This is a genomic window from Klebsiella sp. RCJ4 (assembly GCF_009025755.1).
Taxonomy (GTDB): Bacteria; Pseudomonadota; Gammaproteobacteria; order Enterobacterales; family Enterobacteriaceae; genus Klebsiella; species Klebsiella michiganensis.
In genome coordinates this window covers 114247-304537 of record NZ_WCIN01000004.1, presented here as the reverse complement: position 1 = coordinate 304537, position 190291 = coordinate 114247, and the positions used below count along the sequence as shown (strand labels likewise).

General features: G+C 56.6%; 160 protein-coding genes, 1 tRNA gene, 4 pseudogenes and 1 riboswitch (1 of these 166 cut by a window edge). Of the genes and pseudogenes, 103 read left to right on the top strand and 62 right to left on the bottom strand.

Going from position 1 to position 190291, the window contains the following annotated elements:
• From F8562_RS02415 to tssE, 18 genes and pseudogenes are all read left to right on the top strand, one after another.
• Positions 1 to 174, top strand: a pseudogene (locus F8562_RS02415) (OmpA family protein); the annotation flags it as partial.
• Between the two features lie 4 nt (positions 175 to 178).
• Positions 179 to 670, top strand: coding sequence for a type VI secretion system effector Hcp (gene hcp, locus F8562_RS02410; RefSeq protein ID WP_014839086.1), 492 nt, complete (start codon positions 179 to 181; stop codon positions 668 to 670).
• Between the two features lie 286 nt (positions 671 to 956).
• Positions 957 to 2105: pseudogene (locus F8562_RS02405) on the top strand (AAA family ATPase); the annotation flags it as partial.
• A gap of 174 nt (positions 2106 to 2279) precedes the next feature.
• Positions 2280 to 2921: a hypothetical protein gene (locus tag F8562_RS02400; protein WP_014230199.1), complete on the top strand. Its 642-nt coding sequence runs from the start codon at positions 2280 to 2282 to the stop codon at positions 2919 to 2921.
• A gap of 291 nt (positions 2922 to 3212) precedes the next feature.
• Entirely contained in the window at positions 3213 to 5828 is a 2616-nt protein-coding gene (locus tag F8562_RS02390; RefSeq protein ID WP_014839083.1) for a type VI secretion system Vgr family protein, read from the top strand.
• Entirely contained in the window at positions 5821 to 6360 is a 540-nt protein-coding gene (locus F8562_RS02385; protein ID WP_014230196.1) for a hypothetical protein, read from the top strand. The genes F8562_RS02390 and F8562_RS02385 overlap by 8 nt, the downstream gene beginning before the upstream one ends.
• A gap of 8 nt (positions 6361 to 6368) precedes the next feature.
• Positions 6369 to 8273, top strand: coding sequence for a LysM peptidoglycan-binding domain-containing protein (locus F8562_RS02380; RefSeq protein WP_014230195.1), 1905 nt, complete (start codon positions 6369 to 6371; stop codon positions 8271 to 8273).
• The gene (locus F8562_RS02375; RefSeq protein WP_014230194.1) at positions 8270 to 8950 is read left to right on the top strand and encodes a hypothetical protein; all 681 of its coding nucleotides are present in this window, start codon (positions 8270 to 8272) and stop codon (positions 8948 to 8950) included. Before F8562_RS02380 ends, F8562_RS02375 begins: the two co-directional genes overlap by 4 nt.
• Before the next feature lie 29 nt (positions 8951 to 8979).
• Complete coding sequence (locus F8562_RS02370; RefSeq protein WP_014230193.1) at positions 8980 to 9246, top strand: PAAR domain-containing protein; 267 nt, start codon at positions 8980 to 8982, stop codon at positions 9244 to 9246.
• A gap of 3 nt (positions 9247 to 9249) precedes the next feature.
• On the top strand, positions 9250 to 10410 hold the full coding sequence (locus tag F8562_RS02365) for a hypothetical protein (RefSeq protein ID WP_014230192.1): 1161 nt from the start codon (positions 9250 to 9252) through the stop codon (positions 10408 to 10410).
• Positions 10397 to 13816 carry an ImcF-related family protein gene (locus tag F8562_RS02360; RefSeq protein WP_014230191.1) on the top strand — a complete coding sequence of 1140 codons (3420 nt, stop codon included), beginning with the start codon at positions 10397 to 10399 and terminating at the stop codon, positions 13814 to 13816. The genes F8562_RS02365 and F8562_RS02360 overlap by 14 nt, the downstream gene beginning before the upstream one ends.
• Positions 13816 to 14172: pseudogene (locus F8562_RS02355) on the top strand (ImpA family type VI secretion system protein); the annotation flags it as partial. The gene F8562_RS02360 and the pseudogene F8562_RS02355, both read left to right, overlap by 1 nt.
• Positions 14168 to 14362, top strand: a complete 195-nt coding sequence (locus tag F8562_RS02350) for a hypothetical protein (RefSeq protein WP_014230189.1) — start codon at positions 14168 to 14170, stop codon at positions 14360 to 14362. The pseudogene F8562_RS02355 and the gene F8562_RS02350, both read left to right, overlap by 5 nt.
• Before the next feature lie 64 nt (positions 14363 to 14426).
• Positions 14427 to 15161, top strand: a complete 735-nt coding sequence (locus F8562_RS02345; protein WP_032693683.1) for a hypothetical protein — start codon at positions 14427 to 14429, stop codon at positions 15159 to 15161.
• Positions 15162 to 15184: 23 nt separating this feature from the next.
• Positions 15185 to 16948: a type VI secretion system baseplate subunit TssF gene (tssF, locus tag F8562_RS02340; RefSeq protein ID WP_014839078.1), complete on the top strand. Its 1764-nt coding sequence runs from the start codon at positions 15185 to 15187 to the stop codon at positions 16946 to 16948.
• Positions 16903 to 18006 carry a type VI secretion system baseplate subunit TssG gene (gene tssG / locus F8562_RS02335; protein ID WP_032693684.1) on the top strand — a complete coding sequence of 368 codons (1104 nt, stop codon included), beginning with the start codon at positions 16903 to 16905 and terminating at the stop codon, positions 18004 to 18006. Before tssF ends, tssG begins: the two co-directional genes overlap by 46 nt.
• Positions 17987 to 18523: a type VI secretion system lipoprotein TssJ gene (gene tssJ, locus F8562_RS02330; protein ID WP_014230185.1), complete on the top strand. Its 537-nt coding sequence runs from the start codon at positions 17987 to 17989 to the stop codon at positions 18521 to 18523. The genes tssG and tssJ overlap by 20 nt, the downstream gene beginning before the upstream one ends.
• Entirely contained in the window at positions 18516 to 18968 is a 453-nt protein-coding gene (tssE, locus tag F8562_RS02325; protein WP_014230184.1) for a type VI secretion system baseplate subunit TssE, read from the top strand. Before tssJ ends, tssE begins: the two co-directional genes overlap by 8 nt.
• Positions 18969 to 19261: 293 nt before the next feature.
• Here tssE and F8562_RS02315 read toward each other — a convergent pair.
• The 3 genes from F8562_RS02315 to F8562_RS02305 form a co-directional block, all read right to left on the bottom strand.
• Positions 19262 to 19338, bottom strand: a tRNA-Pro gene (locus F8562_RS02315).
• Between the two features lie 77 nt (positions 19339 to 19415).
• Positions 19416 to 21176, bottom strand: a complete 1761-nt coding sequence (gene yejM, locus F8562_RS02310) for an LPS biosynthesis-modulating metalloenzyme YejM (protein ID WP_014230182.1) — start codon at positions 21174 to 21176, stop codon at positions 19416 to 19418.
• Positions 21177 to 21195: 19 nt separating this feature from the next.
• A complete protein-coding gene (locus F8562_RS02305) occupies positions 21196 to 21423 on the bottom strand; it encodes a YejL family protein (protein WP_042934393.1) in 228 nt (75 codons plus the stop codon).
• Positions 21424 to 21601: 178 nt separating this feature from the next.
• On the opposite strand from F8562_RS02305, the gene yejK reads away from it, so the two are divergent.
• Entirely contained in the window at positions 21602 to 22609 is a 1008-nt protein-coding gene (gene yejK, locus F8562_RS02300) for a nucleoid-associated protein YejK (RefSeq protein ID WP_004122954.1), read from the top strand.
• 49 nt (positions 22610 to 22658) lie between these two features.
• Here yejK and F8562_RS02295 read toward each other — a convergent pair whose 3' ends face one another.
• A complete protein-coding gene (locus tag F8562_RS02295) occupies positions 22659 to 23417 on the bottom strand; it encodes a DeoR/GlpR family DNA-binding transcription regulator (RefSeq protein WP_014230181.1) in 759 nt (252 codons plus the stop codon).
• A gap of 80 nt (positions 23418 to 23497) precedes the next feature.
• On the opposite strand from F8562_RS02295, the gene F8562_RS02290 reads away from it, so the two are divergent.
• Positions 23498 to 24091, top strand: coding sequence for an NUDIX domain-containing protein (locus F8562_RS02290; protein WP_014230180.1), 594 nt, complete (start codon positions 23498 to 23500; stop codon positions 24089 to 24091).
• A gap of 61 nt (positions 24092 to 24152) precedes the next feature.
• Here the strand turns inward: F8562_RS02290 and rplY are convergent, their stop codons facing one another.
• Entirely contained in the window at positions 24153 to 24437 is a 285-nt protein-coding gene (rplY, locus tag F8562_RS02285; RefSeq protein WP_004114143.1) for a 50S ribosomal protein L25, read from the bottom strand.
• A gap of 137 nt (positions 24438 to 24574) precedes the next feature.
• The gene (locus tag F8562_RS02280) at positions 24575 to 26332 is read right to left on the bottom strand and encodes a DEAD/DEAH box helicase (protein WP_014839073.1); all 1758 of its coding nucleotides are present in this window, start codon (positions 26330 to 26332) and stop codon (positions 24575 to 24577) included.
• Positions 26333 to 26480: 148 nt separating this feature from the next.
• Here F8562_RS02280 and rsuA point away from each other — a divergent pair, with 148 nt between their 5' ends.
• The 3 genes from rsuA to F8562_RS02265 all read left to right on the top strand — a co-directional run bounded on the left by rsuA (position 26481) and on the right by F8562_RS02265 (position 29068).
• Positions 26481 to 27200 (top strand): 16S rRNA pseudouridine(516) synthase RsuA, encoded by a 720-nt coding sequence (rsuA, locus tag F8562_RS02275; RefSeq protein WP_014230178.1) that lies wholly within the window; start codon positions 26481 to 26483, stop codon positions 27198 to 27200.
• Positions 27197 to 28393 carry a Bcr/CflA family multidrug efflux MFS transporter gene (locus F8562_RS02270; RefSeq protein ID WP_094909402.1) on the top strand — a complete coding sequence of 399 codons (1197 nt, stop codon included), beginning with the start codon at positions 27197 to 27199 and terminating at the stop codon, positions 28391 to 28393. Before rsuA ends, F8562_RS02270 begins: the two co-directional genes overlap by 4 nt.
• Before the next feature lie 330 nt (positions 28394 to 28723).
• The gene (locus F8562_RS02265) at positions 28724 to 29068 is read left to right on the top strand and encodes a YejG family protein (RefSeq protein ID WP_004122937.1); all 345 of its coding nucleotides are present in this window, start codon (positions 28724 to 28726) and stop codon (positions 29066 to 29068) included.
• A gap of 3 nt (positions 29069 to 29071) precedes the next feature.
• Here the strand turns inward: F8562_RS02265 and yejF are convergent, their stop codons facing one another.
• The 10 genes from yejF to yeiP all read right to left on the bottom strand — a co-directional run bounded on the left by yejF (position 29072) and on the right by yeiP (position 41584).
• Positions 29072 to 30661 carry a microcin C ABC transporter ATP-binding protein YejF gene (gene yejF / locus F8562_RS02260; RefSeq protein ID WP_014230176.1) on the bottom strand — a complete coding sequence of 530 codons (1590 nt, stop codon included), beginning with the start codon at positions 30659 to 30661 and terminating at the stop codon, positions 29072 to 29074.
• A 1-nt stretch (position 30662) separates the two neighbouring features.
• Positions 30663 to 31688: a microcin C ABC transporter permease gene (locus tag F8562_RS02255; RefSeq protein WP_014839072.1), complete on the bottom strand. Its 1026-nt coding sequence runs from the start codon at positions 31686 to 31688 to the stop codon at positions 30663 to 30665.
• Positions 31688 to 32782 carry a microcin C ABC transporter permease YejB gene (locus F8562_RS02250; RefSeq protein WP_004122930.1) on the bottom strand — a complete coding sequence of 365 codons (1095 nt, stop codon included), beginning with the start codon at positions 32780 to 32782 and terminating at the stop codon, positions 31688 to 31690. Before F8562_RS02250 ends, F8562_RS02255 begins: the two co-directional genes overlap by 1 nt.
• Positions 32783 to 32791: 9 nt before the next feature.
• Positions 32792 to 34597, bottom strand: coding sequence for an extracellular solute-binding protein (locus F8562_RS02245; protein ID WP_094909416.1), 1806 nt, complete (start codon positions 34595 to 34597; stop codon positions 32792 to 32794).
• Positions 34598 to 34667: 70 nt separating this feature from the next.
• The gene (locus F8562_RS02240; protein ID WP_014839070.1) at positions 34668 to 36230 is read right to left on the bottom strand and encodes a cyclic di-GMP phosphodiesterase; all 1563 of its coding nucleotides are present in this window, start codon (positions 36228 to 36230) and stop codon (positions 34668 to 34670) included.
• Between the two features lie 190 nt (positions 36231 to 36420).
• On the bottom strand, positions 36421 to 36990 hold the full coding sequence (gene mepS / locus F8562_RS02235) for a bifunctional murein DD-endopeptidase/murein LD-carboxypeptidase (RefSeq protein WP_004122922.1): 570 nt from the start codon (positions 36988 to 36990) through the stop codon (positions 36421 to 36423).
• A 426-nt stretch (positions 36991 to 37416) separates the two neighbouring features.
• Positions 37417 to 38130, bottom strand: a complete 714-nt coding sequence (locus F8562_RS02230; protein ID WP_025106743.1) for a phosphatase PAP2 family protein — start codon at positions 38128 to 38130, stop codon at positions 37417 to 37419.
• A 35-nt stretch (positions 38131 to 38165) separates the two neighbouring features.
• Positions 38166 to 39143 carry a CobW family GTP-binding protein gene (locus tag F8562_RS02225; protein WP_089046382.1) on the bottom strand — a complete coding sequence of 326 codons (978 nt, stop codon included), beginning with the start codon at positions 39141 to 39143 and terminating at the stop codon, positions 38166 to 38168.
• A gap of 118 nt (positions 39144 to 39261) precedes the next feature.
• Positions 39262 to 40728, bottom strand: a complete 1467-nt coding sequence (locus F8562_RS02220) for a mannitol dehydrogenase family protein (protein ID WP_014839067.1) — start codon at positions 40726 to 40728, stop codon at positions 39262 to 39264.
• A gap of 283 nt (positions 40729 to 41011) precedes the next feature.
• A complete protein-coding gene (gene yeiP, locus F8562_RS02215) occupies positions 41012 to 41584 on the bottom strand; it encodes an elongation factor P-like protein YeiP (RefSeq protein ID WP_004122911.1) in 573 nt (190 codons plus the stop codon).
• Between the two features lie 148 nt (positions 41585 to 41732).
• Between yeiP and F8562_RS02210 the strand changes: the two genes are divergently transcribed.
• Positions 41733 to 41984 carry a YkgJ family cysteine cluster protein gene (locus F8562_RS02210; RefSeq protein ID WP_014230170.1) on the top strand — a complete coding sequence of 84 codons (252 nt, stop codon included), beginning with the start codon at positions 41733 to 41735 and terminating at the stop codon, positions 41982 to 41984.
• Between the two features lie 24 nt (positions 41985 to 42008).
• On the opposite strand, the gene setB is transcribed toward F8562_RS02210, so the two are convergent.
• Positions 42009 to 43190, bottom strand: a complete 1182-nt coding sequence (gene setB / locus F8562_RS02205) for a sugar efflux transporter SetB (RefSeq protein ID WP_014230169.1) — start codon at positions 43188 to 43190, stop codon at positions 42009 to 42011.
• 331 nt (positions 43191 to 43521) lie between these two features.
• Here setB and fruB point away from each other — a divergent pair, with 331 nt between their 5' ends.
• The 6 genes from fruB (at position 43522) to F8562_RS02175 (ending at position 50830) form a co-directional block, all read left to right on the top strand.
• Complete coding sequence (gene fruB / locus F8562_RS02200) at positions 43522 to 44652, top strand: fused PTS fructose transporter subunit IIA/HPr protein (RefSeq protein ID WP_004852698.1); 1131 nt, start codon at positions 43522 to 43524, stop codon at positions 44650 to 44652.
• Positions 44653 to 45591: a 1-phosphofructokinase gene (fruK, locus tag F8562_RS02195; RefSeq protein ID WP_004103928.1), complete on the top strand. Its 939-nt coding sequence runs from the start codon at positions 44653 to 44655 to the stop codon at positions 45589 to 45591.
• Between the two features lie 16 nt (positions 45592 to 45607).
• Complete coding sequence (gene fruA, locus F8562_RS02190; protein ID WP_014230167.1) at positions 45608 to 47296, top strand: PTS fructose transporter subunit IIBC; 1689 nt, start codon at positions 45608 to 45610, stop codon at positions 47294 to 47296.
• Between the two features lie 324 nt (positions 47297 to 47620).
• Positions 47621 to 48556 (top strand): pseudouridine kinase, encoded by a 936-nt coding sequence (locus F8562_RS02185; RefSeq protein WP_094909403.1) that lies wholly within the window; start codon positions 47621 to 47623, stop codon positions 48554 to 48556.
• Positions 48549 to 49484: a pseudouridine-5'-phosphate glycosidase gene (locus F8562_RS02180; RefSeq protein ID WP_004852691.1), complete on the top strand. Its 936-nt coding sequence runs from the start codon at positions 48549 to 48551 to the stop codon at positions 49482 to 49484. The genes F8562_RS02185 and F8562_RS02180 overlap by 8 nt, the downstream gene beginning before the upstream one ends.
• Before the next feature lie 95 nt (positions 49485 to 49579).
• A complete protein-coding gene (locus F8562_RS02175; RefSeq protein WP_014230164.1) occupies positions 49580 to 50830 on the top strand; it encodes a NupC/NupG family nucleoside CNT transporter in 1251 nt (416 codons plus the stop codon).
• Positions 50831 to 50861: 31 nt separating this feature from the next.
• Here the strand turns inward: F8562_RS02175 and F8562_RS02170 are convergent, their stop codons facing one another.
• The 3 genes from F8562_RS02170 to F8562_RS02160 form a co-directional block, all read right to left on the bottom strand.
• Positions 50862 to 51953 carry a sugar kinase gene (locus F8562_RS02170; RefSeq protein WP_014839060.1) on the bottom strand — a complete coding sequence of 364 codons (1092 nt, stop codon included), beginning with the start codon at positions 51951 to 51953 and terminating at the stop codon, positions 50862 to 50864.
• 1 nt (position 51954) lies between these two features.
• On the bottom strand, positions 51955 to 52812 hold the full coding sequence (gene nfo, locus F8562_RS02165) for a deoxyribonuclease IV (RefSeq protein WP_014230162.1): 858 nt from the start codon (positions 52810 to 52812) through the stop codon (positions 51955 to 51957).
• Positions 52813 to 52908: 96 nt separating this feature from the next.
• Positions 52909 to 53958, bottom strand: coding sequence for a YeiH family protein (locus F8562_RS02160; protein WP_014230161.1), 1050 nt, complete (start codon positions 53956 to 53958; stop codon positions 52909 to 52911).
• Positions 53959 to 54131: 173 nt separating this feature from the next.
• On the opposite strand from F8562_RS02160, the gene yieE reads away from it, so the two are divergent.
• The 3 genes from yieE (at position 54132) to cirA (ending at position 58904) form a co-directional block, all read left to right on the top strand.
• A complete protein-coding gene (yieE, locus tag F8562_RS02155; protein ID WP_014839059.1) occupies positions 54132 to 54998 on the top strand; it encodes a DNA-binding transcriptional regulator YeiE in 867 nt (288 codons plus the stop codon).
• A 159-nt stretch (positions 54999 to 55157) separates the two neighbouring features.
• A complete protein-coding gene (locus tag F8562_RS02150) occupies positions 55158 to 56627 on the top strand; it encodes an amino acid permease (protein ID WP_004852681.1) in 1470 nt (489 codons plus the stop codon).
• A gap of 303 nt (positions 56628 to 56930) precedes the next feature.
• Entirely contained in the window at positions 56931 to 58904 is a 1974-nt protein-coding gene (gene cirA / locus F8562_RS02145) for a catecholate siderophore receptor CirA (protein WP_014230158.1), read from the top strand.
• A gap of 119 nt (positions 58905 to 59023) precedes the next feature.
• On the opposite strand, the gene fghA is transcribed toward cirA, so the two are convergent.
• On the bottom strand, positions 59024 to 59860 hold the full coding sequence (gene fghA, locus F8562_RS02140) for an S-formylglutathione hydrolase (RefSeq protein ID WP_014839058.1): 837 nt from the start codon (positions 59858 to 59860) through the stop codon (positions 59024 to 59026).
• A 368-nt stretch (positions 59861 to 60228) separates the two neighbouring features.
• On the opposite strand from fghA, the gene folE reads away from it, so the two are divergent.
• The 6 genes from folE to mglC all read left to right on the top strand — a co-directional run bounded on the left by folE (position 60229) and on the right by mglC (position 67202).
• Positions 60229 to 60897 (top strand): GTP cyclohydrolase I FolE, encoded by a 669-nt coding sequence (folE, locus tag F8562_RS02135; protein WP_004103895.1) that lies wholly within the window; start codon positions 60229 to 60231, stop codon positions 60895 to 60897.
• A 15-nt stretch (positions 60898 to 60912) separates the two neighbouring features.
• Entirely contained in the window at positions 60913 to 62070 is a 1158-nt protein-coding gene (gene yeiB / locus F8562_RS02130) for a DUF418 domain-containing protein YeiB (RefSeq protein ID WP_014839057.1), read from the top strand.
• A 155-nt stretch (positions 62071 to 62225) separates the two neighbouring features.
• A complete protein-coding gene (gene galS / locus F8562_RS02125; protein WP_014230155.1) occupies positions 62226 to 63248 on the top strand; it encodes an HTH-type transcriptional regulator GalS in 1023 nt (340 codons plus the stop codon).
• 289 nt (positions 63249 to 63537) lie between these two features.
• A complete protein-coding gene (gene mglB, locus F8562_RS02120; RefSeq protein ID WP_014230154.1) occupies positions 63538 to 64536 on the top strand; it encodes a galactose/glucose ABC transporter substrate-binding protein MglB in 999 nt (332 codons plus the stop codon).
• Positions 64537 to 64655: 119 nt separating this feature from the next.
• Positions 64656 to 66176, top strand: a complete 1521-nt coding sequence (gene mglA, locus F8562_RS02115) for a galactose/methyl galactoside ABC transporter ATP-binding protein MglA (protein ID WP_014230153.1) — start codon at positions 64656 to 64658, stop codon at positions 66174 to 66176.
• A 15-nt stretch (positions 66177 to 66191) separates the two neighbouring features.
• Positions 66192 to 67202: a galactose/methyl galactoside ABC transporter permease MglC gene (gene mglC, locus F8562_RS02110; RefSeq protein ID WP_004122861.1), complete on the top strand. Its 1011-nt coding sequence runs from the start codon at positions 66192 to 66194 to the stop codon at positions 67200 to 67202.
• A gap of 191 nt (positions 67203 to 67393) precedes the next feature.
• On the opposite strand, the gene sanA is transcribed toward mglC, so the two are convergent.
• From sanA to F8562_RS02085, 5 genes are all read right to left on the bottom strand, one after another.
• A complete protein-coding gene (gene sanA, locus F8562_RS02105; RefSeq protein ID WP_004852661.1) occupies positions 67394 to 68110 on the bottom strand; it encodes an outer membrane permeability protein SanA in 717 nt (238 codons plus the stop codon).
• A 124-nt stretch (positions 68111 to 68234) separates the two neighbouring features.
• Positions 68235 to 69119: a cytidine deaminase gene (gene cdd, locus F8562_RS02100; RefSeq protein ID WP_014839055.1), complete on the bottom strand. Its 885-nt coding sequence runs from the start codon at positions 69117 to 69119 to the stop codon at positions 68235 to 68237.
• A 127-nt stretch (positions 69120 to 69246) separates the two neighbouring features.
• Positions 69247 to 69942 carry a CidB/LrgB family autolysis modulator gene (locus F8562_RS02095; protein WP_004122851.1) on the bottom strand — a complete coding sequence of 232 codons (696 nt, stop codon included), beginning with the start codon at positions 69940 to 69942 and terminating at the stop codon, positions 69247 to 69249.
• A complete protein-coding gene (locus tag F8562_RS02090) occupies positions 69939 to 70337 on the bottom strand; it encodes a CidA/LrgA family protein (RefSeq protein ID WP_014230151.1) in 399 nt (132 codons plus the stop codon). The genes F8562_RS02095 and F8562_RS02090 overlap by 4 nt, the downstream gene beginning before the upstream one ends.
• Before the next feature lie 121 nt (positions 70338 to 70458).
• Positions 70459 to 71376, bottom strand: coding sequence for a LysR family transcriptional regulator (locus F8562_RS02085; protein WP_004852655.1), 918 nt, complete (start codon positions 71374 to 71376; stop codon positions 70459 to 70461).
• A 126-nt stretch (positions 71377 to 71502) separates the two neighbouring features.
• Between F8562_RS02085 and F8562_RS02080 the strand changes: the two genes are divergently transcribed.
• The 9 genes and pseudogenes from F8562_RS02080 (at position 71503) to ascB (ending at position 82023) form a co-directional block, all read left to right on the top strand.
• Positions 71503 to 72861 carry an MFS transporter gene (locus tag F8562_RS02080; RefSeq protein ID WP_014839054.1) on the top strand — a complete coding sequence of 453 codons (1359 nt, stop codon included), beginning with the start codon at positions 71503 to 71505 and terminating at the stop codon, positions 72859 to 72861.
• A gap of 11 nt (positions 72862 to 72872) precedes the next feature.
• A complete protein-coding gene (gene gtdA, locus F8562_RS02075) occupies positions 72873 to 73910 on the top strand; it encodes a gentisate 1,2-dioxygenase (protein ID WP_014839053.1) in 1038 nt (345 codons plus the stop codon).
• A gap of 23 nt (positions 73911 to 73933) precedes the next feature.
• Positions 73934 to 74632, top strand: a complete 699-nt coding sequence (locus F8562_RS02070; RefSeq protein WP_014230148.1) for a fumarylacetoacetate hydrolase family protein — start codon at positions 73934 to 73936, stop codon at positions 74630 to 74632.
• Between the two features lie 8 nt (positions 74633 to 74640).
• The gene (gene maiA, locus F8562_RS02065) at positions 74641 to 75285 is read left to right on the top strand and encodes a maleylacetoacetate isomerase (RefSeq protein ID WP_014230147.1); all 645 of its coding nucleotides are present in this window, start codon (positions 74641 to 74643) and stop codon (positions 75283 to 75285) included.
• Between the two features lie 8 nt (positions 75286 to 75293).
• Entirely contained in the window at positions 75294 to 76487 is a 1194-nt protein-coding gene (locus tag F8562_RS02060) for a 3-hydroxybenzoate 6-monooxygenase (protein ID WP_014839052.1), read from the top strand.
• Between the two features lie 173 nt (positions 76488 to 76660).
• Positions 76661 to 77599, top strand: coding sequence for a tRNA dihydrouridine(16) synthase DusC (dusC, locus tag F8562_RS02055; RefSeq protein ID WP_014230145.1), 939 nt, complete (start codon positions 76661 to 76663; stop codon positions 77597 to 77599).
• A 152-nt stretch (positions 77600 to 77751) separates the two neighbouring features.
• On the top strand, positions 77752 to 78585 hold the full coding sequence (gene bglG / locus F8562_RS02050; protein WP_004122830.1) for a transcriptional antiterminator BglG: 834 nt from the start codon (positions 77752 to 77754) through the stop codon (positions 78583 to 78585).
• A 53-nt stretch (positions 78586 to 78638) separates the two neighbouring features.
• Positions 78639 to 80611, top strand: a pseudogene (gene bglF, locus F8562_RS02045) (PTS beta-glucoside transporter subunit IIABC).
• A 17-nt stretch (positions 80612 to 80628) separates the two neighbouring features.
• A complete protein-coding gene (gene ascB / locus F8562_RS02040) occupies positions 80629 to 82023 on the top strand; it encodes a 6-phospho-beta-glucosidase (RefSeq protein ID WP_014230142.1) in 1395 nt (464 codons plus the stop codon).
• A gap of 63 nt (positions 82024 to 82086) precedes the next feature.
• Here the strand turns inward: ascB and F8562_RS02035 are convergent, their stop codons facing one another.
• Positions 82087 to 82821: a class I SAM-dependent methyltransferase gene (locus F8562_RS02035; RefSeq protein ID WP_014230141.1), complete on the bottom strand. Its 735-nt coding sequence runs from the start codon at positions 82819 to 82821 to the stop codon at positions 82087 to 82089.
• Between the two features lie 119 nt (positions 82822 to 82940).
• Between F8562_RS02035 and mdtQ the strand changes: the two genes are divergently transcribed.
• Positions 82941 to 84380, top strand: a complete 1440-nt coding sequence (gene mdtQ / locus F8562_RS02030; RefSeq protein ID WP_014839050.1) for a multidrug resistance outer membrane protein MdtQ — start codon at positions 82941 to 82943, stop codon at positions 84378 to 84380.
• Positions 84381 to 84485: 105 nt separating this feature from the next.
• Here mdtQ and F8562_RS02025 read toward each other — a convergent pair whose 3' ends face one another.
• Complete coding sequence (locus F8562_RS02025; protein WP_014230139.1) at positions 84486 to 85055, bottom strand: DedA family protein; 570 nt, start codon at positions 85053 to 85055, stop codon at positions 84486 to 84488.
• Positions 85056 to 85210: 155 nt separating this feature from the next.
• On the opposite strand from F8562_RS02025, the gene F8562_RS02020 reads away from it, so the two are divergent.
• Positions 85211 to 85798, top strand: coding sequence for a Yip1 family protein (locus tag F8562_RS02020; RefSeq protein ID WP_004122818.1), 588 nt, complete (start codon positions 85211 to 85213; stop codon positions 85796 to 85798).
• 176 nt (positions 85799 to 85974) lie between these two features.
• The gene (gene pbpG / locus F8562_RS02015; RefSeq protein WP_014230138.1) at positions 85975 to 86922 is read left to right on the top strand and encodes a D-alanyl-D-alanine endopeptidase; all 948 of its coding nucleotides are present in this window, start codon (positions 85975 to 85977) and stop codon (positions 86920 to 86922) included.
• A 94-nt stretch (positions 86923 to 87016) separates the two neighbouring features.
• Here the strand turns inward: pbpG and F8562_RS02010 are convergent, their stop codons facing one another.
• Positions 87017 to 87571 (bottom strand): GNAT family N-acetyltransferase, encoded by a 555-nt coding sequence (locus F8562_RS02010; protein WP_014839047.1) that lies wholly within the window; start codon positions 87569 to 87571, stop codon positions 87017 to 87019.
• 97 nt (positions 87572 to 87668) lie between these two features.
• Positions 87669 to 89411, bottom strand: coding sequence for a D-lactate dehydrogenase (gene dld, locus F8562_RS02005; protein ID WP_014839046.1), 1743 nt, complete (start codon positions 89409 to 89411; stop codon positions 87669 to 87671).
• Positions 89412 to 89605: 194 nt separating this feature from the next.
• Here dld and bglX point away from each other — a divergent pair, with 194 nt between their 5' ends.
• The 5 genes from bglX to F8562_RS01980 all read left to right on the top strand — a co-directional run bounded on the left by bglX (position 89606) and on the right by F8562_RS01980 (position 95813).
• Complete coding sequence (gene bglX / locus F8562_RS02000; protein WP_094909406.1) at positions 89606 to 91903, top strand: beta-glucosidase BglX; 2298 nt, start codon at positions 89606 to 89608, stop codon at positions 91901 to 91903.
• Between the two features lie 166 nt (positions 91904 to 92069).
• Entirely contained in the window at positions 92070 to 92987 is a 918-nt protein-coding gene (locus tag F8562_RS01995; protein ID WP_014839043.1) for an ABC transporter substrate-binding protein, read from the top strand.
• A 7-nt stretch (positions 92988 to 92994) separates the two neighbouring features.
• Entirely contained in the window at positions 92995 to 94152 is a 1158-nt protein-coding gene (locus F8562_RS01990; RefSeq protein ID WP_014230134.1) for an ABC transporter permease, read from the top strand.
• Complete coding sequence (locus F8562_RS01985; protein WP_014230133.1) at positions 94145 to 95092, top strand: ABC transporter ATP-binding protein; 948 nt, start codon at positions 94145 to 94147, stop codon at positions 95090 to 95092. Before F8562_RS01990 ends, F8562_RS01985 begins: the two co-directional genes overlap by 8 nt.
• Positions 95076 to 95813: an ABC transporter permease gene (locus tag F8562_RS01980; RefSeq protein ID WP_014839042.1), complete on the top strand. Its 738-nt coding sequence runs from the start codon at positions 95076 to 95078 to the stop codon at positions 95811 to 95813. The genes F8562_RS01985 and F8562_RS01980 overlap by 17 nt, the downstream gene beginning before the upstream one ends.
• On the opposite strand, the gene F8562_RS01975 is transcribed toward F8562_RS01980, so the two are convergent.
• On the bottom strand, positions 95788 to 95901 hold the full coding sequence (locus F8562_RS01975; RefSeq protein WP_004103838.1) for a protein YohO: 114 nt from the start codon (positions 95899 to 95901) through the stop codon (positions 95788 to 95790). The two genes, F8562_RS01980 and F8562_RS01975, sit on opposite strands and share 26 nt — an antisense overlap.
• Before the next feature lie 405 nt (positions 95902 to 96306).
• Positions 96307 to 97065 (bottom strand): MerR family transcriptional regulator, encoded by a 759-nt coding sequence (locus F8562_RS01970; RefSeq protein WP_014839041.1) that lies wholly within the window; start codon positions 97063 to 97065, stop codon positions 96307 to 96309.
• Positions 97066 to 97275: 210 nt separating this feature from the next.
• Between F8562_RS01970 and F8562_RS01965 the strand changes: the two genes are divergently transcribed.
• From F8562_RS01965 to F8562_RS01955, 3 genes are read left to right on the top strand one after another with little or no spacing between them, the layout of a single operon-like run.
• The gene (locus F8562_RS01965; protein WP_094909407.1) at positions 97276 to 98964 is read left to right on the top strand and encodes a sensor histidine kinase; all 1689 of its coding nucleotides are present in this window, start codon (positions 97276 to 97278) and stop codon (positions 98962 to 98964) included.
• A complete protein-coding gene (gene btsR / locus F8562_RS01960) occupies positions 98958 to 99677 on the top strand; it encodes a two-component system response regulator BtsR (RefSeq protein ID WP_004852613.1) in 720 nt (239 codons plus the stop codon). Before F8562_RS01965 ends, btsR begins: the two co-directional genes overlap by 7 nt.
• A 53-nt stretch (positions 99678 to 99730) precedes the next feature.
• Positions 99731 to 100198 carry a DUF1456 family protein gene (locus F8562_RS01955; RefSeq protein ID WP_004852612.1) on the top strand — a complete coding sequence of 156 codons (468 nt, stop codon included), beginning with the start codon at positions 99731 to 99733 and terminating at the stop codon, positions 100196 to 100198.
• Positions 100199 to 100301: 103 nt separating this feature from the next.
• Here the strand turns inward: F8562_RS01955 and F8562_RS01950 are convergent, their stop codons facing one another.
• Both F8562_RS01950 and metG read right to left on the bottom strand, forming a co-directional pair.
• On the bottom strand, positions 100302 to 100769 hold the full coding sequence (locus tag F8562_RS01950; protein WP_014839039.1) for a YehR family lipoprotein: 468 nt from the start codon (positions 100767 to 100769) through the stop codon (positions 100302 to 100304).
• A 199-nt stretch (positions 100770 to 100968) separates the two neighbouring features.
• Positions 100969 to 103002, bottom strand: coding sequence for a methionine--tRNA ligase (gene metG, locus F8562_RS01945; RefSeq protein WP_038424974.1), 2034 nt, complete (start codon positions 103000 to 103002; stop codon positions 100969 to 100971).
• A gap of 151 nt (positions 103003 to 103153) precedes the next feature.
• Here metG and apbC point away from each other — a divergent pair, with 151 nt between their 5' ends.
• Positions 103154 to 104263, top strand: coding sequence for an iron-sulfur cluster carrier protein ApbC (gene apbC, locus F8562_RS01940; protein ID WP_004103811.1), 1110 nt, complete (start codon positions 103154 to 103156; stop codon positions 104261 to 104263).
• Between the two features lie 347 nt (positions 104264 to 104610).
• A complete protein-coding gene (locus tag F8562_RS01935; RefSeq protein ID WP_025107803.1) occupies positions 104611 to 104940 on the top strand; it encodes a hypothetical protein in 330 nt (109 codons plus the stop codon).
• A gap of 54 nt (positions 104941 to 104994) precedes the next feature.
• On the opposite strand, the gene F8562_RS01930 is transcribed toward F8562_RS01935, so the two are convergent.
• The gene (locus F8562_RS01930) at positions 104995 to 105312 is read right to left on the bottom strand and encodes an RcnB family protein (protein ID WP_004852605.1); all 318 of its coding nucleotides are present in this window, start codon (positions 105310 to 105312) and stop codon (positions 104995 to 104997) included.
• A 169-nt stretch (positions 105313 to 105481) separates the two neighbouring features.
• On the opposite strand from F8562_RS01930, the gene F8562_RS01925 reads away from it, so the two are divergent.
• A complete protein-coding gene (locus F8562_RS01925; protein WP_014839036.1) occupies positions 105482 to 106402 on the top strand; it encodes a LysR family transcriptional regulator in 921 nt (306 codons plus the stop codon).
• Positions 106403 to 106681: 279 nt separating this feature from the next.
• On the opposite strand, the gene F8562_RS01920 is transcribed toward F8562_RS01925, so the two are convergent.
• Positions 106682 to 108025, bottom strand: coding sequence for an NCS2 family permease (locus tag F8562_RS01920; RefSeq protein WP_004852602.1), 1344 nt, complete (start codon positions 108023 to 108025; stop codon positions 106682 to 106684).
• Positions 108026 to 108027: 2 nt separating this feature from the next.
• A complete protein-coding gene (locus tag F8562_RS01915) occupies positions 108028 to 109839 on the bottom strand; it encodes an adenine deaminase (protein ID WP_014839035.1) in 1812 nt (603 codons plus the stop codon).
• A 120-nt stretch (positions 109840 to 109959) separates the two neighbouring features.
• Between F8562_RS01915 and F8562_RS01910 the strand changes: the two genes are divergently transcribed.
• Positions 109960 to 110874, top strand: a complete 915-nt coding sequence (locus tag F8562_RS01910; protein ID WP_162097205.1) for a LysR family transcriptional regulator — start codon at positions 109960 to 109962, stop codon at positions 110872 to 110874.
• Positions 110875 to 110927: 53 nt separating this feature from the next.
• On the opposite strand, the gene F8562_RS01905 is transcribed toward F8562_RS01910, so the two are convergent.
• Both F8562_RS01905 and F8562_RS01900 read right to left on the bottom strand, forming a co-directional pair.
• Complete coding sequence (locus tag F8562_RS01905) at positions 110928 to 111350, bottom strand: universal stress protein (RefSeq protein WP_014230123.1); 423 nt, start codon at positions 111348 to 111350, stop codon at positions 110928 to 110930.
• 115 nt (positions 111351 to 111465) lie between these two features.
• Entirely contained in the window at positions 111466 to 113442 is a 1977-nt protein-coding gene (locus F8562_RS01900) for an alkyl/aryl-sulfatase (protein ID WP_014839034.1), read from the bottom strand.
• A 232-nt stretch (positions 113443 to 113674) separates the two neighbouring features.
• Positions 113675 to 113771: riboswitch (TPP riboswitch) on the top strand.
• 34 nt (positions 113772 to 113805) lie between these two features.
• Here F8562_RS01900 and thiM point away from each other — a divergent pair.
• The 3 genes from thiM to F8562_RS01885 are packed head-to-tail and all read left to right on the top strand — an operon-like array spanning position 113806 to position 116179.
• Positions 113806 to 114579, top strand: a complete 774-nt coding sequence (thiM, locus tag F8562_RS01895) for a hydroxyethylthiazole kinase (protein WP_014839026.1) — start codon at positions 113806 to 113808, stop codon at positions 114577 to 114579.
• Positions 114576 to 115376, top strand: coding sequence for a bifunctional hydroxymethylpyrimidine kinase/phosphomethylpyrimidine kinase (thiD, locus tag F8562_RS01890; RefSeq protein ID WP_004852589.1), 801 nt, complete (start codon positions 114576 to 114578; stop codon positions 115374 to 115376). The genes thiM and thiD overlap by 4 nt, the downstream gene beginning before the upstream one ends.
• 56 nt (positions 115377 to 115432) lie before the next feature.
• Positions 115433 to 116179 (top strand): GntR family transcriptional regulator, encoded by a 747-nt coding sequence (locus F8562_RS01885; protein ID WP_004122693.1) that lies wholly within the window; start codon positions 115433 to 115435, stop codon positions 116177 to 116179.
• On the opposite strand, the gene F8562_RS01880 is transcribed toward F8562_RS01885, so the two are convergent.
• From F8562_RS01880 to F8562_RS01870, 3 genes are read right to left on the bottom strand one after another with little or no spacing between them, the layout of a single operon-like run.
• Positions 116153 to 117109, bottom strand: a complete 957-nt coding sequence (locus F8562_RS01880) for a PfkB family carbohydrate kinase (RefSeq protein ID WP_014839025.1) — start codon at positions 117107 to 117109, stop codon at positions 116153 to 116155. The two genes, F8562_RS01885 and F8562_RS01880, sit on opposite strands and share 27 nt — an antisense overlap.
• A complete protein-coding gene (locus tag F8562_RS01875; protein WP_014839024.1) occupies positions 117106 to 118110 on the bottom strand; it encodes an ADP-ribosylglycohydrolase family protein in 1005 nt (334 codons plus the stop codon). The genes F8562_RS01880 and F8562_RS01875 overlap by 4 nt, the downstream gene beginning before the upstream one ends.
• Positions 118107 to 119390 carry a nucleoside permease gene (locus F8562_RS01870; RefSeq protein ID WP_014230119.1) on the bottom strand — a complete coding sequence of 428 codons (1284 nt, stop codon included), beginning with the start codon at positions 119388 to 119390 and terminating at the stop codon, positions 118107 to 118109. Before F8562_RS01870 ends, F8562_RS01875 begins: the two co-directional genes overlap by 4 nt.
• Positions 119391 to 119639: 249 nt before the next feature.
• On the opposite strand from F8562_RS01870, the gene fbaB reads away from it, so the two are divergent.
• On the top strand, positions 119640 to 120692 hold the full coding sequence (gene fbaB, locus F8562_RS01865) for a class I fructose-bisphosphate aldolase (RefSeq protein WP_004852587.1): 1053 nt from the start codon (positions 119640 to 119642) through the stop codon (positions 120690 to 120692).
• Between the two features lie 94 nt (positions 120693 to 120786).
• On the opposite strand, the gene F8562_RS01860 is transcribed toward fbaB, so the two are convergent.
• Both F8562_RS01860 and F8562_RS01855 read right to left on the bottom strand, forming a co-directional pair.
• Positions 120787 to 122394 (bottom strand): FGGY-family carbohydrate kinase, encoded by a 1608-nt coding sequence (locus F8562_RS01860; protein ID WP_014839022.1) that lies wholly within the window; start codon positions 122392 to 122394, stop codon positions 120787 to 120789.
• Positions 122395 to 122424: 30 nt separating this feature from the next.
• Positions 122425 to 123174, bottom strand: a complete 750-nt coding sequence (locus F8562_RS01855; protein WP_004852583.1) for an SDR family oxidoreductase — start codon at positions 123172 to 123174, stop codon at positions 122425 to 122427.
• A 258-nt stretch (positions 123175 to 123432) separates the two neighbouring features.
• Between F8562_RS01855 and F8562_RS01850 the strand changes: the two genes are divergently transcribed.
• The gene (locus F8562_RS01850) at positions 123433 to 124434 is read left to right on the top strand and encodes a substrate-binding domain-containing protein (RefSeq protein WP_032693708.1); all 1002 of its coding nucleotides are present in this window, start codon (positions 123433 to 123435) and stop codon (positions 124432 to 124434) included.
• Positions 124435 to 124448: 14 nt separating this feature from the next.
• Here the strand turns inward: F8562_RS01850 and F8562_RS01845 are convergent, their stop codons facing one another.
• Entirely contained in the window at positions 124449 to 125390 is a 942-nt protein-coding gene (locus F8562_RS01845) for a sugar-binding transcriptional regulator (RefSeq protein ID WP_014839020.1), read from the bottom strand.
• A gap of 206 nt (positions 125391 to 125596) precedes the next feature.
• Here F8562_RS01845 and dalD point away from each other — a divergent pair, with 206 nt between their 5' ends.
• From dalD to F8562_RS01785, 12 genes are all read left to right on the top strand, one after another.
• On the top strand, positions 125597 to 126964 hold the full coding sequence (gene dalD / locus F8562_RS01840; RefSeq protein ID WP_014839019.1) for a D-arabinitol 4-dehydrogenase: 1368 nt from the start codon (positions 125597 to 125599) through the stop codon (positions 126962 to 126964).
• Positions 126965 to 126973: 9 nt separating this feature from the next.
• On the top strand, positions 126974 to 128437 hold the full coding sequence (xylB, locus tag F8562_RS01835; protein WP_014839018.1) for a xylulokinase: 1464 nt from the start codon (positions 126974 to 126976) through the stop codon (positions 128435 to 128437).
• A 69-nt stretch (positions 128438 to 128506) separates the two neighbouring features.
• A complete protein-coding gene (gene dalT, locus F8562_RS01830) occupies positions 128507 to 129784 on the top strand; it encodes a D-arabinitol transporter (protein ID WP_004852573.1) in 1278 nt (425 codons plus the stop codon).
• A 48-nt stretch (positions 129785 to 129832) separates the two neighbouring features.
• Entirely contained in the window at positions 129833 to 130495 is a 663-nt protein-coding gene (locus F8562_RS01825) for an HAD family hydrolase (RefSeq protein ID WP_014839017.1), read from the top strand.
• A 299-nt stretch (positions 130496 to 130794) separates the two neighbouring features.
• The gene (locus F8562_RS01820; protein ID WP_042934136.1) at positions 130795 to 131949 is read left to right on the top strand and encodes a mandelate racemase family protein; all 1155 of its coding nucleotides are present in this window, start codon (positions 130795 to 130797) and stop codon (positions 131947 to 131949) included.
• Positions 131950 to 132068: 119 nt separating this feature from the next.
• The gene (locus F8562_RS01815) at positions 132069 to 133691 is read left to right on the top strand and encodes an ABC transporter substrate-binding protein (RefSeq protein WP_014839014.1); all 1623 of its coding nucleotides are present in this window, start codon (positions 132069 to 132071) and stop codon (positions 133689 to 133691) included.
• Positions 133688 to 134725 carry an ABC transporter permease gene (locus F8562_RS01810; RefSeq protein ID WP_014839013.1) on the top strand — a complete coding sequence of 346 codons (1038 nt, stop codon included), beginning with the start codon at positions 133688 to 133690 and terminating at the stop codon, positions 134723 to 134725. The genes F8562_RS01815 and F8562_RS01810 overlap by 4 nt, the downstream gene beginning before the upstream one ends.
• Positions 134722 to 135627, top strand: coding sequence for an ABC transporter permease (locus F8562_RS01805; RefSeq protein ID WP_014230107.1), 906 nt, complete (start codon positions 134722 to 134724; stop codon positions 135625 to 135627). The genes F8562_RS01810 and F8562_RS01805 overlap by 4 nt, the downstream gene beginning before the upstream one ends.
• Positions 135599 to 136462 carry an ABC transporter ATP-binding protein gene (locus F8562_RS01800; protein WP_014230106.1) on the top strand — a complete coding sequence of 288 codons (864 nt, stop codon included), beginning with the start codon at positions 135599 to 135601 and terminating at the stop codon, positions 136460 to 136462. Before F8562_RS01805 ends, F8562_RS01800 begins: the two co-directional genes overlap by 29 nt.
• A 10-nt stretch (positions 136463 to 136472) precedes the next feature.
• Positions 136473 to 137246: an ABC transporter ATP-binding protein gene (locus tag F8562_RS01795; RefSeq protein WP_014230105.1), complete on the top strand. Its 774-nt coding sequence runs from the start codon at positions 136473 to 136475 to the stop codon at positions 137244 to 137246.
• A gap of 416 nt (positions 137247 to 137662) precedes the next feature.
• The gene (locus F8562_RS01790; protein WP_038423091.1) at positions 137663 to 138463 is read left to right on the top strand and encodes a winged helix-turn-helix domain-containing protein; all 801 of its coding nucleotides are present in this window, start codon (positions 137663 to 137665) and stop codon (positions 138461 to 138463) included.
• Positions 138450 to 138920: a hypothetical protein gene (locus F8562_RS01785; RefSeq protein ID WP_014230103.1), complete on the top strand. Its 471-nt coding sequence runs from the start codon at positions 138450 to 138452 to the stop codon at positions 138918 to 138920. Before F8562_RS01790 ends, F8562_RS01785 begins: the two co-directional genes overlap by 14 nt.
• On the opposite strand, the gene yegS is transcribed toward F8562_RS01785, so the two are convergent.
• The 8 genes from yegS to F8562_RS01745 form a co-directional block, all read right to left on the bottom strand.
• Positions 138921 to 139814: a lipid kinase YegS gene (gene yegS, locus F8562_RS01780; protein WP_009654032.1), complete on the bottom strand. Its 894-nt coding sequence runs from the start codon at positions 139812 to 139814 to the stop codon at positions 138921 to 138923. It abuts the gene before it with no gap.
• A 244-nt stretch (positions 139815 to 140058) separates the two neighbouring features.
• On the bottom strand, positions 140059 to 141420 hold the full coding sequence (yegQ, locus tag F8562_RS01775) for a tRNA 5-hydroxyuridine modification protein YegQ (RefSeq protein ID WP_014230102.1): 1362 nt from the start codon (positions 141418 to 141420) through the stop codon (positions 140059 to 140061).
• A gap of 318 nt (positions 141421 to 141738) precedes the next feature.
• Positions 141739 to 142461 (bottom strand): two-component system response regulator BaeR, encoded by a 723-nt coding sequence (baeR, locus tag F8562_RS01770; protein ID WP_014230101.1) that lies wholly within the window; start codon positions 142459 to 142461, stop codon positions 141739 to 141741.
• Positions 142458 to 143993: a two-component system sensor histidine kinase BaeS gene (baeS, locus tag F8562_RS01765; protein ID WP_014838977.1), complete on the bottom strand. Its 1536-nt coding sequence runs from the start codon at positions 143991 to 143993 to the stop codon at positions 142458 to 142460. The genes baeR and baeS overlap by 4 nt, the downstream gene beginning before the upstream one ends.
• Positions 143990 to 145405 (bottom strand): MFS transporter, encoded by a 1416-nt coding sequence (locus F8562_RS01760; RefSeq protein WP_014230099.1) that lies wholly within the window; start codon positions 145403 to 145405, stop codon positions 143990 to 143992. The genes baeS and F8562_RS01760 overlap by 4 nt, the downstream gene beginning before the upstream one ends.
• Position 145406: 1 nt before the next feature.
• On the bottom strand, positions 145407 to 148484 hold the full coding sequence (gene mdtC, locus F8562_RS01755; RefSeq protein WP_014230098.1) for a multidrug efflux RND transporter permease subunit MdtC: 3078 nt from the start codon (positions 148482 to 148484) through the stop codon (positions 145407 to 145409).
• A complete protein-coding gene (locus F8562_RS01750; protein WP_014838976.1) occupies positions 148485 to 151607 on the bottom strand; it encodes an MdtB/MuxB family multidrug efflux RND transporter permease subunit in 3123 nt (1040 codons plus the stop codon). It abuts the gene before it with no gap.
• On the bottom strand, positions 151607 to 152860 hold the full coding sequence (locus F8562_RS01745) for an MdtA/MuxA family multidrug efflux RND transporter periplasmic adaptor subunit (protein ID WP_014838975.1): 1254 nt from the start codon (positions 152858 to 152860) through the stop codon (positions 151607 to 151609). Before F8562_RS01745 ends, F8562_RS01750 begins: the two co-directional genes overlap by 1 nt.
• 383 nt (positions 152861 to 153243) lie before the next feature.
• On the opposite strand from F8562_RS01745, the gene F8562_RS01740 reads away from it, so the two are divergent.
• From F8562_RS01740 to F8562_RS01725, 4 genes are all read left to right on the top strand, one after another.
• Entirely contained in the window at positions 153244 to 154005 is a 762-nt protein-coding gene (locus F8562_RS01740; protein WP_014838974.1) for a dimethylarginine dimethylaminohydrolase family protein, read from the top strand.
• A 28-nt stretch (positions 154006 to 154033) separates the two neighbouring features.
• The gene (locus tag F8562_RS01735) at positions 154034 to 154807 is read left to right on the top strand and encodes an ABC transporter substrate-binding protein (RefSeq protein ID WP_014838973.1); all 774 of its coding nucleotides are present in this window, start codon (positions 154034 to 154036) and stop codon (positions 154805 to 154807) included.
• Positions 154808 to 154871: 64 nt separating this feature from the next.
• On the top strand, positions 154872 to 155564 hold the full coding sequence (locus tag F8562_RS01730; RefSeq protein WP_014838972.1) for an ABC transporter permease: 693 nt from the start codon (positions 154872 to 154874) through the stop codon (positions 155562 to 155564).
• Complete coding sequence (locus tag F8562_RS01725) at positions 155561 to 156286, top strand: ABC transporter permease (RefSeq protein WP_014230092.1); 726 nt, start codon at positions 155561 to 155563, stop codon at positions 156284 to 156286. Before F8562_RS01730 ends, F8562_RS01725 begins: the two co-directional genes overlap by 4 nt.
• On the opposite strand, the gene F8562_RS01720 is transcribed toward F8562_RS01725, so the two are convergent.
• Complete coding sequence (locus F8562_RS01720; RefSeq protein WP_025107779.1) at positions 156287 to 156742, bottom strand: Lrp/AsnC family transcriptional regulator; 456 nt, start codon at positions 156740 to 156742, stop codon at positions 156287 to 156289.
• A gap of 14 nt (positions 156743 to 156756) precedes the next feature.
• Here F8562_RS01720 and F8562_RS01715 point away from each other — a divergent pair, with 14 nt between their 5' ends.
• Entirely contained in the window at positions 156757 to 157875 is a 1119-nt protein-coding gene (locus tag F8562_RS01715; protein WP_014838970.1) for a succinylglutamate desuccinylase/aspartoacylase family protein, read from the top strand.
• 7 nt (positions 157876 to 157882) lie between these two features.
• Here F8562_RS01715 and F8562_RS01710 read toward each other — a convergent pair whose 3' ends face one another.
• Positions 157883 to 158779, bottom strand: coding sequence for a proline iminopeptidase-family hydrolase (locus F8562_RS01710; RefSeq protein WP_014838969.1), 897 nt, complete (start codon positions 158777 to 158779; stop codon positions 157883 to 157885).
• Between the two features lie 84 nt (positions 158780 to 158863).
• The gene (locus tag F8562_RS01705) at positions 158864 to 159616 is read right to left on the bottom strand and encodes a helix-turn-helix transcriptional regulator (RefSeq protein ID WP_014230088.1); all 753 of its coding nucleotides are present in this window, start codon (positions 159614 to 159616) and stop codon (positions 158864 to 158866) included.
• Positions 159617 to 159818: 202 nt separating this feature from the next.
• On the opposite strand from F8562_RS01705, the gene F8562_RS01700 reads away from it, so the two are divergent.
• The 7 genes from F8562_RS01700 (at position 159819) to F8562_RS01670 (ending at position 167507) form a co-directional block, all read left to right on the top strand.
• Positions 159819 to 160718: a proline iminopeptidase-family hydrolase gene (locus tag F8562_RS01700; protein ID WP_014838968.1), complete on the top strand. Its 900-nt coding sequence runs from the start codon at positions 159819 to 159821 to the stop codon at positions 160716 to 160718.
• On the top strand, positions 160718 to 161656 hold the full coding sequence (locus F8562_RS01695) for an ABC transporter permease (protein WP_004852520.1): 939 nt from the start codon (positions 160718 to 160720) through the stop codon (positions 161654 to 161656). Before F8562_RS01700 ends, F8562_RS01695 begins: the two co-directional genes overlap by 1 nt.
• On the top strand, positions 161653 to 162498 hold the full coding sequence (locus F8562_RS01690; RefSeq protein WP_014838967.1) for an ABC transporter permease: 846 nt from the start codon (positions 161653 to 161655) through the stop codon (positions 162496 to 162498). Before F8562_RS01695 ends, F8562_RS01690 begins: the two co-directional genes overlap by 4 nt.
• Positions 162495 to 163469: an ABC transporter ATP-binding protein gene (locus F8562_RS01685; RefSeq protein WP_014838966.1), complete on the top strand. Its 975-nt coding sequence runs from the start codon at positions 162495 to 162497 to the stop codon at positions 163467 to 163469. The genes F8562_RS01690 and F8562_RS01685 overlap by 4 nt, the downstream gene beginning before the upstream one ends.
• Entirely contained in the window at positions 163469 to 164503 is a 1035-nt protein-coding gene (locus tag F8562_RS01680; protein WP_014230084.1) for an ABC transporter ATP-binding protein, read from the top strand. The genes F8562_RS01685 and F8562_RS01680 overlap by 1 nt, the downstream gene beginning before the upstream one ends.
• Positions 164484 to 165998, top strand: coding sequence for an ABC transporter substrate-binding protein (locus tag F8562_RS01675; protein ID WP_014230083.1), 1515 nt, complete (start codon positions 164484 to 164486; stop codon positions 165996 to 165998). The genes F8562_RS01680 and F8562_RS01675 overlap by 20 nt, the downstream gene beginning before the upstream one ends.
• Before the next feature lie 234 nt (positions 165999 to 166232).
• On the top strand, positions 166233 to 167507 hold the full coding sequence (locus tag F8562_RS01670; RefSeq protein ID WP_004852509.1) for a dicarboxylate/amino acid:cation symporter: 1275 nt from the start codon (positions 166233 to 166235) through the stop codon (positions 167505 to 167507).
• Positions 167508 to 167803: 296 nt separating this feature from the next.
• On the opposite strand, the gene F8562_RS01665 is transcribed toward F8562_RS01670, so the two are convergent.
• From F8562_RS01665 to F8562_RS01650, 4 genes are all read right to left on the bottom strand, one after another.
• Positions 167804 to 168421 carry a helix-turn-helix transcriptional regulator gene (locus F8562_RS01665; protein WP_042934387.1) on the bottom strand — a complete coding sequence of 206 codons (618 nt, stop codon included), beginning with the start codon at positions 168419 to 168421 and terminating at the stop codon, positions 167804 to 167806.
• Positions 168422 to 168529: 108 nt separating this feature from the next.
• Positions 168530 to 168670 carry a small membrane protein gene (locus tag F8562_RS01660; RefSeq protein WP_032451537.1) on the bottom strand — a complete coding sequence of 47 codons (141 nt, stop codon included), beginning with the start codon at positions 168668 to 168670 and terminating at the stop codon, positions 168530 to 168532.
• Between the two features lie 369 nt (positions 168671 to 169039).
• Complete coding sequence (locus F8562_RS01655; RefSeq protein WP_014230081.1) at positions 169040 to 169738, bottom strand: response regulator transcription factor; 699 nt, start codon at positions 169736 to 169738, stop codon at positions 169040 to 169042.
• Entirely contained in the window at positions 169735 to 171696 is a 1962-nt protein-coding gene (locus F8562_RS01650; RefSeq protein ID WP_014838964.1) for a sensor histidine kinase, read from the bottom strand. The genes F8562_RS01655 and F8562_RS01650 overlap by 4 nt, the downstream gene beginning before the upstream one ends.
• A gap of 841 nt (positions 171697 to 172537) precedes the next feature.
• Between F8562_RS01650 and F8562_RS01645 the strand changes: the two genes are divergently transcribed.
• The gene (locus F8562_RS01645) at positions 172538 to 173821 is read left to right on the top strand and encodes a citrate synthase (protein ID WP_014230079.1); all 1284 of its coding nucleotides are present in this window, start codon (positions 172538 to 172540) and stop codon (positions 173819 to 173821) included.
• A 90-nt stretch (positions 173822 to 173911) separates the two neighbouring features.
• On the opposite strand, the gene yegD is transcribed toward F8562_RS01645, so the two are convergent.
• On the bottom strand, positions 173912 to 175264 hold the full coding sequence (gene yegD, locus F8562_RS01640) for a molecular chaperone (RefSeq protein WP_014838962.1): 1353 nt from the start codon (positions 175262 to 175264) through the stop codon (positions 173912 to 173914).
• A gap of 136 nt (positions 175265 to 175400) precedes the next feature.
• On the opposite strand from yegD, the gene alkA reads away from it, so the two are divergent.
• The 4 genes from alkA (at position 175401) to asmA (ending at position 179552) form a co-directional block, all read left to right on the top strand.
• Complete coding sequence (alkA, locus tag F8562_RS01635) at positions 175401 to 176249, top strand: DNA-3-methyladenine glycosylase 2 (RefSeq protein ID WP_014838961.1); 849 nt, start codon at positions 175401 to 175403, stop codon at positions 176247 to 176249.
• 114 nt (positions 176250 to 176363) lie between these two features.
• Positions 176364 to 177005 (top strand): uridine kinase, encoded by a 642-nt coding sequence (udk, locus tag F8562_RS01630; RefSeq protein WP_004122537.1) that lies wholly within the window; start codon positions 176364 to 176366, stop codon positions 177003 to 177005.
• A 90-nt stretch (positions 177006 to 177095) separates the two neighbouring features.
• The gene (dcd, locus tag F8562_RS01625) at positions 177096 to 177677 is read left to right on the top strand and encodes a dCTP deaminase (RefSeq protein ID WP_004852489.1); all 582 of its coding nucleotides are present in this window, start codon (positions 177096 to 177098) and stop codon (positions 177675 to 177677) included.
• A gap of 27 nt (positions 177678 to 177704) precedes the next feature.
• Positions 177705 to 179552 (top strand): outer membrane assembly protein AsmA, encoded by a 1848-nt coding sequence (gene asmA, locus F8562_RS01620; protein WP_014230076.1) that lies wholly within the window; start codon positions 177705 to 177707, stop codon positions 179550 to 179552.
• A 239-nt stretch (positions 179553 to 179791) separates the two neighbouring features.
• Here the strand turns inward: asmA and F8562_RS01615 are convergent, their stop codons facing one another.
• Positions 179792 to 181378, bottom strand: coding sequence for a TerC family protein (locus tag F8562_RS01615; RefSeq protein ID WP_014838960.1), 1587 nt, complete (start codon positions 181376 to 181378; stop codon positions 179792 to 179794).
• A 976-nt stretch (positions 181379 to 182354) separates the two neighbouring features.
• Between F8562_RS01615 and galF the strand changes: the two genes are divergently transcribed.
• The 6 genes from galF to F8562_RS01580 all read left to right on the top strand — a co-directional run.
• Positions 182355 to 183251 (top strand): UTP--glucose-1-phosphate uridylyltransferase GalF, encoded by an 897-nt coding sequence (galF, locus tag F8562_RS01610; protein WP_016946203.1) that lies wholly within the window; start codon positions 182355 to 182357, stop codon positions 183249 to 183251.
• 474 nt (positions 183252 to 183725) lie between these two features.
• A complete protein-coding gene (locus tag F8562_RS01605) occupies positions 183726 to 184355 on the top strand; it encodes a phosphatase PAP2 family protein (protein WP_014838959.1) in 630 nt (209 codons plus the stop codon).
• 1001 nt (positions 184356 to 185356) lie between these two features.
• Positions 185357 to 186790: a capsule assembly Wzi family protein gene (locus F8562_RS01595; protein ID WP_014838958.1), complete on the top strand. Its 1434-nt coding sequence runs from the start codon at positions 185357 to 185359 to the stop codon at positions 186788 to 186790.
• Between the two features lie 130 nt (positions 186791 to 186920).
• Entirely contained in the window at positions 186921 to 188057 is a 1137-nt protein-coding gene (locus F8562_RS01590; protein WP_014838957.1) for a polysaccharide export protein, read from the top strand.
• The gene (locus tag F8562_RS01585) at positions 188057 to 188491 is read left to right on the top strand and encodes a protein-tyrosine-phosphatase (protein WP_042934129.1); all 435 of its coding nucleotides are present in this window, start codon (positions 188057 to 188059) and stop codon (positions 188489 to 188491) included. The genes F8562_RS01590 and F8562_RS01585 overlap by 1 nt, the downstream gene beginning before the upstream one ends.
• Before the next feature lie 17 nt (positions 188492 to 188508).
• A protein-coding gene (locus F8562_RS01580; protein WP_014838955.1) for a polysaccharide biosynthesis tyrosine autokinase crosses the window boundary here: on the top strand, positions 188509 to 190291 show its 5' portion. The gene runs 383 nt beyond the window's last position; the window shows 1783 of its 2166 coding nt (coding positions 1–1783); it begins with the start codon at positions 188509 to 188511; its stop codon lies beyond the right edge, outside the window.

Genomic DNA, 190291 nt, shown 5'->3' with positions numbered 1-190291 from the left:
GTGCAGGGCTATGGCGAAAGCCGTCCTGTCGCAACCAACGACACTCCGGAAGGGCGTACGCTCAACCGCCGTGTCGAAATCAGTCTGGTACCGCAGGCCAATGCCTGTCAGATACCCGGCAAATACCCAGCGTCATCGCAGGATGATGGCGCATCACAACACAATGGAGAGTAATTCCATGGCAATTCCTGTTTATCTTTGGCTGAAAGACGACGGCGGTGCGGACATTAAAGGATCTGTGGACGTTCAGGATCGCGAGGGCAGCATCGAAGTTGTCGCTCAGGAGCATAACCTGTACATCCCGACCGATAACAACACCGGCAAACTGACCGGCACCCGTATCCACACGCCGTTCCTGTTCACCAAGGAAATCGACTCGTCCAGCCCGTATCTGTACAAGGCGGTGACCACCGGTCAGACCCTCAAGTCTGCGGAATTCAAGTGGTACAAGATCAACGACGCGGGCCAGGAAGTGGAGTACTTCAACACCAAACTCGAAAACGTGAAGGTGGTGAAAGTGAGCCCTGAAATGTACGACATCAAGGATCCTTCTAAAGAGAAGCACAACCATCTTGAGCGCGTAGAACTGCGTTACGAAAAAATCACCTGGACCTACAAAGACGGCAACATCATTCATTCCGATAGCTGGAACGAACGCGCCACCGCGTAATTGCCCGTCATACTTCGCGCCGCAGGTGCGTTGGCTACGTCCGCTCACCCCGGTTGCATAGTTATCTATGCTCCCGGGGATTCACGAACTTGCCGCCTGCCTGCAACACGAATTATTTAGGGCAATCGCCTGATGCGGGCGGGGTTTCCTGTCCACAGTTTTTTGCTGAGAGCCTGATATGCGGGCACTCAGCAAAGAAAAATACAATCTGTCTGCCTGACCTTATGCGCTTTGGTGAACAGCGAGGGGCGGTAGCGTGTCCAGGAACTGACAAAGAGAGAGATTCATGGAAAATCCAGCCAGCCTGTTGCGACGTCTGAACCCTTACTGTGCCCGTGCGATGGAAGTGGCAGCTTCGCTCTGCCAGACCCGCGCTCACGCGGAAATCCTGCCTGAGCACTGGCTGCTGAAGCTGCTGGAGCTGGGAGAGGGGGACCTGACGGTGCTGGCACGGCGCTACGAATGGGATATGGACGCCATCTGGCAGGATTTGCTGGCATTTCTCGACACGCTGCCCCGTTCGGTGCGCAGCCGTCCGCAGCTCTCAGACAGTATTCAGACCCTGATGCAGGACGCCTGGCTGCATGCCTCGCTGGCGGGTGAAGAGCACATCCGCAGCATTCACCTGCTGATGGCGCTGGTCGATAAACCTAAACTGGCACACTGCGATGGACTGTGGCCGCTGCTGACCCTCGGGCAGGGCCAACTTGAGCGTCTTCGCCCGTTGCTGGATGCACAGTCAGATGAGCGCCCGGAAGTGCAGCAGGAAGCCGAACTGGCACAAAATCACGGTGGTGAAGTGGAATTTGTCGGCAGTCAGGTCGGCGCGGGGATAAAAGAAGGCGAGCTGACTCCGGCCCTGCAGAACGCACTGGATAAATTTACCATTGATGTCACCGCCAAAGCGAAAGAGGGCAAGATTGATCCGGTCTTTGGGCGCGATACGGAAATCCGCCAGATGGTGGACATTCTCTCGCGCCGCCGCAAGAACAACCCGATCCTGGTCGGTGAGCCGGGCGTGGGGAAGACCGCCCTGGTGGAAGGGCTGGCGCTGCGTATTGCCGAAGGCAACGTACCGGAATCCCTCAAGCCTGTAGTTCTACGTACTCTCGACCTGGGCCTGCTTCAGGCGGGGACTGGTGTAAAGGGGGAGTTCGAGCAGCGCCTGAAAAACGTCATCGATGCCGTACAGAAGTCACTGGTACCGGTTCCGCTGTTTATCGACGAAGCCCACACCATTATCGGTGCCGGCAACCAGGCCGGCGGGGCGGATGCGGCCAATCTGCTGAAACCGGCTCTGGCGCGTGGCGAACTGCGCACCATCGCGGCCACCACCTGGAGCGAATATAAGCAATATTTTGAACGAGATGCCGCACTGGAGCGCCGCTTCCAGATGGTCAAAGTGGACGAACCGGATGATGAAACGGCCTGCATGACGCGCTGACCGCCGCCTGCCTGCTCAATCAGCAGATTCTGCCGGTGCTGAGTCAGCAACTGCTGACGCATATGGCGGCGAAGCAGAAACCACACTTCCTGACTCTGGGGTGGAGCGAGGAAGAGGGCATAGGGCTGGAGTTTTATTAACAGGCTTATCTAAAGGGTAACAATTATGGACAGTGCAAAAGATATTGCCAGAGATATGCTTGAGGCTATTCATATCGATGGGTCCGGGTTTATCGGTGCCGTGGCAAAAGGCGTTATTTCCTTACCCGTCAGCCTTGCCTATCTTGGCTATGATTTTATAGACACTGAATACCGCAGAGAGAATCAGGATGATAAATTTCGGTTAGCTGCACTGGTTAAAAAAGTAACCTTTAACGATGAAACTATTTATAAAATTATTAAGCCATTTATAGATGATTTTGTTTCTTATGTAGATATGGGTAAAGTCGCACATTTTTCAAAAAATATATCTGGAAGTGTTATAGGTAAAGTAATGTTCTCCCAGCTTACGGGTGTTAACCTCGGAAGGGTGATTATATCTCAGGGGGTTGGTGCTTTTTTTTCTGGTTCTGCTGCTGGTGGTGTTTTGGGAATTGGTGCTGAAGCATCAAGATCTATTTACACATCACGGTACTTGCGTGAAAGAAACCCCATAATGTATGAGAAATTAAACAGTATGGGTGACTTTGATCTTTTTTATTATCTTGTTGAGGATATTGTTAGGCCTTATGAGACAGCTTGTGAAATTGCAAGGATAAATCCTGAGGAGTTTAATAATGTCTGCAAATACTTCTTTGGAGGTTTATGAATATAAAAGATTTTATACTTATCATTGTTTCACGGATCGTAGCCAGCATTGGGATGACGCTAGGAACTATCAGTATGGTTTACTCTTTCTACTGTTTCTTCTTTTCTGACAATCCTTACCGCTTTATTCTAGGAGGGGCAGGTATAGTCGCCTTTCTCATAGGTTATGGCCTTTATAAATTTGCCCTGAAATATATTTATGATGAGTGGGATCGTTATAGATGATATTCATCATATCTGTTGGGTTTGTTTTTATTTAATATCATTCTGACCTGGGACAGGAGTTATAGAAATGGAAAATATATTTAAAATGACAGGGGGGGTCCTTAATCGCTATAAACTAGATATTCCTTCCTGCCCTTATCCATTGGATGTGGAACGTTTTGATGGTTTAGAACAAATGAGTGCTCTATATCATTACACCATTCGTTTTACCAGTTCACATCCGGAGCTTACGGCTGAAATGATGTTAAGTAAAACCGCTACGCTGAGCATAGGGGTGGGAGAACTATTTAATTCTACTGTCGGTAAAATTGTTCATGGCGTGGTGACAAATTTCCGACGCCTGATCGGTTCACGCGATCAGGTTACGTATGAAATTATTCTGGAACCCTTTATATCCTTACTGGATAAGCAGTTTCGTACTCACCGTTTCTTCGTCAACAAATCAGTGCCGGAAGTGGTAGCGCAAATTCTTGGCGAGCATGGTTTGAAAGGGTGGGAATATGAATTCAAGCTTAAACAAACCTACCCAAAACGGGAACAGATAAACCAGTACCAGGAAAGTGACCTTGAGTTTATTGAACGCCTGCTGGCAGAGGTGGGGATTTTTTACTTCTTCACCCTGCAGCCTGACACTCAGACCGAAGTGGTGCACTTCGCGGACAAGCAGAGTGCCTGGACGTTTGGTAAGAAACTGCCGCTGAACAGCCCGTCAGGGGAGAATGACAATGCGGCCGACTCGGTGTGGGGCGTACAAGTCTGGCATAACGTGGTGGAGCGTTCGGTCACCGCCAGTGACTACAACCACCGCGAAGCCCAGAGCGTCCTGATGTCCGTACCGGCTGACATGACCCGCGGCGACGGCGAGGGGAACACCTACGGTGATGTGTACCATTATCGCCCGCGTCACCTTGAACGTGGCGACAAAATTACACCGCCGGCAGAAACCGGTAACTTCTGGGCGCGTCTGGAGCATGAACGCTTCCTGTCCACCCAGACCACGGTGACCGGCAGCAGCACCGACCACACCCTTGGACCGGCGCAGGTACTGACTATTACCGAAATGGCTATCCCGCCAACACTGCCCCGTGAAACGGAGAACGGTGTTGTTATTATCCGCACTGGCTACTACGCCAGCCGTAAGAATGCCCTAAAAGTGGCATGGGTAGCGATACCCTACTACGAAAACCGTTGCTGGCGCCCTGCGGCTAAAAAGCGCCCGGTGGTCAGCGGCACCCTGACGGCACGAGTGACCAGCGCCAAAGATAACGATATCTACGCCTGGCAGGATGCCTCGGGCATGTATCGGGTGAAATTTGATGCTGACCGCGATGACAAGCGTCAGGGCATGGAAAGTATGCCGGTGCGTTTTGCCAAACCTTACGGCGGAGACAAATACGGCTTCCACTTCCCGCTGATACAGGGCACGGAAGTTGCTATTGCATTCCACGAAGGCGATCCGGATCGCCCGTATATAGCTCACGCCCTGCATGACTCCCGTCACGTCGATCACGTCACTGAAGCCAACAGCACGCGCAATGTCATCCGTACCGCTGGCCTGAACAAGCTGCGGATGGAGGACAAGCGCGGCGAAGAGCACATCAAGCTCAGTACAGAGTTCGGGGGCAAGACGCAGCTCAATTTAGGTCACAATGTAGACGCTTCCAGGGAGCTTCGTGGTGAAGGGGCAGAACTGCGCACCGACCGGCATGTTTCCATTCGCGGTGGTGCTGGTGTGTTTATCACTGCAGATAAACAACCGTTTGCCGGGGACAAGATGCTTTCCATGCAGGAGGCGATAGCCCAGCTTGAGAATGCACTGAGTATTGCCCGCAGCATGTCAGACGCAGCTGAAACCGCGCAGGCGCTACCCGCTGATATTCAGAGTCAGGTGAAGTTGACTGATGCCCTCAAAGATCTGGTGCAGCCAGGAATGGTGTTGAATGCACCTGAAGGCGTGAGCATCACCAGCCCACAGGCGGTTCGCATGGCGTCAGGTAGTGCCAGCGTTGGGATCATGTCGCAACAGAATACAGACATTAGCGCACTTAAACGATTTACCGTAGCAGCAGGTGAAGCCGTGAGTATGCTGGCCCGAAAGGCCGGAATGAAACTTTTTGCTGCTAAGGGAAAAGTAGAAATTCAGGCTCAGGATGATGCGCTTGATGCGATAGCCAAAAAGGATGTGACCGTAACCAGTACAGAAGGGCGGGTTGAGATCACGGCGGCGAAAGATGTTGTGCTTAAAAATTTGGATGGGTCGTTCATCCAGTTGCAGGGTAAGAATATTATTCTGGGCTGTGAAGGTAATATCCTGTGGAAATGTGCCAATGCGCAGAAAATGGGTAGTGTAAGCATGAGTAGTGTTATGCCCCAGTTTCCATCTGGATATAGTGGGAAATTTACGGCATCGTCTGATGCAGGAGTTCCAGTTGCCGCTGCGGCATACATGTTGACATCGAGTAATGGGCAGAAATTATTTGGTAGAACAGACGAGAACGGTGAAACAGTTCCAGTTTACTCATCAAACCCGAATGAGCCTTTTGAAGTTGAAATGATTCAAAGTGATTATTGGTACGATAGTGAAAATATTGTGGAAAGAGTACATTGTTCATCATTTTCAGATATGTCATTCCAGGACGATGGTTGCCAATGCAGTGATTGTGAGGGAAATAAAAGTGCGTGATATTACTTTTAAGTTTAAATTTTTGTTATGCATGTTGCTTACTCCATTTTTTTCTTTTGCAAGTGGCACATGGAATGCTAAATCAGCACAAATGCAATGTGGCTCAGCTTTGGTAAAGGTCAGTGCTGAATGCCAAGTGAATGAAAAAAGCCCAACGGAGAATATATGCAAAAATTACCACTTGGGAATAAAGAACGGCACGAATAATAAAGAGTTTTCTTTGCCATACATCCCGAACAGCCAAAAAGCTCTCCTGGAAAAACAGGGTTATTCCTTCAATAATGTAGTTAAACCTGGTGATTGGACACCCTCCACAATGAAATGCTATGACAATGAAAATATTGTGATCGGATACCATCTCGGGCTGGATGAAGAGGAGAGCGTAAAGGGTTCATTGTTGTCCTATATTGACGCCCCATTTATTGATCTTTCAGGGAACTTTATCACAGGCAACAAACTTTCTGAGCTTAGATCTCGAGAAATGAAAAACCCCTACGACAATACACGCATAGACTTTATTAGCAATCGCTGAGGAATGGTATGTCTGATTTATATGAGTATTTGAATGCCAAAAAGGGAAAGACATATTTTGATGACCAGATTAAACCATTTTCTTTAATCTCACTCTATCCGGATATAGATACATCCCGAAAGCTAAGAGGTAACAGTCGTACAATAGGAGATGCTGATAAAGATGTCCAGGATGCTATTATAGATATGATAATTACCATAGCTGTCCGCTATGGATTAAGTTATAAAGAGATATCTTATATATTATTAACCACTAAGGTTGAGTCTGGATTTAACCCCGATGCGGCAGCGGGGACTACTAGTGCTGCTGGTTTAGCACAAGGAACGGTTGGTTTTATCAAAGATGCATTGACACAATCTGAAGACATTCTTGGTTTTCAGCTAGATCTTCGTAATGCGGAAGTTTTTGACGCTGAAAAAGGATGCTATGCGGTTATTTATTCCTTTTTACTTAACAAATCGAAGGTGATGGAGAGTTACACATCAGATCAAAGTGAATACTGGGAATGGCTTTATTTGTTGCATCATGATGGTGCCTATAGTTTAGGAAAATATCTCGATGGTACGCGTGAGAAAAGCGCAGATGGCGAGAAGTGGGCGCTTTATATAACTAAGCATTTATCAGTTGTGGAAGGGTTACTAAAAAATACTGAAGTTAATACTAAATTTAAACTGTCTACGGGAAATAATACAGCATTCAAAAACAAAAATTATATTGCTGCAATCTCTCCATTTCCAAGTTCAACATGCCCAAATTTAGTGTCAGATTATGAGAAAACTCTAGTTCTTATCAAAGGTGTGACTGATGAAAACGGGATGACTGAATCAGTCAATGCTATCGCAGGTTCAGAAGTTGTGTTTACTATTCTTGCTGATAATTACAAAGAATTAGCTAAAGCAACTGTTGAAAAAAATACCAATGAAAAGCATAAGACTCTAACTTATATCGTTAAGAAAGGTGACACCTTATCAGCAATAGCGAAGAAATATAGTGTATCAGTAGAGAAATTGGCAAGGATTAATAAGATCCATAACGTAAATATGTTGCGCATTGGTGCGAAATTAAAAATACCTGATAGTAATAAAAACCATGGATATGTTAGCCGCTATGTTTCTGAGCAGACCAAGAAAGAGATTCTCAAAAGCGTTGGGGTTGAAAATGCTAATGTTAAAGCAGCCATAGAGTATTCGAGAAGCCATATTGTTTTGCCAAAAGGAAGCAAGTCCGCAGACTCGGAAAAGGAAAGCAATGTAATTCATATTAAAACTACGACGACGGATCAGTCTGTTGCTGGTAGAAGTAAAAATGAACCAGAGAAGCATCAGACTACTTCCGAGGGGAAAGCTAAAAATGTTTCTGTTGATAAAAATTTTGAGCCGGTGGTGGATTTTTCTAAAGATATTCCTCTCAGCTTGAAAAATCTGGTAACTAATCATTCTCTTGATATTATGAAAGGGATAATGAAATCCGCAGGTGTCCATAAGATTATGATCACCAGTACGTTGCGCACCGCGGAAAAACAAGTCGATGCAATGTATATGAACATGAAAAACAAGGGGATACAATCCCAGCTTGATTATTATGCTGCTGCGGGACGGGAGGTTGTACAAGCAGCTATCGCTGTGGGTGGCATAGATAAAAGTAAGGAGAATCAGGTTAAAAAAGCCATGGTTGATAAAGTCAATTCTTTACAAAAAGATGGGCGTCTTGTTTCAAAACACTGCGTTTCTCTTGAATCGTATGCTCAGAGAAATGTATTTGATATAAGTAAAAAGTTATTGCCTGCCGCTTTGCAGCGGGCTTTTGATAAGGCTATTACAAAATATGCAAAAGATAACCCAAGTAAAATGAAATATATCAGCCCGTTTGAAAATCGCGGTGAGCCAGCATTCCATGTGGAGATTGTACAATGAAAAAAATATTGTTTTTTATTGTCGTTGTTCCTTTTTTTGCATTCTGCAATACTATTAAGGTAAAAGATGGACTGTATTATGGATATTGGGTTTATAAAGAACATGGTGCTATGAAAGAGTATGGCGTTTTAGCTAACAAACCCAGGAAAAATATGGGTAAATATATCTTAAGTCCTGTTCCTAAGTTTACTGATGATAATGAAATATATGTTGAAGTTAAAGGTGGTGTTCCGACTGTGTATTTTTATCAGAAAAGTGTTGAGTCTGATTTGAATACGGTTGGATGGGCTGGCGCTAGATTTGCTGAGGGGAATATGGTTATTTCTTCAAGCACTATTCGAATGGTCACAGAGGATACCACAGAAAATATATTTGTTGGTGAGAGAATTTCTGGGAAAAAGTTAAAGTTTGAAAAGGATGAGTTGGTCCCGTTGTCATTAATTGATGATAATGGATTTAACGTAAACTGCAATCAATACTTGGATGTTAACGCTTATAGAGAGAATGGCCTTCCCTATTATTCTGAGCCTGACCCTGAAGGGCGAAAGGGAATAGAAATAGGTTACCCTACAACGATTTTCGCAGTCGGTGAACTCGGTATTTGTTCTGCATTTCTCGATGATGATATTGTTCCTCAAATTAAAAACGGATGGATTCAGTTCCGTCGCCTCAATTAAAACGTGTAAACTAATTTGTTAGGTGTGCTATGTCCAAAGGATTTGTATTGCTTGGGGATAAAACTACTCACGGCGGTGAGGTTATATCTGCATCTTCGACCATGATTGTGAACGGAAAGAAAGTAGCTCTTGTTGGCGATGAGATTAATTGCCCTGTTGAAGGGCATGGTGTCAATGCCATTATAAAAGGATCACCAGAATGGATCTCTGATGGGAAGCCTGTTGTTGTGGATGGCTGCGAATGTGAATGTGGCTGCCATGTTATCTCCAGTGCGTCGGATTGTTCAGTAGGATAAGTTATGAGCTGGGAGCGTCAGAAAGCCACAATTGCTGCAGAACCTGATGAGCCTTCACTGGTCATCTGGCTGATTGCAGGCCTTGTTGCTGTTATTGCCGGAGTGTTGCTCTTTGTACTTCACGCCAATCAGTTTCTGGGTGAATTGCAAAAATTTAACCTCTGGATTGTTGCCGGAGGCCCTCTTTTTATCTGGTTCGTAACGATTTGTATTCGCGGCTGGATGTATAACCACGCAATGGATCTTCATCAGTTTGAATCCGATGAGGCAGACTATGCACAGCAGCAATGGACTTCATGGGCCGGTCGTTATCTGGCGGTTCTGTATAGCCGGGTAATCCTGCCTGATGAATTGACACCATCAACATTTCTGCAATCCCCCAAAGATCTCGAGCAGAGTAGCTCTCTTTCTCGGGGAATAACGTTACCTGCTGGCGAAGATGCTTTTTCAGCATTGATTGGGGGACTGAACATATCAGAATTACAGCGCTTATCAGACCTCCCTTTCCACGCAACCTTACTGACTGATTCACACGATCCTGATGAGACATTGCAGAGAGAATTTTCAGCATGCTGGCTCCAGTTAGTTGGAATGGCCTATCCCGTACCGTTACTGACGATTCTTAAAGGCCGGGCCTTCGATTGGGTGGGCGAACGCCTTAAAGCCCCGATTCTGGATGTTGAGCTTTTGTTGGTTCACCAGACTCAGGGAGGGAATGAATATAGTGATTCCCTCTCGGCTTTAATGCTGACTTCTGATGATGTAGCAACGAAGTATCAGCTAAACCATCACGCTCGCCTGCTTCGGCCTATGTCGCTTGAATCAACCCAAATGCTGAGTGAAGAGCTCGATATCTTTTTCTCGACCCAATCACAAGCGATCGCTGCGCGCGCAATTGTGGGCGACAGCATGGAGTGGGGGGAGGATTTATCCACTATTTTGGCCAGTGCAAAACAATATGAAGGCAGCTGGAAACCCCAGCAGTGCCATTGGCTGGAGAAATATGCCGGACTTAGCGGTCCTTTCTCACCGTGGATTATCGCCGCCGTCGTTAGTGACATAACCGCGCTCACAAAAGAAGATTGCCTGATGCTTTCGGGTGACAAAGAGCAGCGATTTGTGAATACCGTAACTACAGGGAGTCTGATGAATGGTGAAGGATAACTCAGTGTGGCGTGGTAACTGGGGACGCATCAGTATTACTGCACTGATTGCTGCCGCGATCGGATTAGCTATCTGGAAAAAGGGCGATGCGTTCGGACTTACCAGTAATAGCCTTAAACTGCTGGTATCTGTGGCGGTGATAATTCTTCTGCTACTTGTCCGCCATGGCAAAACTATTAGCCTGGCGATTAAACAACAGTGGTCGCGTTTTCAGGCGAAGCGTAAAAGTCTCCTGCCTGCTGATGAAGGTCGCGTTAAGCAGACACCGCCACGCAATGTCACCGTTGATACCATCCGTGCAGCCATGCGTAACCTCTATGGTCGTCGCTGGGGCCGTAAAACACGCATCCTGCTGGTCACTGGCACTGTATCTGAGGTGGAGCAACTGACCCCAGGGCTCACGACTCAGCTCTGGCAGGAAGATCGCGGCACGCTGTTACTGTGGGGCGGTGACCTCAGTACGCCAGCCGACAGTGCCTGGCTTACCGCGCTGCGCAAACTGCGCCGCCGTCCGGTGGATGGCATGGTATGGGTCACTTCAGCGTTTGACCAGCTCTCAGCGCCAGGGCTGGAGCAGCCGCTGCCGGTACCTTCAGACAGCACCATGGATTTCCTGTCTCACGCCATCAGCATACGTATGGAAGCGCTTGGCTGGCAGCTCCCGCTGTATGTCTGGTCCCTGCACCCACGCGCCGGTAAACCGGAAGGGCGCATTACGCAGGCAACCGGCTGTTTGTTACCTGCCGGTTGCAGTACCGAAGGGCTGGCAGAGCAACTGTCCGCCCTGACGCCAGATTTGACTTCACAGGGGCTGCAGCAGACCTGCGGTGAAGTGAAACATAACTTCCTGCTGACGCTTGCCGACCAGCTCATTCGTGAGCCGGAAAGCGTGACCGCACCGCTGTCGGTGATACTCAATCCGTACCGTCCGCTTCTACTGGCCGGCGTGGTGTTCAGTCAGCCTTCAGCCGGTGCCGAACGTGCCGTGCCGCACCACTGGGGCATGGATAAGCGCTGGGATGCCCTGCCGGAGTCTGTCCGGACACTCCCTGCCGGACTACGTCCGTACAAGCCCGGCATTCCGTGGCGCAGGGTGATGGCGTCTGTTGTTGCTCTTACGATGGTCGGCTGGGCTGCGTGGATGGGCATCGCGTATGTCACCAACCGCAGCCAGATTGACAGCGCTAATGTCCAGGCGGCACTTGCCGCCCGACAGAATCAGCCCCTGGAGCAGCGCCTGCACGCGCTGTCTGAACTGCAAAAAACGCTGTCCCGTCTGCAGTACCGCTCTGAGTTTGGCGTGCCGTGGTACGAGCAGGCCGGACTAAGCCAGAACAATGCGTTGCTGGACGCACTCTGGCCACGTTACCAGGACAGCGCATTGCCGCTGCTGCGGGATGCCGCCGCTGACCATCTGCAGAGACAACTTAATGCCTTTAATGTATTGCCAGCGGGCAGCCCGCTGCGTGAGCAGATGGCAAAAAACACTTATGACCAGCTCAAACTCTACCTGATGCTGGCGCGTCCGGAACATATGGACGCGGCCTGGTTCGGCTCTGCATTGCTGAATGACTGGCCGATGCGTGACGGTGTAAAAAACGGCGTCTGGCTGGGGATGGCGCCTTCTCTGCTGTCGTTTTATGGCGTGCAGCTGGTTGCGCACCCTGAATGGAAACTGCGTGCTGATGAAAATCTGGTCAGCCAGGCGCGTTCCCTGCTGGTTCGTCTGATGGGCGTACGCAACAGCGAATCGACCCTGTACCAGAAGATGCTCACTCAGGTGTCGCACCTCTATGTCGATATGCGCCTGGAAGACATGACCGGCGATACCGATGCATCCCGTCTGTTCAGCACCACGGAAGTCGTGCCCGGGATGTTTACGCGTCAGGCCTGGGAGCAGGCCGTGCAGCCCGCTATCGAGAAGGTGGTGAAGGCACGCCGGGACGGACTAGACTGGGTGCTGACTGACAGCAAGCGTCAGATGAATAAACAGGACGAGACCTCACCGGAAGCTCTGAAACATCGCCTGACGGAACGTTACTTTGCCGACTTCAGCGGGGCATGGCTTGAGTTCCTCAACAGCCTGCGCTGGAACCAGGCGACCACGCTGTCGGATTCCATTGACCAGTTGACCCTGATGGCCGACGTGCGTCAGTCACCACTGGTGGCGCTGATGAACACCCTGAATGTGCAGGGACGCACCGGGCAGACAGGCGAAGCCATTTCGGATTCGCTGGTGAAATCGGCGAAGAATCTGCTCGGCGGTGATAACCAGGATGCCATTGATCAGAGCGCTGGTGTTCACGGCCCGCTGGATGCAACCTTTGGTCCGGTACTGGCGCTGATGGACAAAAACCGGACAGGTGCACAGGAGTTGAGTCTGCAGTCGTTCCTGACCCGCGTGACGCAGGTGCGCCTGCGCCTGCAGCAGGTGACCAATGCCGCCGACCCGCAGGCGATGACACAGACGCTGGCGCAGACCGTATTTCAGGGTAAGTCGGTTGACCTCACCGAAACCCGTGACTACGGCAGCCTGATTGCCGCCGGTCTCGGCCTGGAGTGGAGCGGCTTCGGCCGTACCGTGTTTGTTCAGCCGATGGAGCAGGCCTGGCAGCAGGTACTGACCCCGGCGGCCGAAAGCCTCAATGCCCAGTGGCAGCAGGCCGTGGTTGCTGAGTGGAACAGTGCCTTCGGTGGACGCTATCCGTTTAACAATTCCAGCAGTGATGTATCCCTGCCGCTGCTGGCTAAATACCTCAATGCAGATTCCGGGCGTATTGCGCAGTTCCTGCAAACCCGCCTCAGAGGCGTGCTGCACAAAGAGGGCAACCACTGGGTGCCGGACAGCATCAACTCGCAGGGGCTGGCCTTTAATCCGGCGTTCCTCAATGCCATCAACACCCTGAGCCATATCTCGGATGTCGCTTTCACCGAAGGCAGTGCCGGCATGAACTTCGAGTTGCGTCCGGGCACTGCCGATGGGGTAATGCAGACTGACATGATTATCGACAGCCAGAAGCTGATCTATGTAAACCAGTTGCCGGCGTGGAAGCGCTTCGCCTGGCCTGCAGATACCGAGGCTCCGGGGGCGAACCTGAGCTGGGTAAGCACGCAGGCAGGAACCCGTCAGTACGCCGATATCCCTGGCGCCTGGGGCTGGATACGTCTGCTCGATAAAGCTGTGGTCAGTGCTTATCCGGGCGTTGGTAGCAGTTACAGCCTGAGCTGGAAAGCACAGGACGGGCGCACGCTCAATTACACCCTGCGTACAGAGGCGGGCGAGGGGCCACTGGCGCTGCTGAAACTGCGCAACTTCCGTCTGCCGGAGACGATTTTCAGCACGACTGGCGTGGCCGAATCAGGCCTGGTCGCCAGCGAGGCCAGCGAAGTAGAAGAGGTCTACTGATGAGCATGCTGAATACATTACTGAGCGCCTGCCAGACAGAACAGGAACCATTACTTGTAGCAACCCGTGAGCGAGTGGCGCAGTGGGACAGCTGGCTGCAGCCGCTGTCCGGGCAATCGGCCGCTGGCGAAGACCCGGGCTATGACGATGACTTTCAGCAGATGCGCGAGGAGGTCAACAAACTTTCCGGTGCGGATACAGAACTCATCTGCCGGCTGGCAGAGAAGCTGCTGACCACGACCGCGAAAGACATTCGCGTCGCGACGTACTACTGCCGGGCGAAGCTGCACCGCGAAGGTGAACAGGGACTGGCTGAAGGACTTGAACTGCTGGCCGGTCTGCTGGAGCGCTTTGGTCCATAGCTGCACCCTTACGAACTGGGAGTCTGAGCTGCTGTTTGAGGTACAGGCCCGCCATCTGAAGCTGCTGAGAATTAAAGCGGGTCGGGCTGAGTCGGACAAAGCTCGCCTGCACGCTGAAATGGACAGCCTGCTTGCTGGGCTAATTGCTATCGATCCTGCCCGCGCGGCAGTCCTGTGCGGTTAATGCAAAGAAATGTGTGCCGGAAATGATGCCGGTGATATTAATGATTTCAGGAATATAAACTTTCATGAAAATAACTAAATTTGTAGCATGCATTGTCATGGTGCTATTACTGTCCGGGTGTACTGCAATTTTGTGGGGAGGAAATAAAGTCTCAGGTAGTCATCGGGTGAATGTTATGAAAATGCAGGATAGTGTCACCGATATTTTTCAGTATGAAAATATCTCCGCTTCTGTTGTTCAGGATAAGACCAATATACCTCTGATTATTCCTTCGGAAGGTATCGCATTTTTAGGTGAAAGAAATGTCTATATTCTGACAAGGGGGGCTGATGAGTTACTGTCTTTAAACAAATTAACAGACAAAATCCCACTGATTGCAGGTAAAGAAGAAAATACGCTCAAGCTTCAGTTGGCTCGTTCTGTAAAAGGGGATGCTGTCTTTCGCTTTAAGGATTCGTTACGTGTCTGGGTTAATAAAAGCGAAGGTGAGCTTTCAGAATACGATATAGATGTCATTAAGCATTCAGGCTTCCAGAACTCGAAGGGGGGATACTGGAAAGATGTCAATATTGAGGGCATAGTTCTTCCAAGGAAAAGTCTCAATTATACATTCACCAATACCGAGTCACTGGGGCGAAAGTATAAAGTTGAATTTTACGCGACCGACAATGAAACCGATTTTTATCCGAAGAATCTTGCTACCAACATTGTGCTCACACCTGTGGCCCTTGCTGCAGATATCGTATTTTTCCCTGTCTCCCTCACATTTCTACGCTTAATCATCGGGCAACAACACTAGGGTTAACTCCTGCTGGAACGCATATGAAAGATCAGACCCTGCGCTATTTTGATGCAGAAATGCGCTACCTGCGTGAAGCCGCAAAAGAGTTCGCGCAAACCCATCCCGATCGTGCAGCGATGCTCGACCTGGATAAAGCTGGTACACCGGATCCGTATGTCGAACGCCTGTTTGAAGGCTTTGCTTTCTCGATGGGACGGCTGCGCGAAAAGATTGACGACGACCTGCCGGAACTCACCGAAGGGCTGGTCAGTATGCTCTGGCCGCATTACCTGCGTACCATTCCGTCGCTTTCGGTGGTGGCACTTACCCCAGCGCTGCATGCCATGAAAATGGCCGAAGTCGTGCCCGCGGGGTTGGAGGTGTACTCCCGCCCGGTGGGGCCGAAGAACACGGTCTGTCGTTACCGTACGACCCAGGATGTAATGCTCAATCCCCTGAGTGTCTCAGCGGTCACCATGACCACCGAACCTGACGGACGTTCGCTGTTGCGGATGCGCATGGCCTGCAGTAGTCAGGCGGACTGGTCGCATGCCGACCTCAGCCGCCTGAGCCTCTATCTCGGCGCAGATGCACCCGTCAGCAGTCAGCTGCACCTGATGCTCACGAAACGACAGGCTGCCCTGTATATGCGTCTGCCCGGGCAGACCGATCGTATTCGGCTTGACGGGTACTTCTCGCCGGGAGGATTTGCGGAGGAAGACGGGCTGTGGCCGAAGGGGGATACCGCCTTCAGCGGCTACCAGTTGTTGCTGGAGTACTTCACCTTCCGCGACAAGTTTATGTTTGTCCACTTTAATGGCCTGGACGGCATCACGCCGCCTGCCGGGACAGAGTACTTCGACATTGAAGTGGTATTCAGCACGCCGTGGCCGTCTGATCTGCCGGTCACCGATGACGCGGTTCGACTGCACTGCGTGCCGGTGATTAATCTGTTCACCCTGGAGGCGGACCCGCTCACCATTACGGGCCTGGAAAGTGAGTACCTGCTGCGCCCCAAACGGCTGCAGGACGGACACACCGAGATTTACTCCGTGGATTCGGTCACCGGCTCAAACCGGACGAACGACGCGGAGTATGTGCCGTTCAGCTCCTTCCGCCATAAAGGCGGGATGATGCGCCGCCAGGCACCACCGCGTTACTACCATACCCGCGTGAAGCGCAGTGTGACCGGGCTGTATGACACCTGGCTTATCCTCGGCGGTCACCAGTGGGAAGATGACCGCCTCCTTGACCGCGAAGCCGTGTCGCTACAAATCACCGGCACCAACGGTCAGTTACCACGCCGGGCATTGCAGAGCACGCTGCTGGATAGCTGTGAGCAGGTGGTCAGTACACCGCTTTCAGTACGCAACCTCTGCAAACCGACGCTGCCGGTCTACCCGCCTGCGGAAGACCGATTCCACTGGCGGGTGCTGAGCCACCTGGGCTCCGGATTCCTGAATATGCTGAGTACCGCTGAAGTGCTGCGCGGGACGCTTGCGCTCTATAACTGGCAGGAAGATGAACTGAACACCCGGCGTCTGGAGGCTATTCAGCATGTGGAGCATCACCGCCTTCAGCGCTTTGAGCAGGGCTACCTGCTACGGGGCCTGGATATCGAAGTGATCCTCGACAGCAATGGTTTTACCGGTGAGGGCGATATTCATCTGTTTGGTGAAATGCTTAACCGGTTTTTTGCGTTGTATGTCGATATGAACCAGTTCAACCAGCTTACCCTCATCGTTCAGCCAGAAGGAAAATGCATCCGGTGGAAAGAGAATCACAGTCCGCGCCTGCCAGGCTGATGGAGCGGCTGGGTGACCGGCTGCCATATATCAATTTTTACCGCTTCTGTCAGTTGCTGGAGCAGAGCCAGCCGGACAAACCGGTTACGGGCAGCACCTGGCAGGTACGTCATGAGCCGGTACGTTTTAGGCCGCACCCGGGGATGGGCTTCCCGGCTTCAGAAATCAGGTCATTCGACGCTGCTGAGTACCCGCATCTTCCGCCGACGGTACGTATCACCTTTATGGGGCTTTATGGCGTGGAGTCTCCGCTGCCGACGCACTATATCGATGATATCACCCAGCGGCGGGAAGGGTACGAAGCCACGGCGGATTTCCTCGATATCTTCAATCACCGGCTGATTGCCCAGTACTACCGCATCTGGCGGAAATATTCGTATCCGGCAACTTTTGAGGAAGGCGGTAAGGACAAAACTTCGCAGTACCTGCTGGGGCTGGCCGGGCTCGGGATTGACGGCTGTACAGACAGTATCGCCGCGCCAGCCTCACGCTTTCTGGCGCTGCTGCCGGTCATGATGCTGCCGGGGAGGACTGCAGAAGGCATGGCCTCACTGGTGCGTCTGCTGGCACCCGGCACGCAGGTAAAAATCTGGCACCACGACAAACGCCGCGTGCCGCTGAAGAAGCCCCTGACCATGAGCGTCAGCCAGCCCGTCACCCTGACAAACCGTCCGGTGATGGGTAACTATGCCACCGATGTGAATAGTCAGGTACTGATGCGTCTGACCACCACTGACCCGGCTGAAGTGCCGGGCTGGCTACCGGGCGGGGAGCTTCACACGGATTTAATGGCTCTGCTGCATGTGTATCTTGGCTCACGGCTCGATGTGCGCCTGCAGTTATGTGTCGACCGTTGCCTGCTGCCGGATGCGACGATGAGTACTAAACCCAAAGCTGGTGCAGTGCAGCTGGGCCGCACCGCCGTGATGCGGCCGCTGAATGCGACGAATACCGTCGTACACCCTCAAATTATAAACATCAATCTTGGCCGCTATGAGCGGGTCCAGGAAAATATTCACCGCAGGGAGACCGATGAAGATGGCGATTATCGCTGGTAATTTTCCTCAGATTGCGCTGGCCGCGGGTATCACACTGATACTCGCTGGCTGTGGGCTGACGCAAAAAGTGACAGACGGCACCGTTGCCGTGACTAAATCAATTTTTTATAAGCAGATAAAGACCCTGCATCTGGATATTCGCGCCCGCGAGGCCGTCAACAGCAATGCAGGCGGCGTGGCACTGTCGACGGTGGTACGTATTTACCAGCTCAAGGACCGAAAAACCTTCGACACGACGGACTACCCGTCACTGTTTAAGGCTGACAGTCAGGCTATTAAAGCAGACCTGATAGCGGAGAAAGATATTCGTCTGCAGCCGGGTGGGGCGGTGATGGTGGATATGCCGATGGAGGAAACCGCGCAGTATGTTGCGGTGGCTGGCATGTTTATGTCGCCGGACCAGGAGAACAACACCTGGCGGGTGGTGCTGAGCCGCGATGACCTCGATCCGGATAAGGCACGCGTCATCGAAGCGGGCAACAACCGGCTGACCCTGCAGGCGCTGAAAGATGAGTGAGTCACCCCGTCCGTCACTATATGAAACGCTCTACGGCAATTTTACTGGCGGCATTGATCTGTATCAGGTCAGCGAGCAGAACCAGACCATCATTTCTGTGCTGGACAATATGCAGCGTATCCTCAACTGCCGCGCCGGTACGCTGGCGCACCTGCCGGACTACGGTCTGCCGGATATGACTAAAATCCTGCAGGGGATGCCAGGGACTGCCCATGAACTGATGGGAGCGTTATCGGCTGTACTGCTGAAGTACGAGCCGCGGCTTAAGAAAATTGATGTGGTTCTGCTTGAGCAGACTATTCCGGGGGAATTGCGTTATGCCATTGATGCCGAACTCAGGGGCATCGGTCTGGTGCGTTACGGCACGGCGTTCATGCCTGAAGGGCGCGTGCTGATACGCTACCTTAAACAGCAGCAGTATCTTGATGCACAGACCCACCTCTAATTTCCTGACGGACAGTAAAAGTATGTCGGCAAAATCACGATTTTTTCAAAAACTACAGGACCAGCACTCCTGCAGCGAAGCCTTTGATACTAAGGCGGAAGCGGATATCGCGGCGTTTCGTCAGCGGATCAGCCAGCTCCAGGCGTCAATGGAAACGTGGCTTAGGGGAGTTTGATGATTGCCCGGTCATGTAGTTTTGTCGGGGTTTCACCCCAGTTTCACCCCATTAACTCCACGCGCAAAAAACAGGCATAAAAAAACCAGCCTTAAGAGGCTGGTTTTACTGGGATTTTTGGTCGGCACGAGAGGATTTGAACCTCCGACCCCCGACACCCCATGACGGTGCGCTACCAGGCTGCGCTACGTGCCGATTCGTGGGGAACAATATTACCCGTTCCCCAAGCGAATGCAAGCCGGGAAATGACTGATTGATTTATAAATAATCAATCAGTTAGCGATAAAGCGTTTTTCATCGGTCAGCACCTGCAGCAGCAGGCTGAGCTGCGGTTTTTGATCGTTAATTTTCTCGCCGTCGCTGTTCCACGTTCGGTAAGTGCCGTTGTGATTAAGCACAACCGTGAATTTCGGCGTGGTAATGGCCAGCGTATCGCTATTGGCCGCGGTGACCCAGGCACGACGGCGGGCGGCGCTAAACAGATCCTCACCTTGCGAATACTCGTTGGCCGGGGTAGAGACGTGGAGCAAACGCTGCATCAGCGTCGTCATCACGTCTTTATTATCGGTCAGCGTCGCGATCTCCTGAGCCGGCGTGCCCGGCCAATGGATCACTAAGGGAACCTGCAGCTGCTCGCGCGACCAGCCAAACTGCTCATGCTGCGGGTTCAGCGGCATTCCACGGCCCGCGGTCACGATAACCACCGTGTTGTCCAGCTTGCCCGCTTCCCGCAGCGCGTTCAGCACGCGGCCAATTTGCGTATCGACCGCGCCCGCGGCGTTACCGTAGCGGCGGACGAAGTTTTGCTGCTGCCCGTCGTCAAAGGTAGTGCCGTTGAGAGAAACCCACGAGAACCAGCGGTTTTCATCCTGGGCGTAGCGGTCCAGCCAGTTAATCCACTGGTTTGCCGTCTGCTCGTCGCTTTGCGCTTTCGCGACGGGCAGTGAGAAATCTGACAGCAGCGCCTGACGGTAGAGCGGGCTGCTAAAGCCATCTGATGAGAACAGGCCCAGCTGATAGCCCTGCTGATTTAGCGACGTAATCAGCGCCGCAGGGATGCGCGCAGACAGAACGCCGTCCATATAGCTCGGGGAAATACCGTAGAACAGGCCAAACATGCCGCTGTCAGCGGTGTTGCCGGAGCTCATGTGCTGGGTAAAGTTCACGTTGTCTTTCGCGAACCCGGCCAGCGCCGGCATGTTTTTCTCAAAGCGCGAATAATTAAGGTTATCAACGGTAATCAGCAGCACGTTATAACCGGTACCGAGATCGCGATAACGCAGATCGCTCAGCGGATATTGCACCGAGACGGCTTCCGGCGCGCCTTGTTCCACCAGACGGCGCTGGTAGTCCTGCGCGTCGAGCAGGCCATGTTTTTCCAGGAAACGGCGCGCCGTCATCGGATAGGAGAGCGGCAGGTTGGCCCGCTGCATGGTGATCGGACGATAGAAGTTGGCATCCGCCCAGATATAGACCAGATGGCTACTGATAAAGGAGATAAAGAAGAACCAGGCAACGGGTCGGGCGTAGTGGCGGCGGCGCGTCAGGCTGCGCAGCTTCTGCCAGCTCCAGGTCGCGAAGAGCATCTCCAGGAGGAAAATGATCGGTACGCTGATAAACATCAGCTGCCAGTCGCGCGCCATCTCGTTCTGGTCGGGGTTGATAACCAGTTCCCAGACAAAGGGATTAAGATGCAGGTGGAAACGGGTGAAAACTTCGCTGTCGATTAGCAGCAGCGTCATGCCCACGGTCGCCAGAATAACCGAGATAAAGCGCATTAAGCGCTGAGAGACGACGATAAAAGTCAGCGGGAAAAGAATCAGCACGTAGCTGGTAAAGACCAGGAAGCTGAAGTGACCAACGAGGCTGACGTACGAAAAGAGGCGTCCGGCAAGCGTCGTTGGCCAGTCGGCGACAAACAGATAGCGACTGCCGAGCACCATAGCCAACAACATGTTGAAAAGGGCGAACCAGTGCCCCCAGCTGACCATCTGGGAGACTTTTTCTCGGTAGGGCTGACGAAGAGTCACCATATACTGTTGTTCGTTATCCTTAGTGCGCTGGATCGTCGTTGACAGATGACTGCAGCGCCTGGGCAAAAGAACGGGCGATGGCCTGACGCTGCGCCGGCGCGACGCTACTGTTGATCAGGTTAGTCACCATATTGCCCAGAACCATCAGTGAAAGGTCAACGGGCGCTTTATGAGTTTCCAGAACGCTCGTCAGCTCGCTGAGCAGCTGTTCGACGTGTTCATCGCTATAGCGGGATAATTGCGGCATAAACTCAAAATCTGTTTGTTCGTGAAAGGGCAACATATTACCGTAGCAGCAGCTTTTTTTCCGCATTTTTTCGCCACGACGCAAAAGCGCGCGGCTTCGCTCGCAAAGAGTCACGCGGCGGTTGCGTCGTTGCCCCCGCGGTGGTTGAATACCGCCCGGTCTAAAAGGAGAGTTTAACATGAGTCTGGATATCGACCAGATTGCCCTGCATCAGTTAATCAAACGTGATGAACAAAATCTGGAGCTGGTGCTGCGCGAATCGTTGCTGGAGCCGACGGCGACGGTTGTCGAGATGATGGCCGAACTACATCGTGTCTACAGCGCAAAAAATAAAGCCTACGGCCTGTTTAATGAAGAGAGCGAGCTGGCGCAGGCGCTGCGCGGGCAGCGTAAGGGCGAAGAAGCGTTCCTGCCGTTTAGCCGCGCCGCTACCGGGCGCCTGCGCGACGAACTGGCAAAATATCCCTTTGCAGAAGGCGGTATTGTGCTGTTTTGCCAGTATCGTTATCTGGCGGTGGAATATCTGATGGTGGCGGTGCTGAACAACCTAAGCAGCATGCGAGTCAACGAAGAGCTGGATATCAGCTCCACCCATTATCTGGACATCAATCACGCGGATATCGTCGCGCGTATTGATTTAACCGAGTGGGAAACCAACCCGGAGTCAACGCGCTATCTGACCTTCCTGAAGGGGCGGGTAGGGCGCAAGGTGGCGGATTTCTTTATGGATTTCCTCGGCGCCAGCGAAGGGCTGAACGCCAAAGCGCAGAACCGCGGCCTGCTGCAGGCGCTGGATGATTTCGCCGCCGATGCGCAGCTGGATAAATCTGAACGTCAAAACGTGCGCCAGCAGGTATACAGCTACTGCAACGAACAGCTGCAGGCCGGTGAGGAAATCGAGCTGGAGTCGCTGTCGAAAGAGCTGGCGGGCGTCAGCGAGAAGACCTTTCAGGAATTTACCGCCGAACAAGGCTACGAGCTGGAAGAGAGCTTCCCGGCGGATCGCAGCACGCTGCGTCAGTTAACCAAGTTTGCCGGCAGCGGCGGCGGGTTAACCATTAATTTTGACGCTATGCTGCTGGGCGAGCGGGTGTTCTGGGATCCGGCTACGGATACCTTAACCATAAAAGGCACGCCGCCGAACCTGCGCGACCAGCTACAGCGCCGTACTTCTGGCGGAAATTAATGCGTAAAATCCCGACGTCGAGTCGGGATTTTTTTTGCCTGAACCCGCATTACAGGGCGTAGAGGATTTCTACCCCCGCCAGGGTTAGCTGCTGTCGCAGCGCCTCGTCCAGGGTCGTATCCACGATCAGCGTACTGGCTGCCCCCAGCTCGCCGATGGCAAAGGCCGACGCGGAGTTAAGCTTTTCTTGTGACGCCATCACCACCGTTTCGGCAGCCCGCGCCGCCAGCGCGCGTTTAATGCCCGCTTCTTCATAGTCACCGGTGGTGAATCCCGCCCGTGGGTGAACGCCGGTGACGCCCATAAAAAACAGATCGGCGTTGATACGGGAAATACTCTCGAGGGCCGCAGACCCGACGCTGACGACGGAATGTTTAAACAACCGGCCGCCGATCAAAATCACCTCGATGAGCGGTTTTTCCACCAGCGCGACGGCAATCCCCGGGCTATGGGTGACCACGGTACACGCGAGGTTATCCGGCAGCAGGCGCACCATCTCTCCGGTGGTGGTGCCGCCGTCGACAACCACTACCTGACCGGGCTGAATGAGCTCAACCGCGCGCTGGGCAATGCTCTGCTTTGAGGCGATTTGCACGTTCTTTCTTGTTTCAATAGGCGCGATGGCTTCGGAAACCGGCAGCGCGCCGCCGTGGACGCGCTGCAGCTTGCCTTCCGCGGCCAGCTCCCGCAGATCCCGGCGAATGGAGTCCTCTGATACGCTAAAGCGCTGGCTGAGATCCCCGGACATCACCTGTTTTTCCTCGGCGAGGATCTGCAAAATCTGCTGTTTTCTCTGGCTGGCGAGCATCAAAATACCTTCATGAGTGATCTTGTTTGTGCACGATTATGCATGTTATGTTGCTAACTGTCACCTAAAAGGGGAAAAACATGCACGCTGACGCACCGCGCGTTCGCCATATCCGCGAAACGCTGTTATCGGATAACTGGTACACGCTCAAGAAATATACTTTTGAACTATTGCGCCGGGACGGACGCTGGCAGGAGCAGAGCCGGGAAGCTTACGACCGCGGCAACGGCGCGGTGATCCTGCTCTACAATCGTGAAAAGCAAACGGTAGTGCTGGTTCGCCAGTTTCGCTTTCCGGTGTGGATTAACGGTCATGATGGATTTTTGATCGAAGCCGCCGCCGGACTGCTGGATAACGCTTCCCCGGAAGCGCGCATCGTTGCCGAAGCCGAAGAGGAGACCGGTTTTCGCGTCACGCGCATTGAGCCGGTATTCACCGCTTACATGAGCCCCGGTTCGGTGACGGAGAAGCTTTACTTTTTCATTGCCGAATACTCTGCCGACGATCGGCGCGGCGACGGTGGCGGACTGGCGACGGAAGGGGAAGATATCGAAGTGCTGGAGTGGCCGCTGGAAAAAGCGTTGCAGGCTATTCGCGAAGGGGAAATCGTCGATGCGAAAACGATTATGCTGGTGCAGCATCTTGCGCTGAACAGGTCAACGCTACTCGACTGATAAACAAAACGCCCCGAACCTTGCGGAGCGGGGCGCTTGCCATACAACTTTCAGTCGGCGATTAAGCGCGAACGAAGTCGATGTGAGTCAGCTTCGGCTTGAACGGGTGACGCTGAACAGCCTGAGCTTTAACTTTCTCTTCTTTGCCATCAACAACGATGGTCAGAACTTCGTTGTAGAACTCAGCGTTGGTCTGCATGTTCCACACTTTGTCGTGATCCAGTTCGATTGCTACTGGCGCAGCTTCGCCGCCATAGATGATGGCCGGGAATTTGTTAGCTGCACGCAGGCGGCGGCTCGCACCCTTACCCTGCTCTTTACGTACTTCTGCGTTGATAGTAAACATTGATGTCTCTCTATATATAAATCCTGCTACAGGCGACCCAGCAGCAGGCAGATTATCTGCTTTGCGAATGCAAAAGCGGGCGGCATTATAGCCGCCATAGGTGTTTGCAGCAACCAAAACCTCAGACGTGAGGGCGATTAGCGCAGTTCGTTGGCCCGGCGGAATCGGCCCTGATAATCAAATACTTTCTCCCGCACCTGCCAGTATTGCCCCTTCATGCGCGCCACGACAAAGTCCGGATGGCGCAGAAGCGCCTGCTGGGCGAGGATATCGGCGGGCGTTATCCAGCGCAGCGGCACGCCCGGCGTTCGGGTATGCGGGCGGATAAAGAGCTGCTCAAAGGCGGTACGCTGGGCGGGCGTATGCAGGCGGAAGCGCTCACTAACATCCGCGCCATCTTCATCGTAATAGGTAATTTTTAGCCAGGCGCCTTTGTCATCCGCGCCGTGCTGCAGATCCATACCGCTACAGCGCAGCACCAGCGCGTCTTTAAGCTTCAGCGCGGCTTTCAGCATGTCGTCGGGGTCGACCAGGATGGTATCGCACTCGCGGCAGCGGCGGGCGGCGATATCGTTTTCCGCGTTACACTGCGGGCAGTTTTTAAAGCGAAAACGAAAATCACACTGCTCGCGATGGCCTTCGTCATCCTCAAACCAGCCCTGACAGCGGCGGCCAAAGTGTTCAATCAGCGTGCCGTCGGCGGTGGTTTTCCCCCAGAAGGTATTGGCGAAACCGCATGCCGGGCAAAAAACCTGGACCGGCACGTTGTCGCTTTTCCCCTTCGGCGTTCCCACTTCAGGCGCGTAAAGGTCGTGCGGATTACCGGCGTAATCGAGGATCAGGCAGTCCGTTTTACCCGGCGCCAGGCGCAGGCCGCGGCCGACGATCTGTTGGTAAAGGCTCACCGACTCGGTCGGGCGCAGGATGGCGATCAGATCGACATGCGGGGCATCAAAGCCGGTCGTCAGTACCGCGACGTTAACCAGATAGCGGTACAGCTGAGCTTTAAACCCGTTGATGATGCGATCGCGCTCCGGCCCCGGCGTTTCACCGGTGATTAAGGCCGCTTCGCCCTGCGGAAGCAACCCGGTCACTTCACGGGCGTGTTCAACGGTGGCGGCGAAAATCATCACCCCCTTGCGCGTTTGGGCAAATTCAACGATTTGGCTGACGATATGCGGCGTGACGCGCTGCTGTTTTTTCAGTTCGTGGTTTAAATCAGCCTCGCTGAACAGGCCGTTACTTTGCGCCTGCAGGCGGCTGAAGTCATATTGAACCACCGGCATATCCAGCCGCTCCGGCGGCGTCAGGTAGCCGTTCTTAATCATATAGCGCAGCGGCAGCTCGTAGATGCAGTCGCGAAATAGCGCGTTTTCATCACCGCGCACCATGCCGTGGTAGTGGAACTGGTAAATCCACCCCTTACCGAGGCGAAAAGGCGTCGCGGTCAGCCCCAGCAGGCGCAGGTGCGGATTGACCTGCTGAAGGTGGCTGATAATCTGCTGATACTGGCTGTCATCATCGTCGCTGATGCGGTGGCACTCGTCGACGATCAGCAGCGAAAACTCGCCCTGAAACTGGTCGAGGTTGCGGGCGACCGACTGCACGCTGCCAAAGACCACTTTACCGTGGCTCTCTTTACGCTTGAGGCCCGCGGCGAAAATATCCGCTTTCAGGCCGAGCGCGCAATACTTGGCGTGGTTCTGCGCCACCAGCTCTTTAACGTGCGCCAGCACCAGCACGCGACCGCGCGCCAGGCGCGCAAGTTCGGCGATAACCAGGCTTTTACCTGCGCCTGTCGGCAGCACAATCGCGGCAGGTTCATGATGGCGGCGAAACCAGGCGAGCGTCGCGTCGACCGCCTCTTTTTGGTAGGGACGTAATGTAAATGTCATGAATTTATGGCGGTTAATTAACTCGCGAATAGTATGCCACGAATCTTTTCCCTTGAGTGGTGTTAATAGCCCGTTATACTACCCCATGAAATTCTTCTTTTTCGGGCGCGTTGCCCGCTCCAGCACTTGTACAGGCTAAAAAAATCTCATGCGACTTGATAAGTTTATCGCTCAGCAACTTGGCGTTAGCCGGGCTATTGCCGGGCGTGAAATCCGCGGCAGCCGCGTTACCGTGGACGGCGACATTGTAAAAGACTCCTCCTTCAAGCTTCTGCCGGAGCATGACGTCGAGTATGACGGCAATACGCTGGTTCAGCAGACCGGCCCGCGCTACTTTATGCTCAACAAGCCGCAGGGTTACGTTTGTTCCACCGACGATCCGGATCATCCGACGGTCCTTTATTTCCTCGACGAGCCGGTGGCGCACAAGCTGCATGCCGCGGGGCGTCTGGATATCGACACCACCGGACTGGTATTGATGACCGACGATGGCCAGTGGTCGCACCGCATTACTTCCCCGCGCCACCATTGCGAAAAAACCTATCTGGTGACGCTGGAAAATCCGCTGGATGAGTCCACCGCCGAGCAGTTTGCCAAAGGCGTTCAGCTGCATAATGAGAAAGACCTGACCAAACCGGCGGTGCTGGAAGTGGTGACGCCGACCGAAGTCCGCCTGACCATTAGCGAAGGGCGCTACCATCAGGTGAAGCGGATGTTTGCCGCGGTGGGGAATCATGTGGTTGGCCTGCATCGCGAACGTATTGGCGATATCGCGCTTGATGCGTCGCTGGCGCCGGGTGAATATCGTCCGCTGACGGCAGAAGAAATTGCCAGCGTTGGCGGCCAACATGCGCGGAGTAAAACGTGACGGCAAAGCAGAATTCTTCATTAGGGATTGTGTTTATTCTTGGCCTGCTGGCCATGTTAATGCCGCTGTCGATCGATATGTATCTTCCGGCGCTGCCGGTGATTGCGGCGCAGTTTAATGTGCCGGACGGCAGCGCGCAGATGACGCTCAGTACCTATATTCTGGGCTTTGCCCTGGGCCAGCTTTTATATGGCCCAATGGCGGACAGCATGGGGCGTAAACCGGTGATACTGGGGGGCACGCTGGTTTTTGCCGCGGCGGCGGTGGCCTGCGCGCTGTCGCAGACTATCGATATGCTGATCACCATGCGCTTTTTCCACGGCCTGGCGGCCGCGGCGGCGAGCGTGGTGATTAACGCCCTGATGCGCGATATCTATCCCAAGGAAGAGTTCTCGCGGATGATGTCGTTCGTCATGCTGGTGACCACCGTCGCGCCGCTGGTGGCGCCGATGGTCGGCGGAGCGGTGCTGGTGTGGTTTAGCTGGCATGCGATCTTCTGGATCCTCGCGGTGGCGGCGCTATTAGCCTCGGCGATGATCGCCTTCTTTATTAGCGAGACCCTGCCGCCGGAACGCCGGCAGAAATTTCATATTCGCACTACGCTCGGCAACTTCGCGACGCTGTTTCGCCATAAGCGGGTGCTGAGCTATATGCTGGCAAGCGGTTTCAGCTTCGCCGGGATGTTCTCGTTTCTGAGCGCCGGCCCGTTTGTCTATATCAATATCAACCACGTTTCACCGCAGCACTTTGGCTACTATTTTGCGCTGAACGTCGTCTTCCTGTTTGTCATGACCATGATCAACAGCCGCTTTGTGCGGCGGGTTGGGGCGCTGAACATGTTCCGCGCCGGGCTATGGATCCAGTTTGCGATGGCGGCGTGGATGGTCGTGTGCGCGCTGTTTGGCGTGGGGTTCTGGGCGCTGGTGTTTGGCGTGGCGGCGTTCATCGGCTGCGTTTCGATGGTCTCCTCTAACGCGATGGCGGTGATTCTCGATGAGTTTCCGCATATGGCCGGGACCGCTTCCTCGCTGGCAGGGACGTTCCGTTTCGGGATTGGCGCCATTGTCGGCGCGCTGCTGTCGATGGCGACGTTTACCACCGCCTGGCCAATGCTGATTTCTATCGCCTTCTGCGCCAGCAGCTCCATCCTCATTTACCTCTACGCCAGCCGACGGCGCAAAGCCGCGCGCTAAGCGACTTTCAGGGGGCGATATCGCCCCTTTTTTTGATGCATGTCAACCAAATCTGGCTTCTCTGTTCAGCGATTTGTTTATTTTATGTAAAATCAAATCGTTTAAAAAGTCGCATGATTGCGATAAAAAAGTTGTTTTAGATCACAGAAACGGGTACATATAGCCCGAAGATGTTCCATCTGCACAATTATAAACTTTTACATTACAAACCAATAACACGGCTATGCCACTGGTGTAAGCGTTTTCTGTGCAGGAAGAGGACTGGTTGTCAATAATGTGTTAGTATTGATGTAAAATTATTGTGAAGTATTTTGCTTCCGGGGTAAACACGTGAATACACTGCAACTCTCTATCGTACACCGTCTGCCGCAGAGCTATCGCTGGCTGGCCGGTTTTGCAGGTTCAAGAGTTGAACCGATTCCGCAAAACGGCGCCCAGAGTGAAAACAGCCTCGTGGCGTTGAAATTACTCAGCCCCGATGGCGAAAGCGCGTGGCCGGTCATGCATAAGCTCAGCCAGGCGCTTAGCGACATCGAGGTCGACAGCTCTGTCGTTGAATGCGAAGGGGAACCGTGCCTGTTTGTTAACCGTCAGGACGAATTCGCTGCAACCTGCCGCCTGAAAAATTTCGGCGTGGCGATTGCGGAACCTTTCTCCGGCAACAATCCCTTCTGACCGTCAGCTTAACGCCAGCAGCTGACGGGTATATTCCTGCTGCGGAGCGGTAAATACGCGCTCGCACTCACCCTGCTCGACGACTTCCCCCTGCCGCAGCACCATCACCTGATGACACAACGCCCGCACGACGCGTAAATCATGGCTGATAAAAATATAGGCCAGCTGATGCTTTTGCTGTAACGCCTTCAGCAGCGCGAGGATTTGCGCCTGTACGGTTTTATCCAGCGATGAGGTGGGCTCATCCAGCACGATAAGCTGCGGTTTGACGACCAGCGCCCTGGCGATCGCGATGCGCTGACGCTGGCCGCCGGAGAAGGCGGCAGGGTAGCGATGCCGTGAGTGTGGATCGAGGCCGACCTCCTGCATCACCTGAATCACCGCCTGCTCCCGTTCGGCCGGCGTGAGCGTCGGTTGATGGACGCGCAATCCCTCTTCGATAATTTGCAGCACGTTGAGCCGCGGGTTTAGCGATGAGTTAGGATCCTGAAAGACCACCTGCATGCGACGACGCAGCGGCAGCATCTGCCGACGATTACGTCCCTGAAGCGCCTCACCGTCAAAGGCGATCGCGCCATCGGAATGAATCAGACGCAGAAGCGCCAGCCCGGTGGTGCTTTTGCCCGATCCGGACTCGCCGACCAGCCCCAGCGTTTCTCCCGCGCGCAAATGAAAGCTGAGGGCGTTAACGACCCGGTTATGATCGACAACTCGCCGCAGCAGACCTTTACGTATCGGGAAGGCGATAGTCAAATTTTCCGCCCGCAGCAACACCGGGGCATCGGGTGCGAGCGGGACGGGATCGCCCGACGGCTCGCTATCCAGCAGGCGGCGGGTATAAGGGTGTTCGGGGGCGGAAAACAGCGCCCGGCAGCCGTTTTGTTCCACGCAGCGGCCGTTCTGCATCACCGCGACGCGGTCGGCGAGCTGACGAACGATGCTCAGATTATGGGTGATAAACAGCAGCCCCATATTCAACTCTTGCTTCAGCTCCCGCAGCAGCGTGAGGATTTGCGCCTGCACCGACACGTCCAGCGCGGTGGTGGGTTCGTCGGCGATAAGCAGCTCCGGGCGGGTTAACAGCGCCATGGCGATCATCACCCGCTGGCGCTCGCCGCCGGAAAGCTGATGGGGATAGTCGGCCAGCCGCCGGGGCGCGCTGCGGATGCCGACGCGATCGAGGCAGTCGAGGATTTCCCCGCGCGCCGCTTCTTTGCGCATCCCGCGATGCAAAGAGAGCACTTCGTACAGCTGTTTTTCCAGAGTATGCAGTGGATTAAGCGAAACCATCGGCTCCTGAAAGATCATCGCGATGCGGTTACCGCGCACGCCGCGCAGGGTGCGTTCATCCGCGTGCAGCAGCGACTGGCCGTGAAAACGGATGTCGCCGGCAGGATAGCTGACCGGCGGCGACGGGAGTAGCCGCAGCACCGATAGCGCGGTCACGCTCTTCCCGGAGCCGGACTCGCCGACCAACGCCAGGGTCTCGCCGACGGCAATCTGCAGCGACAGTTCGCTGACGACGGGAGTTGTCTCACCCTGCTGGCGAAAGGCGATGGAGAGGTTATCGATATCTAACAAAGGTTGCGTCATGCTACACCGCCTTGCTTGGGTCAAAGGCGTCGCGAACCGCTTCACCAATAAAAATCAATAACGTCAGCAGTACCGCCACCGACAGAAAGGCGGCGATGCCCAGCCAGGGCGCCTGCAGGTTGTTTTTACCCTGCAACAGCAGTTCGCCCAGCGAAGGGGAGCCCAGCGGCAGGCCAAAGCCGAGGAAATCGAGCGAGGTCAGGGTGGTTATCGAACTGCACAGAATGAACGGCAGGAAGGTCAGGGTGGCGACCATGGCGTTAGGCAGCATATGGCGCAGAATAATGGCGCGATCGCTGACGCCGAGCGCCTGCGCGGCGCGGATATAATCATAGTTACGGGTGCGCAGGAACTCAGCCCGGACCACGCCGACCAGCGTCATCCAGCCGAACAGCACGGTAATGGCCAGCAGCCACCAGAAGTTGGCCTGTACAACGCTTGAGAGCAGGATAATCAAAAACAGCGTCGGCATTCCCGACCAGACTTCGATAAACCGCTGCCCCCAGAGGTCAATCTTCCCGCCGTAATACCCCTGAACGGCGCCGGCCATCACCCCCAGTACGCTGGAGAAGAAGGTCAGCAGCAGTCCAAAGAGAATGGAAATGCGCGTGCCGTACAGAATACGCGCCAGCACGTCCCCGCCGTTGGCATCGGTGCCCAGCCAGTTCTGTCCTGACGGCGGCGAAGGGAAGGGCGCGTCGGTGGCGAAATTAATGGTCGTCGCGCCGAAACGAACCGGCGCCCACAGGGCCCAGCCGTTATCCGCCAGCCGTTTTTGCAGCCACGGGTCCTGATAGTCGGCGGCGGTGGCAAAGCTGCCGCCGAAGGTGGTCTCACTGTAGTTTTTCAGGAGCGGAACGTAGAAGCTGCCGCGGTACTGAACCAGCAGCGGCTTATCGTTAGCAATAAGCTCTGCGCTCAGGCTACAGGCGAAAAGCGCTAAAAAGAGCCATAGCGACCAGTAGCCGCGGCGGTTGTGGCGAAAACGCGCCCAGCGGGCCTGATTGACGGGACTAAAAAATGACATTAGCGGCCCTCAAAATCGATTCGCGGATCGACCAGCGTATAGCTGATATCGCTGATGATATTCAGCAGCAGGCCAATCAGAGTAAAAATATAGAGCGTGCCGAACATGACCGGGTAATCGCGAGATACGGTGGCCTCATAGCCCAACAGTCCCAGTCCGTTTAGCGAGAACATCACCTCAATCAGCAGCGAGCCGGTAAAAAACATACTGATAAAGGTGGCCGGGAAACCGGCAATCACCAGCAGCATCGCGTTACGAAACACGTGGCCCCAAAGGATCTGCTTTTCGCTGACGCCCTTGGCGCGTGCGGTAACCACGTACTGCTTGCGGATTTCATCAAGAAAGCTGTTTTTGGTCAGCATCGTGAGGGCGGCAAAACCGCCGATCACCGTTGCCAGCACCGGTAGGGTGATATGCCAGAGATAGTCGAGGATTTTTTGGTACCAGGGCAGGCTGTCGAAGTTGGCTGACACCAGCCCGCGCAGCGGAAAGAGATCGAAATAGCTGCCGCCGGCAAAGATAACGATCAGCAAAATGGCAAACAGGAACGCCGGGATGGCATAGCCGATAATAATCAGCGTACTGCTCCAGACGTCAAAATGGCTGCCGTTGCTGACCGCTTTACGGATCCCCAACGGAATCGACACCAGATAGATGATGAGCGTACTCCACAGGCCCAGGGTGATTGAGACCGGCAGGCTGTCTTTAATCAGCTGCAGTACCGATGAGCTGCGAAACAGGCTATCGCCAAAATCAAAGCGCAGATAATCACCGAGCATTTTAAAATAACGCTCGTGCAGCGGCTTATCAAAGCCGTAGCGGTGGGTTATCTCGGCAATCACCTCCGGGTCCAGCCCGCGCCCGCCGCGATAGTGCCCATCGCTGATGTTGCTGACCCCGGTACGCGCATGGCTGGCGGCCATGCCGCCATCTCCGGCGCCGGGCAAGCCGCCGCGGTCGCCGAACTCAATCGCCGCAATCGCCTGATCGACCGGACCGCCGGGCGCGATCTGCACAATAAAAAAGTTAATGGTGATAATCGCCCACAGGGTGGGGATGATGAGCAGTAGTCGGCGGAGCAGATATGCACCCATCTTAATTCCTTAGCGTCTGTCCGCGGGGAGTCTGGCCGCTTTGCTTGCGTCGTACCACCAGTTTTCGAAACCGGAGGAGTAGACCGCGCGGGTCTGCGGGAAGGAGAATTTGTCCCAGTATGCGGTTCGGTCCTGCGCCATATACCACATCGGCAGCATGTAATAGTTCCAGGTCAGCACGCGGTCGAGAGCCCGGCCCAGCGGCAGCAGCTTTTCTTTATTACCCTGCCAGCGAATAATCTGCGCGATGAGCCGGTCGACGGCCGGGCTTTGTACCCCTGAGGCGTTATAGCTGGAGTTAATATATTCGGAGTCCCAGGAGACTTGCAGGTCGGTGCCGGGCCAGGGCGTGGCGCGCCAGACGTTGGGCATCATGTCGTAATCCCGGCTGCGCTTGCGGTTACTGTACTGGGAGTTGTCGACCTGGCGAATATCCATGACGATGCCGAGCCGCTGGAGGTTGTGCTGGAAGGGCAGGACCCAGCGATCGCTGCTGCCGGAAGCAAGCAGCAGCTCAAAGCGTAACGGTTTGCCGCTTTTCGCATTAACCCGCCGCTGGTTTTTCACTATCCATCCCGCCTGGTTAAGGATGGCATCCGCCTTCAGCAAGTTTGCGCGTTCGAAACCATCGCCGCTGGAAACCGGGGGGCGGTATATCTGCGTGAAAACTTCGGCCGGGATCTCTTTTTTCAGCGGCGTTAACAGCGCCAGCTCGTCGGCATCCGGATAATCGCGCGCCGCGTATTCGGTATTCTGAAAGAAGCTGTTGGCGCGGCTGTAGGAGTGATAAAACAGCGCCTTATTCATCCATTCAAAATCAAAGGCGAGGGTAATGGCTTCGCGTACCCGGCGGTCGGAAAATACCGGGCGCTGAATGTTAAAGGCCAGCCACTGCGTATTCTGCGCCGAGGTGTTGGTGTATTCATCTTTAACGATATAGCCGTGGGTAAAATTGCGCCCGACGTAGCGGGTAGCCCAGTTCTTGGCAACGTTCTCTTCGCGACGGTCGACGGCGCCGGCCTTAAAGGCTTCGAAAGCGACGTTGTCGTCCAGGTAATAGTCGTAGCGCAGCGTATCGAAATTCCAGCGCCCGCGGTTGACCGGTAAGTCGGCGGCCCAGTAGTCCTTAACCCGCGAGTAGGTAATGTACTGGCCCATGCGCCAGGCGGTGATGCGATACGGGCCGCTGGCCAGCGGTGGGGCGGATAGCGGGTCGCTGAGTTTATGGTTTTTCCAGAATTTTTCCGGCATGACGGGCAGCGTCATCAGGCTAAGCATGTTCTCTTTGCCCGGTTTGGCTAAATCAATGCGTACGGTGAGCGGAGCGATGGCTTTTACGGTGGTGCCTTTATAATAGAGGCGAAACTGCGGCACCCCTTCGGTCATAAACTTCTGGAAGGTAAACGCGACATCGCTGGCGGTGACGGGGCTGCCATCGTGATAGCGGGCGCGGGGATTGAGCGCGATCTCCATCCATGAAAAATCATCGGCATAGCGCGTATCCTCGGCGATCAGCGGATAGTAGCTGCCGGGCTCATCATCAGAGGTGGTGAATAGCGTGTCGTATAAGCTTTCGGTACGAATACCGGGGTTGCCGCGCATGGCGTAGCGGTTGAAATTATCAAAAGTACCGATGGCCGCGAGGGTAATCGCCCCGCCTTTAGGCGCGGCGGGGTTGGCATAATCGTAATGGTCAAAGCCCGCGGCGTATTTCGGTTCGCCGATAATAGCGAACCTGTCGCTCTCTTTAATCGTTTGCGCCTGGCTCTGCAGGCTAAATAAGGTCAGCAGGATCAGGCTGATGCGTGCAAAAATAACCAGGATGTCGCCCTCCAATGCCAGACCTGAAGCGGTCTGACCTTTGATAGCAAATAATAAAGGACCCTTAGCGGCTTGTGAAATATTTCGCCGGTTCATCATGGGCGGCGATCAGCGCGTCCAGCGTCAGCGGCCGGCTTAACCAGTAGCCCTGTAAATAGTTTACCCCGTGGTCGCGCAGCCATTCCGCTTGTTCCTGCGTTTCCACCCCTTCAGCGACCGTGGTGAGCTTCAGGCGGCGGCTCAGGGTGATAACGGCATCAAGCACCGGCGAGGTGACGGTCTCAGTGCCGATAGCCTGCACGAAGCCGCGGTCTATCTTCAGGTAATCAAAGTTATAGCGCTCCAGATAGATTAGCGCGCTATGGCCGGTACCAAAATCATCAATCGCAATTTCAAAGCCCTGTTCGTGCAGCCAGTCGAAGTTCCCTAAGGAGCGATTCTTATCGATCATCGCGCGCTCGGTGATCTCCAGCACCACGCTAAAATGGCCGGCCGGCATGGCGGCGGCGAAGTGCTGAAGGTCCTGCTGAAAGCTGCCTGCGTGCAGATGAAGGGGGGAGATATTTATTCCCAGCTTGCTCCCTGCGGGCAGGAGCGTTTGCAGAACAGGCGCATCCTGCGCAATCAGTTTTAACAGATGGCGGGTGAGCGGAATAATGATCTGTTGGGTTTCAGCAAGGTTGATAAACACATCGGGAGGGATCTCGCCGGCCACGGGATGTCGCCAGCGCATCAGCACCTCAACGCCGCTGATGCGCAGCGTCTCTGACCTCACCACCGGTTGATAAACCACATAGAACTGATCGTTTTTGATCGCCAGCAGCAGCTCTTTGCGCGGGTCCGATTTAATCGTCAGGATGTAGTAGCTTAAAAGCCCGGCCAGCAGCCCGCACACGACGCCCAGCAGCAGAGCAAACTGCGTATTCTCCGCCAGCCAGCTGTTCGCGTAGAGATAAACCTTCAGCGGCAGGCCGTCGATTTGCGTCTGGCGAATGGGCGGCGAGAGCAGCGTCTGCGGGTCGATAAGTTGGTTGCTGAAGGTGGAAATGGCGGTGTCCTTAATGGCCAGCGCCAGGCCGCTGAAATCATTCTGTCGGGCTGAGTAGAGAATATAGGGCGTCAGGTTGGCATTAATCGAGACAAAAATACCGTCTTTCCCGCCGTGTGGGCTGCGGACCCACAGCGCCAGCGCGGCGCTTTTCGGCATCATTGGCGTCCCGGGCAGAATCGCCATATCGACCGCTTGAGTAAGATTAAGCTGCGGAATGAGCTGGGTTAAGGGCGTGTTCATAGCGCCTGTGGCGGAGGAGCAAAACGCAAGGCCATTTTTGACCAGCAGGATGGCGCGGACGTTCGGGCTGAATGCCGCATGGGCGGTTAAGCCTGAGGCAACGTTTTCACAGGGTTGATCGACCAGCGGCTGCATGCCCTGAATCGTCTGATTCAAATCGTGAAAGTAGTCCTGCAGATACGTATGAACGTTGTGAATAATGGCGTCGAAACGCTCCGCACGGTTGTGATAAATCACCATAAACTGGATGCTACCGGCCAGCAGGGCGACGGCTATTCCAACACATATGCTGGTCAGCCAGATTTTTCGCCGGGGAGCGAGATGACGGGTAGGCATAGGCTATATAGTCAGTCCGTATTGTTGATTTGCGCCAGGGGGCTGATAGAAATCGCTTTTTCTATCCCTGCTTAAAGACATCGCTTATTTTACGAAGTTTCCTGGCTGGCGAGCAAAAAAAAACACCGCCTCGGCAGTGTTTTTTTTATTTCTTTCGTTGGCCAAGGGATTAACCAACGGCAGAAGACGATTACGAACGGCTCAGAACGCGTCGCGCTTCGTTATAGCGCTTTTTCCAGTACGGCTCATCCATGCTTGAAATCGTCACACCGCTGCTGGTGGAAGCATGAACAAACTGATTGTTGCCGATGTAGATCCCTACATGGCGGCCCGTAGAACCTGCACGGAACAGAACTAAATCACCGGTGCGCAGCTGCGCGCGGCTGATCGATTTTCCGGAATCCTGCTGCTCTGAAGTCGAGCGCGGCAGTTCCAGGCCAAACTGTTCGCGGAAAGTCCGTTGCACAAAGGCGGAACAATCGATGCCTTTACGGGTGCTGCCGCCGAGGCGGTAACGCACGCCCTTCCAGCTGGCATATTGATCCATCAAGCGGGACTTAACGTCCAGGTTGCGGACCATTGTTTCAAATTCATCCTGAGAGGCTTGCAGTGATGATAAATCGCCACTACCCACAGCAAGCGTCTCAGAATGCATATTCCTGGCGGTACTATTTGAACTACACGCGGAAAGCAGAACCGCAACTGCAATCGCGGGGGCGACCCGCAAGATATATCTCAAAATCGGCTGAGATTTGACCATGCTGTGTGTTATCCCTTGTTGTCCTTAACGACAATGTCGTTATAAAAAATGCCAAACGTGTTAGAGCCTAATTACCTGGTCGCAATGAGACAATTCCGTAAGCATAAAACTGTGGACTGACGCACAAATTTATTCATTCTCTGAATTGATGTCGCTGACGAGGCAAAACGAGATTGAGGTTACCCGATCAACCGGGGGATGGCGAGCGGTTTTACGCATTTTCTTATAAGTATTTTTGCGACAAAAAGTGAATCATCGGCAAAGGGCAAAATAGCGACAGCAATGGGTAAAAAATACGCAATTTACTCATTTCTAACATGATTACTATGACGGGAAGATGATGCCGGATGAGAAAAAACGCGCGGACAAAAAAAGGGACCCAGAACGATCCCTTATGAATGATATTAATTAATTGTAAAGATAGATTTAATTTTTAGTTTTTCTACCCGGAAGATAACGCTCAAATAACGCAATGACATTATCACTCAGCGGGGTCATCAATACCCAGGGGGCGCCAATGAGTACCGCCGTTAATGAGCCGACGGCAATATCGGTAAACCAGTGAGCGCCAATCATTACGCGTGGAAAAGCGAACACCACGAATATGACCAGCGCGATGGCAAACGCCCGGCGACCAAAATAGCGCCACATAAATGAGGCAAAAATCAGCAGCATCATACCGTGATCGCCTGGAAAGCTATCTTTAGACGCATCTTTAGTGGGGAAGGAGATCACATCGCTCACTTTGGTGATATCGGTAAAAGAGAGCGAAGGGCTGGCGCGCTTAACCGGCATCAGGTGCTGGGCAAGCTGATTGATGATGACGGCGGCCAGCAGCATCGCCAGGCCGATGATAATCACCCGGCGGCGTCCGGCGCTCTGCTCTTTGAACCAGAAGCTTAGCATCAGGCTGCCCATTGCCAGTAGCGAGCAGGCATCAAATGCGCGGTTGTTGATAATCGCCAGCAGCCAGGTGTAAGCGGTGCTCACGCCAACCAGATGGTTAAAGAAATAGAAGATCGCTGAGTCCAGCGGATTCCAGAAACCATGGTTAACGGGAAGGTACCATGAACAAAAAAGCGCAACACCCGCCGCGTTCAGCAGCAGGATTAGGGGAATTCGATTTTTAATCATAACTATCGTGTGTTGGGTAAACGACGGCAACCATAGCCGTCTTAACTTAAACGAATCCTCAACAAGGAGGCCTGCAGTGCGTTCCAGTCCGTTTCGGTATCGGCAATCAGCTCGATACGGCTATCGGGGGGAGAAACGTTCTGCGTCTCAATATGCAGATCGCGCTGCTGGCGGTTGATGCGTACCACTCCTTCCGCGATGCGCATCACGCCTTTTACACGCCCGACCGGCGCCAGGCGCGCCCATTCGAGCAGGGCCACGGTGTCGAAAACGGTTTCGGCGTCAAAAATCCAGCCGCAGGCGTGATAGCCCTGGCCGCTATTGAGGCTGCGACGCCAGCGCTGATGGGCAGGGAGGCTCAGTGCCGCAAGGCCCTGTTTCTGCCCGTGGCCGTGCGCGTGTTCGGGGCTGGCGGGAAGCGGCGCAAGATTGCGGCGCGGCAAATCAAGCAGTGCCGGGTCGATATTCCCCCGCGTGGCGCTGACGAACCGCCGATCGCCGGCATAGGTCTGCCACCAGGCGGCGAATGCGCGTTGGCTTTCCTCCGTTGCGCGGTCGGCTTTATTACTGATAATGACGTCAGCGGCGGCCAGCTGGTCGCGAAAGTTGTCGTTGGTCACAATTTTTTCGTCCAGCAGCTGGCGCGGATCCAGCACGCATAAGGTGGCGCGCAGGTCGATCCACGGCTCGTATATTGCGGCGGTCAGCATATCGAGGATCTGTTTAGGATGGCCAAGCCCGGTGGGTTCAATCAGCAGGCGATCGGGTTTGCCCTGGCGCAGCAGGGTGTTGAGCCCGACCTGCATCGGCAGACCGTTCACGCAGCACATGCAGCCGCCGGGGATCTCTTTGAGCAGCGCGCCGCTTTCCGCCAGCAGCCCGCCGTCAATGCCCACTTCACCAAACTCGTTGACCAGCACGGCCCATTTTTCATCCGCGGGCTTATGGGCCAGCAGATGCAGAATCGACGTCGTCTTGCCGCTGCCGAGAAACCCCGTGATCAAATTGGTTTTGGTCACTTTTTCTCCAGGATAAATGTAATGTTGTAACAGTTACGCTATCCTGACGAAAAAAAGGGGAAAAGAGAAGTCCTACCGCGGACAGAAGGAGGATCTGTCCGCTAAAAGGCAGAAATTGTTAAGCGTTCAGCGTGCCGGCAATCGCCTGACGCGCGCCAAAAGCGGCGAGCTGATGCCATGCGGCGGTGATATGAGCGACAAACTGCGGGTTCTGCGGCAGGTCGCGGCCAAAGATCTCTTCCAGCGTAAGCAGGGCCGCCACGCGCTGGTGTTCATCGCTGGCAGCAACCCGTTTCTGCATCTTATCGGCCAGCGGATCGCGAATATCAATCGCATTTCCGGCATCGTCAATACCGCTGACGTAGCGCATCCAGCCGGCCACGCCGAGCGCCAGCAGCGGCCAGCGGCTGCCCCGAGCGAGATGGACGCGAATACCCTCAAGCATACGTTGCGGCAGCTTCTGGCTACCGTCCATGGCGATTTGCCAGGTGCGATGCTTCAGCGCCGGGTTGCTGAAGCGCTCGATCAGGCTGTCAGCGTACGCCGTCAGGTCAACGCCCTGAATGGATAAGGTCGGCGCCTGTTCGTCAAGCATCAGGCGGTAGGCGGCGCTGCGGAAAATCGGATCCTGCATGCAGTCGCTAATGTGCGCATGGCCAGCCAGATAGCCAAGCCAGGCGAGAAACGAGTGGCTACCGTTGAGCATCCGTAGCTTCATTTGTTCCCACGGTAAAACGTCATCGGTCATCTGGACGCCCGCGGTTTCCCAGTCCGGGCGACCGGCAACAAAGTTATCTTCAATGACCCACTGGATAAAGGGTTCGCAGCTGATTGCGCAGGGGTCTTCCACGCCTAGCGTCGCGCTAATTTCTGCCAGCGACTCATCGGTGGCGGCGGGCACGATGCGGTCAACCATGGTACCGGGAAAGCTGACGTGTTCGGCAATCCACTGCGCCAGCTCGGGGGCCCGTTTTTCGGCCATTCCCAGCACGGCGTTTTTTACCACATGTCCATTATCGGGAATATTATCGCAGGAGAGGACGGTAAACGGCGGTAGCCCCCGCTGTCGGCGGCGCGCCAGCGCTTCCACCAGAATGCCGGGAACCGATTGCGGCAGCGTCGGATTTTGCAGATCGTGAATAATGCGCGGCTGCGTCATATCCAGCTGGCCGCTGGCCGGATCGATGCAGTAGCCCTTCTCGGTGATGGTCAGAGAGACAATGGCGACCTGCGGTTCGCAAAATTTCTCAATAATGGCGGCCAGCGAATCCAGTTTCGCATTCAGACACTCATGAACGGCGCCGACAACAATCGGCTGATTGCCCTCGGCGCCTTTTTCCAGCACGGTAAACAGGTGGTCCTGCTGGCGAAGCTGGCTCATCAGCCGATCGCCGCTGAACAGGCTAATCTCACAAATCCCCCAGTCTCCGCCGCCGGCGTTGAGCACCCGATCGGTGAGAAGGGCCTGGTGCGCGCGATGAAACGCGCCAAAACCGAAATGCACAATACGCGAACGCAGCTGACTGCGATCGTATCGAGGAAGCTGTACGCCTTCCGGCAGCGTGACTGTCGCAATGGTTGTCATTCTTAACACACCTGATTAACCAATAATTAACATAGCCAGTGTAAAGATATATGACAACAAATTAAATTGGTGAGCCTTATTTATCCGCTTAATGTGAGCTTGATCATGCAATTCTGTCGCGGTAAACGGTCAGGTCGCAAAGTATGCGGAGAGAGCCGGTGAGATTAGTAGTAACCTCGCCATTATTGGTATAACAGCTTTTGGCGGAGGGGGAGATTGCGGATAAGGGGCTAATAAAAAGGACAGCCGCTGGCTGCCCTCCTGGATATTGCAAACGCGGAGTTTAGTCCGCGCGGCCCATGTAGCGGCTCTCTTCGATATGGATGCGGATACGCTCTCCCGCGCTCAGGTATTCAGGCACCTGAACAACAAGGCCGGTGCTCAGCGTCGCCGGTTTGTTACGCGCGCTTGCGGATGCGCCTTTGATACCCGGCGCCGTCTCAACGATTTCGAGATCCACGGTCTGCGGCAGTTCCAGCGCCAGCAGCTGGCCGTCCCAGGTCAGAACCTGCATATCCGGCATGCCGCCTTCCGGCATAAACAGCAGCTCTTCTTCGATCTGCTCTTTGGTGAAGATATACGGGGTGTAATCTTCTTTATCCATAAAGACGTATTCGTTGCCATCGATATAGGAGAAGTCAACGAAGCGGCGGGTCAGGGTGACGGTATCGACGATGTCGTCGCCTTTGAAGCGTTCTTCCACTTTCAGGCCGGTGCGTACATCGGAGAAACGCATTTTGTACAGCGTCGCTGCGCCGCGGGCGCTGGGTGACTGAATATCAATATTTTTAACAATCAGCAGTTTGCCGTTGTAATTCAGCACCATACCTTTTTTAATTTCATTCGCTCTTGGCATTGCGGTAATCCTGTCACTTAAAGGGTCGAAAATATCGCGTAAAACTACTCGCGCCGGGCCTTTCAGGCAAGTGGAATTCGTCGGTTTTGCTATCTTCAGGTAAAACGTTTAGGCTGGGCTGCTAAAAGCGTTATCGGAAGAGTCGATTATGGAATGCCGCCCTGAATGCGGAGCTTGCTGTATCGCTCCTTCTATCTCCAGCCCTATCCCGGGCATGCCGCAAGGCAAGCCGGCAAACACCCGCTGCGTGCAGCTATCGCAAAATAATCTCTGCGCTATTTTTGGCTCGCCGTTAAGGCCGAAAGTGTGCGCCAGCCTGAAGCCGGAAGCGGAAATGTGCGCCACCAATCGCGAAGACGCCATGACCTGGCTGCTTCATCTTGAGCTGAGCACTTCGTGACGGTGCAAGCCCGCGCGGATACCCTTAAACGTCTTTAATACGCCACAGACAGGCCTGAGTGACGACCCCCATCACCAGCGCAATCCAGAATACGGCGTGATAGCTCCAGACTTCCGCAACGACTCCCGCCAGCGAACCGGCGATAATCCAGCCAACGCGCGTGGTATTGGTATAAAGCGTGGTGGCCGCGCCCGCCTGTCCGGGCATCAGATCCTGAAAATAGAGCATGCCGATACCGGCCAGGATACCGATAAAAATGGCGTTCAGCGCCTGCAGGGCCAGCAGTAGTCCAGGGGTATGGACGGTTAGCATGCCAACGTAAAACAGCACGCCGGCCACCGCTGAGATGCGCATCAGGAAACGCTTGCCGAAGCGTTTGGCGTAGTAGCCCGCAATCAGCATGGTCGGGATTTCCAGCCCGGCGGCGGTGCCCATCATGACCCCGGCCAGCTTCTCCGGTAAATGCAGCTCATTGATGATAAACAGCGGCATATTAATGATGTACAGGCTGTTGATTCCCCACATCAGCGTACAGATGATAAACAGCAGCAGCGCGTCGCGGCGGTTGGTGCGCGGCGCTTCAAGATGGCCCGTAGCGATCTTCGGCTCTTTACGCATGCTGGGAAGAAAAAACCAGACCATCGCGCCGCAGACCACAAAGGCAACTGCCGCGCTGAGATACATCACCGTAAAGCCAAAACCCATGGCCAGCGCGTAGGCCAGCGGCGGTCCGATAACCCATGCCAGCGATACCTGAGCGCGCAGAATCGAGCTAAACATGACCGCCTCGCGGCCCGTTTTGTCCGCATGCTCGCGGGCGAGGGCAAACATCTGCGGGTTGGCGGTGGAGCCGAAGCTGCTGAGAAATACCCCGATGAACAGCAAAATAAAGTAGTTACGGTTCCAGGCGAAGAGCACGCAGGCCAGCACGCCCATCAGGCAGCAGAAGACAATCAGCCGCTTGCGGTCGCCTTTGCGATCCGAACGCCCGGCGAGGAACTGGCTCACCAGAATGCCGATCACCGCGCTACCGGTAAAAAAGAAGCCGACCATCGCCGGCCGTACGTGAACCTCGTTTGTCAGAAACAGGCTCAGCGTTGGCGTCTGGAGTGCCCCGGCGATACCCGTCAGGAAGGCGACGATCAGAAAGGCGGAAGAGGTGAAATCAAACCCGCGTCGTGGCAGGGCGGCGCTACTGTTTTGCATGTCGGCGTTCATCGGTTTTCAGGAGTCGCGGAGTTTACGCCGTCACTCAGAAAATGAACAGTACCAGGGCACGAATAAATCAAAAAGATGTTTCAAAATCAAACTTCAGCAGAAAGCTGAAGTTTTTCCGGCCTCGACGCTCCCGCTTCAGCAAAAGTGTGCTGTATCTCTAACTTCTGTTATCAGAAAACGAACTTTTCTTGCCTGGCGGCTAATAAAGGTACAGACTTCTTGAAACGTTTCAGCGTCATCGGGAGATTCTCCGGCAGGTAGATGACGCATTTTTTCTCAAAGTAGCTGAAACGATTCAATTCAGCAGGAGAGGAGAACCATGTTCCAGTTATCTGTGCAGGATATTCATCCCGGTCAGCAGGCCGGTAATAAAGAAGAGGCTATTCGTCAGGTTGCCTCCGCGCTGGTCAGCGCGGGCAACGTGGCAGACGGCTACATCAACGGGATGCTGGCTCGCGAGCAGCAAACCTCCACTTTCCTTGGCAACGGTATTGCGATTCCGCACGGTACCACCGACACCCGCGATCAGGTACTGAAAACCGGCGTTCAGGTGTATCAGTTCCCGCAGGGCGTGACCTGGGGCGAAGGGCAAACCGCCTACGTCGCCATCGGTATCGCCGCCAGCTCGGATGAACACCTGGGGCTGCTGCGTCAGCTGACCCACGTGCTGAGCGACGACTCCGTTGCTGAACAACTTAAGTCCGCGACGACCGCTGAAGAGCTGCGCGCCCTGTTGATGGGTGAAAAGCAGAGCGAAGCGCTGAAGCTGGATAACGAGACGCTGACCCTGGACGTTGTCGCCAGCGACCTGCTGACCCTGCAGGCGCTGAATGCCGCTCGGCTGAAAGAAGCCGGCGCGGTCGATGCTTCCTTTGTTAGCCGTACGATTAATGATAAACCGCTGAACCTCGGTCAGGGCATCTGGCTGAACGACAGCACCGAAGGCAACCTGCGCAGCGCCGTTGCCGTCAGCCGCGCGGCCAGCGCCTTTACCAGCGATGAGCAGCCGGTTTCTCTACTGATCACCGTCGCGATGGCCGATGACCAGCCGACCGCCGTGCTTAATCGCCTGAGCAATTTGCTGCTCGACAAAAAAGCTGACCGTTTGCTGAAGGCTGATGGCGCCACGCTGCTGGCGCTGCTGACCAGCGACGACGCGATTGCGGAAGATGTTCTCAGCGCGGAATACGTTATCCGCAACGAGCACGGGCTGCACGCGCGTCCCGGCACGATGCTGGTTAATACTATTAAACAATTCTCCAGCGACATTACCGTCACCAACCTTGATGGTTCGGGCAAGCCGGCCAACGGCCGCAGCCTGATGAAGGTCGTGGCGCTGGGCGTGAAAAAAGGTCACCGCTTGCGCTTTACCGCGCAGGGTGAAGATGCGCAGCAGGCGCTGGATGCGATTGGCGAAGCGATCGCCGCAGGCCTTGGGGAGGGCGCATAAATGAGCAGACGTGTCGCAACGATTACTTTAAACCCGGCCTATGACCTGGTGGGTTTTACCCCGGAAATTGAACGCGGTGAGGTTAACCTTGTTCGCACCACCGGTTTGCACGCCGCAGGGAAGGGGATCAACGTTGCAAAAGTGCTGAAAGATCTCGGTATCGACGTCACCGTTGGCGGTTTCCTCGGTAAAGACAATCAGGATGGTTTTCAGCAGCTGTTCAGCGAGCTGGGCATTGCTAACCGTTTTCAGGTTGTTCAGGGCCGTACCCGTATCAACGTCAAGCTGACGGAGAAAGACGGCGAAGTCACCGATTTCAACTTCTCCGGCTTTGAAGTCACGCCGGGCGACTGGGAGCGTTTTGTTAACGATTCCCTGAGCTGGCTGGGCCAGTTCGATATGGTTTGCGTGAGCGGTAGCCTGCCGTCTGGCGTCAGCCCGGAAGCGTTCACTGACTGGATGACCCGTCTGCGTAGCCAGTGCCCGTGCATCATTTTTGACAGCAGCCGCGAAGCGCTGGTTGCCGGTCTGAAAGCGGCGCCGTGGCTGGTTAAACCTAACCGCCGCGAGCTGGAAATCTGGGCGGGCCGCAAGCTGCCTGAAATGAAAGATGTGATTGAAGCCGCTCATGCGCTGCGTGAGCAGGGAATTGCCCACGTGGTTATCTCCCTTGGCGAAGAAGGCGCTCTGTGGGTTAACGCATCCGGTGAGTGGATTGCCAAGCCGCCTTCCGTTGAAGTGGTAAGCACCGTTGGCGCCGGTGACTCCATGGTTGGCGGCCTGATTTATGGCCTGTTGATGCGTGAGTCCAGCGAACATACGCTGCGCCTGGCAACGGCAGTTGCCGCGCTGGCGGTGAGTCAGAGCAATGTCGGTATTACCGATCGTACCCAGTTGGCCGCAATGATGGCGCGCGTCGACTTACAACCCTTTAATTAACAGCAGGAGAGGCATAATGAAAACGCTGCTGATTATTGATGCCGGGCTTGGACAGGCTCGCGCCTATATGGCGAAGACCCTGTTAAGCACTGCGGCGCAAAAAGCGCAACTCGAACTGATTGATAACCCGAACGACGCTGAGCTGGCGATTGTGCTGGGCACGGCGCTGCCGGCCGACAGCGCGCTGAACGGCAAAAAGGTCTATCTCGGCGATATTAACCGCGCCGTAGCGCACCCGGAGCTGTTCCTCGGTGAGGCCAAAAGCCATGCAACGCCTTACAGTGCCCCGGCCGCTGCCGCTGTACCTGCAGCGACCAACGGTCCGAAACGCATCGTGGCGGTCACCGCCTGTCCGACCGGGGTGGCGCACACCTTTATGGCGGCGGAAGCGATTGAAACCGAAGCCAAAAAACGCGGCTGGTGGGTGAAAGTTGAAACGCGCGGCTCCGTGGGCGCGGGCAATGCAATCACCCCGGAAGAAGTTGAACAGGCGGATCTGGTAGTGGTGGCTGCCGATATCGAAGTGGATCTGGCGAAATTTGCCGGTAAGCCGATGTATCGCACCACCACCGGTCTGGCGCTGAAGAAAACCGCTCAGGAGCTGGATAAAGCCGTTGTTGAAGCGAAACCGTATCAGCCTGCGGGTAAATCCCAGGCCGCGGCGGAAGGCAAAAAAGAGTCCGCTGGCGCCTATCGCCACCTGCTGACCGGCGTGTCGTACATGCTGCCGATGGTAGTGGCGGGCGGTCTGTGTATCGCGCTTTCCTTCGCTTTTGGTATTAAAGCCTTTGAAGTGAAAGACACCCTGGCCGCCGCGCTGATGCAAATCGGTGGGGGCTCAGCCTTCGCGCTGATGGTGCCGGTACTGGCGGGCTTTATCGCCTTCTCCATCGCTGACCGTCCGGGCCTGACGCCGGGTCTTATCGGCGGTATGCTGGCGGTAAGCACCGGGTCCGGCTTTATCGGCGGTATCATCGCTGGTTTCCTTGCCGGTTACGTGGCGAAAGCGATCAGTACGAAGCTGAAACTGCCGCAAAGTATGGAGGCGCTGAAGCCAATCCTGATCATTCCACTGGTTTCCAGCCTGATCGTAGGTCTGGCGATGATTTACCTGATTGGTAAACCCGTTGCCGGGATCCTCGAAGCGTTGACCCACTGGCTGCAAACCATGGGCACGGCAAACGCGGTTCTGCTCGGTGCGATCCTCGGCGGTATGATGTGTACCGACATGGGCGGTCCGGTGAACAAAGCGGCCTACGCCTTTGGTGTTGGCTTGCTGTCCACCCAAACTTATGCGCCGATGGCGGCCATTATGGCGGCGGGTATGGTTCCACCGCTGGCGCTGGGTCTGGCGACGCTGGTTGCGCGTAACAAGTTCGACAAAGCGCAGCAGGAAGGCGGTAAAGCCGCACTGGTTCTCGGCCTGTGCTTTATCACCGAAGGCGCGATTCCGTTCGCTGCTCGCGACCCGATGCGCGTCCTGCCCTGCTGTATCGTTGGCGGCGCGGTCACCGGCGCGATGTCCATGGCGGTCGGTGCTAAGCTGATGGCGCCGCACGGCGGTCTGTTCGTCCTGCTGATTCCTGGCGCGATTACGCCGGTACTCGGTTATTTGATGGCGATTGTCGTCGGTACGCTGGTCGCAGGGCTCTCCTACGCGGTGCTGAAACGTCCTGAAGTTCAGGTAGTCGAAAAAGCAGCCTGATCGACCTACTAAATCGTTCTCAAGGGCAGAGTCTTCTCTGCCCTTTTTTTATGCCTCATCTCCTCCCGCTCATCCTGCCGTATGTGCTCTCCTTCGCATTTTTAAACTGTTTAAAAACCATACGGGGCATTTTTTGTGATTTTGTTCATGTTCATATGAAATCCCTCTTGCTGACCTCTTTACTTTAAAAACATTGCGCTTAACATAAACACATGTTCACATTCAAACATGTGTTTATTGAGGGGTGATGAATGGGCGTATGATTATTTATTGATATTCAATAATTCCACTGCCATAGCATTTTTTATGCTGGAGGGTATTTTTATGCCTGAAAATGATTACGTTGTAATTATTGGATCGGCAAATATGGATGTTGCTGGTTATTCCAATGTATCGTTGAACTATGCGGATTCTAACCCCGGGAAAATAAAATATACTCCCGGCGGCGTAGGGCGAAACATTGCGCAAAACATTGCCTTGTTAAATAAAACAGCGTGGCTATTATCGGTTGTCGGTGACGATTTTTATGGCCACTCTCTATTAAAACAAACGGCACAGTCCGGGGTTCACGTCGATAAATGTCAGGTTATCCAGGGGGAAGGTACTTCAAGCTATTTATCGCTGCTTGATAATACCGGTGAAATGCTGGTGGCGATTAATGATATGAGCATCACTGAACATATTACGCCAGCGTTTTTAAGACAGCATCATGATTTTATCCGCAACGCTGCGGTGATTGTCGTTGATTGCAATATCAGCGAGGCCGCTCTCGCCTGGCTGATGGAGAATTGCGGCGCAACGCCCGTTTTTGTCGATCCGGTTTCAGCCTGGAAGTGCGTGAAAATCAGACAGCATCTGGGGCGTATTCACACCCTGAAACCGAACCGAATTGAAGCTGAAACGCTGAGCGGCATCGCGCTGTTCGGCACGGATGACGTCGCGAGCGTTGCCGACTGGTTTCATCAGCGTGGCCTGAAGCGCCTGGTGCTGAGCATGGGCGGCGACGGGGTTTACTACAGTGAGAAAGAGGGCGAACGCGGCTGGTCAGCGCCGCTGAAAACGCAGGTCGTTAACGTCACCGGCGCCGGTGACGCCATGATGGCTGGCCTTGCCTGCTGCTGGCTCGACGGCTGTTCATTTTCGCAAGCGGTGAAGTTTGCTCAGGGATGCTCTTCTCTGGCGCTCTCATCGGAATTCACCAATAACCCTGAATTATCTTACGCCAACGTAAAAAAGGTAGTGGAGAAAGAATATGTCTGAATTAAATATTTCCTCTGAATTATTACAGGTTTCTGCGGAAGTTCAGCAGGCGTTGAAAAATAATCAGCCAGTAGTGGCGCTGGAATCGACCATTATTTCTCACGGCATGCCATTTCCGGAAAATGCGCAAACGGCGCTGGAAGTAGAAGAAACCATTCGTCGCCAGGGGGCGGTGCCGGCAACCATTGCGATTATTCATGGCGTCATGAAAGTTGGCTTAAGCCGTGAAGAAATTGAACTGCTGGGCCGCGAAGGGCATAACGTCGCCAAAGTCAGTCGTCGTGATTTACCCTTTGTTGTCGCCGCGGGATTAAATGGCGCGACCACCGTGGCGTCCACCATGATTATTGCCGCAATGGCCGGAATTAAAGTCTTCGCCACCGGCGGAATTGGCGGTGTACATCGCGGAGCCGAGCACACGTTTGATATTTCCGCCGATTTGCAGGAGCTGGCAAATACCAACGTCACCGTCGTCTGCGCCGGTGCAAAATCTATTCTCGATCTCGGTTTAACGACCGAATATTTAGAAACGTTTGGCGTTCCGCTTATTGGTTATCAAACCTCTGCGCTGCCGGCATTCTTCTGCCGAACCAGCCCGTTTGACGTCAGCATTCGCCTCAATAGCGCCAAAGAGATCGCCAAAGCGATGGCGGTGAAATGGCAGTCGGGTTTGAATGGCGGCATGGTGGTGGCGAACCCCATTCCTGAAGCGTTCGCGATGCCGGAAGAGAAAATCAACGCCGCCATCAACCGGGCGGTGAAGGAGGCGGAAGAGCAGGGCGTGGTGGGGAAAGCGAGTACGCCGTTCCTGCTGGCCCGCGTTGCGGAGCTGACCGGCGGAGACAGCCTGAAATCCAATATTCAGCTGGTCTTCAACAACGCCATTCTGGCCTGCGAGATTGCCAAAGAGTATCAGCAGGTAGCCTGACGGCAGTTGCGGGCCGTTTGCGGTTGCCCGCCCCGATATCAACGATACCGAAAGCCTGGCCCACGCCGGGTTTTCCACCAGGTAAGGATATCATTATGGACATCATGAGAAGTCTTCTGGGGATGGTGGTGTTGCTGGCCATTGCCTTTGCGCTGTCAGTCAATAAAAAACGCATCAGCGTCAGAACGGTAGGGGCGGCGCTGCTGCTGCAAATCGTCATTGGCGGGGTGATGCTCTACTTTCCGCCGGGCAAGTGGCTGGTCGAGCAGGCCGCGCTTGGGGTACATAAAGTCATGTCCTATAGCGACGCCGGAAGCGCGTTTATTTTTGGTTCACTGGTCGGCCCGAAGATGGACGTGCTGTTTGACGGCGCCGGCTTTATCTTCGCCTTCCGCGTGCTGCCCGCCATCATTTTTGTCACCGCGCTGATAAGCCTGCTTTACTACCTCGGCGTGATGGGGCTGCTGATCCGGATTCTCGGCGGCATCTTCCAGAAGGCGCTGAATATCAGCAAAATTGAGTCTTTTGTCGCCGTGACCACCATTTTTCTTGGGCAAAATGAGATCCCGGCGATCGTCAAACCGTTTATCAACAAGCTCAACCGCAATGAGCTGTTTACCGCGATTTGCAGCGGGATGGCGTCGATCGCCGGGTCGATGATGATCGGCTATGCCGGTATGGGCGTGCCGATTGATTATCTGCTGGCCGCTTCGCTTATGGCTATCCCCGGCGGGATTCTGTTTGCCCGTATGCTGAGTCCGGCAACCGAAGCATCCCAGGTCACTTTCGACAATCTCTCCTTCACCGAGACGCCGCCGAAAAGCGTTATCGAGGCGGCGGCGTCAGGGGCGATGACCGGCCTGAAAATTGCCGCCGGGGTGGCAACGGTAGTGATGGCGTTTGTGGCGATTATTGCTCTGCTGAACGGTATTATCGGCGGCATTGGCGGCTGGTTTGGCTACGGTCACGCCACGCTGGAGGGAATTTTCGGCTTCCTGCTCGCGCCGCTGGCATGGATAATGGGCGTTGACTGGAGCGATGCGACGCTGGCGGGCAGCCTGATTGGCCAAAAGCTGGCGATAAACGAATTCGTCGCCTACCTCAACTTTTCTCCCTATCTGCAAGCCGGCGGCAATCTGGACGTGAAAACCGTTGCGATCATCTCGTTCGCGCTGTGCGGTTTCGCCAACTTTGGCTCGATCGGCGTGGTTGTCGGGGCGTTTTCGGCCATTTCACCGCAGCGCGCGCCGGAGATTGCCCAGCTTGGGCTGCGCGCCCTGGCGGCGGCCACGCTCTCTAACCTGATGAGCGCCACCATTGCCGGGTTCTTTATTGGCCTGGCATAACAGGCTGCGCGCACCGCGCCTGCGGTGCGCGCTACGCCACGCCGGGAAGTAAATTGAGCGCGTTATCAACGGACAACGAGGGGTTGTTGATACCGTCGCTGGCGCGGGTGATGGCGGTGCAGGCCATGGCGAAAGCGACGCTCTCTTTAAAGTCGCTACCGTCGAGATAGCTATAAAGTAGCCCTGCCATTAGCGCATCGTCGGCGCCGAAGCTGTCTATCGTCGTATGGTCCGGCAGACTCATCCGGAAGCGTTCACCCCCTGCTTCGCTACAGAAAACAGCGTCGTCTTCCGAGCAAATCACCACCCGCTGAGTTCCCCTTTCGTGCAGCCATGCTAGCGCCCGATCGCGATCCGCGTCGTTTTCGATAGCCTGTCCCCAGAGGATCTGGAGTTCGCGCAGCGTGGGTTTGAGGGTGTGGATCTTCCCCAGCCATGGGCGAATGCGGTGCGCTTTAAACTCGGACACGGTATCAACAAATACCGGAATGCCGTTAGCCAGGGTAAATACCCACTCCAGCGACTGCTCCGTCAAATTACAATCGACCAGAACGACGCCGGCATGCGTCAGCAGATCCCGGTACTGATTCAGCAGCTGGGGCGTGAGCGACTGTAAAATATGCGTATCGTTAATCGCCAGCACCGTCTCTTCCTGGGGGTTAGCGATGGAGAGGTAGGTGGCGGTGTTATGGCCGTGCAGGCGGATACAGCTTTGCACGTTAACGCCCGCCTGGCGGGTTTGCTCCAGCAGCGTTTCGCCGTAAAAGTCGCTGCCGACGGCGGAAATCAAATGCACATCGCGGCCCAGCAGCGCCAGGTTATGCGCGATGTTCCGCGCCACGCCGCCGGCGGAGCACTGGATATTCCCCGGGTTGGAGACCGGTTGAGGATAATGAATATCGGCAATTCCGCGGATATCCATATTCACCGCGCCCAGCGAGACGCAGTACTCCTGCTCGGTAAGGATGTAGCCTTTGCCCTTGATGGCCCCCTTACGCGTGAGGTCCATAATGTGCGCGGCCACGCGGGAGCGGCTAATCTGCAGAATATCGGCAATCTCATGCTGCTGAATTAGCGGATTGCGCCGCAAAATTTTGAGGATCTGCTTTTCCCTGTCGTTCATATCAGACCGTGGCCTCTTCCGTTTGCTGCGCCCGCAGCCAGGCGATCTCTTCCGCCCAGATATCAGGATTGATCGTTTCCAGAATCAGCGGGATACCGTCAAAGCGGCGGTCCTGCATAATCCAGCGGAAAGCATCATGGCCAATATTGCCTTCACCCAGGCTGTGGTGACGGTCAACGCGGCTGGCGAACGCGCTTTTCGCATCGTTCAGGTGCATACCGCGCAGATACTGGAAACCCACAATTCGGTCGAAATCAGCGAAGGTTTTTTCGCACTCTTCGGCGCTGCGCAGGTCGTAGCCGGCGGCGAAGGCGTGACAGGTATCAATGCACACGCCGACGCGTGATTTATCTTCCACACCGTCGATGATGGCCGCCAGATGCTCAAACTTAAAGCCCAGGTTACTGCCCTGGCCGGCGGTGTTTTCAATGACCGCCGTGACGCCTTCGGTTTTTGCCAGCGCGATATTGATCGATTCGGCGATACGCGCCAGACATTCGTCTTCCGGGATTTGCTGCAGATGGCTACCCGGATGGAAATTCAGCAGCGTCAGGCCGAGCTGCTGGCAGCGGGAGAGTTCATCAATAAAGGCATCGCGGGATTTTTCCAGCGCGTCCTCAACCGGATGACCGAGGTTTATCAGATAGCTGTCGTGCGGCAGAATTTGCCCCGGGCCGAACTGGTACTTTTCGCAGGCGGCTTTAAATTCAGCAATGGTTTCGTCGCTCAGAGGGGCGGCGCGCCACTGGCGCTGGTTTTTGGTAAAGAGGGCAAATGCGGTCGCGCCGATTTCGGCTGCGCGAATGGCGGCGTTGGCTACACCGCCGGAGGCGCTGACGTGCGCTCCAATATATTTCATAAAAAAACTCCAGTTAAGCCGCTGGGGGGAGGGTAATGATAGCGGCTTAGCCGGAGAGTTACATCATCCTTAATACAACCTGAGTAGCGAGGGGCTTCAGGCCATCAGGCTATGAATGGCCAGATTAATCGCGCCGCCGCCGACAATCAGCCAGACGAAGAGCATCAGCGCCATCAGCAGCGGTTTGGCGCCGGCTTTTTTCAGCGCGCTGACGTGGGTGGTCAGGCCGAGGGCGGCCATCGCCATCGCCAGCAGTACGGTATCCAGGGTCACCAGCATATCAACTACCGCTTTCGGCAGCAGGTGGAAGGAGTTAAACACCGCCACCAGAATAAACAGGATCGCAAACCACGGAATGGTGATTTTACTTTTCTCACCGCCGTTTGCCGGGGCTAATTGCTTCACGCGCGCGGCGAGGAACAGCAGGAACGGAGCCAGCATCATCACGCGCAGCATTTTTGCAATCACCGCCGCGTTTTCCGCGTCCGGACCCACCGCGTGGCCTGCCGCGACAACCTGAGCAACCTCATGCATCGTCGAACCCATATAAATGCCGTAGGCTTCCGGCGTGAACCAGTGCGCCAGGAAGGGATAAATCGCCGGGTACAGGAAGATGGCAATGGTACCGAAAATCACCACCGTGGCGACGGCGACCGTGACTTTGCTGGCCTCCGCTTTGACGACCGGTTCCGTCGCCAGTACCGCTGCCGCACCGCAGATGCTGCTGCCGGCGCCAATCAGCCAGCTGGTATGTTTATCGAGGCCGAAAACCTTTTGCCCAAGAAAACAGGCGATCAAAAAGGTGCTGGAAAGCGTCAGAACGTCAATCACGATACCGCCGACGCCGACGTCGGCAATCTGGGCGAACGTCAGGCGAAAGCCGTATAAGATGATGCCGAGACGCAGCAGGTGCTGCTTCGCAAAAATCACGCCGCCGTCGCAGGGCTGCCAGATTTTCGGGTAAACCGTGTTACCGATGACCATGCCGAATAAAATGGCCAGCGTGAGGGCGCTGAAGCCCGCGCCGGCGATAGCCGGAAAGCTACCGGCCCACAGCGCTGCGCCGGTGAGCAGGGCGGTGAGCGCCAGTCCAGGTGCAAAGTGCCGCAATGGGCGATGTTTAGTCGGTAAAGTGAGTGCTGTCATAACCTTCTCCTTTGTCTGGGAAAAGCATACGACTCGCTGGTTTAAATATAAAATTGATTATATATTTATAATTAATCGAAATAAGTGGTAAAAACGCGGTTTCGCGGTTTGAGAACGATGGGCCTCAGCCTCACGCCGCGGATCGCGAGTCGTCTATAAAGGCAGGAAAAAATATGCATATCACGCTACGTCAGCTGGAAGTTTTTGCTGAAGTTTTAAAAAGCGGATCGACCACTCAGGCGTCGCAAATGCTGGCGCTTTCCCAGTCGGCGGTTAGCGCGGCGCTGACCGAACTGGAAGGGCAACTGGGGGTGCAGCTCTTTGACCGCGTAGGGAAAAGGCTGGTGGTCAACGAGCACGGCAGGCTGCTTTATCCGCGGGCGCTGGCGCTGCTGGAGCGGGCGCTGGAGATAGAGCAGCTGTTTCGCGGCGACAACGGCGCGATCCGCGTCTACGCCAGCAGCACCATCGGCAACTATATTCTGCCGGAAATCATTGCGCGCTATCGACGGGATCTGCCGGATTTACCGCTGGAGCTGAGCGTGGGCAATAGCCAGGACGTGATCAATGCGGTGGCCGATCTGCGCGTGGATATCGGGCTGATTGAAGGTCCCTGTCACGCCGCGGATATTATCGCCGAACCCTGGCTGGAAGATGAGCTGGTGGTCTTTGCCGCGCCGGATTCGCCGCTGCTGGCAGGGGAGGTGACGCTGCAACGGCTGGCGGAAGCGCCGTGGATTTTACGCGAGCACGGCTCCGGGACCCGGGAGATCGTCGACTATTTATTACTCTCGCATTTACCGGCGTTTCATCTTGGGATGGAGCTGGGCAACTCGGAAGCCATCAAGCACGCGGTGCGCCACGGTCTGGGCATTAGCTGCCTGTCGCGACGCGTGGTGGCGGAGCAGCTTGAAGTTGGATCGCTGGTGGAGCTGACGATTCCGCTGCCGCGCTTAACCCGCACCTTGTGGCGCATTCATCACCGGCAGAAGCATATTTCCAAGGCATTACAGCGATTTCTGCATTATTGCGACGTGTAAAAGCGGACGCCACGCGCGCTGGCGTTTTCGGGATTTCATGCTTTACTAATAATCCATGCTCGATCATGAAGCTCTCTTATAACTTTGCAATTGTATCGGATGGATCACAGACACTCTGCTACAATCTCGCCTCGTTTTTTGGATGGATAGCATTTTCACATGGTTTCGGATACTAAAACCACAGAAGCGCCCGGTTTACGTCGTGAACTGAAGGCGCGCCACTTGACCATGATCGCGATTGGCGGTTCCATAGGTACAGGTCTTTTTGTTGCCTCTGGCGCAACGATTTCTCAGGCGGGCCCGGGTGGGGCGCTGCTCTCTTATATTCTCATCGGCCTGATGGTTTATTTCCTGATGACCAGCCTCGGCGAGCTGGCGGCGTTTATGCCGGTGTCCGGCTCTTTTGCCACCTACGGGCAGAATTACGTTGAGGAAGGCTTTGGCTTCGCGCTGGGCTGGAACTACTGGTACAACTGGGCGGTGACCATCGCCGTTGACCTCGTTGCCGCTCAGCTGGTGATGACCTACTGGTTCCCCGATGCACCCGGCTGGGTCTGGAGCGCGCTGTTCCTCGGCATCATGTTCCTGCTGAACTGGATCTCGGTAAAAGGCTTTGGTGAAGCGGAATACTGGTTCTCGCTGATCAAAGTGGCCACCGTCATCATCTTTATTATTGTCGGCGTGATGATGATCTTTGGCATCTTTAAAGGCGCACAGCCGGCGGGCTGGAGCAACTGGGTTGTCGACGATGCGCCGTTTGCCGGCGGCTTTGCGGCGATGATTGGCGTGGCGATGATTGTCGGCTTCTCGTTCCAGGGAACCGAGCTTATCGGCATCGCGGCCGGCGAGTCGGAAAATCCGGAGAAGAACATTCCGCGCGCCGTGCGGCAGGTGTTCTGGCGTATCCTGCTGTTCTATGTGTTCGCCATCCTGATCATCAGCCTGATTATTCCGTATACCGACCCGAGCCTGCTGCGTAACGACGTGAAAGATATTTCCGTCAGCCCGTTCACGCTGGTCTTCCAGCACGCGGGGCTGCTGTCGGCGGCGGCGATTATGAACGCGGTTATTCTGACGGCGGTACTGTCGGCGGGTAACTCCGGGATGTACGCGTCCACCCGCATGCTCTACACCCTGGCCTGCGATGGCAAAGCGCCGCGTATTTTCTCTAAGCTGTCTAAAGGCGGCGTGCCGCGTAATGCGCTGTATGCCACCACGGTGATTGCAGGGCTGTGCTTCCTGAGCTCGATGTTCGGTAATCAGACCGTTTACCTGTGGCTGCTGAATACCTCCGGCATGACCGGCTTTATCGCCTGGCTGGGGATTGCTATTAGCCACTATCGCTTCCGTCGCGGCTACGTGCTGCAGGGGAACGATCTTAACGATCTGCCGTATCGTTCCGGCTTTTTCCCGCTGGGGCCGATCTTCGCTTTCGTGCTGTGCCTGATCATTACCCTGGGCCAGAATTACGAAGCGTTCCTCAAAGATACCATCGACTGGGGCGGCGTGGCGGCAACCTATATCGGCATTCCGCTGTTCCTGGTGATCTGGTTCGGTTACAAGCTGGCGAAAGGAACGCGTTTTGTGCGCTACAGCGAAATGAAGTTCCCGGAGCGTTTTAAAAGCTAAGGTCAGCTGACGCCGTAAGATAAAACCCTTTCATCGAGAGGGTTTTTTTATGTCTGCGATTCTTACATGTTGATACAGTTATTCATAATTTTATTGATAATTGTAATCATTATCTTTATCATTTCCACCAAATTCAGGATGAAGCCAATCCCCGTATCTTGCAGAGGGTCAGACTGACAAGGGGCGACCAGCCACATCTACTGTAAAAAATTGCGCGCATACGCCGTTAGAGCGCTATGCCGACAGTACCTGTGAGCAGGACCTTTTTTGTTTGTTTTGTTGTACACCTCATGGAGATATGGAATGTTCAGGCTAAACCCTTTTGTCCGGGCCGGATTATGCGCGTCCGTCGTATCCCTGGCGTTTCCGGCGCTCGCCGACGTTAACGAAGAAACGCTGGTCGTCACCGCTGCGGCAACTGAACAGAGCGTCAAAGATGCGCCCGCCAGTATTAGCGTTATCACCCAACAGGATCTGCAGCGTAGACCGGTACAAAACCTGAAGGATGTACTGCGGGAAGTGCCGGGCGTGCAGCTCACCAACGAAGGGGATAACCGCAAAGGGGTGAGCATTCGCGGCCTCAGCAGCGGCTATACGCTGATCCTCGTTGACGGCAAACGCGTTAACTCGCGCAACGCCGTTTTCCGCCACAACGATTTTGACCTCAACTGGATCCCGGTTGATGCCATTGAGCGTATCGAAGTGGTGCGCGGGCCGATGTCTTCCCTCTATGGTTCCGACGCCCTCGGCGGCGTGGTCAATATCATCACCAAAAAAGTCGGTCAGCAGTGGACGGGCACCCTCAGCGCGGATACCACCATTCAGGAACACCGCGATCGCGGCGATACGTACAACGGTCAGTTCTTTACCAGCGGCCCGCTGATTGACGGCGTGCTGGGGATGAAAGCCTACGGCAGCCTGGCAAAGCGCGCCAAGGACGATCAGCAGGCTTCCAGCAACGCAGCTGGCGAAACGCCGCGTATTGAAGGCTTCACCAGCCGCGACGGCAACGTCGAATTCGCCTGGACGCCCACCGATAATCAGGACATTACCGCTGGCTACGGGTTCGATCGCCAGGATCGGGATTCCGACTCTCTTGACCGCAACCGCCTCGAGCGCCAGAACTACTCCCTGAGCCACAACGGCCGCTGGGATGTCGGCAATAGCGAGCTGAAATTCTACGGCGAGAAAGTGGATAATAAAAATCCGGGCCAGGCCGGCACGATCACATCTGAGAGTAACTCGGTGGACGGCAAATACGTTCTGCCGCTGGGCATGATCAACCAGCTGCTGACCTTCGGCGGCGAATGGCGTCACGATAAGCTGAAAGATCCGGTCAACCTGAGCAGCGGCGGTAAATCCACTTCCGCCAGCCAGTACGCGCTGTTCCTCGAAGATGAATGGCGGATCATCGAGCCTCTGGCCTTAACGACCGGCATTCGTATGGACGATCACCAGACCTATGGCGATCACTGGAGCCCGCGAGCTTATCTGGTGTATAACGCCACCGATACCGTGACCGTGAAGGGCGGCTGGGCGACAGCATTTAAAGCGCCATCCCTGCTGCAGCTGAACCCGGACTGGACCACCAACTCCTGCCGCGGCTCGTGCAGCATTATCGGTAACCCCGATCTGAAACCGGAAACCAGCGAAAGCTTCGAACTGGGTCTTTACTATCGCGGTGAAGAAGGCTGGCTTGAAGGCGTGGAAGGAAGCGTCACCACCTTCCAGAATAACGTTGACGATATGATCGATATCCTGCGTACTTCCAGCGCCAGCGAAGCGCCGGGCTACCCGAATTTTGTCGGCTGGAAAACCGTGAACGGTAAGCGTGTGCCGGTATTCCGCTACTTCAACGTCAATAAGGCGCGTATCAAAGGGGTAGAAACGGAATTGAAGGTGCCGTTCGGCGACGAATGGAAGCTGACGGTCAACTACACCTACAACGATGGTCGCGACCTGAGTAACGGCGGCGATAAACCGCTGCAAACGCTGCCGTTCCATACCGCTAACGGTACCCTCGACTGGAAACCGCTGGACGACTGGTCCTTCTACGTCACCGCCAACTATACCGGCGAACAGCGTTCGGTCAGCGCGACGGGCAAAACGCCCGGCGGCTACACCATGTTTGATATCGGCGCGGCCTGGAACGTCACCAAAAACGTCAAGCTGCGCTCCGGGGTACTCAACGTGGGCGATAAGGATCTGAGCCGCGACGACTATAGCTATACGGAAGAAGGCCGCCGCTACTTTATGGCCGTCGATTACCGCTTCTAACCGGGCGACAAAAGAGGGCTGGCGGATTTCCCTGCCAGCCCTCGCTAAAGGCGCTCAGGGTGAAGCCAGATGGAAAAGCATCAATGCGCCGGGAAGAGGCTTCACGACGCATTGAAGGATCAGGAGAAGAGGTGCCGGGCATGGAAACGCAGGTGGTCCTCAATAAATGAGGCGATAAAGTAGTAGCTGTGATCGTAACCGGGCTGAATACGCAGGGTTAACGGCCAGCTTTTCTGACGCGCGGTTTCCGCCAGCACCGCCGGCTGCAGCTGTTCGGCGAGGAATGTATCGCTGTCACCCTGGTCAATCAGGGTTGGAATCGCATCTGACTCGCTGCTGGCCTGCATTAACGCGCAGCTGTCCCAGGCCTGCCAGGCCGCTTCATCCGCTCCCAGATAGGCGGTAAACGCTTTTTTGCCCCAGGGAACCTGGGTCGGGTTAACGATAGGCGCGAACGCGGAAACGCTGACGAAGCGGCCCGGATTCTTCAGCGCCATCACCAGCGCGCCGTGGCCGCCCATGGAATGCCCGCTGATGGCGCAGCGGCCGCTGAGATTAAACTCGCGGGCAATCAGCTGCGGCAGCTCGTCGCGAAGGTAATCGTACATGCGGAAATGCGCGGACCACGGCGCCTGGGTGGCATTGAGATAAAAGCCAGCACCTTTCCCCAGATCGTAAGCGCTATCGTCGGCAACGTTATCACCGCGCGGACTGGTGTCCGGCATCACCAGCGCAATGCCCAGTTCGGCGGCGACGCGCTGAGCGCCCGCTTTGGTGGTGAAGTTTTCATCGTTGCAGGTCAGGCCGGAGAGCCAGTAGAGAACCGGCGGCGGCGCGTCAGCGGCGGCGGGAGGTAAAAAGATGCTGAAGGTCATTGCGCAGTTCAGCGTTGCGGAGTCGTGCCGCCAGCGTTGCTGCCGACCTTCAAAACAGCGGTGCTCTTCGAGCAGTTCCATGCAGGGCTCCTTAAGTGTCTCAGGCGTAATTTTCCATAATACAGATATTTCATGCCCTCGTGAGTAACTTTCACTTCCTCCTTTTCGGAACGTATTGCATCATTAATGCAACTTTTAACCAACATGCTGACCTTGCCGCAGCGGCAGGCGTCGCGCTATGGGTCGGCGATTGGCTTGGTTGCGGTAAGGTGAGCAGGGCGTTGCGTGACGCATCGTAGTGCGCTGGTCTGGCGGCGTGGAACGAGAGGTGACGCCAATTTCAACAATTATCGATGCGGCTACTGGATTCTGTGCGTCACCTCACGCACAATGAATACAAACTTTGCCCTCAGAAGAGCAAAGAGCGCCACACCTGCAGGAGAACAAAAATGTCATCACTGAGTAAAGAAGCCATACTCGTTCATGAAGCGCTGGTCGCTCGTGGGCTGGAGACGCCGCTGCGTCCGCCAGTACAAGAAATTGATAATGAAACTCGCAAGCGTCTGATCGCCGGACACATGACCGAGATTATGCAGCTGTTAAACCTTGATCTAAGTGATGACAGCCTGATGGAGACCCCGCATCGCATCGCCAAAATGTACGTCGATGAGATCTTCTCCGGACTGGACTACGCCCGGTTCCCCAAAATCACCGTCATCGAAAATAAGATGCAGGTTGATGAAATGGTGACCGTGCGCGATATCACCCTGACCAGCACCTGTGAACACCATTTTGTGACCATTGACGGCAAAGCTACGGTGGCCTATATCCCGAAAGATTCGGTGATTGGCCTGTCGAAAATTAACCGTATCGTGCAGTTCTTCTCCCAGCGTCCGCAGGTGCAGGAGCGGCTGACGCAGCAGATCCTCACCGCGCTGCAAACGCTGCTGGGGACCAGCAACGTCGCGGTTTCCATCGATGCGGTGCACTACTGCGTGAAAGCGCGCGGCATTCGCGATGCGACCAGCGCCACCACCACCACGTCGCTGGGCGGCCTGTTTAAATCCAGCCAGAATACCCGCCAGGAGTTCCTGCGCGCCGTACGTCACCACAACTAAAACGGAGCAGGGTACATGGAGAGAAATGTCACGCTGGACTTTGTCCGCGGCGTCGCCATCCTCGGTATCCTGCTACTGAATATCAGCGCCTTCGGTTTACCGAAGGCCGCTTACCTCAACCCGGCGTGGTCCGGGAACATTTCCGCCAGCGACGCCTGGACCTGGGCGATTCTCGATCTGCTGGCGCAGGTCAAATTCCTGACCCTCTTCGCCCTGCTGTTTGGCGCCGGACTTCAGCTTCTGCTGCCGCGCGGCAAGCGCTGGATCCAGTCGCGCCTGACGCTGCTGGCGCTGCTTGGCTTTATTCACGGACTGTTTTTCTGGGACGGCGATATTCTGCTGGCCTATGCGCTGGTCGGGCTGGTGGGCTGGCGAATGGTGCGCGACGCGCACGATGTCAAATCGCTGTTTAATACCGGCGTGGTGCTGTACGTTATCGGCGTGGCGGTACTGCTGTTGCTGGGATTGATTTCCGGCAATACGCCCAATCGTTCGTGGCTGCCGGACGCGGCAAATTTGCAGTACGAGCAGTACTGGAAGCTAAAAGGCGGCTTTGAAGCGGTGAGCAATCGAGCGGATATGCTGTCGGATAACCTGCTGGCGCTGGGCGCGCAGTACGGCTGGCAGCTGGCCGGTATGATGCTGATGGGCGCCGCGCTGATGCGCAGCGGCTGGCTCAAAGGGCAGTTCAGCCTTCGCCACTATCGGCGTACCGGCGGGCTGCTGATTGCGGCCGGAATGGTGGTCAACTTGCCCTCGATTATTGCCCAGTGGCATCTTGGCTGGGACTACCGCTGGTGCGCATTTTTGCTACAGGCGCCGCGGGAGCTGGGCGCGCCGCTGCAAACCATCGGCTACGCGGCGCTGGCCTGGGGCTTCTGGCCGCAGCTGTGTCAGAGTCGTCTGGTGGGGGCGATTGCCTGCGTCGGGCGCATGGCGCTAACCAACTATCTGCTGCAGACCCTGATTTGCACTACCCTGTTCTACCGCTTCGGCCTGTTTATGAAGTATGACCGCTTACAGCTGTTAGCCTTCGTACCGGCCGTATGGGCGGTTAATATTCTCTTCTCGTGGTTTTGGCTACGTCATTTCCGCCAGGGGCCCGTTGAGTGGCTATGGCGTCAATTCACCCTGCGTGCGTCGGGGACATCATTAAAAGATACATCCAGATAACGATCTGGATCACAATCATTAACAAAATGGATGTAACCGTTTCCATCCCTGTGACTTCACTCACGTAGCGTACGGCACGTCGCTGCCAGAATAGCCTCCTTGCTGAACACAGGAGGTGAGTGTGACGTACTGCAATGCTCTACAGGTCGGTGAGTATGATCACCATTCGTGATGTCGCCCGCCAGGCGGGTGTTTCCGTCGCGACGGTTTCGCGCGTGCTGAATAACAGCGCGCTGGTGAGCCCGGATACGCGAGAAGCGGTAATGAAGGCGGTAACGCTGTTGGGCTATCGGCCGAACGCCAACGCGCAGGCGCTGGCGACGCAGGTCAGCGATACCATCGGCGTGGTCGTGATGGACGTGTCGGACGCCTTTTTTGGCGCGCTGGTCAAAGCGGTTGATACCGTCGCCCAGCAGCATCAGAAATATGTGCTTATCGGCAATAGCTATCATGAAGCGGAAAAAGAGCGTAACGCCATTGAGGTGCTGATTCGCCAGCGCTGTTCAGCGCTGATCGTCCACTCTAAAGCGCTGAGCGACGCGGAGCTGGGGGATTTTATGGAGCATATGCCGGGAATGGTGCTGATTAACCGCATCGTGCCGGGATACGCCCACCGCTGCGTTGGGCTGGATAACGTCAGCGGCGCGCTGATGGCGACCCGCATGCTGCTCAATCATGGTCACCAGCGCATCGGCTACCTCTCTTCCAATCACGGCATTGAAGATGATGATTTACGGCGAGAAGGGTGGTTAAGGGCGTTACATGAACACGGCATTGTCGCTCCCGAAAGCTGGGTGGGATCCGGGTCGCCGGATATGCAGGGCGGTGAGGCGGCGATGGTCGAACTGCTGGGGCGCAACCTTGGTCTGAGCGCGGTTTTCGCCTACAACGACAGTATGGCGGCCGGCGCGCTCACGACGCTTAAAGATAACGGCATTGCCGTACCGCAGCATCTTTCACTGATCGGTTTTGATGATATCCCCATTTCCCGTTACACCGACCCGCAGCTGACGACGGTCCGTTATCCGATTATGTCGATGGCGAAACTGGCGACAGAGCTGGCGCTACAGGGCGCGGCGGGAAAGCTGGATCGTGACGCCAGCCACTGCTTTATGCCGACGCTGGTGCGCCGACATTCGGTGGCGCAGAGGCAAATTGTGGGGCCGATCACTAACTAATTATCTGCCTGATGTAACCGCTTTCAATATGTGAGTGATTTCACAGTTTGTTAACATTAAGCTGACTATGATTGCTGCGTTTACAAGTCTGAACATACTATGTCACGGTGATTAATCACTTTTACAGCAGTAATCGGCGGTTAAACGATTAATAAAGCCGTTTTTCAGGAGCGTTACCCTACACGGAAGACAGAATTACAGTCGTGAATGTCGCTGTGCAGTAACATAAATGTAACGCTCGCCAGCCATTTTCACACCAAAGACCCTGCATAATAAAACCGGAGATTCCATGAATAAGAAGGTGTTAACCCTGTCTGCTGTAATGGCTAGCATGTTATTTGGCGCCGCGGCTCACGCAGCAGATACCCGTATCGGCGTGACCATTTATAAATACGACGACAACTTTATGTCGGTGGTACGTAAGGCAATTGAAAAAGATGGCAAATCAGCGCCGGATGTTCAGCTGCTGATGAATGACTCGCAAAACGACCAGTCCAAGCAGAACGATCAGATTGACGTCCTGCTGGCAAAAGGGGTGAAGGCGCTGGCGATTAACCTGGTTGACCCGGCGGCGGCGGGGACGGTCATCGATAAAGCGCGTGGCCAGAACGTGCCGGTGGTGTTCTTTAACAAAGAACCTTCCCGCAAGGCGCTGGATAGCTACGATAAAGCGTACTACGTCGGTACCGACTCAAAAGAGTCCGGCGTGATTCAGGGTGACCTGATTGCCAAGCACTGGAAAGCGAACCCGAACTGGGATCTGAATAAAGACGGCCAGATTCAGTTTGTCCTGCTGAAGGGCGAGCCGGGCCATCCGGATGCGGAAGCGCGTACCACCTACGTTATTAAAGAGCTGAACGATAAAGGCTTCAAAACTCAGCAGCTGGCGTTAGATACCGCCATGTGGGATACCGCTCAGGCGAAAGATAAGATGGATGCCTGGCTGTCTGGCCCGAATGCTAACAAAATTGAAGTCGTCATCGCTAACAACGATGCGATGGCCATGGGCGCGGTAGAAGCGCTGAAAGCGCACAATAAGAGCAGCATTCCGGTATTCGGCGTCGATGCGCTGCCTGAAGCGCTGGCGCTGGTGAAATCCGGCGCCATGGCGGGTACCGTACTGAACGATGCCAACAATCAGGCGAAAGCCACCTTCGATCTGGCGAAAAACCTGGCCGATGGTAAAGAACCGGCTGCCGGTACTCAATGGAAAATTGATAATAAGATTGTCCGCGTACCGTACGTTGGCGTTGATAAAGATAATCTGAGCGAATTTATCGGTAAGTAATCGCTTAATAAGCTGCGGGCGTACGCGCTTGTACGCCCGATTATTCCTGATACAGAACCCGTCCCGGCTCGTCGTTAATGCGTCGGCTGGGGTATGCACGCACGCAGCCAGGTATAACTATGGTCAGCAATAATAGCGAACGGTCAGGCGAATATTTGTTGGAAATGAGCAACATCAACAAATCGTTTCCTGGCGTCAAGGCTCTCGATAATGTGAACCTCAAGGTTCGTCCCCACTCTATTCACGCGTTAATGGGGGAGAACGGCGCGGGCAAATCTACATTATTAAAATGCCTATTTGGAATCTATCAAAAAGATTCCGGCAGTATTCTTTTTCAGGGACAAGAGATCGATTTCCATTCGGCAAAAGAAGCCCTGGAAAACGGTATTTCAATGGTTCATCAGGAATTAAACCTGGTATTGCAACGTTCGGTAATGGACAACATGTGGCTGGGGCGTTATCCCACCAAAGGCATGTTTGTCGATCAGGACAAAATGTATCGTGATACCAAAGCGATTTTCGATGAGCTGGATATTGATATCGACCCGCGCGCTCGCGTCGGAACGCTATCGGTATCGCAAATGCAGATGATTGAAATTGCGAAGGCATTTTCCTATAACGCCAAAATTGTGATTATGGATGAGCCGACTTCTTCGTTAACCGAAAAAGAGGTCAACCATCTGTTTAAAATTATCCGCAAGCTGAAAGAGCGCGGCTGCGGCATAGTCTATATTTCCCACAAAATGGAAGAGATCTTCCAGCTGTGCGATGAAATTACCATCCTGCGCGACGGCCAGTGGATTGCCACCCAGCCGCTGGAAGGGCTGGATATGGATAAGATCATCGCGATGATGGTGGGCCGCTCCCTCAATCAGCGCTTCCCGAACAAGGAGAATAAGCCGGGTGAGGTAATTCTTGAGGTGCGCAATTTAACCTCACTGCGCCAGCCATCGATTCGCGATGTCTCTTTCGATCTGCACAAAGGCGAAATCCTGGGGATTGCCGGACTGGTTGGCGCGAAACGTACCGATATCGTGGAGACGTTATTTGGTATTCGCGAGAAGGCCGGCGGGACGATCAAGCTGCACGGTAAGAAGATTAATAACCATAATGCCAATGAAGCCATCAACCATGGCTTTGCGCTGGTGACCGAAGAGCGCCGTTCGACGGGAATTTATGCCTACCTGGATATCGGTTTTAACTCGCTGATCTCCAATATTAAGAAATACAAGAATAAGGTCGGATTGCTGGATAATTCACGCATGAAAAGCGATACCCAATGGGTGATTGATTCGATGCGCGTGAAAACCCCGGGGCAGCACACGCAAATTGGTTCGTTGTCCGGTGGTAACCAACAAAAAGTGATTATCGGTCGCTGGTTATTGACCCAGCCGGAAATTCTGATGCTCGATGAACCCACGCGCGGCATTGACGTTGGGGCGAAGTTCGAAATTTACCAGCTGATCGCCGAGCTGGCAAAAAAAGACAAAGGAATCATTATTATTTCCTCCGAGATGCCGGAGCTGCTGGGTATTACTGACCGTATTCTGGTAATGAGCAATGGTCTTGTTGCCGGAATTGTTGAGACTAAAACCACCACGCAAAACGAAATTCTCCGTCTTGCGTCGTTGCACCTTTAAGATCAGGGGCTCCTCATGAGTGCGTTAAATAAAAAGAGTTTTCTCACCTATTTGAAAGAAGGTGGGATTTACGTGGTTCTTTTAGTATTGCTGGCCATTATTATTTTCCAGGATCCGACTTTCTTAAGTTTGCTGAACTTAAGTAATATTCTGACCCAGTCTTCGGTGCGTATTATTATCGCTCTCGGCGTGGCCGGACTTATTGTCACCCAGGGAACCGACCTATCAGCCGGACGCCAGGTCGGCCTGGCGGCGGTTATCGCCGCCACGATGCTGCAGGCGGTGGACAATGCCAATAAGGTGTTCCCGGAGATGGCCACGATGCCGATCCCGCTGGTTATCCTGCTGGTGTGTGCGATCGGCGCGGTCATTGGTCTTATCAACGGTATTATCATCGCTTACCTGAACGTGACGCCGTTTATCACCACCCTCGGCACGATGATCATCGTTTACGGTATCAACTCCCTGTATTACGACTTTGTTGGCGCGTCGCCGATTTCCGGCTTCGATAGCCACTTCTCGCAGTTTGCCCAGGGGTTTGTGGCGCTGGGCTCATTCCGCCTGTCGTATATCACCTTCTATGCGCTGATTGCCGTGTTCTTCGTATGGATCCTGTGGAACAAGACCCGCTTTGGTAAAAACATTTTTGCTATCGGCGGTAACCCGGAAGCGGCGAAGGTCTCCGGCGTCAACGTCGCCCTGAACCTGCTGATGATTTATGCGCTCTCCGGCGTGTTCTACGCGTTCGGCGGGCTGCTGGAAGCCGGACGTATCGGTTCGGCGACCAACAACCTTGGCTTTATGTATGAACTGGATGCGATTGCCGCCTGCGTGGTCGGCGGCGTATCGTTCAGCGGCGGGGTCGGTACCGTATTTGGCGTGGTGACCGGGGTGATAATCTTCACCGTCATCAACTACGGTCTGACCTATATCGGCGTGAACCCGTACTGGCAGTACATTATCAAAGGGGCGATTATCATCTTCGCCGTGGCGCTGGATTCGCTGAAGTATGCGCGGAAGAAGTAACGATTAGTGAATGAAGGCAGGCGTCAGTTCAGGCGTCTGCCTTTTGCATTTTCTGGATGATAATTTGCCGCCTTCCTGCCACTCGAATTATTCAGGGTATCTATCCTCAGTATCCCGATACTCACTCGCGTAATCGGAAAAGTATTCCCGCTCGATAAGACGCCAGTTATCACGCTCACTTTATGGAGGCTTTACTTCTCTTTTTTCTGCAGCTCCAGCAGCTGCTGCGGCGTTACCGCCGGATAGGACTGCGCGCCGTCGGGAACTTCCTGCAGCGCGGGAATCGGGATCAGCGGGCCTAAAAAGCGCGGTTCGCGTTTAAAAATATAGAGATCCGCCAGCGCGCCGAAGCGGGCGCCGAACTCGCGCAGGCGAACGCTCCACATATCCTTCGGCGACGGCACCGCGTAGCACTGCGCCTGAATCCCCATATGCAGGGCAATAAACAGCGCGCGCTCGCAGTGGAAGCGTTGGGTAATAATAATAAAGTCGTTAGTATCGAAGACTTTACGGGTGCGGACAATCGAATCGAGCGTACGGAAACCCGCATAGTCCAGCACAATATCCGCCGGATCGACGCCGGCTTTAATTAAATCGCGGCGCATGGTCATCGGCTCGTTATAGCTTTGCAGCGCGTTATCGCCGCTGAGCAGCAGGTAGTTCACCTTGCCGCTATTGTAGGCGTTCAGCGCGCCCTGAATCCGGTAACGATAATATTGGTTGATAACCCCGGTACGGTAGTACTTGGCGGTACCGAGCACGACGCCGACCTGGCGGTAGGGCAGGTCCTGTAGCTCATCGTAAATATAGGGAGAGGTTTTCCAGCTCATCCAGCGGTCGAGTCCCAACACGGTTAACAGCAGCAAGCCGAACAGGACTAACAGGCTGTATAACACACGCTTTAACATGAACCTGGCTCAATAGTGGACGAAGGAAGCTTCAGGCTACTTTACCCGTCGGGCAAGCGCAAGAAACCGTCGTTTAATTGCGGGGATTTTCAACAGCGCGGGCCGTTTGGCCCGCAGAATGTGACTAACCTAACAGTACGCGATCGATATTATGGCAGCCCAGCGCCTTCAGCGTCGCCGCGGTGGCGTCCCACTGGATAAGCGCCGCATCGGCCTTCTCGGCCAGGATCGCGCGCTGGATATCCGGGTAATCGTATCCGTTGAGGCTCAGCAGATTCAGCGCACCCTGCAGCGGGGGCAGCGTCGGGTTAAAGGCGGCGTTTTCGGCATAGCTACCGGTGAAAAGGGTACCGTCTTTCAGCTCCAGCGCAACGCCGGATGGTGAGTTGCTGTAAGGCATATGGCAACGGTTGGCCGCCTGAATCGCCGCCTGAGCCAGCGCGTCGCCGCTGAGCGGGAAGCCGTGGTCCTGCTCATCCATCAGCAGGGTTTTTATGTCCAGATCTTTCGGGCCGAAAGCGTCCGGCAAATAGTGCTGCAGCGAATGCGCTTCGCGCCCGGGGAGGTGGATGCGCAGCGACAGGCCGCTGTTCAGTTCGTTCATAAACTGACGACAGTGGCCGCAGGGGGTGTAGTTCACGGTAATCGCCCGCAGGGATTTTTCGCCGCGCAGCCAGGCGTGGCTGATGGCGCTTTGTTCGGCGTGCACGGTTTGCTGCATGGTGGCGCCGAGAAATTCCATATTGCCGCCGAAGTACCAGGTACCGCTGATGCCGCGGGCAATCGCGCCGACGTTAAAATGCGACAGATCGGCCCGCGCGCAGGCCGCCGCCAGCGGCAACAAAGCAAAGGCCAGCGCGTCTTCATCCAGCCCCGTCGCGCTTTGCAGCGCTGCCACCTGGTCTGCATTCAGCAGGGCCGGGAAATGCGGGTCGGCCAGCATCGGGGCGATGGCCGCTTGCAGGTCCGCCGCCAGTTGGGGAAGAACAGCTTGAAAACGTGGGTGCATGGCGTTGCCTCATAACAATGTAATGGAAATCTAGTGTACGGGTGGTTACAACCTGTATATGTGATAAACATCTCATTGTCATTGCAACTAATTCGTGTTGCATTTAAAAATGTGACTTAAATCACATTTAACCAACCACTGCTAAAATGAGCGGAAACAAAAACGGCGCGACCAGCGAGGTAATAATCCCGCAAAGCACCAGCGCCAGCGAGCTGAACGCCCCTTCCTGATAGTCGAGCTCAGCGCAGCGGGCGGTCCCCAGGGCGTGGGATGCGGTACCCATCGACAGCCCGCGCGAGGCCTTGGTGCGGATGCGCATCACATTCAGCAGGGTGTGGCCAAAGACCGCGCCGAGAATGCCGACGAAAATAACGCAGACCGCGCTGATCGCCGGGATCCCGCCAATGCTGCTGCTCACCGCCATGGCGATCGGCGTCGTTACCGATTTCGGCAAAATAGAGGCGGCAATCTGCGGGGTTGCGCCCATCATCAGGGCAACGGTAGTGCCGGTGACCATCGCCACCACGCTGCCGATAAAGCAGATGGTGATGATTGACTTCCAGCGGGCGCGGATTTGGTGCAGCTGCTCATACAAAGGAAAGGCCAACGCCACCACCGCCGGCTGCAGCAGGTCGTTAAGAATTTTGCTGCCGAGGAAATAGCGCTCGTAGGAGATGCCGGTAATCAGCAGAAAAGGTATCAGCACCACCATCGCGACCAGCAGCGGGTTGAGAAGCGGAAATTTAAACCGCGCCGCCAGCCTGCGGGCAAGGAAAAAGACGGCCAGGGTTAACGGCAGCGACCACCAGATTTCATGGATCATTTTTCACTTCCTTTTTGCCCAACCACTTTGCGCTCACCGTGAACCAGGTGTGAACTCCAGCTGACCACTAAAAAGACCACCAGCGTGCTTATCGCGCAGGAGACCACCACCGGGCCAAACTGCGCGCGCAGTAAATCCCAGTACTGCATGACGCCGACGCCGATAGGCACAAACAGCAGCGCCATATAGCGAATCAGGATATTGCAGCCGGGGTTGACCCACTGTGCAGGCAAGATTTGCAGCGCCAGCAGAAAAAACAGAATCAACATGCCAATAATGCTGCCGGGAATCGCGATCGGCAGGAGCGAAGAGAGAAAAATGCCCGCATACAGGCAGGCGTAGATGAGCACGAAAGCGCGCAGATACTGCCAGATAATAATCAGTGATTTACTCATGGTAATAACCCTTGATGAACCGCATTCATCATACAATTAAAGCCAAAAATGTGCTACCGATCACATCATGAATTCTGCGCATACCTGCGATAGAGACCGTGAACACCGGACCGGGCGACGGTCAGAGTGAAGATTGCAGGGACAGGCAATGGAGAAATCGGCTCAGCGCCAGCGACGGCGCTTCACTTTTTCGCCAGAACACCCCAACGCTACCTTTTTGTTCAATGCGCGGCAAATTAAGAATCGCCAGCTGGTGCTGGGCCGCGTAGCGCTGCGCCAGGCGCAATGAGAGAATCGAGACCATATCGCTGCTCTGCAGCAGATTGCTGGTGACGTTCATCGAGGCGGACTCAATGGTGTTTTCCGGCAGCATCACGCCGTTATCCACCAGCGCGTTGTCGATGCTCAGGCGAATTGGCGTGCCGGTGGGCCAGACGATCCAGCGCCACGGAGAGAGGTCGGCCCAGCTTAATCGCGATTTCTGGGCCAGCGGGTGATCGGGGCGGGCGACAAAACAGACCGGTTCGGTGTAGAGCACCCGGTAGCTCAGCGGCAGCTCCAGCGCCCGCCCGCCGACGCGCCCGACGACGACATCCACCACGCCGGCGAGCAGGTCGTTAAGCAGCGGCGTCATCACTTTCTCTTCGATATTCAGGTGCAGGGTCGGCATCTCTTTCAGCAGTTCGAGGATCGCCTGTGAGACGCAGTCGGTCGCCACCGGCGAACAGCCGATCATCAGGCTGCCCACCTGTCCGCCCTGTTTAAAACGCTCGATTTCATACTGCGAACGCGACATATCGTTAATCAGCCGCTGGGCGTGCTGAAGCAGCAGCTTTCCGCCTTCGGTCGGGCGCAGACCTTTGCTGTGGCGTTCGAACAAAACCATGCCGACTTCGTCTTCAAACTGGCTGAGCCATTTGGAGAGCGCGGGCTGAGTAATGTTCATCATTTTCGCCACCTGCGTGAGATTGCCTTGCTCCCCCAGCGCCACCAGCATCTGTAAATGGTGCAGCTTCAGTTTCTGCGTCCAGTCTGCCATCAGCGATAACCTCCAGGTTATGTCTATGCCCGAAATACCATTGTACATTTCATTGCCACAGTTACAAACTCGCAACATAAAAGAAATAAATACAACATCTACCCCTACCTGCTCTGAGGCATAATCATGACTCAACGACTTGAACTACAAAAACTACTCAACGCTGCGCCGGTCGGCGCCCGGCAGTGGCGCGTGATTATCTGCTGTTTCCTGGTGGTGATGCTTGATGGCTTCGATACCGCCGCGATTGGTTTTATTGCGCCGGATATCCGCAGCCACTGGCAATTAACCGCCGGTGACCTCGCGCCGCTATTTGGCGCAGGGCTGCTGGGCCTGACCGCCGGGGCGCTGCTCTGCGGTCCGCTCTCCGACCGCTTTGGCCGCAAACGGGTGATTGAGTTCTGCGTCGCGCTGTTCGGCCTGTTCAGCCTGCTTTCCGCGTTTGCCCCCGATCTACAGATGCTGGTGTTCCTGCGTTTTCTGACCGGTCTCGGCCTCGGCGGCGCGATGCCTAATACCATTACCATGACCTCGGAATATCTGCCCGCCCGGCGGCGCGGGGCGCTGGTGACCCTGATGTTTTGTGGATTCACCCTCGGCTCGGCCTTCGGCGGCGTGGTCAGCGCGCAGCTGGTCCCGCTGATTGGCTGGCACGGTATTCTGGTGCTGGGCGGCGTTTTGCCGCTGCTGCTGGCGGTGGCGCTGATACCGCTGCTTCCCGAATCTCCGCGCTGGCAGATCCGTCGCCAGCTCCCGCAGGCGGTGATTGCCAAAAACGTTAGTGCCATAACCGGCGAACGCTATACCGATACCCATTTCTGGCTTGATGAGCCTGCCGCAGGGGCGAAGGGCAGCATCAGCCAGCTGTTCACCGGTCGCCAGCTGGCCATCACCTTAATGCTATGGGTGGTGTTCTTTATGAGCCTGCTGATTATCTATCTGCTCTCCAGCTGGATGCCGACGCTGCTTAACCACCGCGGGATTGATTTACAGCACGCTTCGTGGGTCACCGCCGCCTTCCAGATTGGCGGGACCTTTGGCGCGCTGCTGCTCGGCGCGCTGATGGATCGCTACAACCCGTATCGGGTGCTGGCGCTGAGCTACGGCCTGGGGGCGGTCTGTATCGTCATGATTGGCCTGAGCGAGAACGGCCTGTGGCTGATGGCGCTGGCGATTTTCGGCACCGGGATTGGCATCAGCGGCTCGCAGGTAGGGCTGAATGCGCTAACCGCTACGCTGTATCCCACCCAAAGCCGCGCGACCGGGGTGAGCTGGTCAAATGCGGTCGGCCGCTGCGGCGCCATCGTCGGCTCGCTCTCCGGCGGCGTGATGATGGCGATGAATTTCTCTTTTGACACCCTGTTTTTTGTTATCGCAGTACCGGCCGTCGTTAGCGCCGTGATGCTTGTCCTGCTGACGCTTGCCGTCCGCAACCCAACATCTGTACCTGCCGCGTTGCCTTCTGCTGGCATCGTGAATAAATAAGGAGAACGCTCATGACTCAATCTTCAATGGAAATCAATAAAGACCGTCAGCAGTACTATCAGCATATTTCCGGCCAAAACCTGACGCCGCTTTGGGAATCGCTGCACCATCTGGTGCCGAAAACGCCGAATCCTACCTGTGCACCGGCCTACTGGAACTATCAGGAGATTCGTCCGCTGCTGCTGAAAAGCGGCGAGCTGATTGGCGCGAAAGAGGCGATACGCCGCGTGCTGGTGCTGGAGAACCCGGCGCTGCGCGGACAGTCATCGATTACCTCCTCGCTGTACGCCGGTTTACAGCTGATCATGCCCGGCGAAGTGGCGCCGAGCCACCGTCATAACCAGTCGGCGCTGCGCTTTGTGGTTGAAGGTGAAGGGGCATTTACCGCCGTCGATGGCGAACGCACCGCCATGCGCGCCGGCGACTTTATTCTGACGCCGCAGTGGCGCTGGCACGATCACGGCAATCCCGGCAATGAGCCGGTGGTCTGGCTCGACGGCCTCGACCTGCCGCTGGTGAACTATCTGGGCTGCGGCTTCGCTGAGGATTACCCGGAAGATCAGCAGCCGGTGACCCGCAAAGAGGGAGACTACCTGCCGCGCTACGCCGCCAATATGCTGCCGCTGCGCCATCAGGTCGGTAACTCTTCGCCCATCTTTAACTATCGCTACGACCGCAGCCGCGAAGCGCTGCACGACCTGACGCGTATGGGCGATGCCGACGAGTGGGACGGCTATAAAATGCGCTACGTCAACCCGGTTACCGGCGGCTATCCGATGCCGTCGATGGGCGCCTTCCTGCAGCTGTTACCGAAAGGGTTTACCTCACGCGCGGCGAAAACCACCGACAGCACTATCTATCACGTGGTGGAAGGCAGCGGCCAGGTCACCATTGGCGAACAGACCTTCGCCTTCCAGGCAAAAGATATCTTCGTGGTGCCGACCTGGCACGCCGTCTCTTTTAACTCTGCCGAAGATACCGTGTTATTCAGCTTTTCGGACCGTCCCGTGCAGGAAGCGCTCGGCCTGTTCCGCGAAGCGCGTTATTAAAAATGAAGAATAAGGAATCCATCATGACTCAATACGTTTTTGCACCCCAGGCCCCGATTAGCGTTCCGGTTGTCGGCAGCGATGAGCAGTTCCCGGTGCGCCGCGTTTACTGCGTGGGCCGCAACTACGCCGCTCACGCGCGTGAAATGGGCTTTGACCCGGATCGCGAACCGCCGTTTTTCTTCTGTAAGCCAGCCGATGCGGTGGTGCCCGTCGCTGCGGGAGAGACGCTGGAGTTACCGTATCCGACGCAAACCGACAACTATCACTACGAAATTGAACTGGTGGTGGCGATTGGCAAGCGGGGAAGCGATATCCCGCTGGAGCAGGCCCATGAGTATATCTGGGGCTATGCCACGGGGCTGGATATGACCCGCCGCGATCGCCAGATGGAGATGCGCCAGATGGGCCGTCCGTGGGAGATTGGTAAAGCTTTTGACCTTTCCGCGCCGATTGCGCCGCTGCATAAAGCGGATACGGCGGACGTGAACCAGGCCGGAATTTGGCTGCAGGTAAACGGGGAAGATCATCAGCGCAGCGATATTCGTCACCTGATCTGGTCGGTCAATGAAACCATCAGCTATCTTTCCGGCTTCTTTGAGCTGCAGCCCGGCGATCTGATTTTCACCGGCACGCCGGAAGGCGTCGGCGCGGTGGTGAAAGGCGATGTCATCACCGGCAACGTAGATGGACTGACGCCAATCGCCGTGCGCGTGGTGTGAGGTGAATGATGAAGCTGTACAGTTTTTTCAATAGCTCAGCCTCCTACCGCGTGCGCATCGCGCTGGCGCTGAAAGGCATCGACTACCAGAGCGTGGGCGTCAATATCCGCATCGGTCAGCAGAACGCGCTGGAGTACCGGCGGCTGAATCCGGTTGGCCTGGTGCCAACGTTGATTACTGATGATGGTGAATCTCTCGGCCAGTCGCTGGCGATTGCCGACTGGCTGGATCGGCACTATCCGCAGCCGCTGCTGCTGCCCCAGGAGGACAGCGCGCGGATGCGGGTCCTGGAGATTGTTTACGCCATCGCCTGCGATATTCACCCAATAAACAACATGCGCGTTTTACGCTACCTCAGCGACGAACTGAAGGTGAGCGAAGAGGAGAAAAAGCGCTGGTATGCGCACTGGATCCAGCAGGGATTCAGCGCCGTCGAGCAGCTATTGCGCCACGCGAAATCCGGCGATTTTTGCGTGGGCGATGCGCCCACGCTGGCAGACTGCTGTCTGGTTCCGCAGTGGGCCAACGCGCTGAGAATGGGCTGCGATCTCAGCCACTATCCGCGCTGCCAGGCGGTCTATGACGTCTGCACCCGGCTACCGGCGTTTATCGCCGCCGCGCCGGAAAACCAACAAGATAAGATCCCGGCTTAGGAGGCAACATGGCAAAAGTGATGCGAGCAATTATTGTCGGCGGTGGTATTGGCGGAGCGGCCACGGCGCTCTCTCTGGCGCGCCAGGGCATCAAGGTGATGCTGCTGGAAAAGGCGCATGAAATCGGCGAAATCGGCGCGGGGATCCAGCTTGGCCCTAACGCGTTCTCGGCGCTGGACAGCCTCGGCGTCGGCGCAGTCGCCCGGCAGCGGGCGGTATTTACCGACCATATCACCATGATGGATGCGGTAAGCGGCGAAGAGGTGGTGCATATTGAGACCGGACAGGCGTTCCGCGACCATTTTGGCGGGCCGTATGCGGTGATCCACCGGGTAGACATCCACGCCACCGTCTGGGAGGCGGCGCAGAGTCATCCGGGCGTGGAGTACCGCACCTCGACCCAGGTGGTGGATATCCGCCAGACCGCCGACGACGTGACGGTTTTCGATGACAAAGGCAACAGCTGGACGGCGGATATCCTGATCGGCTGCGACGGCGTGAAGTCGGTGGTGCGCCAGAGCCTGCTGGGCGATACGCCGCGGGTGACCGGCCATGTAGTCTATCGCGCGGTGGTCGACGCCGCCGATATGCCGGACGATTTGCGCATTAACGCGCCGGTGCTGTGGGCCGGTCCGCACTGCCACCTGGTGCATTATCCGCTGCGCGGCGGCAAGCAGTACAATCTGGTGGTGACCTTCCACAGCCGGGAGACAGAAGAGTGGGGCGTGCGCGACGGCAGTAAAGAAGAGGTGCTCTCCTACTTTAAAGGCATTCACCCGCGTCCCCGGCAGATGCTGGATAAGCCGACCTCCTGGCGGCGCTGGTCCACCGCCGACCGCGAGCCGGTAGAGAAATGGGGCAACGACCGCATCACGCTGGTTGGCGATGCCGCTCACCCGGTGGCGCAGTATATGGCCCAGGGGGCCTGTATGGCGCTGGAAGACGCGGTGACGCTGGGTAAAGCCCTGGCGCAGTGCGACGGCGACGCCGCCCGCGCTTTCGCGCTGTATGAGTCGGTACGTATTCCGCGTACCGCGCGGATCGTCTGGTCGACGCGTGAAATGGGGCGGGTCTATCACGCCGCCGGCGTTGAACGCCAGGTACGCAACCTGCTGTGGAAAGGCAAGACCCAGAGCGAGTTTTATCGCGGCATCGAGTGGCTGTACGGCTGGAAAGAGGATAACTGCCTGGAACCACGTTAAGCGGCTGTGCATTTCCCGGGGCGCAGACAGAGGTGACCTTGTAGCCCGGCTAAGCGCAGCGCAAGCCGGGAAGCAGCAGCGCCGCCGCCGGGAAAACCGATCTCGGCCCCTTTCAACCCGCATCCAGAGGCGCTAACATAGCGCCTCTTTTTTCCGGGCAATGAAAAAACAATATGCGTGTATTACTGGCGCCGATGGAAGGCGTGCTCGATTCGCTGGTGCGCGAGCTGCTGACCGAAGTGAATGATTACGATCTCTGCATCACCGAATTCTTGCGCGTGGTGGATCAGCTCCTGCCGGTAAAATCGTTCTACAGACTGTGTCCGGAACTGCATAACAACAGCCTGACGCCGTCCGGCACCCGCGTGCGCGTACAGCTGCTCGGGCAGTATCCGCAGTGGCTGGCGGAAAACGCCGCTCGCGCGGTCGAGCTCGGTTCCTGGGGCGTTGACCTTAACTGCGGCTGCCCGTCAAAGCTGGTGAACGGCAGCGGCGGCGGGGCGACGCTGCTCAAAGATCCCGAGCTTATCTATCGCGGCGCCAAAGCGATGCGCGAGGCGGTTCCCGGCCATCTGCCGGTCACGGTAAAAGTTCGGCTTGGCTGGGACAGCGGCGAGCGGCGGTTTGAAATTGCCGATGCGGTCCAGCAGGCGGGCGCCAGCGAGCTGGTGGTTCACGGCCGCACCAAAGAGGATGGCTATAAAGCGGAGCGCATTGACTGGCAGGCTATTGGCGAAATCCGTCAGCGCCTGACTATCCCGGTGGTGGCCAACGGTGAAATCTGGGACTGGCAAAGCGCCCAGGATTGCCTGGCCGCGACAGGCTGCGATGCGGTGATGATTGGCCGCGGCGCGCTGAACGTTCCAAACCTGAGCCGGGTGATAAAATATAACGAACCGCGTATGCCCTGGCCGCAGGTGGTCGAACTGCTGCAAAAATACACCCGTCTGGAAAAGCAGGGCGACACCGGCCTTTATCACGTCGCGCGGATAAAACAGTGGCTGAGCTATTTGCGTAAAGAGTACCTCGAAGCGGCTGACCTGTTCAGCGCGGTACGCACCCTACAGGATTCAACCAGCATAGCGCGCACGATTAACGACTGGCGTAGCTAAACTATCTGACCGGCATCACATTTTTTAGCTTGTCCCATTGAGATTACCCGGCGGACAGTGAAATACTCACTACCGATTGTTACTGCTCCGGCAGGCAAAACCTGATTTCCTGGCATCCGTCGGGGTCAGGTTTTTTTGTTTTTGGGGTTCATATGCAAATCGCCAAAGTACTTAATAATAATGTAGTGGTGGTTGTTGATGAGCAGCAGCGCGAACAGGTGGTCATGGGCCGAGGACTTGCCTTTCAGAAACGCGTTGGTGACTCTCTTGATGAAAGTAAAATTGAAAAGGTCTTCGCGCTGCAGAGCGATGAACTGGTTGGCCGTTTAGGTGAATTACTCAGTCAGATACCATTAGAAGTGATGACGACCTGCGATCGGATCATCGATCTGGCGCGCGGTCGTCTCGGTAAGTTACAGGATAGTTTGTACATTACCCTGACCGACCACTGCCACTTTGCGATTGAGCGGCAGAAGAAGGGCATCGCCATTCGTAATGTGCTGCTGTGGGAAATAAAGCGGCTGTATCCGAAGGAATTTGAGTTAGGGCAGGAGGCGCGGGCGATCGTCAGCAAACGGCTCGGGGTTGAACTGGCCGAAGATGAAGCGGGTTTTATCGCCCTGCATCTGGTCACGGCGCAGCTCAACAGCGAAATGCCGGAAGTGATGCACGTCACCCGGGTCATGCAGGAGATCCTGCAGCTGGTGAAGTATCAGCTGACGCTGAACTACGACGAAGAGTCGCTGAGCTACCAGCGCTTTGTCACCCATCTCAAGTTTTTCGCCCAGCGCATGCTGACGCGAACGGTGGTCGAAGATGATGATGTGACGCTGCACAGCGCGGTAAAGGATAACTACCCTAAAGCGTGGAAGTGTGCGGAAACCGTCGCCCGGCACCTGCAAAAGAGCTACCAGCGGCCGCTGACGACGGAAGAAATTATGTTTCTCGCCATTCATATTGAGCGGGTGAGAAAAGAGGGACGCTAAGCGCCGATCGGGCCTGGCGCATAGCTCCCGCGCTACAACTGGATTGTTACTGCATTACGCAGGCAAAACCTGAGCGCAACGCCTACACGGCGTTGTTCTCGGGTTTTTTTTATTTTTAATACTCAGTTAACGATGCCTGCGGGCAGCGGAAGTAAGGAAAAACAGCATGGAATATAAAGCACTCGCGCAGGATATTCTCAGCCGGGTTGGTGGCAAAGAGAATATTGTGAGTCTGGTTCACTGCGCAACGCGGCTGCGTTTTAAGCTCAAAGATAGCAAGAAGGCGGATGCCGAAGGACTGAAGGCGAATCCTGGCGTCATCATGGTGGTGGAAAGCGGCGGCCAGTTTCAGGTGGTCATCGGTAACCACGTGCACGATGTCTGGCTGGCGGTGCGCAGCGAAGCCGGGCTGACGGATGACAGCGAGCCGGTGGCGGTGAAAGGCGAAAAAGTGTCGATTATCGGCCAGCTTATCGACGTGGTTTCCGGTATCTTCACCCCGTTTATCGGCGTCCTGGCGGCCTCGGGGATCCTCAAAGGGCTGCTGGCGCTAGCGGTGGTTTGCGGCTGGTTAACGACGCAGCAGGCAACCTACAAAATCTGGTTTGCCGCCAGCGATGCGCTGTTCTTCTTTTTCCCGCTGTTTCTCGGCTATACCGCCGGTAAGAAATTTGGCGGCAACGCCTTTATTACCATGGTGATCGGCGGCGCGTTAACCCACCCGCTGATGATTCAATCTTTTGAAGCCAGTATGGTGCCTGACGCCGCGACGGAGTATTTCCTTGGGATTCCGGTGACCTTTATCAATTACAGTTCATCGGTCATCCCGATTATCCTCGCCTCATGGGTGAGCTGCTGGATTGAGCGGCGCAGCAACGCGATACTGCCCTCGTCGATGAAGAACTTCTTTACCCCGGCGATTTGCCTGGCCGTGGTCGTCCCGCTCACGTTTCTGATTATCGGCCCGGTTGCGACCTGGCTGAGCCAGCAGCTGGCCAACGGCTATCAGCTTATCTATCAGGTTGCGCCCTGGCTTGCCGGCGCGGCGATGGGGGCGCTGTGGCAGGTGTGCGTCATCTTTGGGCTGCACTGGGGCCTGATACCGTTAATGATTAACAACCTTGCCGTGCTTGGCCATGATTCGATGATGCCGATGCTGCTGCCGGCGGTGATGGGGCAGGTTGGCGCCGCGCTGGGGATTTTCCTGCGCACCCGCGATGCGCGGCAAAAAGTGCTGGCGGGCTCGGCGGTATCCGCGGGGATCTTCGGCGTGACCGAGCCGGCGATTTATGGGCTGAATCTGCCGCTCCGCCGTCCGTTTATCTTCGGCTGCGTCGCTGGCGCCATCGGCGGCGCGATTGTCGGCTTTAGCGACAGCCACGTCTATTCTTTCGGTTTCGGTAATATTTTCACCCTGGCGCAGATGATCCCGCCGCAGGGCATTGACGCCACGGTGTGGGGCGGCGCGCTGGGGACGGTTGCCGCTTTAATTATCGCCTGCGCGCTCACGTTAGTCGCCGGGCTGCCGCGCAGCACCGCTGAACAGGCGGCCGTTGTGGTGGCTCCGGCCTCGGAAAACGACATCCTGGCGCCGATGACCGGCAGCGTACTGGCGTTGGATCAGGTTCCCGATAGCACCTTCGCCAGCGGTTTACTTGGCCAGGGCGTGGCGATTATCCCCTCAGTGGGCAAAGTTATTGCGCCGTTCTCGGGCGAGGTCGCCTCGATTTTTCAGACGAAACATGCCATCGGTCTGCTGAGCGATAGCGGAATCGAGCTGCTCATCCACGTGGGCATCGACACCGTCAAGCTCGATGGCGCACCGTTCACCGCCCACGTTAAAGAGGGCGACAAAATCAAAGCGGGCGATCTGCTGCTGGAGTTTGACCGTCAGGCGATTCTGAACGCCGGTTACGATCTGGCGACGCCCATTATTATCAGCAACAGCGACGATTTTCGTGCTCTCGACATCGTATCCGCCAGCGCGGTGGATGCCGGTCAGCCGCTGTTGTCCGTAAGCCGTTAATCACAGGAGAGAGATGAATGAAGACATTCCCACAGGCGTTTTTATGGGGCGGCGCGACCGCGGCAAACCAGGTTGAAGGCGCTTATCTGGAAGACGGGAAGGGATTAACCACTTCTGACGTCCAGCCGCGCGGCGTATTTGGCGACGTCGTAGAACGCGTGCCTGGCGATAGCGGTATAAAAGATGTTGCTATCGATTTTTACCATCGTTATCCGGAGGATATCAGCCTCTTTGCCGAGATGGGCTTTAACTGCCTGCGCGTATCCATTGCCTGGGCGCGTATTTTCCCTGAGGGCGATGAGGCGCAGCCAAACGAAGCCGGGCTGGCCTTTTACGATAAGCTGTTTGATGAAATGGCGAAGCACAATATTACTCCGCTGGTGACCCTGTCCCACTATGAGATGCCGTGGGCGCTGGTGAAAAACTACGGCGGCTGGGGCAATCGCAAAGTCATTGGCTTCTTCGAACGCTACGCCCGTACGGTGTTTGCGCGCTACCAGGCGAAGGTCAAACTGTGGCTGACCTTTAATGAAATCAATATGTCCCTGCACGCGCCGATGACCGGCGTCGGTCTGCCGGCCGACAGCAGCAAAGCTGAAGTCTACCAGGCCATTCATCATCAGCTGGTGGCGAGCGCGCTGGCGGCTAAGGCCTGCCATGACATCGTGCCTGAGGGCAAAATCGGCAACATGCTGCTCGGCGGCCTGATGTATCCGCTGAGCTGCAAACCGGACGATATTTTTGAAACCCTGCAGCAGAACCGCAGCTGGCAGTTCTTTGGCGATGTCCAGTGCCGCGGCGCTTACCCGGGCTATATGCTGCGCTATTTCCGCGACAACGGCATTAGCCTTGAGATCGCCGATGCCGATCGCGAAGCCCTGAAAGAGACCGTCGATTTTATCTCCTTCAGCTACTACATGACCGGCTGCGTGACCGCCGACGAAGAGCTGAACAAAAAATCGCGCGGCAATATTCTCAGCATGGTGCCGAACCCGCACCTGGCAAGCTCGGAGTGGGGCTGGCAGATTGACCCCCTTGGCCTGCGCACGCTGCTGAACGTGCTGTGGGATCGCTATCAGAAGCCGCTGTTTATCGTGGAAAACGGCCTGGGCGCAAAGGATAAGGTGGAAGCCGACGGCAGCATCAACGACGATTACCGGATCAGCTACCTTAACGACCATCTGGTGCAGGCTCGTGAGGCAATAGAGGACGGCGTTGAGCTGATGGGCTACACCAGCTGGGGGCCTATCGACCTGGTGAGCGCGTCGAAGGCGGAGATGTCCAAACGCTATGGCTTTATCTACGTCGATCGCGACGATGAAGGCAACGGCACCCTGGCGCGCAGCCGCAAGAAGAGCTTCTGGTGGTATAAAGAGGTAATCGCCACCAACGGCGGCAGCTTAAAAGAGTAATGCCCTGAGCACGAAGCTAACATCAGCCTTATGGCCCGGATAACTTCCGGGCCTTTTTGCCTATTACGCCGGCTTGCGCGCGCGCAGGAGAAAAATCATCGGCCGCTCTTTTTCTTCATCCAGCGCCGGCTGAGCGGCAATCTGCTCCGCCGTCGGTCCCCACTCATCCAGATGATCGATGATAAAACCGGCGGCGATCAGCTGGTTTATCCAGCTGGAAAGCTTGCGGTGCTGCTTTTTCACCCCGTCGGCAAACCAGTTGCTGATGCGCTCGCCCTCCTGCTGGTAGTGGCTCACCGGCCAACTTTTCTGCCCGTTCTCATCCACCTGCCAGCCCTGACGCGGCGGGGCGGTATAGATGGGATGCTCGGCGGAGAACAGCAGCGTACCGCCGGGCGTTAGCGCCCGGTAAACGGTGGCGAACAGCGGCGCCACGTCGGGCAGATAGTGCAGCGCCAGCGAGCTATAGACCAGCTCGCAGCTATCGGCGGGCAGGGTAAGCGTCTGAAGATCTTCGCAGCGATAGCGGATACCTTCGCCCTCCGTCATTTCGCGGGCGCGCTCCAGCATTCGACTGGAGAGATCCAGCCCGTCCACCTGCGCGGCGCCCCGATCGCGGGCCCAGCGGCAAAACCAGCCGTAGCCGCAGCCAAGATCGACGACCCGTAAACCGGATAATGGCGGAAGCATTTGCTGAAGGGTCGGCCACTCGGGCGCGCCTTCCAGCCCTTTGACTGAACGGTCGAGGGTGGCGTATCCGGCAAAAAAAGCGGGATCGTCATAGATGTTCTGACTCATTGTCACTCCATGAGAAGTTTATTTTTAGTCTGCTAATAGTTACGGCACACGCTTTACTAAACGGCTAGGATGCAAGTAGCTTAATATACCCGACCTTATTTAATCATCTGACCGATTTCATGAACCTGACTTTGAGCATACGCGCGTTGGCTGGCCTGCCACTGGTTATCGCGCTGGCGGGCTGCGCGCCATCGCACGATACTGGCAAGCCGCTCCAGCAGCAAACCCCGGCATCCCACGTCGCAACGGAACTGCCCGCCGCCGTGAAAAACGGCTGGCCGCAGAGCAACTGGTGGCAGGATTACCATGACCCTCAGCTCAATAGCCTGATTCAGCGTGCCTTAGCCAATGCGCCGGACATGCAGATTGCCGAACAGCGCATCAGGCTGGCGGAAGCGCAGGCGCGGATGTCGCAATCCAGCCTGGGGCCGAACCTGGATTTTTCCGCCGATATTGAACGGCAGAAAATGTCCTCCGAGGGGCTGATGGGGCCGTTTGCCACCGATACCGACGGCAATACCGGGCCGTGGTACACCAACGGCACCTTCGGACTGACCGCCGGATGGGATCTGGATCTGTGGGGTAAAAACCGCGCGCTACTCAAAGCGCGCATCGGTGAAGTCAAAGCCCAGGTCGCCGAAGAAGCCCAGACCCGCGAACTGCTGGCCGGCAGCGTCGCCCGCCTTTACTGGCAGTGGCAGACCGAAGCGGCCATTAAAAACGTGCTGACGCAGGTGAAGCGCGAACAGAATAATGTCGTTACCGTGGATACTGCGCTGTATCAACGCGGGATCACCAACTCGGCCGAAGGGGCCGAGAACGATATTAACGTCAGTAAAACCGATCAGCAGCTCGCCGACGTGGCGGGCAATATGAAGGAGATTGAAGCGCGGCTGATGGCGCTGACCAACAGCCAGAGCCAGGCGCTGAATCTTCATCCGGCGGATTTACCCGCCGTCAGCGCGCAAATGCCCAACCAGCTGGGATATGAGCTGCTGGCGCGACGCCCGGACCTGCAGGTCGCGCACTGGTATATCGAGGCTTCATTAAGCGAAGTTGATGCCGCGAAAGCCGCGTTTTATCCGGATATCAACCTGATGGCCTTCCTGCAGCAGGATGCCCTGCATCTCAGCGATCTGTTCCGCCACTCTGCCCAGCAGATGGGCGTCACCGCCGGGCTGACCCTGCCGATCTTTGATAGCGGCCGCCTGAACGCGAATCTGGATATCGCCAGCGCGCAAAATGCCCTGTCGATAGCGAAGTACAACAAAGCGGTGGTCGATGCGGTTAATCAGGTGGCGAAAACCGCCAGCCAGATGGAAACGCTGATGGCGAAAAATCAGCAGCAGCAGCAGGTTGAAAAAGATGCTCAGCGGATGGTCGCGCTGGCGCAGGCGCGGATGAACGCCGGGATTATTTCCGGCTCGCGCGTCAGCCTGGCGAAGCTGCCGGCGCTGCAGGAGCGCGTCACCGCGCTGCGCCTGCACGGCCAGTGGCTTGATGCCAGCATCCAGCTGACCTCCGCGCTGGGCGGCGGGTATCATCAGGCGGCGAAGTAGTTCTGTTTCCCCGGCTCGCGCTGCGCTTGGCCGGGCTACAGGCCCATGCGATCTGTGGGGTTGTCGCCCGGATAAGGCGTTTACGCCGCCATCCGGGAACTCTCGTCACTCTTTCTTCTTTGCCTCGCGGCGCTTTAGCCACCAGTGCGCCGCAACCACCAGCACCACCGCCAGAATCAGCCAGATCCAGTGCTTCAGATGCGCATCCAGATGATGCAGCCACGGGCCAATCGCTTCCCCGCCGAGATAGCCGAGCGTGGTAAAAATTAACGCCCAGATAATCGCGCCGACAATATTCAGCGGCAGAAACACCTTCGGCGGCAGGCGGCTGGCGCCAATCAGCAGCGGGCCGATAACCCGAAAGCCGTACATAAAGCGGGTGCCGATGACAAACAGGTAGGGGCGACGCTGGATCATCCGCTGGGCCTTTTGGATCCGCTTTTTCTGGCGTGCGAATCGCCGCAGAATCCGTCCGCCAAAGCGCCTGCCGAGTAAATAAAGCAGCTGATCGCCAATCATCCCCCCGAGGGCGACCGAGATAACCACCAGCCAGAACTTCAATAATCCCTGATGTGCCGCCACGCCGCCGAGCAGCGTGATGGTTTCGCCTTCCGCCACGCTGCCAATGACCAGCGCCGCGTAGCCGTACTGGGAAATCAGGTTATTGATATCCATATAAAGATTAACTCCATAAAACGTCAGTCCCTTAATCATACACCCTGATGATAAAAATGCGGGGGAAGCGCATTTTTCTCGCTGTACACAAAATAATCTACAAGGTGAATTATACTTGGATCAGTGCTGTACCACGCCGTGACAAGGGGGACGCTATGAACCATGTCTGGGGACTCTTCTCTCATCCTAATCAAGAGATGAGCGTTATTAAAAGCGAAAACGAAACCGTTTCGCATCACTATACGCACCATGTGCTGGTCATGGCGGCGGTTCCGGTTATCTGCGCCTTTATTGGCACCACGCAGCTGGGCTGGAACTTCGGCGACGGCACGGTGGTAAAACTGTCGCTGATGACCGGGCTGGCCCTGGCGGTGCTGTTTTACGCCGTGATGCTCGCCGGGGTTGCGGTGATGGGGCGGGTTATCTGGTGGATGGCGCGAAGCTATCCGCAGCGGCCTTCCCTTAAGCGCTGTATGGTTTTCGCCGGCTATGTCGCCACGCCGCTTTTCCTCAGCGGGCTCGTGGCGCTCTATCCGCTGGTGTGGCTGTGCGCGCTGGTCGGGACCGTCGCGCTGCTTTACACCGGCTATCTCCTGTATCTCGGTATTCCCACGTTCCTGGGGATCAACAAAGAAGAGGGGTTGAGCTTCGCCAGCTCGACTCTGGCGATAGGGGTGCTGGTGCTGGAAGTGCTGTTGGCGATTACCGTTATTCTCTGGGGATACGGATATCGGCTCTTCTGATTTAACTCATTGCCGGCATAAATAGATTTTTATGTCGGCAATGCAGCATTTGTTCACGATTCTTATTAGCCAGCTCGCGTTCTGACAAGGTATGATGATTTTTGCCAGCGGCGTCATCACCCCAGCGCCGCGGCGTACGTTCATAACGTGCAAAAATACTTTTCAGAATGTTCACGATGACCAAATTTCGAGTTTCTTTGCTCAGCCTGACGTTGCTGCTGGCTGTGCCTTTTGCGCCCCAGGCGTTGGCTAAAACCTCCACGGCGGTGACCGCCTCCCAGCCGGATATCGCTTCCGGCAGTGCGATGATCGTCGACCTTGCCAGCAAAAAAATCATCTATGCCAGCCAGCCGGACCTGGTTCGCCCGATGGCGTCGATCACCAAGGTGATGACCGCGATGGTGGTGCTTGATGCCCATCTGCCGCTGGATGAGATGCTGACCGTTGATATCAGCCAGACGCCTGAAATGAAAGGGATCTATTCACGGGTGCGCCTGAACAGCCAAATCAGCCGCCGCAATATGCTGCTGCTGGCGCTGATGTCGTCGGAAAACCGCGCCGCCGCCAGCCTGGCGCACCATTATCCGGGCGGCTATGACGCCTTTATCCGCGCGATGAACGCCAAGGCGCAGGCGCTGGGGATGACCCGCACCCGCTACGTTGAGCCCACCGGTCTGTCGATTCATAACGTCTCTACCGCCCGCGATCTGACTAAGCTGCTGATCGCCAGCGAGCAGTATCCGCTGATTGGCCAGCTGAGCACCACCAAAGAAGATATGGCGACATTCGCCCATCCGGCGTATACGCTGCCGTTCCGCAATACCAACCATCTGGTCTACCGCGATAACTGGAATATTCAGCTGACCAAAACCGGCTTTACTAACGCGGCGGGCCACTGCCTGATTATGCGTACGGTGATTAATCAGCGCCCGGTGGCGCTGGTGGTGATGGATGCGTTTGGCAAATATACCCACTTCGCCGACGCCAGCCGCCTGAGAACGTGGATTGAAACGGGAAAAGTGATGCCGGTTCCGGCTTCCGCGCTCAGCTATAAAAAGCAGCGTGAAGCGCAGATGGCCGATGCGATGCTGAAAGGCGGCGCGCAGACCGCGCAGAACGATTAACCCCCATTTCCCCGGATTACGGCGTAAACGCCTTATCCGGGCTACCGAACCGCGCTGTACCGTAGCCCGGCTAAGCGCAGCGCGAGCCGGGGGGTTACTCCGGCAGCGTCCAGTCGCCATCGCCGAGCGGGCGCTGCATAATCAAGGTATCCCGCCAGTCGCCCATCTTATAGCCGACGCTGCGCAGCTGACCCGCCACGCTAAAACCGAACTTTCTATGAATCGCAATCGACCCGGCGTTACTGTGGCCGTCGCCGATAATCGCCAGCATTTGTCGCCACGGTCCCTGTTCGCATTTCTCAATTAACCGGGAGAGCAGGGCGCTGCCGATACCGCGTCCGCCCATTCCCGCCTCAACGTAAATCGACTCTTCCAGGGTGTAGCGGTAGGCCGGACGCGGGCGGTAAAAGGTGGCGTAGCAGTAGCCGACGATGGTGCCGCGCCACAGGGCAACCAGCCACGGCAGCCCGCTATCGCGCACGGTTTTGATTCGCTTGCGCATCTCATCCACGGTTGGCGGGATCTCTTCAAAAGAGGCGCGTCCATTGAGCACGTGCCAGACGTACAGCGCGGCGATAGCGTGGGCGTCATCGGGCAGCGCTTCGCGGATCTCTAAGTCAGCGTCGTGTAGCTTATCCACTGCGGACATGATGGATTAATTCCTTAAACGGGTTTGCCGGAGAGGAAATTTCTCCGGCGTGCAGCGTAATACAGAAGCCCCGCGGCTGAACAGTCCCCCGTGCGGATTATTGCGGTTCGGTCGCGCTCGTCGGTTTATCCTGCGCTTCGCCCCAGTATTTTTGCTTACTGGTTTTGCCAATCCCCGGGTTCATGCTGTTGGTGGGATCGTTTTCGCGATAGAAGCGTTTTAAGCTTTCCGGCGCTTCATACAGATGGCCGACGTTATGCTCGGCCGGATATTGGGCGCCCCGCTCCTTCAGCAGCACCAGCATTTTCTCTTTCAGTTCGTGGGCATCGACGCCTTTTTTCACGATGTAATCCTGATGGAAAACGTGGCACATAAAGTGGCCGTAATAGAGCTTATGCACCAGCTGGCTATCGATATCGGCGGGAAGATGCTCAAACCATTCGGTGTCGTTACGGCGCAGGGCGATGTCCAGCGCCAGAATATCTTCCACCTCATCGGCGTGAACCGCCTGGTAGCGGATCGCCGCACCCGCGGCGGCAAAGCGGTGCAGGAAGGCTTTGCTGCCTTCTTCTGCGGTGCAGACGAAGAAATCCCCTTCGGCATTCTGGAAATATTCCCCGAGCCAGGCCTGAGCCTCTTCGATGCCGTCGCCCGCCATTTTCAGCAGCAGGTGGTGTTCGTATTTATCGCGCCAGGTTTTCATTCGCTCCGGCAGGTGCGACGGGAAGACGTGACCCAGCTTTTGCATAAAGCGGTCGGTGAAGTGCGGCTTAAACAGCGACACTTTCTCCAGCATCGCGTCGGTGCGGCCCTTCATGGTAAAGAAGAACGGCATTTTATCGGTGCCGAGCTTGTCGATCATCAGGAAGGTGTCTTTCCCGTACTGCTCGGCGATGTCGTAAATATCGCGGTGCATGTACTCGCCCGCCACCGGCAGATGGTTGAACTCGGCGAGAATATGGCGGCGAATTTCGGTCAGCACGTCCGGGCGGTTGGTGCCGATGTAGAACACCTGCTGGCGTTTTTCCGCCGGGAAGGTATCGAGGCGCACGGCGAACACCGCCAGCTTGCCGGCGCAGCCCGAGGATTCAAACAGGCGGTCCGGGTCGGCGTTGTAGCGCGCCGGGGTATCGGCATTCACGTCGCGCACGCGGGTGACGTAATCATGATCGTGGGCGTGGCGACCGTCGTGGCGGACATCTTCATCTTTAACCCGTTCGTCGTCGAGGCGGCTGAGGATTTGCTCCGGCGTGGTGCCGAGGTCAATGCCGAGGTGGTTCACCAGCGTCAGCTTGCCGTTTTCATCAATTTGCGCGTACAGCGACATTTCGGTGTACGCCGGGCCGCGCTGTACCAGCGAGCCGCCGGAGTTGTTGCAGATCCCGCCGACCACCGATGCCCCGATACAGGATGAACCAATGACCGAGTGCGGTTCGCGACCCAGCGGCTTCAGCGCTTTTTCCAGCGAATAGAGCGTCGTGCCGGGATAAGCCAGCACCTGCGCGCCTTTATCCAGCAGATGCAGTTTATCCAGGCGCAGAGTGCTGATAATGACGATATCGCGGTCATAATCGTTACCGTTCGGCGTTGAGCCTTCGGTCAGGCCGGTGTTGGCCGCCTGCATCAGAATGATTTTATCGGCGTTGACGCAGGCGTTCAGCACGCGCCACAGCTCCAGCAGGGTACCGGGAAAGACCACCGCCAGCGCGTCGCCCTGGCCGGAGCGAAAGCCTTTACGGTAGCGCTGGGTTTTAGCCGGGTCGGTGAGCAGATGGGACGAGCCGACCAGACGGGCGAGTTCAGCCAGAAAAGCGTTGTTATAGGTTGTTGCAGATGACATGTTCCACTCCTTGTGGTGGTACAAAATTATCAAAAATAAGAATAGCGCTTTGTATGACAATTTGATGCATCAATGTTTCGAAAAATCAGAGAACAACGCGCGCTTTATTCAGGCGTCTCGTTTATGTTTATGGCAGACTTCGATTTTTGCTATCTTTTCGCCGATCTGGTCGACTGGAACAATGAGGGATAAAAATGAAATGGCTTTGTACTGTAGGCGTCGCTGTGAGCCTGGCGCTGCAACCGGCGCTGGCGGATGAATTGTTCGGCAATCATCCCCTAACGCCGCAGGCGCGGGATGCGTTTGTGACGGAACTGCTGACGAAAATGACGGTGGATGAAAAAATCGGTCAGCTGCGCTTAATTAGCGTCGGCCCGGATAACCCGAAAGAGGCCATCCGCGAGATGATCAAAGAAGGCCAGGTGGGGGCGATTTTTAACACCGTGACCCGCCATGATATCCGCATTATGCAGGATCAGGTGATGGAACTCAGCCGCCTGAAAATCCCGCTCTTTTTCGCCTATGACGTGCTCCACGGCCAGCGTACCGTCTTTCCGATTAGCCTTGGCCTGGCCTCCTCTTTTAACCTCGACGCGGTGAACACCGTCGGGCGGGTGTCGGCTTACGAAGCGGCCGATGATGGCCTGAACATGACCTGGGCGCCGATGGTCGACGTCTCCCGCGACCCGCGCTGGGGCCGCGCTTCGGAAGGGTTCGGGGAAGATACCTACCTGACCACCGAGATGGGCAGGGCGATGGTGGAGTCGATGCAGGGGAAAAGCCCGGCGGATCGCTACTCGGTGATGACCAGCGTCAAGCACTTTGCCGCCTACGGCGCGGTCGAAGGCGGCAAAGAGTACAACACCGTTGATATGAGCCCGCAGCGCCTGTTCAACGACTATATGCCGCCCTACAAAGCGGGGCTGGATGCGGGCAGCGGCGCGGTTATGGTGGCGCTCAACTCGCTCAACGGTACCCCGGCGACCTCCGACGCCTGGCTGCTTAAGGACGTGCTGCGCGACCAGTGGGGCTTTAAAGGCATCACCGTCTCCGACCATGGCGCTATCAAAGAGCTGATCAAACACGGCGTGGCGTCGGACCCGGAAGACGCGGTGCGCGTGGCGTTGAAGTCCGGCATCAATATGAGCATGAGCGACGAGTACTACAGCAAGTATCTGCCGGGACTGGTGAAGTCCGGTAAGGTGACGATGGCGGAGCTGGATGACGCGACCCGCCACGTGCTGAACGTGAAATATGATATGGGCCTGTTTAACGACCCGTATAGCCACCTGGGGCCGAAAGATTCCGATCCGCAGTATACCAACGCCGAAAGCCGCCTGCATCGCAAAGAAGCGCGCGAAGTGGCGCGTGAAAGCCTGGTGCTGCTGAAAAACCGCCTCGATACGCTGCCGTTGAAAAAATCGGGCACTATCGCGGTAATCGGCGCGCTGGCCGACAGCAAGCGCGACATGATGGGCAGCTGGTCGGCGGCGGGCGTGGCCGATCAGTCGGTCACCGTGCTGACCGGTTTGCAGAATGCGCTGGGCGACAAAGGCAAGATTATCTATGCCAAAGGCGCTAACGTCACTGACGATAAAGGCATCGTCGACTTCCTCAATCTGTACGAGAAAGCGGTGCAGGTTGACTCGCGCTCGCCGCAGGAGATGATTGACGAAGCCGTGGCGGCGGCGAAGCAGTCCGACGTGGTGGTTGCCGTGGTGGGCGAGGCGCAGGGCATGGCCCACGAAGCCTCCAGCCGCACCGACATCACCCTGCCGCCGAGCCAGCGCGCTCTGATTAGCGCGCTGAAAGCGACCGGTAAACCGCTGGTGCTGGTGCTGATGAACGGTCGTCCGCTGGCGCTGGTGAAAGAGGATCAGCAGGCTGATGCGATCCTCGAAACCTGGTTTGCCGGTACCGAAGGCGGCAACGCCATTGCCGATGTGCTGTTCGGCGACTACAACCCGTCTGGCAAGCTGCCCATGTCCTTCCCGCGCTCGGTGGGGCAGATCCCGACCTACTACAGCCATCTCAACACCGGTCGCCCGTACAATGCGGATAAGCCGAACAAGTACACCTCGCGCTACTTTGATGAAGCCAACGGCCCGCTCTATCCGTTTGGCTACGGCCTGAGCTACACCACCTTTAGCGTTTCCGACGTGAAAATGTCGGCGCCGACCCTGCAGCGCGACGGCAGCGTGACCGCCAGCGTGCAGGTAACCAATACCGGCAATCGCGAAGGGGCGACGGTGATTCAGCTTTATCTGCAGGACGTTACCGCCTCCATGAGCCGTCCGGTGAAAATGCTGCGCGGCTTTAAAAAGGTGACCCTCAAGCCGGGTGAGACGCAAACCGTCAGCTTCCCGATTGACGTTGAAGCGCTGAAGTTCTGGAACCAGCAGATGAAGTACGACGCCGAGCCGGGTAAATTCAACGTCTTTATCGGCGTCGACTCCGCCCGCGTGAAGCAGAGCGAGTTTGAACTGCTGTAATGGTGATTTGTCGCCCGGGTGAGGCTGCGGCCGCCACCCGGGAACAGGCATTCCTTACCCCAAAGGCCGATTTATCGGCCTTTTCTTTTTCCGCTCCGCCCCAAATGAACTACGCTTTTTGCTTAAGCTCCTGTTAATGGAGCGCAAATTAAAGAGGGACGCGAGGATGATTAAGGCAAGTATGTGGTCCGGCACGCTGGCGCTGGCGGCCCTGATAAGCCTGCCGCTGCAGGCGGCGGAGCCGGTTAAGGTCGGCTCAAAAATTGACACCGAAGGGGCGCTGCTCGGCAATATTATTTTGCAGGTTCTGGAAAGCCATGGGGTGAAAACCGTCAATAAAATCCAGCTCGGCACCACCCCGGTGGTGCGCGGGGCGATAACCGCCGGTGAGCTGGACATTTACCCGGAATATACCGGCAACGGCGCGTTCTTCTTCAAAGAGGAGAACGACCCGGCGTGGAAAAACGCGCAGCAGGGATATGAAAAAGTTAAAAAGCTGGATGCGGAAAAGAATAAGCTCATCTGGCTTACCCCGGCTCCGGCCAACAACACCTGGACTATCGCCGTCCGTCAGGATCTGGCGGAGAAAAACCACCTCGCCTCATTAAGCGACCTTGCCGGCTATCTGAAAAAGGGCGGTGACTTTAAGCTGGCCGCCTCGGCGGAATTTATTGAACGGCCGGACGCGCTGCCGGCGTTTGAAAAAGCCTACGACTTCACGCTCAAGCAAAATCAGCTGCTGTCGCTGGCGGGCGGCGATACGGCGGTCACCATCAAAGCGGCGGCGCAGCAAACCTCCGGCGTGAATGCGGCGATGGCCTACGGTACCGATGGCCCGGTCGCCGCGCTGGGTCTGCAAACCCTGAGCGACCCGAAGGGCGTGCAGCCGATTTATGCGCCCACGCCGGTCGTACGTGAAGCGGTGTTAAAAGCGTATCCGCAGATAGCCGACTGGCTACAGCCGGTCTTCGCCAGCCTGGATGAAAAAACGCTGCAAAAGCTGAACGCCAGTATTGCGGTTGAAGGCCTGGATGCGAAGAAAGTCGCCGCCGACTATCTGCAACAGAAAGGGCTGCTGAAGTAGGGCGCGCGTGACCACTCGTTGCTGTAACCGGGTTGCGCTGCTGCTGGCATTCCTCCTGCTGCTGGCGATGGCGCTGCCGTTTATCAACTATGCGCCTAACCGGCTGTTATCCGGCGAGGGGCGCTGGCTATGGCAGGTCTGGCCGTGGCTGGCGGGCGTACAGGGGGCGGCAGGGCTGCTGATAGCGCTGCTGAGCTGGCGTCCCGGGCGTCTCCCGCTGCTGGTTATCTTCCTGCTGGCGGATCTGCTGCTGCCTTTATTGCTATGGGGAGCCGGCAGTGCGGCGGTACAGCTGGCTCAGAGCGGTTCTCCGCTGGCCCGCACCTCGCCGGGAAGCGGCCTGTGGCTGGCGCTGGCCCTGTGCCTGCTTATCGCCAGCGATGCCGTTCGTCGCCTGACGACCCGAGCCCTGTGGCGCTGGCTGCTGAACGCGCAGGTCTGGCTGCTGCCCGCGCTTCTGCTGGGGCTCGGTGCGCTCGATGGCCTCTCTTTGCTGAAAGAGTATTTCAATCGCCGCGAGGTGTTTGACGATGCGCTGTCCCAGCATGTGACGCTGCTGTTGGGGACCCTGCTGCCGGGGCTGCTGATTGGCTTGCCCGTTGGCGTCTGGCTCTGGCGCTACCCCCGCTGGCAATCGCCGGTTTTTGCCGTTCTCAACGTGATTCAGACCGTTCCCTCCGTCGCGCTTTTTGGCCTGCTTATTGCGCCGCTGGCCGGGCTGGCGCGCCAGTTTCCGTCGCTGGCGCAGCTCGGCGTTTCCGGCACCGGCATCACGCCGGCGCTGATTGCGCTGGTGCTGTATGCGCTATTGCCGCTGGTGCGCGGGGTGACGATCGGCCTTCAGCAGGTGCCGCGCGAAGCGCTGGAGAGCGCGACGGCGATGGGGATGAGCGGCGGGCAGCGCTTTCGTCAGGTACAGCTACCGCTGGCGTTGCCGGTGTTGTTGCGCAGCCTGCGGGTGGTCAGCGTACAAACCGTGGGTATGGCGGTGGTGGCGGCCCTGATTGGCGCGGGCGGCTTCGGCGCGCTGGTTTTCCAGGGGCTGCTCAGCAGCGCGCTGGATCTGGTGCTGCTGGGGGTTATCCCGACCATCGCGCTGGCGGTGGTGGTGGATGCGTTATTCGCGCTGTGGGGCGCATTACTGAAAGGAGAGGCCCGTGATTGAGTTCGACGGCGTCAATAAAGCCTTTGCCGGAGAGCCTGCGGTGAAAAACCTCAATCTGCATCTGCGCGAGGGGGCATTTTCGGTGCTGATTGGCACCTCCGGCTCGGGGAAGTCGACCACGCTGAAGATGATTAATCGCCTGGTGGAGCACGACAGCGGGACGATCCGTTTCGCCGGGCAGGATATTCGCCAGCAGCCGGTGCTCGAACTGCGCCGCAGAATGGGCTACGCCATCCAGTCCATCGGCCTGTTCCCCCACTGGACGGTGGCGCAGAACATTGCCACCGTCCCGCAGCTGCAAAAGTGGTCGCGGCAGAAGACCCAGGCGCGGGTCGATGAGCTGATGGCCTTGCTGGGGCTGGAGCCGGGCCTGCGCGAACGCTACCCGCATCAGCTTTCCGGCGGCCAGCAGCAGCGCGTCGGCGTGGCGCGCGCGCTGGCCGCCAACCCGGAAGTGCTGCTGATGGATGAACCCTTCGGCGCGCTCGATCCGGTGACGCGCGAAGCCTTGCAGCAGGAGATGATCCGCATTCATCGTCTGCTGGGACGCACGATTGTGCTGGTGACTCACGATATCGATGAGGCGCTGCGGCTGGCGGACCATCTGGTGTTGATGGACGGCGGCGAAGTGGTACAGCAGGGCGAGCCGCTGCAGATGCTGCTGGAGCCAAAAAATGCGTTTGTGGAGACGTTCTTTGGCCGTAGCGAACTGGGCGTGCGCCTGCTGTCGCTACGCGGCGTGAGTGATTATCTGCGCCGCGATGAGCGCCTGGCGGGGGACGCGTTGAACGTGACGATGACCCTGCGCGAGGCGCTGTCGCAGTTCGTTGCTCATCGCCGCGAGGTGCTGCCGGTGGTCGATGAGCAGGGAGAGGCCTGCGGGACGCTGCATTTTGCCGACCTGCTGCGCGAGGAGGCCCGGCGTGAAGGTGCTGCGTGATCCGCTGCTGTGGCTCAGCGCCATGTTTATCGCGCTGCTGCTGGCATTGCCCTACAGCGCGCCGCTGTTCAGCGCGCTGTTTCCCGAACTGCCGCGTCCGGTTTATCAGCAGGAGAGTTTTGTTTCTCTTACCCTGGCGCACTTTTGGCTGGTGGCGCTCTCCAGCCTCGCGGCTACGGTGGTGGGCGTCGTCGCCGGGATTGCGGTCACCCGTCCGGCGGGGCATGAGTTTCGCCCGCTGGTGGAGACGATTGCCGCAATGGGGCAGACGTTTCCGCCGGTCGCGGTGCTGGCGATTGCGGTTCCGGTGCTGGGGTTTGGCTGGCAGCCCGCGCTTATTGCGCTGGTGCTGTACGGCATCTTACCAGTTTTACAGGGCACGCTGGCCGGGATTGGGGCGGTACCGTCCGGTGTTTTAGCTATCGCTCAGGGAATGGGGATGACCGGCTGGCAGAGGCTGATAAAAGTTGAGCTGCCGCTGGCGGCGCCGGTGATGCTGGCCGGAATTCGTACCTCGACCATCGTCAATATCGGTACGGCGACCATTGCTTCAACCGTCGGCGCGAATACGCTCGGCACGCCGATTGTTATCGGCCTCAGCGGATTTAATACCGCTTATGTGATTCAGGGGGCGCTGCTGGTGGCGCTGGCGGCGATTATCGTCGACCGGGGGTTTGAACGGCTGAACCGGCGAATCAGCCGACACCACCGCGAACAATAAATGAATAACCGGCCAGCATCACGCCGCCGATGCCGCTGATGGCCATAAATAAGAACAGGGTAATCACCGCAATTTTCGCTGGCTTCATAATAGGCTCCTGATGTTAACGCAGGGATTATACGGTGAAGCGCAGGTGTTAATAAAACATTAATTGCTTTTTAGCTACGACAACCCCCCCGGCTTGCGCTGCGCTTAGCCGGGCTACGGTTCATCACCGTCTGCGGACCGGTAGCCCGGGTAAGGCGTTTACGCCGCAACCCGGGGAATGTGCCGCGACGTAGCATTGCTGCTGCTTCTACCCGGCTTGCGCTGCGCTTAGCCGGGCTTCGGTTCATCACCGTCTGCGGGCCCGTAGCCCGGGTAAGGCGTTTACGCCGCAACCCGGGGAATATGCCGTGACGTAGCATTGCTGCGGATTCTACCCGGCTTGCGCTGCGCTTAGCCGGGCTACCGGGCCACAGATTGCCGGTAACCCGTAGCCCGGACAGGCGCGTCAGGCGCCGCCTCCGGGAGACGTGGCGGTGGCGTGATTCAGCCAGATAATCTGCCCCTGCTGTTCCCAGAGGCGCATTTGATTGACCTGGGTGCTACAGGGCGCTTCTCCACACCAGACCATCAGCGTACTCTCCGGGAAAAGCTCCGGTCGGAGCTGGTTCAGCGAATGGGCGAGAATGTCCACCCGCCAGCCCTGTTCGCTGGCTATCCAGCCCTCCAGCCATAGCCGAGTGATATCGTTCACATTCCAGCCGATAATCAGCGCATGGCTGCCGGGATATTTTGCCGTGGATGAAAGAGTGCGGGCGATATGATTAATCAGAATACCATCAAGGATGCCCCGCAGCGCCAGCAGCGTGGGCTGCGGGCTAAGCAGGCGCTGGCGTAAAGGATTAATCAGGTGCTTCACCAGAATTTGCGCTGACTCGCTGTGGTTGCGCTCCTTAAGCCACATACGCAGGCGATGATAGCTACCGTTTTGCAGATAACCGAGCAAAATTTCCTGCTGCTTGCGCCAGCCGTCGGCCACCTCCTGCTCATTATCCATCAGCAGCGTTTTCACTTTCCCCACCTGCACGCCGGAGTCAATCCAGCGTTTAATTTCGCGAATCCGGTCTATCTCATATTCGTTGAACAGGCGGTGGCCGCCGTCGGTACGCTGGGGTTTCAGTAATCCGTAGCGCCGCTGCCAGGCGCGTAACGTCACGGGATTGATATCGCAAAGCTGGGCCACTTCGCCGATTGTATAAAGCGCCATTTTCTCCTCCCGCTGTGTTCTCCTCCATTAACTGTAGAAGCTGTTTGCCGAAGCGGGAATTTTTGTCTGTTTTTTGTACAAATTTGGGCCGGCGAGACGCGAAGAAATGTGATCCTGAACATGAATTATCATTTTCATGTATTGCTTCAAAGAAAGTTATAAGCAAGCAGTGTATGTTACGCGCTTTCAAATGAAGTGTGGTCTGCGGGTATGTACGAGTTTGATCTGGTGTTGCTGCTGCTTCAGCAGATGTGCGTGTTTTTGGTCATTGCGTGGCTGATGAGCAAAACGCGGCTGTTCATCCCGTTAATGCAGGTCACCGTCCGGCTGCCGCATAAGCTCCTGTGCTACGTAACCTTCTCCATTTTCTGCATCCTCGGTACCTACTTCGGGCTGCATATCGAAGACTCGATCGCCAATACGCGCGCCATCGGCGCGGTGATGGGGGGGCTGCTGGGCGGGCCGGTGGTTGGCGGCCTGGTGGGGCTGACCGGCGGGCTTCACCGCTACTCGCTGGGCGGCATGACCGCGCTGAGCTGTATGGTATCCACCATCGTAGAAGGGCTACTCGGCGGGCTGGTACACAGTATTCTGGTCAAACGCGGGCGGCCGGACAAAGTCTTCAGCCCGCTCACCGCCGGCGCGATCACCTTTTTCGCCGAGATGGTGCAGATGCTGATTATTCTGCTTATCGCTCGCCCGTTCGAAGATGCCCTGCATCTGGTACAAAGCATCGCCGCGCCCATGATGGTCACCAACACCGTCGGGGCGGCGCTATTTATGCGCATCCTGCTGGATAAGCGAGCGATGTTTGAAAAATACACCTCGGCCTTTTCGGCTACGGCGCTGAAGGTCGCCGCTTCGACGGAGGGGATCCTGCGCCAGGGGTTCAACGAAGAGAACAGCATGAAGGTCGCGCAGGTGCTGATCCAGGAGCTGGATATCGGCGCGGTGGCGATAACCGATCGCGACAAGCTGCTGGCGTTTACCGGGATCGGCGACGATCACCACCTCCCGGGCAAACCCATCTCTTCGCTCTATACCCAAAAGGCGATCGATACCGGCGAAGTCGTTTACGCCGACGGCAACGAGGTGCCTTACCGCTGCTCGATTCATCCGAACTGCAAGCTGGGCTCGACGCTGGTTATCCCGCTGCGCGGCGAAAATCAGCGGGTCATCGGTACCATTAAACTCTATGAAGCGAAAAACCGCCTGTTTAGCTCCATCAACCGCACGCTGGGGGAGGGGATTGCGCAGCTGCTGTCGGCGCAGATCCTGGCCGGACAGTATGAGCGGCAAAAGGCGCTGCTGACGCAGTCGGAAATCAAGCTGCTGCACGCCCAGGTGAATCCGCACTTCCTGTTCAACGCGCTGAATACCCTGAAAGCGGTGATTCGCCGCGATAGCGACCAGGCCGGGCAGCTGGTGCAGTATCTGTCGACCTTTTTCCGCAAAAATCTGAAGCGGCCAGCGGAGATCGTGACCCTGGCGGATGAGATCGAACATGTGAACGCCTATTTGCAGATTGAGAAAGCGCGTTTTCAGACCAATTTGCAGATTCATATGCTGGTGCCCGAGGCGCTGGGGCAGCATCAGCTACCGGCGTTTACCCTGCAGCCAATCGTCGAAAACGCGATTAAACACGGGACTTCGCAGCACCTTGGGGTGGGCGAAATCACTATCCGCGCCAGTCAGCAAGAGCGCTGGCTGCAGCTGGATATTGAAGATAATGCCGGGCTGTATCAGAACAAACCCAGCGCCAGCGGGCTGGGCATGAACCTGGTCGACCGCAGACTGCGGGCGCGCTTTGGCACTGACTGCGGGATCACCGTAACCTGCGAGCCGGAATGTTTTACCCGCGTCACGCTGAGACTGCCTCTGGAGGAAAGCGCATGTTAAAAGTATTAATTGTCGACGACGAGCCGCTGGCGCGTGAAAACCTGCGTATTTTGCTGGAGACCCAGCCTGATATTGAGATCGTTGGCGAATGCGGGAATGCCGTCGAGGCGATTGGCGCGGTACATAAGCTGCGCCCGGACGTGCTGTTTCTGGATATCCAGATGCCGCGCATCAGCGGTCTGGAGATGGTCGGCATGCTCGATCCGCAGCATCGGCCCTATATCGTCTTCCTTACCGCGTTTGACGAGTACGCGGTGAAGGCCTTTGAAGAGCACGCGTTTGATTATTTACTGAAGCCGATTGAGTCCGCCCGGCTGGAAAAAACGCTGTTTCGCCTGCGCCAGGAACGCAGCCTGCAGGATATGACCGTGCTCGACGATACCCAGCAGGCGCTAAAGTATATTCCCTGTACCGGACACAGCCGGATCTGGCTGCTGCAGATGGAAGACGTGGCCTTCGTCAGCAGCCGGATGAGCGGGATTTACGTGACCGACCGCGAAGGGAAGGAGGGCTTTACCGAGCTCACCCTGCGCACGCTCGAGAGCCGAACGCCGCTGCTGCGCTGCCATCGTCAGTACCTGGTCAACATGTCCCATCTCAAGGAGATCCGCTTTGAGGAGAACGGCCAGGCGGAGCTGCTGATGCGCGCCGGGCAAACGGTGCCGGTCAGCCGCCGCTACCTGAAGAGCCTGAAAGAGGCGATTGGGCTGTAAAACGGCGGAATCGTGATAGACTTAGCGGCAGATTTTTTCATCATGAAGGCAATATGATCAGTAACGATATTCTCCGTAGCCTGCGCTACACCCTGAAAACCAATAACAGCGGCCTGGTTCGTATTTTTGCCCTGGCGGATGCGCCGGTCAGCGCGGAACAGCTGGTTCCCTGGCTGAAAAAAGAAGACGAAGAGGGGTTTGTGCGCTGCCCGGATATCGTGCTGTCGAATTTCCTCAACGGCCTGATTTACGACAAACGCGGTAAAGATGCGTCGGCGCCGCCGCTGGCGGTCGAACGCCGGGTGAATAATAACATCGTGCTGAAAAAGCTGCGTATTGCCTTCTCCCTGAAGACGGATGATATTCTCGCTATCCTCACCCAGCAGAAATTCCGCGTCTCCATGCCGGAAATCACCGCCATGATGCGCGCCCCGGATCATAAAAACTTCCGCGAATGCGGCGACCAGTTCCTGCGCTACTTTTTGCGCGGACTGACCGAGCGCGAACACGCGAAATCCTGATATGCCTCCCCGGCTTGCGGCGTAAACGCCTGAGCCGGGCTACTGAACGCACGGCTCCGTAGCCCGGCTCAGCGCAGCGCAAGCCGGGAGTAGTCCGCACCAGTCAGGGCTGTTTCACTTCTTTAAAACCCTGCGATTTCAGCAATTTCTCCGACTCGCTCAGCGAAATGAACTTTTGTGAACAGTCGGAAAAACTGGCCCCCGGCAAGTGACACAGCTCGCTGATTTTAGCCTGATTGAAGTCGATGGAGAGGTGTTCCTGCGCGACGTTCTCTTTATAGTCGACGCTGTGGGTAACGCCTTTGATTTTGCTGTAGGCCTCGCCGATAGGGTCGATGACCTTGCGCGCCTGCTCTTCGTTACTTACCCCGAGTGATTGATAGGGGATCGTATTCTCCGCGTCCTGGCGGGTGACGACATCGCCTTTGTAGTGATAGATGTAGGTCAGATCAACGCCGTTGATCGTATTGTTAAACGTTTTGACCTCATCTTTGTTGTTATCGCAGCCAACAAGCGCGGCCATCAATAGCGTGGCGCCCAGAGCGGCGGTCATCCTGCGGTTAAATTTCATTATCATTCCTTGTTAATCAATCATCATCTCTAATTGTATACAGCATTGGGCGATGGTGCCGGGCGTATCCTCGGAAGTCGCCGTTTCGCGCTTATGCCAGCGTTTTCTTCTTTCTGCGCCAGCACCCGGCGGGCGATGTCGTCGACAATATCGTGGCGCTCTAAAAAAAAGCGCTGCCGGAGCAGCGCTTTATACAGCCTTACTTGACCTGCTGGCCCGGCTGAGCGCCGCTGTCCGGGCTGAGCAGGAAGATATCTTTCCCGCCAGGACCTGCGGCCATCACCATGCCTTCAGAGATGCCGAAGCGCATTTTGCGCGGCGCCAGGTTAGCGACCATCACCGTCAGGCGGCCAATCAGCGCCTGCGGATCCGGGTAGGCGGAGCGGATGCCGGAGAAGACGTTACGCTTCTCGCCGCCGAGATCCAGCGTCAGGCGCAGCAGCTTATCGGAACCGTCGACGAACTCGGCGTTTTCAATCAGCGCGATGCGCATATCCACTTTGGCGAAATCGTCAAAGGTGATAGTTTCCTGAATCGGATCGTCCGCCAGCGGACCGGTTACCGGCGTTGACAGCGCTTTCACTTCTTCTTTCGACGCCTCGACCAGCGCCTCAACCTGCTTCATTTCGATGCGGTTATACAGCGCTTTAAAGGCGTTAACCTTGTGACCGAGCAGCGGCTGCTGGATAGCATCCCAGCTCAGTTCGCCGTTGAGGAACGCTTCGGCGCGGGCGGCCAGCTGCGGCAGAACCGGCTTCAGCCAGGTCATCAGCACGCGGAACATATTCAGGCCCATGGTGCAGATGGCCTGCAGATCGGCGTCGCGGCCTTCCTGTTTGGCGACCACCCACGGCGCCTGCTCGTCAACGTAGCGGTTTGCCACGTCGGCCAGCGCCATGATTTCGCGGATGGCTTTCCCGAACTCGCGGCTGTCCCACGCATCGCCAATGCTTGCTGCCGCATCAGTGAAGGTTTTATACAGCTGAGGATCGGCCAGCTCGGCGGACAGCATGCCGTCGAAACGCTTGTTGATGAAACCGGCGTTACGCGAGGCAAGGTTAACCACCTTGTTGACGATATCGGCGTTGACGCGCTGCACGAAGTCTTCCAGGTTCAGGTCGATATCATCGATACGCGACGAGAGCTTGGCGGTGTAGTAGTAGCGCAGGCTGTCGGCGTCAAAATGATTCAGCCAGGTGCTGGCCTTAATAAAGGTACCGCGCGACTTGGACATCTTGGCGCCGTTGACCGTCACGTAGCCGTGAACGAACAGGTTGGTCGGTTTGCGGAAGCTGCTGCCTTCCAGCATCGCCGGCCAGAACAGGCTGTGGAAGTAAACGATGTCTTTGCCGATAAAGTGGTACAGCTCGGCGGTAGAGTCTTTCTTCCAGTACTCTTCGAAGCTGGTGGCGTCGCCGCGCTTGTCGCACAGGTTCTTAAAGGAGCCCATGTAGCCGATCGGCGCATCCAGCCAGACGTAGAAGTATTTACCCGGCGCGTTCGGGATTTCGAAGCCGAAGTACGGGGCATCGCGGGAGATATCCCACTGCTGCAGGCCGGACTCGAACCACTCCTGCATTTTATTCGCCACCTGCTCCTGCAGCGCGCCGCTGCGGGTCCACGCCTGCAGCATTTCGCTGAACGACGGCAGGTCGAAGAAGAAGTGCTCGGACTCGCGCATCACCGGCGTCGCGCCGGATACCACCGATTTCGGCTCAATAAGCTCGGTCGGGCTGTAGGTCGCGCCGCACACTTCGCAGTTATCGCCGTACTGATCCGGTGATTTACACTTCGGACAGGTGCCTTTCACAAAGCGGTCCGGCAGGAACATGCCTTTTTCCGGATCGTAAAGCTGAGAGATGGTGCGGTTTTTGATAAAACCGTTCTCTTTCAGGCGCGTGTAGATGAGCTCCGACAGCTCGCGGTTTTCATCGCTGTGCGTGGAGTGGTAGTTGTCGTAGCTGATGTCGAAGCCAGCAAAATCGGTCTGATGCTCCTGACTCATTTCGCCAATCATCTGCTCCGGAGTAATTCCGAGCTGCTGCGCTTTCAGCATGATCGGGGTGCCGTGGGCGTCGTCGGCGCAGATGAAGTTGACTTCGTGGCCGCGCATTCGCTGGTAACGGACCCAGACATCAGCCTGGATGTGCTCCAGCATGTGGCCGAGGTGGATTGAGCCGTTTGCGTACGGCAGCGCGCACGTTACCAGAATTTTCTTCGCGACTTGAGTCATAGTGGGCATTACATCTTCTATTGTAAAAAGGGGTTTTGATGTTACCGCAAAGGCAATAATTTGGTAAGCCCAAAGCTTATGGTGGGGGAATTATTCCCTTTAAGGTAAACTTAACGCACAAGATTCAACTCACAATAACAAAGGAGTCGGGATGAGTTCGCAATCCCAGGCCAAATCCCCCGAGCGTCTGCGCGCGATGGTCGCCGGGACCCTGGCTAATTTCCAGCACCCAACCCTGAAACATAACCTCACTACGCTGAAGGCGCTGCATCACGTCGCCTGGCTGGACGAGACCGTGCACATTGAAATTCAGATGCCGTTCGTCTGGAACAGCGCGTTTGAAGCGCTGAAGGAGCAGTGCAGCGCCGAGCTGCTGCGCATTACCGGCGCCAAAGCCATTGACTGGAAGCTGACGCACAGCATCGCCACGCTTCAGCGGGTAAAAAATCAGCCGGGCATCAACGGCGTGAAAAACATTATCGCCATCAGCTCCGGCAAGGGCGGGGTGGGTAAATCGTCGACGGCGGTCAATCTCGCGCTGGCGCTGGCGGCGGAAGGGGCGAAAGTCGGCATTCTGGATGCCGATATTTACGGGCCGTCGATTCCGACCATGCTCGGCGCGGAAGATCAGCGTCCGACTTCGCCGGACGGCACCCATATGGCGCCGATTATGAAATTCGGTCTCGCTACCAACTCCATCGGTTATCTGGTGACCGACGACAACGCCATGGTGTGGCGCGGCCCGATGGCCAGCAAGGCGCTGATGCAGATGCTGCAGGAAACGCTGTGGCCGGATCTCGATTATCTGGTACTGGATATGCCGCCGGGCACCGGTGATATTCAGCTGACGCTGGCGCAAAACATTCCGGTCACCGGCGCGGTCGTCGTCACCACGCCGCAGGATATTGCCCTGATCGACGCCAAAAAAGGCATCGTGATGTTTGAAAAAGTCGAGGTACCGGTGCTGGGTATCGTGGAAAACATGAGCATGCATATCTGCAGCAACTGCGGACACCACGAGCCGATTTTCGGTACCGGCGGAGCTCAGAAGCTGGCGGAGAAATATCATACCCAGCTGCTGGGCCAGCTGCCGCTGCATATCACTCTGCGCGAAGACCTCGACAAAGGGACGCCGACGGTGGTTGCGCGTCCGGAAAGCGAGTTTACCGAGACCTACCGCCAGCTGGCCGACCGCGTCGCGGCGCAGCTGTACTGGCAGGGGGAAGTCATTCCCGGAGAGATAGCCTTCCGCGCGGTCTAATCTCCTCACTATCCTGAGCCGCCCGGCGCTTTTCGCCGTGCGGTTTTTTAGTTTTTCCGACCCGGTTTTCTACCGAGGAGATAATCACCGCGCGAATAATATCGCTGTTAAATATTATTTATTTTTATTCACATTTAGCGATATTGAGATTAATCAATAAAACATATTGCTAACATTGTTTTCCTCTGGCGGTTGTGCGAGCTTTAATAGCAAAGAAGTACGATTTTAATTCGCCGTGATGAGGTTTAATTTTGGCTTTTTATTTGGCGAAACGTGGATGTTATCAGTAATACGTATATAAAAACGATGGAAGGAAAGTATAGCCGTACACATTTCCGGAGTGCATGATGAATAATATTGCTCTAATCGTTAAGTTACGAGAACTACTGGTTATTTTTATGCATACGCGCTCGCTGCCGGAGAAAGCAGCAGACGCGTTGCGTTATTGCCAGGAGCATCTCCCGATAGCTGAGATTCCGATTGGCGCTTATGGTGAGTATAGTGATATTTTTGAACAGATTGTTTTTTTATCGGATGACAAGAGTCGTACGGCCCCGGATGATTTACTGCGTAGCGGCGGCGATCTGATATTAAGTATTTTAATGCTCTATGAGCAGGTTGCTTCATATATTGCCGTCGAGGAATTTATGCACAAACAGAACCGCTTTAACGAATAGCGCTTTGCCACAAAAAAACGCCAGCGGCAGGGAGAGCGCGCTGGCGTTCAGCTTTTAGCGATGGTAGAAAATCTCGCCATCATAAATTTTGAGGATTTTCCCCTCGGTTTCGGTAATCAGCACGTAGCTTCCGCCCATATAGGTCCAGCGGGTCCCGGCATCCGGCGCCGGCAAATTGCGCTGCTGCCACTGCTTGATGTTGTATTCTGGCGTGAGGTAAAGCGGCGGTACGGTATCGCCGATGTGAAATTGTTTGAAGTCCGCGGTGACCCCATCCAGCTCATATTTCTGTATACCTTCGCCGGTCGCCGCCCACGCGCCGCTGGCGCAGGCCAACAGTACGCCCAGAAGCATCATTTTTGTTTTACGCATAATTTCCCCATTATTATCCTGGACACAAAATCGCAGCCTCGTATGATTCCTGATACGTCAAGGGATTGGCAAGCGTTGGTTTGGTTAAAAGTGTAAGCAAACGGTGATGCAGCGCCGTTTTTCATCGGCGCGCGCCTGTTTTGAGAATAATCCGGGTTGAGGAGTGTGTATGTTCCGGCTGGAAGATCTGGCATTGTTTGTCCGCGCTGCGGCGTTAAGCAGCTTCAGCGATGCGGCGCGAGAGGCCGGGCTGCAGCCCGCGCAGGTGAGCGCGGCGATCAAGCGTCTGGAAACGACGCTGAATATCCGTCTTTTTGCCCGTTCGACGCGGAGTTTACGCCTGACGCCGGAAGGCGAAACCTGGCTGCCCTATGCCACGCAGATGCTTGATACGCTGCACGCGGGGCTGCAAAAAATCAGCACGCCGGATGACGAAGTACGCGGTACGTTACAAATTGCCGTGCCGTCCGACCTGGGGCGCAACTTGCTTCTGCGCGTGTTTCGCGCTTTTCGCCAGCGCCATCCCGCGCTGCGCCTGCGGATACTGTTTTCCGATCATCGGACCGACGTATTTAAAGATCCGGTAGACGTGGCGTTTCGCTACGGCGATAACGACGATGCCTCGTTTATTTCCCTGCCCGTCGCGCCGGAGAACCGCCGGATGCTGGTGGCCTCGCCCGGCTGGATAGCCGAACACGGCGAACCGAAGACGCTGGAAGATTTGGCCCGGCACAATGCGCTGACCTACGTGCTGCGCGGCAGGGCGTTCGATCGCTGGCCGCTGAGCCTGGACGGGAAGGTCCATTACGTGCAGGTTGCCGGCGCTATCGTGAGCGATGATGCGGAGGTGATTCGCCGCCTGGCGGTTGCCGGGGAGGGGATCGCGTTCAAATCTGAACTCGACGTCGGGGATGATATCCGTGAAGGGCGGCTCCAGGTGCTGTTGCCGAAGTATCAGGGCGACGTGGTGCCGCTGAATATGATTTGCCCGCACCGCAAGCAGCTTTCGCCTGCGGTACGGCTGCTGTATGAGGCGGTGAAAGAGGCGTGCGAAGCGGTTCATTCCCGCGCGCCCTCTGCGGGCCGCTAGCGCCGACTCGGGAATGGTGCCGGGGTGATGCATCGGCGTGGCTTGTTCCCGGCTCGCGCTGCGCTTAGCCGGGCTACGGGTTCACAGCAATCTGCGGGCCGGTAGCCCGGACAGGTGCGCCAGCGCCGCCTCCGGGAATGGTGTCGGGGTGAAGTATCAGCGTGGCTTGTTCCCGGCTCGCGCTGCGCTTAGCCGGGCTACGGGTTCACAGCAATCTGCGGGCCGGTAGCCCGGACAGGCGCGCCAGCGCCGCCTCCGGGAGGACGATCGGTGCGAAGCTTAATGCTTCACCAGCGTGGCAAAGTAGTAGACCAGCGGAATCGCAAGGATCCACAGCCCGATGGGGATTTCCCGCCATTTGCCGGCAATCGTTTTAATCACCACATAAAACAGCAGCCCGCCGGCAATCCCGGTCCCGAAGCTATTGGCAATCAGCGTAATCATCACCATCATCAGCACCGGCAGGCCGTCGGTGAAGTTTGCCAGGTCCACTTTGCGCAGGCCGCTGAACATGTTCAGGCCAATGAGGATCAGCGCAGGCGCGGTCGCCTCTTTCGGAATCATCAGCGCCACCGGGGTAAACAGCAGCATCAGGAGGAACATCACCGCCGCCGACAGCGCGGTCAGCCCGGTTTTGCCGCCGGCTTCCGCTGCCGCCGAGGATTCAATCAGCGCGGTCGCCGCCGGAATGCCCAGCCAGGGGCCAACGGCCGCGGCGATCGAGTCAACCATAAACGGGCGATTGATATGCGGCATATTGCCTTCCTCATCCAGCAGACCCGCTTCGCCGCCTACCGCCAGCGTGGTGCCCATCGTGGAAAAGAACTCTGAGGCGAAAAAGACGAACAGGAACGGCAGGAAGGCGATATTCAGCGCGCCCAGCATATCGATTTGCCCCAGCACCGGCGTCAGCGAATGCGGCATATCGATAAAGCTGCCCGGGAGTCTGGTGACGCCCATCGGAATGCCGACCAGGGTGGCAAAGAGAATCGCCCACAGAATTGAGCCGGGGATTTTTCTCGCCTGCAGGGCGATGGCCAGAAACAGCCCGCAGAGCGCCACCAGCGCCCCCGGTGAGAGAAAATCGCCGAGCATCAGGGCGTTGGTTTTGGCGTTAGCCAGCACCAGCCCGGCGTTACGGAAACCCAGCACCGCGACAAACAGCCCAATGGAGGCCGTCAGGCCGAGCTTGATCGACTGCGGCACCGAACGGGTCACCACTTCACGCAGGCCGAACCTGGTTAGCAGGAAAAACAGAATCCCCGACCAGCAGGCGATCCCAAGACCAACCTGCCAGCCAATGCCTTCGCTGCCCGCCAGCGTGACGCCGACCAGCACCGAGCCGCCGATGCCCGGCCCGACGATAAACGGCAGGTTGGCATAAAACGCCATCAGCAGCGTGCCGCCGACGAACACCAGAATCGTGCCGGTGGTTGCCGCGCCTTTATCCATCCCGCCAACCGCCAGCAGGCCGGGAATAACCACCAGTAGATAGGCGGCGGCGAGAAAGCCGGTGATGCCCGCGAGGCATTCGGTGCGCAGCGTGCTGCCGCGGGAATACAAGGCAAAACGGCGCTCCAGCCAGCTTCCTTGCGTGGATGAATGAAGGGTATTGTCGGCCATGCTCAGGCTCCCTGATGATTATTGTTGTGTTCTGTGTGTTCCGGGATTTCCCGGCAGTCTATCAGCGGCTCGACGATCTGGCGGGTGCTGCCGTCGGTCAAACCTAAGTCGGTCAAATGCGGCCCGGCGTTACAGGCAAGACAGGTGCCTTCGATAGCCTTAAATACGCGATAGGGCGGCTCCCAGTCGGCGACCTCCGCGCTCAGGTCGCGAAGCTGGCGGAACTGTCTGGCCAGCTCCGGAGCGGGCAAGTCGGAAAGCATTCCGGCAATCGGCATCGCCACGTGGGCAAGGATTTTTCCCTGCTGAGATAGCGCCATACCGCCGCCGGAGGCGATCAGGCGGTTTGCCGCCAGCGCCATCTCGTCGGCATCGCGGCCGAGCACTACCAGGTTGTGGGAATCGTGGGAGTAGCTGGTGGCGATGGCGCCGCGCAGCTCGCCCCAGCCTTCCAGCAGCGCAATTTGCGGCGTCGCCTGGTGACGACCGTGGCGGTGCTTAACCCAAATCAGGCTAAACCCGTCCGGGATTTGCACCCGGCCATCGCGGACCTGCACCTCAACCTCTCCCCACTGGGTAAAGCGCGCGCCGCGAATATGCCGCAGGCGGGCGACGCCGTGGCGAATCGCGCCGACGCGGAGGATAAAATCGTCAGGGCTGAGCGGCGGCATCTGCAGGGTATCGCGCGGCGGGGTAATACCCGCCGCCGGCGGAATCGACTCAAGCAGGGCGCCCTCGCGGGCAATCAGCTTCCCGGCGACGTACACTTCCCGCGCGTCGAGCTTTTCTAATGAATCAAAAACCACCAGATCGGCGCGGCGTCCGGCGGCAATCAGCCCCAGATCGTTACGCTGCAGGCGGATCGCCGCGTTTAAGGTGGCGAAGCGCAGGACGTCGGTGGCCGGCAGTCCGTGCTCAATCAGCAGGTTGAGCAGGGCGATAATGCCGCCTTTTTCCAGCAGCATATCCGGCGGCACATCGTCGGTGCAGACGGTGATTTGCGAGGAGAGATGCGGCAGCGTTTTCAGCGCGGTAACGATATCCGGCAGCAGGTAAGGGTGCGAGCCGCGAATTTCGATAGTCAGCCCGGCGCGCAGTTTTTCCAGCGCATCGTCCGCCGAGGTGAGTTCGTGATCGGAGGTGACCCCGGCGGCAAGGTAGGCCTGCAGATCCGCGCCGCGCAAACCGCGGGCGTGGCCTTCGATCAGCTTGCCGCTGTTGAGACCGGCCTGGATAATCTCCTGCATCCGCTCGCTGCCGTGCAGCACGCCGTGCATATCCATCACTTCGGCGACGCCGCAAACTTCCGGCCAGGCCAGCATGGTTTCCATCTCCGCGCCGGCAAAATCGGCGCCGGACATCTCCAGTCCCGGCGTCGACGGCACGCTGGAAGGCGCCGCGACCATCACCTGCAGCGGCAGATGGCGGCTGGCGGCGACGGCGTAGCGCACGCCTTCGACGCCCAGCACGTTGGCCAGCTCGTGCGGATCCCAGAATACTGCCGTGGTGCCCTGAGCCAGCACGATTTCGGCATAGCGTTCAGGCGGCAGGTGGGAGCTTTCAAGGTGGACGTGCGTGTCCATCAGCCCCGGCGACAGGAAATATCCCGCCAGCGAGCGGCGTTCGTGGGCATCGGAGCGGCTGCCGCGCGGGTGCACGCTGGCGATGGTTTCACCGACGATCCCGACGTCTGCCTCGCGGATCTCTCCGGTGGCCATATCGACAATCTGCGCGTCGGTTAATAAGAGATCGAACGGGGATTCGCCGCGTGCGGCCTGCACGGCGCGGCGGCGGGTTTCAGCACTGCTGGACATAACAACTCCGGCACAAGGATAATGGGGATACTCTAGGGGCAGAGCAAACGTTTGCCCAGATGAATAAATTTATCGCCCGATAACCTCGGGTTATTCTGCATGCTCACCATTGATGAAAACATGATGACTGAACCCTGGCAGCGTCTGCCCGCGCTCTCCCTTAAGCAGATCCAGTACTTTGTGACCCTGGCCCAGCTACGCCACTTCACCGACACCGCCAACCGGCTGGCTATCAGCCAGCCGGCGCTAAGCAGCGCGCTGCGGCAAATCGAGACGGTGCTCGGCGGCAAGCTGGTCAACCGCACCGCCTCGGCGGTGACCTTAACCGATCTGGGGGCGGCGATTTTGCCCCACGCCCGGCGGGTGCTGAGCGTGGCGCAGCTGGCGTTTCAGGATATGCAGCAGATAGTCGAGGCCGGCGGCGACGGTACGGTGCGTATCGGGCTGGTGCCCTCGGTGAGCTCGCTGCTGTTTCCGCTGCTGCCGCAAACGCTGGCCCAGGCGTTTCCGCGCCTGAGGGTGGAGTTTCACGATCAGACCAACGACGCCCTGTTTTGCGAGCTGCAGTCGGGAAAGATAGATTTTGCCGTTGGCGCAATAGACAGTTCGTTACCGCCTGAGCTGCAGGTTTATCCTCTGCGCGACGATCCGTTTGTGGCGGTGCTGCACTGCGACGATCCGCTGGCCGGGCAGCCGCATCTGCCGTGGAAGCTGCTCGCGGGGCGCGATATCGCGGTGTTCTCAAAGGGCAATATTCAGCGTCTGGTCGGCGCGCTGGCGGAGAGCCATCGCCTCACGCTGAATACGCGTTATCAGGTTGACTATATTGAAACGCTTTACGGCCTGGTGCGTTCCCGGCTGGCGGTGGCGATTCTGCCTGAGCTTTATACTACCCACCTTCAGGATCCGGCGTTAAAGGTGGCGCAGCTTCAGCAGCCCGCGCTGACGCGAACCGTGGCGCTGATGCGCGGGCCGCAGCCTTTGCCGCCGCTGATTGAGGAATGTTTCGCATTATTGCTAAGTTCGCTGCGCTGACCGGCGCGGGGGGGAGCCCGACGAACGCAGCGCGCCGTCTGCGGGAGAGGCTGTCAGGGAAGATGCTTAATCAGCACGTCGACGGTGAGATGATTAATGTACTCCAGGGAGTGTGAAGCGAGAACGCCCAGCAGCCGGTTGTGGTGACCGGCAATGATCAAATCAATATTCCGCTGCCGCACGCACGCTTCGACATCGGCAAAACGACGCGTGGTCACCAGCGATAGCGTTTGCACCGGTAGGGCGACCGTGGTGGCCAGTTCATTGAGCAGCGCTTTGGCCTGAATCACCTCCCGGGAAACGTCATCATCCAGCAGGCTGTCGGAGACATAATTAAGCGACCGGTAGTCGGTGCTGATATGGGCGATGGTAATACGCATAGCGTTCTCTTCCGCCATTTTCGCGGCGTGCGCCAGCAGCGGAACGCCGTCAAGGCTGCTGTTGATCAGCACCAGAGCATGGTGATAAACGGACATAACGATACCTCGACGCAGGGTGATACCTGCTGATAATTTTGTGCCTGCGGCGAGGGGAAAGCAAATGAAACTCCGGACGGATTAAGTCCCGCAGCTGGCCGCCGCGGGAGCTTATTTACGGCGTCACGATATTGAACCAGAACTCAAATTTATCCATATAGCCCAGCATCTCGTCCAGCTTCGCGCCGTCGCCGGTCACTTTGACTTCACCCTTATCCTCCGCCTGTTTTAGCGTTTCCTCTTTCAGGATGATTTTGTTCAGCGTGGCGCGATCCAGCGCGATGGTAGCGTCGGCGTCTTTGGCTTCTGCATCGGCGGTGTGGTTGAGCACGCCGTTTTCCAGCTCTAGCTTATATTTACCGCCATCGTTACCAAGGTCGATATTGAATACCGCTTTGGCGGTTCCGGCTTTTTCGCCGTTGATATGGACCGCAAGATAGTCGAAAAACATTTCCGGGGTCATGGCCCGCACGGTATCCGGGCTGGCGGTATTCGGCGTCGGCCCTTTCACGACGCCGTTGCGTAGCTCCTGCGCGCCGGTCAGGTAGAAATTACGCCACGGTCCTGATTCCGCCTGATAGCCCAGCTGCTCCAGGGCATCGGCTTCCAGATTGCGCGCCTCCAGATTGCCGGGATCGGCGAAGACAATTTTGCTGACTACCTGAGCTACCCAGCGATAGTTGCCCTGGTTGTAATCTTCTTTGGCTTTCTTGAGGATAGCGTCGGCGCCGCCCATATAATCAACGAACTTCTTCGCCGCTTCTTCCGGCGGCAGCTCGTCCAGCGTAGCCGGGTTGCCGTCGAACCAGCCGAGATAGAGGACATAGGTAGCCTTCACGTCATGGCTGACGGAGCCGTAGTAGCCGCGGTTGGCCCAGGTATTGGCCAGGCTGTCCGGCAGCTTGAATTTAGCGGCGATCTCATCGCGGGTCAGGCCCTCGTTGGCCATGCGCAAAGTCTGATCATTAATGTACCGATACAGGTCGCGCTGGCTCTTCAGCAGGTTAACCACGTTCTCATTACCCCAGGTCGGCCAGTGGTGCTGGGCCATAATGATTTCAGCCTTGTCGCCCCAGCGCACAATGGCGGCGTTGATATATTTCGACCACGGCAGCGGTTCACGAATTTTCGCCCCGCGCAGCGAGTAGGTGTTATGCAGGGTATGGGTGACATCTTCGGCGGATTCAATGAGCTTCTTCTCTTCGATATACCACAGCATTTCCGACGGTGCTTCCGAGCCCGGCGCCAGCATAAAATCGTAGGTCAGGCCGTCGATGGTCTCTTTCTGGCCATCTTTCTCGATGATATTGGTGGGAGCGATCAGCGTGACGGTGCCGGCAGAGGTCGTGGTGCCGAGACCTGCGCCAACCTGGCCGGTGGCATCCGGTTTGAGCAGGTTGCCGTACATATAGCTGGCGCGACGGCTCATCACGTTACCGGCCATAATATTTTCAGCAACGGCGGCCTCCATAAAACCGGAAGGCGCGTAGATTTTGACTCTGCCGGATTTGACATCGGCTTCATCGACCACGCCGCGCACGCCGCCGTAATGGTCAACGTGGCTGTGGGTGTAGATCACCGCAACGACCGGCTTATTGCCGCGATTTTTGTAATACAGATCCATTCCGACCTTTGCGGTCTCCGCTGATACCAGCGGATCCACAACCGTGATGCCCTCTTTACCTTCAATGATGGTCATATTGGAGAGATCGAGGTTGCGGATCTGGTACACGCCTTCGGTCACTTCAAACAGGCCGCTGATATTGATGAGCTGGGATTGACGCCAGAGGCTGGGGTTGACCGTATCCGGCGCCTTTTCCCCCTCTTTGATAAAGGCGTACTGCTGCGGGTTCCAGATAACGTTGCCCTGTTCACCTTTAATCACTTCCGTAGGAAGCGCGGCAATAAAACCTTTATGCGCGTTGGTAAAGTCGGTGTTGTCGGAGAAGGGGAGCTGTTTATACAGCGCGTCGTTTGCCTGTTTGGTCGCCGCAGCGGCTTCTTTCGGCGACGTTTCGGCCCAGCTGGTCACAGGGAGAGTCGAGATAATTCCTGCCAGAGCCAGACCTTTCATAATCGGTGTTAATTTCATCGGAATCCTCATGGGTTTACGCTGATTCACTCGTTAATTTCGATATGACGTCGGGTTACATCCTGTAACGCCTCCTAAACTATAAACACGTATCTGCAAAAGTGTTTATTTTGTTAATTATTTGATTGCTTATTGTTAATTTTGAATTGCCGCGCGCTTGTATACCTACGCCGGGCCGGCTTGCGTTGTCCCGCGACTTACCGTAACCTGCCCGCTGAGAACGTTTTTATCTCTCAATGACTCGGGGTGCCCTTCTTTGTGAAGGCTGAGAAAAACCCGTACCACCTGATCTGGATAATGCCAGCGTAGGGAAGTCAGAGACCGCAGGGTCGTCGCTTCTTCATCGCCTGGCGGGAGCAAACGATGTCTGACCTGCTGAACCCCGCGCATATTGCCCATCTGCGGCACCTTTTTCACCGCCATTCTCCTCTTGTTCACTGCATGACCAACGACGTGGTGCAGACCTTTACCGCCAACGTCCTGTTAGCGATTGGCGCATCCCCGGCGATGGTTATTGACCCGGACGAAGCCAGCCAGTTTGCCGCCATTGCCGATGCGCTGCTGATTAATGTCGGTACGCTGACCGTCGAACGCGCGGCGGCGATGCGTGCGGCGGCGCGCAACGCGCAGCAGGCGGGTAAACCATGGGCGCTGGACCCGGTGGCGGTCGGCGCGCTGACCTTACGGACAGAATTTTGCCGGGAGCTGCTGGCGCTGCAGCCTGCCGCCGTTCGCGGTAATGCGTCGGAAATTATGGCCCTGGCCGGAATGAGCGGCGGCGGGCGCGGCGTCGATACGACCGATACCGCCGCCGCAGCGCTGCCCGCGGCCCAGGCGCTGGCCCGCCAGCTGAATACCGTTGTCGCGGTAACCGGCGAGGTCGATTACGTGACCGATGGTCAGCGCACGCGCGCGGTCACCGGCGGCGATCCGCTGATGACCCGGGTAGTCGGCACCGGCTGCGCGCTATCGGCGGTGGTTGCCGCCGCTGCGGCGATGCCCGGCGATCGGCTGGAGAACGTGGCCGCGGCCTGCGGTCTGATGAAGCTTGCGGGGGGAAAAGCGGCGCTGCAGGGCGGCCCCGGCAGCTTTACTCCCGCCTTCCTCGATGCGCTCTATGCGGGAGGCGATCTGTGAAACGAATTAATGCGCTAACCATCGCCGGCACCGACCCGAGCGGCGGCGCGGGGATCCAGGCGGATCTCAAAACCTTCTCGGCGCTGGGCGCTTACGGCTGCTCGGTCATCACCGCGTTGGTGGCGCAAAATACCCGCGGCGTCCAGTCGGTATACCGGATAGAGCCTGATTTTGTCGCCGCGCAGCTCGATTCCGTTTTCAGCGATGTGCGTATCGATACCACCAAAATAGGGATGCTGGCGGAAACCGATATCGTCGAGGCGGTGGCGGAACGGCTGGCGCGTTATCAGATTAAAAATGTGGTGCTCGATACCGTCATGCTGGCGAAAAGCGGCGATCCGCTACTCTCAGCGTCGGCGGTAGAGACGCTGCGCCAGCGCCTGCTGCCGCAGGTCTCGCTGATCACCCCGAACCTGCCGGAAGCGGCGGCGCTGCTGGATGCGCCGCATGCCAGAACGGAACAGGAGATGCTGGAGCAGGGCAGAGCGCTGCTGGGAATGGGCTGCGGAGCGGTATTAATGAAAGGCGGCCATCTCGATGATGCGGAAAGCCCGGACTGGCTCTTTACCCGCGACGGGGAGCAGCGCTTTACCGCGCCGAGAGTCCAGACCAAAAATACTCACGGTACAGGCTGTACGCTGTCGGCGGCGCTGGCGGCCCTGCGTCCGCGTTACGAGGATTGGGGGCGAACCGTGGCGGAAGCCAAGGGCTGGCTTTCGGCGGCGCTGGCGCAGGCGGATTCGCTGGAAGTGGGGCACGGCATCGGTCCGGTACACCATTTTCACGCATGGTGGTAGTCTTCATGCCTGGCGAAAAGTATACTGTTTCCTGACTTTCGCCAGGAAAAAACACGATGGAACAAGCGCATACCCTGTTGATAGCACAACTGAACGAGCGTATTGCAGCGCCGGATAACACGCCGCTGTACCTGAAGTTTGCTGAAACGGTTAAAAATGCTGTACGCAGTGGTGCGCTGGAGCACGGTAATATTCTCCCCGGCGAGCGCGACCTGAGCCAGTTGACGGGGGTGTCGCGCATTACCGTTCGCAAAGCGATGCGGACGCTGGAAGACGAAGGGGTGGTGACCCGAGCCCGCGGCTACGGTACGCAAATCAATAATATCTTTGAGTATTCATTGAAAGAGGCGCGCGGTTTTTCGCAGCAGGTGGTGCTCAGAGGAAAAAAACCTGACACTCTGTGGGTCAACAAACGGATAGTGAGCTGCCCGGATGAGGTGGCGACGCAATTGGCGATTGCCCCGCAAAGTGATGTATTTTTGCTCAAGCGAATTCGCTATGTGGATGATGAGGCCGTGTCCATAGAAGAGTCCTGGGTTCCTGCCCAACTGATTCATGATGTTGATGCTATCGGCGTGTCGCTGTATGACTATTTTCGCAGTCAGCATATCTTCCCGCAGCGTACGCGCTCGCGCGTCAGTGCACGTATGCCGGATGCCGAATTTCAGTCGCACATTCATATGGATGAAAAAATACCGGTGCTGGTTATCAATCAGGTTGCACTCGATCAACAACAGCGGCCGATTGAATACAGCATCAACCGCTGTCGTAGCGATCTATACGTCTTTGTGTGCGAGGAGTAATGCTTCGCGCGTTGGGCTACAATCACCGCCGCGATGTCCTACCACCCAGGACGCAACCGCATTACCAAGCAGTACCGACTCGCCCAGCGTCCATCCCGAGGCGAGTCCGGCTAGCGTCCCTCCTGCGTGGCTGTCACCTGCACCGATTGTATCGACTACCGCCACAGGGAACGGCGCTGCCAGTCCCTGTTCTTCCGCGCTGAAGTACCACGCACCCTCTTCGTCATGACGAACAATCAACGGCATTGCGAATTTCTTTAGCCAGGCCTGACCAAACGCTTCGGTTGCCACGGGTAATCTAAAGCGCTCTGCGGCGATCTCCGCCTCCTGGCGATTCAGAGAAATAACAGGCTTACAGGCCATGATCCTCTGCATTAGTGTCTCGGGAATATCAGCGATGCGCGGGCCGAAATCAATATACGGTGTAATATCACGCAGGGATTCCAGCCAGTGCACCAGCACCTCCCCACAGGGCGATGCCAGTTGATAACCAGAAAGTGACACCAGGCTTTGCGGCGGAACAGTTAGTTGCGCCAGCCAGGTGGGATTCCACTGGTTTTCAACACCGCTAAACGACATAAACGTGCGTTCGCCGTCCGGCTCAACTAGCGCAAGACACCAGCCGTTGTCACCCGTGACGCCGTCGATGCGGCTGGAAAGCCCTTCCCGGGCCATGTTATTACGGATGATATCAGCCCATACGCCTTGTCCAACGGGTAGGGCGTTATCGGCCTCCATTCCCAGACGTTTCAGGGCAACCGCAATATTCAGGGCACAGCCGCCAATATTGACGCTTTGCTGTTGCAGTTCAATATCACAGCCTCGCCAGGGGAGGGCGTAAGCGTCAGCAATCACATCAATGACCGCCGCGCCGACGATGGTGATGGGACGCTTGTTGCCTAAGGTGGGTAATCGTTGCATCAGATTCATGATGCCTCCCGTTGCTCTCGGTAGTGTGCAAGCGCCGTGGCGTAGCGGGTAAAGTCGAGTTGGTTCACTTCATCAAGCTGCTGCTTCAGGGTGGCGTCGATAGCAGAAATCCCCCTCAGTGCGCCGCAAATTGCAGTTGCCATTGCGCCGATGGTGTCGGTATCGCCACCGAGATTTGCGCACAGAATGGCGCAGCGGTTAGGGTCGCCTCCAGCCAGCTCAACCATCGCAATTGCGCAGGGAACGGATTCAAGGGTACTGGTGCCTGCGCCAACGCGCTGATAGAGCCCCTCACAGGCTGATTCAATACCATTTGCCTGACGTACCACGCACAAAGCCAACTCCAGCCGGGCAGCCAGCGAGGCACTAAAAGTGGTGATCCGCTTTTCCTGCGCCTGGCGTGCCACAGCAGGCAGCGAGTCGACAATAGCCTGCCAGCTATCTCCTTCGATAGCCCGAGAGATTGCCCACGCCACCACGACGGCACCCGCAATCGCGAGGTCGGATTTATGCGTGGGGCTGGAAGCCAGCGCCACCTCATCAATAAAGCTGTCTAGCTGTGTTGGTGCGAGCAGGCAGCCTAGCGGTGAGACGCGCATCGCCGCCCCATTCGTGACGCCGTTGTTCTCCAGTTCATCGATCGGTACTGCGTCGCGAATGGCATTGAGCGCAATTTTAGAAGTCGGACCCAGCACGTTTTTATTGAACGCATCGAACCCTTCAGCCCAGGCAAGGATATTGCGCCCGATAACTTCTGGTGAGATTTTGCCATGACATTCAATGATGGCATCCGCTAGGCAGAGCGCCATCGATGTATCATCCGTAAATTCGGCACGATTAAAGTAACAGGCTGCATTGTTTTCAGCCGGCCCCGGCAGGAAACGGTCAATCCACCCAAAGTGAGCTTTAACGCGTGAGCGAGGCCAGAGTTCAGACGGCATGCCCATCGCATCGCCTAATGCCTGCCCGTAGAGCGCGCCGAGAATACGTTCCGTTTTCATTTAACTTCCTCTTGTTTCAGTGCAGCATCGCAATCGTCGTTTTGCACCTTAATAGCGGTGATCTCTGTATCCGATTCGCGAAAGAAAATCATAAACAACACGGCGATAACGGCGATCATAGCGGCGCCGAAGCCCCACATTCCTGCCCAGTTGAAGGTCAACCCATTTACCGGCTCTTGATAAGCAAACATTTTCTCCATCATTACGCCGCCCAGACGATAGCCGAGTAAACTGCCAAACCCCTGGCAGCAGAGCGTGATTAGCCCTTGCGCCGCCGTACGCATGTGTACCGGTGCTTTTTTATCAACGTAGATATAGGCAGTAACGTAATAGAAATCGTAGCTTACGCCGTGAAGCAAAATTCCAAGAAACAGCAGGGCATAGGTGAAGTATTGATCTGCACCGCCGTAGACGAAAAATCCGTAACGAATCGCCGCGGTGATAAGACCAAGCAATAATACCTTTTTAATGCCAAAGCGTGTGGTGAAGAACGGTAGTGCCAGCATGAAGAAAATTTCAGAGAACTGGCCGAGCGTCATCCATCCTGTCGCGTTTTGCATTCCGACTTCCGTGAGGTAGCCGTTGGCGAAGATGTAGTAGAAAGCCAGCGGCATAGCGAACAGGAATGAGCAGAAGAAAAACACAAGAAAGTTTTTATCACGTAACAGGATGAGCGCGTCCAACCCCAGCATCACTTTTAAATCCAGCTTGCCGGTACTCTTCGGCGGCGTATCGGGCAGCATAAAGGCAAAAATACCCAGCAGCACCGAGCTGCCAGCAGCGATCAACAAAGGGATATTGGTCGGAGAAATATCGCTATAGCCCATCATTTGTGGCAGAAAGCCGCAGACCAGGCCAGAGACAATCCAGCCAATGGTGCCCATCACGCGAATGCGGGGAAAGTCACGTTCGACATCCGGCACGTTGGCAAAAGCGATGCTGTTGGTCAGTGCAATGGTCGGCATATACGTGAGGGAGTAGGCCAGCAACAACGGGAAGAAGCCGCTGAAGGTGGTTTGCTGCGCGGCGAAATACATTAATACCGCGCCGACAAACATCAGTACGGCCAGCACTTTCTGCGCTGAGAAAAAGCGATCGGTCAATGAACCTACGAGGATCGGCGAAAGGATCGCCGCAATGGCGGTACAGGCATAGGACCAGCCAATTTCACCAGCGGTAAATCCGCTTTTATTCAGCCATAACCATAAAGGGACAAACCACGCGCCCCAGATAAACCACTCAATGAACATCATGAATGACAGCTTTACTGTAGTTTTCATCTTTAAATCCTTCATGATAGGTAAGGTACGTAATAACAATACCATTATGTAATACCTTTTAAATACCTTTGGGGTGGAACTTTGACCGATATAACATTTTCCCGGTTATGGATGATGTCAGCGGATGACATTTAAAAATCCCTCTGCAATGGAAAAATCCCACTTTCGATACCAGACTTATTGCTGCCCAAAAATAATTGGGTTGGGAAAACGCATGCCGGTTTCGACCGGCACTTACGGGAGATCGCTATGACTGATATTACGCAGTTGCTTGGCAAAGATGCCGACACGCTTTTACAGCACCGCTGTATGACGATTCCAGCCGACCAGCTCTATTTGCCGGGGTCGGATTACGTCGATCGGGTGATGGTTGATAACAACCGTCCGCCGGCGGTGCTGCGTAATATGCAAACCCTGTATAACACCGGCCGCCTGGCGGGAACCGGATATCTGTCGATCCTGCCGGTCGACCAGGGCGTAGAGCATTCTGCTGGCGCCTCTTTTGCCGCCAACCCGCTGTACTTTGATCCGAAAAATATCGTCGAACTGGCCATTGAAGCCGGTTGTAACTGCGTGGCCTCCACCTATGGCGTGCTGGCCTCGGTGTCGCGCCGCTATGCGCACCGCATCCCCTTCCTGGTCAAGCTGAACCATAACGAAACGCTGAGCTACCCGACCGAATACGATCAGACGCTGTACGCCAGCGTTGAGCAGGCGTTCAATATGGGGGCCGTGGCGGTCGGGGCGACGATCTATTTCGGTTCCGAACAGTCTCGTCGTCAAATCGAAGAAATCTCCGCTGCGTTTGAGCGCGCGCACGAACTGGGCCTGGTGACCGTGCTGTGGGCCTATCTGCGTAATTCGGCGTTTAAGAAAGATGGCGTCGACTACCACGTTTCCGCTGACTTAACCGGCCAGGCTAACCATCTGGCGGCGACCATCGGCGCGGATATCGTGAAGCAGAAAATGGCGGAAAATAACGGCGGCTATAAAGCGGTGAACTTCGGCTATACCGATGACCGGGTTTACAGCAAGCTCACCAGCGATAATCCGATCGATCTGGTGCGTTACCAGCTGGCGAACTGCTATATGGGCCGCGCCGGGCTGATTAACTCCGGCGGCGCCGCGGGCGGGGAAACCGATCTCTCCGATGCCGTGCGCACCGCGGTTATCAATAAGCGCGCGGGCGGCATGGGGCTGATTCTGGGCCGTAAGGCGTTTAAAAAATCGATGGCCGACGGCGTGAAGCTGATCAATGCCGTGCAGGATGTCTATCTGGACGGCAAAGTCACCATCGCTTAAGCATTCGTGTGGCGGCGCTGCGTCTGGCCGGGCTACGGTTTCGTGCGGTCTGGTAGCCCGGGTAGGGCGTTTACGCCGCAGCCCGGGATCTTGCTTACTCGCGAATCAGCCGCGCCGTGTGCTGTAGCGTTTTATACGCTTCATAGCGCCGCTGATGATCGGCGCTATACTGGGCAACGCAGCGGTAGGTTTTATCCACCCGGGTAAACTGCTTCATCGCTTCCGGCAGGGACGGGGCGATCTGGCCGGCCACCGCGCCGAGAATCGCCGAACCTAACAGCACCGGTTCGCTGGATTCGGTACTCACCACGCTCACTCCGCAGGCGTCCGCCAGCAGCTGGCGCACCAGCGGATGCTGCCCGGCTCCGCCGCTGATGACGATATGCTCGCTGTGGATGCCGCACGCCTTCTGGGCGTCAATAATCTGCCGCAGGCCGTAGCCGATGCCGCACAATCCGGCGACGTAGAGCGCCATCAGGTTGTCCAGATCCCGCTCCATCCCCAGCCCGGCGATAATCGCTTTCGCGTGCGGGTCGGCCAGCGGCGCCCGATTACCTAAAAATTCAGGCACCACGTGCAGCCCGGCGGCGAGTTTGACCGCGGCAGAAGGACGCTCCACTTTCGCCAGCACGCTATCGGCAAGATAAACCGGCAGCGGGACGCCGCGCGCCCTGGCCAGCGCCTTAGCCTCGACGGCGGCGGGATGGAAGCTCAGCAGCTGGTCGATGGCCGCTCCGGCCGCGCTCTGCCCGCCTTCGCTCAGCCAGAACCCCGGCACCATCGCCGAGTAATATGGCCCCCAGACGCCGGGCACGAACACCGCTTCCTGCGTGGTGGTCATGGTGCAGGAGGAGGTGCCGAAGACGTAGGCCATATTGTTGACCGCGCCGTTAAGCACGCCGACGGTGCCGATACCGCCCGCGTGGGCATCGATCATCCCGACCGCCACCGGAGTACCAACCGGCAGGCCCATCTCCTCTGCCACCGTGGCGCAAAGGCCGTCGCCGCAGGGGGTTCCCGGATCGACAATCCGCTGGCCGATGCGGACAAAATCTTCATCCGCCAGCTCTTCGAGGCCAATCTGGCGGAAGTAGCTGGCATCCCAGCGTTGTTCATGCGCCAGGTAGGTCCATTTACAGGTCACGGTACAGACCGAGCGGGCTAAATCGCCGGTCGAGCGCCAGGTGAGATAATCGGCGAGGTCGAAGAAGTGGCGCGCCTGCTGATAAATGTGCGGGCGGTTCTCCTTCAGCCAGAGAATTTTCGGCGTTTCCATCTCCGGCGAGATTTTACCGCCGACGTACTGCAGCACCGCGTGGCCCGTGGCGTTGATCTTTTCCGCCTGCCCGGTGGCGCGGTGATCCATCCAGACGATAATGTTGCGCTCCGCATCTTCCGAAGGCCCAACCGCCAGCGGGGTGTCGTTATCGCCAATCACCACCAGCGAGCAGGTGGCATCGAAGCCGATCCCGGCAATCGATGACGGCGCGACCCCGGCGCTGGCCACCGCCGTTTTAATGCAGTAACACACCGCCTGCCAGATCTCGCGGCTCGACTGTTCGACCACGCTTCCGGCGCTGCGGAACAGGGTAATTTCCCGGGTCGCGTGGGCGAGAAGCTCGCCCCGCAGATTAAACACCCCGGCGCGAACGCTGCCCGAACCGACATCGACGCCAATAATATGTTGCGTATCGCTTTGCATAACATCCTCTCACACAGTCTGGTTGAACGGTCAGAGATCCACGCTGTTCGGCAGGATCACAATGTCGCGCACGGTGACGTTTTTCGAGCGCGTCACCATAAACAGCACCGACTCGGCCACCTCAATCGGCTGCATCAGGCTGCCGTTGGCCAGCGCTTCGTCCATTTTGGCTTTCGGCCAGTCGTCCAGCAGGGCGGTGACCACCGGGCCCGGCAGCACGGCGCCGACGCGCACGCCGTACTGCGAAACCTGGCGGCGGGTAGTATGAACAAACGCCTGGACGGCAAATTTCGACGCGGTATAGATAGGCTCCCAGATCACCGGCACCACCCCCGCGATAGAGCTGGTGAAGATAATGTCCCCGGACTTTTGCGCGATAAGATGCGGCAGGACGCTACGCACGCAGCGGAAGGCGGCGTTGGTATTGAGGTGTAGCACGCGGTCCCAGACGTCCGGATCGCCCTCGGCCACCGGCCCGCCGATGTACGCTCCGGCGTTGGCGTGGAAAATATCGAGACGCCCGGTGAGCTGCAAAATACCCTGCAGAATATTATCGACCTGATCCGCCTGCATCAGGTCAACCTGCAGGGCGAAGGCGTTTTCGCCGAGTTCGGCGACAAGTTTGTTGAGCTTCTCGCCTTCACGGTCGATAAGCACCACTTTTGCGCCAGCGCCCAGCAGGGTCCTGGCGCATTCGAGGCCGATACCGGACGCCGCGCCGGTAATAGCGGCGACTTTACCGCTAAGGGAAGTATTCATAGAGGAGACAGAGTGGTTCATTTTATAATCCTTTACAGAGTCTGGTTGGAACTATCGAACGCGAGGGCATCGCGTTCGACGCTGGAGACGAAAACTTGTTAAGGTATTGAATATGAGCGTCATTTTTTTGATGTCCGCTGGCGTATTCACGCTGAATGCGTTAATACTTCGGGAAGTAAAATGGAAGCTCAATCGATGAAGCTCATGTTGCGCTAGCTTCATCGATTGAGCAAGTGGGGAAATTAACAGCGAAATGATTTTGTGACGCAAGTTGGGAAAATGAAGAAAATCACGATTTACGACCTGGCGGAACTGTCCGGCGTTTCGGCGAGCGCGGTGAGCGCTATCCTCAACGGCAACTGGAAAAAGCGCCGCATCAGCGCGAAGCTTGCCGAAAAGGTGACGCGGATTGCCGAGGAGCAGGGCTATGCGATTAACCGCCAGGCCAGCATGCTGCGCAGCAAAAAATCGCGCGTCATCGGTATGATTATCCCCAAATACGATAACCGCTATTTCGGTTCGGTGGCGGAGCGCTTTGAGGAGATGGCCCGCGAGCGCGGCCTGCTGCCGATTATCACCTGTACGCGCCGGAGGCCAGAGCTGGAGATCGAAGCGGTAAAAGCGATGCTCTCCTGGCAGGTTGACTGGGTGGTGGCCACCGGGGCAACCAATCCGGACAAAATTACCGCCCTGTGCCAGCAGGCAGGCGTGCCCACGGTCAATCTCGACCTGCCGGGCTCTGTCGCCCCGTCGGTGATATCGGATAACTACGGCGGCGCGAAGGCGCTGACCCACAAAATCCTCGCCAACAGCGCTCGCCGTCGGGGAGCGCTGGCGCCGCTGACCTTTATCGGCGGGCGCAGCAGCGACCATAACACCCGCGAGCGTTTACGCGGCTTCCACGATGCGCATCGGGAGCAGGGGCTGGTCGTGCCGCAGGAAAATATCCTGGCGCCCGGCTATTCAAAAGGCAAAGTTGAGGCCTGCCTGCAGGAGCGGTTTGCTACCGCGAAGACCCCATTGCCGGGGCTATTTGTCAACTCGACAATATCGCTGGAAGGGGTGGTGCGTTGGCTGTCGCAGGCGGGACTTACCGGCAGCGCCCAGCCGCCGATGGGCTGCTTTGACTGGGACCCGTTCGTCTATCTGCTGGGGCACGATATCGACATGGTGCAGCAGGACGTGCCGGCGATGCTGGAAGCGGTGTTCAAGATTATTGACGCCGGCGAGGCCGGGCAGCAGCGGATTGAAATCCCGCCGCTGTTGATGAGCAGCCGCTGATCCGGCTGCCGCCGTTAGCGCGTCAGCAGCCAGCGGGCGGTGTGCTCGTCGGTCACCAGGCCGTTGATCCAGCCGCCTTTAAGCGCCGCCAGAATCGCCGGACGTTTGTACTCGCCGCACGCCACCGCGATGCGCGGGCACTGGTTCTGGCGGATATCGTAGCTGGTGATCATTCTGTTGATTTCGCTCTCCACCACGCCGCCTTCGGCATCGATAAAGCGTCCCATGATCTCGCCGATGCCGCCGCGTGCGGTCAGCTCATCCATCTGCGCCTGATTGATAAAGCCATCTTTGAAGATGGGGCTTTGGGTACCTAATGGCCCAATACCGACAAAAATAACGTCCGCCCGGCGGGCGACGGCGGAAACGCTGCGAAACAGCCGGCTGGTACACCACATGTCGTACTCGTCCTGGGTCTGCGCGTAGCGCGGCGCGGGCCACTGATAGTACTTGGCCTTAATTTTGCTGGTCAGCAGCAGCGGGACGTCATCGTAATAGTTGCACTGTCCGTCGGCGTCCATGGCGCTGATCAGGGCGACGCAGCGGGTGTTCAGACTGTCGAAGTCGATGCGCTGCAGCGCTTTTTTCAGTGTAAGGCCGGAACCCAGGCCGATGATTTTCTCTTTATCATCCTGCAGATAGCGGGCCATCAGCTGATAGCAGCCGAAGGAGACGCTATCCAGGGTGCTTTCTTCGTTAAAGGCGGGGACGATATTGCACTCGATAAGCCGGTACTTCTCCTGCAGCAGCTGCGCATAGTCGAGGCAGTTCGCTACCGGGTGGTGCAGGCTAATTGACACAATCCCTTCTTCTTTCGCGGCGGCGATCAGCCGCTGTACCACCGGCCGCGACGTGCCAAGCTGGCTGGCGATCTCGCTCTGATTCTGCCCGGCGATGTAGTACATCCACGCGGCGCGGACCTTTTGATCCAGCCGGATATCATCTTCTTTGCTCATGCTTTCCTGCCCTAAGTGTCGGGCCGCGGCGATAATTTCGCCCGGCGAATACCCGCATTCTCGCCGTGGTCGTGAAAACTGGCAAGCTTTTGCTCTTTTCTGGTCATTTGTAATTTTATTGGGTAATTGTTCTTTTGTGATCCGTAGCTCTTATTTTGGTCAATTGATCATTTACAGTGAGGCCATCAACTCAAGGAGAGCGGAACATGAACAATCAATTCACATGGCTTCACATTGGTCTGGGTTCTTTTCATCGCGCGCATCAGGCGTGGTATCTGCATCGTCTGATCGCTTCCGGAGATAAACGCTGGCACATCGCGGCGGGGAATATCCGCAACGACGCCGAACAGGTGGTTCAGGCGCTGGCGGCGCAGGGCGGGCGCTATGTGCTGGAAACCGTCAGCCCGGAAGGGGAACGTGAATATGAAGAGATCACCTCCATTCAGAAACTGCTGCCGTGGCAGGCCGGGCTGCAGCCGCTGATTAACGAAGGGGCAAACCCGCAGACCAAAGTCATCGCCTTCACCGTGACGGAAGGTGGCTACTACCTGAATACCCGCCATAAGCTGGAAACCAGCAACCCTGATTTGCAGGCCGATCTGGCAGGGGAGTGCAAAACGATTTACGGCACTATCGCGCGGATTCTGGAAAAGCGTATGGCGGATAACGCCGGGCCGCTGACTCTGCTGAACTGCGATAACGTGCGCCATAACGGCGAACGCTTCCACGACGGTATGGTTGAGTTCCTGCAGCTAATCGGCAAGCAGGCGGTGATTGACTGGATGGCCGCCAACACCACCTGTCCGAACACCATGGTCGACCGCATCACCCCGCGCCCGGCGGCGGACCTGCCCGCGCGCATCAAAGCGCAGACCGGCATTGACGATAAAGCGCCGGTGATGGGCGAGACCTTTATCCAGTGGGTGGTGGAAAACAACTTCCGCGATGAACGCCCGAACCTGGAAGCGGTCGGGGTTGAGATGGTGGCGTCGGTGATTCCTTACGAAGAGGCGAAAATTCGCATTCTGAACTCGTCGCACAGCTGCATTGCGTGGGCGGGAACGTTAATTGGCCAGCAGTACATTCATGAAAGCACGCTAACGGATTTCATCTACGCCATTGCCGACCGCTACGTTACGGAAGATGTGATCCCATGCCTCGGCGATAATGGCATTGACCTGCCGGCCTATCGCGACGTGGTGCTCAAACGCTTTACCAACCCATATATCCAGGACACCAACCAGCGCGTCGCCGCCGATGGCTTCTCGAAAATTCCGGCGATGATCGCCCCAACCCTGCAGGAGTGCTACCAGCGCGGCGTTCGCCCGCAAGCCACCGCCATGCTGCCCGCGCTGTTCTTCGTCTTTATGGAGCAGTGGCACAAGGGCACCCTGCCGTATGAGTACCAGGACGGCATCCTCGACGCCGAGGGGGTACATCAGATGTTTGAAGCCAACGATCCGCTGGCCCTGTACGCCCGCGATAAAGCGCTGTTTGGCGAACTGGCCGAAAACGCCGATTTCCTCGCGCTGATGCGCGAAAAAGTGGCGGCCGTTTATACGCTGATTAACTAAGAGGTGGCTATGTATCTGGGTATCGATCTCGGCACATCGGAAGTCAAAGCGCTGGTCATTGATGAGAACAATGAGGTTATCGCCAGCCATAGCGCGCCGCTGAGCATTCAGCGGCCCCATCCGCACTGGTCAGAACAGTCGCCGCAGTCATGGTGGGAGGCGACGGAGTATCTGATGACCACGCTGCGGGAAAAATGCGCCCAGCACTGGCCGGCCATTAAGGCCATTGGCCTTTCCGGGCAGATGCACGGCGCGGTTCTGCTGGATGCCGAGGGGGAGGTGATTCGCCCGGCAATCCTGTGGAACGACACCCGCTGCGCCGCGGAGTGCGCGGAGCTGGAGGAGAGGGCGCCGGAGCTGCATCAGGTGGCGGGAAACCTGGCGATGCCCGGCTTTACCGCGCCGAAGCTGCTGTGGGTGCGTCGCCATGAGCCGGAAAACTTTCAGCGCACCGCCACGGTGCTGCTGCCGAAGGATTATCTGCGCTACCGGATGACCGGTAAAAAAGTCTCCGATATGTCCGACGCCGCCGGGACGCTGTGGCTGGACGTGGCGAAGCGCGACTGGTCCGACGCTCTGCTGGATAAATGCGGCCTGGCGCGCAGCCAGATGCCGACCCTGGTCGAAGGCTGTGAGGTTTCCGCCACCCTTGACCCGCAGGTGGCCGAACGCTGGGGGCTGAACGCCTCGGTAGCGGTAGCCGGAGGCGGCGGCGATAACGCGGTCAGCGCCATAGGCGTCGGCGCGGTTTCGCCCGGGGATGCGTTCATTTCGCTTGGCACCTCCGGGGTGCTGTTTGTGGTGACCGACGCCTATCGTCCGGCTCCGCAGTCGGCGGTCCATGCGTTTTGTCACGTGCTGCCGAATCTGTGGCATCAGATGAGCGTGATGCTCAGCGCCGCCAGCTGTTTGCAGTGGTTCTGCCGCCTGACCGGCACTACGGAAGTGGCGCTGCTGGAGGAGATTGCCGAACTTAGCGAAGAGGAGAAGTCCCACGCGCCGTTCTTCTTACCCTATCTCTCCGGCGAACGTACGCCGCACAACGATCCTGACGCGCGCGGCATGTTCTGGGGTATGACCCACTCCAGCCTGCGCGCCCAGCTCGGCTACGCGGTGCTGGAAGGGGTGAGCTTCGGCATCAGCGACGGTCTGCAGGTACTGAAAGAGAGCGGTACGCAGATCGAACAATGTTCGCTGGTTGGCGGCGGCGCCCGCAGCCCGTTCTGGGCGCAGCTGTTGGCCGATATCCTCGATATGCCGGTGGTGACCCACAAAGGCGGTGAGACCGGCGGCGCGCTGGGCGCGGCGCGGCTGGCCAGCCTGGCGGCGGGCAAACCGATTACCGAAGTCTGTGAAAAACCGGAGATCTGGCAGACCTGGCGCGCGGACCCGGTACGCCATCAAACCCTGATGCGGCGCTATGCGCAGTTTAAGGCCCTGTATTTAAACGATCTGAACTATCGGCAGCATTAATTTTTATCACCATAACCGCTCCGGTGAACTGACCGGAGCGGCCTCCTGTACCCTAAAAACGAGGTCATTATGTCCATCAATAATAAACAGTGGCTCGGTTTACCCCTGAACCTGCTCTGGGGATACATCGCCATTGCCGTATTTATGACCGGCGACGGTTTTGAACTGGCATTCCTGTCGCACTACATCAAAGAGCTCGGGTTCTCCCCGGCGCAGGCATCGTTCGCCTTTACCCTCTACGGCCTGGCCGCCGCGCTGTCGGCGTGGATCTCCGGCGTGGTGGCGGAAATCATCACGCCGCTGAAGACCATGATGATTGGCTTCGTGCTGTGGTGCGTGTTCCACGTGCTGTTCCTCGTTTTCGGCCTCGGTCACGCGAACTATGCCCTGATCCTGGTTTTCTACGGCATCCGCGGCTTCGCGTATCCGCTGTTCCTTTACTCGTTTATCGTCGCCATTATCCACAACGTGAAAAGCGATAACGCCAGCTCGGCGATCGGCTGGTTCTGGGCGGTTTACTCGATCGGCATCGGCGTGTTCGGCAGCTATATTCCGAGCTTTACCATCCCGCATATCGGCGAGCTGGGGACATTGTGGCTGGCGCTGGCTTTCTGCGTCACCGGCGGCATCATTGCGCTGGCTTCCCTGCGCCATATTAAAACGCCGCACCATATGCAGAACCTGACCACCCGCGAGAAGTTTGCCGAACTGGGCCGCGCGGCGACGCTGCTCTATACCAACCGCAATATTCTGCTGTCGAGCATGGTGCGAATTATCAACACCCTGTCGCTGTTCGGCTTTGCGGTGATTATGCCGATGATGTTCGTCGATGAGCTGGGCTTTACCACCTCGGAATGGCTGCAGGTGTGGGCGGTCTTCTTCTTCACCACCATATTTTCGAACGTGCTGTGGGGCATTCTGGGCGAAAAACTGGGCTGGATGAAGGTGGTGCGCTGGTTCGGCTGCATCGGCATGGCGCTCTCCAGCCTGGCGTTTTATTACATTCCGCAGCACTTCGGACATAACTTCGCGATGGCGCTGCTTCCGGCTATCGCCCTGGGGATCTTTGTCGCCGCGTTCGTACCGCTGGCGGCGGTTTTCCCGGCGCTGGAGCCGCAGCACAAAGGCGCGGCCATTTCGGTATATAACCTGTCGGCGGGGATGTCGAACTTTCTCGCGCCGGCCATTGCGGTGATTTTGCTACCGTTCTTCAGCACCATTGGGGTGGTGATCGCCTATACCGCGCTGTACGTGGCGGCTTTTTTCCTCTGTGCGTTTATTCGCGTGGAGCAGCCGGGTTTTTCCCACAAGGAAGCGCCGGCCAGCGAGCAGGTAGAGTTCTCTTAAGGTGATGCGGCCGGCATGCCAGGCATGCCGGCCTTAATGAGGTGGATGATGAGTATTCAGGCAGTGATTTTTGACATGGATGGCGTAATTATTGATTCCGAAGCCCTGTGGCGGCAGGCGCAAATCGACGCCCTCGCGCAGTGGGGAGCAACGGCGAGCGTCGAGGAGTGCGAAACCCTGACCAAAGGCAAACGCCTCGACGATATTGCCCGCACCTGGTGCCGCTATTGCCAGCTTGAGCTTGCCCCGCAGCGGCTTGAGGCCGCGATATTGCAGCGTATTACCAGCCTGATCGCCGCCGAAGGCGAGCCGATGCGCGGCGTGCATGAGGCGTTACGCTATTTTCGCCATACCGGTTATAAAATTGCCCTCGCCACCTCCTCGTCCCGGCAGGTTATCGCCGCCGTGCTGAACAAGCTCTCGCTCTGGCACTATTTTGATGTGATTTGCAGCGCGGACGATGAAGCGCAGGGCAAGCCGCATCCGGCGGTGTATCTGACGACGTTGGATAAGCTGAATCTCGACGCCAGCCGGTGCCTGGTGATCGAAGACAGCTTCAACGGCTTTAGCGCCGCCCGGGCGGCGGGGATTGCCACGATAGTGATTGCCGAAGATAGCCAGCACGCGCGTTTTCAGGGCGCCGCTGGCCGCTATCGGGCGCTGCCTGAACTGCTGGAAGCCCTTACCGCCGAGGCGGAGGCGGTCGAATAACTCACCCTTTCGTGAGCGCAGAAAATCCCGGGATGTACACGGTCGGTTACTCTCTTTTCTGCGCTCACGCCCCCCTTTTTCACCATGCCGATCCGCCTCACATTTCGCTTATCTTTTGTGAAAACAGTCACGCCTTGTTGTGCCAATGCCCAAATTTATTGCCTTGCTTAGCGGTGTTTGTCCGAGGCACTGCTGCGTAATTGTGCTTAGATTAGATATTGAAACGTATTTTCAATAATGTGAAACCACTTTACCGATTTGCTTCTATCGATCGGATTTGGCCGTGATAAGGACCGAGCATGAAAATTGAATCTGTAAATGTCACCGTTTTCCAGTATCCCACGCGTCGGGTTTCCGACAGCGCCGGGCACTCCCATCCGGGGGAGGAAAGCATGGCGAAAATGGCGATGCTGACCATCACCGCCGATGATGGCGCGCAGGGCTTTTCGTTTGCGCCTCCGGAAGTGGTGCGCCCGTTCGTGGTGAATACCTTTTTCCGCAAGGTGCTGGTGGGGCAGGACCCGTTTAACCGCGAGCGTATCTGGCAGGATCTTAACCACTGGCAGCGCGGCAGCGCTCACCAGCTGACCGAGCGCGCGCTGTCGTTTATTGAACAGGCGCTGTGGGACCTGATAGGCCGCAGCCTTAAGATGCCGGTTTACAAGCTGCTCGGCGGCTATCGCGACATCGTCCCGGCCTACGGCAGCACGATGTGCGGCGACGATCTGCCGGGCGGTCTGTCGACCCCGGAGGAGTATGCCGCCTTTGCCGAAAAGCTGGTCGCCCGCGGCTACAAGGCCATCAAGCTGCACACCTGGATGCCGCCAATCTCTTTTGCGCCCAATCCCAAAATGGACATTAAAGCCTGCGCGGCGGTGCGCGAAGCGGTGGGGCCGGATATTGACCTGATGATTGACGGCTATCACTGGTACAGCCGCGCCGAGGCGCTGTGGATCGGCAAAGAGCTGGAAAAACTCAACTTCGCCTGGTTTGAGGAGCCGATGGAGGAGGATTCGATGTCCTCCTACGCGTGGCTGGCGGAAAACCTGTCGATCCCCATCGTCGGGCCGGAGAGCTTCGGCGGCAAGCACCGCATGCGCGCCGAATGGGTGAAAGCCGGAGCCTGCGACATTCTGCGCGCCGGCGCTAACGGCGTGGGCGGTATTACCCCGACCATGAAGGTCGCGGCGCTGGCGGAATCTTTCGGCATGGATTGCGAAGTCCACGGCAACGGCGCGGCAAGCCTGGCGGTGGTCGGGGCGATCCGCAACTGCCGCTGGTACGAGCGCGGCCTGCTGCATCCGTTCCTCGACTACGATGAACCGGCGGCTTATCTCAACAGCCTTGTCGACCCCATGGATGACCAGGGCTTTGTGCATCTGTCACAACGTCCGGGCCTCGGCGAAGACATTAATTTTGCGTATATCGAAGCCAATACCGTTAGCCACGACTGATTCAAAAAAATAAATGCCCGATGGCGCTGCGCTTATCGGGTCTGCGGCCCGGTAGACCGGATAAGGCGAAAATGCCGTCATCCGGCAACATGTACCCTACAGTACAGGCAAACAGAGATATGAAAAAAACCTCCCGACTGGCAGCGTGCTTGCTCGCGCTCGCCGTGTCGATGGGGAGCGGGGCGGCGATGGCGAAAACGCCGCCCGACCAGCTCATCATCGGTATGAATATGAATAACCTGCTCACCCTGGACCCGGCGGCGATGACCGGTAATGAAGTGGTGGGGATCGTGGTCAACCTCTACGACTCGCTGGTGGAGCTTGACCCTGAGCAGCTCACCAACGTTAAGCCCGCGCTGGCGAAATCCTGGGATATCAGCCCCGACGGCAAAACCCTGACCTTTCATCTGCGCGACGACGTGAAATTTCACTCCGGCAATCCGCTGACCGCCGCCGACGTGGTGTGGTCGATGCGGCGCATCCTGCACCTCAACCTGGCGCAGGCCTCGGTATGGAAATCCTACGGCTTCAGTCAGAAAAACATCGACGGCCAGGTCAGCGCGCCGGACAGCTTCACGGTGCAGATCGTGTTGCCCAAAGATAACGACCCGCAGCTGGTGATCTACTCGCTGGCGGCGCTGGGCAACCTCGGAGTGCTCGACAGCAAAACGGTGCAAAGCCACCAGCAGGATAACGACTGGGGTAACCGCTGGCTGACCACCCATGAAGCCGGTTCCGGGCCGTTCACGCTGGAAACCTGGCAGGCGAAAGATGTGCTGCGCATGAAGCGCAATCCTGACTACTGGCGCGGCGAGGCGAAAATGAGCCGCGTGGTGCTGCGCCATTTCCAGGAGTCGCAAACCCTGCGCCTGATGATCGAAAAAGGCGACCTCGATATTGCCAACAATATGGCGGTTTCCGACATCAACGCCCTGCGCAGCGACCCCCAGCTGACCGTCGACGCGGTGCAGCGCGGCACCATGTACTACGTGGCGATGAGCATGAAAGAGGCGCACTTCGCCCATCCGAAAGTGCGTGAAGCGGTGCGCTATCTGATTGACTACCAGGGCATCAATAAAGCGCTGATGCCGGGCTACGGGGTGCTGCACCAGCGGCCGATTAAGGCGGGCATGCCGTCAACGCTGCCCGACCCGGGCTATAAGCTGGACGTGGCGCGGGCGAAAAAGCTGCTGGCGGAAGCAGGCTATCCCAACGGCTTTGATACCACGCTGCGGGTCCTCTCGGATCAGCCGTTCCTGAACATTGCAATCGCCGTGCAGTCGACGCTGATGCAGGCGGGGATTAACGCCAAAATTATCACCGGCACCGGTAACCAGATCTACGGCGCGATGCGCGAGCGTAAATTTGACCTGCTGGTAGGACGCGGCGGCAGCGGAATGGAGCCGCACCCGCACTCCAGCCTGCGCGCGCTGGTCTATAACCCGGATAACAGCGATGAGGCGCGCCTGACCAACTTCCAGGGCTGGCGCACCGGCTTTTACGACCCGCAGCTCAACGCGATGATTGACCGCACCCTGCTGGAACGCGATCCGCAAAAACAGGTGGCCGACTACCAGGCCATCCAGACGCGCTACGACCAGCTGGTCCCGGCCCTTATTCCGCTTTCGCAGATGGTCGATTCCGTGGTGGTGCGTAACGAGGTGCGGCAGTATCAGCCGCACCCCTCTGCCACCACTTTTCTGCGTGACGTCGATAAAGTCCGCGAAGGAGAAAAAGGATGAGTATCGCAATCCTTGCGCCCGGCTCACGCGGCCGGCGCTTATCAAAACGGCTGCTGCAGGTGGTGATTACGCTGTTCGGCCTGCTGCTGTTGACCTTCACTATTGGCCGCGTCATGCCCATCGACCCGGTGCTGGCGATTGTTGGTCCGGACGCTGACCAGAGTACCTACCAGCAGGTTTACCATCAGCTGGGGTTTGATAAATCGCTGACCACCCAGTTTGGCATCTATTTCGTCAACCTGCTGCACGGCGATCTGGGCAACGCGCTGCTGACCGGGAAACCGGTGGTGGACGACATTATCCGCGTCTTCCCGGCCACCATGGAGCTGGCGACGATGGCGATTCTCGTCGGCGCGGGCCTCGGTATTCCGCTGGGCGTGCTGGCGGCGGCGCGGCGCAATAGCGTCGCCGATTATGTCGTGCGCATTATCAGCCTGGCGGGCTACTCGACGCCGATTTTCTGGGTCGGGATGATGGGGCTTTTAGTCTTCTACGCCTGGCTCGGCTGGGTGGGCGGCGCCGGGAGGGTAGACCTCGGTCTGGACGGTATGGTGCCGCGCCGCACGGGGCTGATGACCGTTGATGCGCTGCTGGCGGGCAACGGTCAGGTCTTCTGGAACGCAATTAATCACCTGATTCTGCCCGCCTCGCTGCTCGGCTTTCACTCGCTGGCCTACATCAGCCGCATGACCCGCAGCTTTATGCTGGCCCAGCTGTCGCAGGAGTTCATTATTACCGCGCGGGTGAAGGGGCTGACCGAGCGTCAGGTCATCTGGAACCACGCGTTTCGCAATATCCTCGTACAGCTGCTGACGGTGGTGGCGCTGGCCTACGGCGCGCTGCTGGAAGGCGCGGTGCTGATTGAAACCGTCTTCTCGTGGCCGGGTTTCGGCTCCTACCTCACCGGTAGCCTGCTGCTGGGCGATATGAATGCGGTAATGGGCTGCGTGCTGCTGGTGGGGGCGATCTTCGTGATGCTCAACCTGCTCTCCGACATGCTGTATCAATTCTTTGACCCGAGGACAAAATCATGACCGTTTCTCTGGATTCGCCGCTTTCGGGCGGCACGGGCGAAGGCCGTCAGCGGCTGCAACGCGCGGCGGCGCGGGCCGTCGGGTTTATCGGCAAAATGGCGCGCAACCCGCTAACGGCCATCGGCGGCGGAATTATCTTTCTGCTGCTGGTGGTGGCGATTTTCGCGCCGCTGATTGCGCCGTATAACCCGCTGGTGCAGGACCTGAACAGCGCGCTGGTCGCGCCGAACGCGCAGCACTGGTTCGGCACCGATGAGTTTGGCCGGGATATATTTAGCCGCCTGGTGTACGGCTCGCGCATCACGCTCTATATCGTGCTGCTGGTCTCGGTGACCGTCGGTCCGCTCGGGCTGCTGCTCGGCGTTTGCGCCGGCTATTTTGGCGGTAAGGTCGATATGGTGCTGATGCGCGTCACCGATATTTTCATCTCCTTCCCGAGTCTGGTCCTGGCGCTGGCGTTTGTCGCCGCCTTAGGTCCGGGGCTGGAGCACGTGGTTATCGCCATCACGCTCACCGCCTGGCCGCCGATAGCCCGCCTGGCGCGCGCCGAAACGCTCTCTCTGCGCCAGGCCGATTTTATCTCCGCCGTACGTCTGCAGGGCGCATCATCGGCCCGCGTCCTCTGGCGCCATATCGTGCCGCTGTGTCTGCCCTCGGTCATTATCCGTATCACCATGAATATGGCCGGGATCATTCTGACCGCGGCCGGTCTGGGCTTTCTCGGGCTCGGCGCGCAGCCGCCGGAGCCGGAGTGGGGGGCGATGATCTCCAGCGGGCGCACTTACATGATGGAGTGCTGGTGGGTGGTTACGATTCCGGGGCTGGCGATTCTGATCAACAGCTTAGCGTTTAACTTCTTAGGAGATGGCCTACGTGACATCCTCGATCCCCGCAGCGAATAATGCTCCGCTGCTCGACGTGCGCGATCTGTGCGTCGACTTTGTTAACGGCAGCGCGGTGACCCATGCCGTGCGCGGCGTCTCCTTCCAGCTGGGGCGCGAAAAGCTGGCCATTGTCGGCGAGTCCGGTTCAGGTAAATCCACCGTTGGGCGCGCCCTGCTGCAGCTGCATCCGAAAAAGGCCCGCGTCAGCGCCAGCCGGATGCAGTTTGCCAACCTCGATCTGCTGCATCTTACTGAAGCGCAGATGCGTGGCGTGCGCGGCAAACGTATCTCCATGATTATGCAGGACCCGAAATATTCGCTTAATCCGGTGGTCTGCGTCGGTAAGCAAATCGCCGAGGCCTGGCTGACCCATCATCCGGGACGCAAAGATGAGGCGAAGGCAAAGGCGCTGGAGATGCTGGAGGTGGTGCGTATTCGCCAGCCGGAGCGCGTTTATCAGCTTTATCCACATGAAATATCCGGCGGACAGGGGCAGCGCATCATGATCGCCATGATGCTGATTACCGACCCGGAATTGATCATTGCCGATGAGCCGACCTCCGCGCTGGACGTGTCGGTGCGCCTGCAGGTGCTGGGCCTGCTGGATGATCTGGTTCAGTCGCGCGGGCTGGGGCTGATTTTTATTAGCCACGACATCAACCTGGTGCGCAGCTTTTGCGACCGCGTGCTGGTGATGTACGCCGGACGGGTGGTGGAGTCTATTGCCGCCTGCGACCTCGATAACGCCCGTCATCCCTATACTCAGGGGCTGATTAACTCGCTGCCGGATATGCAGCATCGTCGCCCGATACTGCCGGTGCTGCAGCGCCAGGCCAGCTGGTTAACGGAATAAGGAGTGGATGATGATTGAAGTTCAACGTCTCAACCTCGCGTTTGGCGAAGGGGAGAAGCGTAACCAGGTGCTGTACGACGTTAATTTCCACGTTAAGCCCGGCGAGATCTACGGTCTGGTGGGGGAGTCCGGCTCCGGCAAAACCACGGTGCTGAAGTGCCTGGCGGGGCTGTTTACCCACTGGCAGGGGGAGTTAACCATTGACGGGCAGCGCTTAGGGCATGAGATTAGCCGCGAGCGCTGCCGTCAGGTGCAGATGGTATTTCAGGACCCGTACGGATCGCTGCATCCCCGTCACACCATTGGCGATATCCTTGAAGAGCCGCTGCAGATTCATCGCATTCACGATCGCGACCGGCGGATTCATGCGCTGCTGGACAAAGTGGGCCTCAATCGTGCGTTTCGCGAACGCTATCCGCATCAGCTTTCCGGTGGCCAGCGGCAGCGCGTGGCGATTGCCAGAGCGCTGATCCTTGAGCCGCAGGTGCTGCTGCTGGATGAGCCGACGTCGGCGCTGGATGTGTCGGTGCAGGCCGAGATCCTCAACCTGCTGGCAGAATTGCAGCAGGAGGCTAAACTCACTTACCTGATGGTGACCCACGATTTGGGCGTCATTGCCCATTTATGCCAGAAGGTGGCGGTAATGCAGTACGGGAAAATCCTTGAAACCCTGACGGTCGATGCGCTGGTCAACGGCGAGGCGCAAACGGCCTATACGCAGATGCTGGTTAACGCCAGCCGGCAATATACGCGCGAAATGGCGCGCGAGGTGGCGGCATACTAAGCGATATGGCGCATTGTCTCGCGGATAATGCGCCCTGTTTTTGGATAAAACTTTGAAATGATATGTATTAATAGTTATAAATATCGTCTATTAATGTAAAAGTGGTGTTTAGATCTAAAATGAAAGTATCTGTTGTATGAATGAAAATATATGGAATCATAACTTGTGTTTATTATTCATTTTGAAATAAATAACCAGATTTTCTTCAAATCTCAAAATATTCCATGCTGTAAATTCATTTAAACCTTGTTAATTGCAAGGAAAAACTGCGTATTACGCCTCCAGATCCGCTGAGTAATAGAGTAAACTCGCCTGCGAATAATCTTAAGTTATCAGCTGCGTCATAAAGGATTACCGTATTTAGAGTAGGGTACCCATGCCGCTTATCCACTTGATTACTATTCTCAGGGAACAGGATGGAAAAAACATATACGATTAATGGAATAATTACATTTATTCCTCAACGTGGTGCTCTAATACTCATTGCTGACGAGACGAAAACGGTTTCATTAAATATGCCGGCCAGCCGTTGTTTATTGCTGCTTATTCAGCAGGATGGCAAAACCGTTGCCCGCGAAACCTTTTTCGAGGAAGTGTGGATAAAGCATGGCTCCCAGGTAACCAGCAACGGTTTCTACCAGAATATTTCTCTGCTGCGCCGGGCATTTAAAGAGCTGGGCATGGAGGGCGATATTATTATTACGCTGCCGAGGGTTGGCGTCAGGCTGGATGCGACAATATCGGTGACGGAGTCCCAGCCGTGCGAGATGGAGAAGGCGCCGGAGCCACAGGTGCCCCTGGATGGGCCCGTGCACGAGGAGGTCGCGGCTGCGAGTGTGCCTGAAAAAAAGCGGTTAAGGCCGCGATGCTCTCTGTTATGGGGGCTTGCGGCGCTGCTGAGCTGTCTGGTCGGCGGTTTTGTTGCGTGGCAAACAGAATTCGACTCTTATTTGCAAACTTATTCGCCCATAATTGCTAAATTTTCGCAACAATGTCATTTTTTTGCCAATAATGATGTGGTTGATCACGTTCGTCATGTCAATTTTATCAAGCGCAGCAAATTTGAATGTGAAGAATACTCGTGGATTTATTTGACGCTTTATCCCGGGCAAGCGCGGGTGTCGGTGATTCGCTGCCGTCAGCCATTTAGTCAATGGCGTGATAATCAATGCCTCACCAAATATTACATTAAGGAGGTAGCCAATGCGCCCGCGTGAAATTAAATGGTTAATCGCTATCGTATTTATCGGGGTGCTTAGCGGAATAATGATCAAATCCTGGCAATACTGGCAGCGCAATCATTTCCAGTGCAGCGGCGAGATGCGGCTAATTAACGCAGGCTACCAGGGCGATATTTCCTTACGCTACGTATTTGATAGCAGCCGCGGGCTGGCGATGGTCCGGGGGGAAATTACGCCGCCGCAGGGCGCTGCGTTTACCATTAATCAGAACATCTGGTTTAGCTTTACCCGCGACGGCCAGCACTACTTCCTGCGTTCGGAAACCGTCTCAGCCAGCATCGGCGAGACCGAGCAGGAGGAGCATGTAAAGCGTATCCTGCCAGCGTTTTTCCTCCAGCCGCAGGTACCGTTTTACCTTAACATCCAGCGGCTCAACGAACGTACCCGGCTGCTGTATACCAGCCGGGCGCCGTCTTTGCTTTGCGAAACCTGATTAACGTAGCAGCGGGCAGTCCGGCGGCAGTCGGCAGCGAAGCGCGGCCGGTAACAGCTCCATACGGAAGGTTTTGCCGGTTAGCGGTTCACCATCGAGATTAAACGTCATCTCGTGGGGTGCGGTGATCTCGAACCACGATGAGACGCCGTCGATAATATTCGGCGAGGTTTCCGGATTGGCCAGGGTGCTGAACAGCGCGGGGATTAGCTCTTCGCCGGTGAAAATGCGCAGATGCAGCAGGCCGTCGTTGATTAACGCTTCCGGGCACAGCTGCTGGCCGCCGCCGGCCTGGCGCCCGTTGCCGATGCCGATGACCAGCGCGTCGCCATGCCAGTGAAAGTTCTCGCCGCGGATTTCGCAGCGGTCCGGCTTAAGCGTATCCATGCGCATCAGACCGTGGATTAAATAAGAGACGCCGCCCAGCGCGGCCTTGAGCTTCTCCGGGGTTTCGGTCGTGATTCGGGTGCCGAAACCGCCGGTGGCCATATTAATAAAACCGGTCTTATCGTTAACCCGTGCAACATCTATCGCCACATCGCGGCCAACGATGGCCAGCTTCAGGGCGCTGGCCAGATCCTGGGGGATGCCGACGCTGGTGGCGAAGTCGTTCGCCGTGCCCAGCGGTAAAATCCCCAGCGCCAGATTGCCGTCGCGCTCCACCAGCGCCGTCGCCACCTCATTGATGGTGCCATCGCCGCCGCCGGCAATCACCGTTTCGACATTCAGCGTCAGGGCTTCATCGATAAACCGAACGGCATCGCCCTTTTCCCAGGTGACGCGGACGTGAATATCGATACCTTCGTCGCGTAACAGTTTAACCGCCTCTCGCAGGGACGGTTCATTGGCGCCTTTACCATTCAGAATCAGTAAGCTGGCTGGAAACGTGGACATTATCAGGGGACCTTTGTTGCTCAATGATGCATAAAGTGTACCGCATGCGGAAAGGGAAGGCCGGGAGAGAGATAAAAAAATAAGCCCGCGTAAGGGAGATTACGCAGGCTAAGGAGGTGGTTCCTGGTACAGCTAGCATTTATGGGTTATGTTTTTCAGCGAAATGGATGATATCTGCTTTGAACGAACCGGTATGTGATCCGTTTCTAATATCTTTACATCGTGAAAAAATAACCCAAATTAACTAGTTACTGTGCGGATTTCTGGTCGTCTGACCAGTAAAATTACGCATCAGCAGCGCATACTGCAGCGCCATATCTTCCGGAACAGGCAACCATACTGTGTGGCCATCGCCCGGCGCGACCGGCATGCGTTCACCTTTGCCATTTTCCATATGCTCGAGGGTAAAGTTAACGTTGCCCTGCGGGGTCATCAGCTCAAGGCTGTCGCCGACGGAAAATTTGTTTTTCACCGCCACCGCTGCCAGCTGGCCGTTGCGCTCGCCGGTAAATTCGCCGACAAACTGCTGGCGTTCGGAAACGGAGTAGCCGTGCTCGTAGTTCTGGTAGTCATCGTGCGTATGGCGACGCAGGAAGCCTTCGGTATAGCCACGGTGCGCGAGGTTTTCCAGGGTATCCAGCAGGGAGGTATCGAACGGTTTGCCAGCGGCAGCATCGTCAATGGCCTTGCGGTAGACCTGAGCGGTACGGGCGCAATAGTAATGTGATTTGGTGCGGCCTTCGATTTTCAGCGAGTGGACGCCCATCTGGGTCAGGCGCTCAACGTGGGCAATCGCGCGCAGATCCTTCGAGTTCATGATGTAGGTGCCGTGTTCGTCTTCGAAAGCGGTCATGTATTCGCCCGGACGTTTGGCCTCTTCAATCATAAACACCTGGTCAGTCGGCGCGCCGATGCCCAGCGTCGGCTCGACGTTCTGCACCGGGATCGGTTCGTGCTTATGCACGATATTACCGACGTCGTCTTCTTTACCTTCCTGCACGTTATACTCCCAGCGGCAGGCGTTGGTGCAGGTCCCCTGGTTTGGGTCGCGTTTGTTGATATAGCCAGAGAGCAGGCAGCGGCCGGAGTAGGCCATGCACAGCGCGCCGTGAACGAAAATTTCGATCTCCATTTCCGGCACCTGGCTGCGAATTTCGGCGATTTCATCCAGCGACAGCTCGCGGGAGAGAATAGCGCGGGTGAGCCCCATTTGCTGCCAGAACTTGACCGTCGCCCAGTTGACGGCGTTGGCCTGTACCGACAGGTGAATATCCATATGCGGGAAATTTTCGCGCACCAGCATGATCAACCCCGGGTCGGACATGATCAGCGCGTCCGGTCCCATTTCCACCACCGGCTTCAGATCGCGAATAAACGTTTTCAGCTTGGCGTTATGCGGGGCAATGTTGACCACCACATAGAATTTTTTACCCAGCGCGTGGGCTTCGTTGATGCCGAGCTGCAGATTTTCGTGATTGAATTCGTTATTACGCACGCGCAGGGAGTAGCGCGGTTGGCCCGCGTAAACGGCATCTGCGCCATAAGCGAAAGCGTAACGCATATTTTTCAGCGTTCCCGCCGGGGAAAGGAGTTCCGGTTTAAACATGATTTTCTCGTTCTGATGACAGGTCAGATTCGCCGCACCCGGTACGGCGAGTTGGGGAGTGCCCCCACATTAAGGGCGGGCATTGTAGCGCCCTGGGGGAGGGGAGTAAATATCAGTCGGGTATCTTTGGCGATAAGCGGACGGCAAATCAGTTCCGGGTAGGCATCAAGCGGCCGCTATCTGCCGGTTTCAGCCGCTGCTTTTTCCCCGGAGGCGGCGCTTGACGCGCCTGTCCGGGCTACCCCGCCCGCAGACGGCGGTGAGCCAGTAGCCCGGCTAAGCGCAGCGCGAGCCGGGGAAAAGTCGGGCAGGGGCTAATTATGCCAGCCGGCAGGCGTCGGCTTCCCAGCGGTACCCTACGCCGTAAACGGCGCGGATAAACGACTGCTCGGCGTCCAGCGACTCCAGCTTACGCCGCAGGTTTTTGATATGGCTATCGATCGTTCGGTCGGTCACCACGCGGTAATCATCGTACAGGTGATTCAGCAGTTGTTCGCGCGAGAAGACTTTACCCGGTTCCTGGGAGAGGGTTTTCAGCAGGCGGAACTCGGCGGGCGTGAGGTCCAGCAGCTTGTCGCGCCAGGAAGCCTGAAAACGACCTTCGTCGACAATCAGCGGGCTTTCCGCATCCAGCGCCTGCAGATCGCGCTGCGGTTTGCAGCGGCGAAGAATGGTCTTCACGCGGGCCACCACCTCACGCGGGCTGTAGGGCTTACAGATATAGTCATCGGCGCCGATTTCTAACCCCAGCAGGCGGTCGATCTCCTCGATTTTGGCGGTGACCATAACCACCGGTACCTCAGAGAAACGGCGGATTTCCCGACACAGGGTCAGACCGTCGGTGCCGGGCAGCATCAGATCCAGCAGGATCAGATGCGGCGGCGTCTGGCGAACGTACGGGAGAACCCGATCGCCGTGATTAATCAGCGTCGGCGCATAGCCCGCCGCCTGAAGATAATCGATCAGCAGCTGACCCAGCTTGGGCTCATCTTCCACGATAAGAATGCGTGGCGTGTTTTCATCAACAGGTAATTCAGTCATACGTCTCTCGATAAATTACGTTCCAGAGGTAGTTCTACTTTAATGCTAACCCCGCCCAAAGGCGAATGGCCGGCACGCAAAGTACCGCCGTGGGCCGCGACAATGTTAAGGCAAATCGCCAGCCCTAAACCAGAGCCGCCGCTGGCACGATTGCGCGACCCCTCAGTACGATAAAAACGCTCAACCAACCGCTCCAGCTGTTCATCGGTGACGCCGGGGGCGCTATCGGCAAACTCGAGAACCAGCCCATCGCCGCTCTGGCTGGCGCTAATCTGCAGGCCGCCGCCGCTATCGGTATAGCGCAGGCTGTTTTCCAGCAGGTTATTAAACAGCTGCATCAGGCGATCCCGGTCGCCGAAAATCGTCGCGCTTTCCGGCAGCGAAACGCCGATCGACAGCCCGCGGCTGGCGAAGCGCTCGCGAAACGCGCCGGCGGCGACCTCCAGCAGATTGATGATATCCACCGAGGTTTTCTGGTAGGAGAGGGCGCCTTCATCGGACATCGACAGCTGGTGTAAGTCATCGACCAGTTTGGTGAGGGTGGCGACTTCCGCCTGCAGGGAGGCGATGGAGTCCGGGGTAAATTTGCGGATCCCATCCTGAATCGCCTCCAGCTCGCCGCGCAGCACCGCCAGCGGCGTGCGCAGCTCGTGGGAAATATCGGCCATCAGGTCCCGGCGCATCTGCTGGTTGCGTTCCAGAGTGCTGGCCAGCTGGTTAAAATCTTTGGCCAGACGCCCCAGCTCATCGCTGCTGGTGGCGGCGACGCGGGTGGAGAAATCGCCGGCCGCCAGACGGTGCGTCCCCTCAACCAGGCGTTTAACCGGCGCGAGCAGGCCGCGCGCCAGCGGGAAGGTGGCCAGCGCCGCCAGCAGCGTGGCGAGGGCGACAATCAGCCAGCTGGTACGTTTCTGCTGGCGGTCAAAGTTGATATCGGTGTTGCGCGTCAGGCGTTCAACTGGCGAGGCGATGACCGCGCCAACCTCAACGCCGTCGACCATAATACTGCGCCGGGTACCGTCCTTCGGCACGCGTTCGCGCGGGCCCACCAGTACGCGTCCTTTTTGATCGACCACCCAGAACATCGTGCGCCAGCCGTGCGGAGGCATATCGGGGCCGGGACCGCGGTCGCCACGATCGCCGCGTGGACCGTCGAGCGGCCGGTCCGGCGCGGCGTCCGGCGGCATCTCTTCCGGGCCGGGGCCATCGTGCGGCTCATCCATCGGACCGTGGCCCATACCGCGGCCCGGCGGCGAGCGGTCATCGTTGTCGCGTTCAAAGGTTTTCAGCAGCTGGAAAATAAAGCGGTCGTTGTTGCGCAGGAACGTCCAGCTGCCGTGCTGGGCATACTGCTCGCTCAGGGCATCGCCGAGCATGGTCAGGCGCTGTTCGTTGCCGCGCTTGATATAGTCAATAAAGCCGCGTTCAAAGCTGATACGCACCGCCCAGTGCATACTGATCAGCAGCACGATGCAGGTGGCGAGGATCGCGATAAACAGCTTGCCGGTAATGCCGGGACGCCAGAACTTCAAGACTCACTCCTTTTACGGCGACGAATCACGGTATTGGTCGTGGTGTCATCCGGTACGCGGGAAAAAAGCAGCGCCGGCAGCGCGATAATCACCGCCATGCTTAAGTAGGTATAGAGAAAGACCTGATGAGCGATCGCCGCATCGGCGCTGATATGCTGCTGGCCGTAGAGACCGAGCAGCATTCCGGCGATAGTGACGCCGATACTCATCGACAGCTGCATGACCATCGACAGCAAGCTGTTGCCGCTGCTGGCCAGATCGTCGGGCAGATCTTTCAGGGTCAGCGTATTCATTGAAGAAAAGCGGCTGGAGTTAATCATCCCCTGCAGGAACAGCACCACCGGCAGCAGCCAGTACCAGCCGGCGAGCGCAACGGCCATAAACAACAGGCTGACCAGCGCGAGGCCAATCGTCGAGGTCACCAGTACCCGGCGATAGCCGAAGCGGTTGACCACCTGGACCACAATGCGCTTCATCCCCATGCTGCCGAGCACCATCGGGATCATCATCAGCCCGGCGTGGAACGGCGTAAAGCCGAGGCCGATCTGTAAAAACACCGGCGTCATAAACGGCAGCATGCCGCTGCCGATACGCCCGGCGAAGCTGCCGCCAAGGCCGAGAGAAAAGGTGCGGTTGGTAAACAGCTTCAGGCTAAACAGCGCGTTGCGGTTGCCGCGCGCGTGCCACAGATAGCACAGCATTGACGCCGCGCCGATGGCCACCAGCGCCGTCAGCCACAGGGGGGAGAGCCCGAGCCCTTTTTTACCGTCGAGCGCCAGGGTCAGCGTCGCCATGCCGGCGGCCAGCAGAATAAAGCCGAAGATATCAAAGCGCCGGGTTTGCAGGGTGTAGTTGGGCATCAGGCACAGCGTGGCGATGGCGCCGACGATGCCGACCGGAATGTTGATCAGGAAGATCCAGTGCCAGGAGGCGTACTCCACCAGCATCCCGCCGAGCGCCGGGCCGAGCAGCGGACCCACCTGGCCGGGCAGGGTGACGAAGGTCATCGCCGCCATATATTGACTGCGCGGGACGATTTTCATCACCGTCAGGCGGCCAACCGGCACCATCATCGCGCCGCCGACGCCCTGCAGCACGCGGGCGAGTATCAGCTGATCGAGCGTGGCGGCCTGCGCGCAGAACAGGGAGCCGGCGGTAAATAGCACGATGGCGCTAAAAAAGATATTCCGCACCCCGACCCGGTCCGCCAGCCAGCCGCTGGCGGGCAGCATCACCGCCACCGTTAGCACATAGGAGACAATAACCATATGCATATGCAGCGGGCTCTCCCCGAGGCTCTGCGCCATGGAGGGGAGGGCGGTGTTAACGATAGTGGTATCCAGCGCCTGCATAAAAAAGCCGAAGGCCACTATCCACAGCTGCCAGCGCACGCTGGAGGGAAGATCTGTCATGTTATTCGCTTACCGGTTGAGGGACTTTTCGCGAAAAACGCAGCCGCAGACGGTCGAAGAACAGATAGACCACCGGCGTGGTGTACAGGGTCAACAGCTGACTCATCACCAGGCCGCCGACAATGGTAATCCCCAGCGGCTGGCGCAGCTCGGAGCCGTCGCCGCCGGAGATAACCAGCGGCAGCGCGCCGAACAGCGCCGCCAGGGTGGTCATCATTATCGGCCGGAAGCGCAGCAGACAGGCCTGGAAGATCGCCTCTTCCGGCGGCAGGTTGCCGTTGCGCTGCGCCTCAAGGGCGAAATCGACCATCATGATGGCGTTTTTCTTCACGATGCCAATTAATAGCATAATCCCGATAAGCGCGATTAGGCTGAACGGGGCATCGAAAAGCTCCAGCGCCAGCAGCGCGCCGACGCCGGCGGACGGAATGGTCGACAGAATGGTCAGCGGATGAACGTAGCTCTCATAGAGGATCCCCAGCACGATATAGACCGTGGCGATGGCCGCCAGAATCAGGATCACCTGCGAGTTCATGGTCTCCTGGAACACCTGCGCGGTCCCGGCGAAGGACCCGCGGACGCTGGACGGCACGCCAATCTGGGTCATCGCCCGGTTGATGGCGTCGCTGGCTTCCGACAGCGACTTGCCGGTAGGCAGGTTAAAGGAGATGGTCGACGCCGCCGACAGCCCCTGGTGGTTCACCGACAGCGGCGCGTTGGCCGGCTGCCATTTGGCGAAATAGGAGAGCGGAATCGGCTTGTCTTCGCTGTTGATCACAAACATCTTATCGAGGGCGCTGACGTCCTGGGTGTAGACCGGGTCGACCTGCATCACCACTTTATACTGGTTCAGCGGCTGGTAGATGGTTGAGATCTGCCGCTGACCGAAGGCGTTGTTCAGCAGATTGTTGGCGTCCTGCACGCTGATGCCGAGCCGCGACATGGTATCGCGATCGTAGATCAGATCCATCTCCGCGCCGTTATTCTGGCTGTCGGAGTTGACGTCCGCCAGCTCCGGCAGCGCCGCCAGCGTTTTGCGGATTTTCGGCTCCCATTCCCGCAGCGCCGCAAGGTCGTCCGACAGCAGCGTGTACTGGTAGCTGGCGTTGGCCTGACGGCCGCCGACGCGGATATCCTGTACCGCCATCAGGAACAGGTTGGCCCCCGGCTCTTTGGCCAGCTTCTTCCGCAGCCGATCGATAATCTGCTGCGCCGTTTCATGGCGCTCATCGCGCGACTTGAGGGTGATAAACATCATTCCGCTGTTGACCCGCGAGCCGCCGGTAAAACCGGTGACGTTGTCCACCGCCGGATCTTCACGAATGATCTTCATAAAGTCCTCCAGCTTGCCGCGCATCGCCTGGAACGAGATGCTCTGGTCTGCCTGGATACCGCCCATCAGCACCCCGGTGTCCTGCTCCGGAAAGAAGGTTTTGGGAATTGAGATATAGAGCCAGACGCTCAGCGCGATGGTGCCAAGCAGCACCAGTCCGGTTAAGCGGCTGTGCTTCAGCACCCACTTCAGCGATTTGCCGTATCCGCCCTGAATCGCCACCAGCAGGCGGCCAACCCCGCGCTTGCGCGTCGGCTCGTGGGGCTTGCCGCTTTTCAGCAGCCAGCCGCACATCATCGGCGTCAGGGTCAGAGAGACCGCCAGCGAAATGCCAATCGCCACCGACAGGGTAACGGCGAATTCGCGCAGCAGCCTTCCCGGCAGGCCGCCCATCAGCAGCAGCGGCAGGAACACCGCCACCAGCGAGAGGCTCATCGACAGCACGGTAAAACCGACTTCCCGGCTCCCCTGCAGCGCCGCCTGCAGCGGCTTCATGCCGGCTTCCAGATGGCGGGAAATATTTTCCAGCACCACGATGGCGTCATCGACCACGAAGCCGGTAGCGATGGTCAGCGCCATCAGCGACAGGTTGTTAAGGCTGAAGCCGCACAGGTACATGGCGGCAAAGGTGCCGATCAGCGAAACCGGAACCGCCACCGCCGGGATCAGCGTCGCTCGCCCCGAGCGGAGGAAGAGGAAGACCACGAGGATCACCAGCGCCACCGAGATGACCAGCGTTTGCTCCACTTCCTCCAGCGAGGCGCGGATGGTCGGCGAGCGGTCCTGGGCGATTTGCAGATCGACAGAGGCCGGGATGGTGCGCTGCAGCTCCGGCAGGCGGGCGCGAATGCTGTCCACCGTCTCGATGATATTGGCTTCCGGCAGCTTGCGGATCATCAGCAAAATCGCCGGTTTGGCGTTAGTCATCCCGGCGTTGCGCACGTCCTGCACCGAATCGGTGACGTTGGCGACGTCGCCGAGGCGCACCGCCGCGCCGTTGTTATAGTGCACGATCAGCGGCTGGTATTCGGCGGCGGTCTTCAGCTCGTCGTTGGTCGCCACCTGCCAGCGGTGGGTGGCATCTTCCAGCGCCCCCTGCGGTTTACGTACGTTGGCGTTGCTGATGGCGGTGCGCACCGCGTCCAGCGATACGCCCTGGTTAAACAGCGCCTGCGGGTTGAGGTCGACGCGCACCGCGGGCAGCGAACTGCCGCCGACGTCCACGTCGCCGACGCCGTCAATCTGGGCAATGGTCTGCGCCAGCTGGGTAGAGGCGAAGTCGTACAGTTCACCCTGGGACCAGGTATCCGAGGTGAGGGTGAGGATCATGATCGGCGCGTCTGACGGGTTGGCTTTGCGGTAGGTCGGACGGCTCGGCATGCCGCTCGGCAGCAGGCTTTGCGCGGCGTTAATCGCCGCCTGCACGTCGCGGGCCGCGCCGTTGATATCGCGGTCAAAGTTGAACTCAAGAATGATTCGCGTACTGCCGAGCGAGCTGGAGGAGGTCATCTCATTGACCCCGGCAATCCGCCCCAAAGAGCGCTCCAGCGGCGTCGCCACCGAAGAGGCCATGGTCTCCGGCGACGCGCCGGGCAGCGAGGCGCTGACCATGATGACCGGGAAATCCACCTGCGGCAGCGGCGCCACCGGCAGCAGGCGGAAACCGAGGATACCGCACAGGGTAATGGCGAGCGAAATCAGAATCGTCGCCACCGGACGGTAAATGAAGAGGGCGAAAAACTTCACCTACGCCTCCTCCTCACGCCGCGGGAACCGGCTCTTCATATACAGCGACAGCCGGTCGAATAGCAGATAGATAACCGGAGTCGTGAACAGCGTCAGCACCTGGCTGAGCATCAGACCGCCGACCATGCCAATCCCCAGCGGACGCCGCAGCTCCGCGCCGACGCCGGTACTGAGCATCAGCGGCAGCGCGCCCAGCAGGGCGGCGAGGGTGGTCATCAGGATCGGGCGGAAGCGCAGCAGGCAGGCCTGGTAGATCGCCTCGCGCGGCGGCATGCCCTGCTCGCGTTCGGCGGCCAGCGCGAAGTCGATCATCATGATGGCGTTTTTCTTGACGATGCCGATCAGCAGAATGATGCCGATAATCGCGATAACGTCCAGTTCGCTCCCCGCCAGCCATAGCGCCAGCAGCGCGCCGACGCCCGCCGTCGGCAGGGTGGAGAGAATCGTTATCGGATGAATAAAGCTTTCATACAGTACCCCGAGGACGATATACATCGCCACCACCGCGGCAACCACCAGCCAGACGGTGCTGCCGAGCGCCGACTGGAAGGCCAGAGAGCTGCCCTGGAACTGGGTACGGATATCGCTCGGGAACGCCAGCGCCTGTTCGGCGCCAAGAATCGCTTCGACCGCATCGCCCAGCGAATAGTTGTCCGGCACGTTAAACGAGATGGTGGTAACCGGGAACTGATCGAGATGGTTTATGGATAGCGGGGCAAAGCGCTCCTCGACGCTGGCGATGGATTTCAGCGGCACAATCCCGCCGTCGCTGCTGGTCAGGCGAATATTATCCAGCGCCGCCAGCCCCGGCGTGGCCTGGGTATCATGCTCCAGCACCACGCGGTACTGATTCGCCTGGGTATAAATGGTGGAGATTAAGCGCTGACCGAAGGCGTTATACAGCGCGTTATCGACGTCCGCCATGCTGATGCCGAGACGGCTGGCGCTATCGCGGTCAACGTTGATATACGCCGCCAGGCCCTTATCCTGCCAGTCGCTGCTGACGTCGGAGAGCTGCGGCAGCGCCTGCAGCCGGGCCAGCAGCTGCGGGACCCAGTTGCTGAGCGCGTCCAGCGAGTTCGCCTGCAGGGTGAACTGATACTGGGTGCGGCTGACGGTGGTGTCAATGGTCAGATCCTGCGTCGGCTGGAGGTAAAGCTCAATGCCGGGGATGCCGCTCACCGCGTTCTGCAGGCGGCCGATCACCGTCTGCACGCGATCGTCGCGCTCGTCCAGCGGCTTAAGGTTGATTTGCAGGCGGGCGCTGTTGAGCGCCGGGTTGGTACCGTCGACGCCGACGTAGGAGGTCAGGCTTTCCACCGCCGGATCGTTGAGTATCGCTGCCGACACCTGCTGCTGGCGCTCGGCCATGTTGGCGAACGACGCCGACTGCGGCGCCTGCAGCGTCCCCTGGATAATGCCGTTGTCCTGAATCGGGAAGAAGCCCTTCGGAATAAACACCCACAGCATAATCGACAGCACCAGCGTACCGAGGGCCACGCTCAGGGTCAGCCACGGATGATTCAGCACCCGGCTCAGCCAGCGGCCATAGACGGCAATCACCCGCTCAAAGAAACGCTCGCTGGCGCGCGAGAAGCGGTTCTGCTTGCGCAGAGACTCGTGGCTCAGCATGCGGGCGCACATCATCGGCGTCAGGGTCAGCGACACCACTGCGGAAATCAGGATCGCCACCGCCAGGGTAATGGCGAACTCGCGGAACAGACGGCCCACGATATCGCCCATAAACAGCAGCGGGATCAGCACCGCAATCAGCGAGAAGGTCAGCGAGATAATGGTAAAGCCAATCTCTCCGGCCCCTTTCAGGGCGGCGGCCAGCGGCTTTTCGCCTTTCTCGATATAGCGCGAGATGTTTTCAATCACCACGATGGCGTCATCGACCACAAAGCCGGTGGCGATGGTCAGGGCCATCAGCGTCAGGTTGTTAATTGAAAAATCGAGAAATACCATCACCGCAAAGGTGCCGACCAGCGATAGCGGTACGGCGATGCCGGGAATAATCGTCGCCGGGACGTTGCGCAGAAAGACGTAGATAATCATCACCACCAGGGCGATGGCCAGCATCAGCTCGAACTGGGTGTCGCTGACCGAGGCGCGGATATTGGTGGTGCGGTCGGAAAGTACCTGCACTTTAACCGATTTCGGCAGGCTTTCGGTGAGCTGCGGCAGCATCTGGCGGATGCTGTCGGCGGTCGAGATAATGTTAGCCCCCGGCTGGCGCTGGACGTTCATGACGATCGCCCGCTGATTGTTCGCCCATGCCCCAAGCCAGCTGTTTTCCGCGCCCTGTTCCACGGTGGCGACGTCGCCGAGGCGAATCGGCGCGCCGTTCTGATAAGCGATAATCAGCCGGCGGTAATCTTCCGCCGACTGCATCTGATCGTTGGCGGAGAGGGTCACCGCCCGCGACGGGCCGTCGAGGCTCCCCTTCGCCGAGTTGACGTTGGCGCTGGTTATCGCGGTGCGCACCGTTTCGCTGGTCAGCCCGAGGGCGGCGATGGCCTGGGCGTTGAGCTTGACGCGTACCGCCGGGCGCTGGCCGCCCGCGAGGGTGACCAGCCCGACGCCGGAAACCTGGGAGATTTTCTGCGCCACGCGGGTCTCCACCATATCCTCGACCTGGGTCATCGGCACGGCGGAAGAGGTGACCGCGAGGGTCATAATCGGCGGATCGGCGGGGTTAACTTTGCTGTAGACCGGCGGGTTAGGCAGGTCCGAAGGCAGCAGGTTGGTGGCGGCGTTGATGGCCGCCTGCACTTCCTGCTCCGCGACGTCCAGCGGCAGCGTGAGCTGGAACTGGAGCGTCACCACCGACGCGCCGCCGGAGCTCTGGGAGGACATCTGCTTGAGGCCGGACATCTGGCCAAACTGGCGCTCCAGCGGGGCGGTCACCGACGAGGTCATCACGTCCGGGCTGGCGCCGGGATAGAGGGTTACCACCTGAATCGTCGGGTAGTCCACTTCCGGCAGCGCCGAAACCGGCAGGAAACGATAGCCGATAATCCCGGCCAGCATAATGGCCACCATTAACAGCGTCGTGGCGACCGGGCGCATGATAAACAGACGGGAAGGGCCACCCGTGCTGCTCGGCGGTAACACTTGCATCAGGAGCGCGCTCCTTTTTTACCGTACTCGCGGCTGGTGGCTTTTTCCGGCTCGGCGGCGGTAGCCGCATTGTGGGCTTCCACCACCTCAACCTTCGCGCCTTCGGTCAGACGGTCGATACCGTCGGTTACGACGCGATCGCCGGCGGAAAGCCCGGCGTTGATCACCACTTTCAGGCTGTCCTGAATACCCGGCGTGACGGTGTGCTTGCTGACCTTGTTCTCATCGTTCAGTACCCAGACGAAATGGCCTTCGTTACCCATTTGCAGCGCGGCGGTTGGGATCACCACCGCGTTCTGCTCGGTATCGACCAGCATACGGGCGTTGACGAACTGATTCGGGAACAGGGCATCGTCCAGGTTAGTAAAGCGCGCTTTCAGCTTGATGGTGCCGGTGGTGGCGTCAATCTGGTTATCGAGGCTCAGCAGTGAGCCTTCGCTGATTTTCTGTTTATTGGTGCGGTCCCAGGCTTCGACAGCCAGCTTTTTCCCCGCCTTCTGCGCCTGTACCACCGTGGCGATTTGGTTTTCCGGCAGCGTAAAGACCACGTCGATCGGGTGGGTTTGCGTCAGCACCACAATCCCGGTGGTGTCGCCGCTGGCGATCTGGTTGCCGATATCCACCTGTTTTAAGCCGACCCGGCCGTCGATTGGCGCGGTGATGCGGCTCCAGTCCAGCTGCAGCTGGGCGCTGGCGACGGCGGCTTCGTCCGCTTTGATCGTACCCTGGGTTTCGCTGACCAGCGACTGCTGGGTGTCCAGCTCCTGCCGGGAAACCAGATTGGTTTTGACCAGCTGCTGGTAGCGCGCCAGATCGCGACGGGCGTTGGCCAGGGTGGCCCGATCTTTCGCCAGCTGGCCTTCGGCCTGGGCGAGGGCGACTTTAAACTGGCTGGGGTCGATTTCCGCGAGCAGATCGCCCGCTTTGACCTGCTGGCCTTCGGTAAAGTGGATGGCCAGCAGCTGGCCGTCGACGCGGCTGCGGACGGTGACGGTATTCGCCGCCGTCACGGTGCCGAGGCCGGAAAGGTAGCGCGGTACCGCTTCGCTGGTGGCGGTGGCCGCCTGTACCGGCGCGAGGGCGGCGCCAAAACGACCGGGGCGTCCGCCTCCGGGCCCCTGCTGACGCGCGCCTGATGCCGTCGGCGCGCCGCTGTTTGCCGCTTCGCGACCCTGCCAGAACCAGTACGCGGCGCCCGCGACGATCGCGACCACCAGCACCGCAGCCCAACGGCTTTTATTGCTACCTTTCATTAATTTGCTATCTCATCCTGAAACGTTTCACGGAATGATACTAGTTTAGCCAGCGAACGCTGCTTAAAAATGGAGGAATTATGAAAAGACTGTCCAGATATGTCTGTAAAAAACGCTTTTCGCAGAGCCGGTTACGGTGAATAGTTAGGCGTAAAATTCGCTTAATGATTTTGCTTAGCCGGGCGATGAATCCGGTTAGTTATTGCCCGTCATCCGCTGTTTCTTAAGGGTCACAGCGGAATACGTCGAATCTGAACTGATATACAGCGTGAATAAGCGGCCCCGGAAAGTGATTCAGCCTGATTGGCGGCGGCATCTGTTTGATAATCAAATTCACTCACGATTTTGCCTTAAGCAATGCGACCACTACCAGAGGGTTCTTTATGCATTTTACCCAAGCTATCGCCCGTCTCCCGGCCGCCACCTGCGGAGCAGGACAAACTACCGCCCGGCTGGGCGCGCCGGATATCGCCGCCACCACCCGCCAGTTTCTCGCCTATGTGGAAACCCTGCTGCAGCTTGGCCTGAAGGTCACCGTACTGCCCGCGGCTGCGGATTATCCTGATGCGCACTTTGTTGAAGATACCGCGGTGGTGATGCCGGAACTGGCGGTGATTACCCATCCAGGCGCGCCGAGCCGTCAGGGCGAGGTCGATACCATTGCGCCGGTGCTGGCGGGGTTCCGTCCGCTGGCGCGGATGAGCGAGCGCGGGCATATGGACGGCGGCGACGTGCTGTTAGTGGATAAGCAGTTTTTTATCGGCCTGACGGCGCGCACCGATGAGCAGGGGATCCGCGAGTTTGCCGCCGCCGTTGAGCCGCACGGCTATCAGGTCGCGGCGATTGAAGTGAGCGCCGGTCTGCATCTGAAATCGATCGTCAACTATGTGGGCCGCAATACGCTGCTGCTGACGGAAGGCTACGTTAACCATCCGGCGTTTAGCGGCTTCAACAGCATCGTGATCCCGGAAGAGGAGGCCTACGCCGGAAATACGCTGTGGATCAACGATACCTTAATTACGCCGCAGGGCTACCCCTATACCCTGGGCGAAATCAGCAAGCTGGGAATGCCTATCGTGCAGCTCGACACCAGCGAATTTAAGAAAATGGATGGCGGCCTGACCTGCCTCTCACTGCGTTTTTAATCACCGCGCCAACACCGGGGAGATCGAAATGAAAATACGCCTTGCCGCACTACTGGCCTGCATGGCGCTCAGCGCGCCGCTGGCCGCCCAGCAGTTTGACACCATCAGCTTTGGCGTCGATGGCGGCTATCCGCCGTTTGACGTGCTGGCGCCCAGCGGTGAAATTACCGGCTTTGATATTGATATCGCCAATGCGCTGTGCACCCAGCTAAAAGCCAAATGCGTTTTCGTGAAGCAGCCGTTCGAAAGCATGATTGCCGCCCTCAACGCGCATAAGTTCGATGCCATTATCGCTTCGCTCAATATTACCGATGAGCGTAAAAAGGAAGTGGATTTCACCGACCGCTACTACCGCAGCGCGGCGCAGCTGGTGGCGCGCAAAGGCAGCCCGCTGCTGCCTGACGTCGCCAGCCTGAAAGGCAAAACAGTCGGCGTCCAGACCGGCTCCACCCATGAAGCGTTTGCGAAGGCCAACTGGGCCAATCATGGCGTGAAAATTGTCGGTTACGCTAACCAGGATAACGTCTACCTCGACCTGCTCTCCGGGCGAATCGACGCCGCGTTGCAGGATAATATCCAGGCGGCGACCGGTTTTATTGATACCCCGCGCGGGCAGAAATTCGCCTTTGCCGGTCCGGTTATCCAGGACGGCGGCATCTCCTCCGACGTGGGGATTGCGGTGAATAAAGACAACCCGGCGCTGCGCGATGCGCTGAACGGCGCCATTAAGGCAATCCGCGCCGACGGCACCTACGACGCGATCCAGAAAAAATACTTTAGCTTTGATATTTATGGCAAATAAGTCGTGAAGATGCGGGCGCGGGCGATGGCCTGCGCCCCTTTACGACCTCCGCGGAAGGCTGAATATGGTCGCAGACTATTTACCCCTGTTGTTACGCGGCGCGGCGCTTTCGCTGTGCGTGATGCTCTCTTCATTACTGGTCGCTCTGCTGCTGGGGCTGATTAACTCGCTGGTTAAGCTCTTTGGCCCGCCGTGGCTGCGCCTGTTTTCCACCGCCTACACCACGCTGGTACGCGGTATCCCGGAGCTGGTGATTATGCTGCTGCTGTTTTTCGGCGGCGAGATGCTGGCGAACCTGCTGCTGGGTCTGGTGGGGCTCGGGCCGGTGCGCTTCAATACCTTTATCTCCGGCGTGCTGGCGATCGGCTTTGTTTTCGGCGCCTATTACACCGAGACCTTTCGCGGCGCCTTTCTGACCGTGGATCGCGGGCAAACCGAAGCCGCGCAGGCCTACGGGATGCGGCCGTGGACGGTGTTCCGCCGGGTGATGCTGCCGCAGATGCTGAGCTTCGCTATCCCGGGCATCAACAACAACTGGCTGGGGCTGATGAAAGCATCGGCGCTGGTGTCGATCCTGGGCCTTGAGGATATGGTATGGCTGGCCGAACAGGCCGGGCGCGCCACGCAAAAGCCGTTCCTCTTCTATTTTCTGGTCTCGCTGATTTACATGGTGATTACCGCGCTCTCCAGCTGGCTGTTCAGCCGCCTGGCGAAGCGTTACGCGCTGCGCTCTTCCACGGCGGGGACGGCCTTATGAATCTGCAAACCTTTCTCGATGCGATCCCGAGCTTTTTGTGGAGCGACGGTAACGGCGCCGCCAGCGGGCTGGCGGTCACGGCGGAGCTGTTTTTGCTCTCTATCGTTCCCGGGATGGCGCTGGCGATAGCGATGGCGGTGGGGCAGGTGTACGGCCCGCGTGCGCTGGCGCTGCCCATCCGTGGTTTTACGTATTTTTTCCGCAGCACGCCGCTCTATCTCCAGCTGATGCTGATTTACTACGGCCTGTCGCAGTTCGATATCGTGCAGACGGGCTGGATGAACGACCAGCCGTTCTGGCTGCTGTTCCGCGATGCGACCTTCTGCGCCACGCTGGCGCTGGTCCTCAACACTGCCGCGTACGTCGCGGAGCTGCTGGCGGGGATGATGGTGACCTTTCCGCGCCAGGAGTGGGTCGCCGGGGAGGCCTACGGGATGGGGAAATGGCAGATTATTCGTCGTCTGGTGCTGCCTGCGACGCTCAGACGCGGGATCCCGGCGCTGAATAATGAAATGGTCTTTTTACTGCACGCCACGTCGCTGGCCAGCACCGTCACCCTGCTGGATATTACCGGCGTGGCCCGCGCGTTCTACGCCATGACCTATTCGCCGTTTATTCCGTTTCTGATGGCCGCGGCGCTGTATCTGCTCTGCACCTTTATGCTGATTTTCGCCTTTTCCCGCGCCGAGCGGCGCTGGCTGGCGTTTATCCGGCGCGGCTAGTCAGGAGCGCTTAATGGCCTGCAGTTCGGTCAGGGTGACGATTTTATCGACGTGAAACTTTTTACTGGTCAGCCAGCTATCCGCCAGCTGGCAGTAGTGCGCCATGCTGCGGCAGCCGATGCGTACCAGAAAGTCGAAGCTGCCGCTGACCAGCCAGCAGTCCAGCACTTCGGGCGTCTGGCGCATCTCCTGTTCAAACACCGGCTGCGAGCGCCCGTGGTCGGCCAGCGCGATTTGCGCCTGTACCACAAACGCGTGCTCCGGCTCGGGCAGTTCTACAATGGCGCTGTAGCCGCGAATAATGCCGTCGCGCTCGAGGCCGCGCACCCGCTCCAGGCACGGACGGGCGGTGAGGTTTACCTGCTCCGAGAGCTTCTGATAAGAAATGCGGCCATCCCGGCGCAGAATTTCAAGGATCTTATGATCGATACGGTCAAGCCGGGCTTTCTTTTCCACAACCAGGACGTCCAATGAAAATTAAACACTATACATTACCTGAACATGCACTCGGTGGGCAGCGGCAATTAAGCCATTTTCATTTCGGCGCGCCCGGCACGGGAGAGAAGGTCTATCTGCAGGCGGGGCTGCACGCCGATGAAATCCCGGGCATGCTGGTTCTGCATTATCTTAAAAGATTACTCAGCCAGGCGGAACGGCGCGGCGAACTGCGCGGCGAAATCATTCTTGTGCCGGTAGCCAACCCGCCGGGGCTGGCCCAGGTGCTGCTCAGCAGCGGTATTGGCCGTTTCGATCTGGCGAGCGGGCGCAATTTTAACCGCGATTTTCCCGATCTGGCGGCGCTGGCGCAGGCCGGTTTACCGGCGGATTTGCCCGGTGCGCGTCCCGAGTATCTGCAGCGGGTGCGCGCGGCGATGCGGGAGGCGCTGGCGGCGCTTCCCGCCGTGAGCGAGGCGCAGGCCCTGCGCCACCATCTGCTGAGCCTCGCCTGCGATGCCGATCTGGTGCTCGATCTGCACTGCGATGACCAGGCGATTTTGCACCTCTACGCCGACCCGGCCTGGCAACGCGAGGCGAAAGTTCTGGCGGCTTTCCTCGGTATTGGCGCCGTGCTGCTGTCGCAGGAGAGCGGGGGCAACTCGTTTGATGAAGCCTGCGGCCTGCCGTGGCAGCGTCTTTGCGCGAGGAATCCGTCGTGGCGCCAGCAGCAGCCCGGCTGCATGGCGGTGACCGTCGAGCTGCGCGGCCAGCAGGAGGTGAATCACGCCACCGCCTGCGACGACGCCGAACGCATTTACCGTTACCTGCAGTACCGCGGCGTGCTGGCGGGCGCCAGGCCCGAGGTTCCGCAGCAGGAAACGGTGATGCTGCCGTTTGCCGCCGGGGAGATTGTCACCGCGCCGGCGACCGGCATCCTGGTGCAGCTAAAACAGCCCGGCGAGTGGGTCAGCGCCGACGATGTCGTCGCGGAAATCATCGATCCGCTGACCGATATGGTCAAAGCGGTGCGGCCGACATCGGGCGGCCTGATTTATGCCAGCCGTCGGGCGCCGTTTGTCACTTTAGGGGCTGAAGTGATGAAAATCGCCGGCGAGCGGCCCTTCAGCGGCGGAGGCGGACTGGCGCTGTAAGCGGCTTTTATGGTATCGCCCGGCCTAAAAAGTCGTTCACCGTCTTCATGCACAGCTCGCGCTCTTCGACGTGCGGCATATGGCTCGAGGCTTCAAAAATGACCCACTCGGCGCCGGAGATATGGTCCATAAAGGGCTGTACCACTTCCGGCGTGGCTTCATCGTAGCGCCCGGAAATCAGCAGAACCGGAACCGTAATGCGCGCGAGGCGGTCAATAATCGTCCACGCTTTCATGCTGCCGATAACGTGGAATTCGGTGGGGCCATTCATGGCGTGATAAACCGTCGGGTCGGCATCCATGGCGTCGAAGGTGCGCCGCACTTCCGCCGGCCAGGGATCGAGCCGACAGACGTGGCGTTGATAAAATACTGCGCTTGCCGCCTTATATTCTGCGCTGTCCAGCGTTCCTGCTGCCTCATGGTCCAGCAGCGTCTGCTGGACGTCGGCGGGCAGCTGCGCCCGCAGCTTTGCCGCACCCTGCAGCCACAGCGCCATCGATGCCGGGGAGTTGGCGATAATCAGCGCCTTTAACCCCTTGGGCTGCGTCACGGCGTGCTCCGCGCCGAGCATACCTCCCCAAGATTGGCCGAGCAGGGCGTAATTATCGGCAATATTGAGATGCAGCAGCAGGTTAGCCAGTTCGTCAAGAAACAGCGCCGGTTGCCAGAAGTCGGCGGGCAGCTGCGGTAAATGGGTTGAACGCCCGTTGCCTAACTGATCGTAGTGGATCACCGCTCGCCCGCTGAGGGCGATATCGCGGAACGCATCGACGTAATCATGCGTGCACCCCGGCCCGCCGTGGGCGACGACCAGCGGCGTGAGACCGCTATCGATATCGCCGCAAACGCGAAACCAGGTTTGATAGTGTCGAAACGGGGCGTAACCTTCGCGGATGGTATACATGAATCATCTTTACCCTGCTAAGTGGACCGGCTTTCAGGGTAAAGGCTGGCAACCGCGGCTGAACACTAGCAAAAATGCTAGTTCTTAGCTGTCGAGCAGACGGTAGTGCAGGGCGCGGACCACCGCCTGCACGCGGTTGCTGGCGCCCAGCTTTTTGGCCGCGGTATTGAGATGCAGCGTCACCGTCGCCACCGAGCGATGCAGCTTGCGGGCGATCTCTTTGGCGGTAAGCCCCTCGGCGGACCACGCCAGGCATTCGCGCTCGCGGTTGCTCAGCTTGACGTGATGGCAGGTGAGCATAGTGCTGTCGAACAGCGGGAAGGCGGACTCCTGAAACTGCCAGGCGAGCAGCATCAGCTGCGCCAGGGTGGCGCTGATTTCCCGCTCCTGACGCTGGCCGGTATGGATGCCGGTGAGGGTCACGAACCCCCCGTTGGGGAGATGCAGGGGAACCGTCGCGCCGCAGGGCATATTGTGTTCGCGCATATAGTCGGTGACCGCGGTGGGATGATTGTCCAGTCTCCCGCGCAGCATGCTGCTGTCCGGCCGTTGATAGGACCAGACAAAAGGCGCGCAGCTCTCGAGCGCGCAGTGCTGTACCGGATCCACCTGGTAATATCCGCGCTCGCACCATAGCTGGCGCATATCTTCCGGCACGTTGAACGTTTTCAGCAGCGAGGGCGTAATCAGTTCTCCTTCCAGAGAACGCGGAACCGGCGTGTAATCGTAAATCACCGCCTCAAATCCCAACCTCCGGGTGTGCTGAAAAAGCCCGCTGAATGCGTCATCCAGGCTGGCCGCCCGCGCGCTGCCGGGGTGGTCAAACTCCAGTCGCATATAACCCCCTTCACCTAAAACGAGACCTGCGACGGGCACGATTTGTGCAAATCCGTCAGTAGCTGGCCCAAAGATATGCAATTCCGGTGCCGTTCCGGCGCGGCGCAAAACTAGTATTTTTGCTAACTGTTCAGCGTCCGGGGTTGCCGTTAGCGTTAAGACAGACCCCAACCCTCTTACCATCGACGATGAGGAATAGACCATGTGGAGCGAAATAGCGCCCGACCGGTGCCATAACATTGCGGTGGAAGGCTATAACGTCGTGGCCTATCAGTTTGGCGACGGCGATGAAACCATTCTCTGCCTCAACGGCGGACCGGGGCTGCCCTGCGACTATCTGCGCGAAGCCCACGCCTGCCTGAAACAGCACGGCTATCGGGTGATCGCCTTTGACCAGTTGGGGACCGGAAAGTCCGACCGGCCGGATGACGCCAGCCTGTGGACGATGGCGCGCTATGTGCGTGAAGTGGAGACCGTCCGCCGGACTTTGGGCCTTGGTCAGGTGCATCTGCTTGGTCACTCGTGGGGCGGATGGCTGGCGATTGAAGTGGCATTGCACCATCCTGGCGCAATTCGCTCGCTGATTCTGGAAAACACCGTCGCCGATATGCCGCATCTGGTGCAGGAGCTGAACCGTCTGCGCGGGGCGCTGGGGCCAGAAACCGTCGCGATGATGCAGCGCTACGAAGCGCTCGGCTGGCTAGACCATCCGGCCTATCAGGCGGCGATTACGCTGCTGAATTACCGTCACGTGTGCCGCCTTGACGTCTGGCCAGAGCCGGTTATCCGCTCGCTTGGGGACTGGAATATGGGCCCGTATATCACCATGCAGGGGCCGAACGAATTCCTCTATACCGGTAATTTAAAAAACTGGAACCGCAGCGCTGAGCTGGCGTCAATCCGTGTGCCCTGTTTGATCACCAGCGGCCAGCACGATGAACTGACGCCCGCCTGCGCCCTGAAAATGAAGCAGGGGCTGGCGAACGCTGAAATAGCCATTTTTGCCAACAGCAGCCACATGCCGTTTTACGAAGAGCCGCAGGCTTACTACCCGGTGCTGCTCGATTTTCTGGCGCGCCAGCGCGACGCGGGAGGCTGTTAATGCATCGTTACCGCTTTCTGCTTTTTCGCCCGCTACAGCTGCTGCCGGTTCTGCTGGGTATCAGCCTGATCACCTTCATGATGGTGCGCGCGATCCCCGGCGATCCGGCGCGTATTCTGCTGGGGGTGCGCAGCACGCCGGCGGCGCTGGCCCGCATTCGCGCGCAGTTTGCCCTCGATGAACCGCTGTGGGTTCAGTACGGCTATTTTCTGCGCAACCTGCTGCAGGGCGAGCTGGGGAAGTCGATTGTATACCGGGTGGATACCCTGAAGCTGATTGCCTCGCGGCTGGAACCGACGCTGTGGCTGGTACTCGGCAGCGTTCTGCTGGCGGTAGCGTTGACGGTGCCGCTGGCGGCGATAGCCGCACGCCAGCGCGGGCGTCTCGCCGATCGGTTGATTCGTCTGTTTACGACCGCCGGGCTCGGATTTCCGGCGTTCTGGCTCGGCATCATGCTGATTCTGCTGTTCAGTATCGTGCTCGGCTGGTTTCCGGTCTCCGGCTACGGCAGCGATTTTTTAGACCAGCTGCACCATATGGTTCTGCCGTGCCTGACCGTGGCGCTGGCGCTGTCGGCGGTATTGATTCGCAACCTGCGCGCCAGCCTGCTGATGGAGATGAATAGCGACTATGTGGTGGCGGCCCGGGCGCGCGGGCAGCAGGAAAGACGTATCTTCTGGCGGCACGTGCTGCCGAACTCGCTGGTGCCGACCATCAATCTGCTGGCGGTGAATATTGGCTGGCTTATAGGCAGTACGGTGGTGATTGAAAGCGTGTTTGCCATCCCCGGCCTCGGACAGCTGCTGGTTAAGGCGATTTTTAGCCGCGACTACATGGTGGTGCAGGGCGTGGTAATGGTCTTTGCCCTTGCCACCGTGGCGGTCAGCCTGCTGGCGGATATTCTGACCGTGGCCCTCGACCCAAGGATAAAACTATGAAGGCGATAGCGACCTTTTCCCGCCTGCGTCAGCGGGCGATCCCGCGTCAGCAGGCGCTCTTCGCCGGGCTGGCGATAGTCGGACTATGGCTACTGGTCGCCTGTCTGGCGCCGTGGATAGCGCCGTTCGATCCGATTGCCCAGGACGCCTCTTCCAGCCTGCTGCCGCCGGGCGGCGTGCATCTCTTCGGTACCGACAACTTTGGCCGCGACGTTTTTTCCCGCGTGCTGTGGGGGGCGCGGGTCGATCTGCAAATCTGCCTGCTGGGGGTCCTGTTCCCCTTTATGCTCGGCACCACCCTTGGGGCGCTGGCGGGCTATCTCGGCGGCGTGGCCGACGCGCTGGTGATGCGGATTATTGATATCGTGCTGGCCTTTCCGTTTCTGGTGCTGATGCTGGCGATTATCGCCATCCTCGGGCCGGGGCTGAGCAGCTTTTATATGGCGATGGCGATGGTGGGCTGGGTCTCCTACGCCCGGCTGGTACGCGCTCAGGTACTGACGCTGAAACAGCGCGATTTTATTCTGGCGGCCCGCAGTCTGGGCTACGGCCATCTGCGGATTTTGTTCCGCCATCTGCTGCCCAATGCGCTAACCGGAGCCATCATTTTTTCGATGTCCGACTGCGTTCTGGTGCTGCTGAACGGGGCCTCGGTGAGCTATCTCGGGCTCGGCGTGCAGCCTCCTACCGCCGAATGGGGGATTATGGTGGCCGAAGGGCAGAGCTTTATCACCACCGCATGGTGGATAACCACCTTTCCGGGGCTTGCCATCGTGCTGCTGGCGATGGGCTTCAGCCTGCTGGCCGATGGGCTGGGCGATAAGCTAGGGGAACGCGTATGAGCTTGCTGAAGGTAAATCAGCTGACGGTCATGCGCGGCGAGGATGTCGCGCTGGTGGATAACGTCTCGTTAACGCTTGAAGCCGGGGAGATGCTTGGGCTGGTTGGCGAAAGCGGGTCGGGGAAAACCGTGACCTGCCGGGCGCTGATGCGCCTGCTGCCGGGGACCGGACTGCAGATTACCGGCGGTGAGGTTCTGCTGGACGGCCGGGATATCTTGTCCCTCAGCGAAGGGCAAATGTCGGCGGTGCGCGGCCGGGAAATCGGCATGATTTTCCAGAACCCGACCAGCCATCTCAATCCGGTGATGACCATTGGAGAACAGATTGCAGAAAGTCGCCGCCTTCACTTTGCGGCAAACCGCCGTCAGGCGCGGGAGGATGCGCTGGCCTTGCTGCGCCAGGTCGGTATCCCGGACCCGCAGAATCGGCTCAATAGCTATCCGCACGAATTTTCCGGCGGTATGCGCCAGCGGGCGATGATCGCCGTTGCCCTCGCGCCGGAACCGCGGCTGCTGATTGCCGACGAACCGACCACCGCGCTGGATGTCACCGTGCAGATGCAGATTCTGCGCCTGCTCAGCGATCTGCGCGCCGAGCTGGGGCTGGCGGTCATTATGATCACCCACGATCTCGGGGTGGTGGCGCAAACCTGCGACCGGATTGCGGTGATGTACGGCGGCAGGCTGTGTGAAGTGGGCGGCAAACGCGAAGTGCTTGGCGGGCCCCTGCATCCCTACACCCGCGGGCTCATTGATTGTCAGCCGGCCAGCGAAGGCGGGCAGGGGAGGTTGACGATCATCGACGGCCAGCCGCCCAGCGCCGACCACTTCCCATCAGGGTGTCGCTTTCACCCGCGCTGCCGCCGCGCCGATGAGGCGTGTCAGAGCCAGCCATTGCTGCGTTACGGGCAGGATTGCCATAGCCACGCGGTGGCCTGCCATCACATTTTGCCAGCACGGCAGGAGGGATAATGGTTAACGCTCGCTGGCCGCTGCTTGAGGCCGATAATCTTTGCGTCACCTTCCCGGTTTCCGGCGGCCTTTGGCGGCCGAAGCGGGTCGTACACGCGGTAAACCGGGTCACGATGCAGATCTTTCCTGGCGAGACGCTGGGCCTTGTCGGCGAATCCGGCAGCGGTAAGAGCACGCTTGGCCGAGCGCTGTTACAGCTTGAACGGGTTGCCGATGGCGAGGTGCGGTTCGCCGGACAGCGCATTACCCATGGCTTAACCAGCGATATTGCCCGTCTGCGCCAGCAAAGCGCGATGATTTTCCAGGATCCCTATGCCTCGTTGAATCCCAGGCAGACCGTAGGAGAAAGCATCTCCGAGGTGCTGCGCGTGCATCAGAAAGTCCCGCGCGGGCAGGAAGCGCTGCGGGTTGCGGAACTGCTCACCCTGGTCGGCCTGCGTCCGCAGCAGGCCAGCGCGAAACCGTCTCAGCTAAGCGGCGGCCAGTGCCAGCGCGTCGGTATTGCCAGAGCGCTGGCCATGGAGCCGCGGCTGATCGTGGCCGATGAGTGCGTCGCGGCGCTGGACGTCTCTATTCAGGGGCAGATCGTCAACCTGCTGATGGATCTGCGGGAAAAGATGGGGCTGGCGATTCTGTTTATCGCCCACGATCTGGCGATTGTGCGGCGGCTCTGCGATCGCGTTGCGGTGATGTATCTCGGGAGAATTGTGGAAGAGGGGCCGGCAGAAGCGGTCTTCACTCGACCGCTGCATCCCTATACCGCCGCGCTGGTCTCGGCGATCCCGGAAATCGACCCGGATAAACCGCTGCCGAAAAATTTGCTGGGGGGCGAGCCGCCCAGTCCCGTAGCCGTTCCACAAGGCTGTGCATTTCATCCGCGCTGCCCTTATGCGCAGGTGCAGTGCCGCACCGGCGCACCACCACCAACCCGGCAGATTGCCGATCGCGCTTATGCCTGCGTGCTCAACCTCGCGGGCGATGAGACCGTTTTTCCGTTAACTGGGGGATCTTTTGATGAAGCACAGGCAGATTAAGTTACTGGCGGCGAGCGTTTTTCTGGCGCTCAGCGTGGTGAGTGAAATAGCTCAGGCGGCCGGCGTATTGACCATTGGCCGCCGGGAGGACAGCACCACGTTTGACCCGATAAAATCGGCGCAAAATGCGGATAACTGGGTCTTTTCCAACGTCTTTGACCCGCTGGTGCGGGTGGATAAAAGCGGGACGAAGCTGGAGCCGGGCGTGGCCGAGAGCTGGACGATTTCCCCGGATGGCAAAGTCTATACCTTCAAAATTCGCGCAACCCGGTTCTCGGACGGTACGCCGCTGACCGCCAGCGATGCGGCGTTTAGCCTGATCCGTATCCGCGATGATGAAGGCTCGCTGTGGCGGGATTCCTATAGCATTATTGCCAAAGCGGAAGCCACGGACCCGCGCACGCTGGTGGTGACGCTGAAATCGCCTTCAGCGCCGTTCTTATCGCAGCTGGCGCTGCCGAACGCTTCGGTGATTTCCCAGCAGGCGATGAAGGCGGAAGGCGAAGAGGCGTTTGCCGAAAAGCCCGTGGGCTCCGGCGCGTTTAGCGTGAAAGAGTGGCTGCGCGGAGAAAAGATCGTGCTGGTGAAGAACCCGAACTTCTGGCAGGCGAAAAACGTCAGCCTGGATGGCGTGGAGTGGTTAACCATTCCGGACGACAATACCCGCATGCTGAAAGTGCAGGCCGGCGAACTTGACGCCGCGCTGACCGTGCCTTTCTCGCGCATTGCATCGTTACAAAAGGATGCCAATCTGAAGGTGGAGCTGGATCCTTCTACTCGCGAGGACCATCTGCTGATCAATCATTCTCACGGCGCGCTGGGCAAGGTGGAAGTCCGTCAGGCGCTGGACTTCGCGATTGATAAAGACGCGATTGTAAAAACCGTGACCTTTGGCTACGGTCAGGTGGCCAATTCCTATATTCCCGCCGGAGCGCTTTACCACTATCAGGATAATCTTCGCCGGCCATACGATCCGCAAAAGGCCAAAGCGATGCTGAAAGCGGCGGGTGCTGCCGACCTGAAGCTGAACTATGTGGTCAATGCCGGGGATGAAGTCGATGAGCAAATTGCCATTTTGCTACAACAGCAGCTGGCAAAAGCCGGGGTGACGGTGAATTTGCAAAAAGTCGACCCGAGCCAGAGCTGGGATATGCTGGTGGCCGGGGAGTACGATATATCGGTGATGTACTGGACCAACGATATTCTCGACCCCGATCAGAAAACCACCTTCGTGCTGGGTCACGATGCCAATATGAACTATATGACCCGCTATCATAACGACCAGGTTAAAGCGCTGGTGGCCGCCGCGCGCGTTGAAATGGACAGTAAAAAGCGCGAGCAGATGTATATCGACCTGCAAAAAATGGCCAAGGCCGACGTGAACTGGGTCGATCTGTATTACAGCCCGTACCGCAACGTCAGCCGCAAAAATATCGATGGTTTTTATCAGAATCCGCTGGGACGTTTCTTCCTGGAGGATACCGTAAAACACTAATGCCTCTTTGCGCCGGTTGTCTTCTGACGCCGGCGCCTTTTTCATCTTACCGGCGGCGCGGCACGGTTTGATGCACATCAACGAGCACATTAACTTTTACTATAAAAACTAAAAAAGAGTTGTAACCCCGCCTGCTTTTATTCAATTTATGTGGTGAATGTTTAGTGTATTTCAATAAATAAAACATATATACATTAAAAAACAACACGTTAAATAAATCAGGGGTTAATTTTTGTGGCAAGTGCAAACAAACTCACGCTGTTCATCGTCATCTTCATGCTGTTGGGGATCCTCTCCGGCGCGGCCATCCACGCTTACGCCGGGCAAACGACTATTACCGCATGGTCGGAAAACATTACGCTGCTTACCGACGTGTTTCTGCGCCTGATTAAGATGGTCATTGCGCCGTTGGTGTTCAGTACCCTGACGGTGGGGATTATGCGGCTGGGCGAAACGGCGACCATTGGGCGGGTCGGCGGTAAAGCCATGGTGTGGTTTATTACCTCGTCCATTCTCTCCATTCTGGTCGGGCTGGTGATTGTTACCCTCGAGCATCCCGGCGCCGGTTTGAACCTGGCGATCCCGAAAGAGTCCGTGGATACCGGGCTGGCGGTGAGTGGGATGAGCCTGAAAGGCTTTCTGACCCATACCATCCCCACCAGCATTACCGAGGCGATGTCCAACAACGAGATTCTGCAAATCGTGGTCTTCTCTATGTTCTTCGGTATAGCCGGGGCATCGCTGGGGGAGAAATTCAACGCCCCGCTGGTGGCGGCGCTGAACGTGGTTTCCCATATTATGCTGAAGGTGACCGGGTACGTGATGTACGTCGCGCCGCTGGCCATTTTCGCCGCGATCTCTTCGGTTATCGCCTCGCAGGGGCTGGGGATCCTGCTTAATTACGCCTCGTTTATCGGCGGATACTATGTCGCGATTCTGCTGACCAGCGCGGTGCTGCTGGCGGTGGGGTATATGGTGCTCAAAAAAGAGGTTTTTCGCCTGCTGAATATGCTCAAAGATCCGGTGCTGGTGGCGTTCACGACCAGCAGCTCCGAGGCTGCCTATCCGAAGACCCTGGAGCGTCTGGTGGAATTTGGCTGCTCGCGTAATATCGCGTCGTTTGTGCTGCCAATTGGCTACTCCTTTAATCTGGTCGGTTCAATGGTGTACTGCTCTTTTGCCGCCATGTTTATCGCCCAGGCTTACAATATTCAGCTGAGCTTTAGCGAGATTACCGTAATGATGCTGACGCTGATGCTGGCTTCGAAAGGGATTGCCGGGGTACCGCGTTCGGCGCTGGTGGTGCTGGCGGCGACCATCCCGAGCTTCAATATTCCGGTGGCGGGTATTTTGCTGCTGATGGGGATTGACCATTTCCTCGATATGGGGCGTTCAGCGATTAACGTGCTGGGTAACGGGATTGCGACGGCGATGCTGTCAAAAAATGAAGGTCTGTCGCAGAATGAGGTACCTGAGGCTGAAGTCGCGCCTCAGCAGGCGCAAGCCTGATCGTCGGGCGGCCTCTCTTACGGGGTCGCTTTTTGCGCAGAAAAAGAGGCCCCTGACAGGCACGCCAGGGGCAATGTGACGAAGTAACAGATTCCCTGGTAGAGGCATTTTTTATTGTATAAAAATACGCTCCGGTATTTTCATACCAGGGAACCGGGTCATGTTACCCGCTGCCCGTAACGCCTGAGTAGATGTTTTTCATTTTACCGATCTTTTTCGGAATCCCGTTCCTCGCAAGCCAGCAAATTCTTAATTTTACGGTACATAATGCGAGCGTCGATGGCGCGTGCGCGCGTTTACCAGCGCTCTTTTAATAAGTTAATAAACTGGAAAAAGTCATAATTGTTATTAAGGCTGTATTTTTCCATAATTTTGCTTTTGTGCCAGGTGATGGTTTTGGGAGTGACTTTGTTGAGAGCAGAAATTTTACCGATATCAAAGCCATGAATAATGCCGGTGGCGACGGCTACCTGCGATTTGGACAACATCTTATGCGGGCAGTTTGTGCAAATTAGCGGCGAGTCGATCTTCTGCGTCAGAGGAAGCAGTTCACTTCTTTTCAGCTCGTGGGCAATAATTTCAAACATCTTATCGATATTAACGGCTTTGATTGAGACAAAGGTAACGCCCTTAAGGCAGTTGACGATCAGCTCCTTTTCCGGAAGTTTGTCATAGCTGTGTAATATAATCACCGAACTGTTTTTTTTACGGTTCTTAATACTGGTATTGCACAGATAGATCTCGCCGGGAAGAACTTCAGCGATGATGATATCCTTATCTAAAAAATCATTATGCTTATAAGAAAAAGCGGCTTTAAGGTTGCCGCTGCGGCTGATGAGCTCATTGACTATGGCAACCAACGACTCTCGGAGAAAAGTATTCCTGGTGTTGATAGCGATGTTTATTTTTTTCATGGCGTTATTTCCCTGATAAATCAACATAACGCCATGTTGTGATCAATCCTCCGGGCGTATGCGGTGGCTGCAGCTGGACAGATTTGGTTACTATTCGCGGGGCTTTAGTTATTTTCTGCGCGATGAATTCTTAGCTGAAAACGGAAATTTTTGTTTTCTCCTGTCTCTGATATAGGAAACAAGGCTGTAAACAGACACGCAAAGGCAAAATATGCACAGCAATAAGGCTAACCATGTTTGCATGGCCATGATAGATATCCTTTAACTTAATTTTAGGTGTTAAAAATGTACCTCGCCGGCACGGGAATATTTTTATACTCTTCTTTAAACCGTGCTCGCGATACGCGTACGAAAAGCGCGCGGCAAGCGTCCTGAATTCAGCTATCGCTGGATCAGCAATAGTCGGTTCGCTCAGGGACGCTTTGGGCCGGTACGCTAGCGACACCATGTCAATGTAAGAAAATTCTTAATGTGCTGTCAGTCTCATTTCTCTCATTCCTCTCAAAAACTGAAAAAAATTAACAAGAGGAGCAAAACTGAAAACAACTTCGCAATGACGCCGCGCGGATGGCGGAATACTGACCGGCAGCGCTGCTGCTGCTGCTGGCCGGGGAAAGGTCAGGAGAGAAACGCCAGCCCTTTGCCAAAAATCGCGCGAATCGGCAGGGTGATACCGTGAAGGCGGGCCTTGTGGCGCAGGCGGCTGATCACGACGTCGATTCGGTGCAGTTCCGGTTCGCCTTCATCGGTAAACAGAGAGGTGTGCAGGTCAACCTTGCTGCAGACCTCATTGCGGTTACGCATTAACACTTCCAGCAGCCGGTACTCTTGCTGCGTGAGCGGCAGGGCCAGCCCAGACGGCGCCACAAGGTGCTCGTTCTGGAGCACCCAGTGAGACGGCGCTGGCCGCTCTGCTGATGGCGGCGGGTTGACGCGTTCCGTCGGTTTTTGCTGGCGAAGCCGGGAGCCAAGCGCCTGAATACTCTCCGCGAGGTCGGAAAAGTTGACCGGCTTGATGAGGTAGAGATCGGCGCCGGCGTTTAAGGCCTGGAGCCGATCCTGCTCATGCCCTCTGGCGGTCACCACCACCAGGCCGAACTGGCCAATTTCGTGCAAATAGTCCAGCACGCTAAAGCCGTCCTCACCCGGCAAGCCAATATCGATAAGCACAATATCAACCGGATCGCGATGCAGCTGCCGCCAGAAGGCTTCGGCGCTGCGCACGCCCCAGGCATCGAAGCCGCGATGGCGCAGAAAAGCCAGCAGCTCGTCGAGTAAATCAGCGCTATCTTCGATGATTGCGACGCGTAATGTCATGATGTGTCCTTCTGCTGTCCGTTAGCCGGGAGCGTGAGCGCAAATTTGCATCCGGTCGACGTGTTCTCTGCCAGCCACAGGTCCCCGCCGTGAGCCTGGATGATTTGTCGGGCGACATACAGGCCAAGCCCGGTCCCGGCCGGCGTTGCGGTATCCGTTTCGCCGCGCCGATAGCGCTCGAAAATATGCTCGACCTGCTCAGGCGGAATGCCGGGACCGCGATCGCCAATGCGTAATTCCACGTGTTTTTCCTGCGGATAAATCTCGATGCTTATCTCCCCGGAGGCGGCATATTTCACCGAGTTGTCGAGCAGGTTGGCGATGGCGATACACAGTAGCCCGCTATCAATAAACAGCACCGGTGAAGGGGAGTCCGGACCCACAGTTTGCCCCTCAAGGGTGACATCCAGATAATGGTTAAGCGAAAGATCCACGACCGTCGCGGCCATATAGATGACCGGCAGCAGCGCTGCATCCTGCCTGTCGGCGTGCAGGTCCCTCGAGGAGAGCCGGGCGTCGGCCAGGCAATTATCGGTAAGCTGTACCAGACGGGTTGTCGCCCGCTGCATGCGGTCGAGGCGCGAGCTCTGCGTCACCGTTGCGGGGCACAGGCGCAGGTTTTCCAGCGCGGCCTGGAGGATCGCCAGCGGCGTTCTGAACTCATGCGCCACCATTCCCATAAACTGGCGCTGGTGGAAGCTGGCCTCGCGTTCAATCTGTAGCTCTCGCGCCAGCTGCTGCTTGCGTACCAGAGTCCGGTTTTCCGCCCGCACCCGCAGTACGGCGATGATCAGGACGGTGACGATATGAATAATCAGCGCGTACTGCCAGGTGGAATAGACCCCATTATGAAACGGAATGACGCCGTGGATAGAGAGCAGTGCCAGCCCGGCGGAGACGACATATATCGGCGGCAGCAGCCCCAGCAGCAGCGTATTGATATCAATCGCTTTGCGCCGCCACAGCATCCATGACGTGATCAACAGAATAGGGGCGGCGATAAAAAATATCCCGGCCTCTATCTGCATCGCCAGGCCGTAAAAGCCCAGCGGAATACTGATTTGCAGAACGATGTTTAAACCGATCGCCGCCAGCAGCAGTTGATGCAGCCGCGGCATATTTTTCTTGAGATCGAAAACTTCGCTATGCAGCCACAGCGCGGTGGCGTAGCTCACCAGCGACAGGCAGCTGATCATATAATCCTGAACCGGCAGCAGGGCGCTGCCAAATAACCACTCCGGGTAGCCATGCAGGGCCGCGACGAGCGGATAGTTTAGCGAGAACAGGCAGATCCCCCACAGCAGGCGCCGACGCAGCGCGATGGCAAGCCACAGGGCGATGCCGCTGGCAATTACCGCCAGGCCAAAATAGAAGCTCCAGAAAGCGGTATCGAGCGTGGCCGAACGCACGAACTCCTGCGGCGAGGAGAGCGTCGCCAGCAGAATCAGGGTGCTGCTGCTCTGGAGACGGAATACCATCTCGTAGCCAGCCGCCGTCGGCGGGGGCGGCAAAATCAGTACGCTTTCGCGGTAGTCGAGATCGTTATCCCGGGCAGACGCATGGTCGCCAAACTCTTTCTGTCGCCATGGACTGTCGCTGCCGTAGGGGCGATAAAACACGGTCAAACGATCGACAAACGACGGACCGAGCTGCAGCCAGCGCTGTTCGCCAGCAAATAAGGCCGCCGGGAGCGAAGTACGTAGCCAGTAGGCCTTTGTCGAGTAGCCGAACGACGGGATAAGCGGCGCCGTTTTTAGCGCCTCTTCAGGGAGCGAAAGAAAGGCGTTGAGGGTCAGCGTGTCGCTGGCGTCGGCGTACCAGTAGACCGGAATATCAATACCCAGCTGGCGGACCTCCGCGCGTGCTGGCGCCCCTATCTGCAGAGCGATAATGACGCCGCACCATGCCCAGAAATGCGCGCTGCGGCTCCTGCGAATAAGATCATAAAAAGCGCACAAACGATTCAATCACGCCCCCTTGTGGCATGGATTAATCAATCAGACGGTATAAACGCAGAGGAACGCTGCCGCAGGCACAGGTACCCCTCCGCATTCGGGAAATAAACGTCCAGGGCCGGGCAACGCAGCATTCTGCTGGTGCCGAAGATATTATTCCAGCGTTATCTGCACGCCGGGTAACTGGCCAGACCTGCTGTAAGAAGATTCTCAATCAACGTTAACGTAGGGGGGAGGTGCATAATAAGCAACCTGAAAGTTCAGGCGCAGCATACGAGTTTATGATGTTATGCCATAAATTGACGCGATAGCTATATAAAATTGGCATTAGATTATTTAATCAGCGCATATAAAAGCAGCGGGTTATATTCAAGTTTAATTTACGCTGAAATAACGATAACGGACAATATCTGCGGCGAGTGAGGCGCATTTGGCGATGAATCCACCGCGGCTGATGGGATGACCGGTCGCACAGACCCTCATAAAAGACCGCCGACGAGCGTGTGATAAAAAACTGACACCGGCAGTCCATGGCACCGCGTGCGAGTAGCGGATTTATGCGGGCAAAAAAATAAAATGGTTATATATTGACCTGTGATGAAATAAAATCAGTATTCTAAGGCGTGATAGTAGAATTTAGATGAGGGTAATTTCGGGGTAAGCGTATTTTATGCGGTTGAAAGGGCGATTTTCTGTTTCTTCCCCACCCGTAATAGCGGTCCTTTATCAATGTTTTGGTTATTTACATCAAAGAATCCGCGGACGACTGTGGTTATGTTGGTTATTCCGCCTGGAAAAATGACCAGGTAAATCATTCACTCGTTGTGCAAGGAGACCTGACAGGATGACGACGAAATCGCTAACGCTGTCTTTGGATGAACAACAGTCCATTCCGTTGAGTACGGTCTCAGGGACGCAGGGCTATCCCGGCATGGATATTCGTCCGCTGGCGTCCGCAGGTATATGCAGTTTCGACCCCGGTTTTGCTAACACCGCAGGCTGTACGTCGGCCATCTCCTGGATTGATACCGAAAACAGCGTTTTGCTGCACCGCGGCTATCCGGTCGATCAGCTGGCTCGCCAGTGCGACTTCCTTGAGGTAGCCTGGATTCTGCTGCGGGGCGATGCGCCTGACGAAGCCAGCTATCAGTCGTTCAAAAACACGATTACCCGCCATAGCCTGGTACACGAGCAGATTGGCCGCATGTGCAGCAGCTTTCGGCGCGACTCGCATCCGATGGCCTTAATGTGCGCTCTGGTGGGCACGCTGGCGGCGTTCTATCACGATGTGCTGGACGTTGAAAATCCCGAGCACCGCGCGCTGGCCGCCACCCGCCTGCTGTCGAAAATGCCGACGCTGGCGGCGATGAGCTATAAGTTTTCTATTGAGCAACCGGCGCAGTATCCGCGCAACGATCTTTCCTACGCGGGGAATTTCCTGCATATGCTGTTTGCTATCCCGGCGGAGCCGTATCAGCTGAATCCGGTGATTGAGCAGGCGATGAACCAGATCCTGGTGCTGCACGCCGACCACGGCCAGTGCGCATCGACGACCACCGTCCGGGCGGCGGGCTCCTCCGGGGCGAATCTTTTTGCCTGCATTGCCGCCGGGCTCGCTTCTTTATGGGGACCGGCCCACGGCGGGGCGAACGAAGCCAGTATGCGGATGCTGGAGGAGATCAACACCGTCGACCAAATTCCGGCGTTTCTGAGCAAAGCGAAACGCGATCCGCAGGCGTTTCGTCGTCTGGGATTCGGTAACTCTCGCTACCGTCATCTTGATCCGCGCGCCGCTATTTTGCGCGAAACCTGTCACCGGGTGCTGAAGGAACTGGGGATGTCCGATATGCCGCTACAGGTGGCGATGGCCCTTGAAGAGGTGGCGCTGACTGACCCCTACTTTGTTGAAAATGGCCTGTCGCCGAGCGTGGATTTCTACACCGCGGTGATCCTTAAAGCGATGGGGCTGCCTTCATCGATGTTTGTGGCGATTACCGCCGTAGGCAGAACGCTTGGCTGGGTGGCGCACTGGAACGAAATGCACGAAGCGCCGCTGAATATTTATCGCCCCCGGCAGATTTATACCGGCGAAAAGCGGCGGGATTACGTTTCGCGGCGTGAAGGGTGACGGCAATCGGGAAGATTTAGCCCGGCTCGCGCTGCGCTGCGCCGGGCTACAAATTCACTGCGTTCTGTGGTGCGGGAACGCAGCGGATGTTTAGCGAAACATCACCTGCGCCCAGCGGGCCAGCCCGGCGGTAACCGAGCCAAAATCATCGCCTCCGGCAACCGGAATACCCGGCAGGTGCGCCGCCAGCGCTTTTTTAATCAACGGCGAGCGAGCGCTGCCGCCGGTCAGGTAAATCACGTCCGGTTTTTCATTACTGTTATCCAGCGCCAGCTGAACCTGCTCCATGATCCGGGCCAGCGGCTGATCCAGCGCAGCTTCCAGACCCTGCTGGCTGATAGCTGTCGCCAGCTCGTCGCTAATAAACGGCAGCCCCGCGGTGACGCTCGGCTGCGCGGAAAGGGCGATTTTACTCTCTTCCGCGCTGCGCACCAGGCGATAGCTCAGACGCTGACGCCAGACCTTCAGCAGCAGCGCGACTTTTTCGCTATCGCGGGCGCTGCGCAGCAAATCGTTAAGCAGGCGACCGTTGGCGGCGCTGTAAAAGTCGGTCTGCGCCGGCACGTCGTTAATGGCCACCGCATTCCACCACGGCAGAATCGGTAGCGCGATGCCTTTTTCGGTATCGCCGCCCATCCCCAGCAGCGGCATCAGGCATTTAAAGGCCAGGGCGATATCCAGGTCGTTACCGCCGACGCGGCAGCCGCTGTGGCCGAGGAGGCTTTGCTGGCGATCGGCTTTTTCCCGCCACTGCGGCCCCATCAACAGCAGCGAACAGTCGGTGGTTCCGCCGCCGATATCGACGACCAGCACGCGTTTTTCTTCACTCAGCGTCGCTTCGAAATCCAGACCGGCGGCGACCGGTTCAAACTGAAACACGACGTCACGAAAGCCCGCGCGCTTTGCCGCACGTTCGAGAATGCCCTGCGCCTGGGCGTTGGCATCATCGCCGCCCAGTCCCTGGAAGTTAATCGGGCGGCCGATAACCGCCTGATCGATGGTTTCCGGCAGCTGCGTTTGCGCCTGGAGTTTGATATGCAGCATCATGGCGCACACTAAGTCTTCAAACAGCGCTACCTGCTGCGGCTTGAGCCCGCTGGCGCCGAGAAACGATTTCGGCGACTTTACGAAGTAGACTTCTTGCGGATCTTCAACGTACTGATGCAGCGAAGCGAGACCAAACTGCACGCTGTTGCCGAGTACGTCGATATCTTCCTCGCGGTTGAAGCTTATCGCGCGACGCAGCAGCGCCTGGTTTTCATCACCGTTGGGCGGGACGTCGTGATGGCGGTAGAGCCACTCGCTGACCGCTTCGCGGGTCGGCGCGCAAAGCATTGATGGCAGTAGTGAACTGCCGTTTTCCAGCGTCAGCAGCTGCGGCGTATTGTCGCGCATCACCGCCACTGAACAGTTAGCGGTACCGTAGTCAAAACCAATAAACATAGCCTGCAAAATCCCCATGCCGGTGAAGAAGGGGGGCGACTTTAGCGGATTGACGGCACTGCGACAACTGGAATTTAAAAGCAAGGCGCAGGCGGCGCGGAGCCGCTATGATTGAAGCGCTAAAAAAGGAGAAATGATGACGCTGCTACCCTGGCATTCCCCCTACGACTGGCAATGGATGTTTCATTTTCTTGGCGCGCGTACGGTGCAGGGAATTGAAACTTTTGTCGGCGACAGCTATTGCCGCAGCTTCGCCCTGAATGGCCACGCCGGACTTATCACGGTGACGCCGGATGACGCCGCGCAGGGCATGCGGGTGACGCTTTCCGCCGGGCTGCAGCCGGTCGCGGAGGCGTGCCTGGCGCGGGTTGCGCGTTTATTTGATTTGTCCTGCGACCCGCAGCAGATTGCCCTGACGCTGGGAAGCCTTGCGCTGCCAAGGCCGGGGCTTCGTCTGCCGGGCTCCCTGGATGCGTTTGAACAAGCGGTACGGGCGGTGCTCGGCCAGCTGGTGAGCGTGGCCATGGCGGCAAAGCTCACCGGGAAAGTGGTGGCCGCTTTCGGGGAACCGTTGACCGACGCGCCGGGCTTTTATCTCTTCCCGAGCGCGCAGCGGCTGGCGCAGGCCGATCCGCTGGCGCTAAAGGCGCTGGGCATGCCCCTGCGGCGCGCGGAGGCGCTGATCCACCTGGCGCAGGCGGCGATCCGCGGCGATCTCCCCCTCTCCGCGCCGGAGAATATCGACGCCGGAATAAAGCAGCTGCAGACGCTGCCCGGCATAGGCCGCTGGACGGCGAACTATTTCGCGCTGCGCGGCTGGCAGGCGCCGGATATCTTCCTGGCGGATGATTATCTGATTAAACAGCGTTTTCCCGGCATGACGCCGGCGCGGATTGCGCGCTATGCCAGCCGCTGGCACCCCTGGCGCTCGTACGCTTTACTGCATATCTGGTATACGCAAGGCTGGTCGCCGGTGGAGGAATAGACCCGGGAGGCGCTTAGCACTGGTATCGACGCGCTGAAATCCCTATAATTGCGGCGTTTGGCGGTCAACCGCCACCCTTCCTACATTCCCAGGTTAATCAGGTCGCAAAAATTTATGACTGATACGTCTCATCAGTGCGTCATTATAGGCATCGCCGGCGCATCGGCTTCGGGCAAAAGCCTTATCGCCAGTACGCTATATCGTGAATTACGTGAACAGGTCGGCGATGAACATATCGGCGTTATTCCGGAAGACAGCTATTACAAGGATCAAGGTCATCTGTCGATGGAAGAGCGTGTAAAAACCAACTATGACCACCCAAGCTCCATGGATCATAGTCTGCTGTTTCAGCATTTGCAGATGCTGAGAAGCGGCCAGCCGATAGAGTTGCCGGTGTATAGCTACGTTGAGCATACCCGTATGCCGGAAACCATCCATATTGAACCGAAGAAAGTCATCATTCTCGAAGGGATTCTGCTGCTGACCGACGCCCGCCTGCGCAACGAACTCAGTTTCTCCATTTTTGTCGACACCCCGCTGGATATCTGCCTGATGCGGCGCATCAAGCGAGACGTTAACGAGCGTGGGCGTTCGATGGATTCGGTAATGGCGCAGTACCAGAAAACGGTGCGCCCGATGTTCCTGCAGTTTATCGACCCTTCCAAACAGTATGCCGATATTATCGTGCCTCGCGGCGGTAAGAACCGTATCGCCATCGATATATTGAAGGCCAAAATCAGTCAGTTCTTTGAATAACACGAACGAATTGTGTAACGTGCAAAGAGAAGCCAATTTGCCCTTATCCCCGGAAGGCGTAGGGGCGCAATGCCTTAAAGGAGAACGTTCATGCGTCTGTGCGACCGAGATATAGAAGCCTGGTTGGATGAGGGGCGTCTGGCCATTAACCCGCGCCCGCCCGTTGAGCGCATTAACGGCGCGACGGTCGATGTTCGGCTGGGAAATAAGTTTCGGACTTTCCGCGGGCACACGGCGGGCTTCATTGACCTGAGCGGGCCTAAAGCGGAAGTCAGCGCGGCCCTGGATCGCGTGATGAGCGAAGAGATTGTTCTGCCGGATGGTGAAGCGTTCTTCCTGCATCCGGGCGAGCTGGCGCTGGCGGTGACCTTTGAATCGGTCACCCTGCCGCCGGATCTCGTCGGCTGGCTGGATGGCCGTTCTTCGCTGGCGCGTCTGGGCCTGATGGTGCACGTCACCGCGCACCGCATCGATCCGGGCTGGTCCGGCTGCATCGTACTGGAATTCTATAATTCGGGTAAGCTGCCGCTGGCGCTGCGTCCGGGGATGCTGATCGGGGCGTTAAGTTTTGAGCCGTTATCCGGGCCGGCGATGCGGCCTTATAATCGCCGCGAAGATGCGAAATATCGCGACCAGCAGGGCGCGGTAGCGAGTCGAATCGACAAGGATTGATAATTTTAGCGGTTTGCTGAGGATGCCATGAGACGAATTCTGACCACGCTGATGATCTTACTGGCGGTAGTTGTCGCCGGTCTTACCGCGCTGGTATTGCTGGTCAACCCCAACGATTTTCGCGCCTATATGGTTAAAGAGGTGGCGGATCGTAGCGGCTATCAGCTCGAGCTCAATGGGCCGCTGCGCTGGCACGTCTGGCCGCAGCTCAGCATTCTCTCGGGCCGCATGACCCTGACCGCGCCGGGTGCTGAAGAACCCGTTATTCGCGCGGATAATATGCGCCTTGACGTCGGGCTGCTGCCGCTGATCTCCCATCAGCTGCAGGTCAAGCAGGTGATGTTGAAGGGCGCGGTGATCCAGCTGACCTCCAAAACCGAAGCCGTGCGTAGCAAGGGGGCTCCGGTCGTCCCGCACGACAATACGCTGCCTCAGGTGCCGGAGGATCGCGGCTGGTCGTATGATGTCCAGAAGCTACAGATTGCCGATAGCGTGCTCTTTTTTCAGCATGAAGATGGCGAGCAGGTTACGGTGCGCGATATCCGTTTGCAGATGGAGCAGGACAGCAGCCATCGCGCCACGGTCGATTTCTCTGGCCGGGTGAACCGCGATCAGCGCGATCTGGCGCTTTCTTTCTCCGCCCAGGTGCAGGGCGGTGATTATCCTCATTCTCTGAAGGCGGATATTTCACAACTCAACTGGCAGCTTCGCGGCGCGGAGCTTCCCCCAGAAGGGATTAGCGGCCAGGCCAGCATGCAGGCCAGCTGGGTCGAGGATGCGAAAAAGCTCAGCTTCGATGGGCTGAACTTAACGGCTAACGGCAGCACCATTGCCGGCAACGGCAGCGTCGTGCTGGGCGACCAGCCTGACTGGACGCTGAACCTTCAGGCGGGCACGCTCAACCTCGATAGCCTGCTTTCTCATGCCTCCGCCTCTGGCGATAATAGCGTTAACCAGCAGGGACAAAGCCAGAACAGGCAGCTACGCCCGGTTATTGCGGATAACGATATTCAGCAGGATTACAACGCCCTGCGCGGTTTTAACGCCCGGCTGAACCTGACGGCTGACCAGCTGCAGTGGCGGGGAATGCACTTTACCCAGGTGAAAAGTGAAATCAGCAACCAGCAGGGGCTGCTGACGATTCATCAGATGCAGGGGAGCCTGGACGGTGGACGACTCTCGCTCCCCGGCTCGCTCGACGCGCGGGGCGCAACGCCGCATGCCTCTTTCCAGCCGCAACTCGACAACGTCGAGATCGGCTCGATTCTGAAAGCGTTTAATTATTCGATAAACCTCACCGGTAAGCTCTCGCTGACCGGCGAGTTCTCCGGCGGTAAGATCGATGCCGACGAGTTCCGCCGCAGCTGGCAGGGGCAGGCGGTAACGCAGCTCACTGATACGCGCACTGAAGGGCTCAACTTCCAGCAGCTGGTACAGCAGGCCGTCGAGCGCAGCACCAACGTTCAGGCGCAGGAAAATTACGACAATGCGACCCGTCTGGACTCTGTCAGCACCGAGTTTGCGCTAAATAATGGGCTGGTCACCTTGACGCATATGCAGGGCCAATCTGACATGATGGCGCTGACCGGTCAGGGTGAGCTCAACCTGCTGAAAGAAGATTGTGATATGCTCTTCAACGTGCGGGTACTGGGCGGCTGGAAGGGCGAAAGCAAACTCATCGACAGGCTCAAGCAGACGGCGATCCCTTTGCGAATTTATGGTAACTGGCAGACGCTGAGCTACAGCCTGCAGGTTGACCAGATACTCCGCAAGCAGCTGCAGGATGAAGCCAGGAAACGGCTCAGCGAATGGGCTGAACGCAATAAAAACACCCAGGACGGCAAGGATGTGAAGAAGCTGCTCGACAAACTGTAAGTTAGCCAGGAAAAGCAGAAGAAGCGCATCGTGCTAAGATTGCCGGCAATGCGCATTCCTCTGGAATTGCCGGCGGCGCTTCGCCTGCGTGGGCCTACGGCTAACGAGGGATGTGTTGAGCGTTTAGGTTTTGACGGCCGGGTAAGGCGATAGCCACTACCCGGCAGAAAGATTAGCAGACCCTTAAAAATCGATTAACCCGCCTGCGTCCGGCTTTTGATGCTTCATCGAAGAGAGCATCACACTTCATAGTCCAGTTCATCTTCATCCTGCGCCGGCGGCACTATCAGTACTTTTTGTACCCGATGGCTGTCCACCTGCAGCGTGCGCAGCACGTAGCCGTCAAGTTTCACTTCTTCACCTTCCTGCGGCACATGCTGCAGGTACTCCATCAGCAGACCGGCAACCGTATGGTATTCACGTTTCTCATCCAGCGGCAGAGGAACGGACTGGACCAGGTCTTCCAGCGGCATATGCCCGTTGACCGTCCAGCTCCCGTCGCCGTTTTTGTGAATATCGTGACGGGCATCGATCTCTTCTGCTTCATTAGGCAGATTTCCGGCGATGGTCTCCATGACGTCGCTGAGCGTCACAATCCCCTCTACGGAGCCAAATTCATCGACCACAAAGGCGAAGTGGGTTCTGGCTCTGCGGAACTGCTCCAGCGCAGGAAGCAGCGGCAGCGTTTCCGGGAACACCAGCGGCTGACGAATCAGAACCTGCAGATTGAGCGGTTCATGACGTAATGATTGCTGCAGAAGATCGATCACGTGCACGACGCCAAGCATATCCTCGTCATCATCGCCGCCGGTAACCACGACGCGGGTATGCTGATTTTTGTCGAGTAAGGCGCGAATCTCCTCTTCCGGCGCGCTGAGATCAATATGTTCAATGTCATGACGCGAGGTCATGATGCTGCTGACGGTACGCTGATTGAGATTCAGTACCCGCTCAATCATCCGCCGTTCCTGCGGATTGAAGAGTGGGTTATCGTCGCGATCGGCAACCAGCGAGGCGGTCTCGCTATCCAGCTCGCTACTGTCTTTGCGCCCGCTCAACAGATTCATCACCGCTTCGGTAGTTCGCTGGCGTAGCGTCAGGTTGGCCGAGAGAAAGCGATGGCGGTTAAAAATCGCCAGCTGGTTGAAGGATTCAATCATGACCGAGAAGCCGATAGCCGCGTACAGGTAGCCTTTAGGAATAGGGAAACCAAAGCCTTCGGCAATCAGGCTAAAGCCGATCATCAGCAGGAAGCTCAGACAGAGAATAACGATGGTCGGATGGCTGTTAACAAAGCGGGTGAGGGCTTTACTGGCCATCAGCATCAGGCTAATGGCAATAATCACCGCAGCCATCATGACCGCCAGGTGGTCAACCATGCCGACCGCGGTTATCACCGAGTCGAGAGAGAAGATGGCATCAAGCACTACGATTTGCGCTACCACCCCCCAGAACCTGGCGCCTTTGCGCTGGGTCGGGTTATCGCTATCTTTCCCTTCCAGCCGTTCGTTAAGTTCAACGGTGGCTTTGAAGAGGAGGAATAATCCGCCAAACAGCATAATCAGATCGCGGGCGCTAAAGCTCAGATCGTGCCAGGTCATGAGCGGTTTGGTTAGCGTGACCAGCCAGGAGATCGAAGCCAGCAGCAGCAGGCGCATCACCATTGCGAGTAGCAGACCGGTGACGCGGGCCCGGTCTCGCTGCGCGGGAGGAAGTTTTTCCGCGAGAATGGCGATAAAGACCAGATTATCAATACCGAGTACCAGTTCAATAACGACAAGCGTAATGAGCCCGGCCCAGATAGAGGGGTCGGCAATCCATTCCATATTCAGTTAAAACCTTTACAACCTAAGAGTGCCATGAATCGATCATGGATAAGCTATAGATAAAATGCAATATTTTCTGCTGTTAATTAGCTCAGCCCTGAACCCGCCTCCCAATAAACCAGCAAATAAAAGAGTCAGTTGTGCAGGATATAACCTTTCCACAGTGCGCTTATGGGATGGGACTTATTAATTAACGCGCGAAATTTCAGCGATACGGGCGGAGACGGTGCGTACGATTTTAAGCCAGATGTCACCCGAGCGGTGAAGGACCATGCTGCTCTGCAGCAGAAGGCGGATACGTTACTTAGATAACGCGAGAGTCAATCAATAGATTTGATGTATATATCAACGATTTTCTTGAATTTGGATTTTTATACTACTTAATGTCGTGGCTTGCCGTAGATCAATTTTTGCAGGACGATGTAATGAGCGTTATATGTGATGGCAAGCGGTAAAAACAGCAGCGAAGAGGGTTTAAGTCAGCGGGCTGCCCGTCGTTTTTTTCAGCAATATCATTGCTGACCGTGAAGTCAGACGTGACGGGTAATTGGCTGCAATTCAGGCGCTTTTGTACGTTAAATAATTTTATTATCAATATAATTGATTATTTGGGCTGGATTTTTATTTTTTTGCAGTCACTTGTTCTGTGTCAATTCATGATGAAAGATTACAAGGTATTAAAAGAGAAATGATGGAGAAGCGATGAGCGTCATTACGCTACCTTATGAATAAAATAAGGTGCTGTTGGTGAGTAACTCATTGTAATTAAATGGAAATTCTTTAGAAACTATGCGTATAAGAATTTTCTTAAAACTGTCTATTGGTATGTAGACTTTGCGTGTATTCTTAAATTCAGCGTGTAATTTCAGAATTTGACGGACAGAATGGCAGGTATCAAGCGTGTATCATCACTGATAAATGCCAGTGATACATACAAACTGACAGGATCAAAAGGTTTATAACCATACGGGTGGATATGAAAATGGTGAGTTTGAAAGCAGTTATACCGGTAGCAGGATTAGGGATGCATATGTTGCCCGCCACCAAGGCCATTCCGAAAGAGATGTTGCCGATCGTCGACAAGCCAATGGTGCAGTACATTGTTGATGAAATTGTAGCTGCGGGTATCAAGGAAATCGTGCTGGTGACGCATTCATCCAAGAATGCCGTAGAAAACCATTTCGACACCTCCTACGAACTGGAAGCCTTGCTTGAACAACGCGTAAAACGTCAGCTTCTGGCGGAGGTGCAGGCTATCTGTCCTCCTGGCGTAACGATCATGAACGTGCGTCAGGGCCAGCAGCTGGGCTTAGGTCACTCCATTCTGTGCGCGCGCCCGCTGATTGGCGATAACCCGTTTGTGGTGGTGCTCCCGGATATCATTCTGGACGACGCCAGCGCCGACCCTCTGCGCTATAACCTTGCCGCGATGGTGGCGCGTTTCAATGAAACGGGTCGTAGCCAGGTACTGGCCAAACGGATGGAAGGCGATCTCTCCGAGTATTCCGTTATCCAGACTAAGGACGCTCTGGAATCGGCGGGGCAGGTTGCCCGTATCGTTGAGTTCATCGAAAAACCTGATGAACCGCAAACCCTGGATTCCGACCTGATGGCGGTAGGGCGCTATGTCCTCTCTGCCGATGTCTGGGCTGAACTGGAGCGTACCGAGCCGGGCGCCTGGGGACGTATTCAGTTAACCGATGCGATCGCCGAGCTGGCGAAAAAACAGTCGGTTGATGCGATGTTAATGACTGGCGACAGCTATGACTGCGGCAAAAAAATGGGCTATATGCAGGCTTTTGTCAGCTACGGGCTGCGTAACCATAAAGAAGGGGCAAAATTCCGCGAGAGTATTAAGAAGCTGCTGGCGTAGTTTTCGCGTCAGTGCTTATTAGCGCGTGAGAGTGAACGGTCCGAATTATCTGATGACGAAAAGAGGATTCGTGGCCGTTCACAACGTCAGATTCACAATATCAGATACTGCGCGTAGAACTGGTTAATAGCCCTATAAATACAATGAGTTAGCTGGTTTTATTGTTATAGTGTATCGCTTTTGAACGCAGCAAATGTTCGGAGACTTCTGGTAGTCGAATAAGACGTAGCATGATGAAATGGTCAGACAAGCAAAATTTAATCTTTGCTGATAATTACTTACTAAGATTTTTCTTAAGTAAGCAGCCCTTAGTCAAGGTGTAACATGAAAATAAAACTTGACTGAGATCATGTTTGCGCATTAAACAACGGTAGCGTGTGCATATTAATGTGAACTTAACGATTGCATACGCCCACACAAATGTCGCGGGAAAGGCGTTGCGAACTGGAGAGATCGTCAAAGGATGAAAGATAAATGAACTGGCAGGTTGTCACTTTTTTTGGCGATAGCACCGTACTGTTACCCAGTGCGGCAGTATTGTTTATCGTGCTTTTTCTGCGAAAAGATTCAAAGCAGCTGGCCTGGCACTGGGCGCTGCTGTTCGGCATAACCGGCGCAATTGTCTGCGCATCAAAACTGGCATTTATGGGTTGGGGTATTGGGATTCGCGAGCTGGACTTCACTGGCTTTAGCGGGCACACCGCATTATCTTCAGCTTTCTGGCCAATCCTCTTATGGCTGCTGTGCGCGCGTGCTACACCAGCTCTTCGTTTTACTGCTGTCATAGTGGGTTATGCTCTGGCCGGACTGGTTGGCTACTCCCGACTGATGGTCCACGCACATTCAACTTCTGAAGTCATTGCCGGCTTACTGCTGGGAGCCGCAGGCAGCGCAATTTTTCTGCTGCAACAGTCACGCGTTCGCGCCACTCATACAGCACAGTTATCCTTTGGAAGTCTGGCGAGCATGGTGGTTATCCCGGCGCTTCTGCTGAATACGGGGGCGAAGGCGCCGACGCAATCTCTGCTGAGTGAGATTGCGGTGAAGATTGGCCCACTGGAAAAACCTTTTACCCGGGCCGATCTGCATAAGCGATTTTACTGATTCAGACAAACGTGGAAAAGATGAAGGATTCAGAAAGAATCATGTCGTGTTCACATTGTATGCAATATGAAATTTATGATGAAAGTGGCAGTAGCGGCGATATTTCATATCCATGAAATAAATTTGTGATTGGTCATTCTGCGCAATAATTAGCGCAATGATAATCAGCCAGGATGTTTCCTAAATAAGTTTTCTGGCTAAATATCGAATTTATTAATGATAACAACAGCGTGGCATACTTCTTTTTACTATCAATTTTTGTAGTTGACTAACTATAATTAACTTGAAACTAAGTCAACACTCTTTTTGTGGTGAAAAAAGCAGTAAAATCATAAAGTTGAGATTATTCAGTTGCTTTGTACTGGTTCCGTTTTTACGTGAAGAGCAGAAAACAATAGCGTTATCGGCAATTGGTTCGTAGCGCTGGCAACGTAACTGATAATGTGAGATTACGCTCCCAATTGAGGGTAGAATCTCGTAAACTTATGGCCGCGAAATTGTTTGCTTTGATGGATTAACCGCCGATTTATCGGAATCTACGATCGAATTTACAGGGAAAGAAGTACAGTGCATTGGTAGCTGTTAAGCCAAGGGCGGTAGCGTACCTGCGACCAGGCCTTTTCTCTATATCACATCTCATTTTATGCGACAGAAATTCCTAAAGTGGACTCCATGCAGGTGATTCTCTTCGCGACCTGTATATACTAGCGAGTTGTCATCAAATCAGGACGTATTCATCTTGAAGCGGGCAGATAAACTGCGGGTATGAGGTGCGATGGAATAGCCTTCAATAACAATTTCGCATACATTGTGTACTGCAGGTAGCCTGCGAGTAGAAAACGAGCTTTAGCACGGCGTTCCGATCGGCATGCTTTCGTTTTCTTGGGCCAAAACCTGTAGACCAAACATAGCAAAGGTTGGCGTCAGAGGGCGCTGCATCTACCAGTGTTCCCCTTGTCGCACCAGCTTGCGGAAACGGGGCTTTAAATGGATCTTGTACAATGATAAAAATTGCGCGAATCGCACTCGCATTAGGGCTGCTTACTTCTGCCAGCTCACTTGCCTATGCCTCCGGGTTAGTGATGAATGACAACGAACTGCGCAACGATCTGGCGTGGCTCTCCGATCGTGGCGTTATTCATCTCAGCCTGTCGACCTGGCCGCTGAGCCAGGAAGAGATTAACCGGGCCCTTAAGAAGGCAAAACCCTCTTACTCTTCCGAACAGGTTGTTCTGGCGCGAATCAACCAGCGCCTCGACTCTTTAAAAGCGGATTTTCGGGTGAGCGGCTACACCTCAACGGATAAGCCCGGAACGCCGCAGGGTTTTGGTCAGAATCAGCCTGCGGATAGCTCTTTATCATTAGCCTTTAATAACAGCGGCGAATGGTGGGATGTGCACCTGCAGGGTAACGTTGAAGGTGATGAGCGCATCAGCAACGGTTCACGTTTTAATGCTAACGGCGCCTATGGTGCGGTTAAGTTCTGGAACCAGTGGCTCTCATTTGGTCAGATGCCGCAGTGGTGGGGGCCGGGTTATGAAGGCAGCCTGATCCGCGGTGATGCGATGCGGCCAATGACCGGCGTTTTAATGCAGCGTGCTGAACAGGCCGCACCGGAAACCTGGTGGCTGCGCTGGATTGGCCCGTGGCAGTATCAGATTTCCGCCAGTCAGATGAATCAATATACCGCCGTTCCGCATACCAAAATTATCGGCGGGCGTCTGACGTTTTCTCCTTTCCAGTCCCTTGAACTGGGCGCATCGCGCATTATGCAGTGGGGTGGGGAGGGGAGACCGGAGTCGTTTAGCAGCTTCTGGGATGGTTTTACGGGTAAAGATAACACCGGTACAGCGAATGAACCGGGGAACCAGCTAGCCGGTTTTGATTTCAAATTTAAGCTAGAGCCTACGCTTGGTTGGCCGATTAGTTTCTATGGGCAGATGATTGGTGAAGATGAGGCCGGCTATCTTCCATCGGCAAATATGTACCTTGGTGGAGTTGAGGGACACCACGGTTGGGGCAAAGATGCCGTCAACTGGTATGTAGAAGCGCATGATACGCGTACAAATATGAATGGGACCAATTACAGCTATACCCACCATATTTACAAGGATGGTTACTATCAGCAGGGTTATCCTCTGGGTGACGCCATGGGCGGTGATGGCCAATTGTATGCCGGTAAGGTTGAATTGGTGACAGAAGATAACCAGCGTTGGAGCGCACGTCTGGCCTATGCCAAGGTCAATCCCAAAAGCCAGTCGATTAATAAAGCCTTCCCGCAAGCGGATACTCTGAAAGGAGTGCAGTTGGGCTGGAGCGGGGATGTATATAAATCAGTGCGTTTAAATACTTCCCTCTGGTACACCGATGCTGATAACAGCGACACCGACGATGTTGGTGCCAGTGCCGGGATCGAAATACCATTTAATTTATAGCTCAGCTACAGCAAATTTAGGATGTCAGCAGGCTAGTATATGAACACTGGTTTCAGCTGCCTGTGAAGAGCTAAAAAATGCGCGGTAGTTTGGGAATTAGACACTTTTAGTTTACTGATGATGTGACATTATGAAGAAAAAAATTGTTAGATTTTCGGCATTGGCACTAGCAATAGGGGTTTTATCTGCTTGTACAATCATGCCAGGTCAGGGATTGAATAGCCTTCGTAAGAATGTGGTTGAGCTACCGGATAGCGATTACGATCTAGATAAACTAGTGAATGTTTATCCTATGACGCCCGGTCTGATAGATAAACTCCGCCCCGAACCCGTCATTGCTCGTTCAAATCCCCAATTGGATAGCCTGTTAAAAAGCTATGAGTATCGCATTGGCGTTGGCGATGTGCTGATGGTTACTGTTTGGGATCACCCTGAGCTCACTACCCCGGCAGGTCAGTATCGTAGCGCAAGTGACACGGGAAACTGGGTAAACTCTGACGGGACTATTTTCTATCCGTATATCGGTAAGGTTCAGGTCGCGGGTAAGACATTAACGCAAGTGAGACAAGAGATTGCCAATCGTCTCACTACGTATATTGAAAGTCCGCAGGTTGATGTCAGTATTGCTGCGTTTCGATCGCAGAAAGCTTATGTCACAGGTGAAGTTGCTAAGTCAGGCCAGCAGCCAATTACGAATATACCGCTAACCGTTATGGACGCCATAAACGCAGCTGGAGGTTTAGAAGCCGATGCAGATTGGCGTAACGTTGTACTTACGCATAATGGTAAAGATACTAAAATCTCTTTATATGCGTTGATGCAGAAAGGTGACCTAACTCAGAACTATATGCTTTATCCTGGCGATATTTTATTTGTGCCACGTAATGACGATCTGAAAGTATTTGTCATGGGTGAAGTGGGTAAACAGAGTACCATGAAGATGGATCGCAGCGGTATGACGTTGGCTGAAGCACTAGGCAATGCGGAAGGAATGTCACAAGCCTTTAGCGATGCTACAGGTGTATTTGTAATTCGCCAATTGCAGGGAGATAAACAGGGTAAGATAGCTAATATCTATCAATTGAATGCGCAAGATGCATCCGCAATGGTGTTAGGTACAGAATTTCAGCTACAACCCTATGATATTGTCTATGTTACTACGGCACCTCTGGTCCGTTGGAATCGTGTCATTTCGCAGTTAGTTCCGACTATTAGCGGGGTTCACGATATGACTGAAACAGTGAAATTCATCAAGGATATGAAATAATGTTTGATTCTATTCTTGTTGTTTGCACGGGAAATATTTGCCGTTCGCCTATAGGTGAGCGTATTTTAAGGCAAGCATTACCAAATAAAAAAATTGATTCAGCGGGTACTGGTGCTTTAGTTGATCATAGTGCTGATGATAGCGCAATAAGAATTGCGGAGAAACATGGTATTTCATTAGTTGGGCATAAAGGACGGCAATTTACCTCATCACTTGGCCGACATTATGATCTGATTTTGGTAATGGAAAAATCTCATCTAGAACAAATCGGTCGCATTGCTCCCGAAGCTAGAGGGAAAACAATGCTGTTTGGCCAATGGATTAACCAAAAGGAAATCCCCGATCCCTATCGTAAAAGCGATGAAGCGTTTGCTTCGGTATATCAGTTGATCGAGCAGGCTGGCTTACGTTGGGCCGAGAAGTTGGGCGCATAATTATCAGGAATCATTGCATGTCATCAGTGAAAAACAGACCCGTCGACAAAGAGGCGGATGAAATTGATCTTGGACGTCTTGTTGGTGAGCTTATCGACCATAGGAAGCTGATTGTATCAGTTACTGCATTATTTACGTTGGTTGCACTTCTATATGCACTTTTTGCCACTCCTATCTATCAGGCTGACGCGCTATTGCAGGTAGAGCAAAAGCAAGGCAATGCTATCCTGAGTAGCCTAAGTCAGATGTTACCTGATAGCCAACCGCAGTCAGCCCCGGAAATTGCGTTGTTGCAGTCGCGGATGATTTTGGGCAAAACGGTTGATGATTTGAATTTGCAAGCTCGGGTCGAACAACATTATTTTCCTTTAATTGGAAAAGGGTGGGCACGTCTAACCGGTAAAGACCATGGTTCCTTGACAGTAAGCAGACTTTATTTACCTTCGGAAAGTGAGGGTGATATTCCCAAATTGGAATTAACTGTTAAAGATAAAACCCACTTTAGTGTGACTTTCAACGATAAAAATATTATGGGTGAGTCAGGCACTTTGCTGGATCGCAACGGTATCTCTCTGAAGATAGATAATATCGATGCAGAACCCGGTTCTGTATTTATCATATCTTATGTGAGCAAATTGAAAGCTATTACGGATCTGCAAGATAAGTTCTCAGTTGTCGATCAGGGTAAAGATACAGGGATATTAAGCCTATCATTAACAGGTCCTGACCCACTGTTGTTGGAGAAAATTCTCAATAGTATCAGTAATAATTATTTGGCACAAAATGTAGCTCGTCAAGCTGCTCAGGATGCAAAAAGCCTAGAGTTTTTAAGCGAACAGCTACCTAAAGTGCGTAATGAATTAGATTCTGCTGAAGATAAGTTAAACCAATATCGTCGACAGAAAGATTCTGTAGATCTCTCTTTAGAAGCAAAATCTGTTCTTGAACAGATAGTAAATGTTGATAATCAATTGAATGAACTGACATTTAGAGAATCTGAGATTTCACAGCTATACACTAAAGAGCATCCTACCTATAAGGCGCTAATGGAGAAGCGTAAGACTTTACAGGATGAAAAGACGAAACTGAATCATCGTATTTCAGCGATGCCTAAGACGCAGCAAGATATATTACAATTAAGCCGAGATGTTGATTCAGGACAAGCGGTGTATATGCAACTTTTGAACCGTCAGCAGGAGTTAAATATAGCTAAATCTAGCGCTATTGGTAATGTTAGAATTATCGATAATGCTGTAGCCCAACCTAAGCCAGTAAAACCTAAAAAGGTAATAATTTTATTAGTTGGTATTATTTTAGGGGGAATGATATCAATTGGACTAGTATTGTTACGAGTATTCTTGCGTCGAGGAATTGAAAGCCCAGAACAATTAGAAGAGCTAGGTATAAATGTTTATGCCAGCATCCCCGTTTCGGAAACATTTGCAAAAAAAAGTATTCAGACTATGAGACTGAAGAAAAAAGCAGAGTATGAATACGAAAGTTTCCTGGCTGTGGAAAATCCAGCGGATTTAGCGATTGAGGCTATCCGTGGCTTACGTACTAGTCTTCATTTTGCGATGATGGAGGCGCGGAACAATGTTCTGATGATTTCCGGAGCAAGCCCAAATGCCGGGAAAACCTTTGTAAGTTCCAACCTTGCGGCGATAATATCTCAGACGGGGCAGAGAGTCCTGTTTATTGATATGGATATGCGAAAAGGTTATACACATAAATTATTTAAGTTAAATAACGAGAATGGTATTTCTGATATTCTGTCAGGAAAGGCTGAGATAAAAAAAG

Coding starts and splice junctions, on each gene's coding strand:
- hcp (WP_014839086.1), top strand. CDS start 179: ATGGCAATTCCTGTTTATCTTTGGCTGAAAGACGACGGCGGTGCGGAC.
- F8562_RS02400 (WP_014230199.1), top strand. CDS start 2,280: ATGGACAGTGCAAAAGATATTGCCAGAGATATGCTTGAGGCTATTCAT.
- F8562_RS02390 (WP_014839083.1), top strand. CDS start 3,213: ATGGAAAATATATTTAAAATGACAGGGGGGGTCCTTAATCGCTATAAA.
- F8562_RS02380 (WP_014230195.1), top strand. CDS start 6,369: ATGTCTGATTTATATGAGTATTTGAATGCCAAAAAGGGAAAGACATAT.
- F8562_RS02375 (WP_014230194.1), top strand. CDS start 8,270: ATGAAAAAAATATTGTTTTTTATTGTCGTTGTTCCTTTTTTTGCATTC.
- F8562_RS02370 (WP_014230193.1), top strand. CDS start 8,980: ATGTCCAAAGGATTTGTATTGCTTGGGGATAAAACTACTCACGGCGGT.
- F8562_RS02365 (WP_014230192.1), top strand. CDS start 9,250: ATGAGCTGGGAGCGTCAGAAAGCCACAATTGCTGCAGAACCTGATGAG.
- F8562_RS02360 (WP_014230191.1), top strand. CDS start 10,397: ATGGTGAAGGATAACTCAGTGTGGCGTGGTAACTGGGGACGCATCAGT.
- F8562_RS02345 (WP_032693683.1), top strand. CDS start 14,427: ATGAAAATAACTAAATTTGTAGCATGCATTGTCATGGTGCTATTACTG.
- tssF (WP_014839078.1), top strand. CDS start 15,185: ATGAAAGATCAGACCCTGCGCTATTTTGATGCAGAAATGCGCTACCTG.
- tssG (WP_032693684.1), top strand. CDS start 16,903: ATGCATCCGGTGGAAAGAGAATCACAGTCCGCGCCTGCCAGGCTGATG.
- tssJ (WP_014230185.1), top strand. CDS start 17,987: ATGGCGATTATCGCTGGTAATTTTCCTCAGATTGCGCTGGCCGCGGGT.
- tssE (WP_014230184.1), top strand. CDS start 18,516: ATGAGTGAGTCACCCCGTCCGTCACTATATGAAACGCTCTACGGCAAT.
- yejM (WP_014230182.1), bottom strand. CDS start 21,176: ATGGTGACTCTTCGTCAGCCCTACCGAGAAAAAGTCTCCCAGATGGTC.
- F8562_RS02305 (WP_042934393.1), bottom strand. CDS start 21,423: ATGCCGCAATTATCCCGCTATAGCGATGAACACGTCGAACAGCTGCTC.
- yejK (WP_004122954.1), top strand. CDS start 21,602: ATGAGTCTGGATATCGACCAGATTGCCCTGCATCAGTTAATCAAACGT.
- F8562_RS02295 (WP_014230181.1), bottom strand. CDS start 23,417: ATGCTCGCCAGCCAGAGAAAACAGCAGATTTTGCAGATCCTCGCCGAG.
- F8562_RS02290 (WP_014230180.1), top strand. CDS start 23,498: ATGCACGCTGACGCACCGCGCGTTCGCCATATCCGCGAAACGCTGTTA.
- rplY (WP_004114143.1), bottom strand. CDS start 24,437: ATGTTTACTATCAACGCAGAAGTACGTAAAGAGCAGGGTAAGGGTGCG.
- F8562_RS02280 (WP_014839073.1), bottom strand. CDS start 26,332: ATGACATTTACATTACGTCCCTACCAAAAAGAGGCGGTCGACGCGACG.
- rsuA (WP_014230178.1), top strand. CDS start 26,481: ATGCGACTTGATAAGTTTATCGCTCAGCAACTTGGCGTTAGCCGGGCT.
- yejF (WP_014230176.1), bottom strand. CDS start 30,661: ATGACGCAACCTTTGTTAGATATCGATAACCTCTCCATCGCCTTTCGC.
- F8562_RS02255 (WP_014839072.1), bottom strand. CDS start 31,688: ATGTCATTTTTTAGTCCCGTCAATCAGGCCCGCTGGGCGCGTTTTCGC.
- F8562_RS02250 (WP_004122930.1), bottom strand. CDS start 32,782: ATGGGTGCATATCTGCTCCGCCGACTACTGCTCATCATCCCCACCCTG.
- F8562_RS02240 (WP_014839070.1), bottom strand. CDS start 36,230: ATGCCTACCCGTCATCTCGCTCCCCGGCGAAAAATCTGGCTGACCAGC.
- mepS (WP_004122922.1), bottom strand. CDS start 36,990: ATGGTCAAATCTCAGCCGATTTTGAGATATATCTTGCGGGTCGCCCCC.
- F8562_RS02220 (WP_014839067.1), bottom strand. CDS start 40,728: ATGACAACCATTGCGACAGTCACGCTGCCGGAAGGCGTACAGCTTCCT.
- yeiP (WP_004122911.1), bottom strand. CDS start 41,584: ATGCCAAGAGCGAATGAAATTAAAAAAGGTATGGTGCTGAATTACAAC.
- F8562_RS02210 (WP_014230170.1), top strand. CDS start 41,733: ATGGAATGCCGCCCTGAATGCGGAGCTTGCTGTATCGCTCCTTCTATC.
- setB (WP_014230169.1), bottom strand. CDS start 43,190: ATGCAAAACAGTAGCGCCGCCCTGCCACGACGCGGGTTTGATTTCACC.
- fruB (WP_004852698.1), top strand. CDS start 43,522: ATGTTCCAGTTATCTGTGCAGGATATTCATCCCGGTCAGCAGGCCGGT.
- fruK (WP_004103928.1), top strand. CDS start 44,653: ATGAGCAGACGTGTCGCAACGATTACTTTAAACCCGGCCTATGACCTG.
- fruA (WP_014230167.1), top strand. CDS start 45,608: ATGAAAACGCTGCTGATTATTGATGCCGGGCTTGGACAGGCTCGCGCC.
- F8562_RS02185 (WP_094909403.1), top strand. CDS start 47,621: ATGCCTGAAAATGATTACGTTGTAATTATTGGATCGGCAAATATGGAT.
- F8562_RS02180 (WP_004852691.1), top strand. CDS start 48,549: ATGTCTGAATTAAATATTTCCTCTGAATTATTACAGGTTTCTGCGGAA.
- F8562_RS02175 (WP_014230164.1), top strand. CDS start 49,580: ATGGACATCATGAGAAGTCTTCTGGGGATGGTGGTGTTGCTGGCCATT.
- F8562_RS02170 (WP_014839060.1), bottom strand. CDS start 51,953: ATGAACGACAGGGAAAAGCAGATCCTCAAAATTTTGCGGCGCAATCCG.
- nfo (WP_014230162.1), bottom strand. CDS start 52,812: ATGAAATATATTGGAGCGCACGTCAGCGCCTCCGGCGGTGTAGCCAAC.
- F8562_RS02160 (WP_014230161.1), bottom strand. CDS start 53,958: ATGACAGCACTCACTTTACCGACTAAACATCGCCCATTGCGGCACTTT.
- yieE (WP_014839059.1), top strand. CDS start 54,132: ATGCATATCACGCTACGTCAGCTGGAAGTTTTTGCTGAAGTTTTAAAA.
- F8562_RS02150 (WP_004852681.1), top strand. CDS start 55,158: ATGGTTTCGGATACTAAAACCACAGAAGCGCCCGGTTTACGTCGTGAA.
- cirA (WP_014230158.1), top strand. CDS start 56,931: ATGTTCAGGCTAAACCCTTTTGTCCGGGCCGGATTATGCGCGTCCGTC.
- fghA (WP_014839058.1), bottom strand. CDS start 59,860: ATGGAACTGCTCGAAGAGCACCGCTGTTTTGAAGGTCGGCAGCAACGC.
- folE (WP_004103895.1), top strand. CDS start 60,229: ATGTCATCACTGAGTAAAGAAGCCATACTCGTTCATGAAGCGCTGGTC.
- yeiB (WP_014839057.1), top strand. CDS start 60,913: ATGGAGAGAAATGTCACGCTGGACTTTGTCCGCGGCGTCGCCATCCTC.
- galS (WP_014230155.1), top strand. CDS start 62,226: ATGATCACCATTCGTGATGTCGCCCGCCAGGCGGGTGTTTCCGTCGCG.
- mglB (WP_014230154.1), top strand. CDS start 63,538: ATGAATAAGAAGGTGTTAACCCTGTCTGCTGTAATGGCTAGCATGTTA.
- mglA (WP_014230153.1), top strand. CDS start 64,656: ATGGTCAGCAATAATAGCGAACGGTCAGGCGAATATTTGTTGGAAATG.
- mglC (WP_004122861.1), top strand. CDS start 66,192: ATGAGTGCGTTAAATAAAAAGAGTTTTCTCACCTATTTGAAAGAAGGT.
- sanA (WP_004852661.1), bottom strand. CDS start 68,110: ATGTTAAAGCGTGTGTTATACAGCCTGTTAGTCCTGTTCGGCTTGCTG.
- cdd (WP_014839055.1), bottom strand. CDS start 69,119: ATGCACCCACGTTTTCAAGCTGTTCTTCCCCAACTGGCGGCGGACCTG.
- F8562_RS02095 (WP_004122851.1), bottom strand. CDS start 69,942: ATGATCCATGAAATCTGGTGGTCGCTGCCGTTAACCCTGGCCGTCTTT.
- F8562_RS02090 (WP_014230151.1), bottom strand. CDS start 70,337: ATGAGTAAATCACTGATTATTATCTGGCAGTATCTGCGCGCTTTCGTG.
- F8562_RS02085 (WP_004852655.1), bottom strand. CDS start 71,376: ATGGCAGACTGGACGCAGAAACTGAAGCTGCACCATTTACAGATGCTG.
- F8562_RS02080 (WP_014839054.1), top strand. CDS start 71,503: ATGACTCAACGACTTGAACTACAAAAACTACTCAACGCTGCGCCGGTC.
- gtdA (WP_014839053.1), top strand. CDS start 72,873: ATGACTCAATCTTCAATGGAAATCAATAAAGACCGTCAGCAGTACTAT.
- F8562_RS02070 (WP_014230148.1), top strand. CDS start 73,934: ATGACTCAATACGTTTTTGCACCCCAGGCCCCGATTAGCGTTCCGGTT.
- maiA (WP_014230147.1), top strand. CDS start 74,641: ATGAAGCTGTACAGTTTTTTCAATAGCTCAGCCTCCTACCGCGTGCGC.
- F8562_RS02060 (WP_014839052.1), top strand. CDS start 75,294: ATGGCAAAAGTGATGCGAGCAATTATTGTCGGCGGTGGTATTGGCGGA.
- dusC (WP_014230145.1), top strand. CDS start 76,661: ATGCGTGTATTACTGGCGCCGATGGAAGGCGTGCTCGATTCGCTGGTG.
- bglG (WP_004122830.1), top strand. CDS start 77,752: ATGCAAATCGCCAAAGTACTTAATAATAATGTAGTGGTGGTTGTTGAT.
- ascB (WP_014230142.1), top strand. CDS start 80,629: ATGAAGACATTCCCACAGGCGTTTTTATGGGGCGGCGCGACCGCGGCA.
- F8562_RS02035 (WP_014230141.1), bottom strand. CDS start 82,821: ATGAGTCAGAACATCTATGACGATCCCGCTTTTTTTGCCGGATACGCC.
- mdtQ (WP_014839050.1), top strand. CDS start 82,941: ATGAACCTGACTTTGAGCATACGCGCGTTGGCTGGCCTGCCACTGGTT.
- F8562_RS02025 (WP_014230139.1), bottom strand. CDS start 85,055: ATGGATATCAATAACCTGATTTCCCAGTACGGCTACGCGGCGCTGGTC.
- F8562_RS02020 (WP_004122818.1), top strand. CDS start 85,211: ATGAACCATGTCTGGGGACTCTTCTCTCATCCTAATCAAGAGATGAGC.
- pbpG (WP_014230138.1), top strand. CDS start 85,975: ATGACCAAATTTCGAGTTTCTTTGCTCAGCCTGACGTTGCTGCTGGCT.
- F8562_RS02010 (WP_014839047.1), bottom strand. CDS start 87,571: ATGTCCGCAGTGGATAAGCTACACGACGCTGACTTAGAGATCCGCGAA.
- dld (WP_014839046.1), bottom strand. CDS start 89,411: ATGTCATCTGCAACAACCTATAACAACGCTTTTCTGGCTGAACTCGCC.
- bglX (WP_094909406.1), top strand. CDS start 89,606: ATGAAATGGCTTTGTACTGTAGGCGTCGCTGTGAGCCTGGCGCTGCAA.
- F8562_RS01995 (WP_014839043.1), top strand. CDS start 92,070: ATGATTAAGGCAAGTATGTGGTCCGGCACGCTGGCGCTGGCGGCCCTG.
- F8562_RS01975 (WP_004103838.1), bottom strand. CDS start 95,901: ATGAAGCCAGCGAAAATTGCGGTGATTACCCTGTTCTTATTTATGGCC.
- F8562_RS01970 (WP_014839041.1), bottom strand. CDS start 97,065: ATGGCGCTTTATACAATCGGCGAAGTGGCCCAGCTTTGCGATATCAAT.
- F8562_RS01965 (WP_094909407.1), top strand. CDS start 97,276: ATGTACGAGTTTGATCTGGTGTTGCTGCTGCTTCAGCAGATGTGCGTG.
- btsR (WP_004852613.1), top strand. CDS start 98,958: ATGTTAAAAGTATTAATTGTCGACGACGAGCCGCTGGCGCGTGAAAAC.
- F8562_RS01955 (WP_004852612.1), top strand. CDS start 99,731: ATGATCAGTAACGATATTCTCCGTAGCCTGCGCTACACCCTGAAAACC.
- F8562_RS01950 (WP_014839039.1), bottom strand. CDS start 100,769: ATGAAATTTAACCGCAGGATGACCGCCGCTCTGGGCGCCACGCTATTG.
- metG (WP_038424974.1), bottom strand. CDS start 103,002: ATGACTCAAGTCGCGAAGAAAATTCTGGTAACGTGCGCGCTGCCGTAC.
- apbC (WP_004103811.1), top strand. CDS start 103,154: ATGAGTTCGCAATCCCAGGCCAAATCCCCCGAGCGTCTGCGCGCGATG.
- F8562_RS01935 (WP_025107803.1), top strand. CDS start 104,611: ATGAATAATATTGCTCTAATCGTTAAGTTACGAGAACTACTGGTTATT.
- F8562_RS01930 (WP_004852605.1), bottom strand. CDS start 105,312: ATGCGTAAAACAAAAATGATGCTTCTGGGCGTACTGTTGGCCTGCGCC.
- F8562_RS01925 (WP_014839036.1), top strand. CDS start 105,482: ATGTTCCGGCTGGAAGATCTGGCATTGTTTGTCCGCGCTGCGGCGTTA.
- F8562_RS01920 (WP_004852602.1), bottom strand. CDS start 108,025: ATGGCCGACAATACCCTTCATTCATCCACGCAAGGAAGCTGGCTGGAG.
- F8562_RS01915 (WP_014839035.1), bottom strand. CDS start 109,839: ATGTCCAGCAGTGCTGAAACCCGCCGCCGCGCCGTGCAGGCCGCACGC.
- F8562_RS01910 (WP_162097205.1), top strand. CDS start 109,960: ATGATGACTGAACCCTGGCAGCGTCTGCCCGCGCTCTCCCTTAAGCAG.
- F8562_RS01905 (WP_014230123.1), bottom strand. CDS start 111,350: ATGTCCGTTTATCACCATGCTCTGGTGCTGATCAACAGCAGCCTTGAC.
- F8562_RS01900 (WP_014839034.1), bottom strand. CDS start 113,442: ATGAAATTAACACCGATTATGAAAGGTCTGGCTCTGGCAGGAATTATC.
- thiM (WP_014839026.1), top strand. CDS start 113,806: ATGTCTGACCTGCTGAACCCCGCGCATATTGCCCATCTGCGGCACCTT.
- F8562_RS01885 (WP_004122693.1), top strand. CDS start 115,433: ATGGAACAAGCGCATACCCTGTTGATAGCACAACTGAACGAGCGTATT.
- F8562_RS01880 (WP_014839025.1), bottom strand. CDS start 117,109: ATGAATCTGATGCAACGATTACCCACCTTAGGCAACAAGCGTCCCATC.
- F8562_RS01875 (WP_014839024.1), bottom strand. CDS start 118,110: ATGAAAACGGAACGTATTCTCGGCGCGCTCTACGGGCAGGCATTAGGC.
- F8562_RS01870 (WP_014230119.1), bottom strand. CDS start 119,390: ATGAAAACTACAGTAAAGCTGTCATTCATGATGTTCATTGAGTGGTTT.
- fbaB (WP_004852587.1), top strand. CDS start 119,640: ATGACTGATATTACGCAGTTGCTTGGCAAAGATGCCGACACGCTTTTA.
- F8562_RS01860 (WP_014839022.1), bottom strand. CDS start 122,394: ATGCAAAGCGATACGCAACATATTATTGGCGTCGATGTCGGTTCGGGC.
- F8562_RS01855 (WP_004852583.1), bottom strand. CDS start 123,174: ATGAACCACTCTGTCTCCTCTATGAATACTTCCCTTAGCGGTAAAGTC.
- F8562_RS01850 (WP_032693708.1), top strand. CDS start 123,433: ATGAAGAAAATCACGATTTACGACCTGGCGGAACTGTCCGGCGTTTCG.
- F8562_RS01845 (WP_014839020.1), bottom strand. CDS start 125,390: ATGAGCAAAGAAGATGATATCCGGCTGGATCAAAAGGTCCGCGCCGCG.
- dalD (WP_014839019.1), top strand. CDS start 125,597: ATGAACAATCAATTCACATGGCTTCACATTGGTCTGGGTTCTTTTCAT.
- xylB (WP_014839018.1), top strand. CDS start 126,974: ATGTATCTGGGTATCGATCTCGGCACATCGGAAGTCAAAGCGCTGGTC.
- dalT (WP_004852573.1), top strand. CDS start 128,507: ATGTCCATCAATAATAAACAGTGGCTCGGTTTACCCCTGAACCTGCTC.
- F8562_RS01825 (WP_014839017.1), top strand. CDS start 129,833: ATGAGTATTCAGGCAGTGATTTTTGACATGGATGGCGTAATTATTGAT.
- F8562_RS01820 (WP_042934136.1), top strand. CDS start 130,795: ATGAAAATTGAATCTGTAAATGTCACCGTTTTCCAGTATCCCACGCGT.
- F8562_RS01815 (WP_014839014.1), top strand. CDS start 132,069: ATGAAAAAAACCTCCCGACTGGCAGCGTGCTTGCTCGCGCTCGCCGTG.
- F8562_RS01810 (WP_014839013.1), top strand. CDS start 133,688: ATGAGTATCGCAATCCTTGCGCCCGGCTCACGCGGCCGGCGCTTATCA.
- F8562_RS01805 (WP_014230107.1), top strand. CDS start 134,722: ATGACCGTTTCTCTGGATTCGCCGCTTTCGGGCGGCACGGGCGAAGGC.
- F8562_RS01795 (WP_014230105.1), top strand. CDS start 136,473: ATGATTGAAGTTCAACGTCTCAACCTCGCGTTTGGCGAAGGGGAGAAG.
- F8562_RS01790 (WP_038423091.1), top strand. CDS start 137,663: ATGGAAAAAACATATACGATTAATGGAATAATTACATTTATTCCTCAA.
- F8562_RS01785 (WP_014230103.1), top strand. CDS start 138,450: ATGCGCCCGCGTGAAATTAAATGGTTAATCGCTATCGTATTTATCGGG.
- yegS (WP_009654032.1), bottom strand. CDS start 139,814: ATGTCCACGTTTCCAGCCAGCTTACTGATTCTGAATGGTAAAGGCGCC.
- yegQ (WP_014230102.1), bottom strand. CDS start 141,420: ATGTTTAAACCGGAACTCCTTTCCCCGGCGGGAACGCTGAAAAATATG.
- baeR (WP_014230101.1), bottom strand. CDS start 142,461: ATGACTGAATTACCTGTTGATGAAAACACGCCACGCATTCTTATCGTG.
- F8562_RS01760 (WP_014230099.1), bottom strand. CDS start 145,405: ATGACAGATCTTCCCTCCAGCGTGCGCTGGCAGCTGTGGATAGTGGCC.
- F8562_RS01750 (WP_014838976.1), bottom strand. CDS start 151,607: ATGCAAGTGTTACCGCCGAGCAGCACGGGTGGCCCTTCCCGTCTGTTT.
- F8562_RS01745 (WP_014838975.1), bottom strand. CDS start 152,860: ATGAAAGGTAGCAATAAAAGCCGTTGGGCTGCGGTGCTGGTGGTCGCG.
- F8562_RS01740 (WP_014838974.1), top strand. CDS start 153,244: ATGCATTTTACCCAAGCTATCGCCCGTCTCCCGGCCGCCACCTGCGGA.
- F8562_RS01735 (WP_014838973.1), top strand. CDS start 154,034: ATGAAAATACGCCTTGCCGCACTACTGGCCTGCATGGCGCTCAGCGCG.
- F8562_RS01730 (WP_014838972.1), top strand. CDS start 154,872: ATGGTCGCAGACTATTTACCCCTGTTGTTACGCGGCGCGGCGCTTTCG.
- F8562_RS01725 (WP_014230092.1), top strand. CDS start 155,561: ATGAATCTGCAAACCTTTCTCGATGCGATCCCGAGCTTTTTGTGGAGC.
- F8562_RS01715 (WP_014838970.1), top strand. CDS start 156,757: ATGAAAATTAAACACTATACATTACCTGAACATGCACTCGGTGGGCAG.
- F8562_RS01710 (WP_014838969.1), bottom strand. CDS start 158,779: ATGTATACCATCCGCGAAGGTTACGCCCCGTTTCGACACTATCAAACC.
- F8562_RS01705 (WP_014230088.1), bottom strand. CDS start 159,616: ATGCGACTGGAGTTTGACCACCCCGGCAGCGCGCGGGCGGCCAGCCTG.
- F8562_RS01700 (WP_014838968.1), top strand. CDS start 159,819: ATGTGGAGCGAAATAGCGCCCGACCGGTGCCATAACATTGCGGTGGAA.
- F8562_RS01695 (WP_004852520.1), top strand. CDS start 160,718: ATGCATCGTTACCGCTTTCTGCTTTTTCGCCCGCTACAGCTGCTGCCG.
- F8562_RS01690 (WP_014838967.1), top strand. CDS start 161,653: ATGAAGGCGATAGCGACCTTTTCCCGCCTGCGTCAGCGGGCGATCCCG.
- F8562_RS01685 (WP_014838966.1), top strand. CDS start 162,495: ATGAGCTTGCTGAAGGTAAATCAGCTGACGGTCATGCGCGGCGAGGAT.
- F8562_RS01680 (WP_014230084.1), top strand. CDS start 163,469: ATGGTTAACGCTCGCTGGCCGCTGCTTGAGGCCGATAATCTTTGCGTC.
- F8562_RS01675 (WP_014230083.1), top strand. CDS start 164,484: ATGAAGCACAGGCAGATTAAGTTACTGGCGGCGAGCGTTTTTCTGGCG.
- F8562_RS01665 (WP_042934387.1), bottom strand. CDS start 168,421: ATGAAAAAAATAAACATCGCTATCAACACCAGGAATACTTTTCTCCGA.
- F8562_RS01660 (WP_032451537.1), bottom strand. CDS start 168,670: ATGGCCATGCAAACATGGTTAGCCTTATTGCTGTGCATATTTTGCCTT.
- F8562_RS01655 (WP_014230081.1), bottom strand. CDS start 169,738: ATGACATTACGCGTCGCAATCATCGAAGATAGCGCTGATTTACTCGAC.
- F8562_RS01645 (WP_014230079.1), top strand. CDS start 172,538: ATGACGACGAAATCGCTAACGCTGTCTTTGGATGAACAACAGTCCATT.
- yegD (WP_014838962.1), bottom strand. CDS start 175,264: ATGTTTATTGGTTTTGACTACGGTACCGCTAACTGTTCAGTGGCGGTG.
- alkA (WP_014838961.1), top strand. CDS start 175,401: ATGACGCTGCTACCCTGGCATTCCCCCTACGACTGGCAATGGATGTTT.
- udk (WP_004122537.1), top strand. CDS start 176,364: ATGACTGATACGTCTCATCAGTGCGTCATTATAGGCATCGCCGGCGCA.
- dcd (WP_004852489.1), top strand. CDS start 177,096: ATGCGTCTGTGCGACCGAGATATAGAAGCCTGGTTGGATGAGGGGCGT.
- asmA (WP_014230076.1), top strand. CDS start 177,705: ATGAGACGAATTCTGACCACGCTGATGATCTTACTGGCGGTAGTTGTC.
- F8562_RS01615 (WP_014838960.1), bottom strand. CDS start 181,378: ATGGAATGGATTGCCGACCCCTCTATCTGGGCCGGGCTCATTACGCTT.
- galF (WP_016946203.1), top strand. CDS start 182,355: ATGAAAATGGTGAGTTTGAAAGCAGTTATACCGGTAGCAGGATTAGGG.
- F8562_RS01605 (WP_014838959.1), top strand. CDS start 183,726: ATGAACTGGCAGGTTGTCACTTTTTTTGGCGATAGCACCGTACTGTTA.
- F8562_RS01595 (WP_014838958.1), top strand. CDS start 185,357: ATGATAAAAATTGCGCGAATCGCACTCGCATTAGGGCTGCTTACTTCT.
- F8562_RS01590 (WP_014838957.1), top strand. CDS start 186,921: ATGAAGAAAAAAATTGTTAGATTTTCGGCATTGGCACTAGCAATAGGG.
- F8562_RS01585 (WP_042934129.1), top strand. CDS start 188,057: ATGTTTGATTCTATTCTTGTTGTTTGCACGGGAAATATTTGCCGTTCG.